Raw genomic sequence first — 222,228 nt, 5'->3', positions numbered from 1 at the left:
GTGGAGGAGGTCATCGAGCTCGTGGGTCTCGAGAGCGTCGCCCGCAAGCGCGTCGGCGGCTTCTCGCTCGGCATGGGTCAGCGGGTCGGCATCGCCACGGCCCTGCTCGGCGACCCGCAGACGCTCCTGCTCGACGAGCCGGTCAACGGACTCGATCCGGAGGGGGTGCGCTGGGTCCGCGACTTCGTGCGCTCGCAGGCGGCCGAGGGTCGCTGCGTGCTGCTCTCGTCCCATCTGATGAGCGAGATGGCGCAGACCGCCGACCACATCATCGTCCTCGGGCGGGGCAGGATCCTCGCCGATGCGCCCCTGGCCGACTTCCTCGCCGAGGCGCGTCCTCGCGTGCACGTCGCGTCGCCGCAGGCGGATCCGCTCGCCGAGCTGCTGACCGCGAACGGCGCGCGCGTGTCGTCGGTCGATGGCGGTCTCGAGGTCGACGGCCTCGACGCGCCGGCCATCGGGCGTCTGGCGCACGGGAGCGACATCGTCCTGCACGCGCTGACACCGCTGACCCGCTCGCTCGAGGACGCGTACACCGCGATGACCGCCGACGCGCTCGAGTACTCCACCCCCGCCGCACAGCCCCTGGAAGGAGCCGCACGATGACCACCCTCACCCCCGCCGCTCAGGCACCTGCCCGCCGCGCCGATCTCGAGCGAGTCCGGCTCCGGACGGGCGGCATCGTCGCCTCCGAGGCGCTCAAGCTGATCACCGTCCGCTCGACCTGGTGGTCGATCGGCGTCTCCGTCGTCCTCGCCCTCGCTCTCGCCCTGACCCTCGGCGCGAGCTTCACGGCCGACACCGCGATGATGCTCGGCGGCCCGGCGCTCGTGGCCAGTGGGGCGACCGTCCACCTCCAGTTCGTCGGCCTGGTCATCGCCGTCCTCGGCGCGCTCACGATCGGGGGCGAGTACTCGACGGGGATGATCCGCTCGACCTACACCGCCGTGCCGCGCCGCCTGCCCTCGCTCCTCGCCCGCGGGGCCGTGGTCGCGGTCGCTGCCTTCCTGGTCGGCGTCGTCACCTGCGTCGGCTCGTTCCTGATCATCGCGCCGATGCTCGCCGCGAAGGGCGCCGAGGCGTCGCTGATCGCCGACGGCGTCCTCCAGAGCCTGCTCGGTGGCGCGTTCTACCTCGCTGTGATCGGCGCGTTCGCGGTCGGAGTCGCGGCGCTCCTGCGCAGCACGGCCGCGGCGATCGGCATCTCGGTCGGCGTCCTGTTCGTCCTGCCGATCGTCGCGTCGATCGCGGGCGCGCTGCTCCAGGCGGAGTGGATCGACGAGGCGAGCCGCTTCCTGCTCTCGAACCTCGGCCTGACGCTCACCAGCCTGCCCGGCGAGGGGCTGATCAGCGGTCCCGAGGCCGTCCTGGCCTCGCTCGCCTGGGTCGCCGTCGTCTGGATCCCGGCGCTGATCGTGACCCGCCTGCGCGACGTGTGAGCCGCACGCCTCCTCCACAGGCCCCCGACGGTGGCGGAGCCTGGGGAGGAGGCGGTGCTCGCGGGTCGGCTGGGTACAGTGGACCGGTGACGAACCCGACCCTCTCCGACGAGCAGCAGCGGGTGTTCGACCTCATCGAGAACACCCGCGAGCACCTCTTCGTCACCGGTCGCGCGGGCACCGGCAAGTCGACTCTGCTCAACCACCTGAGCTGGAACACCGAGAAGCAGATCGTGATCTGCGCACCCACCGGAGTCGCCGCGCTCAACGTCGGCGGGCAGACCATCCACTCGCTCTTCCGCCTGCCGATCGGCGTCATCGCCGACTCCGATCTCGATCAGACCCCCGAGCTGCGCAAGCTCCTGAACACCATCGACACCCTCGTGATCGACGAGATCTCGATGGTCAACGCCGATCTGCTCGACGGCATCGATCGCAGCCTCCGGCAGGCGCGGCAGCGCCGTTCCGAGCCGTTCGGAGGCGTCCAGGTCGTCCTCTTCGGCGATCCGTTCCAGCTCGCCCCCGTCCCCGGCGACCCGGAGGAGCGCGCCTACTTCGCCGACCGCTACCGCTCGCTCTGGTTCTTCGACGCGCTGGTCTGGCAGGAGGCGCCGCTGCGGATCATCGAGCTCGGCAGGATCCACCGCCAGAGCGACGAGCGCTTCAAGTGGATGCTGAACGCGGTGCGCTTCGGGATGGTGACGAAGGAGATCGCCGACGTGCTCAACGCCTCCGGCGCGCGCACCCCGCCCGACAACGACGCGATCACCCTCGCGACCCGCAACGACACCGTGAACCGCATCAACCAGACTGCGCTCGCCCGACTGAAGGGTCCGCTCAAGACGGCCACCGCCGAGATCAGCGGAGACTTCGGCGGCCGCACCTACCCGGCCGACCAGAACCTCGAGCTCAAGATCGGCGCGCACGTCATGTTCCTCCGCAACGACGCGGAGCAGCGCTGGGTCAACGGCACCATCGGCCGGGTCACCAAGGTGGCCGGCACCGTCTGGGTCGAGGTCGACGGCGAGGTGCACGAGGTCGAGCCCGCGACCTGGGAGCGCTACCGCTACTCGTACTCGGCGGCCACCAAGAAGCTGACCCGCGAGATCGTCGCCGAGTTCGCGCAGTTCCCGCTGCGGCTGGCCTGGGCCGTCACGATCCACAAATCGCAGGGCAAGACCTACGATGCCGCCGTCGTCGATCTCGGTCAGCGCGCCTTCGCGCCGGGCCAGACCTACGTCGCGCTCAGCCGCATCACGAGCCTCGAGGGCCTCTACCTCACCCGCCCGCTGCGGCCGAGCGACATCATCGTCGACAAGGACGTGCTGCGCTTCATGTCCGAGCGCCGGGCCGAGCCCGCAGCGGTCGCCGACACTGCGCCGACCGACCGGAGCTGAGCCTCAGGCCGCGATCCGCGAGCGGTTGAGGTCGCGGAACAGCTCGGTCGTGAGCCGGTACGCCTCCGCCACCTCGGCGATCACGCGGTCGCGCTCGGCGTCGTCCCAGCCCGCCGCGTCGAGCTGCTCGCGGTAGACCGCACGGAACGCGGACGGCGCGGCGATCTCTCCGTAGAGGAAGAAGCCGACGCCGTTCGTCTCGAAGCCGAAGCGGCGCTGCAGCAGGGTGCGCACGATCGCGCACCCCGACAGGTCGCCGAGGTAGCGCGTGTAGTGGTGGGCGACGAAGCCGCCGCTCCAGCCGTTCGCCACGGTGCTGATCCGGTGCACGTAGGCCGCGGTCGAGGGAAGGGGAGCGATCCGCTCCCGCCAGTCCTCGCCGACGAGGAAGCGCAGGTCCTCGGCGATCGCCGGCAGGCGGGTCAGCTGGGGCGTCAGGAAGACGGCGGCGACCGGATCGTCGGCCATCGTGTCGGCGACGGCCTCGAGGGCCTCGTAGACGAAGTAGTGCTGCGAGATCATCGCGACGTAGTCGTCGCGGCTCCCGGAGCCGGTCATCAGCGCCGTCATGAAGGCGGCGCCCTCGTCGTCGGCTCCCGACTGGCCGATCCGCTCGCGGAGGGCCTGCGAGAACGGGATCACGTTCGACACGGTCGCCTCCGTCCAACTACTTAGGTTGGCCTTACCTTAGCCGAGGCGACCGGTGCGTACCAGAGCGATCTCGGCACCCGGCGTCCTCAGTGCGCGTGGCCGCCGTCGACGACGCTCATCATGCCGCCCATGTCGCCGGTGCCTCCCGAGGTGGCCGCGAGAGCCGGAGTCGCCAGGGCCGAGACCGCGAGGGCCCCGGCGAGCAGACCGATCACTGCTCGCGAGACGGGTACCGTCCGCTCCGAGGTGCGCCGCGGTCGCAGCGACCAGGCGACGATGCCTGCTGCCGCGAGCTGCAGCAGCCCGGCGGCGATGCTCGGCAGCGGGTCCCGCAGGAGTCCCGCCGCGATGGCGATCACCAGGCCGGCCACCGAGGCGGCTGCGACCGCGAGAGCGGTCCGGGGCAGAGCGAAGCGGCCGAGCCCCAGGGCGGCGAGGGCCCAGGCGAGCTCGGCCGCCCCGAGGATCGCGAGCGGGACGACCGAAGGGCCGGTGCCGCCCGCGGCCGACGAGACGTGCACGAGTCCGGCACCGAGGGCGGCGAAGGCGGCGTTGCAGCGGGCGACGCTGGTCATGTCACGGCTCCTGCCGGCTCGGGGCGATCGGGAAGAGAGGAGGCCCCGGATCGACACACCGCATCGTGTCGTCCGGGGCCGTTCAGTCCGTCCGCCGCGGAAAACGGCGGGCCCACGGCGGACGGAGTCTGTGGGGGCGGCGAACCGCCCGGTGTCATGCGGTCGCGGCGCGGGATCCCGTCCGCTTCTCGAGGCCGAGTCCGGCGCCGAGGAGCACGAGCGCGCTGGCGAGGTGCAGGAAGTGGTCCGCGGTGTTCAGCGCGAGCACGTTGAGCGAGGTGTTGACGAGGAAGAACCCGACCACTCCGAGGAGCAGGTAGACCCCTCCGACCGTCGTGTTCACGGTCTTCGCGGCCGACGCTGTCGACAGCCCGGCGATCAGCAGCGCACCGCCGATGAGCAGGTGCGCCACATTGTGGAACGGGTTGACCTCGAAGATCCCGAGGAGCAGACCGCCGTCGGTGGCGAGGAACTGCACGCCGCCGGTGACGACGAAGCCGAGCAGCCCGACGACGACGTAGACCGCGCCGAAGACGGAGGCGATCAGACGGTTGGGTGATCCGGTCATGGTCTCTGTCCTCCTCGAACCGGCGCCCTCGCGCCGCACATCCTCTCTTCGGAGCCCGTGCCCCTCCGGTTTGGCGATCGCGCGATCCGCGTCACGGTCCGGACACGAATGTCCCGCGCCGTGCCTCGTCCGCGCAGCCGCTCGAGCCGCGCCCGTACAGTGGAGGGATTCCAGAAGGCATCCGGGGGGATTCGAGGGGCATGGCTGTGCGAGTAGAGGCTGTGCGACCGAAGGCCCGGCGAGCGACGGCCACGCGGCTCCGCGCGCTCCTCGTCCCCGCTCTGGTCCTGGCGCTCACCGGCTGCACCGGCGGCACCGCCTCCTCGGTTCCCGACGCCCCGGCGGGCCCCGTTCCCGATGAGCTGGCCGTCGCCCTCTCGGGTTTCCTCGGCGAGGCGCAGGGCGCGGCAGGCGCGACCGGGGCTGTCGCGGGCGTCTGGTCGCCGTGGGCGGGCGGCTGGGAGACCGCGATCGGAACCGTCGGCGACGCCGACCCGACTCCTCTGACCACCGATGTCCACCTGCGGCTCGGCACGGGCGGTACCGAGGCGATGACCTGCGACGTCGTCGTCGCGCTCGCCGAGGAGGGCCGCGTCGACCTCGACGCCGACGTGGGGGAGTCGCTGACCTCGCTCCCCGGCATCGACGGCCTGACTCTCCGTCAGCTCTGCTCGCACACCTCGGGTCTCGCGGATTTCCGGGCGGCGCTGTGGCCGACCGTGATCCAGAACCCGATCCGCGAGTGGCCGACCATGGAGCTCGTCTCGGCGGCCCAGGTCCGCTCGGCGATCGCCGCCCCCGGCGCGGCGTGGTCCGACTCCCCGACCGGTCCGCTGCTCGCGGGCCTCGTCGTCTCGGAGGCCACCGGGCGGAGCGTCGCCGACCTCTACGCCGAGTACGTCGTGCCGCGCTACGGACTCAGGAGCACGAGCCTTCCCTCGGCGGGAGTCCTGGACCTGCCCGCGCCCGCTCCGCGCGGCTACTCCGCGGGCCTCGCCGCCGACGGCGGTCTGAGGTGCGACGTCCGCCGCGACGTCGGAGCCGCATCGCCGTCGGCACTGGGCGCCGCGGGAGGCGCGGTCACCGATCTCGAGGATCTGCGCCGCCTCGCCTTCGGTCTCGCCTCCGATCCCGCCGCCGAGGCCGTCTGGGCCGACGCCGTCCCCCAGGGCCCGGGGCGCCCCACCTGGCTGCTCGCCGGTCTCGGCGGTCACCAGGCCGGTCCGCTGCGCGGGTTCTCCGGAGTCGCGCCGGGCTTCGTCACCGCCGCCTACTCCGATCCGGAGTCGGGTCTCACCGTCGCAGTGTCGTTCAACAGCTCGACGCCGGGCGCGGATTTCGCGGCGGAGGTGGCGCGCGGTCTCGCGGCGATCGCCGTCTCGCAGGCGGCCGCCGCCGGAGCCGAGGGCGTGCCCGCGCTGCCCTGGACGATCGACAGCGAGCGCAACGCCGTCCTCACCGCCCACCCGCGCTGCTGAGACGTGGCAGGCACGAGGTGGTGCGTGGCCGTCCCGTGCCGTCTCCTCCCGCGGCTCCGCTCTACCCTGGAGCCATGCCGATCGTTCCCGACACCAAGGACTGGACGTGGGCGGCCGAGCGCCCCTGCCTCGAGTGCGGCTTCGACGCCTCGCTCGTCGACCCCGTCGATGTCCCCCATCTCCTCCGCGAGAACGCGGCCGCCTGGCCGTACGTCCTCGAGCGCGACGACGCCGCCGGGCGCCCTGACGACGAGACGTGGTCACCGCTCGAGTACGCGGCGCACGTCCGTGATGTGCATCGCATCTACCGCCGCCGCCTCGGGCTGATGCTCGCCGACGACGACCCGCTCTTCCCCAACTGGGACCAGGACGTGACCGCCGTCGAGGACCGCTACTCCGAGCAGGACCCCGCGCTCGTCGGGCGGGAGCTGATCCACGAGGCCGAGCTGATCGCAGCCGCCTTCGAGGGAGTGTCGGGCGATCAGTGGTCCCGTCCCGGGCGCCGCAGCGACGGCGCCGTGTTCACCGTCGCGACGATGGCGCGCTACTACCTGCACGACGTCGTGCACCACCTGCACGACGTCGACGGCTGAGCGCCGGTCGTCAGTAGTCGATCAGCTGCGGATTCAGGAACGACAGGGTCCGTGCGTAGGCCAGGGCCGCGGCGGCGGGCTTGATCGCGTCGTGGAGGTTCCCGTTGGCGAAGTGCCGCCCCGCATCGGCGTAGGTGTGCGTCGTGACGGGAGTCCCCGCCTCCTTGAGCCGGCCGACGAACGACTCCGGATCGTCCCCCTCCGGCCACTCGTCGCGCTGCGCGTAGTGCAGGAGGGTCGGGCACGGGACGAGCGTGTGCTCGTCGTGTCCCAGGGTCGCGTAGTAGGCCACGACCGCGTCGACCAGCCCGGTGGCCGCTGCGAGCAGCCCGAGCCGGCCGCCGAATCCGAACCCGATGATCGCGCTGCGCGCGGCGCCCGCCGCCACTCCCGAGCGCACCGCGTCGGTGACGGAGGCGAGGGCGCGGTCCTGCGCGGCCATCGCGGCCAGGTCGCGGGCGTCCTCGGGGGCCAGCGTCGCCCAGCCGTCGTAGAGGTCGGGGACGAGAACGTGGTACCCGTGCTTGGCGACGGCCTCGCTGAACGGCTCCATCCAGGGCAGTCGGCCGTACAGGTCGTGCAGCACGACCACGACCGGGCGACCGGGGCGCCCGAACTCGAGGGCGACGCCCGGCGACGGGATCTGGACCAGCTCGCTCACGCGTCCAGCCTGCACCGTGTCGGCCGCGGATCAGCGTCTCGTTGCCGATCAGCCCGGCGTGTCGGCCTCGATCAGTGGAGACGGCCTCGATCTGTGGAGCGAGTGACGGGAATCGAACCCGCGCTATCTGCTTGGGAAGCAGAAGTTCTGCCATTGAACTACACTCGCGCGGCGCCGGTGAAGGCGCACTCCGCCATCGTAGCAAGGCGCGCGCGGGGCGCCGAACGGGCCCGCGGCTAGGATCGCCTCGTGCTGCTCTCCGACCGCGACATCAAGTCCGAACTGACCTCCGGGCGGGTGGGGCTCGCGCCGCACGACCCCTCGATGATCCAGCCGTCGTCCGTCGATGTGCGCCTCGACAGGTTCTTCCGGCTGTTCGACAACCACCGCTACCCCTACATCGACCCGGCCGAGGATCAGCCCGAGCTGACCCGGCTGGTCGAGACGCCGGCGGGCGAGGCGTTCATCCTGCACCCCGGCGAGTTCGTGCTCGGCTCGACCTACGAGGAGGTCTCGCTGCCGGACGACATCGCCGCGCGTCTCGAGGGCAAGAGCTCGCTCGGGAGGCTCGGTCTCCTGACCCACTCGACCGCGGGCTTCATCGATCCGGGCTTCACCGGGCACGTCACGCTCGAGCTCAGCAACGTCGCGACGCTGCCGATCATGCTCTGGCCCGGCATGAAGATCGGCCAGATGTGCTTCTTCCGCCTCAGCTCGCCCGCCGAGAAGCCGTACGGGTCCGCCGAGTACAGCTCGCGCTACCAGGGTCAGCGAGGCCCGACAGCCTCGCGCTCGTCGCTCAACTTCCACCGCACCGACGTCTACGGCGACTGAGCGCGCTCAGCCGAGCAGGCGCGGGAGCTGCAGCACGAGCCAGGGCGAGAACGCCCAGGGGGCCGCGCGCACGGCGGCGAGCGTCGCCTCCGGGTCGACCCACTCGTAGTCCATGACCTCGTCGGCCTGCGGGTCCAGCGCCTCGCGGCTCGACAGCGTCGCCGTGTAGACCGGGCAGATCTCGTTCTCGACCACGCCTGAGGCGTCGACGGCGCGGTAGCGGAAATCGGGCAGCGCGACCTCGAGCGACTCGAGTCGGGCACCGAGTTCGCGCTCAGCGCGGCGCACCACCGCGTCCTCGATCCGCTCGCCCGGGGCGGGGTGCCCGCAGAACGAGTTCGTCCACACGCCCGGCCAGGTGCGCTTCTCGAGTGCGCGCCGGGTCACGAGCAGCGCGCCGTCCGGAGCGAACACGTGGCACGAGAACGCGAGGTGCAGGGGAGTGGCGGCATCGTGCACGGTCGCCTTGTCGGCGACGCCGATGGCGCCGCCCGTCTCATCGAGCAGCACGACCTGCTCGATCTGGTCCGTCAGCACCGCGATTCCTCCCGAAGTCATGACCGTAAGTCAAGCACGCCGTCGTAACTCAGCCGGCTTATTGCTAGAGAACCGAGTTTGTTAGCCTCGGGTCGTGGATACGCGAGACTCCGTAGTTCTCTCCCGGCGACGGCAGGAGCACGTCGACGCTGTGCTGGACCGCTTCTTCTCCCTCGCCCGCGCTCGCGCCGGACGTCTGGGCCCGCGATACCTCACGCTCTGGCAGACGCTGGAGGCCAACACCCGCGGCGGCAAGCGCTTCCGCCCCCTGATGGTCCTCTCGGCGTACGAGGCTCTCGGCGGTCAGGACCCGGAGGCGGCCGCCCACCTGGGCGCCGCGTTCGAGCTGCTGCACACCGCCCTGATCGTGCACGACGACGTGATCGATCGCGACTTCGTCCGGCGCGGCGGCCCCAACGTCTCGGGCAGCTACCGCGACGAGGCGACGACGGCGGGCCTCTCCATCCCGATCGCCGAGCACCGCGGCACCTCCGTCGCCGTGATCGCCGGCGACCTCGCGCTCACCGGCGCCCACCGGCTCGTCGAGGGCGTCGGCGCCGACGACGGGGTGCGCGCGCGCCTGCTGACCCTGCTCGACGAGGCGGTCTTCGCCTCCGCCGCCGGCGAGCTGGCCGATGTCGACTTCTCGCTGATGCCGGGGATGCCCTCGGTCGACGAGGTGCTCGAGATGGAGCGCCTGAAGACCGCCGTGTACTCGTTCGAGGCGCCGCTGCAGGCCGGCGCGATCCTCGCCGGTGCCGATGACGAGGTCGTCGCGGCGCTGGGGGAGTTCGGGCGCTTCATCGGCATCGCCTACCAGATCGTCGACGACCTGCTCGGGGTGTTCGGCGAGGAGGGTCTGACCGGCAAGACCACGCTGGGTGACCTCCGCGAGGGCAAGCGGACCGTCCTGATCGCGCACGCGGCGGGGACCGACTGCTGGCCCGAGATCGAGGACCTGATCGGAGACGAGCACTTGAGTGGAGAGACCGCCGAGCGCGTGAGGCGCATCCTCGTGGAGTGCGGTGCCCGCAGCTACGCCGAGAACCTCGCGAACGACTTCGCGAGCCGCGCCTGGCAGGCGCTCTCGGTGCCCGCGGTCCCGGAGGCGTTCCGCGCCGAGGTCCGCCCGCTCGTCGCCAGCGTGGTGGAGCGCACCCGATGAGCGCCCGCCACGCGCGGACGTCCTGCTCGATGCCGCTCGCCGCCGCCTCCCCCCGTACGGTGGCACGATGAGCCGGCAGAGCGAACTGTACGACCGCGTCGCCCACGAGGCGTCGGCGCAGGTCATCCGCCGCTACTCGACCTCGTTCGGGCTCGCCACGCGGCTTCTCGGCCCCGGCGTGCGAGAGCGCGTCGAGGACGTCTACGCCCTGGTCCGCGTCGCCGACGAGATCGTCGACGGGGTCGCCGAGGAGGCGCGTCTCGACCGCGCCGCCGTCGAGGAGGCGCTGGACGCCTTCGAGGCCGAGACGGAGCGGGCGCTCGCCAGCGGCTACAGCGCCAACCTGGTCATCCACGCCTTCGCGAGGACCGCTCGCGCAACGGGGATCGACCCGGAGCTCACCCGCCCGTTCTTCGCGTCGATGCGCGCCGACCTCCGAGAGACCGAGCACACCCCCGAGTCGTTCGAGGCCTACGTCTACGGGTCGGCCGAGGTCGTCGGCCTGATGTGCCTGCAGGTGTTCCTCGCGGCGCCGGATGCGGGGCTCGTCCCGGACGCGCAGCGCGTGCGCCTCGTCGCCGGCGCTCGCCGTCTCGGCTCGGCGTTCCAGAAGGTCAACTTCCTCCGCGATCTGGCGGCCGACGTCGACGGGCTCGGTCGCAGCTACTTCCCGGGGATCGACCCGCGGAACTTCTCGGAGCAGGACAAGGCGATCCTCCTCGCCGACCTCGACGACGATCTCGACGCGGCCGCCGCGATCGTGCCCGAGCTGCCCCGCTCGAGCCGCCGCGCCGTTCGCCTCGCCCACTCCCTCTTCCAGGCGCTGGCCGACCGCATCCGCGAGACGCCCGCCCCGGACCTCCTCCGCGCCCGCGTCAGCGTGCCGACCGCGACCAAGGCGGCGCTCGCCGCCCGCGCGGCCGTCTCGACGCTGGGGCCGCGACTCGGTCAGGGGCCGGCCCGCGCTGCGCGCTCGCAGACCGGATCGCACCGCGCGGTCGTGATCGGCGGCGGGATCGGCGGGCTCGCCTCCGCCGCGCTGCTCGCCCGAGACGGCTTCGACGTCACCCTGCTCGAGGCGAAGGACGTCGTCGGCGGCCGTGCCGGATCGTGGGAGAAGGACGGTTTCCGCTTCGACACCGGACCCTCCTGGTACCTGATGCCCGAGGTCTTCGACCACTTCTTCCGGCTGATGGGCACGAACGCCGCCGAGCGCCTCGATCTCGTCACGCTCGACCCCGGCTACCGGGTGTACAGCGAGGGGATCGACGAGCCGATCGACGTGCTCGCCGATCTCGAGTCGAACCTCGCCCTGTTCGAGAGCATCGAGCCCGGAGCGGGCGAGCGGCTGCGCGCCTACCTCGACTCGGCGCGCGACACCTACGAGGTGGCCAAGCGCCGCTTCCTCTACACGAGCTTCTCGTCGTTCCTGCCGCTCCTGCGCCGCGACGTGCTCAGCCGCACGAGCACCCTCGGACGCCTGCTCCTCACTCCGCTCGACACCCTCGCCGGGAAGACCGTCACCGACAACCGGCTCCGCCAGATCCTCGGCTACCCGGCCGTGTTCCTCGGCTCCTCCCCGTTCTCGGCGCCGAGCATGTACCACCTGATGAGCCACCTCGACCTTGCCGACGGCGTGCTCTACCCGATGGGCGGGATCACCACGCTGATCGACGCCGTGCGCGACGTCGCCGAGGAGGCGGGGGTGCGCATCCGCACGTCCTCGCCGGCCACGAGGATCCTCACCGCGAGGGCGCCGCGCGGCAGCCGTCGCGGCGCGGAGGTCGTCGGAGTCGAGTTCGACGGACCGGAGGGGACCGAGCGGGTCTCCGCGGATCTCGTCGTGAACGCCTCCGACCTGTTCACCACCGAGCAGTCGCTCCTGCCCGACGAGCTGCGCACCTATCCGCCGTCGTACTGGGAGAACCGCGAGCCCGGCCCGAGCGCCGTGCTGGTGCTGCTCGGCGTGCGCGGAGAGCTGCCGCAGCTCGAGCACCACACCCTGCTCTTCACCCAGGACTGGCGCGACAACTTCGGCCGCATCTTCGGCGAGAACCCGTCGGTGCCCGACCCCGCCTCGATCTACGTCTGCCGCCCGAGTGCGACCGACCCGTCGGTCGCGCCGGAGGGCCACGAGAATCTGTTCGTCCTCGTGCCCATCCCCGCCGACACATCGATCGGGCACGGCGGAGTCGACGGCGCGGGCGACGCGCGCGTCGAGGCCATCGCCGACGCGGTCATCGAGCAGATCGCGACGTGGACCGGAGCGGGGGACCTCGCCGAGCGCGTCGTGGTGCGCCGCACGATCGGTCCGGCCGACTTCGAGAGCGACCTGGGAGCATGGCGCGGCTCGATGCTCGGCCCCTCGCACGTGCTGTCGCAGAGCGCCTTCTTCCGGGCCGGCAACATCAGCAAGCACGTCGACGGCCTGCTCTTCGCCGGCAGCTCGACCATCCCGGGCATCGGCCTGCCGATGTGCCTGATCAGCGCCGAGGTGATGCTCAAGCGCGTGCGCGGCGACGTCTCGACCGAGCCGCTGCCGGTGCGCGACGTCCCGGCCGCACCCGTGGCGCCCGACGTGACGGAGGCGCCGCGCGCCTCGCTCGCGGTCGCGGGGGAGTAGCCGGTGGGGGTGCTCTACCTGCTGGCGCTCGCCGTTTCGATCACCGGGATGGTCGTGCTCGACAGGCGCTTCCGCCTGTTCTTCTGGGCCGACGCGCGCCGGGCGGCGATCGTGCTGCCCGTCGGCGTCACTTTCTTCCTGGTCTGGGACCTCGTCGGGATCGGTCTCGGCGTCTTCTTCCGCGGCGAGACCCCCTACATGACCGGGGTGCAGCTCGCGCCGGAGCTGCCGGTCGAGGAGGTCCTCTTCCTCACGCTGCTCTGCTATCTGACGATGGATGTGCACGGGTTCCTCTCGAACCGTGCGGCGAAGCGGTCGACGCCGCGGTCGGAGGTGCGCGCATGACCTACCTCCTGCTCAACGCCGTGTTCCTCGCGGTCGTGCTGGTCGTCGTCGCGATCGCGCGGCACCGCCTCCGCCTCGCCGCCGTGCTCGGCACGCTCGCCGTGCTGCTGCTGATGACCGCCGTCTTCGACAACGTGATGATCGGGGTGGGACTCCTGGTCTCCTACGACGACGAGCTGATCTCGGGCATCCGGATCGGCGTGGCTCCGATCGAGGACTTCGCCTACGCGATCGCGGCCGCGCTCCTGCTCCCCGCGCTCTGGACCCTCCTGCCCTCGCGTCGACGGAGCGCGTCGTGAACCGGCTGCGCGCGCTGTTCGTCTCGAGCCGTCCGCTGAGCTGGGTCAACACGGCGTACCCGTTCGCGGCCGCCTACCTGCTGACCACACGCGAGATCGACCTCGCCTTCGTGCTCGGCACTCTCTACTTCCTGATCCCCTACAACCTCGCGATGTACGGGATCAACGACGTCTTCGACTACGAGTCCGACCTCCGCAATCCCCGCAAGGGCGGCGTGGAGGGAGCGGTCCTCGATCGCAGCGAGCATCGCGCCACGCTGATCGCAGCGGTCGTGACGAACGTGCCGTTCCTCGTGGCCCTGGTCCTGCTCGGCTCGCCGGTGTCGTGGCTGGTGCTCGCGATCAGCGTCTTCGCGGTGATCGCCTACAGCGCTCCCGGACTTCGCTTCAAGGAGCGCCCGTTCGTCGACTCGCTGACCTCGGCGACGCACTTCGTCAGCCCCGCCGTGTACGGCATCGCGCTGGCCGGCACGGTCGTGACCCCGCCGCTCGTGGCGCTGCTCGTCGCGTTCTTCCTCTGGGGGATCGCGAGCCACGCCTTCGGCGCGGTGCAGGACATCATCGCCGACCGGGCCGGTGGCATCGGCTCGATCGCCACCGTGATCGGCGCGAGGACGACCACCCGCTTCGCGATCGGCGCCTACGTCGCGAGCGGGCTGCTCCTGCTCCTGCTGCCGTGGCCGGGGACCCTCGCCGCGATCCTCGCCGTGCCCTACGCGGTCAGCATCTGGCCGTTCCGCTCCCTGACCGACGCCCAGGCCGAGCGCGCGAACGCCGGCTGGAAGCGCTTCCTCGCGCTCAACTTCCTGACCGGCTTCCTGGTCACCCTGCTGCTGATCGTCTTCTGGCTCGCGACCTGAGCCCAGCCCCGCTCGTCAGAACAGGTGGTGCGGCGCGACGATGAGGACGACGACGACCGCGAGGCCCGCCAGCAGGGCGATGACGAGGGCCGCGTAGCCGGCGCGCTTCACGAGGCGACGGGCGCGGACCGTGCCCGAGGCCTTCCGCTTCTTCGTGACCCGGATCGTCGCCGGACGGTTCTCGGCCGGCGACGCTGCGGTGGGCCATTCGGAGGCGGGGCTCGTCGACGGCGAGTCGACCGCGGCGTCGGAGGTGCGGGTGTGCCGCTCGGGACCCCGGGCTGCCGTCCCGCCTCGCGCCATGGTGTCCTCCTCCGTCGTCGTGCCCTCTCGCCGCGGCGGCGGCTCGGACACTCTAGGCGAGCGGCGAGGCCTCGCGCTCCGACGGCGCGGTCGACGCGCCGCTCGACGGCGGACGTCGGACCGGGAGGAGCAGGAGGAGCCCGACGGCCAGCACGAGCACGAGCCCGAGGATGCCCCAGTACTGCACGTTCGCCTCATCGCCGCCGGAGGCGACGGCGGCGATCGACACGAACGCCGCGAAGGCCGCGGGCGCGAGGAACGATGCGGCGCGTCCGGTCGTCGCGTAGAGCCCGAAGATCTCGCCCTCCCGGCCCTCGGGGATGAGGCGGGCCAGATAGCTGCGGCTCGCCGACTGCGCGGGGCCGACGAAGAGGCAGAGCAGCAGACCGAAGATCCAGAACATCGTCTGCCCGCCGTCGTGCAGCACGAAGATCGCGGTGCCGCAGATCAGGAGGCCGATGAGGGAGGCGACGATCACGGCCTTGGGGCCGACGCGATCGTCGAGCGCTCCCACCGAGATGGTCGCGACTCCGGCCACCATGTTGGCGGCGATCGCGAAGAGGATCACCTCGCCGGCACTGAAGCCGAAGGTGCCCTGGGCGAGGACGCCGCCGAAGGTGAACACGCCCGTCAGCCCGTCGCGGAACACCGCGCTCGCGACGAGGAAGGCGACGGTGGTGGGGCTCTCGTGCCACAGCGCCCTGATCTGCCGGAACAGCGCGCGGTACGAGGCGATGACACCGACGCGGCTCGCTCCGGAGGCGGTCGCCGGTGTCTCGGGGACGGCCAGCAGCACCGGCAGGGCGAAGACCGCGAACCACACGCCGGCCAGCAGGATCGAGACCCGCACGTCGAGGCCGTCGTCCCCGGTCACGCCGAAGAGACCGACCTCGGGCGAGATGAAGCCGAAGTAGACGATCAGGAGCAGGACGATGCCGCCGACGTACCCCATGCCCCAGCCGAAGCCCGAGACGCGGCCGATGCTCGAGCGCGTCGAGACCTGCGTGAGCATCGCGTTGTAGTTGACGCTCGCGAACTCGAAGAAGACCGTGCCGACGGCGAGCAGGAGCAGGCCCAGCCAGAGGAACGCGGGATCGGGGCGCACGAAGAACATCAGCAGGATGCAGACGACGACCACTGCCGAGTGGACGCCGAGCCACAGTCTCCGACGGCCGCCGAGATCGGCCCGGCGCCCCGTGATCGGCGCGATCAGCGCGACGACCAGGCCGGCGCCCGCGAGCGACCAGCCGAGCGCGGCGGAGACTCCGCTCGGGGTGCCGAAGAGGCCGTCGGTCGTGAGGTAGACCGTGAAGACGAAGGTGGTGACGACCGCGTTGAACGCCGAGCCGCCCCAGTCCCACAGTCCCCAGGCGAGGACGGGCCAGCGGCCGGTGCGCTCTGTCGTGCCGGTGCGCTCTGTCATGCGATCACCGTAGGGCGCGCGGGTGAACTGCGGGTACCGCGGCGTGGCGCCGCCTGAGAGTTGAGTCGACCCGACTCAAGTTCTTCCGTCCGGACTTGACGCGACGGTGAGGTCCGCTAAACTTGAGCCTGCGGGACTCAACTCCACCGGGTTCCCTCCCGCAGAGTTTTCGACAGGCAAGAGTCTTCACCACCGTTCCACCCACTGACTGAACGGCCTCGCGGCCGCTCGCGAAGGAGAAACACGCATATGTCCCGTGCCGTAGGCATCGACCTGGGAACCACCAACTCGGTCGTGGCCGTCCTCGAAGGTGGCGAGCCCACCGTCATCGCCAATGCCGAGGGCTTCCGCACCACCCCGTCCGTCGTCGCGTTCACCAAGGACGGCGAGGTGCTCGTCGGCGAGACCGCCAAGCGCCAGGCCGTCACCAACGTCGACCGCACCCTCGCCTCCGTCAAGCGCCACATGGGCACCGACTGGACCTTCGCGGTCGAGGACAAGAAGTACACGCCGCAGGAGATCTCGGCCCGCATCCTGGGCAAGCTCAAGCGCGACGCCGAGCAGTACCTGGGCGAGAAGGTGACCGACGCGGTCATCACCGTCCCGGCCTACTTCAACGACGCGGAGCGCCAGGCCACGAAGGACGCCGGCGAGATCGCCGGACTGAACGTCCTCCGCATCATCAACGAGCCGACCGCCGCGGCGCTCGCCTACGGCCTCGACAAGGGCAAGGAGGATGAGCTCATCCTCGTCTTCGACCTCGGTGGCGGAACCTTCGACGTCTCCCTCCTCGAGGTGGGCAAGGACGACGACTTCTCGACCATCCAGGTGCGCTCGACCTCGGGCGACAACCGCCTCGGCGGCGACGACTGGGACCAGCGCGTCGTCGACTACCTGGTCAAGCGCTTCAAGGACTCGACCGGCGTCGACGTCTCGAAGGACAAGATCGCCCGTCAGCGCCTCAAGGAGGCCGCTGAGCAGGCCAAGAAGGAGCTGTCGTCGAGCACCTCGACCAGCATCCAGCTCCCGTACCTCTCGCTGACCGAGAACGGCCCCGCGAACCTCGACGAGACGCTCACCCGCGCCAAGTTCGAGGAGCTCACGAGCGACCTGATCGAGCGCACCCGCAAGCCGTTCACGGACGTCATCGCCGAGGCCGGCGTCAAGGTCGAGGACATCGCGCACGTCGTCCTCGTCGGCGGCTCGACCCGCATGCCGGCCGTGGCCGAGCTCGTCAAGAAGCTCACCGGCGGCAAGGAGCCCAACAAGGGCGTCAACCCGGACGAGGTCGTCGCCGTCGGCGCCGCCCTGCAGGCCGGTGTCCTCAAGGGCGAGCGCAAGGACGTCCTCCTCATCGACGTCACGCCGCTCTCGCTCGGCATCGAGACCAAGGGAGGGATCATGACGAAGCTCATCGAGCGCAACACCGCGATCCCGACCAAGCGGTCCGAGACCTTCACCACGGCCGACGACAACCAGCCGTCCGTCGCGATCCAGGTGTTCCAGGGCGAGCGCGAGTTCACCCGCGACAACAAGAACCTCGGCACCTTCGAGCTGACCGGCATCGCACCGGCTCCCCGCGGCATCCCGCAGGTCGAGGTCACCTTCGACATCGACGCCAACGGCATCGTGCACGTGTCCGCCAAGGACAAGGGCACCGGCAAGGAGCAGTCGATGACGATCACCGGCGGCTCTTCGCTGCCGAAGGACGACATCGAGCGCATGGTCCGCGAGGCCGAGGAGCACGCGGCCGAGGACAAGGCCCGCCGTGAGGCGGCCGAGATCCGCAACAACGCCGAGACCCTCGCCTACTCGATCGACAAGCTGATCAAGGAGAACGAGGACAAGCTGCCCGAGGACGTCAAGTCCGAGGTGCAGGGCGACGTCGACGCGCTGAAGACCGCGCTCGCCGGCGACGACGACGCGGCGGTCAAGACCGCGTTCGACGCGCTGAACGCCTCGCAGACCAAGATCGGCCAGGCCATCTACTCGCAGCAGTCGGCCGACCAGGGCGCCCCGCAGGACGCTCCGGCCGAGGAGGAGAAGAAGGACGACGAGGACATCGTCGACGCCGAGGTCATCGACGACGACGAGCCGAAGGACACGAAGTAGTCATGGGGCGCCACAACCAGCCCCAGGGCGAGGGCGTTCCCGAGGAGGAGCCGACCACCGGTGCCGAGACCGACGGATCCGAGGCGGCCGACGCCGCTCAGGACTCCGAGGGTCTGATCGAGGCCGAGGGGCCGGACGTCGAGACCACGCTCTCCGACGCCGACCTGTCGTTCCTCTCGGGTCAGTCCGACGCCGAGACCCTCGCGGCGGAGCGGCTCGCCGACCTCCAGCGGGTGACCGCCGAGTACGCGAACTACCGCAAGCGCACGGAGTCGAACCGTCAGCTCGAGAAGGAGCGGGCCATCGGCGACGCGGTGAAGGTCATCCTCCCCGTGCTCGACGACCTGGACCGTGCCGAGAAGCACGGCGATCTGCCCGAGGGCGGCCCCTTCACCGCCATCGCGCAGAAGCTGCGCGGAGGCATCGAGAAGCTGGGGCTCGTGAAGACCGGCGCCGTGGGTGATCTGTTCGATCCGAACATCCACGAGGCGATCTTCCAGCAGCCGACCCCCGGCGCCGAGACCTCCACGGTCGCCGACGTCGTCGAGTCGGGCTACTACCTCGGAGGCTCGCTGCTGCGGGCAGCCCGGGTGGTCGTGGCCGTTCCCGCCGACTGACACCCCACCGCACCACCGCGGAGGACCCCGCCCCGCCCGCACTGCAGGCAGGGCGGGGTCCCTCGCCGCACCAGACGACACAGGAAGAGGCACATGGCCAGCCAGGATTGGTTCGACAAGGACTTCTACAAGGTCCTCGGCGTGTCCAAGGACGTGTCCGCGGCGGATCTGAAGAAGACCTACCGCAAGCTCGCCCGCCAGTTCCACCCCGACTCCAACCCGGGCGACGCCAAGGCGGAGGCGCGCTTCAAGGAGATCAGCGAGGCGTACACGGTCCTGTCCGACGCCGAGCAGCGCAAGGAGTACGACCAGATCCGCGCAATGGGCGGAGGCGCACGCTTCACCGCCCCGGGCGGGCAGCAGGGCGGCTTCGACGACGTCTTCGGGAACGTGTTCGGGCAGGGCGGCGGAGGCCGCACCTCGTACAGCACGCAGCAGGGCCCGCCGGCGGGCTTCGAGGACATCCTCGGCGGCATGTTCGGCAATGCCGGCGGCGGCCGCTTCGGTCAGCCGAGCGGCGGGTACCGCGGCTTCGGCGGTCCGCAGAAGGGCGCCGACGTCACCGCCAGCACCACCATCGACTTCCGCACCGCGACCCGGGGTGACACCGTCCAGCTCCAGACCGGCGAGGGGCGCACCCTCTCGGTGCGCATCCCGGCCGGAGTGGCCGACCAGCAGAAGATCCGCGTCCGCGGCAAGGGGCGCCCGAGCCCCGACGGGGGCGAGCCCGGCGATCTCGTGCTCACCGTCGCGGTGCGCAAGCACCCCGTCTTCGAGCGCGACGGACTGCACCTGCGCGTGAACGTGCCCGTCACCTTCGTCGAGGCGGTGTTCGGCGCCACGATCGAGGTGCCGACCCTCGGCGGCGACCCCGTGAAGCTCCGCGTCGCCCCCGGCACCCCGAGCGGCCGCGTGCTGCGGGTGAAGGGGCGCGGAGTCACGACCGGCAAGGGCACGGGCGATCTGCTCGCGGTGATCCAGGTCGCCGTGCCCGATCACCTCTCCTCCGCCGCCCGCGACGCCCTCGAGGCGTACGCGGCGGCCGAGCCGGGCGACAATCCGCGCGAGGACATCCTGGAGAAGGCCCGCTACTAGCGGCGAGGCGGGCGACGACGAGAGGCGAGGACGTGGACGAGAACACCCCGGTCTTCGCGATCGCGGTCGCCGCCGAGCTGGCGGGGATGCATCCGCAGACGCTCCGCCAGTACGACCGGCTCGGCCTCGTGCGGCCCACACGCACGGCGGGCAAGTCGCGGCGCTACTCGATGCGCGACGTGGTGCAGCTGCGCGAGGTCGCGCGGCTGTCGTCGGAGGGCGTCTCCCTCGAGGGCATCGCACGCATCCTCCAGCTCGAGAACCAGGTCCAGGCGCTGTCGCAGCGCGTCCGCGAGCTCGAGGGCGCCCTGGCCGACGAGCTGCTCAACCGCCCGGGACGCCGCGTGTTCGCCGCCGGGCTCGAGGGCGACGTGGTCACCCTCCGGCACGGCACCCGGGCGCAGCGGCGCACCGAGGTGGTCGTCTGGCGCCCCCTGCCGCGATCGCATGGCAGCGACCCTTCTACCCCCTGAGCGGGGTACGCTGACCGGACGCCGGGCAGAGCCGCCGCGGCGCACGCTCCGTCCGCCGCGGTGCGGTGAGACGGAGGAGGGCCCGTGAGCCAGGATCAGAACGAGCACGACGACGACCGGGACGAGTCGGAGGCGCCGCCCGAGCGCCGTGCGCCCGTCGTCCCCGACAACGGCTACACCCGCGAGTCCTATGCGATCCACGCGACCCGGAGCGATCTGCCGCTGTTCTCGAGTGCCCTCACGGGCGATCGCGACGACGCCGACTGGCTGTCGTCCCTCTCGGGAATGCTCGGCGGAGGCGAGCCGGACGCCGCCGCGACGGCCGCGGAGTCCGCGATCGAGCGCCGCCGTCGCGCCTCCTCCGACGACGCCTAGACCTGCGTCGTGCGGCCCTCGCCCTACTCGCGGAGGCGGGCCTCGACCAGCACTCCGCCGATCCGGCCCCCGGACATCCGGCTGAGGAACTCCGTGCCGAACGGCACCGCCCCGATCAGGGTCCGGACCTCGACGCGCTCCTCGTCGGTGTAGCCGAGCACGATGGAGAGGCCGACGACCGCGATCGCGGCGATCGTCGCGACCCGTGCGGGGATCTGGTCGATCGCGCCCCCGCCTCCGTCACCCGGTTCGGCCAGCGTGACGCACATCAGGAAGATCGTCGCGTACACCGCGAGATGCCGGTGCGCGCTCCGCCACGGGCGCGAGAGCGCGGCGACCGGGAGGATCCACAGCGCGTACCAGGGATGGATCGCGGTCGAGGCGGTGACGAACGCCAGGAGTGCCCCGGTCAGTCGAGCCAGCGGGTCGATGGCCCGCTTCGACAGCATGAGCGCCGCCGCGATGCCGGCCGCGGTCGCCAGGGCGAGCATCTTGACCAGGGCGATGGCGACTCCCGGGTCGTGACCCGTCAGCTGCACGGCGCTCGAGACGACGACCGTGACGAACGACATCGGCGCGTACCAGTGCAGGATCGAGCCCGGCACCACCATCGCGGCCACCCAGCCGATGCCGACGCCGGCCGCGAGGCCGATGGCGACCACGAGTGCGAGGGCGCCGACGCCGCTCCACACCCAGAGCCGCACGCGGTCGCGCAGCGTCGCGTCGTGGCGCAGCCACAGCAGGGCGAGCACGGGCAGGGCGATCACGGCCACCGGCTTCACCGCGATCGCGGCGCCCATCAGCAGCACCGCGACGATGCGGCGATCGGTGTGGCCGTAGTAGAGCGAGGCGAGGATCAGCGCGAGCATCACGGAGTCGTTGTGCCCGGCGACCACGAACAGCAGGAGCGTCAGCGGGTTGGCGACGATCGTCCACGCGGTGAGCGGGGTCGAGAGTCCGCGCAGGCGCGCGAGGCGGATCGCGTAGACCGCCAGCACCGCGACTCCGGCCACCGAGAGTGCCCGCAGCATCGCGATCGAGAGCTCGGGCGAGGTCCAGCCGGCGAGCTGCACCGCGGTCTTCTCGGCGAGCAGGTAGAGCGGGCCGTACGGAGTCGGAGTGTCGGCCCACAGCGGGTCGACGCCGAGGGCGAACCAGCCGGGCAGGGTCGCCACCCCGTTCGTGTACGGGTCGATGCCCTGGGTCATCAGGCGGCCCTGCGCCACGTACGAGAACATGTCGCGGCTGAACAGCGGCACGGCCAGCAGCAGCGGCGCGGCCCACGCGAGAGCGGCGACGAGGATCGTGCGGAGCGAGCCCGGGCGGCCGTCGAGGGCGACGGAGCGCAGCCGGAGCCACGCCACGAGCAGCAGCACTCCTCCGCAGAGCACCGCGATCGCGCTCAGCTCGGTGAGCCAGCCGGTCGCCCGGATGGTCGAGATCACGGGCCAGGCGCGGAGCGAGGAGTCGCGGGGGAGGAAACCGATGCCGAGCGAGCCCAGCAGGATCGCGGTCGACGCGAGAGTGCCCATGGCGAGCGGGGCGACGTGTCCGGCCCGGAGGAGTGCCCAGCGGGATCGCCGGGGCCCCTCGACCCGGGGCCCGCCGACTCCGAGTGGTCGTTCCGTCGTCCCCCGAGAAGCAGCCATTGTCGACACGCTAGGCGACCGCTCTCCGAATCCGGTGGACGGGCGGTGAACGCCCGACCACGACGCTCTCAGGAAGCGGTCGGCTGCGGTGCGGGCTCGGCGAAGCGGAGCTGATTGCCGAAGGGGTCGATCAGATCGAGGGCGTACCCGAACGCCGATCGCGTGATGCGCGGATTGAGGTACGGGTAGGCCTTGGCGTCGAGTTCGGCGTGCAGCTCGCGCACGCCGCGGAGCGCCAGGTGCACCGCGGCTCCCGGGCTGCCGTCACGGTGGTGCTCGCTGAGGTGCAGCCGCAGACCGGATCGCGACACCTGCAGGTAGAGCGGCGCGTCGAGTGCCGCGCGCTGCTCCCAGTCGACGGTGAAGCCGAGATAGTCGACGTAGAACTCGCCCGCCTTCGCGACCGAGAAGATGCGCAGGATCGGCACCGCCGCCTCCATCCGCACCGCTTCGAGCCCTCGGGCGTCGTCACTCCCCGTCCGGTCCCTGGCGCGTCGTCTCGTCTCCACGGCACCGAGGGTATCCGGCCCCGCCGGTCGCCGCGGCCGACGGCGTCAGTCGATGAGGTCGAGGTCGCGGAGGCGTGCGAGGGTCGCGACGCCGGCCGGCGGGCAGCGGTGCGCGTCGGCGGAGCGGATCCAGTGCAGCGAGTCGATCTCTCCGGCCGGGCGCGGCTCGGCCGACAGCTCGGCGGCGAACACCGTCATGTGCACCTCCCGGCCCTGCGGCTCGCCGTGGGCCTGCTCGCGAACGGTGAAGAGCTCGGCGAGCCGCGTCGGCGCTGAGCCGAGCTCCTCCTCGGCCTCCCGCGCAGCCGCCTCCGCACCGCTCTCGCCCGGGTCGACCTTGCCGCCGGGGAGGTAGACGACGTCGCGCCCCCGCGCGGTCACCATCAGGATCCTCCGGTCGCGGATCACGGCGACGGCGGAGACGAGGAGGGGCGGCAGGCTGCTCATCCCGCCATCATGCCCGCGGCTACCATGGACGCACACCAGAAGGACGCGCGCAGCCGGCGCGCGCCAGGGCCCCGTGCGCCCGAACAGCTGAGGAGCTCCCCGTGGCAGAACCCACCACCACCCTCGACAAGGTCATCACCCTCGCGCAGCACCGGGGGTTCGTCTTCCCCTCCGGCGACATCTACGGCGGCACCCGCTCTGCCTGGGACTACGGCCCGCTCGGCGTCGAGCTCAAGGAGAACATCAAGCGCCAGTGGTGGAAGGCGTTCGTGCAGGGCCGTGGCGACGTGGTCGGCCTCGACTCCGCCGTGATCCTCCCGACCGCGATCTGGAACGCCTCCGGGCACGTCGGCGTCTTCTCCGACCCGCTGACGGAGTCGCTGATCACGCACAAGCGCTACCGCGCCGACCACCTCTTCGAGAAGTACGAGGAGGACAACGGGCACCCGCCCGTCAACGGCCTCGCCGACATCCCGGACCCGGAGCACCCCGACAAGGTCGGCCAGTGGACCGAGATCAAGCAGTTCTCGGGCCTGATGAAGACCTACCTCGGCGTCGTCGACGACGAATCGGGGCTGCACTACCTGCGACCCGAGACCGCGCAGGGCATCTTCACCAACTTCGCCAACGTGCTGCAGAGCGCCCGGAGGAAGCCGCCGTTCGGCATCGGCCAGATCGGCAAGGCGTTCCGCAACGAGATCACGCCCGGCAACTTCATCTTCCGCACCCGCGAGTTCGAGCAGATGGAGCTCGAGTTCTTCGTCGAGCCCGGCACGGACGAGGAGTGGCAGGAGACCTGGATGAAGCTCGCCTGGGACTGGTTCATCGATCTCGGGATCAAGGCCGACAACATCCGGCAGTTCGAGCACCCGAAGGACAAGCTGTCGCACTACTCGAAGCGCACCGTCGACATCGAGTACCGCTTCCGCTTCGCCTCGGGCGAGTGGGGCGAACTCATGGGTGTCGCGAACCGCACCGACTTCGACCTCAAGACCCACATCGAGCACTCGGGCAAGGACCTCTCGTTCTTCGACCAGAACAAGAACGAGCGCTACGTGCCCTTCGTGATCGAGCCGTCCTTCGGCCTGACGCGCGCGCTGATGGCGTTCCTCGTCGACGCGTACGAGGAGCAGGAGCTGCCGCCGAACGCCAAGGGCAAGGTCGAGACGCGCACGGTGCTGCACCTCGACCCGCGTCTCGCGCCGGTCAAGGTCGCGGTGCTGCCGCTCTCGCGCAACGAGGCCCTCTCGCCGCTCGCCCGCGAGGTGGCCGACAGGCTCCGCCAGCTCTGGAACGTCGACTTCGACGACTCCGGAGCGATCGGCCGCCGCTACCGCCGCCAGGACGAGATCGGCACGCCCTTCTGCGTGACGGTCGACTTCGACTCGCTCGAGGACGACGCGGTGACGGTCCGCGACCGCGACACCATGAAGCAGGAGCGGATCCCGCTGACCGACCTGGAGTCGTACCTCTTCTCGGGCCTGCGCGGCGCGTAGCCGTCGGGAGCGCCGCGCGTCAGAACGCGCGGTGCTCCCGCTCGAGCAGGGCGTAGACGAGGGTCGAGGTCCACTCGCCCTTGCAGTACTCGTCGTCGACGTGGTGCGCCTCGAGACGCATGCCCAGGCGCTCGCAGAGGCGGGCGGAGGCGGTGTTGCGGGCGTCGAGCTGCGCCACCACGCGGTGCGCCGCGAGCCGGTCGAAGGCCAGATCGAGGAGCGCCCGGGCTCCCTCGGTCGCATAGCCGCGGCCCTGCGCCTCCGGATGCAGCACCCACCCGATCTCGACGGCCGCCTGCTCGGAGGAGGACGCGATGAGGGTCAGGTCGCCGACGACGCGACCCTCGAAGGGTCCCTCCGTCGGCACCATCGCCAGCACGACGACGTCGCCGTCGGCGGCGAGGCGGTCGGAGGGGAGTCGCAGGCGCAGGTGCTCCCGCGACTCCTCCGGGGTCCGGACGGGCCAGCGGAGGAAGCGCACCGCCTCCGGATGGCCCTGATACCCGGCGTGGTCGTCGGCGTCGTCGAGACGGAGCGTCCGGAGCAGCAGACGCTCGGCGCGGATCGGCTCGGCGTCGAACGGGAGCCTGAGAGCCGGGCTCACGCGGTGGCGGCCGTGCCGTCGATCGGGCGGGCGGCGGCCGGCTCGGCCGGGACCTCGATGCCGAAGAGCGCCTGGAGACCGGTGAGGTACGCCTCCTGCTCGCCGGCCCGGGCGTAGTCGCGCGCACGGACGCTCGGAGTGTGCAGCAGGACGCCGGCGAGGTGGCGGAGGGCCTGCTCGGTGCGTCCGTCGTCGTCGCCGCGGGAGCGCGCGCGCTCGATCTCGGCGTCGAGCGCGTCGAACACGTGGGCTCGGAGGGCGACGACGGCGGGGGTGAGGCTCTTCTCGTCGGCCACGTCCGAGAACTTGCGGACGGCCTTGTCGACGAGGGCGCGTGCCTGGGTCGAGGCGTCGAGCACCTCGAGAGGGGCGTGCAGGCTGATCGTCTCGAGGTCGAGGAGCTCGACACCCGAGAGGGTCGTCACATCGCCGGCGACGTTGCGGGGGAGGCCGAGGTCGATGACGAGCTGACGCTCCCGGTACGCGCCGCGCAGGCGCCCGTCGGCGAGGAGTGCGGCGTCGAGCACCGGCTCCTGCGTCGTGGTGCAGGTGATGACGATGTCGGCGGCAGCGGCCTCGGCCGCGAACGCCGCCGCGTCGACGGCGCGGAGGGCGCGGCGGGCCGCGAAGCCCTCGGCGCGACCGGAGGGGGAGTGCACGGCGATCTCGACGACTCCGCGATCGCGCAGCGCCGCCACGGTGGCGCGGGCATAGCTGCCGGTGCCCACCAGCAGCACGCGGGCGGCGCGCCAGTCGGTGACACGGCTGGCGGCGAGGTCGAGGGCGAGGCGCACGATCGAGCGACCGGCGCTGCCGAGCCCGGTGCGGTTCTTGATGCCGCGGGAGGTCTGCGACGCGCGCTGGAAGAGGCGCTCGAGCTCGGACGACGTGGTGCCGAGGCGGCGCGCCTCCTCGAGCGAGCGGCGCACCTGGCCGGCGATCTCGCCCTCGCCGACGACGACCGACTCGAGTCCGCTCGACACCGCGAACAGGTGCTCGGCGACCCGATCGCCCGAGACGACGTCGACGCTGGTGCGGAGGTGCTCCTGGTCGACACCGGTCGCCGCGCTGACGGCGGCGGTCGCGGCCTCGACGGCCACGGCCTGCGCGGCGGTCAGCGGCTCGTCGATGTCGAGGTAGGCCTCGAAGCGGTTGCAGGTCGCGACGACCACGGCTCCCGACACGAAGTCGATGCCGTCCGCGAGGGCGGAGGCGACGGCGGAGGAGTCGACGGAGAGCTTCTCGAGGAGATCGAAGCTGGCGTTCTTGTGCGACGCCGTCAGACACAGAAGCACCACAGCAGTCTACGCGCGGTCACCGGGGCCCCGGCGCGGAGAGCGGGAGGAATGCACGGATGCGCCTGGAATAATGCCGCGGTGACCTCCCCCACCGCCGGCCTGCTCGATCCGTCGCATCCCCTCGCCTCCGGCCGCACGGCCGACTCCTCCCTCGTCAGGGCGTACCGCTCCGACCGGCCCGAGTCGACGCCCGTCTGGTTCATGCGCCAGGCCGGGCGGAGTCTCCCCGAGTACCGGGCGCTGCGCACCGACACGCAGATGCTCGACGCCTGCCTCGACCCCGCGCTCGCGAGCGAGATCACGCTGCAGCCGGTGCGCCGGCACGGAGTCGACGCCGGCATCTTCTTCAGCGACATCGTCATCCCACTGCGGCTGGCGGGGGTCGGCGTCGACATCGTGCCCGGCCGCGGCCCCGTCCTCGAGAAGGCGGTCCGCACCGCCGCTGACGTCGACGAGCTCTGCGCGATCGATCCGGCGATCCTCGACGAGACCCTCGAGCCGATCCGGGAGGGTGTGCACCGCACGGTCGAGGGCCTCGGCGACACCCCGTTGATCGGCTTCGCGGGCGCCCCGTTCACGCTCGCCGCGTACCTCGTCGAGGGCGGCCCGTCGAAGGACCACATCCGGGCCCGCACCCTGATGCACGCCGACCCGGAGGCGTGGTCGCGCCTGATGGAGTGGACGGCCGAGGTCACGGGCCGCTTCCTCCGCGCGCAGGTGCTCGCCGGGGCGAGCGCCGCCCAGCTCTTCGACTCGTGGGCCGGGGCGCTCTCGCTCGCCGACTACACCGCCCACGTGGCCCCCGCCTCCGCCAGGGCCCTGACGCACGTGCGCGACCTGGCGTTCGATCACGGCGAGGTGCGTCGCAACGTGCCGATCGTGCACTTCGGAGTCGGCACGGGCGAGCTGCTCGGCGCCATGCACGGCATCGGCGTCGACGTGGTCGGCGTCGACTACCGCATCCCGCTCGACGAGGCGAACCACCGGCTCGGCGGCTTCGTCCCGGTGCAGGGCAACGTCGACCCGGCGCTGCTCTCGGCCCCCTGGGCGGTGCTCGCCGCGCACGTCGACGACGTCCTCCTCCGCGGACTCAGCGCTCCGGCCCACGTGCTCAACCTCGGCCACGGAGTGCCGCCCGAGACCGACCCCGACGTGCTCACGCGCCTCGTCGCGCACGTGCACGCCTGGCGACCGTGACCACGGAGCCCGCGGCCTACGACGTCGCGGTCGTCGGCGGGGGAGTGGCGGGGCTGGCCGCGGCGGCCGAGTGCCTCCGCATCGGCCTGCGCGTCGTCGTACTCGAGGCGGGCGAGCGGGTCGGCGGCTCCGTCGCTCCGCTCGAGATCGCCGGAGTCGTGCTCGACGCCGGCGCCGAGAGCTTCGCCACCCGCGGCGGTCACGTCGAGGCGGCGCTCGGCGCCCTGGTCGTCGACGGACGCCCGCTCGCCGAGTCGGTCGTCGAGCCGAGCACGGGCGGCTCGTGGCTGCACCTCGCGGGCGGCCGCTCCGTTCCCTCGCCCCGCGCCGGGATCCTCGGCATCCCCGGGACCCCGCTCGCGCCCGACGTGGTGCGCGCGATCGGCCGCCGCGGTGCCGCGCGCGCCTGGCTCGACACCCTGCTGCCGGTGCTGCGCATCGGCCGCGCCCACTCGCTGGCCGAGCTCGTCCGCACCCGGATGGGCGTGCGCGTGCTCGAGGACCTGGTCGCCCCGGTGGTCTCGGGCGTCTACTCCTCCCGCCCCGAGGACATCGATGTCGACCTCGCCGCGCCGGGGCTGAACGGCGCGATCACCCGCCGAGGCTCGCTCGCCGGTGCCGTCGCCTCCCTCCGCGCGAACCTGCCGGCCGGTGTCGCGGTCCGCGGCATCGACGGGGGCATGCACCGCCTCGTCGATGCTCTCGTCGAGCGGATCGGCTACCTCTCGGGCGAGATCCGCACCGGTGTCGCGGTGAGGCTGCTCGAGCAGGACGGAGACGTCTTCCGGCTGGCGCTGGACGACGGCGTCCTGTCGGCCCGCGCCGTGATCGTCTCCACACCGGAGCGCGACGCGCGCGCCCTGCTCGCCGGGCTGGTGCCCGCTGTCGCCGACGCCGACGAGGGCGGCGGTGACTCCGTGGAGCTCGTGACCCTCGTCGTCGACGACGCCCGCCTCGACGCGGCCCCGCGCGGCTCCGGAGTGCTCGTCGCCCCGACCGCGACCGACGTGACCGCGAAGGCGCTCACGCACGCCACCGCGAAGTGGGAGTGGCTCGCCCGCTCGCTCCCCGCCGGCCGCCACGTTCTGCGCCTCTCCTACGGAAGGCCCGGCGAGCAGCCGCCGCTCGAGGGCGCGAGCGATGCGGAGGCGGCGGCCGTGGCCCTCCGCGACGCCTCCGTCCTCCTCGGCGTCGAGCTCGATCCGGCGTCGCTCGTCGACTCGGCCCGGGTCCGCTGGGCGAACGTGCGCCCGGCCGCCGCACTGGGCCGTCGTGAGCACCTGGAGGCGTTCCGCGAGGCCCTCGCACCGCTCGAGGGAGTCGCGGTCACCGGCACCTGGCTCGCCGGGACGGGACTGGCCTCCGTGCTGCCGCACGCGGCCGAGGCGGCGGCCCTTATCCGGCGCCGGTTGGTGCGTCAAGGCGTCGGCATTCCGCGCGAAGGATATGACGGCGACGGCTACTCTGGGTCGCAGGCATCCGCGTGAGTGCGGTGTGCACCGACACGAGTGGTCATCGACCGCGGAGACGAGCCGCACGAGCGGCTCAGGACGAGGAGTAGGCGTGAAGGGCAAGATTCTTTTCGTGGCAGGAGCCGCCGCCGGTTACGTGCTGGGAGCACGCGCCGGCCGCAAGCGGTACGACCAGATCGCCGCCGCGGCGAACAGGTTCTGGCAGACGCAGCCCGTGCAGGACGTCGCCGGCGCGGTGGGCGGGGCGGCGAAGACGCAGCTCAGCAGCGTGTCCGACAAGGCCTACGAGATCGTCCGCTCGGTCGTCGTCAAGGCCGTCTCGGGCGGCAAGAAGAGCCAGGGCGCCTCCGACGCCGAGGCGACCGCCGCGGCCCGCAAGGCCGCAGCCAAGGTGGACGAGGCGGCTGCCGCCGCCGGCACCTCGCCGTCGCCCTCCTCCTTCAAGGCCTAGTCCACATCCCTTCGGCCCTGCTCGGCCCCGCGCCGGCACGTCCCACCCTCGAGGAGCTCCCGTGGTGAACGAACGCAACCCGAAGAACGCCCGGTCTCTGGGCGAGCTGGTCGGAGACCTCCCCGGTCTCGTGATCGAGCTCGTCAAGGCCGAGGTCGCGTCGCTGAAGAACGAGCTGACGGGCAAGGCGAAGAGCGCCGGCGTCGCCGTCGCCCTCTTCGCCGTGGCGGCGTTCTTCCTGATCACCGCGTGGGCGACGCTGGTCGCCTTCGCGATCATCGGCATCGCCTCCTGGCTGCCCGCCTGGCTGTCGGCGCTGATCGTCACCGTGTTCTTCCTGCTCGTCGCCGTCGTGCTCCTCCTGATCGGCGTCAAGTCGATCAAGAAGGCCGTTCCGCCCGTGCCGCAGGATTCGATCGAGAGCATCAAGAAGGACGTCCAGGCGTTCAAGGGAGTCGGCAGCTATGACAACTGATCGCGCGGTCTCGACCACCACCCCCCGCTTCGTCGATCCGGCGGAGCTCAAGCCCGGCCAGCTGAAGGCCGACATCGAGCGCGCCCGAGCCGAGCTCGCGGCGACACTCGACGCCATCGAGTACAAGGTCAACGTGCCCCGCAAGTTCCGCAACGCCCAGCGCACACTGGAGCGCAAGGTGCAGGTCGTGCGCCGGCAGAACCCGTCGGCGCTCCTCGCCGGTGCCGTGGGTGCCGCCGCTGCCGTCGGGCTCGTCGCCTGGGGTGTCGTCCGCGCGATCACCGAGGACTGACCGGCCGGTCCGGGGCGCTGATCGCTAGCGTCCCGGGCCCCCGGGCGCCAGAGCCTCCGCCGCTTTTGTGCATCGGCACGGGCGGAGGGATGATGGAGCAATGACCGATCAGACCGCCGACTCGGCGGGTCCCGTTCAGTCCGCCCCCGACACGAGCGCTGCCGCTCCGGCGTCGCAGCCCCCCGCCGATCCGGCTCCTGCCGATCAGGCCCTGGGATACACGCTCTGGGCGGTTCTCCGCAGGGATCCCGCACGTCCGTTCACCCTCTCCGACGACGCCGTGGCGTCGGCCGTCGAGCAGTACGTGCACGTCGTGGCGCAGCTCGCCGACGAGGGCGTGACCGTCCGCGGGACCTACGATGTGTCGGCCCTGCGCGCCGACGCCGACATCATGCTCTGGCTCACCGGCTCCGAGCCCGAGGAGCTGCAGCGCGCCTACCGCGAGCTGCGCCGCACCGAGCTGCTCGTCGGCCTGCTGCCGACCTGGAACGCGATGGGGGTCCACCGCGACGCCGAGTTCAGCGCGAACCACCTGCCCGCGTACATGCGGGGCAAGGCGCCCGCCCGCTGGCTCACGGTCTACCCGTTCGTCCGCTCCTACGAGTGGTACATCCTCCCCGAGGAGGAGCGCCGTGCGATGCTCGCGCAGCACGGCCGCCAGGGCTCCCGCTTCCGCTCGGTGCTCACGAACACGGTCGCCTCGTTCTCGCTCGGCGACTACGAGTGGATCCTCGCCCTCGAGGACGAGGAGCTCGTCAACCTCGTCGACCTGATGCGCGATCTGCGCGCCACGGAGGCGCGCAGGCACGTGCGCGAAGAGGTCCCGTTCTACACGGGTCGGCGCATCGAGGCCGACCAGATCGCAGAGGTGCTCCGATGAGCGATACGACGACCGATTCGCCGCAGATCGTGGTGCGCGGGGCGACCCCCGCCGCCTCGAGCGGTCCCGAGCACGTCGAGGTGCCGGTCGCGTACGACGCGATCCTCCTCGCCGGCTTCGGCGGACCGGAGGGGCAGGACGACGTGATCCCCTTCCTCCGCAATGTCACGCGCGGCCGTGGGATCCCCGAGGAGCGCCTCGAGGAGGTCGCGCACCACTACCGCCACTTCGGCGGCGTCAGCCCGATCAACGCGCAGAACCGCGCGCTGAAGGCGGCGCTCGAGGTCGAGCTCGCGAAACGCGGTATCGACCTCCCGGTGATCTGGGGCAACCGCAACTGGGCGCCCTACATGAGCGAGGCGGTGACGGAGGCGAAGGAGCGCGGCTTCTCGAACCTGATCGCCATCGCGACCAGCGCCTACTCCTCCTTCTCGTCCTGCCGCCAGTACCGCGAGGACTACGCCGCGGCGCTGGACGCCACCGGCCTCGAGGGCGAGCTGCGGATCGACAAGGTGCGCCAGTTCTTCGACCACCCGGGCTTCGTCATGCCGTTCGTCACGGCGCTGCACGACGGCCTCGAGAAGCTGAAGGAGCGCCTCCCGGGCCTCGACCTGGCCACCGAGGTGGAGGTGCTGTTCTCGACGCACTCGATCCCGATGGCCGACGCCGAGCGCAGCGGGCCGCACGAGCGGCACGACGACGGCACCGTCGTCGATGTCCACGGCTTCGGCGCCGGCGGTGCCTACGAGGCGCAGCACCTCGCGGTCGCGGAGGTCGTCATGGCCGCCGCCACGACCGTCGACGTGCCGTGGCAGCTCGTGTACCAGTCCCGCTCCGGTCCGCCCACCCAGCCGTGGCTCGAGCCCGACATCAACGACGCGATCGCCGAGCTGCCCGCTCGGGGCCGCAAGGCCGTCGTCATCGTGCCGCTCGGCTTCGTGTCGGACCACATGGAGGTCATGTGGGACCTCGACAACGAGGCGCTCGAGACCTCGGAGGAGCACGGGCTCGTCGCGATCCGCGTGGCGACCCCCGGCACCGACCCGGTCTACGTGGCGGGGCTCGTCGACCTCGTGATGGAGCGCGTCAACGGCACTCCCACCGAGGACCGGCCGTCGATGACGGCGCTCGGGCCCTGGTACGACGTCTGCCGTCCGGGCTGCTGCGAGAACGTGCGCGCCGGCTTCAAGCCCGCCCTGGCCGGGGTCGCCCCGTGATGCGCGGCACCGCTTCGTGAGCATCCGCGTCGGCACCCGCGCGAGCGCGCTCGCGGTGGCGCAGACCCGGATGACGGCGGACCTGATGTCCGCCGCCGCCGGCGTGCCGGTCGAGCTGGTGCGCATCGAGTCGGACGGCGATCGGATGCGCGGCTCGCTCGCGTCGCTCGGCGGGACGGGCGTGTTCGTCAGCGCCCTCCGCGACGCGCTGCTCGCCGGACGCTGCGATGCGATCGTGCACTCGCTGAAGGACCTGCCGACGGCTCCGGTCGACGGCCTGCTGCTCGGTGCCGTCCCTCCCCGCGAGGACCCGCGCGATGCTCTCTGCGCTCGAGACGGCCGTACCCTCCTGACGCTGCCGCACGGCGCTCGCGTCGGCACCGGATCGCCGCGTCGGCGGGCCGCGCTGCTCGCCGCCCGCCCCGACCTCGAGATCGTCGACATCCGCGGCAACATCGACACGCGCCTGCGCCGGGTGACCGAGGACGGCGACGCGCCGCTGGACGCGATCGTGCTGGCAGTCTCGGGCCTCCGCCGGCTCGGGCGCACCGAGGCGATCACCGACATCCTCGACTTCGGCGTCTCCCCCCACGCTCCCGGCCAGGGTGCTCTGGCGATCGAGGTGCGCGACGAGGAGCCGTCCGACGAGCTCCGCGCCGCTCTCGCGGCGGTCGAGCACGTCGAGACGCGCGCCGCCATCACAGCCGAGCGTGCTCTGCTCGCCGTGCTCGAGGCGGGCTGCGCCGCGCCGATCGGAGCGACCGCGACGGTCCGCGACGACGAGGTGCTGCTCCGCGGCGTGGTCTTCGCGATCGATGGCTCGGCGTCCCTCGTACGGGAGGTGGCGGAGCCGATCGATAACGGTTCGGTGAGCAGAGGTCGACACCGGGCGGATTCGCAGTATGGTGGTCGCGAACTGCCCGTCGTCGAAGCCGCGTTCCGCTGCGGCTCCGTGCTCGCCGACGCGCTACTCGGTGCGGGTGCCGCCGACCTCGCACCTCTGGGAGCCCCTTCGTGATCGTCCCCGCCGCCTACTCCCAGTGGGAGAAGCCGTTGCAGGGGTGGCGCATCCTCGTCCCCCGTGGAGGTCCCTGGGGTGATGGAGTCGCCGCCGCACTGCGCGCCAAGGGCGCCTCACCGGTCGTCGCCCCGATGATCAACTTCGCGCCGACCGACGACTTCCCGGCGCTCGAGCAGGCTCTCGCCGATCTCGAGGCCGGCGCGTTCGACTGGATGACGGTCACCAGCGCGACGACCGTCGATGTCCTCGCTCTGCTCCGCACGACCGTGCCGCCGACCACCAAGGTCGCCGCAGTCGGCGAGACCACCGCCGCGGCTCTCGTCGCCGCGGGCTACGCCGTCGACCTGGTCCCCTCCGAGGACAACTCCGCCCGCGGCCTGCTGGCCGAGTGGGGCGAGGCGACCGGCGGTCGCCACCCGCTGCGGATCCTCACGCTGCGCTCCGAGATCGCGAAGCCGCTGCTGACCGAGGGCTTGAAGCGCATCGGCCACGACGTGCGCTCGGTGGTCGCGTACCGCACCGTCGGAGTGCCCGTCGAGGACCGTGTCGTCTCCGATGTCGCGAGCGGTGCCGTGCACGCGATCCTCGTCACCTCCGGAAGCGTCGCCGAGCAGGTGCAGCGGCAGCTCGGGCCCGTGCCCGAGACGACGCTGGTCGCGGCGATCGGCCCGCAGACGGCGAAGGACGCCCGGGCCTCGGGCCTCCGCGTGGATGTCGTCGCCGACGAGCGGTCCGCGTCGTCGCTGATCGACGCGGTCGCCCGCGTCGCCTCGGAGCGCGCGGGCCGCTGAGCCCCGGTCTGTCCTGACCGCACAAGGGGTGTCCACTCGCCCCGGCCTAGGCTGGGAGCATGACCGCCATTCGTCCTCGGCGACTCCGCACGACCCCGGCGATGCGCCGGCTCGTGCAGGAGACGCGCATCCACCCGGCCCAGCTCGTCCTCCCTCTCTTCGTCGCCGAGGGGATCACCGAGCCCCGCCCGATCGGCTCGATGCCGGGGGTGCTGCACCACTCGCTCGACAGCGTGCGCGGTGCGGTGACAGAGGCCGCCGAGGCCGGGATCGGCGGCGTCATGCTCTTCGGGGTACCGACGACACGGGATGCGGTCGGCTCCGGCGCGACCGACCCCGAGGGCGTGCTCAACGCCGCGACGCGCGCCGTCGTCGAGGAGGTGGGCGACGACCTGGTCGTGCAGACCGACCTCTGCCTCGACGAGTTCACCGACCACGGGCACTGCGGGGTGCTCGATGCGCGCGGTCGGGTCGACAACGACGCGACCCTCCTCCGCTACGAGGAGATGGCGCTGGCGCAGGCCGACGCGGGCTCGCACCTGCTGGGCCTCTCGGGGATGATGGACGGCCAGGTCGGTGCGATCCGCACCGCGCTCGACGCGGCCGGGCACCTCGACACCGCGATCCTGGCGTACTCGGCGAAGTACGCCTCGAGCTTCTACGGCCCGTTCCGCGAGGCGGTGCAGTCGACGCTCGAGGGTGATCGCCGCACCTACCAGCAGGACCCGGCGAACCGCCGCGAGGGTCTTCGGGAGGCGACGCTCGACCTCGCCGAGGGGGCGGACGTCGTCATGGTGAAGCCCGCGATGAGCTACCTCGATGTGCTGTCGGACGTCGCGGCAGTCTCGGACGTGCCGGTGTGGGCCTACCAGGTGTCGGGGGAGTACGCGATGATCGAGGCCGCCGCCGCGAACGGCTGGATCTCGCGGGAGCCGGCGATCCTCGAGTCCGTCACCGGAATCCTCCGCGCAGGTGCCGACGCCGTGCTGACCTACTGGGCGGTCGAGATCGCCCGGGATCTGCTGAAGTAGCGCGCGCGCGATCCGTGGCACCCGCTCGCCCGGGATCCGCTGAGGTACGCCCCGTATCGTGGAGGGGTGACCACCTCCGCGAACGACACCCTGTACGAGCGTGCCCGCCACGCGATCCCCGGAGGCGTGAACTCGCCGGTCAGAGCGTTCCGCTCGGTCGGCGGCACCCCGCGCTTCATGGTGTCGGCTGCCGGCCCGTACATCACCGATGCCGACGGCCGCGAGTACGTCGACCTCGTCTGCTCCTGGGGCCCTGCCGTGCTCGGCCACGCGCACCCCGAGGTCGTCCGAGCGGTGCAGGAGGCGGCCGCGCGCGGCCTGAGCTTCGGCGCGTCGACGCCCGCAGAGACCGAGCTCGCCGAGCTGGTCGAGGCGCGCATCACCGCGCGCGGCGTCTCGCCGATCGAGAAGCTGCGCCTCGTCTCGACGGGGACCGAGGCGACCATGACCGCGATCCGCCTCGCCCGCGGCGTGACCGGCCGCGACCTGCTGGTGAAGTTCTCAGGCCACTACCACGGCCACTCCGACGGGCTTCTGGCCGACGCCGGCTCGGGCCTCGCGACGCTGGCGCTGCCCGCCTCCGCCGGCGTGACCGCGGCCACGGCCGCGCAGACGATCGTGCTGCCCTACAACGACCTCGAGGCGGTGCGCGCGGTGCTGGCCGAGCGCGGCTCCGACATCGCCGCCGTCATCACGGAGGCGGCCGCCGCCAACATGGGCGTCGTCGCTCCGGAGCCCGGCTTCAATGCCGCGCTGGCCGACCTCGTGCACGCGAACGGCTCGCTGCTGATCATGGACGAGGTGCTCACCGGCTTCCGCGTGAGCGCCGGCGGCTGGTGGGGGCTCGAGAACCGCGGGAGCGAGGCGCCGTACCGCGCCGACCTCTACACCTTCGGCAAGGTCATCGGAGGCGGTATGCCGGTGGCCGCGCTCGGCGGCCGGGCGGACGTCATGGACCACCTGGCTCCGCTCGGGCCGGTGTACCAGGCGGGCACGCTGTCGGGGAACCCGGTCGCGGTCGCGGCGGGGATCCGGACGCTGCGGCTCGCCGACGACGCGGTGTACGCGGCGCTCGACGCGACGGCGCTGACGCTGCAGCGCGAGGTGTCGGCGGCGCTCTCCCGGGAGGGCGTGGCGCACACCGTGCAGACCGCGGGCAACCTCTTCAGCTTCGTGTTCACCGACCTCGGGCGGCCTGTCCGCGACTACGCCGAGGTGCAGGCGCAGGAGGCGTTCCGCTATCCGGCCTTCTTCCACGCGATGCTCGACGCGGGAGTCTCGCTGCCGCCGTCGGTCTTCGAGGCGTGGTTCGTCTCGGCCGCGCACGACGACGCGGCGGTCGGCCGCATCCTCGACGCGCTGCCGGCCGCCGCGAAGGCCGCCGCGTCGGCGACGGCCTAGCGCCGGGATTCAGCCCCGGCGCGACACCGACTTCGGCAGCACGAAGACCAGCGCGAAGGCCGCGATCGCCATCAGCGCGCTGACCAGCATCGCGGGCGCCGCCGCGTCGAGGAAGCCGGATGCCACGGTGTCCGGTCCCGTGATCACGAGCCCCCCGAAGAGCACGCTGCCGATCGCCGCGATGCCGACGGCCGAGCCGATCCGCTGGATCGCCGAGATCACGCCGCTCGCTGCGCCCGCGTCCTGCGGGTCGACCGTCGCGACGATGAACTGCACATTGGGGGCGATGAAGAAGCCGTTGCCGATGCCCGCGATGAACAGCGGGACGAGCAGCTGCCAGTTGGTGATCGAGTCGGGAGTCGCGGTCAGCAGCACCAGCCACACCCAGATCAGGCCGATGGCGAGCAGCCCGCTGCCGAGGACGAGGACGTTGCGACCGAGTCGGGCGGTGAGGCGGTTGCTCTGCGAGGAGCTGACGATGCTGCCGATCGCGAACGGGATCGAGACGAGGCCCGACTCCAGTGCCGTGTGGCCGAGTCCCGACTGCCAGAGCAGAGAGATCGTGAAGAAGATGCTCGTGAAGGCGGCGAAGTAGACCAGCGCGAGGATCACGCCTCCCGTGAAGGCGGGGTGGCGGAACAGCGTCGGCGGGACGAGGGGAGCTCGACCGCGACGGGTGTACGCGACCTCCCAGGCGCCGAACGCCGCGAGGAGCAGGACGCCGCCGGCGATCGAGAGGAAGGTCCACAGCGGCCAGCCCTCGTCCTCCCCCTGGATGAGCGGGACGAGGAGGGCGACGAGACCGCCCGAGACCAGGATGAGACCGAGCCAGTCGACGCCTCCGCTCGGGGCGCGCTCGCCGGCGCCGAGCGCGCGACGGGTCGGGAGGAGCACTGCCGCCGCGATCAGCGTGACGACGCCGATGGGAAGGTTCACCCAGAACACCAGGCGCCAGCCGTTCTCGTCTCCGAAGGCCTGGATGATCAGGCCGCCGATGATCGGGCCGAGGGCCGACGACACTCCGAGGACGGCCCCCATGATCGCGAAGGCCTTGCCGCGCGAGGGGCCGCGGAACAGGAGCTGGATGTACGCGTTGACGGCCGGCACGAACATTCCGCCGGCGAGCCCCTGCACCACGCGGGCGATCACGAGCTGCACGTCGTCGGCGGCGAGACCGCAGGCGAAGCTCGCGACGGTGAACAGCGCGACTCCGCTGACGAAGACCCATTTGTGGCCGAACCGGTCGCCGAGGCGGCCGGCCGGGATCAGCGCGAGCCCGAACGCGAGAGCGTAGCCCGAGATGATCCACGAGAGAGTCGACTCGGAGGCGTCGAGCGTGGTGCGGATCGTCGGCAGTGCGACGTTGACGATCGTGGTGTCGAGCAGGGCGATGAACATGCCCGCGAGGAGCACGACGAGCGACCGCCAGGCGCGGCGGTCGGGAGCGGGAGGGGCGCCGGCAGCGGCCTGCCCGGTCGACGTCTCGGTCATGCGGAGGGGTGCCTTTCGAGCGGAGGGGGAGTGCGGCGCTCAGCGCCCTCCTTTCGAGGGGCGGCAGCCGCATGTGAACTCTCGCAGGACTAGCCGCGATTCGTGCAGTCGCCACCTGTGCTCGCGCTCAGGAGCGGTCGGTGGAGTCCTCGGCCAGGGCCTCCTCGAGACTCGTCGTCGGTCGGCCGAGCAGGTCGCCGAGCGCCGGATCGACGATGCCCAGGCGCCGCTGCCGGGACGCGCGGAAGATGCCGAGCATCATCGCGGCGCCGAAGTCGGGCACCCCCGCGGCAGTGAGGCCCGCGACGTACTCGTCATCGCTCACCTGCTCGTGACGGATCGGGCGGCCCAGCGCCGCGGAGGCGGTCACGGCGAGTTCGGCGAGGCTCCACGCCCGCCCGGACGTCAGCGTGACCACCGGCTCGGCGAGCGACTCGTCGAGGAGGAGGGAGGCGATGCCCGGAGCGAGGTCGCGGTGGAACGTCCACGAGACCGGCGCGTCGACCGGGGCGCTCAGCACACCGGTCCCGGCTGCCGTGCGCAGGAGCCGAAGAGGGGTGTCGGCGTAGAAGCCGTTGCGCAGCGCGGTGAAGGCGAGCCCGCTGTCGCGGAGCATCGTCTCGGTCGCAGCGTGCGTGACCGCGGGCGGGAACGGCGAGAGCGCGTCGGATCCGACATGGCTCGTGTACAGCACGCGGCCGACTCCGACCGCGCGGGCCGCCTCGATCGCGACTCGGTGGGCGTCGAGAGCGGCGGCACCGTGGCGCGGGGCCGAGACGATCAGCACCCGGTCAGCACCCTCGAACGCCGAGGCGAGCGACCCGGGATCGTCGTAGTCCCCCCGGCGGACCCGCACGCCGCGATCGGTGAGGGCCGCGAGCTCGTCGGGACGGGTCGTGCTGACTCCGACGGTGCTCGGATCGGTGCGCTCGAGCAGTGCGTCGACGACGGCTCCGCCGAGGCGGCCGCCGGCTCCTGTGACGATGATCATGATGCCTCCTGGTAGCTTTGCTACCTCTGATCGAGGTAGCGCTGTGATATCGACGCTATCATCAGAAGCGGTAGCGTGGGAAGCATGACGCCCGACGCCCTCTCCGCCCGCGAGCGGATCCTGCTCGCCGCCCTCGAGCTCCTCGACGAGGGAGGAGCGGAGGCTGTCTCGACTCGAGCGGTCACGGCGCGAGCGAAGGTGCAGGCCCCCGCGATCTACCGGCTCTTCGGCGACAAGGACGGACTGCTCGACGCCGCCGTCGAGCGCATCTACGCCGATTGGGTCTCCTCGAAGAGCGCGCGGACCCTGCCGGAGGACCCGGTGGAGGCGATCCGCATCGGCTGGGACGACGCGGTGCAGTTCGGACTGGACCACCCGGCGGCGTACCGCATCGTGCAGGCGCGATCCGACCCCGGGCCGGCGATCGCGCTCGGCTTCGCGCTGCTGCAGGAGAAGGTGACGCAGGTGGCGCGCGCCGGCCGCCTCCGCGAGACCCCCGAGCGCGCAGCAGCCCTGCTGCACGCCGTCGGCCGCGGAGTCACGCTCGCGCTGCTGGACACGCCGGCCGATCAGCGGGACCCGCGGATGGCGGAGGTGGCCCGCGAAGCCGTCCTCGCGGCCGTCACGACCCAGGCCTCCCCGGGCGACCGCGTCACGCTGACGTCGACCGCGGTCGCGCTGCGGGCGCTGCTGCCCGAGGCCGAGGCGCTGCTGCCCGCCGAGCGCCAGCTGATGGAGCTGTGGCTCGAGCGGATCGCGACCGGCTGAGACGCGCGCTCATCCGAATCGCGCCGGATCCCTGGGTTTCGGATATTTCGAATAGTCTCAGTGCATGCTCGCCTCAGAAACCCGCCGGAGTTCTCGGACCTTCTTGCCGCCGAAGGGAACTCAGCGGCGTGACGTCGTCGACTTCGCTCGCCGACTCTCGACGACGGAATCCGATCCGCATGCGACGGCCGTTCTCGTTTCGCCCGATGGCGAGTCGGTCCGGATCCCCGGCGAGATCTTCGACGCTCTCGTCACGGTGGCGACGGCTCTCGCGGGCGGTGACGGAGTGACGGTGATGCCGTCGCGGGCGCGATTGACGACGCAGGAGGCCGCCGACTTCCTCGGGATCTCACGTCCCACGTTCGTGAAGATCCTCGAATCGGGTGGACTCTCGTTCGAGCTCGTCGGCCGGCACCGGAGGGTCACGCTGAGCGCCCTGGTCGACTACCAGGAGCGGATCCAGCGGGAGCGAATGCGTGGGCTGGCCGATCTGACCGCCGCGTCGCAGGAACACGACCTCTACAGCATCGACCTGCCTCCCTTCGAGCGGACAGCGCCGAGCGAGGCCTAGGCGCCAGTGCTCTTCCCGGCGCGGACTTCGACTCAGCGTCCGTCGCCGGTCTCGATCTCGAGGTGCGGCACCCCGATGCATGTCTCCTCGATCAGCTCGGTCTGCTTCCGGAGCTCGTACTCGAGGCGCTGGGGGACTGGTCCGACGCGTGCCTTGCTCCGCCGCTCACTCCCCGTCAACTCCTCTCGGCGCTCGAGAGAGCGGGCGTCCCGCGCTTCGCGGAGGAGCTCCGCGATCTCCTTCCCGGCTGACGGCGCGCGCTCAGCGGCGCCGCGACTCCGCGAGGCGGGCGCAGTCGATGCAGAGGTCGGCGGTCGGACGCGCCTCGAGGCGGGCGGCGCCGATCGCGCGGCCGCAGTGCGCGCAGACGCCGTAGTCGCCGTTCTCGAGGCGCTGCCGAGCGGAGGCGAGGTCGCGCGCGGTCAGGGCGAGAGCGTCGCGGACGCCGGCCATCCGCGACCACTCCGCCGAGAGCGGGGTGCCCTCGGGATCGTGCTCGTCGTCGGCGGTGCCGTCGCCGCGCGCGAGGAGCAGCTCGGCCAGCGCCTCGTCGAGACGGGCCGTCTCGAGCCGGGTCTGCGCCTGCTTCTCGGCGAGCATCGCGTCGAGGAGTCGGAGCTCCTCAGGGTCCATCGGCATCCGTCCATGCTCGCACCGCGGAGCGCGGAGGAGGGCGGGGCGGGCAGACTAGGGGCATGCCCGTCGTGACCGTGCTCCCCGACCGCCTCGAACTCCGCCTCACTCCGGCCGAGCGGATCCTGGCCTTCCACCGCGGCGATGTCGTGGTCGACAGGGCGAGCATCCGGTCGGCGACCGTCACCGAGGATCCGTGGATCTGGGTCCGCGGCATCCGTGCCCCCGGGACGGCCGTGCCGCTGACGATCGCGGTCGGCACGTGGAAGTTCCACGGCGGCAAGGACTTCCTGCTGATCAAGCGGCGCCCGTCGGCCGTCGTGATCGACCTGGCCGACGAGGACTACTCGCGCCTGATCATCAGCACCCGGCACGCCCAGGAGCTGATCGCCGCGCTGCAGCTCGGCACGGCGACGGCGGCGATCCCCGTGATCGAGACGGACGACCTGGTGATCGTGCCGGAGGTCGCCGAGCAGGCGGCCGAGCGCGCGAAGGCGGAGAAGGCGGAGAAGGCGAAGACCCCCGCGAAGCCGAAGCCGAAGCCCGCGTCGAACCCGAAGCCCGCGACCCCCCGCACCCGCACTCCCCGCACCGACCCCTCCGTCGGCCACGCCTCCGCCGAGCCCAGCGGAGCCACCGAGGCCGCCGAGTAGAGCGGTCCGGCGCCTCGGGCCCGGTCCTCAGAGCCGCAGCCGCACCGCCGTCTCGAGCGCCGCCTCGATGCTCAGCCGCCAGCCCTGCGCCAGGCGCTCCTTCGTGCCCGAGTACAGGCTCGCGCCGTCGACCAGGTTGCTCGAGCAGGCGCAGACCATGCCTGCCCGCAGCCCGCGCAGCCGCGCGACCACGTAGAGCGCGCTCGACTCCATCTCGACGTTGAGGATCCCGTGCCGCTCGAGCGTCGCGATCCACTCCGGCGTCTCGGCGTAGAAGGCGTCGTCGCTCGCATTGATCCCGGAGTGCACCGGCACCCCCTCGCGCTCCGCGATCTCGCGGGTCGCGGCGAGGAGCGCCGACGTCAGCTCGAGGTCGGGCACCGCGGGGAACCCCGGATGCGCATAGGCGGCGCTCGTGCCGTCGTTGCGGAGCGTGCCCTCGCTCACGAGCAGCGCTCCCGGCTCGATCCCGGGGCGGGTCGCGGCCGAGCTGCCGACCCGGATGAACGAGGTCACGCCGACCCGCGCGAGCTCCTCGACGGCGATCGCGGTCGACGGGCAGCCCATCCCGGTGCTCGTCGCGGTGATCGGATGGCCCTTGTAGGTGCCCGTCATCGTCAGGTGCTCGCGGTTGTGCGCGATCTCGCGGGCGTCGTCGAGGAACTCGGCGATCATCGGCACGCGGAAGGGATCGCCGGGCAGGAGCGCGACGGTCGACACCTCGCCCGGTGCGACTCCGATGTGGTACTGGCGCTCGCCGATGCCGGCTGCGCTCTTGTCGACTGTGCTCATCCCGCGACCCTACGCAGGCACTGTTTCGTGCCCGTTTCGGTCAGGCGCGGACGTCGACCAGGGTGCGACCGCGGACCCGCCCGCCGAGGACGTCCTCGGCGACCTGCAGCGCGCCTCCGAGCGACACGGTCGAGGTGAGCTCGTCGAGCAGATCGAGGTCGAGGTCGTGGGCGAGGCGGCGCCAGGCCTCCTCGCGGAGCTTGCGCGGCGCCTCCACCGAGTTGATGCCCGCGAGAGTGACCCCGCGCAGGATGAACGGCATCACGCTCGAGGGCAGGTCGGCGCCCTGCGCGAGACCGCAGGCGGCGACGGTGCCGCCCCAGCGGGTCTGCGCGAGCGCATTGGCGAGGGTGTGCGAGCCGGCGGAGTCGACGACTCCGGCCCAGCGCTCGGACTGCAGCGGCTTTCCCGCCTCCTGCAGGGCGGCGCGGTCGACGACCTCGGCGGCACCGAGCCTGCGCAGGTAGTCGCCCTGCTCGTCGGCGCGACCGGAGGAGGCGACCACCTCGTGACCGAGGCGCCCGAGCAGCGCGACGGCGATCGATCCGACACCGCCGGCGGCGCCCGTGACGAGCACAGGACCCTCGCCCGGCCGGACACCGTGGCGCTCGAGGGCGAGGACGGCCAGCATCGCGGTGAAGCCCGCGGTGCCGATCGCGCCGGCCCTGGCCGACGAGATCGCCCCGGGGATGCGCAGCAGCGACTCCGACTCGACACGGGCGCGCTCGGCCAGACCGCCGTCGTGGCGCTCACCGAGGCCGGCGCCGGTGAGCACCACGCGGTCTCCGGAGTCGAAACGATCGGCCGCGGCGCCGTCGGCGTACTCGACGGTGCCGACGACGTCGATCCCGGCGATCAGCGGTGTGCGCCGGACGACGCCGGGACGGCCGGCGAGCGCGAGGGCGTCCTTGAAGTTGACGCTCGAGTACTCGACGGCGATCGTCACGTCGCCGTGCGCCCGGTCGGGTTCGTCGCGATCGACGAGTCGGGCGCGGTTCGGGGTCTCGGAGGAGTCGTGCCGTTCGACGACGATGGCTCGGAACATGAGCCCACGCTACGCCCGAAGGGCCCCGCGGATCACCGTCGGTTCAGCTCCCGCGTCCGTCAGTTCAGTGCGCGCGTCCCCTCGGGCAGCGCGCCGCCGGCGTAGAGCGCCTCCGCGGTCTGCTGCAGCGCCGTCAGGGCGACGCGCTGCGTCCACGGGCCGTACGAGATCCGGGCGAGGCCCAGCTCCTCGAAGCGGGCGGGCGACTGCGAGCCGGGCACGCCGATCACGCTCACGCGCTGGCGTCCGAGCGCGGAGACGAGGGCCTCGAGCTCGGAGTCCTGCAGCAGGCCGGGAACGAAGAAGCACGTCGCTCCCGCGTCGAGGTAGGCGCGGCCACGCTCGATCGTGTCGGCGAGCACCTCGCCGCGGTCGCGGTCGCCCGCGCGCAGGAACGCGTCGGTCCGGGCGTTCAGGGCGAAGGGGACCGCCTCTGCCTCGGCGGCCGCGACGGCCTTCTCGACCGCGCGCAGAGCCTCCGGGAGCGGCTTCATCTGGTCTTCGAGGTTCGCGCCGACGACGCCCACCTCGATCGCACGGCGCACGGTCTCGCCCGCGTCGCCGTAGCCCGCCTCGAGGTCGGCAGACACGGGGACGTCGACCGCGGCGACGATGCGCGCGATCATGCCCAGGTGCAGGTCGAGGGGGATCCTCTCGCCGTCCTCGTAGCCGAAGCTCGCCGCGATGGAGTGGCTGGCCGTGGCCAGCGCCCGGGTCTCGGGGAGAGCCGCGACGGTGGTCGCGGAGACGGCGTCCCACACGTTCACCACGCTCAGCAGCTCAGGGGCGGTGTGGAGGTCGACGAGGGTGCGTCCGCGCGCTTCGATGCTCATGAGGGGAGCGTATGGCTCGCGCACGCGACGGCCTCGCAGGCCTCGCAGACCACGAGCTGGGCCCGGCACGACGGATCGACGCAGTTGCGCATGCGACTGGTCGGCGCGCCGCACGCGACGCAGCGGCCGATCACCTCGGCATCGGGGGAGAAGGTGAGCGAGCCGCGGCCGTCGAAGACGTAGAGCGCACCCCGCCAGTGGCCGGAGTCACCGCGCCGGGCCTCCGCATAGCGGACGATGCCGCCGTCGAGCTGGTACACCTCGCCGAAGCCGCGCGCGGTCATCAGGCTCGACAGCACTTCGCAGCGGATTCCTCCGGTGCAGTACGTGACGACGGGGCGGTCCTTGAGGTGGTCGTAGGCGCCGGAGTCGAGCTGCTCGACGAACTCGCGGGTGCTCGAGACGCCGGGGACGACGGCACCGTCGAAGCGGCCGATCTCGGCCTCGAACGCGTTCCGGCCGTCGAAGAAGACGACGTCCTCGCGTTCGGCCACCAGAGCGTCGACCTCGTCGGGCTGCAGCCTGACTCCGGTGCCGACGACTCCGCCCGCATCGACGCGCAGCTCGCCGGGTGCGCCGAACGACACGATCTCGTCGCGCACCTTCACCGACAGGCCGGGGAAGTCGAGGCTCCGGCCGTCGTCGTCCAGGCCCGAGCCCTCGCTCCACTTCGCCTCGAGACCGCGGAACGCCGAGTGCTCGCGGGTGCGGCGCACGTAGCGCTTCAGCGCCGCCATGTCGCCGCCGAGCGTGCCGTTGATGCCGTCCTCCGAGAGCAGGATCCGCCCGCGGAGGCCGAGGGACTCGCACAGCTCGCGCTGCCACAGCCGCATCGTCTCCGGGTCGGCCAGCGGCACGAAGCGGTAGAACAGCAGGATCTTGGGCAGCACCGGCACAGCCTACGAGGGGGCGCGCCCCGTGCGAAACGGCGGCGCAACATCGCTGTGCCAGCATCGTCGGATGTCCGACCCCTCCGTCACCGTGCCCCACTCGCGCGTCGAGGACGTCTTCGGGCTCGTCACCGGCGCCTTCGTCGTCTCGTTCGGCCTCTTCCTCCTGCGGGCGAGCGAGGCGGTGACCGGAGGGACGGCGGGCCTGGCCCTCCTCCTCGGCTATCCGCTGCCGATCCCCTTCGGCGTGATCCTCGTCGGGGTGAACCTGCCGTTCCTCGCGCTGTCGCTCTGGAAGAAGGGCTGGCGGTTCACGCTCCGGACGATGTTCTCGATCGTTCTGGTGTCGGCGCTCGCCGGCCTGCACCCGCTGGCGTTCGGCTCGCTGCGCATCGACCCCGTCTACGGCGTGCTGACCGGCGACATCCTCGCCGGCATCGGGCTGCTGATCCTGTTCCGGCACGGGTCGAGCCTGGGCGGGTTCAGCATCGTCGCGCTGATCGCGCAGGAGCGCCTGGGCTGGCGGGCCGGCTACGTGATGATGGCGCTCGACGCGTGCGTGATCGCCGCCGCGCTCCTGGTGGTGCCGCCGGTGAACGTGCTGATCTCGGCCGCGGGCGTCGTCGTCCTCAACCTCGTGCTCGCCTTCAACCACCGGCCTGGACGCTACCTGGGGTCGTGATCGGCGTCTCCTCCGCAAGCCCTGGATCGCCGCCGCGGTCTTCGTAGGCTGGTCGCGACCCGCGCTCGCGGGCGCCCCCCTCGAACGGAGACCCGGATGTCCGACTGGACCTACGACCCCTATGCACGGCTCGGCGAGGTGCCGACCTTCTCGCTCACGAGCGACGACATCGCCGACAGGCAGCCGCTGGCCGCCCGCCACTACGGCGAGGGATCGGGCGGAGAGGACGTCTCGCCGCACCTGGCCTGGTCGGGAGCACCCGAGGGCACGAAGAGCTTCGCCGTCACCGTCTTCGACCCCGACGCACCCACCGGCTCGGGCTTCTGGCACTGGGCCGTCTACAACCTGCCGGCCGACACCACCGAGCTGCCGACCGGAGCCGGGGCGGCGGGCTTCGAGCTGCTGCCCGCCGGCGCGCAGACCCTGCCCAACGAGATGCGGCTGCGCCAGTTCATCGGAGCGGCGCCGCCGGACCGCGAGCACCGCTACTTCTTCGCCGTGCACGCCCTCGACGTCGAGTCGCTCGACCTCGACCCTGAGTCGACGCCCGCGATCCTGGGCTTCAACATCCACTTCCACACGCTCGCGCGAGCCGTGATCGTGCCGACGGCGACGCCGGACGGCGCCTCCCGGGCCTGATCGGAGGCGGCACTCGCAGGAGGCGCGTCATCCGAAGAGGATGCGCGCCTCCTCGTAGCGGTAGTCGGGCACCGTCTTGAGGGTGCCGAGAGCCTCGGCGAAGTCGACGTGGTAGATGTCGGTGCCGCGCAGCGCCACCATCCGGCCCCAGTGCTCGGCGACGACGGAGTCGGCCGCGGCCATGCCGAGGCGGGTCGCGAGGACGCGGTCGAAGGCGCTGGGCGTGCCTCCGCGCTGGATGTGACCGAGGGTGGTGGCCCGGGTCTCGATGCCAGTGCGCTCCTCGATCATCGGGGCGAGCATCTCGCCGATGCCGCCGAGTCGCGGGCGGCCGAACGCGTCGAGTCCGCGCTCGGAGTGGGCGTCGTCCATGTTGTCGAGCGAGAAGCCCTCGGCGACGACGACGAGGGGGGCGCGGCCGCGGTCCTGGGCGCTCTTCACCCACTCGACGATCTGCTCGATCGAGGTCTTCTTCTCGGGGATGAGGATCACGTGCGCGCCCGCAGCCATGCCGGAGTGCAGGGCGATCCAGCCGACGTGGCGGCCCATGACCTCGGCGACCATGCAGCGGCCGTGGGAGTCGCCGGTGGTGCGCAGGCGGTCCATCGCGTCGGTCGCGATGCCGACCGCGGTGTCGAAGCCGAAGGTGTAGTCGGTGGCGCCGAGATCGTTGTCGATGGTCTTGGGGACGCCGACGATCTTGAGCCCGGCGTCGGTGAGGCGCTTGGCCGCGGCGAGGGTGCCCTCGCCTCCGATCGCGATGATCGAGTCGATGCCGTTGCGGTCCATCATCTCGGCGATCTTCTCGGGGCCGCCGTTCTCACCCTCGAAGGGGTTCGTGCGGCTCGTGCCGAGGATGGTGCCGCCCTGCTTGGCGATGCCCTGGATGTCGGCGCGCCCGAGGGGGAGGAGGTCGCCGTCGACCACTCCGCGCCAGCCGTTGTGGAAGCCGACGAACTCTTGGTCGTACACCTTCATGCCCTTGTACACGGCACCGCGGATGACGGCGTTCAGCCCGGGGCAGTCGCCACCGGAGGTCAGGATCCCGATCTTCACCCGCTCAGAGTAGAGGACCGGGGGCGGGGGTTCGTGCACCTCCGCGTTAACGCACGAACGGACCCTCTCCGCCGCCTCGGGGAAGGGTCCGCTCGTGTGGTGGGACTAGTTGGCCTGGCTGGTGTTCAGCTCGCCGTTGACGCCCGCGGGGAAGAATCCGCCGGTCTTGACAGCCTTCGGGTTCAGGTAGGCGATGTTGAGGACCTCGCCGGGGCTGCGGCTGAAGGCGATCGCGTTCGCGTCGGTCGGCTGGATGTTGGCCTGGCCGTTGACCTTGACGCCCTGGTCCTTGTCCAGCGCGGTGCCGTCGAGGCTGTCGCGTGCGTCGGACAGCTTGCCGGCCTGCACGTCGAGGCCCGCACCGTACAGAGCCGAGCGGATCGCGCCGGCGTGGTACGCCTCGACCGCGAGGATGCCTGCGGCGGCCTCGAGGTAGAGCTTCGACGAGATGAGGGGGGCGGCACCCTTGTACGCCGTGACTCCCACGTCCTCGAAGACGAAGGCGCCGAGCAGGAAGTTCTGCTCGTTGAGGAACGGGTCGAAGGTCCCGCCGGCAGGGATCAGGCCGGCCGCGGTGGCGGCGGCGTTGAAGCTGTCCTTCAGGTTGATCGCCGGACGCGAGACCGCTGCGCCGCCGAGCTGGCCGCGGAGGAACTGCACGTGCAGCTTCTCGTCGTTCGCGACCTCGCGGGCGAAGGACTTCAGCCACGGGGTCTTGAACGGAACGGCCTTGCCGCCCGTGACGCCGCCGCGCGCGCCGGTTCCGGTCGTGTCGGAGTCGGCGAGACCCGAGCCGGTGACGGCGCGGAGGTAGAACTCGGCCTCGAGGTACTCGAGGTTGAGGGCGAAGTTGAGGATCGAGGCGTCGCTGGGGCCGCTGGCTGCGACCTCCTCGGCGGACGCGGAGGGGGCAGCGAGGGCCGCTGCGCCGATGCCGAGACCGGCGACGCCGGTGGCCTCGAAGAAACGACGACGGTCGAGAGCGGTCTCGCTGCTCCGGACGATCGCCTTGCGGATGAAGGTCGTGTCGAACATGTGCGCATCTCCAGTGATAGGCGGATTACCGGACGACTTGAAACGTCGCCGCGACAGCGCGAAGCTACGCCTGCGAAGCGGCCAGACGCCACCCAATTGGCCGAATCGGATCTGCGCATGTGTTCATCGGGTCTGGACCAATCCGGTGTCGCCGCGGGCTCCGAACACGTCGTGGATGGGAGATCTGCGAGACCCGTCCCGACTCACCCCTCCCCAGCCGATGTCGGAGGCCGCGGTTAGCATCGCTGCGTGTCGATCACCCTTCCCGCACCGGTGCCCGCGTGGGCGACGGTCTACGCGCCGGCCGTGCCGGTGAGCCTCGCGCTCACGGTGCGCACGCTTCTGCGCGGCACGGGGGATCCGACGATGGTGATCGACGCCTCCGGGTACTGGCGGGCGTTCCGCACGCCGCTCGGGCCCGGGACCCTCCAGCTGAGGCAGGCGGCCGACGGGGCGGTGCACGCTCGGGCCTGGGGCGACGGCGCCGAGTGGCTCGTCGACCACGTGCCCGAGCTGCTGGGGCACGGCGACGACTGGAGCGCGCTCGACCTCTCGGCGCACCGGCCGCTCGCCGACGTCCTCCGGCGCAGCACCGGGCTCCGTCTCACCCGCGCGAACCTCGTGTTCGAGATGCTCGCGCCGTCGATCCTCGAGCAGAAGGTCACCAGCACGGAGGCGTGGCGCGCGTACCGCGCGCTGGTCCGCCTCCACGGCGAGCCGGCACCCGGCCCGATGCCGTTGCACGTCGCTCCGTCCGCGGAGCAGTGGCGGCGCGTGCCCTCGTGGGACTGGCACAGGGCGGGCGTCGATCCGAAGCGCTCGCGCACCCTCCTGACGGCGGCCCTCGTCGCGCCGGGGCTCGAGCGCACCCTGGCGCTCGGCCGCGGCGGGCCCGAGGTGGCCTCACGGCTGCAGTCGGTCCCCGGGATCGGCCCGTGGACGGCCTCCGAGGTGATGATGCGGGCGCACGGCGACCCGGATGCGGTGAGCGTCGGCGACTACCACCTCGCCGCCTCGATCGGCTTCGCGCTCACCGGGCGCCACGGGGTCGACGACGACGGGATGCTCGAGCTGCTCGAGCCGTGGCGCGGGCACCGTCAGCGTGTGATCCGCCTCATCGGAGCGAGCGGCGCGCACAAGCCTCGGCGAGGTCCGCGAATGACGATCCAGGACCACCGGTGGCACTGATCGTCTAGGCGCCGAGCTCCTCCAGGACCGCCATGGCGGCGTTGTGGCCGCCCAGCCCCGAGACGCCTCCGCCGCGCTGCGCTCCGGCGCCGCAGACCAGGATGCGCGGGTGCGCGGTCGCGACTCCCCAGCGCTGCGCCGGCGTGTCGAGCGGCGCGTCGTCCTCGGCGAAGGGCCACGACAGCGGCCCGTGGAAGATGCTGCCGCCGGGCATCCCGAGGCTCGCCTCGAGATCGCGCGTGGTGCGCGTCTCGATGCACGGTGCTCCGTCGGCGTCGAGGAGCACGAGGTCGCGGATCGGCTCGGCGAGGACCGAGTCGAGGGAGTCGAGGATCGCGGACTCGAGGCGCGCCCGCGCTTCGTCGTTGTTCTCGGCCGTCAGGAGGCGGTCGGGCGTGTGCAGGGCGAAGACCGTGAGGGTGTGCGCGCCCGACGCGGCGAGCTCGGGCGAGAGGATCGTCGGATCGGTCAGCGTGTGGCAGTAGATCTCGCAGGGGATCGGGCCGGGGTCGTCCCCGTTCGTCGCGGCCCGGTACGACTCCTCGAGATGCTGGTAGCCCTCGTTCACGTGGAAGGTGCCGCCGAACGCCGCCTCCGGGGTGACGTTCTCGTCGCGGAGGCGGGGCAGCCTGCGGAGCACCAGGTTGACCTTGACCTGGGCGCCCTCCGGCTTCTCGGCGCCGACGCCCGACTCACCGCTCATCAGCCGGTCGAGCACGAACGGGGCCGCGTTCGACAGTACGAAGCGGGCGCGGATCCGCCGGGTGCGCGGGCCTCGGCGGTAGGTGACCTCGCCGTCGGGGCTGACCGAGGTCGCCTCGGTCGCGGTCAGGATGCGCGCGCCCGCATCGAGGGCGGCGCGCTCGAGGGCGCCCGAGACGGCCCCCATGCCACCGACGGGGACGTCCCAGTCGCCGGTGCCGCCTCCGATCACGTGGTAGAGCAGGCAGCGGTTCTGCGCGAGGTCGGCGTCCTGGGCGCCCGCGAGGGTCCCGATCAGCGCGTCGGTGAGGAGGATCCCGCGGGCGACGTCGTTCGTGAGGTTGCGCTCGATGACCTCGCCGATCGGGCGCTCGATCATCGCCCGCCAGACAGCGTCGTCGCCGACGAGGCGCCGTGCCTCCTCCCTGCGCAGGAGCGGCTGGGTCAGCGTCGGCCAGAGAGCCCGCGCCATCCGCGCGGTGTGCCGCGAGAAGTCGGCGAACGGCTCGGCGTCCTCGGCGGCGCCGAGCCGGGCGAAGGAGGCGGCCGTGGCCTCCGCGTCGCCGGTGTCGACGAGCAGGCCGCGGGTCGGATCCTCGGGGTCGGGCGTGTAGGAGGAGTAGCGGCGCCGGACGAGCGGGACGTCGACGCGGAGGTCGGCGAGGATCGACGGCGGCAGCAGGCTCACGAGATAGGAGTAGCGGGAGAGCCGCGCCTCGACTCCGCGGAACGGGTGCTCGGACACCGTCGCACCGCCCGCGTGCGGAGCGCGCTCGAGCACCAGCACGTCGAGCCCCGCCTGCGCGAGGTAGGCGGCGGCCACGAGTCCGTTGTGACCGGCGCCCACGATCAGGACGTCGACGGCGGGGTCGGTAGCGGAGGGAGCGCTCGCGCGCCGGGGCCCCGGCGCGGTGCCGCTGCGCTCGGAGACGTCCTGGGGGCGGTGCCGGTCGCGACGGGCGGAGCTGCGGGCCATGAGCTCCAGTGTGGTCGGCCTGCGTGCGGTGCGCGAGCCGCGGGCCTGCTCGTCAGGCAGCGCCGCTCGAGGCTCGTCCACACCCCGCCTCCAGCGCGGAGTCTCCCCAGAGGCACGCGACACGCCCCGTTCGCATGCCGACTCGGGCATAGCCTCGACGCATGGAGCAGTCGACGTCTCACGCAGCGCCCGGGAACGAGCCGGAGCGCGACGACGTGGTGCCCGATGAGCAGCCGGCCGAGCCCGCCGCCGAGGAGCGCGCTGATCGCGGCGCCCTCAGCGACACGGGGCAGTACCACACCGGGATGCCGCTCCGGCTGCCGCGGCACAAGCCCGAGTTCGACTCCGAGCAGCCCATCCTCGACCGCGTCGAGATGCTGGTGCGCCGCTGGATCGTCCGCAGCCGCGCCTTCCCCGCCGATCCCGCGGCGCAGCGCCTCGCCGGGGTGCTGCAGGATCCGAACGGCCTCGACTTCACGGTCGGCTTCGTCGACGGAGTCGCCCGGCCGGAGGACCTCTCGGTCGCGGCCGAGAACCTCTCGGCGCTGACGGCGAAGACACCGGCGTTCCTCCCCTCCTATCTGCGCGCGGCGGTGGCCACCGGCGGCGCGGTGGGTCCGGTGCTGCCGTGGGCCGTCGTCCCCGCCGCCCGCCGCGTGCTCCGGCAGATGGTGGGGCACCTGGTCGTCGACGCGTCGGACTCCCGGCTCGGCGGTGCGATCAGGAGGCTCCGCGCGGGCGGCGACCGGCTCAACCTCAACCTCCTGGGCGAGGCGGTGCTGGGCGAGCGCGAGGCCCGGCGTCGCCTCGAGGGCACGCACCGGCTGCTCGAGCGAGACGACGTCGACTACGTGAGCATCAAGGTCTCGAGCATCGTCAGCCAGCTCTCGATGTGGGCGTTCGACGAGGCCGTCGACCGAGTGGTCGAGCGCCTCACTCCGCTCTACCAGCTCGCCGCTGCGAGCCCGACCCCCAAGTTCATCAACCTCGACATGGAGGAGTACCGCGACCTCGACCTGACCGTCGCAGTGTTCCGGCGCCTGCTCGAGCAGCCGGGGATGCAGGGGCTCGAGGCCGGGATCGTGCTGCAGGCGTACCTGCCCGACGCGCTCGGCGTGCTCCAGGGGCTCACCGAGTGGGCCACCGAGCGGCGCCGCGCCGGCGGGGCCCCGATCAAGGTCCGCGTCGTCAAGGGCGCCAACCTCGCGATGGAGCGCGTCGACGCCGCGATCCACGACTGGCCGATCGCCACGGTCGGCAGCAAGGCCGAGGCCGACACCAACTACAAGCGCCTGCTCGACTGGGCGCTCCGGCCCGAGCGCACCGACGCGGTGCGGATCGGCGTGGCGGGGCACAATCTCTTCGACATCGCGTTCGCCTGGATCCTGGCGAACGAGCGCGGGGTCGCCGAGGACGTCGAGTTCGAGATGCTGCTCGGCATGGCGACGGGTCAGGCCCGCGCGGTCCGCGAGGACGTCGGGCGGCTCCTCCTCTACACACCCGTCGTGCACCCGCACGAGTTCGACGTCGCGATCTCGTATCTGATCCGCCGGCTCGAGGAGAACTCGAGCTCCGAGAACTTCCTCTCGGCGGTCTTCGAGCTCGAGGACGAGAGCGTGCTCCAGCGCGAGCTCGAGCGCTTCCGCGTCTCGCTCGAGGCTCTCGACACCGCCGTGCCGACCCCGAACCGCACCCAGGACCGCCTGCGCGAGTGGGCGTCGGGGTCCGGGCTCCGGCTCGTGCAGGAGCACGCCGGGGCGGGCGAGCACGCCCACGACCCCGCCGAGGAAGGGCTCACCCAGGCCGTCCTGGGCCTCAGCCGGGGCTCGGGCGCTGCGGCGGCGACCGCCGCTTTCCGCAACGAGCCCGACACTGATCCCTCCCTGCCCGGCAACCGGCGCTGGGCGCGGCTGATCACCGAGCGGATCCCCTCCTCGCGCATCGGCATCGCGACCGCCGACGCGGCCCGCGTCGACACGGCCGAGCAGCTGCAGGGAGTGCTGAGCGCCGTCGCGCTGCGCGCCGAGCGCTGGGGTGAGCGCCTCGGCTACGACCGCGCCGCGATCCTCGACCGTGCGGGCCTCGCCCTCGCCGCCAACCGGGATCGCCTGATCGAGGTGATGGCCTCCGAGACGGGCAAGACCCTCGCCGAGGCCGATCCGGAGGTCTCCGAGGCGATCGACTTCGCGCACTACTACGCGACCCGCGCCCGCGAGCTCGACGCGGTCGGCGGTGCGACCTTCGTCCCCGAGCGGGTGACCGTGGTCGCTCCGCCGTGGAACTTCCCGGTCGCGATCCCCGCCGGCTCGGTGCTGGCGGCGCTCGGCGCGGGCTCCGGAGTCGTCCTCAAGCCCGCCCCGCAGGCGCGCCGCTCGGCCGCGGTGCTGGTCGAGGCCCTGTGGGACGCGGGAATCCCGCAGGACCTGCTCGCCCTCGTCGACCTCGACGAGGAGGCGCTCGGCCGAGCCCTGATCACCGATCCGCTGGTCGATCGCGTCGTGCTCACCGGCTCCTACGAGACCGCGAAGCTGTTCCGCTCGTGGCGCCCCGATCTGCCGCTGCTCGCCGAGACGAGCGGCAAGAACGCGATCATCGTCACTCCTCATGCCGACTACGATCTCGCCGTCGCCGACATCGTGAAGAGCGCCTTCGGGCACGCCGGCCAGAAGTGCTCGGCGGCGTCACTGGTGATCCTGGTCGGCTCGGTCGCGCGCTCGAAGCGGTTCCGTGCGCAGCTGGTCGACGCCGTCACCTCCCTCCGCGTCGGCCCGCCGAGCGACCCCGCCGCGGTGATGGGTCCGCTGATCGAGCAGCCGACGGGCAAGCTCGCCCATGCACTGACCACGCTCGGTGCGGGGGAGTCGTGGCTCGTCGAGCCGCACCGCCTCGACGAGACCGGCCGGCTCTGGTCGCCGGGCGTCCGCGAGGGAGTGAGCGAGGACAGCTACTTCCATCTCACCGAGTTCTTCGGGCCGGTGCTCGGCATCATGCACGCCGCGACCCTCGAGGACGCGATCCGGATGCAGAACGCGACCGACTACGGGCTCACCGCCGGCCTGCACTCTCTGCACTCCGACGAGCTCGCGCTGTGGCTCGACTCGGTCGAGGCGGGCAACCTCTACGTCAACCGCGGGATCACCGGTGCGATCGTGCGGCGGCAGCCCTTCGGCGGCTGGAAGCGCTCCTCCGTCGGCGGGGGTGCGAAGGCCGGCGGCCCGAACCACCTGATCGGTTTCGGCTCGTGGAAGCCGTCGCCCGCCCGCCCGTCGAGCACCCTGCATCTGCGCGGGCTCGACGACCGCGCCCGACAGTTCATCGAGGCGGCGCAGTCGTCGCTGCAGTTCGAGCAATTCGACCTGCTCCGCCGCTCCGCGCTGTCCGACCAGCTGGCCTGGGCGACCGAGTTCGGCGTCGTCACCGACATCTCGAAGATCGGAGTCGAGCGCAATCTGCTCCGCTACCTGCGTGTGCCGATCGCCATCCGCCTCGCCGACGGCGGCGACCTCGGCGAGCTCCTCCGGGTCCTCGCCGCCGGGCTGCTCACGCGCTCGCGGATGGATGTGTCGAGCTCGATCCCGCTGCCTCCGCGGGTCCAGGAGATCCTCTCGGGAGACCAGCTCCAGGAGATGGCCGGCCTGGTTCCGAAGGTCGTCGTCGAATCGGACGCGCAGTGGCTCGAGCGAGCCGCCGCAGGCCGGATCACCGCCTCGCGGGTGCGGATCGTCGGCGACATCGTCTCGGACCGCGTCGACGCGTTCGGCGGGCCGCAGGGCGGCACGGCGCCGTCGCTCGGACGCGACGCCGACGGCGCTTCCGCCCCTGCGTCCTCGAACTCGACGCGCTCGTTCACCGACGTCCTCAGCGGGATGACCCGCGGCAGCACGGGGAAGCCCGTGCCCCTCGTCCGCGCCGACGGCAGCCGGATCCCGCTCTCGACGGCGCTCGCCGAGGCGCTCGGCGGCTCGCCCGACGTCGCGATCTACGCCGACCCGATCACTCCTGCCGGCCGGGTCGAGCTGCTCCCGTTCCTCCGCGAGCAGGCGATCTCGATCACGAACCACCGCTTCGGCGCGGCGGTCGACCTGTCCGACGACGTGGTGTGAGCCTTACTTGTCGCGGCAACCTCTCGATAGACTGAGTGGATGGTCCCACCCCGCTGGCTGACGCCCGATCAGCTCGACGCCTGGTTGCGCTTCATCGCGGTCGTCGAGCTGCTGCCCGGCGCGCTGGACACGCAGCTGCAGCGCGACGCCGGGCTCACCCACTTCGAGTACATGACGCTCGCGATGCTGTCGGAGGCGCCCGACCACGCTCTGCGGATGACGACCCTCGCAGCGCGCACGAATGCGACGCTGCCCCGCCTCTCGCACGTCGTCACCCGGCTCGCCGCGCGCGGGTACCTCGAGCGCCGGCCGTGCCCGACCGACGGCCGCGCGACCAATGCCGTGCTGACCGAGGCGGGCCTGGCGAAGATCGTCGAGACGGCTCCGGGTCACGTGGCGACCGTGCTCGCCGATGTCATCGACCCGCTCGCTCCCGAGCAGATCGTCCAGCTCGCCGACATCATGGCGCGGATGCTCACGCGGCTCGATCCGGAAGGGCGCATGACGGTCGACGCCGTGCGCTCGGCCCTCGGCGAGCCGCCCGTCACCGCGACGTCAGCGCAGGCAGCCGCAGACTGAGGACCCGTCCGTGACGGACCGACCGCCGTCACCGGCCTCGGGACGTCCTTCGTCTCGTTCCTCAACCCGGCGCTGATCGCCCGCGACAACGGCTCCGCCGTCTTCCCCATCGCCTTCCGGGTGAAGACCGGCACCGTCGGCGTGAACGCGGCGACCGGCTGGTCGATGACCATCACCTCCTCCGCCGGCGAGGGCACCTACAGCCAGGGCAAGCTCGGCGCCTGGTCGGGCGCGAGCACGCTCTGATGCTCACGACTGCCACGGGCTCTCGCTTCGGAGCGGGGCCCGTGGCAGTCTCCTGCCATGCGCTTCACGACGACGCTCTTCCGGATCGGCAACAACACCGGCATCGAGGTGCCGCCCGAGGTGCTCGACGCCCTCGGCGGCGGGCGGCGGCCGGCGGTGAGCGTCGTCGTGAACGGCTACGCGTTCGCCGGCACGGTCGGCGCCATGGCGGGGCGAGCCCTCATCTCGTTCTCGGCCGACAAGCGCGCGGCGACCGGCCTCACCGGCGGAGAGACGATCGAGGTCGACCTCGAGCTCGACACGGCCCCGCGCGAGGTGGTCGTGCCCGAGGACCTCGCCGCCGCACTCGCCGCCGCCGGTCTCGTCGAGGCCTTCGCCGCTCTCGCGCCCAGTGCGCGGAAGGCCCACGTCACGGCGGTCGACGGCGCCAAGACGCCCGAGACCCGGTCGCGGCGAGTCTCGGCGATCGTCGCCAAGCTCGCCGGCTGACGTCAGCCGCCCGGCTGACGTGGACGCCGCGGAGCCTCGATAGGCTGCCGTTCGGTGCGCCAGGGGGCGAGGCCAGCGGTGCCCCGGGCTGATCCGACGTCCGGGGCGGAGTCAGGGGACAGCATGGGCACGGTTCGACGATGGGTCTTCCCGATCGTGTGGATGATCATCCTGGGCGCGGCGAGTCTCGCGCTCGTGAAGATCGCGTTCTTCCCCGACGGCGAGGCCGACGCCGATCCGACCGTCCCGACCGGTGAGCTGACCGAGCCCACCGTCGTGGTGGGTCGCAGCACCGTCACCAACGATCTGACTCTCCAGGGCACCGTCGCGGCCGACCCCGCCGTGGCGATGAAGGCCACGGCGGCCGGCACCGTCGACGACGTCTACATCCAGCAGGGCGCGGCCGTGTCGACGGGAGACCTCGTCTACGACATCCGCGTCGAGACGCCGCGGGACCCCGTCGAGACCACGAACCCCGACGGCACGATCACCGTCACGCAGCCCGAGCCCGCGGTGCGCTTCGAGCGCGTCTACGCGCCGACCTCGGGCACGCTGAGCGCGCTCGGCGTCATCCACGACCAGGCCGTGACGGTCGGAGAGGTCACGGGGCAGGTCGCGCCGCCCACCTTCGCGGTCACCGGCACCATCGACGCCCAGCAGCTCTACCGGATCCAGAACCGCCCCACCGAGGCGCAGGTCTCGATCACCGGCGGGCCGGCCGGCTTCACCTGCACCGGGCTCACGATCACGACGCCGCTCGCCGGCGAGGGCGAGGCTCCGGCCGCAGACGGGACGACCGGCGGAGCGACCGGCGGCTCCGGCACGAGCTTCCGCTGCCAGGTCCCGGCCGAGGTGACGGTGTTCCCGGGCCTCGCCGCCTCGGTCACTCTCGCGGGCGGCAAGGCCGAGAACGTGCTCGTCGTGCCGACGACCGCGGTCGAGGGCTCGGCCCAGTCGGGCGTGGTCTACCGCCAGGCCGACGACGGCACGACCGAGGAGGTGCCCGTCACCCTGGGCCTCACCGACGGCGTGAACGTCGAGATCACCGGGGGAGTGGACGAGGGAGCAGTGCTCCTCCAGTTCGTCCCGGGGGCCGCCGCGGGCGAGGACGTCCCGGTCGAGGGCAACTGCATCCAGAACGCCGACGGCTCGGTCATCTGCTCGTGACGATCCTCCGGCTCGAGGGCATCCGCAAGGTCGTCCCCCTGCCCGACGCCGCGCCCCTGACGATCCTCGACGGGGTCGATCTCGAGGTGGGCGAGGGCGATCACGTCTCGGTCGTCGGGCGCAGCGGCTCCGGCAAGTCGACGCTCCTCAACATCCTCGGCCTCATCGACGAGCCGACGGACGGTCGCATGCTCCTCGAGGACCGCCCGACCGAGACTCTCTCCTCGCGTGCCAGGGCGCGGATCCGCGGCGGGAGCATCGGCTTCATCTTCCAGCAGTTCAACCTGCTCGAGGGGCGGACGGCGCGCGAGAACGTGATGACCCCGCTGCTCTACGCCACCGGCTCCGAGTTCTGGAAGCGGGCGTCGATCGCGGCCGAGATGCTCGAGCGCGTCGGCCTGGGCCACCGCGTCGACTCGATGCCGGGCCGCATGTCCGGAGGCGAGCAGCAGCGCATCGCGATCGCGCGGGCGCTCGTGCGCCGCCCCCGGCTGATCCTCGCCGACGAGCCGACCGGCGCCCTCGACACCGACACGGGAGAGAGCGTGATGAGCCTGCTCGACGAGATCGCCCGCGAGTCGGGATCCGCCCTCGTCACCATCACCCACGACCCGGCCATCGCGGCGCGCGCCGAGCGGCACTACCGCCTCGATCACGGCCGGCTCGGAGCGGCGACGGGATCGACGTCCGAACCGCGCGTCCCTGCGCACGCCGCGGCCGCAGAGGACGCGCTCTGATGGGCGGCCTGGTCGGCATCGCCGGCGCGATCGTCGAGGCGTGGACCGAGCTGCGGATCCACAGGGGCCGCGTCCTGCTCTCGCTCATCGGCGTGGCCGTGGCCGTCGCCGCGCTGACCGGAGTCGTCGCAGCCGGCGGCATCGCGCGCCAGGCCAGCATCGAGCAGGCCGAGCGCTCGAGCGGCCGGCCCGCGAGCCTCTACCTCAGCGCCTACTCGAACGGGCCGGACGGAGTGGTCGACAACGCCGCGCTTCAGACCGCGTGGGAGACGGTGCTCGAGCGCTACGGCATCGAGTACGCCAGCCGGACCACCTACGGGAGCTCGCGGGTGCAGTTCGCGGACGGCGCCGTCGACGTGCCGATCACAGCCGTCGATCAGCCGTACGCGGTGATGCACCGTCTCGAGATGGAGCAGGGGAGCTGGTTCACCGAGGGCGACGAGCGCCGCCTCGCCCCCGCGCTCGTCGTGAGCGAGATCTTCTGGCAGCGTCTGGGCAGCCCCGATCTGCGCACCCACCCGGTCGTGACCCTGCTCGGTGGCGAGCACGACACGACGGCGGTGATCGTGGGGGTCACCCCGGTGTCGCAGTGGGAGACCGAGCCGACGATGATGATGCTCGCCGACTCCTACGCGGCTCTCGCTGTCCCGGTCGATCCGGCGTTCGGCGGATCGCAGACGCCGAACTACGAGATGTGGGTGCCGCTCGACATCGCCGAGCCGCTCGCGGCCGCCGTGACGCGCGACGTCACCGCCGCTCTCGGGCCGGGGATCGAGGCCAGCGTGAACCGCCAGGACTACCTGACCTACGACTCCGATCCGTTCGGCGTGCTCACCTGGGTCATCGGCGGAGTGGCGGGCCTCGTCCTGGCCCTCGGCGCGCTGGGCCTGCTGAACATCGCGCTCGTGACCGTCCGGCAGCGCATCCGCGAGATCGGCATCCGACGCAGCTTCGGGGCGTCCTCGGGACGCATCTTCTTCTCGATCATGATGGAGAGCGTCGTGGCGACCGTGGTCGCGGGCGTGGTCGGGGTGACCCTCGCGGTCATCCTGGTGACGAATCCGTGGACGGTCGACTTCATCAGGCAGAACGGGATAGACGACATCCCGCCGTTCCCGGTGGAGGCGGCGCTGCTCGGCCTCGGCGCGGCGACCCTGGTCGGCGCGCTGGCGGGTGTGGTGCCCGCGCTCGTGGCGGTGCGCGTCAAGGTGATCGACGCGATCCGGTACTGACGGTGCGTCCGATGGCGCGCGCGGCCGCCGTCGCGGTGCTCTGCCTCGTCCTCGCGCTGGCGGGATGCACCGTGCCGCCGGACGGCGCCGACGCGGCGCTGGCGTCCCTCGTCGACAGGATCCGGGCCGGTTCGGGCGTCGGATCGGTCGAGTCGTCCCTGCAGCAGGCCGACCCGAAGGACCGACCGGACGAGTGGATCGCGTCGGTCGACGTGACAGCGTCGGGCGACGACCTCGAGGTCGCCGCCGTGGTCCGTGATGCGGTCCACAGCGGTGTCACCGGGACGAAGCTCTCGCTCTCCCTCAGGATCCCCGCGGGCGACGCCGGCGTCGGCGTCGTCGTCGATCCCCGACGAAAGGAGGACGTCGAGCTCGCGGGCGAGCTCAGGGTCCTCCCGTTCGCGGAGTCGGTCGCGGTGTCGCCGTACCAGCGGTACGTGGAGCTGTCGGCGGGCGTCTCCTTCACGGAGGCGGTGGCCGTCGTCCGCACGATCACGAGGCGGATCGACCTGGCCAGGGGCTCGACGTCGATCGCCGTCGAGCCGGAGGCTCCCGGGCCCGCGCTGCTCGCTCTCGTCGACACCCTCGATGCCGATCCGCGGATCTCCTCCGTGACCGTGCGCTCGTCGGAGGGTGCCGAGCGCGCCTCCGTCTCGGTCACCACCGACGACGCGGAGGGAGTCGCCACGACGCTCGCTGCGACACCGGACGAGGCGGCCGACGCCGGAACAGCCGCGCGGACGTCCTTCAGCGTGCAGTCGGCCGACTACGCGACGACCGCCGCCGGCTGGCTCGGGCTGCCCCTCGGCTCGCCCGAGCCCCCGCTGCCCACGCCACCCTCGCTGCCCGAGGCCGACCCGGCGGAAGTGGCGGCCGGGGTCGCCGCCGTGGAGCCGGTCGTCCGCGAGTTCCTCGAGGAGTCGGTCGCCGCCACCGGTGTCCCCGCCGAGGTCTCGATGCGGGTCGAGCCGTGCTCGGAGGGCCCCGGCTCGCGGTCGGCGGGCAGCGTGGTCGTTCCTGTCTTCACGGTCTACGACAGCGCGCAGGAGCCGTTCGACGCCGTGATCGAGGGCTGGAAGGCGGCCGGCTTCGACCGCACGGACCGAGCCTCGGGACGCGACTTCTGGACGGCGGTGACGCCGTGGCGTGACGGAGTGGTGTCGGCCAGCATCCGCGGCACACCCGACGGCGTGAGCCTGACGGCGGAGTCGGGGTGCGTCCGGGGGTGAGGCGCCGGCCGTCGGTGCTCAGCCGAGCTCGATGACCAGCTCGTCGCCGTCGATCGTGACGCGGACGTCGGAGTAGTGCTCGATGCGCGGGAGACCTGCGGTCGTCGGGCTCTCGTGCGTACCGACGACGACCACCCGCATCCCGGCGGCGAGGCCGGCGCGGATGCCCGCCTCGGCGTCCTCGAAGACGATGGCATCGGCCGGGGTGCTGCCGAGGCGCTCGGCGGCCAGCAGGTACCCGTCGGGCGCGGGCTTGCCGTTCGCGACGTCGTCGGCGGTGACGACGGTGTCGGGGGAGGGGACGGCCGCCGCGGCGAGGCGACCGGCGGCGAGGGCGGGGCTCGCCGAGGTGACCAGGGCGACGGAGGCGCGGGGCAGCGCTGCGAGGAATGCGACCGCGCCCGGGATCGCGAGGGTCCCCTCCGTGTGCTCGAGCTCGTAGGCGTTGAGCTCGCCGACGATGGCCGCGACGTCGGTGCCGTCCGGCGCGAACCGGCGGACGCTGTCCTCGGCGCGGACGCCGTGCACGGCGCCGAGGATCATCGCGCGATCGAGGCCGAAGCGGTCGGCGAAGTCGCGCCAGATCGTCTCGACGACCGCCGTCGAGTCGACCAGCGTCCCGTCCATGTCGAAGAGGACGGCGCGGGCGCGGAGAGTGTGCGGCATGAGTCCATCCTGGCGGGGGGAGCGGGGACGACGGGAGTCCTGCTCCGCGCGATCGAACGCCCTTCGCCGGCGATGCGGGTCAGAACGATGGCGGTGCGTCGTCGAATCGTGGGGGTGGCACGGGCGAGCGTCCGGGGAGCGCGGGTGGTCGGGTGGTGATGTGGCGGCCGGTGGGGGTGATCCAGTCGGTGGTGCCGTCGGGGTGGAGGCGGTAGGTCCAGCGGTCGCCGTGGCGGACGTGGTGGTGGGCGGTGCAGAGGGAGGCGAGGTTGTGGAGGGCGGTGTCGCCTCCGTTGCGCCACTCGATCGTGTGGTCGGCCTCGGCGGTGGACGCGGGTCGGGTGCAGCCGGGGAAGCGTCAGGTCTGGTCGCGCAGCTGCAGGGCGAGCCGCATCTGCGGGGGTGGGACGCGGTGGGTGCGGCCGACGGAGACCACGGCTCCGGTGCTCGGGTCGGTCAGGACACGGGTGACGGTGGCGGCGACACCGGCAGGGATCGCTCCGTAGCCGTCGAGGTCGGCGCGGGGGTCTCGCCGTCGGAGAGCGGAGTGGTGCCGGCGATGTCGCCGTCGCAGAGCAGATCGGTGAGCGCATCGGCGCGCAGCTGCGCGAGGGTCCGCTGGTCTCCGTGACTGCCGTCGCCCTCGCGGAGGGTGCGGGCGATGCGGTCGAGGCGGTTGTACACGCCTACCGCGGCCGGGGCGGGCAGGTAGGCGCTGAGCGTCGCCATCCCGTCGATCTCCGGGGTCAGCCACACGCCGCGGTCTTCCTTCGCGCGGGCGTGCCGCTTCTCGAGGGGCTGGTCGTGCAGCTCGTCGCGCAGCCTGTCGACCGCGCGCCGCAGCTGCGTCGGCGTCGTCGTGAGCGCGAGCTCGGCGGAGCGCTCGTCGAACTCGGCGAGCGACTCCCTGGGCAGGGTCGCGGCGACGGAGCAGATCACCTCGGCCGCCCGCCAGCGGATGCGCGCCGCCGCGAGAGCCGCCCTCGTCAGTGGAAGGTCCTCGACGAGCAGATGCGCGCGCTCGAGTTCGCGCGACAGCTCCCGCTCGGACACCCCCGACCCGACCGCGAGCTCGGCGCGGATCGAGCGCTCGACGAGATCGCTCGACTCGCTGCTCGACAGACCACCGCGCGCGAACGCGAGCGGAATCGAGAGCGCAGCCCGGTACACCTCGTACAGCTTCTCGGCGGACGCGAGGAGAGTCTGGTTTCTGCTCCAACTGCCATACGGAGATCGAACCAGCGAGTACCGACAACTGACCCGCCCGTGCGCCAGAACCACACGACTCGCGCCATTCGAGGCGGGAGTGCGCTCGGCGCGCTCATCGGAGGCTCTTCGGGGACGCTCAGCAGACGCGGGAGGTCGCGACGATACGCTTCACGGTGATCACGGGCAGACCGCTCGGAGGGGAGCAGAGGACGCGATGACCGACGAGAACCAGACCGATCCGACCAACGGCGGCGGGGCACCCTCGGGACCGCGCGCCGGCTGGTACCCCGACCCGGCGGGCTCGCCGCGTCAGCGCTGGTGGGACGGCTCCGGCTGGACCGAGTCGCTCCGCGACGCCCCGGTCGCGACGCCGGCCGCACCCACGCCGCCCGCCGCGTCGCCCACGCCGCCCGCTGCGCCCGAGCGCCCCGCTTACGGCGAGACCTCGAGCGGGCAGGCGACCAGCTACGGCCAGAGCGCCTCCGGCCGGTCGGCGCCGGAGCAGCAGGCCCCGCAGCAGCAGGTCCCGCAGCAGCAGAGCCCCTACGCCCCCCAGCAGCAGAACCCGTACGCGCCGCAGCAGCCCGCGTACCAGCAGCCCTACGCCCAGCAGGCGCCGCAGTACGCCCAGCAGCCGTACGCCTCTGCGCCCGGCCCGGCCGCCCCCCAGCCGCGCGACCCGAGCATCGTCACCTCGACGCCGTGGATCTGGGTCGTCGTCCTCCTCCCGCTGCTGTCGGCGCTGTCGATCTTCCTGCTCTCCCCGACCGCGATCGCCGACTCCTCGATGGCGTCGACCTACGGTCCGCGCGCCTCGATGGGCATGTCGACCGCGTACCTCCTCGGACTCGGAGCCGTGCAGGTGATCGGCTTCCTGATCTACGCGGCCGAGGTCGTCTTCGCGTTCCTCGACCACCGCCAGCTGAAGAGGGCCGGCGTGCAGAAGCCGTTCCACTGGGCCTGGGCGTTCCTCGCCGCGCCCTACGTCTACGTGATCGGCCGCAGCGTGGTCGTCAAGCGCGTGACCGGCGGCGGCCTGCTGCCGCTCTGGATCTTCCTCGGCGTCGTCGTCATCAGCTTCATCATCGTCATCGGCTGGTCGGCCGCGGTGTTCTCGGAGATCATGCAGGCGTTCCCGAACTCGGGACTGTAGCCGGCACGACAGCACGATCCGAAGGGGTCCGTGGAGCGATCGCTCCCGGGCCCCTTCGTCGTCCGCTGCCCGCTTGCCCCGTCGCGCCCACGGATGCTTTGGGAACCGTAACGCGTTGTTTACAACGGTTTCCATCGCACATCGGCCGATCTGCGCTTGAATGCGAAGCACAGTTCGACGCGCGACCGTGTGCGTCCGACCGATGGGAGCCCTCTCCGGTGCCAACGACCTCGCTCACCACCCCGCCCGCCACGGCGTCCACCGGCACGTCCGACGCGCCGGGCTCCGTCGTCCTCGAGGGCGTCCGCAAGCTCTACGGCACCGCGGTCGCCGTCGACGGGGTCGACCTGCGCGTGGAGCCCGGCGAGTTCCTCTCGCTGCTCGGCCCCTCCGGCTGCGGCAAGACCACGACACTGCGGATGATCGCCGGCTTCGAGCACCCCGACGCGGGCGACATCCGCATCTCGGGCACCTCGGTGCTGCGCCGGGCGCCGCACCAGCGCGACGTGAACACCGTGTTCCAGGCCTACGCCCTCTTCCCGCACATGACGATCGCCGAGAACGTCGCGTACGGACTCCGGCAGCGCCGCACGAAGAAGAGCGAGATCCGCGGACGCGTCGCCGACGCCCTCGACATGGTGCGGATGCGCGGCTTCGCCGACCGCAAGCCCACCCAGCTCTCGGGCGGCCAGCAGCAGCGGATCGCGCTCGCGCGCGCCCTGGTGAACCGCCCCTCCGTGCTGCTGCTCGACGAGCCCCTCGGCGCGCTCGACCGGCAGCTGCGCGAGGAGATGCAGATGGAGCTGAAGCTCCTGCAGACGCGGCTCGGCATCACCTTCGTCTTCGTCACGCACGACCAGGGCGAGGCGATGTCGATGAGCGACCGCATCGCGGTGATGCGCGAGGGCCGCGTCGAGCAGCTGGCCGACGCGAACACCGTCTACCACCGTCCCGCGTCCGCCTACGTGGCCGCCTTCGTCGGACAGCAGAACTTCCTCGCGGGCGTCGTCGGCGACTCCGGCGCGCTGGTCACCCCGGTCGCGACGATCAGCGGGACGGAGGCGGCCGGCCGGCCGGGCGAGAAGTGCCAGGCGGCGATCCGCCCCGAGTCCATCCGGATCCATGCGGCGGCCGAGCGGCCCGCCGGCGGCGTCGACACCGCGAGCGGACGCGTGCTCTCGATCGCGAACCTCGGCGAGACGGTGCAGTACCTCGTCCACCTCGATGCGGATCACTCGGTGCTGGTGCGCCGCCCCGCGCCCGACGCGCCGGCACTCAGCGTCGACTCCGCCGTCACGCTCAGCTGGACCAGCACGAACACCCTCTTCTTCCCCCTCGACGAGGCGGCCCGAGCGGCCGGCTACATCGAACCGCCGACCGAACGACCCTCGAGCAGCTCGGAGACATCATGACCGCGAAGCACCCCGTGAACATCCTCGCTCCCGCCCAGGCCGTGCCGATCATCCGCCGCGAGCTCTCGCGCCGACGTCTGTTCGGTGTCGCGGGCGGGGTGAGCGCGACGGCGTTCCTCGCCGCCTGCTCCTCGCCCGGCGCCGGCTCCGCTCCGGAGGCGACGGGCGGCGCGCTCGAGGGCGACCTCTCGATCTACACCTGGGGCGACTACGACGCGCCCGAGGTCATCTCGGCGTTCACGAGCTCGGAGGGCCCGAAGATCACCCTCGACTCGTACAGCTCGAACGAGGAGCTGCTCTCGAAGCTCGGCGCCTCGAAGGGCACCAGCGGCTACGACATCGTCGTGCCGACGGGCATCTTCGTCCCCGGGATGATCGAGAACGGGCTGCTCACCAGGTTCTCGAAGGACCTGATCCCCAACCTCGCGAAGGTCGATCCGCAGTTCCTCGGGCAGGCCTGGGACCCCGACAACGAGTACACCGTCTGCAAGAACTGGGGCACGACCGGCTTCGCCTACGACACCACCGTGATCACGCGCGAGCTCGTCACCTGGAGCGACTTCCTCGACGCGGTGCAGAACGAGGGCAGTGGGAAGACGTCGTTCCTCGACGACCCGATCGAGATCGTGGCGCCGTACTTCTGGGCGAACGGGATCGACTACACGACCGAGTCGGAGGACGACTACGCGGCCGCCGAGACCTTCATGGTCGAGAAGATCGCCCCGCACATCGCGGCGTTCGAGTCGTACCCGGGCGGCTCGATCATCCCGCAGAACACGCAGGTGCTCGTGCAGTCGTGGAACGGCGACGCGCGCCTGGGCAAGCTCAACAGCGAGGATCCGGAGCGCTGGAAGTGGGTGCTCGGCTCGCCGACCACCGAGCTGTGGATGGACAACTGGGCCATCGCCGCAGGAGCCCCGCACCCCGAGGCGGCGCACGCTTTCATCGACTACGTGCTCGACCCGGCGAACGCGATCCAGGAGCTCGACTACATCGGCTACAACACGGGCACTCTCGACATCGAGTCGCTCGCCCGCGACGCGCAGCTCGAGTTCCTCGACGGCTACATCTTCTATCCGGAGGAGACGGTCGCCACCATGCAGACCGGCACCGTCACCAATCAGCTGACGCTCGACGTCTACAACAAGGTCAAGGCGGCCGCGGGGGCGTGAGCGCGATCAGCACGGCGACCCGCCCGATCGACTTCCCCGCGCGGCGGCGCGGGCCGCGGTTCCCCTTCGCCCTCGCGGTGCCGGCCTGGCTCTGGCTCGTGGTGTTCTTCGTGGCGCCGGTGCTCCAGGTCGTCTGGTTCAGCTTCGGCTACAAGCCGGGCGTCTTCGGGACGCACGCGAACGACGTGCTCTCGTTCGACCGGTACGTCGAGGCGTTCTCGCCCACGTTCTTCCAGACCTTCGCGAACACCCTCTGGGTCGGCGTCCTCGGCACGGTGCTCTGCCTCGTGATCGGGTTGCCGGTCGCCTACTGGATGGCGGTCAAGACCGCTCCGAATCGGCGCGGGCTGCTGATCGCGCTGGTGATGGTGCCGTACTGGACGAACTTCCTGGTCCGGACGATCGGCTGGCAGGTGATCCTCGCTCCGGAGGGCGTGCTCTCGCAGGCGCTCCAGGCGATCGGCGTCATCCCCGGCCCGATCGACCTGCTCTACACGCGCCCCGCCGTGCTGCTCGGGGTCGTCTACAACTACCTGCCGCTGATGATCCTGCCGCTCTACGTGGCGTTCGACCGGGTGGCGCCCTCGCTCCGCGAGGCGAGCGGGGATCTCGGGGCGTCGAGCTGGCGCACCTTCCGCGACATCACCCTGCCGCTCGCGCGCCCGGGCATCATCGTCGGCACGCTCCTCGTCTACATCCCGCTGATGGGCGACTACATCACCGCCACCGTGCTCGGCGGCGCGAAGGGCAACATGGTCGGCCAGATGGTGGCGAGCCAGTTCCAGGTCGGACAGAACTGGGCGCTGGGCTCGGCGATGGCGGTGCTGCTGATCGTGGTGATCCTGGTGTCGGCGGCGCTCGCGGGCGTGCTGGTGTGGGCCGTGACGCTGCCGCTGCGCCGGAGTGCGCGCCTCCGGCTGGGGGACGGCTCGTGAGCGACGCGAGGCTGCACCGGAGGCGCCGCTCGCCGATCGACGTCGGCCTCGCGGTGTGGAGCACCGCGGTCTTCGTCTTCCTCTTCCTCCCGATCATCGTGATCGTCATCTCGTCGTTCAACACCGGGCGGCTGCTCGTGGCGTGGGAGGGCTTCGGCTTCGACGCGTTCGCCACGATCCTGAACAAGCCCGCGGTGCAGAGCGCGGTGATCGTGTCGATCCGGACGGGGCTGATCGCGGCTCTGCTGGCGACGCTGATCGGCACGCTGGCCGGCATCGCGCTCGCCCGGCGCCCCGGCCGCTGGGCGGTCTGGTTCATCACCCTCCTCCTGCTGGTGTCCGTCACTCCCGAGATCGTCGACGCGGTCGCGCTGCTGCCGTGGCTGGTGTTCCTCGGGCAGGATCTCGGGCTATCGATCTTCAACGACGGCACCGCGCGGCTCGTCGTCGGGCACTCGCTCTTCGCCGTGGCGGTGGTCTCGTACCTCGTGCGCGCCCGCCTGATCGGCCTCGACGAGAAGCTCGAGGAGGCGTCTGCCGACCTCTACGCGACGCCGATGCGCACCTTCTGGCGCGTCACCTTCCCGCTCGCCATGCCCGCGGTGCTGGCCGGCGGCCTGCTCGCCTTCACCTTCAGCCTCGACAACACGGTGATCGCGGCCTTCGTGCAGGTGTCCGGATCCACGCCGTGGCCGGTCTACGTGCTCAGCGCCGTGCGCAGCGGCCTCCGCCCCGAGATCGCGGCGGTGTCGACCGTGATGCTGCTGCTCACCCTGGTCGCCCTCGCCGCCGTCGCGCTCGTGCTGCGCCGCGCCGGCGACTCCGCCTCCCAGATCGCCAAGACGCTCGCCGGCGGATGACCGGTCTCTCGACAAGGAACCCCACCATGCCCCACGCCGACCTCGTCCTCACCGGCGGTCCCGTCTTCACCGCCGACGCCGTCCGCAGCCGTGCGAGTGCCGTCGCCGTCGTCGACGGCCTGATCGCGGCCGTCGGCCACGACGTCGCCGACTGGATCGGCCCGCGCACCGAGGTCGTCGATCTCGCCGGGCGGATGCTCGTCCCCGGCTTCCAGGACGCGCACGTCCATCCGGTCTGGGGCGGCTTCGACATGATGCGCTGCTGGGTCGGCGACGGAGCGACGTCGAGCGACTACCTCGCGACGATCGCGGACTACTCGGCGCGGCACCCCGACGAGGCGTGGATCCTCGGCGGCGGCTGGAGCATGTCGGCGTTCCCCGGCGGCACGCCGACCGCGGCGGCGCTCGACGGGATCGTCGCCGACCGGCCCGCCTTCCTCACCAATGCCGACGGGCACGGCGCGTGGGTCAACTCCGCCGCCCTGCGCCGGGCCGGCATCGACCGCGACACCCCCGATCCCGCCGACGGGCGCATCGAGCGGCTCGCCGACGGCAGTCCGTCGGGCACCCTGCACGAGGGGGCGATGGAGGCGGTCCGCCGCCTCCTGCCCGCCTCGACCGACGAGCAGATGCGCCAGGCGCTGCTGCTCGGCCAGCGCTACCTGCACTCGCACGGGGTGACCGGCTGGCAGGACGCGATCATCGGCTCCTACGGCGACGTCGGCGACCCGGGCCCGGCCTACGTGCGAGCGGCGGAGGCGGGCGAGCTGACCGCGCGAGTGCGCGGCGCGATCTGGTGGGACCGGGCGCGCGGCGTCGAGCAGATCCCGGAGCTGATCGAGAAGCGCGAGCGGTGGACCGCGGGCCGCTTCGCGGCGACGAGCATCAAGATCATGCAGGACGGCGTCGCCGAGAACTTCACCGCGGCGATGCTCGACCCCTATCTCGACGGTCACGGCGGGCACACTCACAACGACGGTCTCTCGATGGTCGACCCGGCCGTGCTGAACGAGGCCGTGCCGCTGCTGGACGCCGCCGGGTTCCAGGTGCACTTCCACGCGATCGGCGACCGGGCGGTGCGCGAGTGCCTCGACGCGGTCGAGCACGCGATCGCGGCGAACGGGCGCCTCGGCAATCGCCACCACATCGCGCACCTGCAGGTCGTGCACCCCGACGACGTGCCGCGGTTCCGGCAGCTCGGAGTCGCCGCGAACCTGCAGATGCTGTGGGCGGCCCTCGAGCCGCAGATGGTCGAGCTGACCCTGCCGTTCCTCGCCGAGGAGCGCGCGGCGTGGCAGTACCCGTTCGGTGATCTGCAGCGCTCGGGAGCGGTGCTCGCGGCGGGCAGCGACTGGTCGGTCTCGACTCCCGACCCGCTCGCCGCGATCCACGTGGCCGTCAACCGGATCTCGGCCCCGTCCGAGCGCGGGGCGGCGGGGAAGTACGACGTGTTCCTCCCGGAGCAGCGGATCGACCTCGCGACGGCGCTCACCGCGTACACCGCCGGCTCCGCCTGGGTGAACGGCGTCGAGGCGGTCAGCGGCTCGATCGAGGTGGGCAAGGAGGCGGATCTCGTCGTGCTGGACCGCGACCCGTTCGCCCTCGATCCGCTGGAGATCGGGCAGACCCGCGTGCTCGAGACCTTCGTCGCGGGAACCCGCGTCCACACCGCCCCCGAGAGGACCACCTCATGACCTCACTTCTCATCACCGGCGGCCACGTGCTCACCCCGGCCGGCGTCGTCGAGGAGCCGGTGCTGCTCGTCGACGGCCGCATCGCCTCGATCGGCGGCGAGGCACCGGAGGACGTCGAGACGCTCGACGCCGCCGGCGGACTCGTGCTGCCCGGCTTCCAGGACAGCCACGTGCATCCGCACCACGCGGGCCTGGACATCCTGTCGTGCGATCTCACCCCGTTCACGACCCGCGACGAGTACCGCGGGGCGATCGCGGCCTACGCGGCGGCGCATCCCGAGCTCGACTGGATCGTCGGCGGGGGCTGGTCGATGGACTCGTTCCCCGGCGGGATCGCCACCGCGGCCGAGCTCGACGAGATCGTGCCCGATCGCCCCGCCTACTTCCCCAACCGCGACGGGCACGGCGCCTGGGTCAACTCCCGCGCGCTCGCGATCGGCGGCATCGACGACTCGACGCCCGACCCCTCCGACGGCCGCATCGAGCGCGACAGCGACGGCCGGGCGCTCGGCACGCTGCAGGAGGGGGCGATGCAGATCGTCGCCCGCCACATCGAGCTCCCCACCGAGGACGACCTCGACGAGGCTCTGCTGGTCGCGCAGGAGCGCCTCTTCGCCTGGGGCGTCACTGGCTGGCAGGACGCGATCGTCGGCGCGACCAACGACGTGCCCGACACGCTCGACTCCTACCTGCGCCTGACGGCCTCCGGAGCGCTGAAGGCCCGCGTCGTCGGCGCGCTGTGGTGGGACCGAGGCCGCGGGCTCGAGCAGATCGACGAGCTGGTCGCCAAGCGCGAGCGGGCGGCGGCCGCGGGATTCCGTGCGACGAGCGTCAAGATCATGCAGGACGGCGTCGCCGAGAACTTCACGGCGGGAATGCTCGAGCCCTACCTCGACGAGTGCGGCTGCCCCACCCACAACGCGGGCAAGAGCTTCGTCGACCCGACCTCGCTGCAGGAGATCTCGATCCGGCTCGACGCGCTGGGCTTCCAGATCCACTACCACGCGCTCGGCGACCGTGCCGTGCGGGAGGCGCTCGACGCGATCGCCGCCGCCCGCGCCGCCAACGGGGACTCCGACCGCCGGCACACGCTCGCGCACATCCAGGTGATCCACCCCGACGACGTGCCGCGCTTCGCCGAGCTCGGCGTGGTGGCCAACATGCAGCCGCTGTGGGCACGGCACGAGAAGCAGATGGACGAGCTGACGATCCCGTTCCTCGGCGCGGAGCGGGCGCGGCGGCAGTACCCGTTCGGGTCGCTGTCGCGCGCGGGCGCGGCCCTCGCCTCCGGGAGCGACTGGCCGGTCAGCACCGCCGACCCGCTCGAGATCGTGCACACGGCCGTCAACCGCGCCAACGTCGATCCGGAGGGGAGCTTCCGCCGTCCGTTCCTCGGTGAGCAGGCGCTCTCGCTCGCCGACGCCCTGGTCGCGCACACCGCGGGTACGGCCTACCTCAACCACGACGAGGACGCCTCCGGTGCCCTCGCGCCCGGCCTCGCCGCCGATCTCGTCGTGCTCGACCGCGACCCGTTCGAGCGGCCGGCGAGCGAGATCGGGCTGGCCCGCGTCAGCGTGACGATCGTCGGTGGAGAGATCGTGCACCGACGCTGACCCCGCACCTCCTGCACCGCCTACAGAGAAGAGAAGCGATGTCCTCCTCACGACCCCTGCGCGCGCTCGTCCCCTCCGCCCTCGACGCGCGCCTCGCGCGCCGCACGTTCCTCGGCGGGTCGGCCGCTGCGGCCGCGGCGCTCGGTCTCGCGGCGTGCGCGAGCCCGGCGGGCGGTGACTCCGGGGGTAGCGGCAGCCTCAGCATCTACACCTGGGGCGAGTACGACGATCCGGCGACCCTCACCGACTTCACGGCCGCCGAGGGCTCGTCGGTGATCGTCGACTCCTACAGCTCCAACTCCGAGCTCGCGGCGAAGCTCAGCACCGCGCGCGGCACCAGCGGCTACGACATCTGCGTGCCCACGCACTCGTACGTCGCCGAGATGGGCGCAGCCGGGCTCCTCAAGGAGCTCGACCTCTCGCGCATCCCCAACTTCTCGAAGCTCAGCTCGGCCGTCGTCGACACCCCGTTCGACCCGGGGAACACGTACAGCGTCTGCAAGGACTGGGGCTCGACCGGCTACGTCTACGACACCAGCGTGATCACCCGTGAGCTGACGTCGTGGGCCGACTTCCTGGACGCCGCGCAGAACGAGGCCTCGGGCAGCTTCTCGCTGATGGAGGACCAGGGCGAGGTCTCGTACACCTACTTCTTCGCGAACGGGATCGACCCGAACACGACGGATCCGGACGACCTCGCCGCCTTCCGCAGCTTCTACCTCGACAACATCGCCCAGCACGTGCAGGCCTTCGAGTCGTACTCGAGCCAGTCGATCAGCGCGTCGGCGCGCACGCTGATGCACGCGTGGAACGGCGATGCGCGGCTCGGCATCCTGAGCAACCCCGACCCGGAGCGCTACCGCTTCGTCTGGCCGTCGGAGGGCGCGAACCTCTGGCAGGACAACTGGGCGATCGTCGAGGGCGCCGAGAACGAGGACGCCGCGTACGCCTTCATCGACTACGTGCTCGACCCCGAGGCGTCGCTGAAGGAGCTGACGTACATCGGCTACAACACCGGCGTCGAGGGCATCGAGGAGGCAGCGACCGCGGCGGGCGTCGAGCGCCCCGACCTGATCTTCATCGACGACGAGCGGATGTCGAAGCTCGTCTACAGCCAGATGACGACCGCGACGCAGGACGTGATCGCGATCTTCGACGAGATCAAGGCGAAGGCCGGGCAGTGACGGATCTCACGAACGGCGACGTCTCGTTCTGGTGGTCCTCCCTCGGCCGCCCCGCGCCGCGACCGTCCCTCCCCGGCTCGCTCGACGTCGACGTCTGCATCGTCGGCGCCGGCTACACCGGCCTCTGGACCGCGTACTACCTCACGAAGGCGGCCCCCGAGCTGCGCATCGCGATCCTCGAGCAGCGCTTCGCGGGCTTCGGCGCCTCCGGCCGCAACGGCGGCTGGCTGACCAACGAGATCACCGGAGGCGTCTCCTCGTACGCGAAGAGCCACGGATCCGAGATGGTCGACCGCTTCCAGCTCGCGGTGAACGAGACCGTCGACGAGGTGATCGCGGTGGCGCTCGCCGAGGGCATCGACGCCGACATCGTGAAGGGCGGCGAGTACCAGGTCGCCCGGGGCGCCGCGCAGAAGGCCCGGCTCGAGGCGACGGTCGCGGCGGCGCGCGCCCGGGCGCACACCGACGTCGAGCTGCTCGACGCGCGGGAGGCGTCGGCGCGGATCGCGGTGAGCGGTACCTCGGCGGGCATGTGGCACCCGCACTGCGCGCGCATCCACCCGGCGAAGCTCGCCGCGGGGCTCGCCCGCGCGGTCGAGGCGCTCGGGGTCGAGATCTACGAGGACACCCGGGTCGACGAGATCCGGGCGGGAGCCGCCGTGACCGCGCGGGGGAGCGTCCGCGCCCGGTTCGTCCTCCGCGCGACCGAGGGCTTCACCGCCCGGCTCGCCGGCCACGAGCGCGAGTGGCTGCCGATGAACTCGTCGCTGATCGCGACCGAGCCGCTCGGACCCGAGGTCTGGGACGAGATCGGCTGGGCGGGCCGCGAGACGCTCGGCGACTTCGCGCACGCCTACATGTACGCGCAGCGCACCGCCGACGACCGCATCGCGATCGGGGGGCGCGGCGTGCCCTACCGCTTCGGCTCCGGGATCGACGATGACGGCGCGACCGACCCGCGCACGGTCGGGATGCTGCGCGAGATCCTCGAGCGCTTCTTCCCGGTGCTGCGCGGAGTCGGCATCGAGCACGTCTGGTCGGGCGTGCTCGGCGTGCCCCGCGACTGGCACGCGACGGTCGGCCTCGACCGCACCACCGGCCTCGGCTGGGCGGGCGGCTTCGTCGGGACCGGCGTGACGGCGACGAACCTGGCGGGGCGGACCCTCCGGGATCTGGTCCTGGAGGAGCTCGGCTCGGGGGAGCGGACCCCGCTCACCGAGCTGCCGTGGGTCGATCACCGCGTGCGCCGCTGGGAGCCGGAACCGCTGCGCTGGCTCGCGGTGAACACGCTCTACACCGCCTACGGCCTCGCCGACCGCGCGGAGGAGCGGGGCCGCCCGACGACGTCACCGCTCGCGAGCCTCGCCGACGTGGTCGCGGGGCGCTCGCACTGAGGGTGCCCTACGACTCCCCGCGCTGCACCAGCCGCGACAGCACGATCGCCGAGCGGGTGTGGTCGACGTTGGGCGCGATGCGCACCTTCTCGAGGGCGAGCTCGAGGCTGGGGATGTCGCGCGAGCGGATGTGCACGATCGCGTCGGCCGAGCCCGTGACGGTGCCGGCGTAGACCACTTCGGGCACGGCCGAGAGGATGCGGCGCAGCTCGTCGGGCGCGACCGTGCCGCGGCAGAACAGCTCGACGTAGGCCTCGGTGCTCATGCCGTCGACCGCAGGGTCGACCTTGATCGTGAAGCCGCGGATCACGCCGTCGGCCACGAGGCGGTCGACCCGGCGCTTCACGGCGGAGGCGGACAGGCCCACGACTCCGCCGATGTCGCCGTAGCCCGCGCGGGCGTTCAGGCGCAGCAGATCGAGGATCTTCCGATCGATGTTGTCCATGCGTCGAGGATAGGGGCGGCGCGACGCGGGCTCGCGTTCCTCGAGCGCGTCGCTCCACGGTCGATCTGTGGGATTCCTCAGCACAGCGGAAGCCGTCGGACACCCTGCGCTGAGCAGATCGACGGTTGAGTTCCGTTGTGACGAAGACTCAGAACGCACAGAGAAACGCGATCCGAGCAGCGGTCGTCCTGCTGCTGGTCGGCGGCCTGAGCGTGGGCGCAACTGCAGTCTTCGTCATCGTCACCGGAGTCCCTTCAGCGCAGGCCGGCGGAGACGTCGCGAGTGATCCTGAGCCGACCACTCACTCCGAGCCGGAGGCACCGACGATCCCTACCGAAGACGCCTACGCGGAACGGGTGAAGAACTTCCCGGCTCTTCAGCCGTACGACACGGCTGAACCCCTCGTCCCCGTGTCGACTCTCCTCACCTCGGCCCGTGGCCTCAGTACCTACCCCACGCCCGACGCTCCCGTCTTCGCGGCGAGCCTCGCGTACGGCGACCTGCAGAAGTTCTCTCCCGGCCTCGGCGGAGACACGCAGATCGCCGGCGATCGGCCGATGTGGGTGCTCACGGTCCACAGTCCCGTCGAGAACTACGGTGCGCTCGCCGGCTCTCCCGCCAAGGTCTGGGATGTCTACACGGTCGTGTTCGACGGGCCGACGGGAGACGGAATCGCCTTCGGGACGGGCGAGGACATCGAGAAGCTCGGCATCCCGGGCGAGTACGTGAAGTAGGGCTCGCGAGGATCGGCGCGCGCAGGCAAGGGTAGCCTTGCCTCAGACACCAGTCCGAGCCGGAGGGAGCCCGCGTGCCCGCCTTCCTCGACGAGCTGGGCTTCGTGGAGCTGCTGGCGGCGCTGTTCGTCATCGTGTTCCTCCGCGCTCAGGCCACCTACTGGCTGGCGCGCGCGATCGTGACCGGAGCCGCCTCCCGTCGCTGGGGCCGCTGGCTCGAGTCGCCGCCGATGCGGCGAGGGTCGGCGCTGCTCGCCCGGTACGGCGCCCCGGCGGTCACCCTGAGCTTCCTGACGGTGGGGTTCCAGACGGTGCTCAACGCGGCGGCGGGAGCGGCGCGGATGCGCTGGGTCGTCTACCTGCTCGCGATGCTCCCCGGTTGCGCGGCGTGGGCGCTGATCTACGCGACCGTCGGCTTCGCCGTGCTCTGGGCCGTCGTCGGCGCCGCGGCCGGGTCTCCGCTCGGGGTCGCCGTGGTCGCGGTGCTGATCGCCGCGGTCATCACGGCGATCGTGCTGCTCCGCCGCCGCAGCGCCACCCGCTGATTCCCGCGACCCTCGCCAAACAGCCACGCTTGGCTATATAGTTGCTCTCGGTCAATAGTTGACGCAGGTCAACCAGTACGCGACCGCATCGTCTCGAGGAGCAGAATGTCCCGCCCAGAACGCGCCGCCACCGTGCAGCGCACCCCCGCCGGTCCCGACGGGTCCATGTCGCACCGCCAGGTGCTCGAATCCCTCAGCGGCCTGCTGCTGGGGATGTTCGTCTCGATCCTCGCGGGCACGGTCGTGTCGACCTCGCTGCCGCTGATCATCTCGGACCTCGAGGGCGACCAGAACGCGTACACCTGGGTCGTCACCGCGACCCTGCTCGCGACCACGGTCTCGACTCCGCTCTGGGGCAAGTTCGCCGACCTCTTCAACCGCAAGCTGCTCATCCAGCTCGCCCTCGCGATCTTCGTGATCGGATCCGCGGCCGCCGGCTTCTCGCAGGACACGAACATGCTCATCGTGTTCCGCGTCTTCCAGGGCCTCGGCGCGGGCGGCCTCGCGGCGCTGAGCCAGATCATCATGGCCGACATCATCAGCCCCCGTGAGCGCGGCAAGTACGCCGGCCTGTTCGGCGGAGTGATGGCCATCGGCACCGTCGGCGGACCGCTCCTCGGCGGCGTGGTCACCGACGCGTTCGGCTGGCGCTGGAACTTCTTCATCGCGCTTCCTGTCGCGATCGTCGCGATCATCCTGCTGCAGGTGACCCTCCGCCTCCCCGCGCACCCCAAGCGCACCGTCAGGATCGACTACCTCGGTGCCGTGCTCATCGCCGGCGGCGTCTCGCTGCTGCTGATCTGGGTGTCGCTGGCGGGCAAGAACTTCGAGTGGGCCTCGTGGGAGACCGCGGTCATGGTCGGCGGATCCGTCGTCCTGCTCGTCGCCGCCGTCATCACCGAGCTCACGGTCGCCGAGCCGATCATCCCGATGGGCATGTTCAAGAACCGCACCTTCAGCCTCGCGGTCGTCGCGAGCATCTCGGTCGGCGTCTCGCTCTTCGGCACCGCCGTGTTCCTCGCGCAGTACATGCAGCTCTCGCGCGGCGCGACTCCGACCCAGTCGGGCCTGCTGACGATCCCGCTGATGGCGGGCCTCCTGATCGCCTCGACGATCTTCGGAGGGATCATCTCGCGGACCGGCAAGTGGAAGGCGATCATGATCACCGGCGCCTCCTTCTCGATCATCGGCACGGTCCTCCTGAGCCAGCTGCGCTACGACACGAGCTTCGTGTACGTCGGCGTCTCGATGGCGGTCCTCGGTGCGGGCCTGGGCATGCTGATGCAGAACCTGGTGCTCGTGGTGCAGAACTCGATCGAGGTCAAGAACCTCGGAGTCGCGACCAGCGCGGTCACCTTCTTCCGCAGCCTCGGCGGCACCATCGGCGTCTCGGTCCTCGGCTCGATCCTCGGCACCGTCATCGCCGACCGCACCGCGAGCGGCATCGCGGGACTCGCTCCTGCCGATCAGGCCGTGGCCGCACAGGCGCTCGGCAGCGGAACCATCCCGCAGGTCTCGACCCTGCCCGACGCCGTCCGCGTCGTCGTCGAGGGTGCCTACGGCATCGGAGTCGGCGATGTCTTCCTCTTCAGCATTCCGCTGGCCGTCGTCACCCTGATCGCCGTGGCCCTGCTGCCCAACGTCGACCTCGGCACCAAGAACGCCGTGCAGCTGAAGGCGACCCCGGTCGAGGCCGCCGAGGACGCGCTGATCGGCGCCTCCGACGGACAGGCGGGGCTGCGTCCCGTCGGCCAGTCGCAGGCCACCGACCAGGCGACGCACTCGGAGGCGCGCCACGTGGCGCACGCCCGCCACGCGGCGCCCGCCGCTCAGCCCCGACCGACCGGCTCGATCGACGTGGTCGAGCAGCGCTGATGCCGACCGCGCCGGCTTCGGCTCCGACGAGTGCCCTGCTCGAGGTCGAGGAGCAGATCACGGCGCTCGCCGTCCAGGTGCGGGCCGCGGTCCGCGACGCGGCGGCGGCGATCGATCCGTCGCTGCCGCCGTTCGGGCTCCGGCTCCTCCGGATGCTCGAGCGCTGCGGGCCGGTCCACTCCAGCGCCGCGGCGGACCGTCTGGGGGTCGACCGCAGCGCGATCAGCCGCCAGGCCCGCCAGCTCTGCCGCCTGGGCCTGGTCGAGATGACCGCCGACCCGGCCGACGGGCGCGCACGGTTCCTCGCCCTCACGGCGGAGGGCCGCGCGCGGATGGCCGACCTCGGCGGCCTGCAGCGCCGGCAGATGCAGGATGCTCTCGAGTCCTGGCCCGAGCCGGACCTCCGCGCCTTCGCCGGCTACCTGGAGCGGCTGACCTCGGCCTGAGTGTCAGGCCGGCGCACCCAGCACTCCCGCCACGTGCACCACGAACGCCCGGCGCCGCGCGCGCGTGCTCTCGCCACCGCGCTCGGCGAACGGCGTCAGGTGCCAGATCTCGCACAGCCCGAGCAGCGCGATGAAGACGTCGTCGGCCGCCCAGCTCGGGTCGACGACTCCGGAGCGCTGCCACTCGAGCACCCGCGCCTCGGGGGCCGGCGTGCTGCCGAGCCGCTCGCCGGCCTCCTCCCAGAAGCCCGAGCCCTCGAGGCGCGCCCAGGTGAGCAGGCGGAGGAACTCCGGGTGCTCCCAGACGTGGTCGAACATGCGCCCGGCGAGGTCGGGCAGGTCGGCCGCCTTCGAGAGCAGGGTCTCGTCGAGCGCCTTCAGCGCTTCGACGACCGTCGAGACGAAGAGTCCGCGCTTGCCGCCGTAGTAGGCGTAGAGCCGCTCCTTGTTGAGCCCGGCCGAGGCGGCGACCCGGTCGACCCGCGCGCCGGCGAAGCCGTGGGCCGCGAACTCGGCGGTCGCGGCGCGCAGGATCCGCTCGCGTGCAGAGGACTTCTCGATGTTCGTCTGATCCACGCTCACACCTCCGGGCGTTCGAACGATACACTCGTCGATGCCCAACCAACCAGTTGGGGTGGTTCAGCCTCGACGTCGCGGCTCGGATCCGGACCCGCCGGTCCCGCTCCCTCCGCGTCGAAAGGCCTGCAATGCCCGCGCCCTCCTCCTCCCGCCGCTGGTGGGTCCTCGTGATCCTCGCCATGACCCAGCTCGTCGTCGTCCTCGACGGCACCATCGTCACGATCGCCCTGCCCGCCGCGCAGCAGGACCTCGGCCTGACCGACGTCGAGCGCCAGTGGGTCGTCACCGCCTATGCCCTCGCGTTCGGCGCGCTCCTGCTCCTCGGCGGCCGCATCGCCGACTACACCGGCCGCAAGCGCACCTACCTGATCGGCATGATCGGCTTCGGCGCCGCGTCGGCCTGGGGCGGGATCGCCTCCTCCGGCACCGAGCTCATCGCCGCACGAGGCCTGCAGGGCGCGTTCGCCGCACTGCTCGCTCCGGCCGCGCTCGCGCTGCTCACCGTGTCGTTCCCCGGCGGGCGCGAGCGCAACACCGCGTTCGCGGTCTTCGGCGCGGTCGCCGGAGCGGGTGCCGCCGTCGGCCTCGTCCTCGGGGGGCTCCTCACCGAGTTCGCCGACTGGCGCTGGTGCCTCCTGGTCAATGTCCCCGTCGTGATCGTCGGTGCCATCGCCGGCGCGCTGCTCGTCACCGAGAGCCGCGCCGAGGGGCGCAACCGCTTCGACGTCGCCGGCACGATCACGGTCGCGCTCGGCCTCGCCAGCGTCGTCTACGGCTTCACCCTGGCCGAGCAGGGCTGGCTGCGCGTCGACACCCTCGGCTTCCTCCTCGCCGGCGTCCTGCTGCTGGCGCTCTTCGTCCGCATCCAGGCGCGCTCCGACCACCCCCTGCTGCCGCTGCGCATCGTCGCCGACCGGGTCCGCGGAGGCGCGTTCCTCATCCAGGCGATCGTCGGCAGCGTCATGATCGGCTCGACCCTCTACCTCACGCTGCACCTGCAGCTGGTGCTGGGCCTCGCCCCGCTCGAGGCGGGACTCGCCAACCTCCCGATGACCGTCACGATCATGGTCGTCGCGGGAATCGCGACCAAGCTCCTCCCGAGCGTCGGACCGCGCGTCCTGATGATCGTCGGTCCGCTGATCGCGGCCGTCGGCCTCGTCTACCTCAGCCGCATCACGCCCGACGGCTCCTACCTCGTGCAGGTGCTGCCCGCGCTGATCCTGCTCGGCATCGGCATGGCGATGATCTTCGTGCCCGTGCAGAACGTGGCTCTGACCGGTGTCGCCGCGCACGACGCCGGCGCCGCCGGAGCGACCGCGAACGCCGCGATGCAGATCGGCGGCTCGATCGGCCTCTCGATCTTCACCACGATCTACGCCGGAGTCGCGGGGGAGCAGGGCTCGCCCGTCGCCTTCGTCGACGGCTACTCCGCGGTGTTCGTCGCGGCGGCGGTCGGCCTGGTGCTCGCCTCCGTCATCGCCTTCTCGATGATCCGCATCAAGAAGGAGGAGTTCCTCGCCGCGGCTCCGAAGGAGGCCGTGGCCCACCTGGGCTGAGGCTCAGCGCCTAGGCTGGAGGAATGAGCATCCAGGAGGTCGTCGGCGGTCGCACCGCCGTCGTCAGGTAGCAGCCGCTCCCGGTCCGTCCACGGACGACCGGGCAGCGGCGCCTTCGGAAGCCGGCGTGACGTCGGCCTCTTCCGTCGCGCCTTCACCCCTCCGGATCCGCCCGCCTCGCCGGGCCCCCTAGAAACGGTGCTCCCATGCTCCCCCTGACCGAACAGACCATCCGCGACTCCTTCGTGAACGCCTCCCGCAAGGAGGTCTCGGACCTCTCTCTGCCGACCGGCTTCGACACGCTCGACTGGGCGGCGATCGACCACTTCGGCTGGCGCGATCGCAAGATCGGCCGCCGCGCCTACGTCGTCGTCCCGCTCGAGGAGCGCCTCGTCGGCGTCGTCCTCCGGCAGGCCGACGCGAACCCCCGCTCGCGCGCGCAGTGCTCGTGGTGCCGCGACATCCGCCTGCCCAACGACGTCGTGTTCTTCGGCGCGAAGAAGGCCGGGTCCGCGGGCCGGGCGGGCGACACGATCGGCACGCTGATCTGCGCGAACTTCGAGTGCTCGGTCAACGTCCGCACCCGCCCCTCCGTCGCCTACGTCGGCTTCGACGTGGAGGCGGCGAAGGCCGAGCGGATCGCGACGCTGCAGCGCAAGGCCACCGGCTTCGTCCGCGAGGTGCTGGCAGGGTCCTGACGCCTCAGCGAGCGGTCGACGCGCGCACGTGCATCCGCTCGCCCTGGCGCCCGAACAGGCTGAGGAACTCGACGGCGCGCTCGTCGGCCCGTCCGAACCAGTGCGGGACCCGGGTGTCGAACTCGGCCGCCTCGCCCGGCGGCAGCACCAGATCGTGGTCGCCGAGCTTCAGGCGCAGGCGTCCGCTGATCACGTAGAGCCACTCGAAGCCCTCGTGGGTCCGCTGCTGCTCGGGGTCGGGCACCGGGCCCGCGGGGATCGTGGTCTTGAAGGCCTGCAGCGCGCCCGCATCCCGGCTCAGCGGCTGGATCACCATCCCGTGCCGGGTGAACGGGCGGCCGTGCACGCGCGGATCCTCGGGCGCCGCTCCGACCAGCTCGTCGAGCGGAACGCCGAGGGCCCGCGCGATCGGCAGCAGCAGTTCGAGGGTGGCGCGCCGCCCACCGCTCTCGAGGCGCGAGAGCGTGCTCGCCGAGATGCCCGTCTCGGCCGCCAGCGACGCGAGCGTGCGATCACGGCGCGTACGGAGTCGTCGCAGTCTCGGCCCGACGGCCGCCACGATCTCGTCGTCGGAGGGTGACTGCACGGGATCCATGCCTCGAGCCTGCCACATGCTGTTCCGGCACGGATCCTCGCTCTCGGATGCCGTCTCGCGCACCATCAGGTCATGACCTCCACCGACACCACCGCTCCCGTCGACGTCCTGATCGTCGGCGCCTCCTTCGCCGGGCTCGCCGCCGCCACCGCCCTCGGCCGCAGCCTCCGCGACGTGCTCGTCGTCGACGGCGGCCCGCCCCGCAACGCCCCCTCGCCCGGCGCGCACAACGTGCTCACCCGCGACGGAACGCCGCCGACCGAGCTCGCGCGCCTCGGCCGCCTGGAAGCAGAGGGCTACGGCGCCCGCGTCGTCGAGGGCCGGGTGACCACCGCCTCCGCTCGGGTGGACGGCGTCTCCGCCACGCTGGCCGACGGCACCGTGCTCCGTGCCCGCCGCCTCCTGCTCGCCACCGGCGTCCGCGACCACCTGCCCGCGATCCCCGGCCTCGCCGAGCGCTGGGGGCGCGACGTGCTGCACTGCCCGTACTGCCACGGCTACGAGGTCCGCGGGCAGCGGATCGGGGTGCTCGGCAGCTCCTTCTCGGGTCACCAGGCGCAGATGTTCCGCCAGCTGAGCGACCGCACGTCGATCCTGCAGAACGGCGTGTTCGAGCCCTCGGCGGAGGAGGCGGTGGCCCTCGCCGCCCGCGGTATCGAGCTGATCCCCGGCGCGGTCGAGAGCGTCGTCGTCGACGACGACCGCGTCGTCGGCGTCCGGATCGACGGCCGCCTGCACGCCCTCGACGCGGTCGTCGTCGGCCCGCGCGTCGAGGCGGTGCTGCCCGACGGTCTCGGTCTCGAGCTCGTCGACCACCCCTCCGGGGCCGCCCGCCACCTCGCCGTCGACCCGATGGGCCGCACCGGAGTGCCGCGCGTCTTCGCCGCCGGCTCCCTCGTCGAGCCGATGGCGCAGGTGATGGCGTCCGCCGCCGACGGCCTCCGCGTCGGCGCCGCGATCAACTACGACCTCATCGAGGAGGAGATCGAGGAGGAGATCGCGTCGGCGCGGGAAACGGCCTGACTACCGCCGTCGGTACTCCAGCTCCGGCCGCCCGGGGGACCCGTACCGCGGCGCCCGCTCGGCGGCGCCGGAGTCGGCGAGGTGCTCGAGATAGCGCCGGGCCGTCACCCGCGAGATGTCGAGGCGGGAGGCGAGCTCGCCCGCCGAGAGCCCGACCGGGCCGAGCAGTCCGGTCACCGCCTCGAGCGTCTCGGCCGAGAGCCCCTTCGCCAGGCCCGGCGCGTTCGAGGTCCGCAGCGCCGCGAAGGCGCCGTCGACCTCGTGCTGGCTCGCGACGTCCGCCCCGTGCATCCGCTCGCGATAGGAGCGGTAGCTCGCCAGCTTCGCCGCGAACACGCTGAAGACGAACGGCTTGATCAGGTACTGCACGATCCCGGCCGAGACGGAGGCGCGCACGACGGCCGCATCGCGCACGGCCGTGATCGCGATCACGTCGACGTCGAGGCCCGCCGTGCGGACCGCCCGGCAGAGGTCGAGCCCGCCCATGTCGGGCAGGTTCATGTCGAGGAGGATGAGCGCGATCGCGGGATCCGCCCGCAGCGCGCGGATCGCCTCCGCCCCGCTGCCCGCCACCGCGGCCACCTCGAAGCCGTCGACCCGGCGCACGTAGTCGGCGTGGGCGCTCGCCGTCAGCGGCTCGTCCTCGACGACGAGCACCCGGATGCTCACGGCCGCACCTCCTCGCGCAGCGGCAGCTGCACCGTGAACACCGCGCCCACGTGCCGCGACACCTCGATGCTCCCACCGAGCCGCTGCACCACCTGCTGCACGAGCGCCAGCCCGATCCCGCGGCCGAACGCGTCCGACTCCTTCGTCGAGTAGCCGCGCGCGAAGACGTCGGCGGCCTCCGCGACGCCCGGTCCGCTGTCCGAGACCTGCAGCACGAGGTCGGAGTCGGCGAGCCCCAGGTACACCTCGACCCACGGCTCGCGGTCGCCGGCGGAGGAGGCGGCCGCGTCGAGCGCGTTGTCGATCAGGTTGCCGAGCACGGTCACCAGATCACCCGGTTCGAAGCCCTGCGTCCCCGGCTCGAGATGCGTCTCGAGGTGCAGTTCGACGCCGCGCTCGCGGGCCTGCGCCGCCTTGCCGAGCAGCAGCGCCGCGATCACCGGCTCCTGCACCGAGCTCAGCACCCGGTCGGCGAGCCGCTGGCTGAGGTTCAGCTCGCCCGCGGCGAAGGCGAGCGCCTCGTCGGAGCGGCCCAGCTCGATCAGCGACGCGATCGTGTGCAGCCGGTTCGAGAACTCGTGGGTCTGCGAGCGCAGCGCGTCCGACAGGGTGCGCATCGACTCGAGCTCCCCGCTCACCCGCTGCAGCTCGGTGCGATCGCGGAGGGTCGTGACGGTGCCGAGCGGTCGTGCGCCCGGCGAGGCGGCCGGCCGCTCGTTGACGACGAGGATGCACTCGTGGGCCACGACCAGGCGGTCGGCGACCGGCTCGTCGGCCTGGAGCAGCTCGCGCAGCGCCTCCGGGATGTCGAGCTCGGCGACGGGGATCGGCGTCCGCACGCCCTCGAGCCCGAGCAGCTCGAGCGCGTGGTCGTTGGCGAGCACCAGTCGCCCGCGGTCGTCGACCAGCAGCAGCCCCTCGCGGACCGAGTGCAGCACCGACTCGTAGTACGCGAACACCTGGCTCATCTGCTCCGGCCCACGCCCGCCCGTCACGCGGCGCAGGTACCGCGCGAGCAGCCACGAGCCGAACCCGCCGAGCGCGACCGCGCCGAGCACGCCCCACGCCACGAACTGCACCCGCGAGATGAAGGAGGCGTCGACCGCCGAGAGCGTCACGCCCGCCGAGACGAGGGCGACGACGGCCCCACCGGAGTCGAGGATCGGCGCGACCGCGCGCACCGACGGACCGAGCGTGCCGGTGTACGTCTCGGTGAACGTGCGCCCCTCGAGCGCCGGCTCGATCGTCCCGATGAAGGGCAGGCCGATCTGGTCGCGGTCGCGGTGGGTGTAGCGGGTGCGATCGGGGTTCATGATCGTGAGGAAGTCGATGCCGGTGTCGGCCATGATCTCCTCGGCGTACGGCTGCAGCGACGCCGACGGGTTCGCCTCCTGCGTCGCCTCGACGACGAAAGGGTTGTCGGCGACGGTGCGCGCCACGACCAGGCTCCGCTGGGCGGCCTCCTCGCCCGAGCGCCCGCGGGCGTCGATCGCGAGGACGACCACGGCCGCGGCACCGACCAGGAGGATGCAGAGGAGCTGGATCACGAAGAGCCGCGCGGCGATGCTCCCGCGGGGAGCGGCTCCCGACATCCGGACCTCCTCGTTCCGTGAACAGTATGAACGCAACCTCCGACCCCCGTCGCGGCGCGTCCACCATCGTCCTGTGCCGGAGCCCCCGCTCGGCCGCCTCGATGAAGAGACAGGACACGCTCATGGCAAAGACGCCCGGAAGCACCACCCGCAGGCGGATCGACCGCAACCACTGGCTGTACATCGCGGTCATCATCGCCGTGGTCGCGGGCATCATCGTGGGACTCGTCGCCCCCGCCTTCGCCGCGACGCTCGAGCCCGTCGGCAAGGCCTTCGTCGGCCTGATCAAGATGATGATCGCGCCGATCATCTTCTGCACGATCGTGATCGGCATCGGATCCATCGCGAAGGCGGCCACGGTCGGCAAGGTCGGCGGCCTGGCGCTCGGCTACTTCATCGTGATGTCGACCTTCGCGCTGGGCATCGGCCTCGTGGTCGGCAACATCCTGCACCCGGGTGAGGGCCTCGACATCTCGAGCGCCGTCTACGACACGAGCGACCTGAAGGCCGAGACGACGTCCGAGTTCATCCTCGGCATCATCCCCACCTCCCTCTTCTCGTCGCTGGTCGACGGCAGCATCCTGCAGACCCTCTTCGTCGCCCTCCTCGTCGGCTTCGCGCTGCAGAAGATGGGCGCCAAGGGCCAGCCGATCCTCGGAGCGATCAAGCAGCTCCAGGTGCTCGTGTTCCGCATCCTCTCGATGGTGCTCTGGGTCGCCCCGATCGGCGCCTTCGGTGCGATCGCGGCCGTCGTCGGCAAGACCGGCTGGGGCGCGGTCGTCGCCCTCGCCACCCTGATGATCGGCTTCTACCTCACCTGCGCGATCTTCGTGATCGTCATCCTCGGGCTGCTGCTGCGCCTGGTCACCGGCGTCAACATCTTCTCGCTGATGAAGTACCTGGCCCGCGAGTACCTCCTGATCGTCGGCACCTCCTCCTCAGAGGCCGCTCTGCCCCGCCTGATCGCCAAGATGGAGCACCTCGGCGTCTCGAAGCCCGTCGTCGGCATCACCGTCCCGACCGGCTACTCGTTCAACCTCGACGGCACGGCGATCTACCTCACGATGGCGTCGCTGTTCATCGCCTCCGCCACCGGTGCGCCGATGTCGATCCCGGAGCAGATCGGCCTCCTCCTCTTCATGATGGTCGCGTCGAAGGGTGCTGCCGGAGTCACCGGCGCCGGCCTCGCCACCCTCGCCGGCGGCCTGCAGTCCTTCCGCCCCGACCTGGTCAACGGAGTCGGTGTCATCGTCGGCATCGACCGGTTCATGTCGGAGGCCCGCGCGGTCACGAACTTCACCGGCAATGCGGTCGCCACCCTGCTGGTCGGCACCTGGACCAAGCAGATCGACATGGTCCAGGTCCGCGAGGTGCTCGGCGGCCGCCTGCCGTTCGACGAGACCACGCTCGGCGCCGACGACCACGGTTCCGACGGGCACGGCGCTCCCGCCTCCGGCACCTCGATCACCGAGGGCATCGCCTCGATCCAGGACTCGGAGGAGGCCGGCCGCACCCGCGCCGAGCTCGCCGCCAAGCGCTAGGCCGCACGTCCTCGAACGCCCCGCTCGCATCCTCGGGCGGGGCGTTCGCCGTGCCCCAGTGCCTCAGTGCCTCAGTCCCTCAGTGCCGCCGAACCCCGAACAGCGGCAGCGTCACCGAGCAGAGCGGCCCGATCAGGGCGGCGAAGAGCAGGGTGCCGAGCCCGACGTCGCCGCCGAGCGCCCAGCCGACGAGCAGCACGGTCACCTCGACGCCGGAGCGGGCGATCCAGATCGGCAGCCCGGTGCGCGCGTGCAGCCCGGTCATCAGTCCGTCGCGCGGGCCCGGCCCGAGGCGCGCGCCGATGTAGATCCCGCTGGCGACGGCGAGGAGCAGCAGTCCACCGGCGAACAGCAGCGCGCGAGTCCACCACAGCTCCGGAGCCGGCAGCACGGCGATCCCGACGTCGATCATCGTTCCGACGACGAGCACGTTCAGCACCGTTCCGAGTCCCGGCCGCTGCCGCAGAGGGATCCACAGCAGCAGCACGAGCAGGCCGATCACGTTGGTGAGCAGTCCGATCCCCAGTCCGGTCTGGCGCGAGAGGCCCTGCGAGAAGACGGTCCACGGATCCACTCCGATGCCCGCGCGGATCATCATCGCGTCGGCGAAGCCGTACAGCACAAGCCCGATCAGCAGCCGCGGCACGGGTCGCCAGCGCCACTGGCTGAGCGAGGGGGCGGCGACGGGCATCGGGACGGTGGTGGTCATGGCCCCATCACACTCGATGATTGGCCTTCCCCGCGCGGTCCAATCCGGCTACCTTGGACGCATGGCTGATGTCCACTTCGGCGTGCGCGCCCTGCAGACCCTCCTCGGCGACTGGCGCGAGCAGCGCGGCACGCGACCCGCCTATCTCGCGCTCGCCGACCGGATCCGCCTCCTGAGCATCGACGGCAGGATCCCCACCGACAGCCGCCTCCCCGCCGAGCGCGAGCTGTCGACGCGGCTCGGCGTCAGCCGGACGACGGTCGCCGCCGCCTACAAGGAGCTGCGCGAGAGCGGCTACCTCGTCAGCGTCCGCGGCTCCGGCAGCGTGACGCGCCTGCCGGGGGCCGCCATCCACGCCGTGCCGTCGCTGGCGCCCGACTTCCTCGACTTCACCAAGGCGGCGCTCCCCGCGGTGCCCGAGCTCGCCGGGGCCTACGCCCGCGCGGCCGAGCGGATGTCGGACCACTTCGACTCCGGCTCCTACGACACCGTCGGCCTGCCGATCCTCCGGCGCGCGATCGCCGACCGCTACACGCAGCGGGGCCTGCGCACCGAGCCCGGCCAGATCATGGTGACGATCGGCGCCCAGCACGCCATCGCCCTCGTCGCCCGGACCCTCCTCGCCCGAGGCGACCGCGCGCTGATCGAGGCGCCCACCTATCCGCACGCCTACGAGGCGCTGCGGCTCGCGGGCGCCCGGCTCGTGCCGGTCAACGTCGACGGCGCCGACGGCTGGGACGGCGAGGGCCTGCTCGCCGCGCTCCGCGGCACGAGCCCCTCGCTCGCGTACCTGATGCCCGACTTCCACAACCCGACCGGCCGCTCGATGGCTCCGGAGCTGCGCGAGCGCACCATCGCCGCCGCGGCCCGCCAGGGCACCCTGATCATCGCCGACGAGACGACGGCCGAGCTCGACATCGACCGGCGGATGTCCCCGCTGCCGTTCGCCGCCTACGGGCCGGAGGGGACGGTGCTCTCGATCGGCTCGGTCGGCAAGACGCTGTGGGGAGGCATCCGCATCGGCTGGATCCGGGCCGAGCGCAGCGTCATCCGCAAGCTCGTCGCCGCGCGCAGCGCCGGGGATCTCGGCAGCCCGATCCTCGAGCAGCTGCTGGTCGCCGACATGCTGGGGAGGATGGACGGCGTGCTCGAGCTGCGCCGCGCCCAGCTGCGGGCCGGCCGCGACCACCTCGAGGCGTCGCTCGCCCGCGCGATCCCGGAGTGGAGCGTGCCGCGTGTCTCGGGCGGCCTCTCGACCTGGGTCGGACTCGGCCGCCCCGCGAGCTCGCAGCTGGCGCTCGCCGCGCGCACCGCGGGCCTGCTGATCACCGCCGGGCCGCGGTTCGGGATCGACGGAGCCTTCGAGCGCTTCCTCCGCATCCCGATCGGCTACTCGCCCGAGGTGACCGACCGCGCCGTGGAAGCGCTCGCCGAGGCCTGGGCGCAGGTCGCCCGGCACCCGGCGGCGGAGGTCGGGTACCTCGCCGACGTGGTCTAGTCGCCGATCATCCCGCGGGACGACGAATACTCAGCAGGCTGATGGAAGACTCCTAGGGTGCATCTCCTCGCCGTCCTGAGCATGAAGAACCGGGCTCTCATCGCCCTCGTCACCGTCGTCGTCGCCGTGTTCGGAGGCGTGGCCCTCACCGGTCTCAAGCAGGAGCTCGCTCCGTCGATCTCGTTCCCGCAGCTCGCCGTGATCTCGAGCTATCCGGGAGCCGCGCCGGAGGTGGTCAACGACGACGTCTCGACGCCGATCGAGACCGCGATCCAGGGCGTGCCGGGGCTCGAGACGACCAGCGCGACCTCGTCGACCAACTCGTCGCTGATCTCGGCCTCGTTCGTCTACGGCACCGATCTCGCGACCGCCGAGCAGAAGATCCTGCAGGCGATCAACCGCATCAAGAGCACGCTGCCCGAGGGCGTCGATCCGCAGGTCGTCACCGGCTCGTTCGACGACCTGCCGGTGCTGCAGCTCGCAGTGTCGAGCGACGGGGACGCCAAGGCGCTCGCGAGCGAGCTGCGCAGCTCCGTCATCCCCGATCTCGAGAAGGTCGACGGAGTGCGCGAGGTCGCTCTCGTCGGCGAGAGCGCCCAGCGCGTCACGATCACTCCCGACGACGCGCAGCTCGCCGCGGCCGGGCTCACGGTCGCCGACATCCGCAGCGCCCTGCAGCAGAACGGCGTGCTGGTCGCCGGCGGCGAGATCACCCAGGACGGCTCGACGTTCTCGGTGCAGTCGGGTGTGAAGCTCGGCTCGACGGAGGACATCGCCGCCCTCCCGCTGCTCCCGCAGACCGTCTCGCCGCTCGCCCCCACCACCCCCACGACCATCGGAGCCGTCGCCACCGTCGCCGTGACCGACGCCCCGATCACCTCGATCTCGCGCGTCAACGGCCAGCCCGCGCTCACCCTCTCGATCACCAAGCTCCCCGCCGCGAACACCGTCGACGTCTCGACCGGCGTCGCGGCGCTGCTGCCCGACCTCGAGGCGTCGCTCGGCGACGGAGCGACGTTCACCTCCGTCTTCGACCAGGCCCCCTACATCCAGGACTCGATCGAGTCGCTCGCGCAGGAGGGGGCGCTCGGCCTCGTCTTCGCAGTGCTGGTGATCCTCGTGTTCCTCCTGTCGGTGCGCTCGACCCTGGTCACGGCGATCTCGATCCCGACCTCGGTGCTGATCACCTTCATCGGGCTGCAGGTCGCCGGCTACACCCTCAACATCCTCACGCTCGGCGCCCTGACGATCGCGATCGGCCGCGTGGTCGACGACTCCATCGTGGTGATCGAGAACATCAAGCGGCACCTCGACGCGGGGGAGGAGCGCGCGGCCACGATCGCGGTCGCCGTCCGCGAGGTCGCCGGAGCGATCACCGCGTCGACGATCACGACCGTCGCCGTGTTCCTGCCGATCTCGTTCGTCGGCGGCACGACGGGCGAGCTGTTCCGGCCGTTCGCGCTGACCGTGACGATCGCGCTGCTCGCCTCCCTGATCGTCGCGCTGACGATCGTGCCGGTGCTGGCGTACTGGTTCCTCCGCCCCTCCAAGCGCGCCGGAGTGCGCGAGGCCGCCCAGGCCGCGCTCGCCGAGGAGCGCAGCGCGGCGGGCGAGACCGTCGAGCAGACCACGCCTCGCCACGGCGCGCACGCCGCTCCCCGCCGGGCCTCCGCCCTGCAGCGCGTCTACGGTCCGATCATCGGCTGGACCCTGCGCCACTCGGTCGCGACCGTGCTGCTCGCCCTGCTCGTGCTGGTCGGCACCGGCGCGCTGTACCCGCTGATGAAGACGAACTTCCTCGGCGCGAGCGGCCAGAACACCTTCACCGTCACCCAGACCGTCCCGGTCGGGCAGAGCCTCGACGCGCAGGACGCCACGGCGCAGCAGGCGAGCACCGCGATCCTCGACGTCGGCGGCGTCGAGACCGTGCAGCTCTCGATCGGCTCGTCGGGCGGCGGTCTGCAGAGCGCCTTCGGCGGCGGCGGGGGCGGCACCTCCATCCGCTACTCGGTCACCACCGACGAGTCGGCCGATCAGGAGGTCGTGCAGTCCGATGTCCGCGACGCGCTCGGCGCGATCGCCTCGCCCGACGACATCAGCGTCGCAGCGTCCTCCGGCTTCGGAGCCTCCTCGGACATCGAGGTCGACCTCTCGAGCGCGTCGCAGAGCGATCTCGAGGGCGCGAACGACACTCTGCTCGCGGCCCTGCGCGGCACCGACGGGATCAGCCAGGCCGAGAGCAACCTCTCCTCGTCCCTGCCCTACATCGCCGTGCGCGTCGATCGTGCCGCGGCGGCGGAGGCGGGGCTCAGCGAGGTCGCCGTCGGGACGCTCGTCGGCAACGCCCTCCAGCCGACCCAGGTCGGCAGCGTGGTGATCGACGACCGGACGCTCTCGATCTACCTCGCCGATGCGCAGCCTCCGGCGACGCTCGACGAGCTGTCGGCCCTGCCGATCCCGACGCTCACCGGCGAGGTCGCGCTGTCGACCCTCGCGACCGTCGAGCAGACGAACGGCCCTGCCAGCATCACCACCGAGCGCGGACAGCGCACCGCCACCATCACCGTGACTCCCGAGGGCGACGACCTCGCCTCCGCGAACGTCGCGGTGCAGTCGGCGATCGACGACACCGATCTGCCCGCGGGTGTCTCGGCGTCGCTCGGCGGAGTCACCGCCGACCAGAGCGACGCCTTCTCGCAGCTCGGGATCGCGCTGCTGGTGGCGATCCTGATCGTCTACGTCGTGATGGTCGCGACCTTCCGCTCGCTGCTGCAGCCCCTGCTCCTGCTGGTCTCGGTCCCGTTCGCGGCGACCGGGGCGATCGCGCTGCAGGTGATCACGGGCGTGCCGCTGGGCGTGCCGTCGCTGATCGGCGTGCTGATGCTGATCGGCATCGTGGTGACGAACGCGATCGTGCTCGTCGACCTGGTGAACCAGTACCGCGAGCGCGGGATGGCGGTGAAGGAGGCGCTGCTGCACGGCACCGAGCGCAGGCTCCGCCCCATCCTGATGACGGCCCTGGCGACGATCTTCGCCCTGCTGCCGATGGCGCTCGGCATCACCGGGCACGGCGGCTTCATCTCGCAGCCGCTGGCGATCGTCGTGATCGGCGGACTCGTGTCCTCGACCGTGCTGACCCTGGTCGTGCTGCCCGTCGTCTACAACCTGGTCGAGGGGTATCGTGAGCGGCGGCGTGCCGCTCGCGCCGAGAGGGCATCGGAATGAGTCGCACGAGCACGGCCGACACGTCCACCATCGGCTACCGCTGGAAGAGCGGCCCCGAGCGGGCAGAGGCGGTGCTGGCCGAGGTGAGCCCGGAGCGCTACGTCGATCCCGACTTCCGCCCCGGCACCCTGCGGCACGTCGTCCTCTTCCGCTTCCGCCCGACCGCGCTGATCTCCGAGGTCGACGAGGTCATCGCCCGCTTCGTGTCGCTCGCCGACGAGTGCGTGCGCGACGGCAGGCCGTACATCGTCTCGCTCGAGACGGGCCCGCAGCTCAGCACCGAGGGTGCCGGCGAGGGCTTCGACCGGGCGTTCCTGCTGACCTTCGCGTCGGAGGGCGACCTCAACTACTACGTCGGCCGCCCGGCCGTCGACGCACCCGGCCTGTTCGATCCGGCGCACGACGCCTTCAAGGCGTTCGTCGGGCCGTTCCTCGACACCGCGGGAGTCGTCGCGTTCGACTTCCGGCCCGAGCTGCTGACGGCACCGCCGCGCCTGGGCTGACGACGGTGGCGACCCCCGGGTTCATCCTGCGGCTGCGCGAGCGGATCGGGACCGAGCTGCTCTGGTTGACGGGCGTCACCGCGGTGATCCTCCGCGGGGAGCAGGTGCTGCTCGTGCGCCGCGCCGATACCGGCGCCTGGACTCCGGTGACCGGCGTCATCGACCCGGGTGAGACGGTGGCCGGGACCGCGGTGCGCGAGGCGCTGGAGGAGACGGGCGTCGTCATCGAGGTCGAGCGCCTGGTCTGGGTGCACACCCTCGCGCCGATGCGGTACCCGAACGGCGACCGCGCGCAGTACCTCGACCACACCGTGCGGGCCCGCTACCTCTCGGGCGAGGCGCACGTCGCCGACGAGGAGTCGAGCGAGGTCGGCTGGTTCGCCCTCGACGCGCTGCCGGAGATGGCTGCGGATCACCGCGAGCGCATCGAGCGTGCGCTGTCGCAGTCGGAGGCGTGCGCTCTCGACTGAGACGCCTCAGACGTGCTCGGACACCAGCACCGCCGTCGTGCCCGGCTCGAGGGCGTCGTAGACGTGCTGCTCGTCGCCCGGGTACGAGAGGTAGTCGCCCGGCCCGAGCTCGACCGGAGCATCGGCCGGTCCGACGTGGGCGCGACCGGTCGAGAGCACGACGTGCTCGACGGTGCCGCGCGCGTGAGGGGCGGAGTCGCGGGCCGTGCCCGGCTCGCCGGCGACGAGGTAGACGTCGCGGCGGGCTCCGGGCGGGCAGGCGCTCAGCAGGGTGGCGACGTAGTCGGCGGTGGCGGAGGCGATGCGGGGCCCCTCGCCGGCGCGGATCAGCTGGACGGTCCGCCGCGGCGGCTCGACGAGGTGCGAGAACGGGACGCCGAGGGCCCCGCCGAGCGCCCAGAGCGTCTCGAGGCTGGGGTTGCCCTCGCCGGCCTCCAGCTGCGAGAGGGTCGACTTGGCGATCCCTGCGCGCCGGGCGATCTCGGAGATGCTCAGTCCGAGCCGACCGCGCTCGCGGCGGAGGGCGGAGGCGACGAGGTCGCGGGGGGAGTCGGTCATGTCGTTCGCCATTCTGATCGAGCGTTCGTCTTGACGAACACCAGGAACACCGGCACGCTTGCGGCATGTCCACCATAAGCGCCGCACGTTCGCTCGTTCGAACACTGAGACCCGATGACCGCCGCGCGATCGCACTCGTGAGCATCTCCGTCGCCGTCGTCGGCGTCTCCTACGGCCTCAGTGCGGCGGGCGTGGGCTTCCCGCTCTGGCAGATCCTGCTGCTCGCCGTGGCCGTGTTCGGCGCCTCCGCCGAGATCCTCTTCGTGGGCGTCATCGCCGCCGGAGGCGCGCCACTCGCCGCCGCGTTCGCCGCGCTGCTCGTGAACGCCCGCGCCCTGCCCTACGGGATGACGGTCGGCACCTTCCTCCCGCGCGGTGTGCTCCGCCTCCTCGGAGCGCACCTCGCGAACGACGAGACGGTCGCGCTGGCGATGTCGGGGGAGACCCGGGAGCGTCGCCGCGCGCTGTTCTGGGTCTCCGGAGCGGCCGTCGCACTGGCCTGGCCGCTCGGCGCCCTCGTGGGGGCCCTCCTCGACGACGCCGTCGCCGATCCCGCCGTGCTCGGCCTCGACGCCGTGTTCCCCGCGGTGCTGCTCGCCCTCGCGATGCCCTCGCTGAGGAACGCGCGCACCGCCGCCGCCGCGTCGGCCGGGGGAGTGGTCGCGCTCGCGGTGCTGCCGATCGCTCCCCTCGGCCTCGCGCCCGTGCTGGCGCTCGCCGGCCTCGTCGTCGCCGGGCGCCGCGCATGAGCACCGCCGCGGTCACGCTCGGCATCGTGGTCCTCGCCGTCGGGAGCTTCGCCCTGCGCACGGGCGGTGCCGCTCTCGCGGGCCGGATCGATCTCGGCGAGGCGACCGGGCGCCTCCTCGATCGCGGCACCGTCGTGCTGCTCGTCGCGGTCGCGCTGGTCTCGGCGCTCGCCGACGGCACCGAGCCGGCCCCGGCCTCCCGCGCGGTCGGAGTCGCGGCGGGAGCAACGGCTGCACTGCTGCGCGCGCCGCTGGTCGTCGTCGTGCTCAGTGCCGCAGCCGTGACCGCGCTGCTGCGGAGGTGACCGCTCGGTCGGTGGCGGGTCAGATCCCCTTGGCGAAGCAGACGCTCGAGTCGTCGCCGACGTAGGCGCCGAATCCGTCGATCTCGACGAATCCCAGGGAGGGAGCGGTGGTGAGGGCGTCGGTCGCTCCTGCATCCGCCCGGAACCGCAGCGTGCGGATCCTCTGGACCCTCGCCCAGGCCTCGGCGGCGCCGAGCAGGCGTCGGGCGACTCCGGAGCGCCGCGCCTCGGGCAGCACGACCGCCGAGAGCAGTTCGGCGAAGTCGTCGGGCCCGGGAGCGAGCGCGAGCGCCCCGAGCAGGCGGCCGGCGGAGTCGCGGGCAGCGAACACGCGGGCGTGCGGCGGTGGTGTCGGCACGAGCAGCGGTGCGAGATCCGGCGAGTCACCGCGCTCGAGCCGGACGACGATCCCGCCGGTCACGACGCCGGGTCCGCCGGCTCCGCCTCGAGCGACAGTGTCTGCTCCGCGGGCACGTCGAGCTGGGCGTGCAGGAACTCGACGATCGTGGCGCGCAGCGAGTCGTCGAGCATGGCGATCGAGTGCATCGCGCCGGGCACCACGACGAACTCGACGCTCGCGCCCGCGGCCTCGAGTGCCTCGGCGAACGCGCTCGACTGCGAGAGCGCGATGCGCTCCTCCGCGGAGTGCGCGATGAAGAAGGCGGGCTCGCTGCCGTCGACGTGCGAGAGCGGCGATGCGTCAGTCGCGGCCGGGCAGTCGGCCAGATCGGCGCAGTCGAGGTAGGTGCGCACGGCGCCGGCGACTCCCACGACCGGGTCGTCGTCGGCGAGGCCCGCGGCGGTCAGATCGGAGGGGCCGCTGAGGTCGACGACCGCCGCGAGTCGCGAAGCGGTCGCCTCCCGCGTGCCGAGCAGCGAGACCAGGTTTCCGCCGGCGGATCCGCCGAACGCCGCCACCCGCTCGGGGTCGATGCCGAAGCGCTCGGTCTGGGCGGGCTCGAGGATCCAGTCGAGCGCCGCCGAGACGTCGTCGATCTGGGTGGGGAAGACGGCGTCCGGAGCGAGGCGGTAGTTCACCGAGACGGCGACGAACCCCTCGGAGGCGAGCCACTGGCAGAGCGGGCGCCAGTTCGCGTCGGCCTTGTCGCCGCGCGCCCAGCTGCCGCCGTGCACGACGAGCACCGCGGGAAGGTCCGTGGAGCCGGCGTCGACCGGCGAGCACACGTCGACCGCCTGGCCCGTCGAGTCGTCGTAGACGAGGTCGGCCTCGACGGGGATGTCCGCGTACTGGGCGACCGGCGCGGCCCCCGCCGCCTGCGCGACCGGCTCCGAGACGGGAGCGCTGGAGCATCCGGTGAGGACTCCCGCGGTGAGCGCCAGGATCGCCGCAGAGAGGGCGAAGGATCGCGTGGGTCGGAGAGGCTCGCGCATGGGTGAGATGAGCGTATGCGAAAGCGCTCCCCGGGCCTAGAGCAACCCCCTGCTCAGGGGGTGTACTGCGGGACCGCGGGCGCCGGCTCCTCGATCGGCGCCTCCGCCTGCAGCCGGACCAGCACCACGCCGACGAGGATCAGCGCCCCGCCCGCGAACTGGATCGGTGCCGGGAGCTCGCCCAGGAGCGCCCATGCCGCGACGATCGAGAACAGCACCTCGGTGAGGCCGACGAAGGAGGCGATCCGGGTGCCGAGGCGCGATCCGCCCGCGATGCCCAGCAGGTAGGCGGTCACGGTCGACATGCCGAGGATGACGGCGGCGGGCAGCAGCCACGACACCTCTGCGCCGACGAAGACGACATCGCCGAAGCTCGCCCGCAGTGGCGTGATCCCCACGGCGCCCAGCACCAGCAGCAGCGCGGCACCGACCGTCATCGCTCCGGCGGTGAGCGCGATCGGCGGCAGCTCGGGGTCGATCCGCCCGGCGATCACGTAGTAGACGCAGAGGCCGAGGGAGGCGGTGAGCGCCCAGGCGATGCCGACCAGCTCGGGGGTGGCCTGGCCCGACAGATCCAGCACCAGCACCAGCCCGAGCAGGGCGAGCGCCGAGCCGCCGAGGGTGAAGCGGCCGGGGTGCCTCCTGGTGCGCGCCCAGGCGAAGAGCACGAGGAACACGGGTGCGAGGTACTCGATCAGCAGGGCGACGCCGACCGACATGTGCTCGATCGCGCTGTAGAAGCAGAGCTGCGCGGCGATGACGGCGAAGACTCCGTAGAGCGCGATCGTGCCGAGGTTGCGGCGCAGCACGTGCCAGCGGCCGCGGAGCGAGAGCATGGCGGGGATGGCGAGGATCAGCGCGGCGCCTCCCGCGCGCCAGAGCACGGCCGCGGCGGGGGTCCAGCCCGCCTCGAGAAGCGGCTTCACGAAGGGGCCGCCGAGCCCGAAGGCGGCGGCTGCTGCGAGCGCGAGGACGAGGCCGGAGCCGAGACGGCGCGGAGGTGCGGAGGTCGTCACGAGCGGCTCCCTTCAGGAGTGTCAGCCGTTATGCTCGTGACACTAATTGTCCGCGCTGTCAGGAGTCAACATGGTCTTCGCTCATGACGTCGAGGCGGCCCTCACCGCGACCGCCGTGCTCGTCAACACCCTCCCCGAGCTCTCGCACTCGGGCGAGGACGAACTGGCCGCCCTCGAGCAGCTCGAGGACTTCGTGAGCGACAACCGCTACACCGGCAGCCGCGAGCACACCCCCGGCGAGCTCGAGGCGGTGCGCGGCGTCCGGGCGCCGCTGCGCTCGCTCTGGCTCAGCCGGGCGGAGGAGGATCTCGTCGCCATCGTGAACGGGATGCTGGAGGACGCGCCGGCCCTGCCGCAGCTGGTCAGGCACGGCATCTACGGCTGGCACCTGCACGCGACCCGCGACGAGAGCCCGCTCGCCACCCGCATCGTCGTCGAGGCGGCGATGGCGTTCGTCGACGTCGTCCGCGGCGACGAGCGCGACCGCATCAGGATCTGCGCCGCCGATGACTGCGAGGCCGTGCTCGTCGACCTCTCGCGCAACCGCTCGAAGCGCTACTGCGACACCGGCAACTGCGGCAACCGGGCGAACGTGGCGGCGTACCGAGCGCGGCGGGCGTCGGAGTAGCGCGCGCGCCCTAGCCAGCAGCCTCGCCGCCCTGTAGACTTCCGCGGTCGGCTCTTGACTCCGTGCGCTGACGCGCGGATGGGTTTGTCAGTCAAGCGGGCCGGATCCACGACAGTCGTCGTCGGATAAATCACATGTGTGAATCGGCCCCGGTCCTCGCCTCCCGCTCAGCGCTCCTGAGTGTCGGCATCCCGGGTTCTCGCAGGCCTGCGCTCGAACGCCCCCACGAGGGTGCTGATCGCCGCAGCCTGCTCGCGCACGACCTGAACCCAGGAAAGCAGCAGTCATGCCCAAGAACAAGAAGCCCGCCGGCGGTCGCCCCGCCAAGAACTTCGAGCCCAACCGCTTCGGCCCGTCCAGCGGCAAGTCGCAGCTCGGAGGCCGCTCGCGCTTCCCCGCGGCGAAGCCCGGCGCGCGCAGCGAGGGCCACCGCGGCTACCGCCCCGTCGACGAGAACGCGCCGAAGAAGGCGCGCTGGAACGCCGACGAGCGTGCAGAGCGCGCATCCGAGCGCAGCGACCGCCCGACGCGTTCGTACGACCGCGACGAGCGCCCGGCGCGTTCGTTCGACCGCGACGCCCGCCCGGCGCGCAGCTTCGACCGCACCGACCGTCCGGCCCGCGGCTACGACCGCGACGAGCGTCCGGCTCGCTCGAACGACCGCGACGACCGTCCTGCTCGCTCGTACGACCGCAGCGACCGCCCCGCTCGCAGCTACGACCGCACCGAGCGCCCTGCCCGTTCCTACGACCGCGACGCCCGCCCTGCTCGCTCGAACGACCGCGACGACCGCCCTTCCCGCAGCTACGACCGCGACGCTCGTCCCGCCCGATCGAACGATCGCGACGACCGTCCGGCCCGTTCCTACGACCGAGACGCCCGCCCCGCTCGCTCGAACGACCGCGACGAGCGCCCCGCGCGCAGCTACGACCGCACCGAGCGCCCCGCGCGCAGCTTCGACCGCGACTCCCGTCCCGCCCGCTCCTTCGACCGCGACTCCCGCCCCGCCCGCTCGCACGACCGCGGCGACCGCCCGACCCGCAGCTTCGACCGCCACGACAAGCCGTCGCGTCGCGACTCCGGCTCCGACTTCTACCCCAGCCGCACCGCGCGCCCGAGCCACCAGGCCGACGACGTCGTGCTCGAGCGCCTCGAGGCGACCTCGACCCTGGCGGTCGACGTCGAGGGCGTCACCTTCGGCGACCTCGGCCTCGGCGCCAACATCGTCCGTCAGCTGACCGGCATGGGAGCGGCCGCGCCGTTCCCGATCCAGGCCGCGACCATCCCCGAGGTGCTCGCCGGCAAGGACGTCCTCGGCCGCGGCAAGACCGGCTCGGGCAAGACGATCGCGTTCGGCGCCCCCGTCGTCGAGCGCCTGATGGAGAACGACGGCGCCAAGGGCCGCAAGCCCGGCCGCGCCCCGCGTGCCCTCATCCTCGCGCCGACCCGCGAGCTGGCGATGCAGATCGACCGCACGATCCAGCCCATCGCCCGCTCGGTCGGCCTCTTCACGGCCACGATCTACGGAGGCGTCCCTCAGTACAAGCAGGTCGGCGCCCTCCAGCGCGGGGTCGACATCATCATCGCGACGCCCGGCCGTCTCGAGGACCTCGTCGAGCAGGGTCGTCTCGACCTCTCGAGCATCACGATCACCGTCCTCGACGAGGCCGACCACATGTGCGACCTCGGCTTCCTCGAGCCGGTGCAGCGGATCCTCCGGGGCACCGCTCGCGGTGGCCAGCGCCTTTTGTTCTCGGCCACCCTCGACAAGGGCGTCGCGACGCTCGTCGAGGAGTTCCTCGTGAAGCCGAGCGTGCACGAGGTCGCGGGGGAGGACCAGGCGTCCTCGACCATCGACCACCGCGTCCTGCTCATCGAGCACCGCGACAAGGGCCGGATCATCGAGGAGCTCGCTGCGCGCGCCGGCAAGACGCTGATCTTCGCCCGCACCCGCGCCTTCGCCGAGCAGCTCGCCGAGCAGCTCGAGCACGCCGACATCCCCGCGACGAGCCTGCACGGCGACCTCAACCAGTCGCGCCGCACGCGCAACCTCGCACTGCTCACGAGCGGTCGCGTCGACGTCCTCGTCGCGACCGACGTCGCGGCGCGCGGCATCCACGTCGACGACATCGACCTGGTCATCCAGGCCGACGCGCCCGACGAGTACAAGACCTACCTGCACCGCTCCGGTCGCACCGGCCGCGCGGGCAAGAAGGGCACGGTCGTGACGCTCATCACGCGCAACCGCCGCCACCGCATGGAGGAGCTCCTCGAGCGCGCCGAGATCGAGGCCGACATGGTCTCCGCGTTCCCGGGCGACCGCGTGCTGGCCGAGATCAGCGCGCCGGCGGAGTAGTCACCGGCGACGGACGGCGCGAGTCCTCAGCGACCCGCGCCGTCCGCCAGGTGTCGATCGCGATCACCGAGCCGAGCATCACCAGCGACAGCGAGAACGACGCCAGGGTGTCGGTCAGCCAGTGGTAGCCGAGGTAGAGGCGGCTGACGATCTGGCCGACGATCATGCCGAGAGCGAGCGCGTAGCCTCCGATCGCCCAGACGGGTGAGGATCGGCGCGAGGCGAGCAGGAACGTCGTGATCAGGAAGAAGTCGCAGACCCCCATCACGTGCCCGGACGGGTAGGAGAAGGTCAGATCGGGGCCGAGCAGCATCGTGGCGATCGGCGGGCGCGAGCGCTCGACGAGGTGCGCCGCGAGCTGCACGCTGATCACGCCGACGAGCATGAAGAGCGCGAGCAGGACCGGTCGCCACAGGTGCCGGGCGAGTGCGATCCACAGCACCAGCACCACGGCGATGATCACGGGCAGGTAGACCGGCCCGAACACAGTGGCGAGCGTGTCCATCACGACGGTGCCCTCCGCGAAGCGGCGCTCGCGGAACCACTCGGCCACCGAGATGTCCAGCGACGCCAGCCCGGATCGGGTCATCACCTGCACGGTCAGGCCCGCGAAGGCGAGGAGCCCGACGATGATCAGCGCGAGAGCGGTCGTGTTCAGCCGCCGCCGCGCCGCAGCCGGCATCATCCGCTCCTCGACGATGAAGCGCCGGTGGAAGCGCGCGCGGCGCGTGAGGGTGTGCATCCGGTCACCGTAGAGCCGGCACGACATCGCGGCGAGGGCTTGCCCCGCTCACTCCGACGCGGCGAAGAACTCCTCGATCGCCTTCATCAGCGCCACCAGGTCGCCGACGTGCGCGAGTTCCCGCGCCGAGTGCATCGAGAGAAGCGGCACGCCGACGTCCACGGTGCGGATCCCGAGCCGCGTCGCGGTGAGCGGGCCGATCGTCGAGCCGCACGGGACGGTGTTGTTCGAGACGAACTCCTGGTACTCGACCCCGGCTCGCGCGCAGACGCCCGCCCAGAGTGCGGTGCCCTTCGCGTCCGTCGCGTAGCGCTGCGAGGCGTTGATCTTCAGCAGCGGTCCCTTGCCCGCGACCGGCTGGTTCACCGGGTCGTGCTTCTCGGAGTAGTTGGGGTGCACGGAGTGACCGGCGTCGGCCGACAGGCACCAGGATCCCGCGATCGCCCGGGCGTGGTCGTCGATGCCCGCTCCGAGCGCCGCACCGATCCGGTTCAGCACGTCCTCGAGGAAGGGGCCGCTCGCGCCCGATCGCGTCGCCGACCCGAGCTCCTCGTGATCGAAGGCGGCGAGCACGCTGATGTGGCCCGGTGCCGCGTCCTCGGCGCTCGCCGAGAGCAGCGCGACGAGCCCTGCGTGGACCGAGCTGAGGTCGTCCATCCGGCCGGCGGCGAAGAGCGCCTCATCGAGGCCGAAGCGCGCGGGCGGCTGGGTGTCGGCGGTGACGAGGTCGAATCCGACGATGTCGGAGGCGCCGTCGAGCCCGGCCCTCGCCGCCAGCATCCCGAGCAGGTCGTCGTCGGTCGCAGCCCCCACGCCGTAGACCGGCACCGTGTGCTTCTGCCGGTCGAGCTTCAGTCCGTCGTTAACTCCGCGGTCGAGGTGGACGGCGAGTTGCGGGATGCGCAGGAACGGACCCGTGCGCACGAGCACCTCGCTCCCGTCCCGGGTCACGAGGCGCCCCGCGAGCTCGAGCTCGCGGTCGAGCCAGGAGTTCAGGAGCGGTCCGCCGTAGATCTCGACCCCGGCCTGCAGCCAGCCCTTCGACTCGATCGTCGGATGCGGCTTGAGCGTGAAGCCGGGCGAATCGGTGTGCGCCCCGAGGATGCGGAACGGCGTCACGGCGTCGGCGCCGGCGGGGAGGTGCCAGGCGATGACGGCGCCGTCGCGGACGACGTGGTAGCGACCGGGGGAGGCGGGCCAGGCCTCCGTCTCGTCGAGCCCGGTGAAGCCGGCCGCCTCGAGCCGACGCGCCGTCTCCGCCGCGGCGTGGAACGAGGAGGGTGAGGCGGTGAGGAACGCGGCGAAATCGGCGATGTGGTCGGCGTGATCGGTCATCGCTCCAGTGAAGCACCCGGCGGGAGCACCACGCGCGAACGCCGAAGGGCGGACGCCCGCAGGCGCCCGCCCTTCGGCGTGGTGGTGGTTCTCAGTGACTAGCTGGCCGGGGGGGTCAGAACGGTGTCGATGAGGTAGACGGTCGCGTTGGCGGTCTGGACGCCTCCGCAGATGACCGAGGCGTCGTTCACCTTGATGTCGTCGCCGGAACCGGTGACGGTGACGTCGCCGCCCTGGACGGTGGTGTGCGTGCCGTCGATGTCGTCAGGGGCGATCTGGCCGGGGACGACGTGGTAGGTGAGGATCGACGAGAGCGTCGCAGCGCCCTCGGGGGTCTTCAGCGTCTCGAGGGTCGCGGCGTCGAGCTTCGCGAACGCGTCGTCGACGGGGGCGAAGACGGTGAACTCGCTGCCGTTCAGCGTGTCGACGAGGTTGACGTCGGGGTTGAGGGCACCCGAGACCGCAGCGGTCAGGGTGGTCAGCAGCGGGTTGTTCGACGCGGCGGTGGCCACCGGGTCGAGGGCCATGCCGGCGACCGAGCCGGAGCCGTCCGGGACCTGCTCGGCGTAGGCGGCGCAGCCGGAGCCGACGAGGTTGGCGGCCGGGTCCATGGTCGCCATCTCGGACGAGGTCGCCATCGGCGTCGACATCTCGGTGGCGGCGTCGGAGGACTCGGTGGTGCTCCCGCTGCCGCTCGAGCAGGCGGTGAGGCCGAGGGTGGCGGTGCCCAGCAGGGCGAATGCGGCGAACATGGTGCGCTTGGTGGATCGCATGGGGTTTCTCCTTCGTGAGACGGTCTCCACGGGGGCGGAGGACCTGAACTGTGTGGACCGTTTCGCGGCCGTTGACATGTCTTCGGAGCCCTCCCTGAGGGGGTTTGGAATTGATTCGTTCTTCTAGGTAACGGCTTCGTAACGCGGCCGTCCTGCCCGTCATGACGCGGATTCCGGGGCCGCACGCATCGATTACCCTGGGAGAAGGCCTGCGCACGGTGCGCACTCGGGCCATCACTCCCGGGGAGACGAGCAGGTGCAGACGCGAGGCGCACGGGTGGCACGGGGCTCCGTCGCCGCCGTCGCCGCGACCGCCACCGCCGCCGCCTCCCACACGCTCGCCGGTGCCGAGGCGCCCGCGCTGCCGATCCTCGCTCTCGCGATCGCCTTCTCGGCCGTCGTCTGCGTGCTCCTCTCGGGTCGGCGCCTCTCGCTGCCGCGCCTCGCCGTCTCGGTGCTGCTGAGCCAGCTCGCCTACCACGGGCTCTTCCTCGCGACGGGGGGCAGCGGAGCCGTCAGCGTGGCCGGGACGACCGCCACCGGCGCGCACTTCCACGACGGTGGCACCGTCGAGCTGATCGCGGCCGGGGGCGGGCACGCCGCGCACTCGCCGGCCATGCTCGGCGCGCACCTGATCGCGGCACTGCTCACGGTCGCGGCGCTCCGCCACGGCGAGCGCCTCTTCTGGACCCTCGGTGCCGAGATCCTGCGCATCGTGGTCCGGATCGTCGCGCGCGCCTCCGCACTGCTCGCCCCCTCCGGAGCGGCCGTCGCCCTCGTCGGCACCCCCGAGCCGCGCGCCCCCCGCGCCCTCGACGCGGTCCTCTCCCTCCTGCGGCACCGCGGGCCACCCGCGCGGGCTCTGCTCGCCGTCTGACGTCGCCCCGCGTGGGACGACTCCGGTCGGCGTTCCCGCGCGCACCGCGACTCCGCGCTGCGTCCTCGCTCCCGGCGATCCGCCGTCTTCAAAGGACTCCGCACATGACCACGTCTTCCTCCTCCCGCTCCTCCCGCCTGCGCCTCGTCGGAGGCGGCACCCTCGCCGCCGCGGGCGCCCTCGCTCTGGCCCTCTCGGCGCCCGCCGCGGCGAACGCGCACGTCACCGCTGCCGCGAGCAGCACCGCCGCCGGCTCGTACACCATCGTCACGTTCTCGCTCGCGCACGGCTGCGACGGCTCGCCCACCACCGGGCTGACGATCACGATGCCCGACGGCGTCAACTCCGTCAGCCCGACCGTCAACCCCAACTGGGACGTCGTCAAGAACGAGGTCGCGATCGCCGATCCCGTGACCGACTCGCACGGCAACACCGCGACCGAGCGCGTCTCCGATGTGGTCTACACCGCGAAGACCCCGTTGGCCGACGGGTACCGCGACACCGTCTCGCTGCAGCTGCAGATCCCCGAGGACGCCGAGGGTCAGACCCTCGAGTTCCCTGTGCTGCAGACCTGCGAGACCGGCTCGACCGCGTGGGACCAGCCCACCGTCGAGGGCCAGGACGAGCCTGAGCTCCCCGCTCCGGTCGTCGTCGTGACCGCTGCGGAGGAGGGCGCCGGCCATCACGGCGGCGATGACGACGGCGACGGCGACGACTCGGTGACGACCGCCGCGTCCGCCACCAGCGCAGCAGCCCCCTCCGGTGATGACGTCGTCGCGCGCGTCCTGGGTGTCGGCGGCCTCGTCGTCGGAGCCGTGGGTGTCGCCGTGGCCCTCGCTTCGCGTCGCCGCGGCCCGAAGGCGTCCGCGTGACCCGCAGCCCCCGACGGGCCGGGCGTCTCCTCCTCGCCGCCGCGATCGGGCTCCTCGGCTCGATCGCCGTGGCGGCGCCCGCGAGCGCCCACAACTACCTCGTCTCGACCACGCCCGCGGAGGACTCCACGGTCACCGAGCAGCCCGGGACGCTGATGCTCACGACCAACGACGACCTCCTCGTGCTCGGCACCGACGGCTCGGCGGCGGCGCTGCGCGTCGTCGGTCCCGATGGGCTCTTCTACGGCGACGGCTGCGTCACGGTGCGCGGTCCGGAGGCGTCCATGCCACTCGAGCTCGGCGCGGCAGGGTCGTACGACGTGACCTGGCAGGTCGTCTCGACCGACGGCCACCCGGTCTCGGGTCAGTACTCGTTCGACTGGCAGCCCGGCGCCGACGCGACGCTGGCCGAGGGCTCGGAGTCGGTGCCGGACTGCAACGGCACGGTCGACGTGTCGAACCAGTCGGCGACGACCTCCGACGAGTCCGAGAGCGCGTCGGCCGCCGATCCCGCACTGCTGGGCGACGTCCTGTGGATCGGCGGTGCGCTCGTCGCCGTCGTCGCGGCCGTGGGAGTCACGCTGCTGGTACTCCGCCGCCGACAGGGCTGACGGCGCGGGCCTCCTGAACGCTGCTCGTTCGTGCGGGCTCAGTTCAGGAGGCTCGCCAGCGGCCCCGAGTCGAGATCGGTGAGGATCGCCGCGGCGTCCTCGTAGACCGCGACTGCGCCCGCCTCGCGCAGCTCGCGCTCGCCGGTCCCGCCGGACATCACCGCGACCGTGGCGAGCCCGGCTCGCTCGGCGGCGATCACGTCCCACGTCGCGTCTCCGATCATGATCGCGTGGTCGGTCGTGACCCCCGCGCGCTCGAGGGCGATGCCGATCAGGTCGGGGCTCGGCTTCGCCGTCTCGACGTCCTCGCCGCTCGTGATCGCGTGCACGATGCCGTCGCCGAGGTCGAGCACCCGCAGCAGCACCTCGAGCTCCTCCTGCGGAGCAGAGGTCGCGAGCACCACCCGGGCGCCGCGGCCGGCGATCGCCGCGATCAGCTCGCGTGCCCCCGGCAGTGGCTCGATGCGCACCGACAGCTCGGCGTAGTTCTTCGCGTGCAGCGCCTTCAGCTGCGTCCTGGTCGCGTCGTCGACGTCGTCATCGAGGAGCAGGCCGAGCAGCTCGCCCGCGTCGGCGCCGATCGCGCGCTGGATGCGCCAGGCCGCGACCTCGAGATCGCACTGCCAGAACGCCCGTGCCCAGGCCTCGATGTGCAAGAAGTTGGAGTCGGCGAGCGTTCCGTCGATGTCGAAGAGCACGGCGGTCGTGCTGCTCGTGCTGCTGCTGCCGGCGTCTGCCGTCATGTGGTTCTCCCTCTCGTATCGTCGCCCGCCGTCACCAGGCCGAAGTGGGAACGCTACGCCGTCGCCCGAACCGCACAGGACCCCCTTGACGCAGATCCGTGGCCGAGGGCTGCTCGCTGCAGACCGGCGACGACATCGGCGGACGGACGGGGTGCGTCCTGGAGCGCGGGCGGCCAGACACGGCGGAAGGGTCGCCCGCAGCAGCCCGACGACCAGCCTTCGAGCTCGACCTCGATCTGCCGCGCTGTCTCGATCTGCGCGCTGTCTCGATCTGCATCTCCTCTCCTCCTTCGCCGACTCCGGCTCCTGTTCCGGCTCCTGTTCTCGGTTACTGTTCCCGGTTCCGTCATCGCTTCGATCCTCGCTCCGAGCTCGCGGAGGCGCCGGGAAGCGCTTCGCCCCGTCAGAACGGCGGCGGTGGCCCTCCTCGAAACCGAGCCGGAGCGAAGACCCCGCCTCGACCGGATTCTCGTTCTCGGTCCGGACCTCGTTCTCGTCCTCTGCCCGGGTCGGGTTCTCGTTCCGGTGCTCCGTCCGGTTCTCGTTCCCCTCCTCGCTCCCGAGCGAACGGCGGCTCGGGCTCGGCCGGGAGCGTGACGTGTCGCCGGCCGGTGGGGCTCGTCCATTCCAGAACGCCTCCGGGCCGATGCCGGAGCGTCCAGGTGGTCGTGTGGCGGAGGCGGTGGTGGTGCCGGCAGAGGTGAGCGAGGTTGTCCGCGTCGGTCGCGCCGCCGTCCTGCCACTCGACGCTGTGGTCGACGTCGCTGTCCACCGCGGAGCGGACGCAGCCCGGGAAGCGGCAGGTCCCGTCGCGGTGCTGCAGGTGGCGCCGCAGATCCGCGGGCACGCGGTAGGAGTCGCGGCCGACGGACAGCACCGCCCCGGTCTCGGGGTGCGTGAGGATCCGGGTGAACGAGGGGGCGTCGGCCGCGAGCCGGCGCGCGGTCTCGGGGTCGATCGGCCCGTACCCGTCGAGGGTGCCCGGCTCCTCCGAGCGCCCGAGGAGCGTCAGCACGGGAACCGTGACCGACACGCGTGGTCGGATCCCCGCCGGGACGGACACGGTGGTGGTGCGGTGCGCATCGTCGGACGATGTCTCTCCGTCGAGGAGGAGCGCCGCCGCGACGTCGGCCCGCAACTGGCTCACAGTCCGCACCTCCTCGGGCGCCTGAGCGAGTGAGCGGGCGGCCCGATCGAGCCGGTCGAACGCGCCGTGCGCCTCCGGGGCGGGCAGGTGGAGGTGAAGCGTCGCCATCCCGTCCGCCTCCCCGCCGAGCCACACCCCTCGGCGTTCCGCGCAGCGCCGGTGACGTGCCGTCGCCGACTCCGGATGCAGCCGCTCCCGGACCGCACGCAGCCGCCGCTGCACCTGCCCGGCGGTGAACGCCGCCGCCAGCACCGCCGCCTCCTCGTCGAGGCGTCCGCGGACCGCCGCGGGGACGTCCCACGCGGCCTTGACGATCACTCGTACGTGCTCGGGAGTGCAGCGCCCCTCCCGCAGCGCTGTCAAGGTGTCGGGCAGCTCGTTCACGAGCAGCGCGCTCTCCGAGATCAGCGCCGCCGCGTCGGCCTCCGTCGTCCGCATGCCCGTCGCGATCTCCGCGACCAGCGCGCGCTGCGCCGCCTCCATCACCTCGACGTGCCTCTGCACGCTGGGATCGACGAGCGCCTCGGGCAGCGCCACCGCCGCCAGCCGCGCGAGCTCGACCAGCTCGTAGCGCTGCGCCTGCGCCCGCGACAGGAACGCGTCGACCGCGCAGGCCGCACCGACCGCCGACACGAGCGCGTCGTCGAAGCACTCGCGCACCGACACACCGCCCGGCGGCCTCGCATCCACATCCAGAAGAACCATACGAGGATGACACCACAGACCACCGACACCAGACCGTCCGGAGAGCCCGACCGGTGGACGATCCCGCGAAGCCGACCCTGTGGAGGACGACGAAGAGCTCACGCCTTCTCAGCGCACCGCCTCGAGCTCGCAGCCGTGGCCTGTACGGAGTCGGTGCCTGTCACCTCAGGTGCCTGCGGTTGCCGAGGGTCACTACACATAAGCCCGTACCGTCTCCCGGATCGTCTGAGCGTGCTCGTAGATCTCATCGAGAGTGGCGATGGCGTGCCTCGTCTCGTTCTTCTCGATGTCGAACGTCCCGAGGTACTTCTGCTTCCTGTTGAAGTGAAGTCGAGCGACAGGCTTGCGATTGTTGTCGTCGAGGATGACAGCGAAGTACGATTTCGCGTCGCGCTGAGCGATTCTGCTCACCTTGACCTCGCTGCAGGCGATCGCCTTGATGATCTGGAACCCTTCCAGTTCTTCGAGCGTCGTCTCGATATCACTCTGATCCTCGAGTTCCTCCTCGACGACGGCTTGGCTCGTGACGGCCTGCTCGGCAGCGATCGCCTCAGTCCGAGGGAAGTTGGGGCGCCGAGCGCAGTCTTGAGACGCTCGTTCACCTGCTCGTTCAGGAACTGCTTGGCCGCCTTCGAGACCAGGGCTGTGAACTGCTCTCTGACCTTCTGCGTGTATGCACCGTCGTAGACGCGGGTGGTGAAGAACTTGATCCACTCGTCGGTCGGAGCGGAGAACTGACCCCCGAGCTCGCGTTTGATCTGTCCGATGTACTTGAGCTCACCGGCCGCATTGATGATCGAGTCGAGATCGAACACCTCCTTGGTGAGCTTCAACAGCTCGGGAATGAGGGTCTCATCGATGTCCATCAGGTCGAGCACGAGGAACGGCTTCGCATCCATGCGATTCGGAGCGTCGAGGTCTGTGTAGAAGTGGTACTGCTCGCCGTTCGTGAGAATGGCGATGCGCGCGTTCGTCACGGCGAAGTAGCGGAAGAGTTGCGACGCGTGCTCGATCCGGAGCAGTTCGCTCGACTTCTTGCACTCGACCAGCATCTGGACATCGCCGTTGTGGACGATCGCATAGTCGATCTTCTCGCCCTTCTTGACCCCGACATCAGCGACGAACTCCGGGACCACCTCGAGGGGATTGAACACGTCGTAGCCGAGGATCGTCGAGATGAAGGGCATGACGAAAGCGTTCTTCGTCGCCTCCTCGGTCAGGATGATGTCCCGCTGCTGGGTGACCTTGTTCGCAAGCGCGATCAGACGTTCAGTCAATTCCACGGTGCTCCTCGTCGAGTGGGGCGAAGTAGTGAAGCCCAGTCGAATAGTCGCTGATAAGTCGGCCGAATCACGACCCCCTCCGGGTGTGCCGAGTCGCCGCGTCACACCCTCCGCGGCACCGTGAACACCGTCTCGACGCCCGGCGAGTACAGCACCGAGTCGGGTGCCCGCGCCGCCAGCCCCGGGAAGCCCGCCGCGTCGAGCAGCCCGTCGTCGAGCGCGAGCAGCGACGCGCGCTGCAGCGGCCACGGCCGGTGCAGGTTGCGGCCGTACCAGGTCGAGCCCAGGTGGCTCTCGTGGTAGGCCCAGCGCGAGGTGAGGAACGAGGCGAGCGGATCCTCCGACGCATCGGTGCCCGGCGTGGGCCGCACCACGATGCGCGATCGGGCCGCGGGGTCGCGGAGGCGGGAGGTCTCGTAGATCACGGCGCTGTGGCGGTGCTCGATGCTCATGCGCGCCCAGCGGTAGGGGAGCCCGAAGACGGCCTGCGCGGTGAGGACGGGCAGCAGGTGCGAGGCCTCGAGAGAGACGAACACCACTCCGCGGCGCCCCTGCGCGTCGACGGAGTAGAGCCGCACGTTGACCTCGGGGAAGGTGCCGAGCCACGGCACCCGCGGGCCGCCGAGGAACGCCGTCCGCGACAGGCGGAAGGGGATCAGGCCGACCCACGACGAGCCGTCGTACTCGTCGGGGCGCACTCCGCGGGGGAGGTGCGGCGCGACGAGAGACGGGTCCACGCGCCAGTGCAGGAAGGACGCCTCGGTCCAGCGCTGGCGGAGGATGCGCGGCCCGCCGAGCGCGGGCGCAGTGCGGGTCACGGGATCGACGAGGGGCACTGGATCGACGAGGGGCACCGGATCGACGGGGGTCACCGCCACATCGTGCTCCGTGCTGCTGCGAGGACACCTGGGCGGGCGCGCAACGGACTCGCCACGGCACGAGACCATAGGAGCGTGACCAGCACCACCACCCGCCGCGGCTCCACACTCCTCTGGCTCGCCATCGCCACCACCGTCCTCCTCTGGGCCTCCGCGTTCGTCGGCATCCGCATCGCCGGCGAGGACTTCGGCGCGGGCGCACTGACTCTCGGACGGATCGCCGTCGGCTCGGTCGCGCTCACGATCGTGCACCTCGTGCTCACCGCGCGCAGGCCCGCGTCGACGCGCAGGCCGCTCCCGCGAGGCCGCCTCCTCGCCCTCGTGATCGTCTGGGGCGTCGCCTGGTTCGGCCTCTACAACCTCGCTCTCAACGCCGCCGAGCGTCACGTCGACGCGGGCACGGCCGCCCTGATCGTCAACATCGCGCCGATGATCACCGCGGTGCTGGCCGGACTCCTCCTCGGCGAGGGCTTCCCGCGGCGACTGCTCGGCGGCATGCTCGTGGCGCTCATCGGAGTCGCGGTCATCGCGATCTCGACCTCCACCGGGCAGTTCGACGCGATCGGGGTGGCGCTGGCGCTCACCGCGGCCGTCCTCTACGGCGGTGCCGCGACCCTCCAGAAGCGGCTGCTCGGGCGGATCGACGCACCGACCATGACCTGGATCGGCTGCCTCGCGGCGACCGTCGCCTGCCTGCCGTTCGCGCCGGAGCTGATCGGCGACCTCGCCGCGGCCCCGCTCTCCTCCGTGCTCGCGGTCCTGTACCTCGGCGTGTTCCCGACGGCGATCGCCTTCACCACCTGGGGCTACGTGCTCGCCCGCACCAGCGCGGGGCGCACGGCGGCGACGACCTACGCCGTGCCCGCGGTCGTCGTGCTGCTCTCGTGGCTGGTGCTCGCCGAGACTCCGCCGCTCGCCGCCCTGATCGGAGGCGCGATCGCGCTCGGAGGTGTCGCGGTCGCCACTCTGCGCCGCCGGTGACCGGGGCTCCCGCACAACGCCTCGGGATACACTGTCTCGACGTTCATCCGCAGTCGGCGCCGAGCGCCAGGAAACGGTGAGGATCCCGATGACCGAGGCTCTGCAGCCGCCGCAAAACGCCCTTTCTCTCACGCCGCCGGCACCCGTGTCGGCCGTGTCGACGACATCGGCGCCGTCGATCGCGCCGAAGGTGCCCGAGCAGGCGCTGCCCGGCCTCGAGGCCAAGGTCGACGGCTACCTGAACTCGCTGCTGCAGACGGAGGCGCGCAGCCCCGAGTTCGCGGCGAAGGCCAACGACATCCGCACGATGGGCGACGCCGACATCCGCTCGGCCGCCGACTCCTCCAACCGGCTGCTCAAGACTCCGGTGCGCGCCCTGCAGGAGGGCGGCCTGAGCGAGGGCTCGAACATCGGCAGGACGCTGCTCGAGCTGCGCCGCACGGTCGAGGATCTCGACCCGTCCGAGGACAACATCCAGAAGAAGATCCTCGGCTTCATCCCCTTCGGCAACAAGATCACCGACTACTTCCGCCGCTACGAGAGCGCGCAGTCGCACCTCAACGCGATCATCCAGGCGCTGTACGACGGGCAGGACGAGCTGCGCAAGGACAACGCGGCGCTCAACCTCGAGAAGCAGAACCTGTGGGACACGATGACGCGTCTCAACGAGTACATCTACGTCGCCGAGCGGCTCGACGTGAAGCTCTCGGCGAAGATCGCCGAGCTCGACGCGACCGACCCCGATCGCGCCCGGGCGCTCCGCGAGGACGTCCTCTTCTACGCCCGTCAGAAGCACCAGGACCTGCTGACCCAGCTGGCCGTCTCGATCCAGGGCTACCTCGCGATCGACGTCGTCATCAAGAACAACGTCGAGCTCATCAAGGGGGTCGACCGCGCCACCACGACCACGGTCTCGGCCCTGCGCACCGCCGTCATCGTCGCGCAGGCGCTCGCCAACCAGCGCCTGGTGCTCGACCAGATCACGGCGCTCAACACGACGACCTCGAACATGATCGAGGCCACCTCGCGGATGCTCGCCGAGCAGTCCGCGAGCATCCAGTCGCAGGCGGCGTCGGCCACGGTCGGCCTGCCGCAGCTGCAGGCGGCGTTCGCGAACATCTACCAGACGATGGACTCGATCTCGGACTTCAAGATCAAGGCGCTCGACAGCATGGCCCAGACGGTCGGCGTACTGCAGGTCGAGACCGCGAAGGCGGGCGACTACGTCGAGCGCGCGCGCCGCAGCAACTCCGACATCGACGCGGCCTCCTCGCTCGATCTCGGTCGATAGCCGATGGGCTGGCTCTCCCGACTGTTCGGCGGCGATGAGCCCGCCGCCCCGGCGGAGACCGCGCCCGCCCTCCCGCGCGTGCCGTCGAGCGACGACATCCTCGCGGCGCTCGACCGGGTCGCGGCCGAGACGAAGGATCGTGTGCCGCCGATCGTCGCCGCCCGCATCCGGCGCGTCGATGAGACCGTGCGCGAGATGGTGCCCCGGCTCGACCGCCTCGGGGGGATGAGCCAGCAGGGGCACACGGTGGTGGCCTCCGCGACCAGCTATCTGCCGGAGGCGGTCGAGGGCTACCTCCGCCTGCCGCGCGACTTCGCCGACCGCCGCGCCGTCCACAAGGGGAAGACCTCGCTGATGATCCTCTGCGACCAGCTCGACCTCCTCGGGGCGACGCTCGACCGCATCTCCGACGCCGTCTCGCGCCAGGATGCCTCCGCGCTGATCGCCCACGGGCAGTTCCTCGCCGAGAAGTTCACGGAGTCGTCGCTGTCGCCGAGCGGGCTCGATGCGACGCCCGCGCCTGACACGCTCCAGCCCCCGAGCGCACCCGGTTCCCTCCAGCCGCCGAGGGCGTCGTGACCGCGCTCACCGCCGCGCTCGACGCGCTCGTGCTCACCGGATCCGAGGCGGGGCTCGACGCCGCCGTCGTGCGCGAGGAGGGCGGTCGGCTCTCCGCCGCCGTCGCCGAGTCGATCACGGGAGCGGGCCAGGACTGGCTCGCGCAGACCGGGACTCCGGGCGGCCTCGAGGCCTTCTTCACGGCGGCGTCCCGCGGGCGGCGCTGGCGCAGCTCGCCGACCGACCTGCTCGCGTCGCTGGTCGCGGCCGGGTCCGAGCACGCGAGCGCCTACGCCCGGGCGCTCACCGAGGTCGTCTCGGCCGCGAGCGCACTGGGCGATCCGGGCATCGGAGGCATCGCCTCCGCCTCCGCGGCCGCCGCCGCCCAGCTCGCGGCGCTGCCGGTGCAGGGTTCTCGCGGTGCTCCGATGCCGCCCTCCCCGCTCCCGACCGATCTGCCCACGGGAGTGCCCGGAGTCGACGAGATCCTCGCGCGCCTGCGCCGCACCGAGCACGAGGGGCCGCAGGACGAGGTCACCCCGCCGACCGCTGCCGCGCCTCCTGCCGCCCCGGCCGCGGAGGAGGAGCCCGAGCCGCTGCCCCCACCCGAGAAGATCGAGGACCTCCTCGCCGAGCTCGACGCGCTGATCGGGCTCGACAGGGTCAAGAGCGAGATCAAGCGGCAGACGCAGCTGCTCCGCATCGACACGCTCCGCCAGGCCGCCGGACTCACCACGCCGACGCTCACCCGCCACCTGGTCTTCACCGGCAACCCCGGCACCGGCAAGACGACCGTCGCCCGGCTCGTCTCGCGGATCTACCGCTCGCTCGGCATCCTCTCGAAGGGCGTGCTCGTCGAGGTCGACCGCTCCGAGCTCGTCGCCGGCTACCTCGGCCAGACCTCGATGAAGACCGCCGAGGTCATCGCGAAGGCCCGCGGCGGCGTCCTCTTCATCGACGAGGCCTACGCCCTCGCGCTCGACCAGTACGGCGCGGAGGCGATCACCACGCTGGTCAAGGACATGGAGGACCACCGCGGCGACCTGGTCGTGATCGTGGCCGGCTACTCCGGACCCATGCAGGGCTTCCTCGACACGAACCCGGGTCTCGCGAGCCGCTTCTCGACCACGATCGACTTCGCCGACTACTCCGACGACGAGCTGTCGGCGATCTTCGCGCGCCTCGCCTCCTCGGCCGATTTCGAGCCGACCGAGGAGGCGCTCGCCGCGTTCGCCGAGCTCGCCGCGGCCCAGCAGCGCACGGAGGCGTTCGGCAACGGGCGCTGGGTGCGCAACGTGCTCGACGCCTCCATCGCCCGGCACGCCTGGCGGCTGCGCGACACCGAGGAGCCGACGCTCGACGAGCTGCGGATCCTCGTGCCGGAGGACGTCGTGGAAGCAGAGGCTGCACCCATGGAGGAGAACAGATGAGCATCGCCACCGCGCCGCCGGCACCCGCGCCGGCGCCCGCACCCCCCGCGAAGCCGACCCTGCTCGCCCGGGCGACCTCGACCACTCCGCGCACCCTCCGCCTCCTGCTCGTGCTGACCGCCGTCGCGGCGGTGCTGTTCGGGGTCTTCGCCCAGCAGGCGGGGGCGCTGCAGGCGCGCGCCGCAGCCGAGGCCCGAGAGCAGTCGACGCAGATCGTCGGCGTGCAGAACGTGCGCAACACCCTGGTCGGCGCGAACGCGATCGCGGCCAACACGTTCCTCGTCGGCGGCCTCGAGCCGGCCGATCAGCGCGCCGAGTTCACCGGCGACCTCCAGGTCGCGGCCTCGCAGCTGTCGACGCTCGCGGCCGCCGAGCCCCGCGACGCCGAAGCCCTCGCCGCCGTCGCGCGCGACCTGACGACCTACAGCGGCCTGATCGAGCAGGCCCGAGCGAACAACCGGCAGGGCTTCCCGGTCGGCTCGGCGTACCTCGATCAGGCGTCCACCGTGCTCACCGCCGAGGACGGCGTGCTCGACGACCTGAACGATCTCGTCGCCACCGGTGCCGACCGCGTCGCGAGCGCCTACGACACCGTGCGCTGGAGCACGCTGCTGCTCGTCGGCTCGCTCGCGATGCTGCTGCTGATGGTCGGCGCGCAGATCTGGCTCGCCCGCCGCACGCACCGCTACCTCAACCGCTCGCTCGCGACGGCCACCGTGCTGCTGCTCGTGCTCGGCATCGCCGGCGGAGTCGTGTTCGGCACGACCGCCTCGAACGCCGCCTCGGTGCGCAGCGACTCCTACCGCGCGACGCTCGCCGTCTCGCAGGCCCTCACCGCGGCCACGGACGCGAAGTCGCTCGAGAGCTTCACCCTGATCAAGCGCGGCTCGGGGGCGGCGCTCGAGGCGCAGTTCCAGGAGGCGGCCGGGGAGGCGCGGGAGAAGCTGCAGGACGGGGTGGACGCGGGGATCGTGGACGGCTCGCTCGTGAGCGAGCTGGATGCGTGGCTCGCGCTGCACGACGGCATCCGCGCGGCCGATGACGGCGGGCTGTGGGACGACGCTGTCGAGCTGGCCGTGGCCACCGAGCCCGGCTCAGCGAACGCCGCGTTCTCGGCCTTCTCGACGGATGCCGGGGACGCCGTGGAGGACGACGCCGCGATCACCCGCGCCACTCTCGGCACCTGGGGCGCGATCTCGTCGATCGCCTCGTGGATCCTGCTGGCCGCCGGCCTCGTGGGGGCCGGTCTCGCCTGGCGCGGGGTCTCGCAGCGACTGGAGGAGTACCGATGAACCGTCTGCGCACCGCCGCCGCCGCCCTGGTGCTGGCCGCCACCCTCGCCGTCTCCGGCTGCACGACAGGTGCCGACGACCTCGGCACGGTCGTCGGGACCGCGACTCCGACCGCGGCACCCACGGCCACTGCGAGCGCCGCGCCCGCGGCGACCGAGTGCTCGCCGTCGGCTGTCACCTCCTACGCCCCCACCGGAGTGACCGACAGCGCGCGGCTCGCCGAGATCCGCACCAACGGCACCCTCAAAGTCGGCGTCTCGGCCGACACGCTGCTGATGAGCTCGCGCAACCCGCTCACCGGCGCGATCGAGGGCTTCGACATCGACATCGCCCGCGAGATGGCCCGCGCGATCCTCGGGAACCCCGACGCGATCACCTTCGTCGTGATCACCTCCGCTCAGCGCCTGCCTGCCCTGACCGGCGGAGACGGGGCGCCGCAGGTCGACATGGTCGCCCGCACGCTCACGATGACCTGCGACCGCTGGAGCAGCATCGCGTTCTCGTCCGAGTACTACGACGCGGGGCTGAAGGTCCTGGTGTCCGAGGACAACGCAGCGACGAGCATCGACGGTCTGGCCGATCAGAAGGTCTGCGCCCCGCGCAGCACCACCACGCTCAGCCGGCTCGAGAGCGACTACCCCGATGTCGAGGCGGTCGCCGCCGACACCCACACCCAGTGCCTCGCGCAGTTCCAGGAGGGGACCGTCGACGCGATCGCGGGCGACGACACGATCCTCGCCGGCTTCGTCGCGCAGGACCCGTACGCGAAGGTGATCGGCGGTCAGCTGAGCTCCGAGCCGTACGGGCTGGGCATGCCCGCCGGCGACCCCGACTACGTGCGCTTCGTGAACGCCGCACTCGAGAGCCTCCGCACCGACGGCCGCTGGCAGAGCATCTACGACCGCTGGCTCGGCGAGCTCGGGGCGGCATCGCCTCCCGCGGCGACCTACGGGCGATGAGCATCACGGGAACCGCGGAGGGGAGCCCGGTCGCTCCGGGGCGCCTCGGCGAGGCCGTGCCGCAGCGCGAGCTGTTCGAGTACCTCGCCGCTCTCGGGCGCTGGCTCGAGCGCACCACCCGCGAGCTCTCGCGCCTGGACGCGGCCGCTCTCGCCTCGCCTCAGGCCGACAGCTACACCTCCGACGTGGTGCTCGCGCAGTCGCTGCGCGAGTCGGTCACCCGCCGCCTCGCCGAGCTCGAGCTGGTCTGGGACTCGGGGCGGGTCGACGTCGTCGCCCGCGAGCGGATGTCGCAGCTGATCTGGGGGCGGCTCGACTCCACCGGCTCGGGCGCCAGTGCCGCGGTCTCGCTCGTCGAGGCCGTGCGGCTCTGCGACGCGGTCGTCGGGCAGCTGAAGTCGCGGCTCGAGCTCGACCCCAGCGGCACCGATGTCGCGGGGCGGATCGTCGGCGTGCGCGCCGAGATCGAGCGCTGCCGCGACCTCACCCGCGACAACCGCGGAACCGTCGACCAGGACGCCGCGCAGCGTGTCGCCGTGCTGCGCTCGCGCCTCGACGCGCTGGCCGAGAAGGCGGGCCGGGGAGCCGACGTGTCGGGCCCGCTCGGGCAGCTCGAGAGCGACTCCGCCCGTCTCGAGCGCGACCTGATCATCGCCGCCTCCGAGCGCCGTGGTCTCGACCGCGACCGTCGCCGGGCCGTCGAGCTGGCGGAGGCGGCGGAGCGTCGCGAGGCGCCGTTGCGCGAACTCGTGGCCCGCTGCCGCCGCGAGATCGCCGACCCGCCCCGGCTCGCGGTGCCCGACGTCTCGCGGCTCGGCGATCCGCCGTCGAACCGGCAGGCGCTCGACGCGCACCTCGCCCGCCTCACCGCGGTGAGCCGCGCCTTCGACGCGGTCGAGGCCGCGTACACCTCGCCGCTGCGAGAGCGGGCCGCCCTCGGGTTCCGCCTCCGCGCTCTTCGCGAGCGGGCCGTCGCGAACGGCCGCGCCGTCTCCGCGGTCGGGATCGCCGCCGAGGAGGAGGTGCGCGCCGCCCTCGACGCCGTGCCCTGCCCGGTGCCGCTCGCCCGCCACCTCGTCGAGCAGTACGACGTCGTCACCCGCGATCTGCCGAGCACCCCCCACCGGAAGGCCACCCCATGAACGGCTCACCCTGCACCTCGACCCCGGGCTGCACCGGAGTCATCGAGGACGGCTACTGCAACGTCTGCGGGCTGCCGCCCGAGACGGCGGCTGCGGTATCGGCGCCCACCGCGCGGGGAGCCGCCCCCGCGACCGCGTCGGCCGCGTTCGGCACCGGCTTCGTCGAGGGCACGCCCGACGCCTCCGCCGCCCCGGATGCCGAGGAGGCGGCGACCGCGCGGAGCGGACGCACCTCCTCGGCCCGCCTCGCGACCGCCGCGCTCGGCTCGGCGCGCACCGCGCAGACCGGCTCGAAGGTGACGCGACGGGTCGGCACGACGTCGACCCGCCTCCGCGGACCGCGCCTGGGCGCCGGACTCACGACCGTGCCCTCGCGCCCCGCCGCCGACCCGATGGCCGCGCTGATGACGGAGGCGGTGCTCCCCGAGCGCAAGCGCTTCTGCTCGAACTGCGGCACCGCGGTCGGCCGTGGCCGCGACGGCAAGGCCGGCCGCACCGAGGGCTTCTGCCCCAACTGCCGCACGCCGTTCTCGTTCACCCCGCAGCTGAAGCAGGGCGACGTCGTCGGCGGCCAGTACGAGGTCGCGGGCTGCCTCGCCTACGGCGGGCTCGGCTGGATCTACCTCGCCCGCGACCAGAACGTCTCGGGGCGCTTCGTCGTGCTCAAGGGCCTGCTCAACTCCGGCGACCCCGACGCGTACGCCGCGGCGATCACCGAGCGGCAGTTCCTCGCCGAGGTCGAGCACCCGCTGATCGTCGAGATCTACAACTTCGTGATGCACGACGGCGCCGGCTACATCGTGATGGAGTACGTCGGCGGCCCGAGCCTCAAGCAGATCCTGAAGGAGCGGCTCGACGCCAACGGGGGATCGGCCGACCCGCTGCCCGTCGACCAGGCGCTGGCGTTCGTGCTCGAGGTCATGCCCGCGTTCGCGTACCTGCACGACCACGGGATGCTCTACTGCGACTTCAAGCCCGACAACATGATCCAGGTCGGCGACCAGGTGAAGCTGATCGACCTCGGTGGCGTGCGCCGGATGGACGACGACGAGTCGGCCATCTACGGCACCGTCGGCTACCAGGCTCCGGAGGTGCCCGAGGTCGGTCCGTCCATCGCCTCGGACGTGTACACGATCGGGCGCACCATCGCATCGCTCGTGCTCGACTTCCGCGGCAACCAGACCACCTACGTGGCCTCGCTGCCGCCCGTGTCCGAGACGCCGCTGTTCCAGCGATACGACTCCTTCTACCGCCTGATCGCCAAGGCCTGCGCGCCCGATCCGCAGGACCGCTTCGCCACCGTCGACGAGATGCGCGGGCAGCTGCTCGGCGTGCTGCGCGAGGTCGTCGCGACCGACCGCGGACCGGGTCATCCCGCACTGCACTCCACCGAGTCGGCGCTGTTCGAGGCGCCCGTGGCCGACGTCGTCGACCGGCCGCTGCCGTGGGACGCGCTGCCGCTGCTGAAGATCGACGAGTCGGATGCGGCGAAGGCGTGGCTGGCCGGCGTCAACGTGGCCGACCCGATCGTCCGTCTCCGCGCCCTCGCGCTGGCGCCGACGGTGACCGTCGAGGTGAGGCTGTCGCGCGCCCGCGCGGCGATCGAGGCCGAGCGCTGGGACGAGGTCTCCCGCGCGACCGGCGAGATCCTCACCGAGGACCCGTGGGAGTGGCGGGCCGTCTGGATGAGCGGGCTCGCGCAGCTGGCGCGGGGCGACTCCGTCGGCGCCCGCGCCTCGTTCAACACCGTCTACGGCCAGGTGCCCGGCGAGCTCGCGCCCAAGCTGGCGCTCGCCGCGGCCTGCGAGTCGAGCGGCGAGCCCGAGGTGGCGGAGTCGCTCTACGTGATCTGCGCCCGAGCGGACGCGAACTACACGGCGCCGGCCGCCTTCGGCCTCGCCCGCGTGCGGCAGCACCGCGCCGACCTCGACGGGGCGCTCGATGCCCTCGACATCGTCACGCCCACGCGCTCGTCCTACGTCGACGCCCGCCGCCGCCGTGCGGAGCTGCTGGCGGGATCGGGGCGCGGGCTCCCGTCGCTCTCGGCGGCCCTGTCGAGCATCGACTCCGTCGCGATCGACCAGCGCGCCCGCCTCGAGCTGACGACGGGCGTGCTCGAGTCGGCGCTCGAGCTCGTCCGCCGCGACGGGCCCGCCGAGGGCGCGATGCTGGGCGGAGTCGAGGCCAACGAGGCCGCGATCCGGGACGGCCTCGAGGCGTCGTACCGGGCGCTCGCGAGCGCGACCCGCGAGAAGGAGGAGCGGCTGCGCCTCGTCGACCGCGCCAATGACATCCGCCGCTGGACCCTGACGTGAGCGGCGAGCTCGCGACCGCCTGCCCGGTCTGCGGCGAGCCGGTGAGCGCCGGGGACGCCTTCTGCGAGGCCTGCGGCAGCACGCTGATCGTGCGGGCGGCCGAGCCGTCGGCAGCCGAGCCCACCCCGTGCGTGTACTGCGGGGGAGCGGTGGCCGACGACGGCTACTGCGAGCAGTGCGGGCAGCGGGCGCCGACCCAGCGCGAGCACTGGTCCGAGGCGCCGCACCCGCTGGTCGGCGGCGTCTGCGACCGCGGCATCCGCCACGCGGCGAACGAAGACGCGATGGCGCTCGGGGCGGTGGCCACCGACGGCGCTCTGCGTACCGCCCTGCTGGTGGTCTGCGACGGCGTCTCGTCGACCCCCGACTCCGACCGCGCCTCCCTCGCGGCGGCCCGTGCCGCCCTCAGCGCTCTGCAGGCCGAGGTCGCCGAGGAGGCGCGCGGAGCCGACCGCTGGGGCGCGCTGCTGCAGATGGCGGTGGCGCGCGCCTCCGGAGCGATCGACGCCGCAGTGCCCGAGAAGCGGGCGAACCCGCCGTCGTGCACCTTCACCGCGGCGATCCTCGACGGCGCCCTGCTGGTCACCGGCAATGTGGGCGACAGCCGCAGCTACTGGATCCCCGACGCGGGCGAGGCCCGCCAGCTGACCGTCGACGACTCGTGGGCGCAGGAGCAGATCGCCTCGGGCACGAGCCGCGAGCAGGCGGAGTCGGCACCCGATGCGCACGCGATCACCAAGTGGCTGGGGGCCGATGCGCACGACGAGTCGCCGACCATCGCCTCCGTCGTGCTCGACGAGCCGGGCTGGGTGCTCGCGTGCTCGGACGGGCTGTGGAACTACGCGTCGCCCGCCGACGATCTGGCGCGAGTGCTGCACGACGCGCTCGCCCGGGTCGGCAGCGACCCGGTGACGCTGGCGGAGGCGCTGGTCGCCTGGGCGAACGAGCGCGGCGGACACGACAACATCACGGCGGCGCTGGCCCGCTTCGAGCCGGATGTGTCCAGCCCGGAGGGTTCGAGCTAGACGAATCCGCGGGTGTCGGGGGAGGTGGGCCGCTTACAGTCGACCCCATGAGCATCGCCGAGCCCCGCACCTCCCCGTCCACGGACGGCCTCGCCGTCGTCGGCCACTGGATCGATGGGGCGCTGTCGGCGTCGTCGTCGGGCCGGACGTCGCCGGTCTACGACCCGGCGCTGGGCGTCGTGACGAAGGAGGTCGCGCTCGCGAACCAGGCCGAGATCGATGCGGCCGTCGCGTCCGCCAAGGCCGCGTTCCCGGCGTGGCGGGACACGTCGCTGGCGAAGCGTCAGCAGATCGTGTTCAGGTTCCGGGAGCTGCTGGAGGCGAAGAAGCTGGAGCTGGCCGAGATCATAAGCTGGAGCTGGCCGAGATCATAGCCCTGCGCGACGACGCTCGCAAGGCCGCGTTCCCGGCGTGGCGGGACACGTCGCTGGCGAAGCGTCAGCAGATCGTGTTCAGGTTCCGGGAGCTGCTGGAGGCGAAGAAGCTGGAGCTGGCCGAGATCATCACCTCCGAGCACGGCAAGGTCGTGTCCGACGCTCTGGGCGAGATCACCCGAGGGCAGGAGGTGGTGGAGTTCGCGACCGGGCTGGCGCACCACTTGAAGGGCGAGTACTCCGAGCAGGTCTCGACCGGCGTCGACGTGTACTCGACCAAGCAGCCGCTGGGAGTCGTGGGGATCATCAGCCCGTTCAATTTCCCGGCGATGGTGCCGATGTGTTCCCGGCGATGGTGCCGATGTGCCCGGGCTGGCGCACCACTTGAAGGGCGAGTACTCCGAGCAGGTCTCGACCGGCGTCGACGTGTACTCGACCAAGCAGCCGCTGGGAGTCGTGGGGATCATCAGCCCGTTCAATTTCCCGGCGATGGTGCCGATGTGGTTCTTCCCGATCGCGATCGCGGCGGGCAACAGCGTGGTGGTGAAGCCGTCCGAGAAGGATCCGTCCGCCGCGATCTGGCTGGGTGCCCTGTGGAAGGAGGCGGGCCTGCCCGACGGCGTCTTCACGGTGCTGAACGGTGACAAGGTCGCGGTCGACGGGCTGCTCGAGCACCCGGATGTGAAGTCGATCTCGTTCGTCGGGTCGACGCCCATCGCGCAGTACGTGTACGAGACGGGGACGAAGCACGGCAAGCGCGTGCAGGCGCTGGGTGGTGCGAAGAACCACATGCTGGTGCTGCCGGACGCCGATCTCGACCTCGTTGCGGACTCCGCCATCAACGCCGGTTTCGGCTCGGCGGGGGAGCGGTGCATGGCCATCTCGGTGGTCGTCGCGGTGGAGCCCGTCGCGGACGAGCTCATCACGAAGATCCAGGAGCGCGCCTCGAAGCTGCGCATCGGCGACGGACGCCGTGGCTGCGACATGGGGCCGCTAGTGACGCAGGTGCACCGCGACAAGGTCGCGTCGTACATCGCCATCGCGGAGGAGGACGGAGCGAAGGTCGTCATCGATGGTCGCGGGATCGAGGTCGACGGGGATCCGAACGGGTTCTGGCTGGGGCCGACGCTCATCGATGACGTGCCGATCACGTCGAAGGTGTACACCGAGGAGATCTTCGGACCGGTGCTCTCGATCGTGCGCGTGCAGTCCTACGAGGAGGGCGTGGCGTTGATCAACAACGGTGCGTTCGGGAACGGGACGGCGATCTTCACTAACGACGGAGGCGCGGCCCGCCGGTTCCAGAACGAGGTCGAGGTCGGGATGATCGGCATCAACGTGCCCATCCCGGTCCCGGTCGCGACGTTCTCGTTCGGCGGCTGGAAGTCGTCCCTGTTCGGCGACACGAAAGCCCACGGCGCCGAGGGCGTGCGCTTCTTCACCCAGCAGAAGGCCATCACGTCCCGATGGCTCGACCCCAGCCACGGCGGCATCAACCTCGGCTTCCCGCAGAACTCCTAGGCCTCTCTCCTCGCTGCGCTCGTCGATCGGCCGCAGTCGGCTCGGCGAGGTGGCCGGGTTCCGCAGAGCGTCTCGCGTCCGCGCACGACGATCCGCTAGGACGCGGATCGCCGGTTGCGCTCGGCCCTGAGAAGGACGTCCGGCGGGCAGACCGAGAGGCCTGCTCGCCTGCCCGCTGGTCGAGTAGCCGCCGCGGGCGGTGTATCGAGACCCACCGTCGTCGGGGGCGGGGCGCAGAGGCGCTGATCGATCAGTGGTCCGGGAGGAAGGCCATCGCGGTCCAGAGCTCGGTGCGCGCGCCGAAATCGTCGAGATCGATGCTGAGCGCCCGCTCCACCGCGGTGATGCGGTTGCGGAGGGTGTGGCGGTGCACGCCGAGCTCGCGGGCGGCCGGGTCCCAGGCGCCGTTGCGGCGGAGCCAGACGCGGGCCGACTCGAGCAGGAGAGCGCCGTCGCGGGTCAGGAGCGGCTCGAGCATCCGCCGGGCGAGCGGCTCGGCTCCGGACGCGGCGAGCAGGCCGAGCATGCCCTGCTCGGCCACGTCTTCGAAGCGCAGCAGCGGCCGGTCGGGGGTGGCGCGCTCGGCCGCGCGACGCGCCTCCGCGAGACCCCGATCGAGCTCGGCCCAGGCGATCGGGGCGGAGGCGCCGGCGGTCGCGCCGTGACGCTCGAGCACACCCGCGATCAGGTCGAGGTCGTCGGCGCCGGTGACGACCACGAGGGCGTCGTCGCGCTCGGCGAAGAAGAGGCGCGCGCCGTTCTCCTCGGCGAACACCTCGAGCTCGTCGAGCAGCGAGTCACCGCGGACGGGCTCGCTCAGGACGCTGACCCGCACTGGCTCGGCGGGCAGGGTGCCCCAGAGCTGCCGCGCCGTGCGGGCGGCGACGTCGAACGCGCCCGCGGCGAGCAGCTCGAGCAGACCCGAGCGCAGCTGCCGGCGCGAGGTGTCGAGCGCCCGGCGCTGCTCGAGGGCGATGCTCGCGAGCCCGATCACGCTCGCGACCAGATCGTTGCCGGCCGGGTCGAGCGGAGTCCCGGTGCCGACCGCGAGCACCCCGCGCAGATGGTCGCGCTGCCCCAGGGTCTGCAGGGTGACCCCGCCGCCGTCGTCGAGGCGGAGGCCCGCCCGGCTGCCGCGGGAGAGCGCGTGACGCACGGCCGCGGCGACCGAGGCCTCGGCCGCCTCCGGGACGTCGAGCCGCGTCGGCAGGTGCACGCGCTGCCCGACCGCGTCGTAGAGCGCGACCCAGCAGTCGAGCTGGCGCTCCAGCTCCGAGAGGATCGCGGCGAGCCCGTCGGGGCGCAGTGCCGCCCTGGCGACGCGCCGCTGCGCCTCCAGCGACCACTCGAGCCGCTCGCGCTGCTCGCGCGAGATGACGTCGGCGACGAAGCGGATGATGCCCATGAAGGGGGTGCGCTCGGCCACCTCGAGCAGGGGCAGCCCCTGCCGTTCGCAGGCCGCGACGAGGCGGGCCGGCACCTGGTCGTGCACGATCTCGGTCGCGAAGCCGAGCGCACGGATGCCGCGGCCGCGCAGGCGCGCGACGTACGCCTCCGAGAACTCGGCAGCATCGTCGCCGGTGAAGTGCACCCCGTCGGTCAGCAGCAGCTGCCCCGATTCGAGCCACGGAGTCGGGTCGACGAGGTCGGAGGAGTGAGCCCAGACCAGCGGCGCGTCGAGCGCGGCCTCGTCGTGCACGCCGGCGAGGATCCGGAGCCGGAACGCCGGCTCGGCGAGCAGATCGCGGACGGTCGCGGGCATGGGCAGCACTCCAGTCGTGACGGTGTGTCCATCGTAGAGCTGCACACTAGACGGATCCGGCAGCCACAGCATCGACGAGGAGCGGCACGATGGGGTCATGACGCTCTCGACCAGTCCGACCTCTGTCCGCGACAACGCCTCCGTCAGTGCTGCCGACCGCTCGCGGGTGTTCCACTCGTGGTCGGCGCAGGGGTCGCTGAACCCGCTGCCGATCGCCGGCGGTCTCGGCTGCGAGGTCTGGGACGTCGACGGCACCCGCTACCTCGACTTCTCGAGCCAGCTGGTCAACGTCAACATCGGCTACCAGCACCCGAAGGTCGTCGCGGCGATCCAGGAGCAGGCCGCGATCCTCACGACCGTCGGCCCCGCCGCCGCGAACGAGACCCGCGCCGAGGCGGCGCGCCTGATCACCGAGCGGGCGCCCGAGGGCTTCGAGAAGGTCTTCTTCACCAACGGAGGCGCCGACGCCAACGAGAACGCGATCCGCATGGCGCGGCTCTACACCGGCCGCGACAAGGTCGTCTCGTTCTACCGCTCGTACCACGGCAACACCGGCGCGGCGATCGTCTCGACCGGAGACTGGCGCCGCATCCCCAACGAGTACGCGCGCGGACACGTGCACGCCTTCGGCCCCTACCTCTACCGCACCGAATTCTGGGCCGAGACCCCCGAGCAGGAGTGCGAGCGCGCGCTGCACCACCTCGAGCGCGTCGTGCAGGCCGAGGGTCCGGAGTCGATCGCCGCGTTCCTGATCGAGACGATCCCGGGCACCGCCGGCATCCTGACCCCGCCGCCCGGCTACCTCCCCGGCGTCCGCGCGATCGCCGACCGCTACGGGATCCAGCTCATCCTCGACGAGGTGATGGCCGGGTTCGGCCGTACCGGCGAGTGGTTCGCCTTCGACGCGTTCGACGTGCGCCCCGACCTGATCACCTTCGCCAAGGGCGTCAACTCCGGCTACGTGCCGATCGGAGGCGTGATCATCTCGGATCCGATCGCGCACCACTTCGACGAGCGCGTGTTCCCCGGCGGGCTCACCTACTCCGGGCACCCGCTCGCCGCGGCGAGCGTCGTCGCGACGCTCGAGGCGATGGCCGAGGAGGGCATCGTCGACAATGCGAAGACCATCGGATCGCAGCACCTCGCCCCCGGCCTCGCGGCGCTCGAGGCGAAGCACGACGTCATCGGCGAAGTCCGCGGCTCCGGAGTGTTCTGGGCGCTCGAGCTCGTCACCGACCGCTCCACGCGCGAGCCGCTGCCCGCCGCCGCCGTCGGCCGCCTGAAGGCCGACCTGCTCTCGCGCGGGCTCCTGCCCTTCACCGCCGACAACCGCATCCACGTCGTGCCGCCGGCCGTCGTGACCCCGGAGGAGGTCGCTCGCGGCCTGGCGATCCTCGACGACGCGCTGAGTTCTCTGGACGCCTAGCGCTCTGCGGGAAGCGGCCTCGGCTCTGCCGACTGCGGAACGCCGCTGCGCGGCGTTCACAACGAATGCAGCGTGAAGGCGGTGACGAACCCGAGCACGGCGTACAGCCCGGTGAGCACGTCGTCGCGGTCGAACGCCTCCGGGATCATCGTGTTCGAGATCATCGCCAGGATCGCGCCGGCGGCGACCGTCGTCACGAACGCGACCACCGCTCCCGGCGCCGTCGCGAAGACGAGGAAGCCGACGAGCGCCGCGATCGCGGACAGGCCCGCGATGCCTCCCCAGACCGTGAAGACGTAGCGGGCCGACCGGCCGTCGGTCTTCATGCCGACGGTGGAGGAGAGGCCCTCGGGCAGGTTCGAGATCGCGACGGCGGCGACGATCGGCACGCTGATCGCTGCTCCGGCGCCGCCCTGCGCGACCGAGAGGCCGAGCACGATCGACTCGGGGATCCCGTCGATCAGCGCGCCGGCCGCGATCGCCGCGCCGCCGCCTCCGCCCGTGCCCTTCGAGCTCTTGCGGTTGCCGGCGCCTGCGCGGGTGAGCAGGGCGTCGGCTCCGACGAAGACGAGCGCGCCGACGAGGGTGCCGAGCACGGTGGGCAGCAGGCCGCCGTCGTCGGCCGCCTCCTCGACGAGCTCGTAGGCGAGCGCAGAGATCAGCACTCCCGCGCCGAACGCCGAGATCGCAGCGGTGAGCTTCGGGGGCACGCGGACGAACCACGCGAGGGCGGCGCCGACCAGGAGGGTGGCGCCGCCGATGGCGCCGCTGAGCAGGGCGAGGGACCAGGGAGGCACGGCCGACAGCCTGTCAGGCCGCGGCGGTCCGCGGTCCGGGCTTGACGGCGGCGTCGGGAGCGGCGGGCGGATACACGGCCGTGACCAGCACCACCGACACGATCATCAGCAGGAACCACGACACCAGCTTCGACGCCGACACGAGCCGGCGTCGTCGATCCGCTGCTCGAGCGGCGTGTACTCCCGCATGCGTCCCCGCTCCCTGTCGGAGCGGCCGATGCTACCGGGACGCGATCAGGCGCCGACGCCCGGGATCGAGCTCGCCAGCGCGCGCACCTCGTCCGCGGTGAGATCGTCGGCGTAGTACCGGTAGATGGTGCGGCGCGAGATGTCGGCCGCCTCGTGCGGCGCTCGCCTCCGCAGGGCGTCGACGAGAGTCTCGCCGTCGGCGGCGCTCTGCCGCATGCGGGCGAGGCGGTCGGTCTCGGTGACGAGGCGGCCGTCGGCGAGGTGGGCCATCACTCCGCCGACCACGTTGCCGCAGACCTCGATCAGCTGATTGCCGGAGGCTCGGCGGATCGCAGCGTGGAAGCGGTTGACCCGCTCACCGAAGCCGTCGGCCTCGCCGCGGGCGACCTCGTGCAGGGCGGCGAGGTGCTCCTCGATCACGGCGAGATCCTCCGCAGTGCGGTTCTCGGCGGCGAGCAGGCACGACTGCCCCTCGAGCAGGAGGCGGAACTGCAGCAGCTCGACGCGGCTGATGCTCTCGAGGTGGGCGAGCCGGGCCATCGACTTCTCGAGCATGCGGGGAGAGTAGGCGGTGATCATCGGTCCGCGCGGATCGCCGGGCCTGGACTCGAGGAGCCCGGTCGCCTGGAGGACGCGCAGCGCCTCGCGCACGACGGCGCGACTGACCGAGAAGTCGGCCATCAGCTGGCGCTCGCCCGGGAGACGGTCGCCCGGCTTGAGCTCGCCGGACTCGACGGCCCGCTCGATCTGCTCGACGATCGACTCGTACGCGCTGACCTTCTGCACCGCGCTGAAGCTCACGGTGCTGGACGGACTGATCGTCACGGGGTCCTCCTCGCTCGGGTCGGGCACGTTACATCTTTGTTTCCTCGCTTGACCCGCGTCGCGGCGCCATCCTAGCGTTCCTTCTACTGGTCAGACCAGTACCGCATCGCCCTGAAGAACCCTTCACTCCCTCCCGAAGATCCTGCACCGCCCGACCCCTCGGAGCCGCTCCCGTGACCACGACCCCTCGCCGCCTCGCGCTCGCCGCGACCGCCCTCCTCTCGGCCCTGGCGCTCTCCGCCTGCAGTGCCGGCGCCGGCAACGCCAGCTCCGGAGGCGCGGACGGAGAAGCGCACGACCCGACCGCGATCATCGGCCTCACCGGCGAGCCCGCCAACTTCGACTTCACCACCACGGCCGGCGCCGCCATCCCGCAGGCGCTGATGAACAACGTCTACGAGGGCCTCGTCGCCGTCGACCAGGACGGCGAGCTCGCCCCGAAGCTCGCGACGTCGTGGACCGTCAGCGACGACGGGCTCGAGTACGACTTCGTGCTCGAGGAGGGCGTCACCTTCTCGAACGGCGCCGAGTTCACCGCCGACGACGTGAAGTTCTCGCTCGAGCGCATCGCGACCGACTGGACGATCAACAAGGCCAAGATGGCGGTCCTCGACCGCGTCGACGTCGTCTCGCCCACCGAGGCGAAGGTCGTGCTCACCCGCCCCAGCAACTCGTGGCTCTTCGACATGGGCGGCAGCGTCGGCCTGATGTTCGACGAGAGCGGAGTCGGCGACCTCGCCAACACGCCCGTCGGCACCGGCCCGTACACCGTCACCGAGCGCGTGACCGGCGACCACATCTCGCTGGCGGCCCGCGAGGACTACTGGGGCGAGGCCCCCGCCGTGACCGACGTCACCCTCCGCTACTTCGCCGACGCCGTCGCCTCGACCAACGCGCTGCGCGCCGGCGACGTCGACATGCTCTACAACATGCAGGCCCCCGACCTCGTCGGCCAGTTCGAGACGAACGACGAGTTCCAGGTCATCCAGGGCACCTCGAACGGCGAGATCATGCTCTCGATGAACAACGCGAAGCCGCCGTTCGACGATCTGCGCGTCCGTCAGGCCATCGCCTACGCCCTCGACCGCCAGGCGATCATCGACACCGCGTGGGCCGGATACGGCGAGCTCATCGGCGCGATGGTGCCCCCGACCGACCCGTACTACGAGGATCTGACCGACGAGTACGCCTACGACCCCGAGAAGGCGCGCGAGCTGCTCGCCGAGGCGGGGGCCGAGGACCTGTCGATCACCTTCGATGTCCCCACCCGCCCCTACGCCACCGCCGTCTCCGAGGTCGTCGTCTCGCAGCTGGCCGAGGTCGGCATCGACGCGACGATCGCGTCGGACGAGTTCCCCGCGGTCTGGCTCGACAAGGTGTTCACCCGGCACGACTACGAGATGTCGGTCATCCTCGCCGTCGAGCCGCGCGACTTCCTCGCCAACTTCGGCGACTCCGGCTACTACATCGGCTACGACAACCCCGACGTGACGACGAGGGCCACCGCGGCCGACACCGCCTCGCAGGAGGAGTGGGTCACCGGCATGAAGGACGTGGTCGCCGAGGTCGCCACCGACGTGCCCGCCGTGCCGCTGTTCCTCTTCCCCAACATCGTGATCGCCGACGCAGGTCTCACCGGCATCGCCGGCAACTCGGTGACGGAGTCGCTCGACCTCACCGGTCTCGCCTGGTCCTGACCACCCGGCGGCGGTGCCTCCGGGCGCCGCCGCCTCCCGCTCCTCCCGAGAACGACGCCCCCACTGAAAGGAGGCGACCATGGCGCTGCGGATGCTCGCACTCGTCGGCAACTTCCTCGCGACCGTACTCATCTCGACGATCGTCGTGTTCCTCCTCCTGCGCGTGATGCCGGGAGACGCCGCGACGGTCGCCCTCGGCATCGAGGCGACACCGGAGCAGCTCGACGCCTGGCGGGCCGCGAACGGCACGGACGCCCCGCTCGTCGTGCAGTACCTCGACTGGCTGGGCGGGCTGCTCCGCGGCGACCTCGGCACCTCCGCCGTCACGGGGCAGGCGATCTCGCCGATCGTCTCCGACCGCTTCCAGGTGACGCTGATCCTGGTGGTCGTCGCGATGCTGATCGCGCTGGTCGTCGCGATCCCGCTCGGCACCCTCGCGGCCATGAGGCAGCGGCACGCTTCAGGCGTCGTCATCTCGGGCATCTCGCAGATCGGCGTGGCCGTCCCCAACTTCCTGGTCGGCGTGCTGCTGGTCGCGTTCTTCGCGATCGGGCTGGGCTGGTTCCCCTCCGGAGGCTGGGTGCCGCCATCGGACCCGGCGTTCCTCTCGCACATCGCCCTGCCCGCGATCGCGCTCGGCTCGGTGCAGGCGTCGATCCTGACGCGGTACGTCCGCTCGGCGGTCCTCGAGATCATGCGCGAGGACTTCCTCCGCACCGCCCGCTCGAAGGGCCTCACCGCGGGCGCCGCGCTGGTCAGGCACGGGCTGCGCAACGCCGGCATCCCGGTCCTGACGATCGTCGGCGTGCAGCTCGCCGGCCTCTTCATCGGCGCCGTCGTGATCGAGCGCGTCTTCAGCATCCCGGGTCTCGGCAGCTATCTCGTCGACTCCGTCGGCAACCGCGATCTGCTCGCCGTGCAGGCGGTCGTGGCGGTGCTGGTCGTCGCGATCGTCGCGATCAACTTCCTGGTCGACCTGGCCTTCACGCTCCTCGATCCCCGACTCCGGAGGGCCTCATGACCGCCACGCTCCCGCCCGGCACCGAGCCCGGCCGGCCGGTGCCGCCGCGCACCCGGCTGATCACGCAGGTCCCGGGGCGCTTCCGGCGCTTGCGAGCCGGAGCCGACGCCCAGCTCTGGATCGGCGCCGCGCTGATCCTCCTGGTGCTCGTCACCGCCCTGGTCTCGCTGGTCTGGACGCCCTACGACCCCGAGCGCTCCGTCGCAGCCGATCGCCTGCTGTTCCCGAACGCCGCACATCCGCTCGGCACCGACCGCTACGGGCGCGACGTGCTCTCGCAGATCATGGTCGGCGCGCAGATCACCCTGCTGGTGGGCACCGTGGCGGTCGCCATCGCGGCGGTCATCGGAGTCCCGCTCGGCATCCTCGCGGGTATGCGGCCCCAGCGCACGGGCGCCCTGATCATGGGCGGCAGCGACGTCGTGATGGCGTTCCCCGGCCTCCTGCTCGCGATCGTCTTCGGCGCGGTCTTCGGCGCCGACACCACGACCGCGATGGTCGCGCTCGGCATCGGAGCGGCGCCCGCGTTCGCCCGGGTCGCCCGCGCCGGCACCCTGCAGGTGATGAGCACCGACTACGTGTTCGCCGCCCGCGCCGCCAACCGCTCGGGCTTCGCCATCGCGATCCGGCACGTCCTGCCCAACATCTCGGGGCTGCTCGTCGTGCAGTGCTCGGTCAACTTCGGCATCGCGGTGCTGGCGGAGGCGGGGCTCTCGTTCCTGGGGCTCGGCACCAAGCCGCCCACCCCCTCGTGGGGCCGGATGCTGCAGGACTCGCAGCAGTTCCTCGGCGCCTACGACTACCTGGCGATCGTGCCCGGCCTGGCGATCGCGCTCGCGGTCCTCGGCTTCAACCTGCTCGGCGACGGTCTGCGCGACCGCTTCGACCCGAAGATGAGGAACCGCTGATGCACTCCGCTGAACCACGCCCCTTCGCGCTCGACGTCGCCGGCCTCTCGGTGCACGCCGGCGAGCGCCTCCTCGTCGACGACCTGACCTTCCGCATCGGAGCGGGCGAGCGCGTGGGTCTGATCGGCGAGTCGGGCTCGGGCAAGTCGCTCACCTCGCTCGCCGTCATGGGCCTTCTGCCCGACACGGTCACCGCGACCGGCCGCGTGCGGGTCGGCGGCGCCGACACCTACATCGTGAGCCTCGGCGAGCGGGCCGCCGCACGCCTGCGCGGCTCGTCGATGGCGATGGTGTTCCAGGAGCCGATGACCGCGCTCAACCCGCTGATGCGCGTCGGCCGCCAGATCGCCGAGGTGATGGAGATCCACCGCACCCAGCCCGATCGCCGCGCGGCCCGCCGCCGGGCGGTCGAGCTGCTCGCCGATGTCGGGCTGCCCTCACCCGAGGAGGCGGCGCGCGCCTACCCCCACCAGCTCTCGGGCGGTCAGCGGCAGCGGGTCGTCCTCGCCATCGCCCTCGCCAACGACCCGGCGCTGCTCGTCGCCGACGAGCCGACGACCGCCCTCGACGTCACCGTGCAGAAGCAGGTCCTCGACCTGGTGCTGCGCACGGTCTCGGAGCGCGGCACCGGGCTCCTCTTCATCACCCACGACCTCGCGGTGGTCGGCGAGACCTGCGACCGCGTCCTCGTGATGAATGCCGGGGTCGTCGTCGAGGAGGGACCGATCGACCGGGTCTTCACCCGGCCCGAGCACCCGTACACCCGAGGTCTGCTGGCCGCCTCCGACCTCGACGCCACCGACTCCGCCGGCCGTCTGTTCACCGTCGCCACCTCGCAGGGCTACACGCCCGGCCTCTCGGTCGACCGGATGGACGCCGGCCGGGCCGAGCGCGAGGCCGCCCCCGCGGCGCCCGCCGTGGTGCGCGCCTCCGGGCTCACGAAGACCTACGACCGCGGCCGCTCTTCCCTGTTCGCCCCTTCGCAGAAGGTGCATGCCCTCCGCGGGCTCGACTTCGAGATCCGCGCGGGCGACCGCTTCGGGATCGTGGGGGAGTCGGGATCCGGCAAGTCGACGCTCCTGCGCCTGCTCTCGGGGCTCGACACCCCGACCGCGGGCGCACTGGAGGTCGTCGGCCGCGACCTCAGCACGCACAGGAAGGCCGATCTCGCCGAGGTGCGCCGCAGCCTCCAGATCGTGTTCCAGGATCCGATGGCCTCCCTCGACCCGCGGATGCGCGTCGGCGACATCATCGCCGAGCCGCTGCTGAACGCGGCGAACACGGGGGAGGCGATGGGCAGGGCCGAGCGCGCCGCCCGTGTCGCCGAGATGATCGCCGCGGTCGGGCTGCCGGCCGACTCCGTCGACCGCTACCCGCACCAGTTCTCGGGCGGCCAGCGCCAGCGCATCTCGATCGCGCGCGCCCTCGTCTGCCGCCCGAGGATCCTCGTCGCCGACGAGCCCGTCAGCGCGCTCGACGTCTCGGTGCGCGCGCAGGTGCTGAACCTGCTCGCCGACCTCGTCGAGGAGTACCGGCTCACGCTGATCTTCGTCTCGCACGACCTCGGCGTCGTCCGCTACCTCTGCGATCGCGTCGCCGTCATGCGGCGGGGCGAGATCGTCGAGCAGGGTGCGACCCGCGCGATCTACGAGGACCCGGCCGACGACTACACCCGCGCGCTGATCGCCGCGACGCCCTCGATCCGCCACCGCCAGGAGATCAGATGACCCCCGCCACCCAGACCGCCTCCCGCTTCGGTGGCGCCCGTCTCGCCGCCGGCTACGCCTCCGGTGAGCTCTCCCCGGTCGAGGTGACGGAGGAGATCCTCGCCGACATCGAGGTGCGGAACCCGGCGATCAACGCGTTCAGCGATCTCGACCCCGCTCTCGCGCTCGCCGCGGCACGCGAGAGCGAGCAGCGCTGGCGCTCCGGTGAGCAGCGCGGACCGGTCGACGGCGTTCCCGTGACCGTCAAGGAGAACCTGTACCGGGCCGGTCTCCCCGCGCGCGCCGGCACCGCGGCCGCCGCGGCGACGGTCCCGTCGCACGACTCGCCCGCCGTCGCGCGCCTCCACGAGGCCGGCGCCGTCATCATCGGCTCGACCACGATGCCCGACTGGGGGATGCTCTCCTCCGGCGTCTCGAGCGCGCACGGAGTGACCCGCAGCCCGCTCGATCCCGCGCTCACCGTCGGTGGCTCGTCGGCAGGGGCGGGCGCCGCCGCGGCCGCCGGGTTCGGCACCTTCCACGTCGGCACCGACATCGGCGGCTCGGTCCGCCTGCCCGCCGCCTGGCTCGGACTCGCCACGCTCAAGCCGAGCGACGGCCGCATCCCGCTCGACAACCCCTACCAGGGCCGAGCCGCGGGCCCGATCGCGCAGACGGTCGCGGATGTGGCCCTCGGCATGTCGGTGCTCTCGCGCCCCGACACCCGCGACTACACCTCGCTCCCGCCCGAGAGCATCGACTGGAGCGATCTCGACCTCGACGTGCGCGGCCGCCGAGTCGCCGTCCACGTCGATCCCGGAGCCGGCATGCCGGTCGACCCCGAGATCCGCGCCGCCGTGCTCGCCGCGGCCGACAGGTGGTCGGACGCCGGCGCCGAGGTCGTCGAGCTGCCCGCGTTCATCGACGACGACGTGCTCGAGCAGGTCGACCTCTTCTGGCGCGTGCGCTTCTGGCGCACCTACTACGAGCTGCCCACCGAGGCGAAGGCGCGCGCGCTGCCCTTCATCACCACGTGGGTGCACGGCGGAGCCGACGTCTCGGGCCGCCGCGTGCTCGAGGCCACCGAGGCGATCAGCGAGCTGCGCCGCCGCACCGTCGAGGCCACCCTCCCGTTCGACGCCGTGCTCTCGCCGGTCGCGCCGGTCGCGGCGTTCCCCGCGGAGTGGCCGATGCCGTGGGGGCACGAGGACCGCGGCATGGCGCACATCGCCTTCACGCTGCCCTACAACATGTCGGGGCAGCCGGCCGCGAGCATCAACGCGGGCACCACCTCCGACGGCCGCGCGATCGCTCTGCAGATCTCGGGCCGCCGCTTCGCCGACCTCGAGGTGCTGCGCCAGGCGGCCTGGTGGGAGGCGGCGCGGCCCGCCTCCGCCGTGCAGGCGTTCCCTGCGGGCTGAGCGCTCAGCAGCTCTCCGAGACGAAGTCGTCGTCGCCGGGCGTGAGCAGGTCGCGATCGCGCAGCAGCACGCCGATGCGGTCGCCGCGGAGGGAGCAGGCGCGCTCGAACACCGCCTCCGCGTCGGGCTCGTCGGTGTACTCGACCTCGTAGACGCGATCGCCGTAGACGTCGGTGTAGGCATCGCACTCCTCGAACACCTCGCACTCCTCGGTGATGGCGAAGTCGAAGCCGATCCCGCGCATCTCCTCCGCCCGCTCGGAGGCGTTCTTCTGGCCGATCGCGAGACCGGCGTCGTGCGCGGCAGCGACGAGGGCCTCGGCGAACGCGCCGGTCTGCTCGTCGGTCAGCAGGCCGTCGGAGCGGGTGGCGGAGTCGAGGTTGTCGGCCTCGACGGCGTCGAAGCCGCTCTCGGCGCAGCCCGCGATCCACTCGCCGACGACTTCGATCAGGGCGTCGCGCTTCGCCGGCGTCGACACGTCGAGGAGGGTCTCGTCGGGCCAGTCGGGGTCGCTCACCGTCTCTCCCGAGGCGTCGCGCAGCAGCAGTCCGGCGCGATCGCCCGTCCACTCCGCCTCCTCGCCCGGCTGCGTCTGGAACGCGTTCACGTAGCAGACCGAGTAGACGCCCTCCTCGGGAGCGTCCGACCGGTCGCGCACGACGAGGTCGATCCCGTCGGCAGACGGGTAGGCGCCGCCCAGCTGGTAGTCGAAGCGAGCGCCGGCGGGAGGCGCCGCCGGGCTTGCTGCGCATCCGGCGAGGAGCGCCACGGCGAGGAGCCCGCACAATAAGCTGAGCGAATGGCGGAGTTCAGCGCGAGTGTGTTTCAGAACGAGTTCCTCTCGGACGGCGCCACCGATGTGCACGCGATCGTGACCGTGACCGCGTCGGGCACCGGTGCGGCCGGCAGTGACGGCGCGGCTGCTGAGATCATCATCGTCGACTGCTCCGGATCGATGACCGGCGAGAACATGACCGCGGCGAAGCGCGCCGCCGCCGTCGCGGTCGACCAGATCCTCGACGGTACCTTCTTCGCCGTCGTCGCGGGCTCCGAACGGGCCGACCGCGCGTTCCCCTACCCCAACGCCTCCGTTCCGATGGTGCGCATGGAGCCGGGCGCGCGAGCCGCGGCGAAGGAGGCGATCGGCTTCCTCCAGGCCGACGGCGGCACGGCGATGGGCACCTGGCTCACCCTCGCCCGCCAGCTCTTCTCGAGCGTTCCGGAGGCGACGCAGCGCCACGCGATCCTCCTCACCGACGGCAAGAACGAGCACGAGTCGCGGATGCAGCTCGACTCCGCGATCCGCGCCGCGGGTGGGGTCTTCCAGTGCGACGTCCGCGGAGTCGGCTCGCGCTGGGTCGTCGAGGAGGCGCGCACGATCGCGAGCGCCCTGCTCGGCACCGTCGGCCTCATCGCGAACCCGGCCGACATGGCCGCCGACTTCGAGCAGCTGATGCAGGCGTCGATGGGCCGCGGAGTCGCCAGCGGCGAGCTGCGCGTGTGGACGCCGCAGGGCGCCCAGCTCCTCTTCGTCCGCCAGGTCGCACCGAACCTCGAGGACCTCAGCTCCCGCCGGACCTCGGTGAACCCGCTCACCGGCTCCTACCCGACCGGCGCCTGGGGCGATGAGTCGCGGGAGTACCACGTGGCCGTCCGCGTCGCGTCGAAGCCGGTCGGTGCCGAGCAGCTCGCCGCGCGCGTGCAGCTCAGCGTGCGCGACGAGGTGGTCGCGTCCGCGCTGGTGAAGGCACGCTGGACCGATGACTCCGCTCTGACCGCCCGCATCGACCCGGCCGTCGCGCACTACACGGGCCAGACCGAGCTCGCGTCGGCGATCCAGGACGGGCTCGCCGCGAAGGCCGCGGGCGACGAGGCCACGGCGACCGTGAAGCTCGGCCGTGCCGTGCAGCTCGCCGCGGTCACCGGCAACGACGAGGCGACGGCGAAGCTCCGCAAGGTGGTCGAGATCGACAACCCGAACGAGGGCACCGTCCGGCTCAAGCGCGGGGTCGCCAAGCTCGACGAGATGGCGCTCGACACCGCGTCGACCAAGACCACGCGGGTGCGCAAATGAGCTTCCGCTGCCCCGAGGGGCACACGTCGGCCTCCGGCGACTACTGCGACGTCTGCGGCGCGCCGATCGCCGCCACCCAGGCGCCCGCGCCCGTGTCGTCGGCCCCTGCGGCCCCGACGACCGCCATCCCGACGGGCCCCGCGGTCTGCCCCAACTGCTCGTACCCGAACGAGGCCGGCGCGCTGTTCTGCGAGAACTGCGGCTACGACTTCACCACCGGCTCCCTCCCCGAGGCCGATCCGTTCACGTTGTCCGGGGCGGTGCGCGCGCCGTCCGAGGTCGGCGGCTCGGCCTCTCCCGCGGGGGACCCCGCGGCGCATCTCGGCGAGGTGCCGGCCGCGGCGGCACCGGAGTCGGCCGCGCCTCCGACCGAACTGGTCCCGGAGGAGGAGGCGGGGTTCGACGTCCCCGTCGCGACCGCGCCGCCTGCTCCGGCGACCGAGGTCCTCGCCGAGGCGGCCGAGGCCGAGACGGCCGATCCCTGGATCGCCGAGCTCTGGATCGACCCCGACTGGTACGCGGAGCAGCGCGCCGACGACCCGATGCCCTCTCCCGGCCCGCCGTCGACCGTCGTGCTGCGCGAGCGCTCCCTGCTCGTCGGGCGCCCCTCCGTCTCGCGCGGGATCTCGCCGCAGATCGACTGCGGCACCGACTCCGGAGTCTCGCGCCGCCACTGCCAGCTCTCGACCGACGGTCTGCGCTGGTGGGTCGAGGACCTCCAGTCGGCGAACGGCACCTACCTCGCCGCGGCCGGTTCGGGGCTCCCGCAGACGCCGATCCCGGCGGGCCAGCGCCGCGAGGTCGACGAGGGCGACCGCATCTACGTCGGGGCCTGGACCCGCCTCGTGATCCGCCGAGCGCTGCCCGGCGAGGTCTGAGCTCCTGGGAGCCGGCGCACAGTCGTACGGTCTGCAGGTGGACGTGCGGTCTGCAGGTGCCGGTGCGGTCTGCAGGCGCCGGTGCGATCTGCAGGTGATCGCGCGTTTCCCAGTGCCTTCAGGCGGAGGAGAGCGCTTTTCCGCCCCTGTCTCCTGCAGATCGCACCACCGTCTCCTGCAGATCGCACCACCGCGAGCCGAGCGGGTCCGGGAGCAGCTGGCATGCGGAGCCTGAGGACGCGCGATTCGCAGGTGATCACGCCCGCCCTGCCCCGCTGAACCGGGTGAGAGCGCTCTTCTACGCCGAGCTCCTGCAGACAACACGGGCTCCTGCAGATCGCACGCCGTCGGACGAGTTCAGCGCCCGGCGAGCACTCCCAGCATCCACGACAGCGCGGCCACCGCACCGACGCCCACCACGCTCGAGCCGATAATCACCGTGCGGCGCAGACGTGACGAGCGCGTCTGCGACACCGCCGGGGGCAGCTGCATCGGGGCCGTCGTCCCCGAGGCCAGCCCGCCGCGCAGGCGCTGAGCGACCTGCTCCGCCGTGGGGCGCCGGCCGGGGTCGCGCTGGGTCATCGAGGTCAGCAGCACCCGCCACGGCTTCGGCAGCGAGTCGGGGACGGAGGGGCTGCGGTGCAGCCGCGCGATCGCCGCCTCCAGGACGGTGCCGGAGTACTCCCGCTTCCCGGTGAGCGCCTCGAGCAGGACCAGGCCGAGCGAGAACACGTCGCTCGCGCCGCTGATCGGCTCGCCCGCGACCTGCTCGGGGCTGACGAAGCTCGCGGTGCCGATCACGATGCCGTCGCTGGTGAGCCGCGAGCCGTCCATGAAGTGGGCGACCCCGAAGTCGGTGAGCTTGGCGGTGTGGTCGTAGCCGCTGGATCCGACGTCGCTGACGAGGATGTTGGCCGGCTTCACGTCGCGGTGGACGACTCCGCGCTCGTGCAGGTAGGCGAGCGCCTCGGCGAGCTGCGCGCCGATCGCACCGACCTCGTCGGCGGCCATCGGGCCCGCCTCGAGCCGGCGCTCCATCGTCGGGTCCGCGACGAGCTCCATGACGACGTAGCGGCGCACCTCTCCGCCGAAGTTGTGCAGCCCTGCGTCGAAGAGATTGACGATGCCCGGGTGCGCGAACGAGGAGAGCATCCGCACCTCGCGCTCCTGACGGGCCACGTCCTCGGGGCTCGAGGCCTCGGCGCGGAACACCTTGACGGCGACGTCGCGCTGCACGGTCTCGTCGCGGGCGCGGTAGACGGAGCCCATTCCTCCCGAGCCGATGCGCTCGATCAGGTAGTAGCGGCCGGCCACCTTCTGCTGCGCTGCGTTCGCGGCGATGACACTCACGACGACCCTCGCCTCTCGCTGGACAGCCCGTCCTGGAGCACCTCGGGAAGGTGCCTGCACGACCCGGTGCGCCCAGAAAGGGGCGCCTGAGGTAGACGGTACCGCTCGCGTCCTTTGCTGGGGAGTGGCAGAAGAGGACTTGACAAGAGTGGCCAGGAGGCCGATTCGTCAGCGCAGTCCGCTGCGCGCGAATCCCTGCACGAAGTAGCGCTGGAAGACCAGGAACAGCACGACCATCGGGGCCACGTTCACCAGCGCGAACGCCATGGTCGCCCCGTAGTCGCTGCCGAACTGGCCCTGGAGGAAGAGCAGCCCGATCGGCAGGGTGAACAGCACGTTCTCCTTCAGCGCGATCAGCGGCCAGGCGAAGTCGTTCCACGATCCGAGGAGCGTCATGAAGAACAGCACGGCGATCAGCGGCTTCGACAGCGGCAGCACGATCCGGGTGAAGACGCGGAAGTGACCGGCTCCGTCGATCCGGGCGGCCTCGATGAGATCGCGGGGGATCGCGAGGATGAACTGCCGTGCCAGGAAGAGCCCGAACGCCGACGCCGCCGTCGGCAGGATCACCGCCCAGTAGCTGCCGTAGAGCCCGAGGTCGGTGACGAGGCGGAACAGGGCCACCATGATCACCTGCACCGGCAGGGTCAGCGTCGACAGAGCGAGCAGGAACAGCAGCCCGGAGCCGCGGAAGGTCAGCTGCGCGAAGGCGTAGCCGCCGAGCAGGTTGATCGCCACGGTGATCAAGGCCGTCACGAGGCTGATCGCGAGCGAGTTGCCGAACCAGGTGGTCACCGGGAACGACGAGAACACCCGATCGAAGTTCACCAGCGTCAGCTCGCGCGGCCAGAGGCGCAGGGTCCCGCCGAGCAGCTCGGCCCGCGAGGAGAACGCGACGACGACCATCCAGTACAGCGGGAAGAGGATGACGAGCGACACGACGATCGCGAGCGCCAGGCGGAGCAGGCGGGTGGTGCGCGAGGCGGTGCTCATTCGACGAGGTCCCGGTTCCTGTTCGTGCGCCACTGCACCGCGGTGAAGACCATCGTGACGATCAGCAGGACGATGCCGATCGCCGCCGCATAGCCCTGGTCGCGGGTGACGAATCCGGTGTCGTAGGCGTAGGTGACCAGCACCGAGGTGGCGTTCTGCGGCCCGCCGCCGGTGAGGACGAAGACGATGTCGAACACCTGGAACGAGTAGATGACGTTGAGGATCAGCAGGAAGAACGTCGACGGCCCGACCATCGGCACCGTGATGTGCCGGAACTGCTGCCAGCCGTTCGCGCCGTCGAGCCGCGCGGCCTCGTAGAGCGTCGGATTCACGCCCTGCAGCCCCGCCAGGTAGATCAGCATGTTGAAGCCGACGCGCCACCACAGCGTGACCAGCACCACGGAGGCGAACGCCGCGGCCCCGCCCGACTGCCACGCGATCCGCGGAAGCCCGATGGTCTGCAGCAGCCCGTCGAGCACGCCGCTGTTCTCGTCGAAGATCAGCACGCCCATGAGCGCCGTCGCGACTCCGGACACGGCCATCGGCAGGATCAGGATCGACCGGAACACCGCGCGCGCCGGCAGCACCGAGTTCAGCAGCACGGCCGCTCCCAGCCCGAGGGCCATCGAGAGCGGAGTCACGATCAGGGTGAACAGCGCCGTGTTGAGCGACGAGCGCCAGAACAGCGGATCCGAGAGCAGACGCACGTAGTTGTCGAGACCGATGAAGACGCCGTCGCCGAAGCCGTTCGTGCTCTGGAAGCTGATCAGGAACGCGCCGCCCAGGGGCACGAACACGAACAACCCCAGCATGAGGAGGTTCGGCGCGAGGAACGCGTACGCGGCGGCGGTCTCGCGCGCCGCCGACGCCCCGGATCGGCGCCGGGGCCGGGCGGCGACCGGCGCCGGCGCCGGCGGGGCGATGCTCACTGGATGGCGGCCGCGATGCCGGCCGTGAGCGTCGCGATGGTGTCCTCCGTGCTCTGCCCGCCGACGAAGGCGGCCTCGAGCTGCTCCTTGAGCACCGCGATGATCGCCGCCATGTCGGGCGAGGCGACCTGGGCCGAGTCGGATGCCTGCACCGTACCCGCCTGCCCGAGGAACACCTCGGCCAGCTCGGGCCGGACGGCGAACTCGATGCCCGACTCCGTGAGGTCGCGGCGGGTGGGCAGCAGCGAGGCGCCGGAGCAGAAGTCGCTCATCGCCTCCTCCTCGGTCACGAACGCGAGGAAGGAGGCGGCCAGCTCGGGCTGCGCGGTCGCCTTGGTGGCGACGAGCGCGTTGCCGCCGAAGTCGCCGCCGCCGCGCACGTTGCGCGGCGAGTAGGTCGCGCCCCACTCGAAGTCGAGGGTCGCGTCGGCGTCGGGGATGAGGAAGGCGCCTGCGAACGTCATCGCGGTCGTCTGCGAGTACCAGAGGTCGCTCGCATAGGTCGTCGCCTGGATCGAGCTGCTCGGCGGGACCAGCCCGTCGGTGAAGAAGCTGCGGCTGAAGTCGATCGCCGCGCGCCCGGCCGCGGAGTCGATCGCGGGACCGCTGAGATCCTCGGTGAGGAATCGGCCGTCGGCCTGGAACAGGAGGCTGAGCCAGCGGGTGACGCCGTTGCCCTGCCAGTTGTAGGCGAAGGGATAGCGTTCGGCGGGCAGCGAGGCGCGGAGCTTCGCGCCGACCTCGGAGAACTCCTCCCAGGTCCACGCCTCCTCGGGAGAGGAGGGGAACTCGGTGATGCCCGCCGTCGCCAGCGCCTCGGTGTTGTAGAGGATCAGCGACGTGTCGGTGTGGTGCGGGACTCCGAACGGACTGCCGTTGCTCTGCACGGCGGCCCAGGCCGCGTCGGTGAAGCGGTCGGCCACATCGGCCTCGAGGTGAGGAGTGAGGTCGAGCAGCTGGTCGCGCCCCGCGTAGCTGCCGAACGTGTAGTACGGCACGCGGAACACGTCGGGCGGATTGCCCGCCTGCAGCTGCGCGTCGATGTTGGTGAACATCTGCTCGTAGGGCACGGCGTTCAAGGTGACCGTCGCGCCCGAGTTCGCCTCCTGGAAGCGGTCGATCGCGCGCTGGAACCCGGCGAGCTCCGCGTCGGTGCCCCAGGTGGTGAAGGTCAGAGTGCCGCTGTCGGCGCTGGCCTGCGGACCGGCGGGGGCGAACCCGCAGCCGGCGAGCACGGGCACGGAGGCGGCGACGCCCAGGGCGCCGAGGAAGCGGCGCCGATCCAGGACGGCCCGCTCGAAGACGGACCCGGTGCTGCCGATGCTGTCCCGACCTGCTGCGCTGATACCCATCAGGGCCTCCCTTCGGGGGCCACCACTGGCTCCCCGCAGGGAGGCTAGCCCGAGGGGAGGAGCCGGCACCGGTACTGGACAGGTGCCGGCTCCTGTGAGAGAAGGAGTCGATCAGCCTCGCTTGCCCAGCAGCCCCTCGAAGTCTCCGTCGAGCGCCCACGGGTCGCTCACCGAGCCCGAGCGCGTCGAGCGGGCGGCCTCGTCGGCCAGCTCGCGGCCGGCGCGCTCGATGCGGGCGGGGAGGGCCCTGCCGTCCTCGGTCGCGCCTCCCCAGTCGTCCGTCGCCGCGAAGACCGACGTCGACAGGGGAGCAGCGTGCAGGTAGCTGAACAGCGGTCGCATCGCGTAGTCGACCGCGAGCGAGTGGCGGGGCGACCCGCCGGTGGCCGCGAGCAGCACGGGCAGCGAGCGGAGCGCCTCCGTGTCGAGCACGTCGACGAACGACTTGAAGAGGCCGCTGTAGCTGGTGGTGAAGATCGGCGTCACGGCGATGAGACCGTCGGCGCCGGCGACCGCGTCGAGCGCCGTCTGGAGTGCGGGGCTCGCGAACCCGGTCAGGAGGTTGTTCGTGACGTCGTGCGCGAGGTCGCGCAGCTCGATGACGCTCCGCTCGACGGCGAAGCCCTGCTCGACGAGCGCCGCCTCGGTCGCATCGCCGAGGCGGTCGGCGAGGAGGCGGGTGGACGACGGCTGGCTGAGGCCGGCGGAGAGGACGGTGATGCGGCGGGTGTCCATGGGGCGCCTCCTAGGCGTCGACGGCGACGGGCTGCTGGTCGCGCGCGGCGACGAGCGAGGTGTGGGTGGGGGCGTCCGGCACGTGCGCCGGGCGTCCCTCGGCGAAGCCCGCGCGCAGCGCCGGGAGGATCTCGCCGAGCATGTCCATCTGCTCGAGCACCGTCTTCAGAGGCAGACCCGCGTGGTCGATCAGGAACAGCTGCCGCTGGTAGTCGCCGACGTACTCGCGGAAGCCGAGGGTGCGGTCGATGATCTGCTGCGGCGAGCCGACGGTGAGCGGCGTCTGCTCGGTGAAGTCCTCGAGCGAGGGGCCGTGGCCGTAGACCGGGGCGTTGTCGAAGTAGGGGCGGAACTGCTTCACCGCGTCCTGCGAGTTCTTCGCCATGAAGATCTGCCCGCCGAGTCCGACGATCGCCTGGTCGGCGCTGCCGTGGCCGTAGTGCTCGAAGCGCTGGCGGTAGAGCTGCACCATCTTCTGGGTGTGCGAGGCGGGCCAGAAGATGTGGTTGGCGAAGAATCCGTCACCGTAGTAGGCGGCCTGCTCGGCGATCTGGGGCGAGCGGATCGAGCCGTGCCAGACGAAGGGCGCGACGCCGTCGAGCGGGCGCGGAGTCGACTGGAAGCCCTGCAGCGGAGTGCGGAACTGTCCCTCCCAGTCGACGAAGTCCTCGGTCCAGAGGCGGTGCAGGAGGTCGTAGTTCTCGATCGTCAGCTCGATGCCGCGGCGGATGTCCTTGCCGAACCACGGGTAGACGGGGCCGGTGTTGCCGCGGCCGAGCATGAGGTCGACGCGGCCGCCCGACAGGTGCTGGAGCATCGCGTAGTCCTCGGCGAGCTTCACCGGGTCGTTGGTCGTGATCAGGGCCATCGCCGTGGTCAGGAGGAGGCGCTCGGTGCGCGCGGCGATGTACGCGAGGGTGGTCGTCGGCGAGGACGACCAGAACGGCGGGTTGTGGTGCTCGCCGAGGGCGAAGACGTCGAGACCGATCTCCTCGGCCTTGTCGGCGATCGCGAGGGTGGCCTTGATCTTGTCGGACTCGCTGGGGGTGTTCCCGTTGGTGGGGTCGGTCGTGATGTCGCTGACCGTGAAGATGCCGAACTGCATCAGGCGCTCCTTCTCTCCGTGGCCCCGTCCTCACGAGACCTGATCCATGCGTTTGCATGTACATCACCATTCAACCAGACGGAGGCGGATCTATTCCCGCGGACGAGCGAGGCCGGCGCCGCTCCCGACGTCTACTTCGTCGGATGCAGCCATAACGTTCAGATACGGCGATAATGGCAGTTATACCTACCAGGAGGTCGACATGGTCGCGCGACGCTCGCTCCAGCGAACCCGGCTGCTCTCGGAGTTCGGAGCGAACCTCGTGCGCTGGCGCGCGGTCAACGGCATGACCGCATCTCTCCTGGCGGAGCGGGCGGGCGTCACCCGCGAGACACTGCGACGCCTCGAAGCGGGCGACGGCTCCGCGCGGATCGATTCGGTGTTCGCGGTCCTGGCCGCGCTGGGCATCGCCGACACCGTGGTCCAGTCGTCCGATCCCTACCGGAGCGAGACCGCCCGGGTCCGCATCGACGCCCTCCTCGGTGCGGGCGGATCGCTGTGATCGCGCCGCCCGTGGAGGTGCACCTCGACGACGAGCGGCTCGGACTCGTTCGCGTGGGCATCCTCCATCCGTCCTTCACAGGTCGGAACCTCGCCTCGTCCTCGTTCCAGTACGACGAGAGCTACCTCGCCGCCCCTGGAGCGTTCGCGGTGTCTCCCGATCTCCCGCTGGTGACGGGTCGCCTGTGGATGCCCGAGACCCACGCTCTCCCCGGCGCCTTCGAGGACGCGTCCCCGGATGAGTGGGGACAGCGGCTCATCGAGGCGAATCATGCCGAGCGCCGCAAGCGCGACTCGTCGGTCCCCGCGCTCCGTGGGGCGTGGGATCACCTCCTCGGTGTCTCGGACGCCTCCCGGCTCGGCGCACTCCGATTCCGCGCGACGGGAGCGGGGGAGTGGCTCTCGAGCGATGGCGGGGTGGCGAACATCCACGAGATCGACCGCGTCGTGCGGGTCGCCGCGCGGTACGAGGCCGAGGACGCGTCGGAGGACGATCTCGCCTACCTCTCCGATATCGCGACCTCTCCCGGCGGAGCCCGCCCGAAGGCGAATGTGCGGAGAGCCGACGGGCGCCTGGCCCTCGCGAAGCTCCCGCACTCGAAGGACGGCGACCTGGATGTGGAGCGATGGGAGGCGCTCGGGCTCACCCTCGCCGCGCGGGCCGGCATCGCGACCTCGGAGTGGACGCTGCACCGCGCCTCAGGAGAGAAGAGCGTGCTGATCGTCGACCGGTTCGATCGCACGCTCGACGGCTCGAGGACGGCCTACATCTCCGCCGCGTCCGCACTCGGGATCGGGGCGAACGACCTGTCGAGGTACACCTACGAGCAGTTCTCGGACGTCGTGAACGACCTCAGTGCCGATCCCCGCGAGGATCTGCGTGAGATGTTCAGCCGCATCGCGCTGACGGTCCTGATCAACAACGTCGACGACCACTGGCGCAACCATGGCTTCCTCCGTACTCGGCGCGGGTGGCGGCTGGCTCCCGTCTTCGACATCAACCCGAGCACGAGCAGCGGAGTGACCGCGTCGAGGCCCATCAGCGATCGGGACGATCCGCGCGCTCGCGACCTCGCGAACCTGCTGGACGTCGCGGACGCCTTCTCGCTCGCGCGGGAGGAGGGCGCGAGGATCATCCGCGCTGTCGCCGATCAGGTCCGAACGTGGCCGGAGGTCGCCGAGGGTCTCGGTATCCCCGAGCGCCAGCGCAGGCGGATGGCGCGTGCTTTCGATGAGGACCGGATCGCAGCAGCGCTCGTCCTCGCCTAGACCGCCGACCCCCGAAACATCCCGGCAATACGGCCCGCACTAGAGTCGTGCCATGGGTGACCTCTTCGACGGATACGGGTCCCAGAAGGTCGAGCGACGCCGCGCAGGCGAGCCACCCTGGGACGAGATGTTCGCCGATGTCGCGGCGGCCGGCGGCCCCGACGGCGTCCGCGACGCCTACCGCGACATCTACTCCTCGCTGGCGCGGATGACCCAGGAGGAGCTGCGGGGACGCACCGATGCGCTCGCCTCCTCCTACCTCGCGCAGGGTGTGACCTTCGACTTCGCGGGCGAGGAGCGGCCCTTCCCGCTCGACGCCGTCCCGCGCGTGATCGAGAGCGCCGAGTGGAACGAGGTGCAGAGCGGCATCAAGCAGCGCGTCCGCGCGCTCGAGGCGTTCCTCGCCGACGTCTACGGCCCGCAGAACGCGGTCAAGGACGGCGTCATCCCCGCCGGTCTCATCTCGAGCTCGAGCCACTTCCACCGCCAGGCCGCGGGCATCGTCTCGGCCAACGGCGTGCGGATCCAGGTCTCCGGCATCGATCTCATCCGCGACGAGGTCGGCGGCTGGCGCGTGCTCGAGGACAACGTGCGGGTCCCCTCCGGTGTCTCCTACGTGATCTCGAACCGCCGCGTGATGGCGCAGACCCTGCCCGAGCTGTTCGTCTCGATGCGGGTCCGCCCGGTCGGCGACTACCCCAACAAGCTGCTCCAGGCCCTGCGCGCCTCCGCCCCCGAGGGCGTCGACGACCCGACCGTGGTCGTGCTGACTCCGGGTGTCTACAACTCGGCCTACTTCGAGCACACGCTGCTCGCCCGCCTGATGGGCGTCGAGCTCGTCGAGGGCCGCGACCTGTTCTGCACCGGCGGCAAGGTGTTCATGCGCACCACCTCGGGCCCCACCCGGGTCGACGTCATCTACCGCCGCGTCGACGACGAGTTCCTCGACCCGCTGCAGTTCCGCGCCGACTCGATGCTCGGCTCGCCCGGCCTGATGCTCGCCTCACGCCTCGGCAACGTCACGATTGCGAACGCGGTCGGCAACGGCGTCGCCGACGACAAGCTCGTCTACACCTACATGCCTGATCTGATCCGCTACTACCTCTCCGAGGACCCGGTCATCAAGAACGTCGACACCTGGCGCCTCGAGGACCCGGGAGCGCTCGAGGAGGTGCTCGACCGGCTCGACGAGCTCGTCGTGAAGCCGGTCGACGGCTCGGGCGGCAAGGGCCTCGTCGTCGGCCCCGACGCCTCGGCGAAGGAGCTCGCCGAGCTGCGCTCACGCCTCCTGGCCGACCCGCGCGGCTGGATCGCGCAGCCGGTCGTGCAGCTCTCGACCATCCCGACCCTCGTCGACGACGGGATGAGGCCGCGGCACGCCGACCTCCGGCCCTTCGCCGTCAATGACGGGAAGGACATCTGGGTCCTGCCCGGCGGTCTCACCCGCGTGGCGCTGCCCGAGGGGCAGCTCGTCGTGAACTCGTCGCAGGGCGGCGGATCGAAGGACACCTGGGTCGTCGGCCTCGAGTCGCAGGTCCCCGAGCGCGACGCCCACGACATCCAGGGCCTCGTCGCCGAGCAGGCGGCGGTCACGAGCTCGATACCGATCGTCTACCCGCTCAACCACACGCCCGACCACTCGCCGCAGGACGCCGGCAACAGCGACCAGGAGCAGCAGCAGCAGCAGGGTCGCTCGGCAGAGGAGGACGACTGATGCTCTCCCGGATCGCCGAGTCGCTGTTCTGGATCGGCCGCTACATCGAGCGCTCGGACGGCACCGCGCGCATCCTCGACGTCCACCTCCAGCTCCTGCTCGAGGACCCGTGGATCGACGAGGACACCGCCTGCCGCTCGCTGCTCTCGGTGATGGGCTCGACCCCTCCCGACGACATGGCCGAGATCACCCGCGCCGACGTGCTGACGATCCTCGCGATCGACCGCACGAACCCCGCCTCCATCGCCTACTCGCTCGGCGCGGCCCGCGAGAACGCCCGCCGCGCTCGCGAGATCGTCTCGACCGAGCTCTGGGAGTGCCTCAACACGACCCGCACGAGGATGCCGCGCCGGGTCACGGGCGACCGGGTGTCGGAGTTCTTCAGCTGGGTGCGCGAGCGCTCGGCGCTCGCCGTCGGCATCATCGAGTCGGCGACCTCGCGCGACGAGGCCTGGCAGTTCTTCACCCTCGGCCGCTCAATCGAGCGCGCCGACATGACGGCCCGGCTTCTCGCGACCCGGTCGCTGACCGAGGCGAGCGGACCGTCGTGGACGACGATCCTCCGCTCGTGCGGCGCCTACGAGGCCTACCTGCGCACCTACCGGGGCGTGCCGAGCGCGCGCAACGCGGCGGAGTTCCTCCTCCTCGACCGCCTCTTCCCGCGATCGATCCTCTTCTCGGTCTCGCGAGCCGAGATGTGCATGCGCGACATCGAGCCGCGCACCGGCCGCGTCGGTCACACCGGCGACGCGCAGCGGGTGCTCGGCCAGATCCGCAGTGAGCTCGAGTACCGGCCGATCGCCGAGATCCTCGAGGATCTCCCGCGGCACATGGACAGCGTGCAGGAGGCGACCTCGGCGGCGTCCGAGGCGATCCGCCAGCGCTACTTCCCCACCAATGTCATGCCGAGCTGGATCGGGGAGGCGCTGTGAGCAGGCTGCGCATCACGCACACCACGGGATTCACCTACCGGGGTGATGTGGTCGCGTCGTACAACGAGGCGCGGATGCTCCCCGCCTCCTCGGACGGGCAGCTGGTGCTCTCGTCGCACCTCGACATCCGCCCCGTCACCTCGGTGCACACGTACACCGACTACTGGGGCACCCGCGTCGCGTCGTTCGACGTGCTCAACGCGCACCAGGAGCTCTCGCTGACCGCGACCTCGCTCGTCGAGGTGCGGCCGAAGGCGCACCCCGAGCACCCCTACGGCTGGGAGCAGCTCGCCGGGCAGGTCGAGACGCTCACCGAGTACGTGGAGCAGTCGAAGCAGACCACGCGCACGGCGCCTCCGGAGGATCTCGTCGAGCTGGCCCGCACGCTCGCCGACGAGTCGGACGGCCCGTGCGAGGCGGCGCTGACCATCGCCGAGCGCATCGGCCGCGAGATGACCTACCGGCAGGGCGTCACCGGCGTGCACTCGACCGCGACGGAGTCGTGGACCGCGCGCGAGGGCGTCTGCCAGGACATCACGCACATCGTCCTCGGAGCGCTGCGCTCGGTCGGCATCCCGGCGCGCTACGTCTCGGGCTACCTGCACCCCAAGCCGAACGCGGCGATCGGCGAGACCGTGACGGGGGAGTCGCACGCCTGGGTCGAGTGGTTCTGCGGAGGGACGTGGCGCGGCTACGACCCGACCAACCTCATCGACATCGGCGACCGCCACGTGATCGTGGGCCGCGGGCGCGACTACAACGACATCGCGCCGCTGCGGGGGGTGTACGCCGGGCCGACCTCGTCGAAGCTGTTCGTGCGGGTCGAGATCACGCGCGAGGCGTGAGCGCGGGCGTCGTGGCGATCGTCGGCTGAGGTTCGGCGGCGGTCTTCTCGACGCCTCGGCGGGTGCGCAGGTACCAGCCCAGGCCGATCGCGGCGGCGACGACTCCGGAGGCGGCGCCGACCAGCATCGCCCAGCGCGGCCCCGCGGCGTTCGCGACCCAGCCGATCAGCGGCGCGCCGATCGGGGTGCCGCCCATGAAGATCGCCATGTACAGCGCCATCACCCGGCCGCGCATCTCGGGCGCCGTCGAGAGCTGCACGTAGCCGTTGGCCGAGGTCATCAGCGTCTGCGCGGCGATGCCGACGAACGGCAGGAGGATCGCGAAGGCCCAGACCGTCGGCATCACGCCGGCGAGCGCGAGGGCGACGCCGAACGCGGCGGCGGCTCCCACGATCAGGCGCAGGCGCGGCCGGTCGCGGCGGGCCGACAGCAGCGCGCCGACGACCGAGCCGACGGCGATCGCCGACGACAGCAGGCCGAACTCGCTCGCTCCCATGTCGAACTCGACGGTCGCCATCGTCGAGGCGAAGATCGGGAAGTTGAGGCCGAACGTGCCGATCAGGAACACGATCGCGAGCACCACGAGGATGTCGGGGCGCTTCGAGACGTAGCGGAAGCCCTCGAGCAGCGCGCCGGGGCCGCGGGTCGCACGGGGCGCCGAGCGCAGCTGGTCGCGGTGCAGGAAGCGCAACGAGAGCAGGACCGCCAGGAAGCTGACGGCGTTGAGGAGGAAGACCCAGCCCGACCCGATCACGGCGATGAGCACGCCTGCGAGCGCCGGGCCGATCATCCGCGCGGAGTTGAACGAGGCCGAGTTCAGCGACACCGCGTTCGAGAGGTGGCTCTCGTCGACGAGCGCCGAGACGAAGGTCTGGCGGACGGGGGCGTCGATCGCCGCGGCGAAGCCGAGCAGCAGCGCGAAGACGTAGACCATCCACAGCTGGACGACTCCGGTGACGACGATGAGACCGAGCGCGAGACCGAGGAGGCCCATCGCGGCCTGCGTCGCCATCAGCAGCTTGCGGCGGTCGAAGCGGTCGGCGATGAAGCCCGAGAAGGGGACCATCAGCAGCTGCGGGCCGAACTGCAGCGCCATGGTCACGCCGAGCGCGGTCGCGTCGTGGTCGGTCAGATCGTTGATCACGATCCAGTCCTGGGCGGTGCGCTGCATCCAGGTGCCGATGTTCGAGACCATCGCGCCGGCGAACCAGATGCGGTAGTTGGGCACCGCGAGCGAGCGGAACATCGCGCTCATCGGTCGGCCACCTCTCGCAGCAGCGCGGCCGCGTCGTGCAGCAGGGCGCGCTCGTCGGGGGAGAGCTCGCGCAGGCGCGCGACCAGCCACGCGTCGCGGCTGCGTCGGACGTCGAGCACGAGCTCGGTCCCCTCCGGGGTGGGGCGGATGCGCGTGACGCGGCCGTCGGCCGGGTCGGCGAGGCGCTCGGCGAGGCCGTCGTCGACGAGGCAGCCGACGGTGCGGGTCATCGACGGCGGGCGGACCCGCTCGGCGTCGGCGAGCTCGCCGAGCGTCTTCGGGCCCTCGCGGTGCAGCAGCGCGAGGACGCCGAACTGCGCGTCGCTCAGCTCGTGCTGCGCCTTCTCCTGACGGAGGCGGCGCGCGAGCCGGCCGACCGCGACGCGGGTCTCGCCCGCGAGCGCGGTGAGCTCGGTCTCGTCCAGCGCTGTCCTCGTATCCACATAGTTAGCCTAACAAAAGAAATAGCGAGGGAGCACTCTTCTGCTGACGGGGGGTGGGGATCCCCTCCGTCAGAGGGCCGAGCGGCAGTCTCAGGAGCGCGCGGTGCGGACCGCACCGACGCTGGCGGCGACGACCAGCGCGATGCCGATCGCCTCCACGAGGCTGAGGCGCTGGCCCAGCACGAGGAAGCCCGACAGCGCGGCCGCCCCGGGCGACAGCGACATCAGTATCGAGAACGTCGACGAGCGCAGGCGCCGCAATGCGAGCAGCTCGAGGGCGTAGGGCACGGCGGAGGAGAGCACGGCCACCGCGAGCCCGAGCAGCAGCACGGGCGGCAGCACGAGGGCCGGGCCGGCGGAGGCGATCCCGAAGGGCAGCGAGACGATCGCGCCGGCAGCGAGGGCGAGGGCCAGCCCGTCGAGCCGGGGGAAGCGCCCGCCCGTGCGCCCTGCGAAGACGATGTAGGTCGCCCAGAGTGCCGCGGCGCCGAGCGCGAACGCGACTCCGACCGGGTCGAGCGACGAGAACCCGCCCTGCGACAGCGTGACGACACCGGCCAGGGCGAGCAGTGCCCACAGGAGGCTCAGGAGACTCCGGCCGGCGATCACCGAGAGCACGAGCGGGCCGAGCACCTCGAAGGTCACCGCGGCCCCCTGGGGGATGCGCGCGATGGCCTCGTAGTAGCAGGCGTTCATCCCCCCGAGCGCGAGGCCGTAGACCGCGACCGTGCCCCAGTCGGAGCGGGAGTGGCCGCGGATCCTCGGCCGGCAGACGATCAACAGCACGGCCGCCGAGAACACGAGCCGGAGCGTCACCGTCCCGATAGGACCGGCGGCGGGGAACAGCAGCACCGCGAAGGACGCCCCGAGCTGCACGCTCGCGACCGAGCCGAGCACCAGGCCGATGGAGCCCAGGCCGGTGGAGCCCGCGCCCTGCGGCGCGCGCCTCCCGGCGTTCAGCTGGAGCGCCGCTGCTTCTGCACGGGCGGGACGTTGTAGCCGAGCAGGCCGATGCCCGTCTCGTCCCAGCGCAGGGTGGTCAGCGAGACGTTGTCGACGACCGGGAAGATGTGCCGGTACGACTCGGGGTTGATGCCGAGGTAGGCGCAGAGCAGCAGGCGGATCAGCGTGCCGTGCGCGACGATGAGCACGCGACCGTCGGGGTGCTCGCGGTGGATCCGGGCGAGGGACGTGTTGGCCCGCGCGACCGCGTCGAGACCCGATTCGCCGCCGGGCATCGGCTGGATGGCGGGAGCCGCGACCCACGCGCGGTACGCGTCGGGGAAGCGCTTCTCCATCTCGGCGGTGGTGAGCCCCTCGCCCTGGCCGAAGTCGACCTCGACGAGGGCCGGGTCGGGCTGCACCTCGAGGTGCGCGGCCCGCGCGGCCGGTACGGCGGTCCGCACCGCTCGGACCAGAGTGGAGGAGTACACCGCCTCGAGGTCCGCGTCGACGGCCCACGCTGCGAGCGTGGCCGCCTGGTCCTGACCCCTGGGGGTCAGTGCGATGTCGGAGGAGCCCGCGAAGCGGTTCTCGGAGTGCCAGACAGTCTCTCCGTGCCGGGCGAGGATCAGGGTCGTCACCCCCTGAGCCTACCCATCGGCGGCCGGCCGGCAGACGGTCAGGCCGCCGAGCCCCCGTAGTGCGCGTCGACGAGCACAGGGAGGTGGTCCGAGAGTCCCTGCGGCAGCGTCGAGACCCGCTCGATGCGCACGGAGTCGCTGATCGCGAAGTCGAAGTGGCCGCTGAAGTACCGGTAGCGCGCGTAGGTGGGGGAGTCGCTCCGCGAGACCAGATAGCCGTTGCGGGTCATCTTGCGGTCGAGCCCGCGGAAGAACCACGGGTAGTTGTAGTCGCCGACCATCAGGGACGGGGTGTCGGGGGCGTACTCGCGGAGGCGGTTCAGCGCCTCGTCGATCTGCTTCCGGCGAAGGGCGTTACCCGCCGAGAGCGGGGCGGCGTGGAACGACGAGACGGCGATGGAGCCTCCGTCGCGGTCGGTCAGGCGGACCGCCAGGAGGCGCTCGTGCGCGGGCGACATCACGCGGTCGTGCATCGACTTGCTCAGCTCGAACGCGGCGCTGCCCTCGAGCTCGAAGCGCGCGTGCGAGTAGTAGACGGCCAGGCCCAGGCGGTTGCGCGCGGTCACCGAGGCGAGCCGCAGATCGCCCACCTCCTGCGGGAGCCTGGTGGTGTCGCACTCCTGGAGGCAGAGGACGTCGACGTCGTGCCGGGCGGCGAGGGGAGCGATCTCGACGTGCGCCCGGTGCTCGCGGAGGTTGTACGAGATCACACGGAGCGCGCGTTCAGTCGACTGCATTGCGCCAGTGTAGAGCCGCTGTGACGGCGTCCCGGCGTCGGTCCGGCGAACACGGAGGGACCTCTCCGTGTCCGGCCCGACGTGTTCGCCGAGCGGCCGGAGAGGCCCCGGGAGCGGCACCGGTCAGGGTGCGGAGGTGCCCGAGGCGTCGGTCTCGGCGTCGGTGCCGTGGACGCCGTCGGTGGGTCCCCAGTCGGGCAGGGGCGGGTTCAGCTCGTCGCCGTTGCCGTCGACTCCGGCGGCGGCCTGGTCGTCCTCTGCGGCGGACTGGCCCGAGGCGGCGCCGGCCACTTCGTCGAGGCCGGCGGTCGACGGGTCGCTGGCGGCGGGGGTCTCGGTGGGGTCGACGAGGGTGGGCTCGATGTCGTTGTCTGAAGTGCTCATGGTCTTCACGCTAGGTCGACACTCCGCGTGACGCACCCCCCTTGCGTTCGACAGGGGACGACGAGTCGGCATCTTCGGGGGGTGCTCGGCGGCGTCGACGGGCGGCTGGATCCTGCGACGGTCGGAGAGCCGACTTCGGAGCCCCCGTCCGGGATCGGATCACGACAGGAAGGCACCCCGTGTCGCAACGACCCGTCCCCGCTCCGAGCATCGGCCGACGGACGCTCTCCGATGCCGCCGCCTGGACCGTGCCGGTCCTCGCCGTGGCCGCCACGGCTCCGGCGGCCGCTGCCTCCGAACCCGCGACGATCGAGGTGGGCGCGTACCAGCTCACCGGCACGTGCGGGCTCCGCAGCATCGTCAAGGCGGGCTTCCTCCTCCGGGCGTCACCGGCGGCGGCACTCCCCGAGGGGACGTTCGTCCTCGTCAGAGGGGCCGGAGTGTCGGACATCGGGATCTTCACGGCTGATCCGCCCATCGCGGAGATCCTCAACCTCAGCAGCACCACTCGACTGATCACTCTGACGTCCGAGCTCGCCGCGGGTACGCAGGTCGCCTTCAGGACGAACCTGTCGATCGACCGGTTCTTCACGCTGGAGGCGACCGCGTCCCTCCCCGACGGCTACTCCGGCACAGGAGCGAAGACCAGCGCCTCCGTCGTCGCGAGCTTCAGCTGCACCTCCTCCTGAACCGGCCCGCCCACGACGAAGGCCCTCCCTCTCCTGCGTGGAGAGGGAGGGCCTTCGTGGGAGCCGGACTCAGCGGCCGTAGGCCGAGGCGGCCGGGCAGTCGAACGGGTCGCCGCCGGCCGAGAGGCCGACGTTGTTGAGGTACCGGATCACGATCGCGTACGACTCGCGGAGCGACGTCTCGGTGTACGGGATCTGGTGGGTCGTGCAGTACTCCTTGGCGATGACCTGCGCGCGGCGCAGCGCCGGACGCGGCATGTTCGGGAACAGGTGGTGCTCGACCTGGTAGTTGAGCCCGCCCATGTAGAGGTCGGTGACCCAGTTGCTCCGGATGTTGCGCGAGGTGAGGACCTGGCGGCGGAGGAAGTCGACGCGCGCCTCCTTGGGCAGCAGCGGCATGCCCTTGTGGTTCGGTGCGAAGGAGGCGCCCATGTAGAGGCCGAAGACACCCATCTGCACGCCGAGGAACGCGAAGGCCATCCCGAGCGGCAGCGCCCAGAAGATGACGGCGAGGTAGAGCCCGACGCGGGTCACCAGCATCGTGATCTCGACCCAGCGCTTGTCGACCTTGCCCTTGCCGAACACGGTGCGGAAGCCGTGCAGGTGCAGGTTGATGCCCTCGAGCAGGAGGAGGGGGAAGAACGCATAGCCCTGGCGACGGGTCAGCCAGGCGTAGGCGCCGCGCGAGCGGGCCGCGTCCTCGGGAGTGAAGGAGACGACGTCGCGCTCGATGTCGGGATCCTTGCCGAGCACGTTGGGGTTGGCGTGGTGGCGGCTGTGCTTGGTCATCCACCACGAGTAGCTGATGCCGACGAAGAGGTTCGCGAGCGTGCGGCCGGCGACATCGTTGGCCCTGCCCGACTCGAACACCTGGCGGTGCGAGGCCTCGTGGGCGAGGAAGGCGAACTGCGTGAGCACGATGCCCAGGGCGGCGGCCAGCAGCAGCTGGAACCAGGAGTCGCCCAGCAGGACGAAGCCGGTGACGATGCCTCCGGTGGCCAGGACCAGCGCCGAGAACATCAGGTAGTAGAAGCCGGTGCGGCGGCGGAGCAGCCCGGCGTCGCGGACCGTGCTGAGCAGGCCCGAGTACTCGGTGGTCGGATTGACGCGACCATCGGTGCGGGGACGGGTGCGGACGACGCGGGGCTTCGCGGCGCCGGTGCCATCGGTCAGGGTGACGGGGGTGCTCATAAGCGCCTCGCTCTTCGGGGTGGGTGCCGGTGCCGGCAGCATCTCGGTGAGCGATCCCCGGCTGGGCCCGGTCCGCTCCTGGTTCACCACGCCGATATATGCCGGTCGCAGTATGAATCGACCAGTGTCAGGGGTCTTTACGAAGAGTAGGGGGTGGGGGTCGATCGGCGCATCAGGGGGATTGCCAGCCTTCGCGTCGAGCACCGCCGGCGGGTCCTCCGGCGTGCCGCGACGCCGATCCGGCAGCACCCGCCACGGCCACCGCGTGCCTCCGACGGGGGTTGACGCGTCCCGTCGGAGGCTGCGGCGATCAGGAGCCGATCGAGTCCTGGGTGCGCGGCGACTTGAGCGCCGCGAGACGCGCCTCGACCTCGGTCATCTCACCGAGGTCCTCGAGAGACTCGAACTGCGCATCGAGGCTCGAGGAGGCCAGCTCCTCCGCACCGCGCACTCGAGCCTCCTCGCGCCGGATCTTCTGCTCGAACCGGCTCACCTCGCTGGTCGGGTCCATGATGTCGATGCTCTTGATCGCGTCCTGGACCTGGGACTGCGCCTCGACGGTCTTCGAGCGCGCGATCAGCTCGTCGCGCTTGGACGAGAGCTGCTGCAGCTTCTCGCGCATCTGGTTGAGGCCGGTCTTGAGCTTGTCGACGACCTCGGTCTGCGAGGCGATGGTGGGCTCGGCGTCCTTCGCCTCCTTCTCCGACTGGATCTGGCGCTGCAGGGCGACCTTGGCGAGGGCGTCGAACTTGTCGGCGTCGGCCGTGGTCCCGGAGGCGCGTAGCTCGTCGGCCTTGCGGCTCGCGGCGAGCGCCTTGCCGCCCCACTCGTCGGCGTTCCGGACGTCCTCGCGGTAGTCGTCCTCGAGCAGGCGCAGGTTGCCGATCGTCTGCGCGATGGCGGCCTCGGCATCGCGGATGCTGTCGGTGTAGTCGCGCACCATCTGGTCGAGCATCTTCTGCGGGTCCTCGGCCTGATCGAGGAGCGCGTTGATGTTGGCCTTCGCGAGCTGCGCGATGCGGCCGAAGATCGACTGTTTCTGAGCCATGCTGTCTCTCCTTGCGTGGTGGGTGTGGGGATTCCAGGAACTCGCGGGTCAGAAACGACCGCCGCCGCCGCGACGTCCGCCACCGCCGCTGCTGCGACCGCCGCCGAAGCCTCCGCCGCCGCCCGACCGGCGCGACGAGCCGCCTCCGCCGAAGCCGCCGGAGAAGCCGCCGCCGCCGAAGCCGCCGGAGCGGTAGCCCGAGCGCCGTCCGCCGCCGCCGAGCAGCGAGTCGACGAGGATCCCGCCGAGGAAGGCCCCCGTGGTGTTCCCGCCGAAGGGGCTGCCGACCGCGTTCGGGGCGGAGTAGGCGTTCGCGTCGGAGCGCGCCCGGTCGAGGGCCTGCTGCGCGAGGGAGGAGGCGCGCTGCGCGGAGGCGAGCGCCTCGCGCGGGTCGGTCGCGGCGATCTGGTTCGCGTACTCGGCGGCACGGGCGGCCTCGGCGACCCGGGTGCGCGCCTCCGAGCCGACGGCGCCGCGGCGGGAGGCGATGAAGTCCTCGGCAGCCGAGACCCGGCTGCGGGCGGCGGTGAGCTCGGCCGCGAGCGCCGCGCGCTCGCGCTGCTGCTGCGCCTGGGCGTCGCGGTAGCCGCCGACGGCGGTGTCGATGGTCGCATCGGCCGCGGTGAGGCGCTCGAGCAGGCCGAGCGGGTCGCGAGGAGTGACGGCGGCGTCGCGCTCGATCCCGTCGAGGGCGGCCTCGGTCGACGCGACCGCGGCCGCGACGTTCTGCGCGAGTGCCGCCGACTCCGGCTCGGTCGGCGCCGCGGCGAGGGCGCGGCCCTGAGCGACGTCGGCGCGGATCTCGGCGATACGGGCGGCGAGCGACGCCTCCGCCTCGCGCAGATCGGTCGCTCGGGTGGCGACCGCGTCGAGCAGTCCGGACGCCTGCTCGGCCGCCTGCTGGCCCGCGCGCAGGAGCACGGCGGCTCGTCCCGTGTCGCCGGACGAGATCGCCTCGAGCGCCGAGCCGGCGCTGTCCCGGGCGAAGCGGAGGCGGTCCTCGGCCTCGTCGGCGTCGTCGGTGACGTCGTCGATCGCGGAGGGGGCGTAGCGCGTCCCGAGCTCGGCGAGGATCGAGCGGGTGGGGGCGACGCGCTCCGCGACCGTGGCGACGCGCGCGGAGAGCTGCGCGGCCACCTCCGGGGCGTTCTTCTCGAGCGCGCGGAGCTGCTCGAACGCCTCGGCCTTCTCGTCGAGGACCTGATCGATGCCGGTGCAGAGCTCGAGGATCCGCGCGTAGCCGTCGCGGCGCTCCTGGTCGGTCTCGGGCTCGGAGTCTTCGAGGCGCTGCTGGAGGCTGAAGGCCTCGCCGAGCATGCCCTTGGCGCTGACGAGCGCCTCGCGGAACGGCCCGGTCGCGTCGCTGCCGAACTGCGCCTCCGCGAAGCCCACCTCCTGCTCGCTGGTGCGGACCGCGTCGTCGGCGTGGACGAGGGCCGAGCCGGCGCGCGTCGCGAGCTCGTCGATCGACGCCTCGACCGCCTCCGCGGCCCTCCTGCGCCGCGAACGGCGGACGAGCAGCCAGATCACGACGCCGACCACGACGAGTGCGGCCAGGACCCCGAGGGTGAGCAGCAGCCCGGAGCCGAGGGTCTCGCCCGCGGTCGGCGCGTCGAGGCGGGTGCCGATGCCCTCGGCGGCGGCGACGGCGGCTCCTGCCCAGTCGCTCTCGACGAGCCGCGGCTCGATGTCGTCGGTCTGCAGCGAGGACACCTGCGCCTCGTCCAGGGCGAAGCCCTGCGCGACCGACACCTGGTACTGCCGCTGCTCGACGGCGACCGCCAGCAGGACGTCGTCGGTGCCGAGCCCGTTGAGGGTCGCCGTGTCGTCGGCCCACTGGACGCGGTCGGACGGGTCGGAGAAGTCGTCGACGAAGGCCACGAAGAGCTGCACGCGGTGCTCGTCGTAGAGGGTGGACGCCGCCTGCTCGATCGATGCGACATCGGCGGGGCTGAGGGCGCCCGCCGCGTCGAGCACCGGGGAGGAGGCGAACGAGACCGGCGACTCGGCGGAGGCCGTCATCGCCGGGGCGATCACGAGGGCGACGGCTGCGGCGAGCGCGAGGAGCGCCTCCGGGAGCCGACGGCGGCGCTTCGCGGGGTTCCCGCGGAGGGGGGACTCGTCGATCGGTCTCGCCGGCATCGCGCACACTCCTTCGTCGTTCGCCTCCCGAGTGTAGACAGCCCGCCCGACACCGGGCACGACGGGGCGCCGACGGATGGGAGAACGCCGGGAATCGGAATGCCCGGACGGACGCCGCCGTTGCCGACCGGGGTGCGAGTCCTGCTCGCCCCGTCCCCGTTCCTCTCTGAAAGGCGATCCGTGGATCCGTTCTCCCCCCTCACTGCCGGTGACCTCGAGCTGCCCAACCGCATCGTGATGGCGCCCATGACGCGCCTGCGCGCCGACGAGATGGGCATCCCCGGTGCGCTCATCGCCGAGCACTACGCGCAGCGGGCCAGCATCGGCCTCATCATCAGCGAGGGCGTGTTCCCGAGCGCGGAGTCGAAGGGCTACGTCGGTCAGCCCGGCATCGCCACCCCTGCGCAGGCCGAGGGCTGGCGCGCCGTCGCCGAAGCCGTGCACGCCGCGGGCGGACGCATCGTCATGCAGCTGATGAACGCCGGGCGCGTGTCGCACACCGGCATCACCGGCACCGACCGGATCGTCGCCCCCAGCGCGATCGCGATCGACGGCACAGTGCACCTGGCCGGGGGCGAGAGCGCTCCGTTCCCCGTGCCGCACGCCCTGTCCACCGAGGAGCTCGCCGACGTCCGCGACGAGTTCGTCGCCGCCGCGCGCCGCGCGATCGACGCGGGCTTCGATGGCGTCGAGGTGCACTCGGCCAACGGCTACCTGCTGCACGAGTTCCTCTCGCCGGTGTCGAACGTCCGCACCGACAGCTACGGCGGCAGCCCCGAGGCGCGCGTCGCGTTCCCGCTCGAGGTCACGCGCGCCATCGCCGACGAGGTGGGAGCCGGCCGTGTCGGCATCCGCATCTCGCCGAGCCACAACATCCAGGACGTCCTCGAGACCGACGCCGACGACGTGCGCGCCACCTACGAGGCGCTCGTCGACGGTCTCGCGCCGCTCGGACTCTCGTACCTCAGCGTCCTGCACGCCGAGCCCGCCGGGGAATTCGTCCAGGACCTCCGCACGCGCTTCGGCGGCGTCCTCGTCGCCAACAGCGGCTTCGGCAGCCCGACCAGCCGCGAGGAGGCGACCGCCCTCATCTCGGACGGTCACGCCGACGCCGTCGCCGTGGGCCGCCCCGTGATGGCCAACCCCGACCTCGTCGAGCGCTGGCAGGGCGGGCACCCCGAGAACGAGCTGAACCAGGCCACCGTGTACGCCAGCGGGCCCGAGGGCTACGTCGACTACGAGAAGCTCTCGGCCTAGCCGGCGAACGCGGAAGGCCCGCTCCCTCGAGGGGGAGCGGGCCTTCCGTTCGTCCGGAGGGTCAGCCCCGACCCTTCAGCTTCTCCTCGATCGCCGCGTCCTCCTCGGGCGTCAGCTTCTGCTCGACGTCCTCAGGGCCGGCCGTCTCGCCGACGCGCCCCTCGCCGAGGTTGCGGATCGACTCGATCTCGTCGGTGAGCACCGGATCCTCGGCGCCGCTGCCGCTCACGAGCCTTCCTCGATCTCCCCGGCCGAGACGGCCTCCGCGTACTTGCGGAGGTCCGGGCCGGGCTCGAAGTCGATGAAGCGGTCCTTGAGGCGCGCGTTCAACTCGGCGAAGACGTCCTCCCAGGGCTCGCCCTTCTTGGTCTTCGCCAGATCGAGGACGGCTTCGCGGAGCACCGCGTCGGCGTCGTCGAGGATCTTGGCACGTGCTTCGTCGTTCCAGCGGATGTCCTGTGCGTCCATGCTCCGACGGTAGGCGCGAGGCCCCGCCGCACGCAGGGACTTGCCAAGGCGCGACGGGAGGCGTAGGCCGCCGCGCCTGGGCCGTCAGGACAGCTTCGCCTGCACCTCGCGCTCGAAGAGCTCGATGCCGGAGCGGTCGTAGGCGGCGTCCGGGAAGTAGAAGATGCCGTAGTCCATGCCGCGCGACTGCATATCGCCCAGGCGGTCGAGGATCTGCGCGGGCGTGCCGACCGCGAGCGCGTCGGGGCTGCGGTACTCGCCGACGAAGGCGGCGGCGCCCTCGGCTCCGAGGTACGGCGCGACGCGCTCCTCGAGGCGCTGGAGACCCTGCTCGACCTCGGCCTCGGTCTCGCCGATCATCACGTTGTAGTTGGCGCTGCGGGTGATCGCCGAGTAGTCGGTGCCCAGGCGGTCGCAGTGACCGCGGAGGATCGCGCTCTTGTGCTCGAACGCCTCCGGAGCCCCGGCGAAGTTGGTGTACTGCGCGTACTGCGCGGCGATGCGCAGCGTGACCTTCTCGCCTCCGCCGGCCACCCACAGCGGAATGCCGCCGCTCTGGAGGGGGAGGGGGCGGTTCTGCGCACCGTCGACCCGGTAGTGCTTGCCGTCCAGCGTCGAGCTGCCGGTGGTCCAGGCCTGGCGCATGATCTGGACGCCCTCGTCGAGGCGGCCGAGGCGCTCGGCGATCGGCGGGAACCCGTAGCCGTAGGCGCGCCACTCGTGCTCGTACCAGCCGCCGCCGATGCCCATCTCGACGCGACCGCCCGAGATGATGTCGACCGTCGTCGCCACCTTGGCGAGGTACGCGGGGTTGCGGTAGCTCATGCACGTGCACATCTGGCCGAGGCGGACGCGCGAGGTGGTGGCGCCGAACGCGCTCATCAGCGACCACGCCTCGTGCGTCGCCTCCTCGGTGACCTTCGGGACGGTGTGGAAGTGGTCGTACACCCAGATCGACTCCCAGGCGCCGGCGTCGGCGTGCTGGGCGAGGTCGTTCATGGTGCGCCACTGCTTGGCGGGGTCGATGCCGACGAGGTCGTGGCGCCAGCCCTGGGGGATGAAGAGTCCGAATCGCATGCCGCCGACCCTAGGGCGGCACCGTCGCCGAGTCGAGGGGGTCGACACCCTCGCGTACGCTCGCAGAAATGCTGACCTTCACCGAGGACCTGGGTCTCCCGATCATCGCGCTGATGATCCTGGCCGCGTTCGCCGCGGGCTGGATCGACGCCGTGGTGGGCGGCGGGGGCCTGCTGCAGCTGCCCGCCCTGCTCCTCGTGCCGGGGATCTCGCCGGTGCAGGCGCTCGCGACCAACAAGCTCGCCTCGATCTTCGGCACGACGACCAGCGCGATCACCTTCTACCGGCGGGCGAAGCCCGATCTGCGGACGGCGCTGCCGATGGCGGCCGTGGCCCTCGCGGGCAGCTGTGGAGGCGCCACGCTCGCGGGGCTGCTGCCCTCCTCCGTCTTCAAGCCGATCATCGTCGTCGCGCTGATCGTCGTGGCCGTGGTCACGATCGCCCGGCCCGCGATGGGCGCTGCGACGGTGCTCAAGCACGCGGGGCGGAGGCACCTCGTGACCGCGGCGGTCCTCGGCCTGGTGATCGGCTTCTACGACGGACTGATCGGCCCCGGAACCGGCACGTTCCTGATCATCGCGCTGATCACCGCGCTCGGGTACGACTTCCTGCTCGCCAGCGCCAAGGCGAAGATCGTCAACGTCGCGACGAATCTCGGGGCGTTGCTCTACTTCGTCCCCGGCGGCCACGTGATCTGGGTGCTCGGGCTGTTCATGGGCCTGGCCAACGTGGCGGGCGCGTACCTCGGCTCGCGGATGGCGGTGGCCAAGGGGAGCCGCTTCATCCGGATCGCGTTCCTCGTGGTCGTCGGCGCTCTCATCCTGAAGCTCGGCACCGACGTCTGGGTCGAGAACATCGCGCCACTGCTCTAAACGCGCGACGAGGCCCCCGCCGGCAGCGGGAGCCTCGTCCGATCCGTGACGTGCCGGGGCTCAGCCGAACGGGATCGCGCCGACCAGCACGCCGACCGCGAGCATCACCAGCGAGACGACCACCGCGCGCCACAGCACCTTGCGGTGGTGGTCGCCGAGGTTGACCGCGGCGAGCGAGACCAGCAGCAGGATCGCCGGCACCAGCGGGCTCTGCAGGTGTACCGGCTGGCCGGTGATCGAGGCGCGCGCCATCTCGACCGGGTCGATGCCGTAGTTGGCGGCGCTCTCGGAGAGCACGGGGAGGATGCCGTAGTAGAAGGCGTCGTTCGACATGAAGAACGTCATCGGGATGCTCAGGATGCCGGTGATGACGGCCAGGAAGGGCCCGAGCGCGGGCGGGATGACGTCGACGACCCACTCGGCCATCGCGTCGACCATGCCGGTGCCGTTGAGCACGCCGATCAGGACGCCCGCCGCGAGGACCATCGAGACGACGCCGACGATGCTCGGAGCGTGCTTGACGATCTCGGCGGCCTGGTCCTTCATCTTCGGGAAGTTGATCAGGAGCGCGACCGCCGAGCCGACCATGAAGACGTAGGCGAGCGGGAGGATGTCGGCGACGAGCAGCGTCATCACGGCGAGGGTCAGCACGAGGTTGACCCAGATGAGCTTCGGGCGCAGGGTCTCGCGCTCGGGGTCGAGCATGGTGTCGGCCATCGCGGTGTCGGCGTCGTCGGCCTGCACGCGGGCGGCGACGGCGACCTGCGCGCCGCGCAGCGACTCCGGGCCCCTGAGGAACGAGAAGCGCTCGCGGGCGACGGTGCGGATGCCGCCGGTGAGAGCGGCGAGGCCTCCGCGGGTCTTGTTCGAGGCGCCGACGAGCTCGCGCTCGAGCATCGGCTCGGCGAGGGCGAGCGAGCCGAGGCGGCGGCGCTCGCCGAGCCCGAGGAACCAGGCGAAGACGAGGGTGACGACCAGGCCCACCGCGAGGGAGGGGAGCATCGGGACGAAGATCTCGCTCGGCGAGACCTGCAGGGCGGCCGCGGCGCGCACGGTCGGCCCGCCCCAGGGGACGATGTTCAGGGTGCCGTTCGCGAGCCCGGCGACGCAGGTGAGCACGACGGGGTTCATCCCGAGGCGGAGGTAGATCGGCAGCATCGCGGCGGTCGTCACGATGAAGGTGGTCGAGCCGTCGCCGTCGAGCGAGACCGCGCCGGCCAGCAGCGCCGTGCCGAGCACGACCTTGGCCGGGTCGTCGCCGAGTGCGCGGACGATGAAGCGGATCAGCGGGTCGAAGAGCCCGACGTCGATCATGATCCCGAAGTACATGATCGCGAACATCAGGAGCGCGGCGGTCGGGGCCAGGCTGCCGATCGCCTCCAGCACCATGTCGCCGATGCCGAGGCCTGCGCCCGCGAAGAGCCCGAAGATCGTCGGCACGACGATCAGGGCGACCATGGGCGTCAGCCGCTTGGTCATGATCAGGGCCATGAAGGCCAGGATCATCGTGAATCCGAGTACTACCAACACTGCTGACTCCTTCGTCGTCGTGCGTCCGGCCCCCTGGGGAGCGTCGGCTCTCCGGGTCGTGGAAACCCTAGGGAGGCGGAGCCCGCCCGCCCGGGTATCGCTCATTAGCGCGCGATCTGCGCATAGTGTGGGTTCTGCGCATTCTGCGCAGCGACCTGCGGCGAGGAGGCCCGATGCGCTTCGCGACCCACGTGCTCGTGCTGCAGCTCGCGACGGTGTCGGCGGCCGTCCTCGTCTGCGCGGGGCTCGTCACCGCGCTCAGCGTGCAGCAGCTGCGCGGCGAGGCGGAGGAGACGGCGCTCGCCATCGCCCGGACCGTCGCGGAGGACTCGGACGTGCGCGACGCGGTCGCCGCCTACTCCGCCGATCCCGGCACGCCCTCGCGGGAGCAGCTGCAGGACGGGGTGCTCGAGGACGTCGCGGAAGCGGTCGAGGAGCGCACCGGGGCGCTGTTCGTCGTGATCACGGACGATGAGGGGATCCGGCTGGCGCATCCCGACCCGGCGCGGCTCGGCGAAGTCGTCTCGACGAGCCCGGAGGAGGCGCTCGCGGGCCGCGAGACGGTGTCGTGGGGGACGGGCACGCTGGGGGAGTCGGCGCGCGCGAAGGTGCCCGTCTACGGACAGGGTGAATCGCGCGCCCGCAACGGAGCCGTCGTCGGCGAGGTCAGCATCGGCTTCGCGCGCTCGAGCGTCTTCACCGACCTGCCGACCGCGCTGCTCGGCGTGCTCGCCGCGGCGCTCGCGGGCCTGGCGCTCGCCGCGGTCGCCTCCGTCTTCATCCGCCGGCGCCTGCTGCGCCTGACCCTGGGTCTCGCCCCCGAGGAGCTCACGTCGCTCGTGCAGGACCAGGCCGCTGTACTCGACGGGGTCGACGAGGGAGTGCTCGCCTTCGACCGGGACGGACGGATCGGCGTCTGCAACGCCCGGGCCGCCGCGATCCTCGGCTCGGAGGACCCGACGGGTCGCGCGCTGCACGGTCGCCCGCTGGCGGAGCTCGGGCTGCCGACTCCGCTCGCCGACCTCATCGAGGCGTCGCTGCGCTCGCCGGAGGCGCCGACGGCCGCCGAGGGCTTCGTGGTCCGCTCGCGCATCGTCTACGTCGACATCCGGAGGGTCACCCGCGGCGACCGCGATCTCGGCATCGTGGTCGTGCTGCGCGATCGCACCGACCTGGCGGCACTCAGCCGGCGCCTCGACGCGGTCGGCGCGATGACCAACGCGCTGCGCGTGCAGCGGCACGAGTTCGCCAACCGCCTGCACGTCGTCGCGGGTCTGCTCGACGCCGGCCGCACGGAGTCGGCTCGCGACTACCTCGGCGAGGTGCTGACCCGCGGCCCGCTCAAGTACCCGGTGCAGCACGCCGACCGGCTGCAGGAGCCGTACCTCCAGGCGCTGGTCGGCGCGAAGGGCATCGAGGCGGCCGAGCGGGGCGTGCTGCTGACCCTCGGTGAGGAGACGCTGGTGCGCGGAGTGGTGATCGAGCCGGAGGACGTCGCCACGGTGGTCGGCAACCTCGTCGACAACGCGGTCCGCGCGGCGGTCGAGGGCCGGCGCGACGTGCGCTTCGTCGAGGTCGAGCTTCTCGACGACGGCGACGCGCTGTTCGTCACGGTCGCCGACTCGGGAGACGGCGTGGCCGATCCGGAGTCGCTCTTCTCGCGCGGAGCGGCGGAGGGCATCGACGACGACCGCGTGCACGGCCGCGGCTTCGGTCTGCCGCTCTGCCGCGAGGTCGCGGCGCGGCGCGGCGGAGCGGTGTGGCTGGCCGACGCGGGCGGCGACTCCGGGGGAGCGGTGCTCTGCGCGCGGCTGCCGGGCGCCGTCCGACCGCCGATCGAGGAGGACTCGTGAGCACCGAGGAGCGCACCGTGCTGGTGGTCGACGACGACTTCCGCGTCGCGCGGCTGCACGCCGATCTCGTGGACGCCCGGCAGGGCCTGCGCGCGCTGCCGCCGGTGCACACGGCACGCGCCGCCCGGGCGGCGGTGCACGAGAGCGCACCCGATCTGCTGCTGCTCGACGTGCACCTGCCGGATCAGAGCGGGATCGCGCTGCTGCGCGAGCTCGACACGGATGCGTTCGTGGTGAGCGCCGCCTCCGACGGGGAGACGGTGCGCCGGGCACTGCACGCGGGGGCGCTCGGCTACCTGATCAAGCCGTTCGACGCGCGGCTGCTCGGCGAGCGGCTCGACGCCTACGTGCGCTTCCGCAACGTTCTGCGCGAGGACCGCGTCGCCGATCAGGAGGCGGTCGAGCGGGCTCTGCGGATCCTGCACTCGGGCGACGCCACGGCCGCGCAGCCCTCGCGCTCGGCGACCGAGCAGCTGGTGCTGGCCCGCCTCTCCGACTCCGGAGGCGAGCTCTCGGCCCTCGAGGTCGCCGAGCGCGCGGGCATCTCGCGCGCGACGGCGCAGCGCTACCTCTCGGGTCTCGCCGGGCGCGGGCTGGTCGAGATGACCCTCAGCTACGGCTCGACGGGGCGCCCGGAGCACCGGTACCGCGCGAAGTAGCCGCACAACGAAGGCTGGGACGCGCGATCCGGTCGATTTCTCGGCAGATCGGCGTCCCAGCCTTCGTTGTGCGGATGACTCAGTGCTTGGCGTCCGCGTCGGCACCGGCGGCTGCGGCGACGCGCTGGCGCTCCGCGGCCTCGGCCGCCATCTTGCGGCCCTTCGGACTGACGAGGGAGGCGATGACGGTGATCGCGAGCACTCCGATGATCACCGTCAGCGAGAGGCCGGTGCTGATCTCGAAGACCTCGACGTGCTCGCCGCCGTTGATGAACGGGAGGGTGTTCTCGTGCAGCGCGTGCAGGATCAGCTTCACGCCGATGAAAGCGAGGATCGCCGCGAGCCCGATGCTGAGGTAGACCAGGCGGTCGAGGAGGCCGTCGATCAGGAAGTAGAGCTGGCGGAGTCCGAGGAGCGAGAACGCGGTCGCCGTGAAGACGAGGTAGACGTCGCTGGTCAGGCCGAAGATCGCGGGCACGCTGTCGAGGGCGAACAGGATGTCCGTTCCTCCGATCGCCGCCATGACGAGGATCATCGGCGTGAGGACCTTCTTGCCGTCGATGTGCGTGTAGAACTTGTCGCCGTCGTACTTGTCGCTCGTCTTGAACAGGCGCTTGGCGAGGCGGACCATCACGTTGTCGCCCGCGTGCTCATCGCCGGGCTTGACCAGGTTGAACGCGGTCAGCAGCAGGATCAGACCGAAGATGTAGAAGACCCAGGCGAACGAGTTGATCAGCGCGGCGCCGAGGAAGATGAAGCCGGTGCGGGCGATCAGCGCGAAGACGATGCCGAAGAGCAGCACCTTCTGCTGGTCGGCGCGGGGCACCTTGAAGCTCGCCATGATGATCAGGAAGACGAACAGATTGTCGACCGAGAGCGCCTTCTCGGTGATGTAGCCGGCGAAGTACTCGGAACCGGGCGTCGCCCCTCCGAAGACCAGCACGCCGATGCCGAAGAGCACGGCGATGCCGACGTAGAGGGCCGACCACTTCGCCGACTCCTTGAGCGTGGGCTCGTGGGCCTTGCGGACGTGGAAGAAGAAGTCGAAGAGCAGGAGCAGGACGATGAAGACGATCGTCAGTGTCCAGATCAGGGGCGACACGGTCATGGGGGGCTGGCCTCGCTCGAGATGGGGTCGGGGACGGTCGCAGGGGTCGATACGTCGCTAGAACGCTAACGATGCGCCTGATCGCGCACGGTGTCCCGGGCTCGATCGTGAGTATCTTCTCAGGTCTCGGGCGGTTCTCCGCGCTGAGCGGCCCCGGCGGCACTGCGCCAGACTGTACGGATGCCCGACATCGCGGTCGACAGGACCTACCAGGACGCCCACGGCGTGACGATCCACTACCGGCACTGGCCGCTGCCCGAGCCCCGGGCGATCGTGCAGCTCGCCCACGGCGTCGGCGAGCACTCCGGCCGCTACCTCGAGGTCGCCGAGACCCTCGTCGCCGCGGGCTACGCGGTCGCCGCCGACGACCACCGCGGGCACGGCCGCACCGGGTTCGAGCAGCACGGCGCAGACGCGTCTCAGCTCGGCCGCCTCGGTCCCGGCGGCCTCCGCGCGACCGAGGACGCGATCACGCTCCTCACCCGCCTGCTCGCCGCGGAGTCGCCCGGCGTGCCCATCGTGCTGCTCGGCCACTCCTGGGGCTCGCTGATGGCGCAGCGGATCGTCGACCGCGACGGCTCCGGCTATGCGGCGCTCGTCCTCAGCGGCACGGCCTACCGCCTCCCTGGCTACATGAACGGCGGCGACCTCACCCGCCGACACCGCGTGCCGGGCGGGCTGCGGCTCGAGTGGCTCTCGCGCGACCCCGAGGTCTGGCAGCGCTTCCACGACGACCCGCTCACCTTCACCGATCCGCTCGCGAAGCGGGTCGGGGTGCGCGAGACCCTGCGACTGGTGGGCCGGCCGTCGCGGCACCTCGAGCCCGACCTGCCCCTGCTCATCATCGGCGGGTCGGAGGACACCCTCGGCGGCGAGCGGTCGATGCGGGCGCTCGCGCAGGCGTACCGGCGCCGCTCCGGGCTCACCGACGTGAGCGTCCGCGTGTATCCGGAGGCGCGGCACGAGCTGTTCCAGGAGACGAACCGCGCCGAGGTGCTCGCCGACGTGGTGGCCTGGCTCGACGAGCGCTTCCCGGCGGCCCGTGTCGGTCCTCCGGCCTAGGCTGACGTCATGCATGGCGAGTACAAGGTCCCCGGTGGAAAGCTCGTGGTCGTCGACCTCGATGTCGTCGACGGGAGGTTCGCCGGGTTCCGGCTCGCAGGAGACTTCTTCCTCGAGCCCGACACGGCGCTCGACGACATCGACCGCGCGGTCGTGGGCCTTCCGGCGACCTCCGACGCCAAGACGATCGCGGCCGCCATCCGCCAGGCGCTGCCCGCCGACGCGGTGCTCCTCGGCTTCACGCCCGAGGCGGTCGCCGTCGCCATCCGCCGCTCGCTGCAGCAGGCGACGAGCTGGCGCGACTACGACTGGCGCATCGTGCACGCGAAGGCGGTCTCGCCGGCCATGCACCTCGCGCTCGACGAGGTGCTGACCGCCGCGGTCGGCGAGGGCCGCCGCGAGCCGACGCTGCGCATCTGGGAGTGGGACCAGCCGGCCGTCGTGATCGGCAGCTTCCAGTCGCTCCGCAACGAGGTCGACCTCGAGAACGCGGCGAAGTACGGCGTCGAGGTCGTCCGCCGCATCTCGGGCGGCGGCGCGATGTTCATGGAGGCGGGCAGCGTCGTCACCTACTCGCTCTACGTGCCGGGTGACCTGGTCCAGGGCCTGACCTTCGCCGACTCCTACGCGTTCCTCGACGAGTGGACGATCAGCGCGCTGCAGTCGCTCGGCATCGACGCCGTCTACCAGCCGCTGAACGACATCACCTCGCCCTCGGGCAAGATCGGCGGAGCCGCGCAGAAGCGCCTCGGCTCGGGCGCCGTGCTGCACCACGTCACCATGAGCTACGACATCGACGCCGAGAAGATGGTGCAGGTGCTGCGGATCGGCCGCGAGAAGCTGTCCGACAAGGGCATCGCCTCCGCCGTCAAGCGGGTCGACCCGCTGCGCAGCCAGACCGGGCTCAGCCGCGCCGAGATCATCGAGCGGATGATCGCGACCTTCGTGCAGCTGCACGGGGGCACGGCGGGAGATCTGACCGCCGAGGAGTACGCCGAGGCCGAGGAGCTCGTCCGCACGAAGTACTCGACCGAGGAGTGGCTCCGCCGGGTGCCGTGAGGCGGCGGGCTCAGCTCGCCAGGAGCTCCTGGTAGTCGGGGTGCTCGGCGATGAACTCGGCGACGAAGGGGCAGGCCGGCACGACGTGGCCGCCGAAGCGCTCGTGCGCGTCGTCGAGAGCGGCCTCGACCAGGCGATCGCCGAGCCCCTCGTGGCGGTGCTCGGGGGCGATCTCGGTGTGCAGGAACACGACGTCGGAGCCGCGGACCGCGTAGTCCGCGAGACCGACGTTCTCGCCGTCGACCCACAGGGTGTAGCGGGACCGGTCCTCGTCGTGCAGCACCTCTGAGATCATCGCGTCACTCTACGCCGGAGGTCCCGGCGGCCCCGTCAGTGCCCTCCCGGGTACGGCGGCGTGTCGGGCGACTGGCACACTGGCACGATGCCCAGGACGATCGAGATCGCGGACGGCGTCCCGGAGTCGCGGAGCGCGGTGATCCACGCCGACAATCTCGAGGTCCTGCCGCTGCTCGCGGACGGCTCCTTCACGGTCGTCTACCTCGATCCTCCGTTCAACACGGGCCGTGCGCAGGTGCGCACCTCGACCACGTCGGTGCGCTCGGCCACCGGCACGATCGCGGGGTTCAAGGGGCGCAGCTACGAGCGGATCCGCGGCGACCTCCTCCGCTACGACGACCGCTTCGACGACTACTGGTCGTTCCTCGAGCCCCGGCTCGCCGAGGCGTGGCGGCTGCTGGCCGACGACGGCACGCTGTACCTCCACCTCGACTACCGCGAGGCGCACTACGCGAAGGTGCTGCTCGACGCGCTGTTCGGGCGGGAGTGCTTCCTCAACGAGATCATCTGGGCCTACGACTACGGCGCGAAGGCCACCCGGCGCTGGCCGACGAAGCACGACACGATCCTCGTGTACGTGAAGGATCCGCGCGGCTACCACTTCGACTCGGTCGCGGTGGACCGCGAGCCGTACATGGCGCCGGGGCTCGTCACACCCGAGAAGGCGGAGCGCGGCAAGCGGCCGACGGACGTGTGGTGGCACACGATCGTCTCGCCGACCGGGCGCGAGAAGACGGGCTACCCCACGCAGAAGCCCGAGGGGGTCCTCCGCCGCATCGTCCAGGCGTCGAGCCGCGAGGGCGACGCCGTGCTCGACTTCTTCGCCGGCTCCGGGACCACGGGCGCGGTCGCGCACGCGCTCGGCCGCCGCTTCGTCCTCGTCGACGAGCACGCCGACGCCATCGCCGTCATGCGCCGACGCTTCGCCTCCCTCGACCCGGCGCCCCTCTTCCTCTGACCCGCTCCCTCCCGCCACCCTCCCGAGACCCCAGAAGTTGTCGTACTCGGCGGTCGAGTACGACAACTTTCGAGGAGTCGAGCTGGTGGGCCTCCTCCACAGGGGCGGGGTGGTGAGGTCGTCCCCGGGGTGGGGAGTGCAAGGCCCGCGGGGCACGAGGCTCCGGCATCGTCGAGGGATGACGAATCTCGAGCCTGGAGCATTCAGCCGCCGGTCGGCCGTCCTCAGCGGAACGACCGACGGCGAACTCCGATCGCCCCGACTGGCGAGTCCCTTCCACGGAGTCAGGACGCGCGTGGCGCCGGTGACGCACCTCGAGCGCGCCGAGGCGTATCGCCCTCGGCTGCGAGCGGGTCAGTTCTTCTCCCACCTCACCGCGGCACAGCTCTGGTCGGTGCCGCTTCCTTCGTCGAGTACGGCGGAGGACCCGATCCACGTCAGCGTTCTCTCACCCCGCCGCCCGCCCCGGACCCGCGGGGTCGTCGGCCATGTCGTTCTTCCCCAGCAGGTCGAGGTGGTCCGCCGCCGTGGGCTGCCCGTCACCGACCCAGCGTCCACGTGGGTCTTACTCGGAACTCTCCTGAGCGAACGGGATCTCCTCGCCGCTGCCGACCACCTGCTGCTCGCACCGCGATATGTCGACGTCGCCGACCCGAGGCCCTACGTGGCTCTCGCCGATCTGCAGAGCAGATTCGACAGCCATCACGGCCGCGGACGCGCGAGCCTCCAGTCGGTACTGCACCTCGTGTCGACCGCCTCCGCCTCCAGGAGGGAGACCTGGCTGCGATCCCTGGTGCGGGAGGCGCACCTTCCGCGGCCCGAGGTGAATGCCGAGATCCACGACCGCGGTCGCCTGATCGCCGTCGGCGATCTGGTCTTCCGCCGGTGGAAGGTCCTTGCCGAGTACGACGGGAGTCAGCATCGGTCGAGTGACGCGCAGTACGCGCGCGATCGCGAGCGCTCGCTCGCACTCCAGCTCGCCGGCTGGATCCAGGTGGTCGTCCGGGCCGACGGCCTCGGGAAGGACCGCGCGCGCACCGTCGCCGAGATCAGAGCCGCCCTGACGGCGCACGGCTGGCGCCCGTGACCTCCCGCTCGGCGAGGCGTGCGGCGAGGCGCGGGTCAGGAGCTGGCGCGGACGATCAGCTCGGTGGGCATCAGCGTGCGGTGCTCGACGGGGGTTCCCTCGATGCGGGCGGTGAGCAGCTCGGCCATCCGCGCGCCGAGCTCGAGGGGGATCTGGCGCACGGTGCTCAGGGCGGGCACCGCCGAGCGGGCGAACATGTCGTCGTCGAAGCCGACGACCGCGACGTCCTCGGGGACGCGGCGGCCCGCCTCCCGCAGCGCCGCGTAGGCGCCGACGGCCATCTGGTCGTTCGCCGCGAACACGCCGTCGATCGACGGATCGCGCGCGAGGAGGCGGCGCATCGCCTCGGTCCCGCTGTCGGGCGAGAAGTCGCCCCACTCGACGAGGCCGTCGTCGAGACCGGCGTCGGTCAGGGCGCTCCGCCAGCCGATGAGCCGGTCGACGCCGGGGGGCATGTCGGCCGGGCCCGCGATCGTCGCGATGCGCCGGCGTCCGCGGCCGATCAGGTGCGCGGTCGCGACCGCCGCACCGTCGGCGTTGTCGACGTCGACGTAGTACGAGCCGCGCTCGTCCGGAGACAGCGGCCGTCCGCCGAACACGATCGGGAGGGAGTTCGAGAGCGCCGCGTAGGAGTGGTCGCCCGAGTGGTGCGAGACGACGAGGGCGCCGTCGACGTTGCCGCCGAGGAGGTAGCGCCGGGTCTTCTCGCCGTCCGACTCCGAGGCGATCAGCATCGACAGCGTGTAGTCGGTGTCGGCCAGGCGCATCGCCGCGCCCTGCACGATCGAGGCGAAGAACGGGTCGGCGAAGACCCGGGCGGTCGATTCCGGCACGATCAGCGCGATCGACTGCGTGCGGCGCGAGGCGAGCATCCGCGCCGCCCGGTTGGGCACGTAGTCGAGCTCGCCGATCGCCTTCTCGACCGCGGCGACGATGTCGGCCGCGACCTGCGGCGCGCCGTTGACGACTCTCGAGACCGTCGCGCGCGACACCCCCGCGCGCGCGGCGACCATCTCGAGGGTGGGCGACCGCCCCGCCGTGCGCAGGCTCCCGCTCATCGCCTAGGCCAGAGCCTCGGCCGCGGTGCCGCCGATCAGGCGCGAGTAGACCAGGCCCGAGTCCTTGATCAGGCGCTCCTGGGAGTCGTAGTCGACCCGCACGATGCCGAAGCGCTTCTCGTAGCCCCACGCCCACTCGTAGTTGTCGAGCAGCGACCAGACGAAGTAGCCGCGCACGTCGGCGCCCTGGTCGATGGCGTCGGCCACCTTCTCGACGTGGTCGAGCACGTACTGCGTGCGGTCGACGTCGTGGACGCGGCCACCCTCGACCACGTCGTCGTAGGCCGCTCCGTTCTCGGTCACGAACAGCGGAGGGAGGTTCTCGTACTCGAGGCCGAGCCGGGTGAGCAGGTAGCGCAGGCCGTCGGGGTTGACCTCCCAGTCCATCGCCGTGCGCGGCAGCCCGCGGGAGGGGAAGGTGATGAACTCCGACCCGACCCACGGCGAGCCGACCTCGCGGTCGGTGGCCTGGGCGAAGTCCGCGGCGTCAGCGGGCAGCGGATGCGCCGACACGTTGTCGTCGTGGTAGTGGTTCACGCCGAGGAAGTCGAGCGGCTGCGAGATGACGGCGAGGTCGCCGTCGGCGATCAGCTCGTCCAGGCCGAGACCGGCGACGTCCTCGAGGAGGTCCTCCGGGTACTCGCCGCGCAGCAGCGGGTCGAGGAAGATGCGGTTCTGCAGGGCGTCGAAGCGGCGGGCGGCGTCGAGGTCGGCCTCGTCGTCGGGATCGTCGGGCACGGCGTTCGAGAGGTTGAGGGTGATGCCGAGGTTCTGGGCGCCGAGATCCCGTAGGGCCGTCACCGCGAGGCCATGGGCGAGGTGGGTGTGGTGGACCGCAGCGAGCGCGGCCTGCTGCGAGATCACTCCGGGAGCATGGATGCCGGCGCCGTAGGAGAGCAGGGTCGAGCAGAAGGGCTCGTTGAAGGTGGTCCAGTGCTGCACCCGGTCGCCCAGGCTCGCGTGGACCGCCTCGGCGTAGTCACGGAAGCGCTCGGCGGTGTCGCGGTTCGCCCAGCCCCCCTTCTCCTGCAGGGCCTGCGGGAGATCCCAGTGGTAGAGCGTCAGCCAGGGCAGGATGCCGGCCGCGAGCAGCTCGTCGACGAGCCGGGAGTAGAAGTCGAGGCCCTCGCCGTTGACCTGGCGGTCGCCCGGCTTGACCCGGGCCCAGCTGACCGAGAAGCGGTACGAGCCGAGGCCCAGCGCCTTCATCAGCTGCACGTCGGCGGGCATGCGGTGGTAGTGGTCGACGGCGACCTCGGGAGTGTCCCCCTTCGCGACGGCTCCGGGAACGCGCGAGAACGCGTCCCAGATGCTGTCCTCCTTGCCGCCCTCATGACCGGCGCCCTCGATCTGGGCCGCGGCGGTCGCCGACCCCCAGAGGAACCCGATCGGCCAGTCGCGGACCGCGAGGCGCTCGGCCCGGGCGGTCTGCTCGGTGAGGCGGGGAGTGGTGGTGCGGGCATCGCTCATCGGCGGACTCCTTCGGCGGCGGTATCCCCACATCCTAGGGCGTTCGTAGAGCGCTCTCTCGGCGATCCCGCCGCCAGGTGCCCGGCAGGGATCCGCCGGGCACCTCGTCGTCAGCGAGTGCTGCGCTCGCCCGAGCCGTCGCCCACCGTGCGCACGGAGTCGGTGCGCAGGTCGGGCTCGATGCTGCCGGCCGCGAGGTCGGCACCGGCCCGCGCCGCGAGCTGCGGGTCGGTGCGGCGCAGCTCGGCGGCCGCGTCCTCGTTCGCGAGGTCGTGCGCCTCCTGCATGGCCGACTTCGCGCGCAGCGGAGGGGTCTTGAGGAACCACGAGAGCACGAAGGCCAGGAGCACCACGGCCAGCGCCACCCAGAACACGGTGACGGTCGCGTCGTTGAACCCGGTGAGGAACGGCGCCGAGAGCGCCTTGTCCGCCGTGTTCAGGAACGACGTGTCGCCGTCGAGAGCCGAGCCGATCGCCGCGGAGTCCTGCGACTGCAGGAGCTTCAGGATTCCGGCGTTGGCCGGGTCTGCCGCGACGGTCGGGTCGGAGGCGGCGGCCTGGAGGTTCGCGGCGATGGTCGGGTTCTTGAAGGCGGCGGCGATCGTCTCGGGGATCCGGCTGAACAGCACCGAGAAGATGACCGCGGTGCCCAGCGTTCCGCCGATCTGCCGGAAGAACGTCGAGGCGCTGGTCGCGACGCCCATGTTGGCGACGTCGACCGAGTTCTGCGACGCCAGCGTGAGCGTCTGCATCATCTGGCCGAGGCCGAGGCCGAGCATCAGCATTCCGCCCATCATGAAGATCACCGGCTTGTCGATCGTCACGAACGTGAAGTAGAAGAAGGCGCCCGACATCAGGAAGGTGCCGACGATCGGGAAGGCGCGGTAGCGGCCGGTGCGCGAGATGATCTGGCCCGAGACGATCGAGGAGATCATCAGTCCGAGGATCATCGGGAGCATCAGGAAGCCCGACTCGGTCGGCGTCGCGCCGTTGACCAGCTGCAGGTACAGCGGGATCGACATCATCCCGCCGAACATGCCGAAGCCGACGAGCACGCCCAGCACCGTGGCCATCGAGAAGGTCGGCGAGCGGAAGAGCTTGAGAGGGATCAGCGCGTCGTCGCCCATCATCCGCTCCGCGAGGATGAAGCCGACGATGCCCAGGGCGCCCACGACGTAGCAGAGCCAGGCGATGGGGGAGCCCCAGCCCCACTCGCGGCCCTGCTCGGCGATCAGGAGGAGCGGCCCCGCGGCGACGATGACGAGGGAGGCGCCCCACCAGTCGATGCGCACCGAGCGCTCGCCCGCGGGCTTCGGGAGGTGCAGGAACCGCACGACGATGAAGAGCGCGATCGCGCCGATCGGCAGGTTGATGAGGAACACCCAGCGCCAGCCGGTGATGAAGAGGATCTCGGGGGTGCCGGCGAGCAGGCCGCCGATCAGCGGACCGACCACGCTCGAGACTCCGAACACGGCGAGGAAGTAGCCCTGGTACTTCGCGCGCTCGCGGGGAGGCAGGATGTCGCCCATCACGGTCAGCGCGAGCGACATCAGGCCACCGGCGCCGAGTCCCTGCACGGCGCGGAAGCCGGCGAGTCCGAGCATCGAGGTCGAGAAGCCGGCCAGCGTCGATCCGATCAGGAAGAGGACGATCGCGATCAGGTAGAGCGGGCGCCTCCCGAAGATGTCGGAGAGCTTGCCGTAGATCGGCGTCGCGATCGTCGAGACGATCAGGTAGGCCGTGGTGACCCAGGCCTGCTGCGAGAGCCCGTCGAGGTCGTCGGCGATCGTGCGCATCGAGGTGCCGACGATCGTCTGGTCGAGGGACGACAGGAACATGCCCGCCATCAGGCCGAAGATCACGAAGAGGATCTGCCGGTGGGTCATGATCGCGCCCGAGGGCGTGGCCTCGGCCGAGGCCGAGCGTGGTGCGGTGTCCGCCATGGTGGTCCCCTTGTCTGGCGGACGCGTCCCAGGCACGGCGATCCGCCGCAAACGTTGCGTGCTGCGCAAAGTTACACCTGGTGCGACGGCTCGCCCAGGGGCTCCGGCGAGCCTGAACGGGATCTCAGGCGCCGCGGAGAGAGGTCAGACCGGGGAGGGCACCGCCTCGTCGGCCCAGCCGGCCTCGCGGAGCGCGGCACGTGCCTCCGCTCGCGCCGAGTAGGGGGTGCGGACCCCCTGGATGTCGCGGTAGTTCTGATGCCCCGGGCCCGCCCAGAGGATGGAGTCGCCCTCCTCGGCGAGCGAGACGGCGACGCGGATCGCGCGTTTGGGATCGTCGACCTCGTGGATCTCGCCGTCCGGCCGGGCGGCCCGTGCCGCCTCCACGAGAGTGCGCCGGATCGAGGAGGGCTCCTCGAAGCGCGGGTGGTGGTCGGTGATCACCAGGATGTCGCTGCCGGCCACCGCTGCCTCGGCCATCGCGGGCCGCTTGAGCGCGTCGCGGTCGCCGTCGGCGCCGAAGACCATGATCACGCGGCCCGGGGTGACCTCGCGCACCGCCTCGAGCGTGCGCTGGAACGCGTCGGCGCTGTGCCCGAAGTCGACGTAGACGGTCGGGCCGCGATCGCCCGAGACGCGCTCGGTGCGCCCGGGGAGCGAGACGTCGATGCCGCCGTCGCGGTGCAGCGCCGCGCGGATCTCGCCGATCGGGCGGCCCGCCTCGATCAGCATGACCACCGCGAGTGCCGCATTGGCGGCCATGTGCGCGCCGATGATCGGCACCGACGTGGTGATCGCCCGCGACTCGCGGTTCTGCAGGCGGAAGTGCGTACGGCCGAACTCCTGCTCGAGGATCGTGACGGCCCAGTCGGCGTCGACCCCCTCGTGGGAGGTGATCGTGACGAGGGGGATGCCCGCGGTCGCGACCAGCCGTGCGCCGGCCGGCGAGTCGAGCGAGACGACGGCCCGGCGCGCGCGATCGGGCTGGAACAGCTGCGCCTTCTCGGCGAAGTAGGTGTCCATGTCGCCGTAGTCGTCGAGGTGGTCGTGGCTGAGGTTGGTGAAGCCGGCGACGTCGAAGACCACTCCGTCGACGCGGTGGCGGGTGAGCGCCTGGGCGCTGACCTCGATCGCGGCCGCTCCGACACCCTCCTCGTGCATGCGTGCGATCAGCGCGTGCAGCTCGCTCGCCTCGGGGGTGGTGAGCCCGCTCGTGACGGAGGTGTCGCCGATGTGCCGCTCGGCCGTGGAGCTCAGGCCGGGGACCACGCCGAGCTGGCGCAGGATCCCCTCGATCATGTGCACGGTCGAGGTCTTGCCGTTGGTGCCGGTCACGGCGAAGAGCAGCGGTGCGCGCTCGGACGTGCCGTAGACGGCGGCGGCGACCGCTCCGAGGCGGGCTCGGGGGTCGTCGACGACGAGGACGGGAAGACCCGTCGCACGGGCGGCCGTCTCCCCCGCGGAATCGGTCAGCACGGCGGACGCACCGTGCTCCCGGGCTTCCGCCACGAAGTCGGCTCCGTGGCGGTGGACGCCGGCCAGGGCGACGAAGAGGTCGCCCGGCTCGACGTCCGAGGCGGTGAGCGTGACTCCGCTGATCGCTGCGGCGTCGGGGGAGCCGCCGGGGATGTCGAGGAGGCTCGTCAGGGCGGCGAGGGGGACCGCCGGCGCGTGTCGAGGTCGGAGCATGGGGTCCTTTCGGTCGGGACCGGGGGTTCGCGGATCCGAGGGGGCGGTGCCGCGCGATCGCCGAGGCTGACACACAAGCTAGGGGAGCCGCTTATGTGAATCCTTAGAGGATATTGGAGCGCCCCGTGAAGGGGCAGTCCTGGACACGAGGGGCGGGGAGTGCTGCGAAGGGCCGCGCGTAGGCTCGGAGCATGACCCCGAGCGAGAACGACTCCGACCGCTCCCGTCCCGTCCGGCGCCGGGCGCTCGTCATCGGAGGCGTCGCCGCGGCCGCGGGTGCCACCGCGTTCGGCGTCGGCGCTGTGATCGGGAGCGGACGCGGCGCCGAGCCGAGCGCCGGGCCGACGGGCCCTGCCACGACGCCCGCCGAGACGCCGACCGCGTCTGCGAGTGCGACGGCGACCCCGAGTGAGGCGACCACTCCGACCCCCACCCCCACTCCGGGTATCGACCTGGCCGCGAACCCGGTCGACGACCCCGCGAGCGTCTGGGTGGTCGTCAACAAGCTGCGGACCCTCTCGCCGGTCGACTACGTGCCCGCCGATCTCGTCTACCCCGACGTCTCCTACGTCAACCGCCAGCCGATGCGGCAGGCGACGGCCGACGCGCTCGTCTCCCTCTTCTCGGCTGCGTCGACGGAGGCGGGGCTCTCCCTCGCTGTGCAGAGCGCGTACCGCTCGTACGACACCCAGGTCAGCGTCTACGCGGGCTGGGTGTCGACACGCGGCCAGGCCGGGGCGGATGCGACCAGCGCCCGCCCGGGCCACAGCGAGCACCAGACGGGCTGGGCCGTCGACGTCGTCGGCGCCTCGGGGGCGTGCGCGCTCGAGATCTGCTGGGGCGACACAGCGGAGGGGCAGTGGGTCGGAGCGAACGCGCACCGGTTCGGCTTCCTCGTCCGGTACAAGCCCGACGCCACGCCGATCACCGGCTACGAGTCGGAGCCGTACCACCTGCGCTACGTCGGCACCGAGCTCGCGCAGTACCTCCACGACCAGGGGATCGAGACCCTCGAGCGTCTGTTCGGACTTCCGGATGCGCCCGATTACGCCGCAGGCACCACGGGCTGACCGCCGGGCGATCAGATCCGGGCGCTCTCGGGCGTGACACCCGCCGGTTGTTACCGTACTGTTACTCGGAGTGTTTTCGGAGGCCCGTCGAACGGTCCTCCGATGCCCGCCTGCTGACATGGCCGCTTCCCCCCGCTCCTGCGCGCGTTCCCCCCGCCGCGCGCCCGATACGTGAGATACCTCTGTGCCCCCTCGCTCCACCGGCTCCACCCCTGATTCACCCTCCGAGAAGTCCCCGCTCCCCGAGACCGCCGCTCCCCTGACCCGCCGGGAGGCGCGCGAGCGCGAGGGCCGCCTGCGATCCGCAGAGGTCCGGCCGGCTGCGGAGACGGCGCCCACCGCGTCCCGCCCGCCGCACGCCGTGGGCGAGACCGTGTTCGCCTCGCGTCGCGACCGCCGCGCCGCCGAGGGCCACCAGGTCCGGCCCGCGCCGGCTCCGCGCGGCTCCTCCTTCTTCCGTCCGTCGCGCCGGCACCTGATGCTGGCGATGTCGGGCGGGCTCGTGGTCGTCGCGGTCGCCACCGGGGCGAGCCTGACGATCGGTGCCTCGGGATCGGCCGAGTCGGCCTCGGCCACCGGCACCCCGACGCCCACGACGACCCCCTCGACGGTCGCCGTGCTCCCCGCGACCACCGCCTCCGCCCGCGTCGTCCTCAGCGCGGTCTCGACCACCTCCGGCACCGTCGCCGGAGGCACGAGCGTCACGCTCTCGGGATCGAACCTCGACGCCGTCGCCACCGTGCGCTTCGGCGACGCCGAGGGAGCGGTCGCCGTCGAGAACGCCGATCAGATCACCGTGACCGCGCCGCCCGCCTCCGGCGAGGCCGAGGGGGTCGTACCGGTCGCGTTCTTCGACGCCGACGGTGAGCCGATCACCTTCGATGCGGTGACCGACGCGGCAGCGGCCGTGACCGTCGACGGCACACCGGCCGAGACGGTGCAGTCGGCTGTCGACTCCGCGGGAGCCGACAGCGACACGACCGGAACATCGGCCACGAGCGGCACCGCGAGCGCCGCCACCGCCGAGCCCGCCGCCGACCTCGAGGCGCCCGCCGCCACTGCCTCGCCCAGCCCCACGGCCACCGGCGTCCTCGCGACGACGAAGGTCGTCGCCTCCGCGATCACCTTCGCCTACACACCCGATCCGGCCATCGAGGCCGCGAAGGCGGCCGCCGCGCTCGAGGCGAGCCGCCTGGCCTCGCAGCTCGACTACCTCGAGACCTACTGGTCCGACTACAACTCCGCGCAGTACGGCGTGATCTCGGGCAACGACTGCGTCAACTTCGCCTCGCAGTCGCTCATCGCGCGCGGCTGGGCGATGGACTCGGAGTGGAACTACTCCTCGACCGGCGGCTACAGCTCGGCCTGGGCCTCCTCGACCGCCTTCAACTCCTACCTCGCCCAGCACCCGGAGCGGGCGACCGCGCTCTCGAACGCGCAGCGCGACCAGGTGGAGGTCGGAGACATCGTGCAGTTCGACTGGGACGGCTCGGGCGACTGGGACCACACCGGCATCGTCACGAGGGTCGACGGCGACACGATCCTCTACTCGTCGCACACGGTCGACAACTTCGATCAGAGCATCGACTCGGCCTCGGCCTCGCGCATCATGTTCTGGAGCGTCTGAGGCCCCCTGGCACGACGAGAAGAGGCCGCCATCGCGTGCGCGATGACGGCCTCCGGCTCCGTGGAGCGGGTCAGTTCTTGAAGACGTCCTTGACGTCCTCGCCGACCTTCTTCGTCTGGGCCTTGGTCTGGTCCGCGTGGCCCTCGGCCTCGAGGCGCTCGTTGTCGGTGATCTTGCCGACCGCCTCCTTCGCCTTTCCGACCAGGTTCTCTGCGGCGTTGCGGATCTTGTCGTCTGCACCCATGAGGGGCTCCTTCCGTTCGGTGTGATGATCCTCCGGCGGGAGTGCCGGGGGAGTCTCGGGCGGGCACCCTCGGGTACCCGCGGTCCTAGGCGACGCGGTCCTCTTTCGAGAACCCGGCGCGGGCGCTCGAGGCGACCTCGAGCACGACGGCGAGCCGGGCGCCCAGCAGGCGGTCGAGCTCGAGGACCTCCTGGTGCACGGCGTCCACGACGGTGCGCGGCGAGACGCCGGCCCGGGGGAGCACGCGGACCTTCAGCGCCGACGAGGAGCCGTGCCGATAGGCGGACACGGTCACGTCGAGCAGGTCGGTGCGACCCGCGAGCGCGTTCTCGAGGACGTCCTCGGCGAAGCCCGTGGCGATCTCGACCTCGCCGGCGGGGCCCTCGCCCCTCCCCGCGTCGGTCAGCACTGTTCCGGTGCGACCACGACCGTGCGCCACCGCCAGTGCGATGCAGATCACGATGGCGAGGAGGCAGACGCCCACGATCGCGTAGAGCGGCCAGAGCACGGCGGAGTCGCTCCAGAGCGTGCCGTCCTCAGGGGAGATTCGAGAGACAAGGGCTGCGCCCTGGTCGGAGGCGAACGACGTCACGGCGTCCTTCGCCGCGGGGGAGACCGCGATCAGGACGAGGCCCGCCGCGACGGCGGCCAGCACGAGGCCGACGAGGAAGAGGACGAGGCGGTTGACGAAGCGATTGCTCGTGGTCATCAGATCCTCCCTGATTCGGCGACGCGGACGGACGCGCGGGTGCTGGGCTGCGGGGCGATGCGGGCGATCTCGTCGTCGACGGCGGTCTGCACGGCCGCCTTGTCGACGGCGATCCCGGAGGCCGGGGTGATCTCGATCACCGCGGTGCGGCGGCCGAGCGAGGCGCTGGTGTCCTCACGGCGCGAGCGGGCGACCGTGCGGGCCGAGCGGGCGAGCGCCGAGGCGATCACACCGTCGTCGACCACGACGGCCAGCCGGTCGTCCTCGACGGTGTGACGTGCCCGGTGCCCCGGCCCGAGCGCGAGCACGAGCAGGATCAGCGCGAGGACGGCGACTCCGACGGCGATGCCGATCAGGGCGGCCGGCGCGAGGTCGCCGACTCCGACGATCGCGGCGAGCAGTGCGGAGGGGGCGATCAGCAGCGGGCCCGCGCCGAAGACGGCGAGGACGGCCTCGGTGCCGACGTACGCGGCGACCAGGGCGATCAGCACGAGCACGACGATCTGCGCGGCCGACCGGGACCGGTGGGTCTCGCGCCGGAGGAACCGGCTGTAGCGCGCGTCGGGAGCGGCGTCGCGGGGCGACGGTGCGGGACTCATGCGACTCTCCTCGTGCTGCGGGTGCGGGTGCCGGTGACCCGGATGTCGACGCGGCTGACGCTGCGGCCGGTGAGGGCCTGCATCCGGGCGGCGATGCGGGTGCGATCACGGTGCAGGCGATCCAGGACGGTGCCGGCCGTCGCTGCATCGGCGAGGACCACCGGAGTGGAGACGGACAGGGCGAGCCCTCCGTCGTCGTCCGACAGGCGGACGCGGATCGCCGACACATCGACGCCCAGCTCTTCGTGGACGATCGCCAGCGCGGTCCGCTCGATCGAGCGGACGCTCAGCGTGACGGTGCCGGCCACGGGTGACGCCGCCGAGCGGAGCGCGGGGCGAGAGTCGAGAGCGGTGGTCATCGGTGCTCCTAGCGGGAGGTGGTGCGCCCGCGGAACACGTCCACGAGGCTGCGCACGTCGAGCGAGCCGTCGAGCATGCGGGCGATCACGACGCCGAGGACCATGAAGACGGCCGTGAGGACGAAGCCCCAGAAGCCGAACAGCAGGGCCGCGAAGGCGAGGATCGCACCGACCACGACACCGAGAACGGTGCTGCGGTTCGCCGGGGCGGGGGCCGGGGTGCGGGTGTCGGTCATCGGACGCGGCTCTCGGCGTCGGCGTCGGACTTGTCGTCACCGGGGATGTGCACGTCGACGATGGCGACGTTGATCTCGGCGACGCTCATGCCGACCAGGTCGGTGATGGCCTCGGCGACCGAGTCGCGGACGGCGTCGGCGACCGACTGCATCGAGACGGGGTACTCGACGACCAGGGTGACGTCGACCGCGACCTGGGTCTCGCCGACCTCGACGCGGACGCCCTGGGCCAGGTCGTTGCCGCCGACGGCGGAGCGGATCGCACCGAAGGCGCGCGCGGCGTTGTTGCCGAGGGCGAAGACTCCGGGGACCTCGCGGGCCGCGATGCCGGCGACCTTGGCGATGACGGCGTCGTCGATGACCGTCTTGCCCTGGGCGACGCCCGAGGCGGTGCTGTTGCCGAGGCTCGTGACGGTCTCGACCGACGCCTTGTCGACGCGGGGGGTGGTGGCGGGGGTGCGGGTGGTGTCGCTCATGGTGACTCCTGTACGTCGTGACGGCCGCTCGGCCGGGTGCGGAAGCCCCGGTGGATTCACCGTCGGGCTGTGCTTTCATGAGTGAGACGGAGCCCGGTCGGTGTTCGTCACGGTACGGATCGGTGTTTTTTCCTGACCGTTGCCTGATAGTCGAGTCTCGAGAGGGGTGCGCGGTGCACGGACTGGAGTCGGCGAGCGACGCTCTCCTCGCCGAGCGGTCGGCCGAGGGTGATGTGCGCGCCTTCGAGGTGCTCGTGAAGCGGCACCAGTCGATCCTGCGCGCGTACGCCTGGCGGCTGACCGGCTCGCAGGCGGACGCCTCCGACGCGGTGCAGAACGCCCTGATCACGGTGTGGGCGCAGCTCCCGCAGCTCAAGGAGCCCGCGAGCGTCCGGAGCTGGATGATGCGGATCGTCAGCCGGTCCAGCGTCGATCTGCTGCGGCAGCGCCGGCCCACCGACGACGTCGACGCCGTCGAGCACCCGCCCGCCCGCGAGCCCGGGCCGTTCGAGTCGGCCGAGCAGAGCGACGCGATGAAGGCGCTCGCGCACGCGCTCTCGGAGCTCCCCGAATCGCAGCGGCAGTGCTGGCTGCTCCGCGAGGTCGGCGGGGAGTCCTACGGTGAGATCGCCGAGCATCTCGGGATCACGGCGACCGCGGTGCGCGGGAAGCTCGCCCGGGCGAGGGAATCCCTGGTCGTGGCGATGGAGGACTGGCGATGAAGGAGCAGGCGCGATGAACGCGGACGAGACGCCGGTCGTCCCCGGGGACGACGACGGGCCCGAGACGGTCGTGATCGCCGCACCGGTGCCGGAGGATCGCGGCATCGACGAGCTGAGCGACTACCTCGACCGCGGGCGGATCCCCTACGACCCCGTCATCGAGGAGTCGCCGGAGCACCGGCGCACCCTGCGCGCACTCGAGCGCGTCCGTGCTCTGTCGACGGCCCTCATCGACGACGACGCGGAGCGGCTGCCCGCCCCGGACGACAGCTGGTTCGGCTCGATCCTGACCCAGGTCCGCCGCGAGGCCCGCGCCGGACGCGACATCCCGCTCGCCAGCGTAGAACCCGACGTGTCGCTGACCATCACCGAGGGCGCCGTCCGCGGCCTCGTGCGCGAGGCGGGCGACAGCGTGCCCGGCGTGCTGGTCGGCCGCTGCCGCCTGGTCGGCGACATCGACGAGCCGGGGGTCGAGGTCGTGGTCGAGGTGACGATCTCGGTCTTCTGGGGCGTTCCGATCGCGGAGGCGGCCCAGCAGGTCCGCGAGCGCATCCACTCCCGGCTGCTCACCCAGACCGAGCTGCGCGTCTCGACGATCGATGTGCGCGTCGAGGACGTCTACCTGCCCGGGACGGAGGAGTCGTGACCGGGCTCACCGCGCGCATGCCGAGCGCCTCCGCTGCCGTCGCCGCCCTGGTGCGCCCCGTCGCGGGCGTCGCGATGCTCGTCCCCGCGCGAGCCGAGGTGCGCGATGTGATCGCCCACGCCGCGACGGTGCTGGCGCCCTCCTCGGCGCCCCTCGCCTCGGGCCCGCTCGGCACGGCGACGGGCGGCACGTTCGCCGAGCCGGTCCTGATCCGGATCAGCGGCGACGAGGTGGCGGTCGCGGTCGACGTGTGCGTGGCCGCGGAGGCGTCGGCTCCGGACGTCGCCCGCGCGGTCGGCGCGGTCGTCCGCGAGTGGTGCCTCGCCGAGCACCCGCAGCGGCGGGCGCGGATCACCGTGCGGATCGCGGCGGTCGACTAGGGCACCGCACCGGTGACTCCCGTGCCTCGAGACTCCGTGACGATCGGAACCACCATCGAGGCGCCTGTCGAGCGCGTCTGGCGGTTCCTGACCGCCGATCGCGGCGCATGGTGGCCGGAGATGCGCTTCGACCCGGTCGTCGGCTCGCTCCTCGTCGAGACGTGGAGCGTAGAGGAGCGGTCGGCGAGCGCGACAGGGTTCGTCACGGAGTGCGAGGGGCCGCGCCTCCTCGCGTTCAGCTGGAGCGATCCGGATGCGCAGTTCCCGCTGGATGTGGTGATCCGACTCGTCGGAGACGGCCCGACGACCGCGGTGACGGTCGACGAGACCGGCTTCCTCCGCGGTCGGACCCCACCGACCTCGCCCGCTGAGCACGAAGACGGCTGGCGCTACCACCTGGCGCGGTGGAAGCGGGTCAGCGAGGGAGGAGCGGTAGGGCTCCGGAGCGTGAGCCTTCTGCTGGTGCCCGCCGCCGCGGAGCCCCGCCGGCGTCAGTGCTCCGCGAGGAACGCCTCGGTCTCGGCCGCCGTCGGGGCGGACACCGCCGCACCCGGCCGGCTGACGGAGATCGCGGCGGCGGCCGTCGCCCAGCGCACCAGCGGCACGAGCGCCTCCGGGTCGCCGAGATCGGCGCCGGTGGTGGCCAGGCGGGCCGCGAAGGCGCCGCAGAAGGTGTCGCCGGCGCCGGTCGTGTCGACCACCTCGACCCGGAACGCCGGGGCGAGGACCGGCTCGCGGTCGCGGACGGCGATGACGACGCCGTCGGAGCCGAGCGTCACCAGGACCAGAGGGACGAGCGCGGTGAGGGCCGCCGCGAGCGCGGTGTCGTCCGCCGCCTCGATTCCGCGGTCGGCCGCGAGTTCGCGAGCCTCGTGCTCGTTGACGATGAGCACGTCGAGCGCCGCGAGCAGCTCGTCGGGCAGCGGGCCGATCGGGGCCGCGTTCAGGATGGTGCGGGTCGCCGCCGCGCGGGCCGCCTCCAGCACCGTCGCCACGGGGATCTCGAGCTGCAGCAGCAGTGCGGAGGCGTCCGCGATCAGCGACTGCTCCTCCGCGGAGAGCGCGAGAAGAGCGGCATTGGCCCCGGAGTCGACCACGATCGCGTTCTCGCCGCGGTCGTCGACGGTGATCTGCGCGGTGCCGGTGCGCTCGTCGACCCTCCGGGCGTGGAGGTCGAGCGGCTCGTCGGCGAGCACGCCCGCGAGCTCGTCGCCCGCCGCGTCACGGCCGAGGCTCGTGACGAAGACCGTGCCCGGGGCGGTGCGGGCGGCGGCGACCGCCTGGTTCAGGCCCTTGCCGCCGGGGAACGTGCGGTAGTCGAGGGCGAGCACCGTCTCTCCCGGGGCGGGGATCCGGGCGACGCGGTGCACGTGATCGAGGTTGGCGCTTCCGAGGACGACGAGGGGCATGCCCTCGACGTTAGGGCCTGTCGCCCCGGGCACGCGCAAGGGGGCTCCGCGCTGCTCCGTCCGCGCCTACGGTGGAGCCATGGACACTCGAACTCTCGGACGCACTGGTGCGCCCGTCTCCGTCGTCGGCCTCGGAACCTGGCAGCTCGGTGCCGACTGGGGGGACGTCGCCGAGAGCGACGCCCTCGCCATCCTCGATGCCGCCGTGGAGTCGGGAGTCACGCTCTTCGACACCGCCGACGTCTACGGCGACGGCCGCAGCGAGCGCACGATCGGCGCCTACCGCGCCGCGCACCCCGATGCGGAGGTGTTCGTCGCCACCAAGATGGGCCGCCGCGTCGAGCAGATCCCCTCGAACTACGTGCTCGAGAACTTCCGCGCCTGGACCGACCGCTCGCGCGCGAACCTCGGCGTCGACACCCTCGACCTCGTGCAGCTGCACTGCCCGCCGACGTCCGTCTATTCCGACGACGCCGTCTTCGACGCGCTCGACACCCTGGTCGCCGAGGGCGCGATCGCGGACTACGGCGTCTCGGTCGAGCGCACCGAGGAGGCGCTCACCGCGATCGCCCGCCCGAACGTCGCGAGCGTGCAGATCATCCTCAACGCGTTCCGCCTGAAGCCGCTCGACGAGGTGCTTCCGGCCGCTCGCGAGGCGGGCGTGGGCATCCTCGCGCGCGTGCCGCTCGCCTCGGGGCTGCTCAGCGGCCGCTACACGACCGAGACGACGTTCGCCGCCGACGACCACCGCAACTACAACCGCGACGGCTCGGCCTTCGATGTGGGCGAGACCTTCTCGGGCGTCGACTTCGCGACCGGGGTCGAGGCGGCCCAGGAGTTCTCGCGCCTCGCCGCAGACCACGGCCTCGCCCCGGCCACCGCCGCGCTCGCCTGGATCATCCAGCAGAGCGGAGTCACCGCCGTCATCCCCGGCGCCCGCTCTGTCGAGCAGGCCCGCGCCAACGCGACCGCCTCCGACGCGGCCCCGCTCGGCCCGGCCTTCATGGAGTCCGTGAACTCCCTCTACGACACCCACTTCCGCCCCACCGTGCACCCCCGCTGGTAGCCCCCGCCAGCACCCGGCGCTGAGGTGCCCGGAAGGGCTCGTTCTCCCTCCCGAGAACGAGCCCTTCCGGGCATCTCGGTCGGGGCTGTGGAGAGTTCTGAGCACGGGAGCGGGGCAGGCGTCAGCATGAGGGCGTGACAGCTGAGCTTCCCGAGGGTGTGTTCCGGGTGTCGGAGGGATACGCCGCCGGCGCGACGAGAGCTGCGATGCGCGCGGTCGTGGCGCCGGTGCGCGGAGTCCGCACGGTACGACCAGCGGCCACCCTCGCTGACCGGTGCTCAGCGCTCCTGTACCGGCTCGGGAGGGAGGCCTTCGTCTGCGGCCCGACGGCCGCGCTGCTCTGGGGAGCCCCACTCGAGCTCCGGTGGGAGCGACGCGGAGAGATCGACGTAGCAGTCGCGTCCCCGCTGCGCGCCCCGCACGCCATCGGCATCGCCGGACGGTCCCTCGCCCTCGATCCCTCCATCGACGTGCTGTCGTACCCGCTCGGCCGGTTGACGACGCCGGCACGCACCTGGTGCGACCTCAGCGTCGTCCTCGAGCTGCCGGACCTCGTCGCGGTCGGCGACCATCTCCTGCACCGGGGGATCTGCACCGCGGAGGCGCTCCACGACGCGGTCCAGCGCTACCGCTCACGGCGAGGCCTGCGCAGGCTCCGACAGGCGCTGGGTCATCTCGATGCTCGAGCAGAGTCGAGACCCGAGAGCCTCGTCCGCGTCGCTCTCGTCCTCGCCGGGATCCAGGGGATCGAGGCGAACGTCGAGATCTACGACGCCGCGGTGTTCCTCGGACGAGTGGACCTCTGCATCGCCCGCGCCCGGGTGATCGTCGAGTACCACGGCGACTACCACAGGGTGGAGCGCGACCGCTGGCGCCGCGACCGCGCGCGGATCGGTCTCCTCCGCGCCGCCGGCTGGTTCGTCATCGAGCTCACGGGCGACGACCTCGCCGATCTCGCCTCCGTCGTCGCCCAGGTCCAGACGGCCATCCGACGCTGAGTTGCCCGGAAGGGCTCGTTCTCCGGCGAGAGAACGAGCCCTTCCGGGCAACTCAGGGCGTCGCCCTACGAGCCGAGGGCTCCGTCGACGATGGTGCGCGCCTCGGCCTGCACCTCGTGCAGGTGGTCGAGGCCGCGGAAGCTCTCGGCGTAGATCTTGTAGACGTCCTCGGTGCCCGAGGGGCGCGCGGCGAACCACGCGTTCTCGGTGACGACCTTGACGCCTCCGACGCCTGCGCCGTTGCCCGGAGCCTTCGAGAGCTTCGCGGTGATCTCCTCGCCCGCCAGGGTGGTCGCGGGGATCGCGTCGCCGTCGAGCTTCCCGAGTGCGGCCTTCTGCGCCTTGCTGGCCACGGCGTCGACGCGCTCGTAGACCGGGTCGCCGAACTTCTCGGTGAGCTCGCGGTAGAGCGCCGACGGGCTCTTGCCCGTCACGGCCACGATCTCGGAGGCGAGCAGCGCCAGCAGGATGCCGTCCTTGTCGGTGGTCCACACGGTGCCGTCGAAGCGCAGGAACGAGGCGCCCGCCGACTCCTCGCCGCCGAAGCCCACCGAGCCGTCGACCAGGCCGGGTACGAACCACTTGAAGCCGACCGGCACCTCCCAGAGGCGGCGCCCGAGCGATTCGGCGACGCGGTCGATGATCGACGACGACACGAGCGTCTTGCCGATCGCCGCGTCCTCGCGCCAGCCGGAGCGGTTGCGGTACAGGTAGTCGATCGCGACGGCGAGGTAGTGGTTGGGGTTCATCAGTCCGCCATCGGGCGTGACGATGCCGTGGCGGTCGGCGTCGGCGTCGTTGCCGGTCAGGATGTCGTACTCGCCCGCGCGGGCGACGACCGAGGCCATCGCGCTCGGCGACGACGGGTCCATCCGGATCTTGCCGTCCCAGTCGAGCGTCATGAAGCCCCAGGCGGGGTCGACGGCGCCGTTGACGACGGTCAGGTCGAGCTCGTACATCTCGGCGATGAGCTGCCAGTAGTGCACGGAGGCGCCGCCCAGCGGGTCCGCTCCGATGCGCACTCCGGCCTTCTTGATCGCGCCCACGTCGATGATGTTCTTCAGGTCCGCCACGTAGTGGGTGCGGTAGTCGTAGGTCTCGACGGCGGTCGGCTCGGCCGACTTCACGTCGCGGTTGCCGTCGGCGATCAGCTCGTTGGCGCGGTTCGCGATCCAGGTCGTGGCGTCGGAGTCGGCGGGCCCGCCGTGCGGCGGGTTGTACTTGAAGCCGCCGTCGCGGGGCGGGTTGTGCGACGGCGTCACGACGATGCCGTCGGCGCGGTCGGTGTGCGTCGGGTCGTTGTTGTACCGGAGGATCGCGTGGCTGAGCGCCGGCGTCGGCACGAAGTCGTCGAACTCGTCGACGAGCACGCGCACCTGGTTGGCGACGAGCACCTCGAGCGCGGTCGTCAGCGCGGGGCGCGAGAGGCCGTGGGTGTCGGCTCCGATGAAGAGCGGCCCGGTGATGCCCTCGTTCGTCCGGTACTCCACGATCGCCTGGGTGACCGCGGCGATGTGGTCCTCGTTGAACGCGGTGTCGAACGAGGATCCGCGGTGCCCGGAGGTCCCGAAGACCACCTTCTGCAGCGGGTCGGACACGTCCGGCTTGTTGTCGTAGTAGGCCCTCACGAGGGCTTCGACGTCGATGAGATCGGAGGCCTGTGCCGGCTTCCCTGCGCGATCGGTCATGGGGTCCATAGTGGCAGCCCCGGCCGTTCCGGCGGTACCGCCCTGGCTAGGCTGTCCGCCATGCCCGACAGCTCCCCGCCCTCCCGCACGTACAGCTATCTCGGGCCCTCCGGCACCTTCACGGAGGCGGCGCTGGCGCAGGTCCCGGAGGCGCGCGGTCACGAGTGGCGCAGCGTCTCGAACGTGGGGGAGGCGCTGGGCGATCTGGTCTCGGGTCGCAGCGCCGGCGCGGTCATCGCGATCGAGAACTCGGTCGAGGGAGGCGTCACCGCCGCGCAGGACGCGCTCGCGAAGATCCCGGGGCTGCGGATCGTCGGCGAGTACCTCGTCCCGGTCTCGTTCATCCTCGTCGGCAGGCCCGGCACACGACTCGAGGACGTGCGCGTCGTCGCCGCGCACCCCGTCGCCTACGGACAGTGCCGCCTCTGGCTCGACCGCGAGATCCCGAGCCACGAGTACCTCCCGGCCTCGAGCAATGTGCAGGCCACGATCGACCTGCTCGGCGGAGCGCCCGCGCAGGCCGCGATCGCGCCTCCGGGGATCGTCGCCCACCACGACGTCGAGGTGCTGGCCGAGAGGATCGGCGACAACCCGCACGCGGTCACCCGCTTCGTGCACGTCTCGCGCTCGACCGCCATGCCCGAGCCGACCGGCGCCGACAAGACCAGCCTCATCGTCGAGCTGCCCTCCGACGAGCCCGGCTCGCTCCTGGACATGCTCGAGCAGTTCGCGACCCGCGGGGTGAACCTCAGCATGATCCAGTCGCGGCCGATCGGAGACGCTCTCGGGCGCTACCGGTTCGTGATCGATCTCGACGGCCACGCCCACGACGAGCGGGTCGCGGACGCGCTGCTGGGGCTGCGCCGCTTCAGCCCGCGGGTGATCTTCCTCGGCTCGTATCCCCGTGCGGATCGCCGTCAGGTCTCGTACGTGCGACGCTACGACGACGAGGTGTTCATCGAGGCCCGCGACTGGCTGCGCGGGATCCTGAGCAACGAGCCGGAGGTCGATGATGACGGAGCGCGACGGTAGCGACCGGAAGACGGTGGATCCGCGGTACGACGCCGCGTTCCAGCGCGGTTTCGCGGGCGGTGTCGACCGGGTGCGCGGCGACGAGCGGGCGTTCGCCCGGCCGGGAACGGGTCCGGGTCGGGCATCGCCGACCGTCGTGGGCCTCCCGCAGATCGCCGCGGTCGCGGACACCCGCCGATCCCGACGCGTCGCGGCTCCCGCACCCGAGACGATCCGGCCCGTCGCGCTCCCGTCGGGCCCCGAGACGCCGTGGGAGGCGCCCGTCGCAGAGGAGCCGCGACCAGCTCCTGCGCCGCGCGAGACCCCCTTCCTCCGCAACCCGTGGCTCCTGGGGCTGCTGCTCGCCGGGCTCGTCGGCAGCGCCCTCGGGCTGCTCGTGCTGTACACGGGCTACTCGTCGCCGCCCGCCTCGTATTACGGCGACTCCGACACCCCGTCGCCCGCGTGGATCCAGCGGCAGATCCTCTACTACGCCTCGATCCCGCTCCTGGGCAGCCTGCCGTTCTCGCTGCTGCTGGCGATCGCGGTCGGGGCGCTCCAGTGGAAGGGCCGAGAGGCGCGGGCCCCGGAGGATCAGACTCCGGAGGCCCCGAACAGCAGCCCGAGCAGATAGGTCACCAGGGCCGCTCCGTAGCCGATCCCGAGCTGGCGCATCGCCCGTGCGAAGGGCGGCGCTCCCGAGAGCAGTCCGACGATGGCGCCGGTCGCGAGGAGCGCGATGCCCACCAGCACCGAGGCGAGGATCACGGCCGCGAGCCCCGACATCCCGAGCAGATAGGGCAGCACGGGGATGATCGCGCCGGAGGCGAAGAAGCAGAAGCTCGAGAGCGCGGCGCCCATGCCGGTGCCGATCGACTCGTGCTCGTCGATCGACGGGTCGGCCCTGGGGCCGCCGATGGTGATCGGCGAGGTGGGCGCGAGGCCGCCGCGGAGCCCCGAGAAGACGGAGGTGGCCCGCGCGTCCGCCTCCTCCTGCGTCATCCCGCGGGCCCGGTAGACCAGGGCGAGCTCGTTCGCGTCGACGTCGAGGTCAGGGACGACGCGGTTGGTGTCGAGATCCGGGTGCGAGGCCGACAGCAGTTCGCGCTGCGAGCGCACCGAGACGAACTCGCCCGCTCCCATCGAGAGGGCACCCGCGAGCAGGCCCGCGATACCGGTGAAGAGCACGACGCTCGTCGCGACTCCGCTCGCTCCGACGCCGAGCACCAGCGCGAGATTCGAGACGAGTCCGTCGTTGGCGCCGAAGACCGCGGCTCGGAAGGTGCCCGAGAGCCGGCTGCGGCCGCGCTCGGCGAGCCCGCGGACCACCTCGCCGTGGATCCGCTCGTCGGCCGCCATCGCCTCGGTCGCGTCGTCGTCGTCGGCGTAGGGCGAGCGGGCCTCGGCGCGCTGGATCAGCGCCAGCACGAAGACCGAGCCGAAGCGCCGGGTGAGGAACCCGAGCAGGCGCGTGCGCCCGTCCGGCCGGGGCGACGGCTCGGCGGCCGGGCCGAGGAGCTCTCGCCAGTGCTCCTCGTGCCGGCCCTCGGCGGCGGCGAGGGAGAGGAGGATCTCGCGCTCCTCACCGGTGCGGCGCTCCGCGAGATCGCGGTAGGTCGCGGCCTCGGCGAGCTCGTCGGCGAGGTAGCGCCGCCAGCGCCGGATCTGGGTGGGGGTGGGGTCCTGTGCGGTGCTCGCCATGGGATCTCCTGGAGTAGTGCCCCGCCGACCCGCGCGAGAGGACCGGTCAGGACGGACGTCGACTGACCGAAGGTCTCGTTCGCCCGCATCCTCCAGGATCCGGGTGGCGCGCCGGGCCCGGATCGTCCCGGACCAGCATGTCGACGCGCACTCATCGTCCGCGCAGCGGACGGTGGGAACTACTCCCCTTCGCGGCCTCCACCGTAGCCGAGTTCGGGCCCGAGCGCCTCGGCGCGGCACGGACCTCGGCGCGGCACAGACCTCGCGCGGCATAGTGTCGGGACGACCATCGAAGGGGAGGCCGCCGATGACCGCAGGCAGCGCGGAGTCGCGCAGACGCATCGGCGAGCTCGAGGAGCGTGCTCGAGAGGCGCTGCCCTGGTTCGTCGCCGACTACTACGGGGCCGTCGCCGGCGGACACCTCGAGCGCGACGCCGACCTCGCGGCGTGGGACGCGATCCGCTTCCGCCCGGCGGCTCTGCGCGGAGCGCTCGAGGCGTCGACGGCGACCACGGTCCTCGGGACGAGCGTCGCGACTCCGCTGCTCATCGCCCCGATGGCGCAGCAGGTGGCCGCCGACCCGCGCGGCGAGATCGCGATGGCCGAGGCGGCGGCGCGCGCCGGCACGCTGATCGGCGTCTCGACGAACACGGCCGTGCCGTTCGAGCGCATCGCCGCCGAGGGGGCGCCGTGGTGGTTCCAGGTGTACCTGCTGGCCGACGCCGACGTGACGCAGGCGCTCGTCGAGCGCGCCGCCTCCGCCGGTGCCCGCGCCCTGATGCTGACCGTCGAGATGCCCCTGCTGCGCGGTGAGCGCCCCGGGATCGAGCCGCTCAGCTGGCCCGACATCCCCGGCCGCGCGCGGCTCGGGAACCTGACCGATGCCGAGCGCGAACGGGTGCTCGGGGGGCCCATCCCGAACCCGGGGCTGGACGACATCGGACGGCTCGCCGACGTCTCGGGGCTGCCGGTGCTGGTCAAGGGCGTGCTCCGCGGCCAGGACGCGCGGCGCGCGGTCGACGCCGGCGCCTCCGGAGTGGTCGTGTCGACGCACGGCGGCCGGCGGATGGACGGCTCGGTGACCGCGGTCGGCGCGCTCGCCGAGGTCGTCGACGCGGTCGGTGGCGACGTCGAGGTCTACGTGGACAGCGGGGTGCGCTCGGGCCGGCACCTGCTCGCCGCCCTCGCGCTCGGGGCTCGCGCCGCCTTCGTCGGACGCCCGCTGCTGTGGGCGCTCGCCGCGGGGGGATCCGACGAGGTCGCTGCGCTGCTCGCGCTGCTCGGCGACGAGTTCCGGCTCATGCTGACGCAGTCCGGAGTCGCGTCGCTCGGCGACCTCGAGGGCCTCGCCGTCGCGCCGTGACTCAGCCGGCGACCCGCACCAGCAGCGAGCCGGGATCGACCCGGATCCGGACCGCGGAGGCGAGACCGAAGCCGTCGCCGTCGAGCTGGATCTCCTGCGGCTCGTCCATCCGGATCCGGATGTCCTCGCCGCGGAGGTAGGTGACCTGTCGCGCGTCCTTGCCCAGATCGATCAGCTTGCGGCCCGCCGCGGAGCGGCGCAGCACGCCGTTCTCCCAGGTCAGGGTGTTCCAGACCTTCAGCCAGCCGAACGGCCCGCGCGGGCGGAGGGCGACGATGTCGAGCACCCCGTCGTCGGGGGAGGCCTCGGGGATGAGCAGGATCCCGCCGGGCAGGACTCCGCAGTTGCCGACCATGACCGAGTGCGCCGAGACGGTGCGGGAGGGCGATCCGTCGAGCGAGTAGCGCATCCGGACCGGCTCGAGCTCGGCGAGCGCCCGCATCCCGCCGTCGACGTAGGCGAGCCAGCCGACGGCCTTCTTGAGCTTGGTGCTGGTCTTGGCGATCATCTTCGCGTCGATCCCCAGGCCCGCCATCACGACGAAGGCGTGCTCGTTGCGCGCTCCGTCGGGACGCTCCAGCTCGACCACTCCGGTGTCGATCCGGTGGCCGCGCCCGGCGAAGGCGATCCGCACCGCCTCCTCGAAGCCCAGCGGCAGGCCGAGGTTGCGCACGAGCAGGTTGCCGGTGCCGAAGGGGACCACCGCGAGCGCCGTGTCCGAACCGCGCAGCCCCTCCGCCACCGCGCGGACGGTGCCGTCGCCGCCGACGGCGAGCACGACCTCGACTCCCGTGGCGGCCGCCGCTCGCGCCTGCGTGCCGCCCGGCTCCGAGGGTGTCGTCTCGAACCAGACCGTCGGCTCCCAGCCGTGCGCCTGCTCCGCCGCGCTCACGAGCTGACGGAGGCGGGTCTGGTCGCCCTTGGTGGGATTGGCGACGACAGCCGCTCGTCGTGCTCCGGTCGGGGTCATGCCGGTCACGCTAGCGGGGGGCGCCTGGGGCGCGGCCGGGCTCCGGCCCGGGCTAGACCCGGGCGGCGACGCGGCGGGGCCGGGAGGCGCGTCGGCGCTGGCGCTCGTGCTCGGCGTCGAGGAGTGCGCGCGTCGCGGGGACGGCCAGGAGCTCGACGAGGGTCTCCGTCTCCTCGGCGGCGCGCTCGATGCGGCGCGCAGCGTCGGTGCGGAGCAGCCGCTTGGCCGCGGCGGCGACGTGAGCCGGGCGCGCGGCGAGTGCGGCGACCCGCTCGCGCACGCGATCCGCGAGCTCGGCGCGGGGGACGACCTCGGTGACGAGCTGCCACTCGAGCGCCTCACTCGCGCGGACGGGGCGTCCCGAGAGCACGAAGTCGAGCGATCGCTTCTGTCCGATCGCTCGGGGGAGGGAGTCGGTGACTCCGCAGTCGGGGACGAGGCCGACGTCGCCGTAGGCGCTGAGGAACATCGCGGCCGGAGTCGCGACCACGATGTCGGCCGCGAGCGCGAAGGCGATGCCGGCCCCCGCCGTCATCCCGTCGATCGCGCAGACGACGACCTTTCCGGACGTCTCGAGGAGGTGGAACGCCTCCGCCGCCGTCGTGGCGAGCTCGCGGAGGTACTCGTCGGGGCGGACGGCGCTCATGATCGCCGACACGTCGCCGCCGGTGCAGAACGCCCGGCCGGTGGACTCGACGAGGATGACCGAGCAGGCCGGGTCCGAGTCGAGCTCGAGGACCGCGCGCAGCAGCAGATGCGCCGTGCAGAGGTCGAGGGCGTTCAGGGCGTCGGGCCGGTCGAGCAGGATGCGGCCCACCGGGCCGTCGCGCTCGACGCGGACGGTGGGACCCTGGCCGGTCGGGGTGTTCGGGTTCGTCATGGGTTCGGAGGCGCCTTCTTCGGGTGGGGCGGGGGACATGTGCGTGTTCGTCGCCGTCGTCCGAACGGATCGGAGTGCACGGCCGATGATCAGGTGCCCCGGGCCGACCCACAGGCGCGTCTACACTGCTGGGGTGATTGATCCCGTACTTCTGCGCGAGAACCCGGACGTCCTGAAGCGCTCGCAGGAGGCGCGCGGCGACTCCGTCGAGCTCGTCGACGAGGCGCTCGAGGCCGATCGCGTGCGCCGGTCGAGCATCACCGAGGCGGAGCGGCTGCGCGCCGAGCAGAACGCCTTCGGCAAGACCGTGGCGAAGGCTCCGAAGGACGAGAAGGCGGCACTCGTCGCCGAGGCACAGCGCCTCGCGGCGGCGGCCAAGGCGGCCCAGACGGAGGCGGCCGAGGCCGACGAGCGCTTCACCTCGCTCGTCAAGCGCCTCGCGAACCCGATCATCGAGGGCGTCCCGGCCGGCGGCGAGGAGTCGTTCGACCTGCTGCGGACCGTCGGCGAGCGCCCTGTGTTCGACTTCGCCCCGCGCGACCACCTCGAGATCGGCGAGCTGCTCGACGGCATCGACATGCAACGCGGCGCCAAGGTCAGCGGCGCGCGCTTCTACTTCCTCAAGGGCCTGGTCGCCCGCCTCGAGATCGCCCTGATGAACCTCGGCCTCGAGCGCGCGCTCGAGGCGGGCTTCACCCCGATGATCACGCCGACGCTCGTGCGCCCCGAGATCATGGACGGCACCGGGTTCCTCGGCGAGCACGACGACGAGGTGTACCGCCTCCGCGACGACGACCTCTACCTCACCGGCACCAGCGAGGTGGCGCTCGCCGGCTACCACAGCGACGAGATCCTCGATCTCTCGACCGGCCCGAAGCGCTACGCCGGCTGGAGCACCTGCTACCGCCGTGAGGCCGGCTCGGGTGGCCGCGACACCCGCGGCATCATCCGCGTGCACCAGTTCTCGAAGCTCGAGATGTTCGTCTACGCCCTGCCCGAGGAGGCGGAGGCCGAGCACGATCGCCTTGTCGCCCACCAGGAGGCGATGCTGCAGAGCCTCGGCCTGCACTACCGCGTCATCGACGTCGCGGCCGGCGACCTCGGTCAGAGCGCCGCGCGCAAGTTCGACGTCGAGGCCTGGGTTCCGACGCAGGACGCCTACCGCGAGCTCACCTCGACCTCGAACTGCACCACCTTCCAGGCCCGCCGTCTCGACACCCGCTACCGCACGGAGTCGGGGAAGACGGCTCCGGTCGCCACCCTCAACGGCACCCTCGCGACCACCCGCTGGATCGTCGCGCTCCTCGAGACGCACCAGCAGGCCGACGGCTCGGTGCTGGTCCCGGAGGCGCTGCGCCCGCACCTCGGCGGCCTCGAGGTCCTCGAGCCGGTCCGCACCGCATGAGCACCGCCTCCGGTCGGCGCCTGATCGCGCTCGACATCGACGGCACCGTCATGCACGAGGACGGCACCATCACCGATGCGGTCAGCGGTGCCATCGCGGACGCTGTCGCGCGCGGCGACGAGGTCATGCTCGCCACCGGTCGCTCGCCCGCCTCGACCCTGCCGGTCGTCGCCCGACTCGGCATCGCCCCCGAGTACGTCGTCTGCTGCAACGGAGCGGTCACGCTGCGGCGCGACGCCGACGGCGAGTACGTGCCGGATGTGGTCGAGACCTTCGACCCGACCGGCGTGCTCCAGAACATCCGGCGGTTCCTGCCCGACGCGCACTACGCCGTCGAGGACGCCGAGGGCGCCTTCTTCTACACCGAGGCGTTCCCCGGAGGCGCGGTGATGGGCGTCGAGACCACGCACGTGCCCTTCGAGGAGCTGCTCGGCCGGCTCTGCACCCGCGTCGTCGTGATCTCTCCCGAGACCGGCATCGACGAGTTCTCGGAGCTCGTCGAGCAGATGGGCCTGCACCAGGTCAGCTACGCGATCGGCTGGACCGCGTGGCTCGACATCGCCCCGCACGGAGTGAACAAGTCGACCGCCCTCGAGCTCGTGCGCCAGGAGCTCGGCATCGACCGCGCCGACGTGGTCGCACTCGGCGACGGCCGCAACGACATCGAGATGCTGACCTGGGCCGCCGAGCACGGCGCCGGCCTCGCGATGGGCCAGGCTCCGGAGGAGGTCCAGGCCGTCGCCTCGGCCGTCGTGCCGACCGTGCACGAGGACGGCGTCGCAGCGGCGCTGGGCGCGCTGCGCTGACGGACGCCCCACCCGGAATCGCCTGTCGGTTACCATCGACTGTCGCTGCCCTCGGGGAGCGGCAGGGAGGGCTGTCCGAGCGGCCGATGGAGCCAGTCTTGAAAACTGGTGGGCAGAGATGTCTCTAGGGTTCGAATCCCTAGCCCTCCGCCACATGGTCGTTCTCGCCCTCGTCAGCCCGTGCACCGGACGATCCTCGGAGCGTCGCAGGTGTGTCGCCGGATGCGTCGAGGGAGCCCGGAGGCGGGCCCCCTCGACGCACGCCGGTCAGGCTCCGCAGCCGCCGAGCGTGTACACCGGGGTGGTGGTCAGACTGATCGCCTGGACGGTGTCGGTGGCCGTTGCCACCAGGAACCAGAGTCTGCGCTCGTCCGGTCCCGCCAGCGAGTAGACAGCGTCGCCGGAGACCGGGGGCTCCTCGACCAGACCCGGGTAAGTGGCCACCAGCTGCGCTCTCGTCGATCCTGTGCTGATACCGGACACCGTCCGCGGCAGGGCGCCGTCGAGTTGGCTCCCCTCGTCGGTCAGGTAGTTCGCGACGACGATGCGGTCGACGGCGCCAGCATCGTCCGGGTCGACTCCGACGAAGGTGCGTCCGCTGTCGGGGAGCTGGCGGTAGTCGGAAGGGCACTCCTCGAAGCTGAAGGAGAAGGGGACGAGGTCGGTCGTGTCCAGCGCTGCCGACGCATCGGCGATCGGACCGCCGAAGGCGATCGGGCCCACTCCGTCGAAGCTGATGACCCAGGTGCTCGGGTCGACGGCGGTCGGCGTCGGTGTCGGTGTCGGTGTAGTGGTCGGCTCCGGAGCAGGCGGTGGTGCGGGCGCGGTCGTCTGCGTCGGCGTGGGAGTCGCCGTCGGTGTCTCCACCGGAGCCGGAGCCGGGGCGGGCGCGGAGACCGGGATCTGGATGATCCCCGTCAGCGCCATCGCGACTCCGCCGCCCGAGACGAGGAGTGCGGCGACCACGAGCCCGATGAGCAGGGAGGCGCGGGTGCGGAGCGACGGGCGCGCCTTCTCGGCGCGGGCGTTCTCGACGATCATGGCGCGGATGGCGCGATCGCGGTCGGGGTCGAAGACGGGCTTGTCGTTCATCGTGCGCCTCCATCGGTGGCTGCATCGGCGGTGAGGTCGGTGATCAGTGCGGCGAGCTTCACCTTGGCTCGCGAGAGGCGCGACTTCACGGTGCCGACGGGGATCCCGAGCACGCGCGCGGCCTCGCTGACCGGCATCTCGGCGATCACGCACAGCGAGAGGACGTCCTGATCGCGGGCGCCGAGACCGGCGAACGCGCTGCGGATCGACTCCCGGCGCGGTGCGGTGTCGATCCGCTCGTCGGCCGCATCCGAGAAGTCCTCCTGGTCCCGCGGCTCCGGCAGCCGGCTGAGGGCCAGCTGGTGCCGGCGCCGGGAGCGGTCGACGTTGCGGGCGACGTTGTTGGTCGTCGCCAGCAGCCAGGGCAGCGGAGATCCGTCGACGAGCCGGATCGCGGTCCGCTTGCGCCAGGCCTCGAGGAAGACGAGGGCGGCGATGTCCTCCGCATCGTGCAGCGACCGGGTGTGCCGGAGCGCGTGCCAGAAGACGCGGAGCCTGAACGTGTCGTAGAGCCGGCCGAAGCCGTCCGGGTCGCCCGTGAGGACGCTCGCCCACGAGGACTCGGCGGTGTCCCGCGGCGGAGAGGAAGTGGTCATGACGGGATATGTCCGCTCGCTCGATTCGGTTCCATCGCGCAGAGGCGCAGGACCGCGGGAGGCTGTCGCATCCGCTCAGGAGGAGGTCCCGGGGGTCTCTGGGTAGTATGGCCCGACGCGGACACGGCGATGGCCTCCGCGAGTCCCTGCTCCACCTCCGGCCGGATGCGTCCACGATCCGCCCACCACCGCCAGCACTCGAGACGAACGGGAGACGGATGCGCAGGACGCGCCCTTCGACGCAGCCCTCCGCCGCGGACGAGTCGGCACGCTCGCCGCGCCCCTTCGTCCGGCACGGCAGGCAGAAGCGGCACAGCCTCGCGCGCACTCTCGTGAAGGCCGCCGCGACGATCTCCGGGGTTGGTGTCGTCGCCTCCGTCTCGGTCGTCGCGATCGCCGCGACCCTGCTCGTGCAGTCGGCGCAGCCGTCGGTCGATCTGCATCCCGTGGCCGCGGGATCGAGCGTCGAGGCCGCGGCCGCGGTCCCCGAGATCGGAGCCCTCGAGGGCGGGTTCAACGTCCTCATCGTGGGCAGCGACTCCCGGCAGGGCCAGGGCGACGCCTACGGCGACCCCGACGAGGAGACGAGCGTCCTCAACGACGTGAACATGCTGATGCACGTGTCGGCCGATCACAGCAACGCCACCGTCGTGAGCTTCCCCCGCGACATGTACGTCGACATCCCCTCGTGCGTGAACGCGGCGACCGGGGAGACGATCCCGACCCGCTACGACACCAAGATCAACGAGGCGATGGGCAAGGACATCAGCCTCGGCTGCGTCGCCGGGGTGGCCGAGGACCTCCTCGGGATCACGGTCGACTACGGGGCCGTCGTCCAGTTCAACGGCGTCATCGAGATGTCGAACGCGGTCGGCGGAGTCGATGTCTGCGTCGCCACCGAGATCGCCGACCCCTACACGAACACCTACCTCGAGCCGGGCACCCACTCGCTCGAGGGGATGGCCGCTCTGCAGTTCCTCCGCAGCCGCCACGGCATCGGCGACGGCAGCGACCTCACGCGCATCAGCAACCAGCAGGTGTTCCTCTCGGCGCTGGTGCGCCAGATCAAGAGCTCCGACACGCTGCTCAATCCGGTCGCCCTGTACGGGCTGGCCAAGGCGGCGCTGGGCAACATGACGCTCTCGACCGAGTTCAACAACGTCAACACGATGGTGCAGATGGGGCTCGCGCTCAGCGACGTCGACCTCGCGAACGTCGTCTTCGCGCAGTACCCGACCGGCGCGGTCTCGAGCGGAGTCGTCCCCGACCGCGCGGCGGGCGATCTGCTCGCGGCGGCGCTGCAGACCGACCAGCCGATCGCCCTCACGGGTGGGACCGGCGCGGGAGCGGTCGTCGAGGGCGAGGTCGCTGCGACGTCGGCGCCGGAGCCCGCCTCCGGTCCCGCCACCACCGACCCTCTCGCGACGGCGGAGGCGACGCCGGGCACTCCGGTCGACCCCGCGGCCCCCGCGACGGACGCGAAGGTCGCCGTGCCGGTCACCGGTCAGAGCGCCGACCAGCAGACCTGCTCGGTCGGATTCTTCGGCTGATCCCGGCGCGGACGCGGTCGCGCTGACGCTCAGGTGGCGCATCCGAAGTGCGGAGCCCCTGCCGGGGATCGCCGGGTACGCTCCTCCTCGAACGCCGACCCGCCGGCGGGGCCTCACCTCGTGAGCCGCGTCGGGCGCCCGAGAGAGAGTACGACCTGATGAGCGAACGCGCTGCGATCCGGAGGACCGCCGCCCGGCACGGCCGCCTCCGCCCTCAGAGCGGGCTGCGGTTCGCCGCGCGGATCCTCGCGGCCTGCGTCGGCGTCGGCGTCCTCAGCACCGTCTGCATCGTCGCGATCGCCGTCTCGATGATCGCCGGCAGCGCCCGGCCGTCGGTCGATCTGGGGATCGGCTCGACCGACGGCGCCACCGAGATCCCCGAGATCGGAGCGATCGAGGGAGGCGTGAACATCCTGCTCGCGGGCAGCGACAGCGCAGAGGGCTCGGCAGAGGGCGCGTACGGCGACCGCTCCGAGAACCTCAACGACGTGACGATGCTGATGCACATCTCCGAGGACCACTCGAGCGTCGAGGTCATCAGCTTCCCGCGCGACATGTACGTGCCGATCCCCTCCTGCACCGACCCGACGACGGGGGCCGTCTCCGATCCGCTCAGCTCGGCCAAGATCAACACGTCGCTCGGCTACGGCGGGCTCGCCTGCACGGTGCAGACGGTCGAGCAGCTCACGGGGCTCGAGATCCCCTACGCGGCACTGATCCAGTTCGACGGCGTCATCGAGATGGCGAACGCGGTCGGCGGAGTCGACGTCTGCGTCGCCTCGCCGATCGAGGACGAGTACACCGGGCTGAACCTCCCCGCGGGGACGCACACGCTCGTGGGCGCCGAGGCCCTCGCGTTCCTCCGCACCCGGCATGGAGTCGGCGACGGCAGCGACCTCACCCGCATCTCGAGCCAGCAGGTCTACCTCTCGTCGCTGGTGCGCAAGGTGAAGAGCGCCTCGACCCTCTCGAACCCCGTCGCGCTCTACGGCCTCGCCAAGGCGGCCGTCTCGAACATGCAGCTCTCGACCTCGCTCGAGAACGTCAACACTCTCGTCTCGATCGGCCTGGCCGTGAAGGACGTCGACCTCGCGAGCGTGGTGTTCGTGCAGTACCCGACGTACATCGACGGCAACGGCGTCTACCCGAGCGAGGAGGCGGCGACCGCGCTGAACACCGCGCTGCTGGCCGATCAGCCGATCGCGCTGACCGGCACGACGGGCGGTGGCTCGGAGTCGACGGACGCGCCGACCGCGGATCCGGCCGCGACTGCGGATCCGGAGGCCTCCTCCGACCCGGCCGCTGACCCCTCGACGCCCGCCCCCGAGGCCACCGTGGCGCTCCCGAGCGATGTATCGGGCCAGACGGCCGACCAGCAGACCTGCACGGTCGGCCGAACCCTCGACGAGCAGTAGTCGCCTCCCGGCTCCGCCGGCGGGCCTCCCCCGGCAGCTGAGGCGGGTGTCACGCCCGCCTCGTGGGTGCGGTTATGATGGTCGTCGTGCGTTCGCCTGGCGGGCGCTCAGGAGACGTCGCATAGTCCGGTCGAGTGCACCACCCTGCTAAGGTGGAGAACCCTTTATTGGGTTCCGTGGGTTCAAATCCCACCGTCTCCGCACTCCTTCGAAGGCCCTGCAGCTGCGGGGCCTCTCGTGTTCCCGGCAGCGTTCGTTCCCAGCAGCGTTCGTTCCCGGCAGCGTTCGTTCCCGGCAGCGTTCGTTCAAGGCAGCGTTCCGGCGCGTGCCGTTCTCGGCGGCTACCCTGATCGGATGCGCAGCCCGATCCTCGACGCCCTGTCCGCCCCGCCCGCCCGACGCGAGATGCAGTCGATCCGCGGGGCCCTGGCCGAGATCGTGGTCGGAGACACCGCGCGTGTCCTCGTCCGCTCGCCGCGGTACGGCCTCTACGGCATCGAGGGCGTCGTGCGCCGCGCGGTCGGAGGCGAGCTGGTGGTCGCGGACGTGTTCCTCAGCACGGCGACCGAGATCCAGAGCATCGCGCTCGCGGGTGAGAGCACGGAGCAGGACGCCGAGGGCGACCGCTCCGCCGACGGCCTCGCTCACGGCGACCCGGTGCGCGTCACCTTCTCGACCCCGACGATCGGCTCCTTCACTGTCACCGGGCCGCTGACCGCGGGAGGCCGCGACGGCTTCCTCCTCGTCGGCAGCTGGATCGTCACGGACGGTGCCGCGCTGGGCCGCCACGTCGACGGCATCGAGCGGCTCACCGGCCTCGACCTGCACGTCAAGCACGTCCCCGGGCACCGCTCGGCCGTCGAGGAGTAGACCCGCTCTCAGGTCTGGCAGTGCGGGCACCAGTAGGTGACCCGCAGCTGCAGTTCGTCGTCGCCGAGCTCGCCCCGGAGGATCGGGGTGCGGCAGCGCCGGCACGGCTTGCGGTCGCGGCCGTAGACCCAGAGCTGCTGCCCGGGGCGCAGGTTGCCGGTGGTGGTGCGCTCGATCCGCTCGCGGTTCGTCGTGATCAGCTTCTTCGCGAGAGCGATCGTGCGCACGAGGTCGCCGCTCTCGCCGACCGGGCGGGTGGGCAGGACTCCGCGGAGGAAGCAGAGCTCTGCCCGGTAGACGTTGCCGAGGCCGGCCATGATCCGCTGGTCGAGGAGGGCGAGGCCGATCGGGCGCTCCGGGTCGGCCGAGAGGCGCCGGAGCGCCTCGTCGGCATCCCAGTCGGCGCCGAGGAGGTCGGGGCCGAGGTAGCCGACCACGTCCTCCTCCGCGGTGCGGGGCACGATCTCGAGGAGCCCGAGCTCGAAGCCGACGGCCTGCCACTCGGCGGTTTCGAGCACGATGCGCGCCTGGAAGGCGGGCCGGTGCCACTTGGGCCGCTCTCCACCTCCGATCGGGTAGAGGTGCCAGCTGCCCTCCATCTTGAGGTGCGAGTGGATGACGGCGTCGCCGATGCGCATCAGCAGGTGCTTGCCGCGCGGGACGACCGAGTCGATCGTCTCGCCCGTGAGGTCGACGGTGGCGAACTTCGGGACACGCACGTCGCAGCGGGTCAGGACCTGGCCGTCGAGCGCCTCGGCGAGGTTGTGCGCCGACCGGTAGACGGTGTCACCCTCGGGCACGGAGGCTCCCCTCGCGGCTCACGCGCGCATCCTCAGGCCGCGCGGATTGGCGACGAAGCCCGCGGCGGTGAGGGCGTCGCCGAGCGGCGTGCCGAGGGCGAAGACCCCGTCGATCTTCTCGACGGTGAGCTTCTCGACGCCGCGGGAGCGCACCAGCTGGCTGAGGGCGCCGGCCGCGTCGGCGAGGACAGCCTCGTCGTCGGTGAAGGTGAGTGCCGTCTTGCCCCCGCGCTCGAGGTAGACGGCGAGCGCGCCGTCGACGATCGCGACGAGGGCGCCGGCCTTGCGCCCCGGGCGGTGGCCCTCGCCCTGCGGCCAGGGCAGGGCGGCACCGAACGGATTCGCGGGATCGGTCGCCGCCAGGGCGAGCACGGGGCGCGGACGCTCGCGCACCTCGTCCTGCGGGACGAAGGTGCGCAGCCGGTCGACGCTGCCCGCGGTGCCGAACTGGGCGGCGCCGAGCTTCTCGATGAAATAGCCGCGTCGAGCGCGCCCCTGCTGCTCGAAGCCGCTGAGGACCTTGTAGGCCAGCGCGAAGCCTCCGAGCACGCCCTCGGCCTGCACTGAGCCGCGCGTCACGATGCCGTAGCGCTCCAGGAGGGTCTCGCCCAGGGCGTGCCCGCGGATGGTCGGGTCGGACTCGGCCAGCGGCACGATCGACCAGCGGCCGCCGGCGGTGGGCGGGCCGACGCGGGTCACCATGGTCGGCCGCGCAGTCGTGCGTCCGCGCTGCGCCCGGGCTCGGGCGGGCGCTCGCGGCTGACGGTGCGCGCCTCCGGTCGAGCCGACGAGGGTGCGCAGCGGAGCCAGCGTGTCGTTGGTCAGGAGGCCCGCCCAGACGAGCTCCCACAGCGCCTCGACGAGCGTCGCGTCGTCGGTCGAGCCGACGGCGTCGGAGAGCTGGCGGAAGAAGTAGCCGCCGCCCGAGCCGAGCACGCCGACGATCTCCTGCTGCAGCTCACCCAGCGGAACGGCCTCGCCGACCGGGATGGGCAGCGTGAGCCCGGCGGTGTCGGCGAGGTGCAGGCTCACCCAGCCGTCATTGCCGGGCAGGGTGCCGGCGCCGGCCCAGAGGACCTCGCCCGTCGCCGTCAGCTCGTCGAGCATGGCGGGGGAGTAGTCGCGCACGCGCGCGGGCAGGATCAGCGACTCCCACGCCGACGCGGGGATCGGTGCTCCGGCGAGCTGGTCGATCACGGAGGCGACACCGTCGATCCCGCGGAGCGAGCCCCCGACGTGCTGCCAGGCGGGGAGGAAGCGGCCGTAGGTCGCGGCGTCGACCGGCTCGACCTCCTTGCGCAGGGCCGCGAGGGAGCGGCTGCGCAGGCGCCGCAGGACCTCGGCGTCGCACCACTCGGTGCCGGTGCCGTCGGGGCGGAACTCGCCCTCGGTGACGCGGCGCTCGCCCGAGAGCCGGCGCAGCGTGTCGGTGACGACGGCGACTCCGAGGCCGAGCCGGGTGGCGACGGCGGAGGCGGCGAAGGGGCCGTGCGTCCTGGCGTAGCGCGCCACGAGGTCGCCGAGCGGGTCGCGGACCGGATCGATGAAGGCGACCGGCACGCCGATCGGGAGGGGCACGCCCAGCGCGTCGCGGAGGCGCGAGGCGTCCTCCATAGCCGCGTAGCGCTGCTCGCCGCCGATGCCCACGGGCAGGACGCGCTTGGTCCGCACGAGCTCGGCGACGTGCGCGTCGAGCGACTCCCGGGCGAGCGGTGGGGCGGCGGCGACATCGGCCGAGGAGACCGACTCGTCCACGAGCCGCTCGCCGAGCTCCTCGAGCGTCAGGGGGCCGAGCAGCCGCAGGAGGTCGGCGGCGCCCTCGAGCCCTCGCAGGCGACGCTCCGGTTCGACCCGCTGCAGCTCGCGCTCGATCTGCGCGAGCACGACCGGATCGAGCAGCTCCCGCAGCTCGGCGCGGCCGAGGAGCTCGCCGAGCAGCGCGGCATCGACCGAGAGGGCGGCGGCGCGGCGCTCGGCCAGCGGGCTGTCGCCCTCGTACATGAACGCGGCGACGTAGCCGAACAGCATCGAGCGCGCGAACGGGCTCGCCGTCGGCGTCTCGACCTCGAGGATCCGCAGCTCGCGGCCGTCGAGCCGCGCCGCCAGCCGGAGCAGCGCCGGCAGGTCGTAGACGTCCTGGAGGCACTCGCGCACGGTCTCGAGGATGATCGGGAACGTCGGGTAGGTGCGCGCCACGTCGAGCAGCTGGGCGGCGCGCTGGCGCTGCTGCCAGAGGGGTGAGCGCTTGCCGGGGTTGTAGCGCGGCAGGAGGAGCGCGCGCGCCGCGCACTCGCGGAAGCGGGCGGCGAAGAGCGCCGACCCGCCCACCTCGCTCGTGACGAGCTGCTCGAGCTCCTCGCGCTCGAAGAGGAACAGCTCGGCCCCGGGAGGCTCGGACTCGGTGTCGGGGATGCGGACCACGATGCCGTCGTCGCCGGCCATCGCCGCTCCGTCGACTCCGTGGCGCTCGCGCACGCGCGCGCCGATGGCGAGCGCCCACGGCGAGTGCACCTGCATGCCGTAGGGGGAGTGCAGCACGAGCCGCCAGTCGCCGAGCTCATCGCGGAAGCGCTCGAGGACGAGGGTGCGGTCGTCGGGGATCTGTCCGGTGGCGATCCGCTGCTCGTCGAGGAAGGACAGCAGGTTGTTCGTGGCGAACGTGTCGAGTCCGGCGGCCGCACAGCGCTCGCGCGCCGGGTCGGGCAGGGCGCCGCCGATCTCCCGGGTGAACGCTCCGATCGCCTCGCCGAGCTCGGCCGGCCGGCCCTGCGAGTCGCCCTTCCAGAACGGGAGGCGCCCCGGCTCACCGAACGCCGGAGTCACGATCACACGGTCGTAGGTGATCTCCTGGATCCGCCAGCTCGTCGCCCCGAGGGCGAAGACGTCGCCGACGCGCGACTCGTAGACCATCTCCTCGTCGAGCTCGCCGACACGGTTGCCGGTCGATCCCGGCTCCCCGACCATGAAGACCCCGAACAGCCCGCGGTCCGGGATGGTGCCGCCACTCGTGACAGCGAGCCGCTGCGCGCCGGGACGACCGGTGAGCGTGTTCGCGTCCCGATCCCAGACGAGTCGGGGCCGCAGCTCGGCGAACTGGTCGGAGGGGTAGCGCCCCGAGAGCAGATCGAGGGTCGCCTCGTAGGCCGAACGGGGCAGGGAGACGAAGGGGGCGCTGCGGCGGACGGTGTCGAACCACTCGTCGACGTCGAGCACCTCGAGGGCGGTGGCGGCGACGGTCTGCTGAGCGAGGATATCGAGCGGGTTGGCCGGCACGGAGATCGCCTCGATCAGGCCGGTGCGCATCCGCTCGGTGGTGACGGCCGAGTGAAGCAGATCGGCGCGGTGCTTGGGGTAGAACGAGCCGCGCGAGATCTCGCCGACCTGGTGGCCGGCGCGGCCGACGCGCTGCAGGGCGCTCGCGACCGAGGGCGGGGTCTCGACCTGGACGACCAGGTCGACGGCGCCCATGTCGATGCCCAGCTCGAGGCTCGAGGTCGCGACCACGCAGCGCAGCCGGCCCGATTTGAGGTCGTCCTCGATGATCGCGCGCTGCTCCTTGCTCACCGAGCCGTGGTGGGCGCGGGCGAGGAGCGGCTCGTCGTCGGGAGCCGACTGACCTGAGCCGCTGGTCGCGCCCGACGCGCCCATCGCCTCGGCGGGGGAGCGGCGGGGGGCCCCCACCATCTCCTCGAGCAGCGCGCCGACGGCGACGGGCTCGCCCGCCTCGCGGCGCTGCTCGGCGTCGGTCTCGCGCCGCTCGGCGTAGATCTCGTTGAGGCGCGCGGTGAGCCGCTCGGCGAGCCGGCGCGAGTTGGCGAAGACGATGGAGGAGGTGTGCGCGAGCACGCGGTCGACGATCGACTCCTCGATGTGCGGCCAGATCGATCCGCTCTGCGGACCGGTGGCCCCCATCGTGGAGCCCTCCTGCTGCGTCGTCGCCCCGAGCTCGGACATGTCCTCGACCGGGACGATGACGCTGAGATCCCAGCGCTTCTCGGAGGCCGGCGCGACGATCTGCACGGGCGAGCGGCCGGCGAGGAACCGCGCCACCTCCTCGCGCGGACGCACCGTCGCCGACAGGCCGATGCGCTGGACCGGCTTCGGCAGGAGCGCATCGAGGCGCTCGAGCGACACCGCCAGGTGCGCACCCCGCTTGGTCGACGCCACGGCGTGCACCTCGTCGACGATCACGGTCTCGACTCCCCGGAGCGACTCGCGCGCCGCCGAGGTCAGCATCAGGTAGAGCGACTCGGGAGTCGTGATCAGGATGTCGGGCGGGGTCTTCTGCAGCACCCGCCGCTCGGCCGCGGGCGTGTCTCCGGAGCGGACGCCGACCGTGACGGTGGAGGGAGCCGACCCGATGCCCTCGGCGCTCAGCCGGAGCGCGGTCTGTGTGACCCCGACGAGCGGCGAGCGCAGGTTCCGCTCGACGTCGACTCCGAGCGCCTTGAGCGGAGAGACGTAGAGCACGCGGGTGCGATGCTGCGGGTCTTCCGGAGGCGGCCCCTGAACGAGCCTGTCGATCGCCCAGAGGAACGCCGACAGCGTCTTGCCCGAGCCGGTCGGTGCGACGACGAGGGCGTGGGAGCCGCTCGAGATCGCCGTCCACGCGCCCTCCTGCGCGGCGGTCGGAGCCGGGAACGCGCCCTCGAACCACGCGCGCGTGGCGGGGGAGAAGCGATCGAGGACGTCCGGCATGCCTTCATCCTCTCTGCCACCACCGACATTGCCGCGGGCGTCCGCCGACGGCAAACCCTTGACGCCGTCTCCGACGCCGCCGAGTCAGGCGAAGCGTGCGCGGATGAACGCCCCCACATCGGCCAGCTCGGCCTGCCCGACTCCGTGCGCCACGCCCTCGTAGACCCGAGCGTCGAGCGCGGTGTGCCCGGGGAGCCACGCCGCGGCCTCCGTGACGAGCTCCTGCGGGATGACCGTGTCGAGCGTCCCGCGGCCCCAGAACACGTGCGGACGGGCGCGCACCAGACATGCGTCCGCTTCGTCGCCCGCGTCGGCCGGCACGACGAAGCCCGACAGGGCGACGGCGAACGCGAACCTCTCCGGCGCGCGGCGCAGCAGCTGCACGGCCAGCGCGGCGCCCTGCGAGAAGCCGAGCAGGCCGACCGGACCCGAGTGACCGACGGAGTCGAGCCACTCCAGAACGCCCCGCGTGGCCGACTCGACCGCTGCGGGATCGGCACGCGGCTCTCCGGCGACGAGCGGGACCCGGAGCGGCCACCAGGCGTTGGCGCCGCCGCCGAGCGGGAGCGGCGCACGGAGGGAGGCGAGCACCGGCTCGAGCGGGAGGTACGCGCCGAGCGAGAACAGGTCGCCCTCGTGCGAGCCGTAGCCGTGCAGCAGCACGAGGAGGGGACGCCCGATCCGGTCCTTCTCGGAGGAGGACCACAGCACCGCGTTCGGATCGATTCCCATCGCACCATCATCGTCCAGCGCACCGCCGCGCCCGCCACCGAAACCGGACGGACATGAACGTCGGGTAAGAATGGGCCTATGAGCGTGCGCACCCCAGACCCGAACTCCGGGTGGCTGTCCGATGACGAACTCGCCGACATCCGCCGTCGGCTCCCGCTCCTGTACGTCGAGGCGGTCCCCGTGCGCGTGGACGGCCTCGGCCAGGTGACGGAGGTGGGGGTCCTGCTCCGGGCGACCCCCTCGGGTCAGATCACCCGCACCATCGTGTCCGGCCGCGTGATGTACGGAGAGACGCTGCGCGATGCGCTCTTCCGCCACCTCGAGAAGGACCTCGGGCCGATGGCGTTCCCGCTGCTGCCCGCGAGCCCGCTGCCCTTCCACGTCGCCGAGTACTTCCCGATGCCCGGCATGGGCCCGTTCACCGACGAGAGGCAGCACGCCGTCTCGCTCGCCTACGTTGTGCCGGTCACCGGTACCTGCGACCCCCGCCAGGATGCGCTCGAGCTGACCTGGATGACCCCCGACGAGGCCTCCTCCGACGCCGTCTCCGCCGAGATGGAGGGCGGGCGGGGGATGCTCGTGCGCGCCGCTCTCGCTTCGGTGGGGAAGCTCCGCTGAAGCGGGCGCGAACTCGCGTGGCTACGTGTGAGCCGCGGAGCGGCTCACCGCGGTCTGCTCGTACAGATGGTCGGGTTCCAGGGAGCGTCCTGCGTTCCGCCTAGCGCGATTCGCTGACACGCGAATCACGCGTTCGGCTCCGCCGCGCGTGCAAAATGTCGGCCGGGTCGGGGAGGCTGCCGCGACTGCGGTGAGGCGTGGGTGATCGCGGCGGAGGTTGCGTGTCGGCTCGAACCGCTCGCACGCGAGGCGTGTGTGCGCATTCGCCGCGCGCAGGATCGGGCGGATGCTGCGACTCTCGAACCGCGTTGATTACCGACGATGAAGGCGTCTGTCGGCACGTCTCGGGACGTCTGGAGCGGCCGAAGCATGATCGTGCGCGCAGCGCCGCTCGTATGAGACGCGAAAAGGCCGGGTGGGCCGGAACGACTGATGTCGTCCGAGTCCCACCCGGCCTTCAGTAGGTGCATTCCGCGCAGTTCTCCCGGAGCTTCACCGGCAGACCAGCCGACCATCTTCGAGGTGGACCGCCGATTCGCGTGCGAGCGAATCGGCGTAGCCATTCGCAACACGCTCTGCGCTAAGCAACCGCCTTACTGGCCGACCGCGGCGCGCCGCTGCGCGGCGCGCACAGAGGCACAGGGCGGCGCTGCGCGCCGCCTAACCCTGCGCGCGGCGGCCGCCGCGGCGCTCGCCGCCGGCGGGAGCCGAGGACGAGGTGCCGCCGGTGGCGGTGCTGTAGAAGGAGCGCGAGCCGCCGCCGGTGGAGGCGGGGGTGCGGCCGCGTCCGCCGCGGGCGCCGCCCTCGGAGGAGGTGCGGTCGCGACGGGGACGGTCGGAGGCGGGGGCCGCCGAGCGCTCGCCGCGACCTCCGCGGGGGGCTGCGCCGCCCTCGGTGCGCGCGACGCGCTTGCGCTGGGCGTTGGCGCCCTGCGAGCGGCCGCCCTGAGACTGGCCGCGGACGGGCTCGACGACGGCGGTCGGCGTCACGTAGGCCGCGACGTCGCCGACGAGCTTCGAGACGGCGGCCGAGTCGGCCGTGACCTGCTGCGGCGCGACCTGGATGGCGGCCTTGCGCAGGAGGGTCTTCACATCGCCGCGCTGCGTGGGCAGCACGACTGTGACGACGTCGCCCTCGCTGCCGGCGCGGGCGGTGCGGCCCGAGCGGTGCAGGTACGCCTTGTGCTCCATGGGCGGGTCGACGTGGATGACGAGCTCGACGTCGTCGACGTGCACGCCGCGGGCGGCGACGTCGGTCGCGACGAGCACCTTGACGGTGCCGGCGCCGAACGCGGCGAGGTTGCGGTCGCGTGCGACCTGCGAGAGGTTGCCGTGCAGGTCGACGGCGGGGATGCCCTGCGCCGTGAGCTGCTTGGCGAGCTTCTTCGCGGTGTGCTTGGTGCGCATGAAGAGGATGCGGCGGCCGGAGCCGGACGCGAGCGTCTTCACGAGGGCGTTCTTGGAGTCGAGGCTGTCGACCTCGAAGACGTGGTGGGTCATCAGCGCGACGGGCGAGTTGGCCTCGTCGACCGAGTGGAGCACCTCGTTCTGCAGGTACTTCTTGACGAGCTTGTCCACGCCGTTGTCGAGCGTGGCCGAGAACAGCAGGCGCTGGCCGCCACGGGGGGTCTTGTCGAGGATGCGCGTGACGACCGGCAGGAAGCCGAGGTCGGCCATGTGGTCGGCCTCGTCGAGGACGGTGATCTCGACGGCGTCGAGGTTCACGAAGCCCTGCTTCATGAGGTCCTCGAGGCGGCCGGGGCAGGCCACGACGATGTCGACGCCCTGCTTGAGGGCCGCGACCTGGCGCTGCTGCGAGACGCCGCCGAAGATCGTCGTGGTGACGATGCCGTACGCGTCGGCGAGGGGCTGCATCGCGGCGGTGATCTGCGTGGCGAGCTCGCGGGTCGGGGCGAGGATGAGACCGAGCGGGCGGCCCGGGCGGCGGCGGCCGCCGGCGAGCGATCCGCCGAGGCGGGCGATCATCGGGATCGCGAAGGCGAGGGTCTTGCCCGAGCCGGTCTTGCCGCGTCCGAGGACGTCGCGGCCGTTCAGGGTGTCGGGGAGGGTGTCCACCTGGATGGGGAACGGCTCCGTGATGCCGTGCGCGGTGAGCGCGGTGACGAGGGGAGCGGGAACGCCGAGGGCGCTGAAGGAGGGGATGGTCGACATGCGGTGGTGCCTTTCGGGCATCAATGTCGATCGAGGTCCACGCCGGCGGTGGCCGGGGCGCGGGTGATCGACGTTCGGGCGAAGGTGACGGTGGTCACATCCGTTCGCCGTACGAAGCGGTGCGCGCGGCCGGGGGCCTCATGCACGTGCGCCAGATGATCGGGAGGGTGAGTCCTCGATTTTTCAGAGTCCTCGGATTCGGGAGAATCCTCAGCGGACAAGGGGCGTTCTACGACGCGGGGGAGCGCAGTCTTCGCGCTCGCACATCCCCACCCTAGTGGGTCCCGATCCATCCCCGCATGGCCGACTGCACGCGGGACCCGTCGACGTCGGCGAGCTTGAGCCCTGCGAAGTCCCGCGCCCAGTCCGAGGTCTGCACGCGGAACGGCGCCTCGGCGGCCCGCAGCACCTGCAGCACGACGGCGGCGACATCGCCCGGATCCTGGGCGGTGCTCGAGGAGAAGGCGGACGCGGTGCGATCGAGGTACGAGCCCAGGGCGGAGGCGTACGGGCCGGCCTGCGCGATCATCGCCCGGACGTCGATCCCGACGTTCTCGACGAAGCTGCTGCGCACGGCTCCCGGCTCGATCAGCGAGACCTGCACGCCGACGGCGCGCGCGACCGGTGCGAGGGCCTCGAAGAAGCCCTCGACAGCGAACTTCGCCGCGCAGTAGTCCTCGTTGAACGGCTGGCCGACGACGCCTCCGACGCTCGAGATCGTCACGACCCGCCCGCGCGAGGAGCGCAGCATCGGCATCGCCGCGCGCGTGACGGCGACGGTCCCGAAGAAGTTGACCTCCATCACCCGGCGCAGCTCCTCCGGGTCCTCGAGCTCGACCGTGCCGATGTGCCCGGCACCGGCGTTGTTCACGAGCGCGTCGAGCCCGCCGTGGCTGCTCTCGACGCGGGCGAGGCAGGCGGTGACGGAGGCGGCGTCGGTCACGTCGAGCGCGACGATGTCGAGATCGACCCGGGCCTCGTCGGCGGCGGCCCGCAGCCCGTCGGCGCGCGAGGTGTCGCGGACCGTCGCGACCACGGTCCAGCCCGAGCGGGCGGCCTCGATCGCCGTCGCGCGGCCGATCCCGGTCGAGGTGCCCGTGAGGAGGAGGACGGGTCGAGGCATGCGGATTCCTGCTTTCCGGCGCGAACGGAGCGCCGCGCGGAGGCTATCCGCCGAGCCTCCGAGCACGCCCGGACGCAGCGGTCAGCCCTTGTAGCGCTCCCCGACCGGCACCTCGACCGCGAGCGTGTTGCCCGGCTGCGCGAGCGGGCAGGCCCAGGCCGGGTCGTAGGCGCACGAGGGGTTGTAGGCGAAGTTGAAGTCCATCACGAGCGTGGACGGAGTCGCCCCGGGACCGAGATCGGCGCCCTTGATCGTGTCGAGGAGGTAGCGCCCGCCGCCGTAGGTCCCGCCGGGCGTGCCCGCCAGCGCGTCCTTGACCGGCACGAACAGCCCGCCGCCGTAGGAGGCGAGCCGCCAGACATCGAGCGTCCCGGCCTCGGGAACGGCGACGGTGCCGATGAGCTCGAAGGGGACCGTGCCGTCGGTGCCGGTGTCGACGTCCATCCGCAGCGCCTCCTCGGCCGGCTCGACCTCGAGCTCGAACCGCCACGACGCGTCGTACGGAGCGATGGGCAGCGAGCGGAAGTGCGCGTGATCCTCCGGCAGCAGGGGGGTGGAGGGGTGCCGGGCGAAGAGCGCGTTGCGACCGCGGATCCACGAGGCGTGCGCGGCGAGCAGGTCGATGTTCGAGAGCCGGCGCACCTCGGCGTAGAGCGCCTGCACGTGGCGTCGCCAGTCGGCGACCTCGACGGCGGAGGCGAGGCGTCGGCGCGGTGAGACGACGTCGCCATCGGGCTCCTCCTCGCCCGAGGGCCAGCGGAAGCGCAGCAGCTCGCTGCGCGACAGCTCGATCGCGTCGTCCTCGGTGGCGCTCATTCCGCCGCCTCCCCTCGGGGGCGTGCATCTGCCCCGAGATCGAGTCGCCAGCTCGGGGCGAGCGAGCGGATGCGGACGCCCCGCCACTGCCAGAACGCCCACATGGTCGGCCACACCGCGAGGGAGGCGATCCCCGCGTCGAACTCGAGCCGGTCGCGGAACAGCGTGCGCCCGTCGGGCAGCGGCGCGACCGCCATCCGGTGGTCCCAGGCCGTGATCAGCCTGAGTGCTCCCGAGAGAGGCGCCCCGTTGTCGCGGAGGATCCGCACGTCCGGCATCGACGGCACGCGCCGGTACGAGAGGTCGATCTCCTGCGCACCCATCGGCACGATCCCGAGGGCGTCCATCGCGACGTCGTGCGGGCCGAGCCCCCAGGTCGGCCGGAAGCCGCCCTCGTCGAGCGAGGACGCGGTCATCAGGGGGGACATCACCTCGCGGAACACCGCGGGACTCTGCAGCGCCCGCCAGGCCGAGTCGGGATCGGTGTCGAGCACGTGCTTCAGCATCACCTTCACGACTGACATCCTCCTCCGCCGACAGGCGGGCGGGAACCGGGTGCGCCGAGCCCCGGCGACGTGTAGGAGCTCGGCGGGTCGGTAGCGTGGAAGCGTGACCGACGCCTCCTCCGCCTTCGATCAGGCGAGCTACCAGATCCGCTTCGACTGGGGTGCCGGCGCCCTGCGCAGGCTCGCCCCCGCGCACATCACCGTGGTGGTCGACGCGCTCCCCGGAGGGGTCGAGCTCGACCCCGAGGGCGTCGAGGGCCACGTCGTGCGCGCGGGCCTCGTCGATCGCACCGCCGTCGCCCGCTGGGTGCTCGCCCGCCAGCACGAGAACGGCGGCCGCACCAGCGTGAACGTGATCGCGGTGGGCGACGTCGACGACGCGGGGGAGCCGCGCCTCGCGATGGAGGACCAGCTCGCCGCGGGCGCACTGATCGACGCGCTGATCGGTCTCGGCATCGACCACGTCTCGCCCGACGCGGCCGTCGCCTCCGCGTCGTACGAGGGGCTCCGGCGCGCGTGCGGTCACCTGCTGTCGGCGTCGCCCTCGGGTCGCGTGCTGACGGCCGCGGGCCGCGGCGAGACCGTGCGGGCGGCGGCGCGCGTCGACTCGGTCGATCGCGTCACGGTCCTGCGCTGAGGCGCGCAAGCCCTCCGCCGATCGCCCCTCGCGCCGCCGGGGCGGCGTAGCGTCTCCCAGGGGCGGAGCTCCGCCCGATCCGAGCACGCGACCGAAAGCAGATCCGCATGAAAGCCGTCCTCAACGACGTCGTCCTCGCCGACGCGCCCGACTCCGACCTGATCTCGATCGAGGGCAACTGGTACTTCCCGCCCTCGAGCGTCACGACCGATCTGCTCGAGCCGAGCGACACCCCCTACACCTGCCCGTGGAAGGGCGAGTGCCAGTACTTCTCCGTGAAGTCCGACGGCGGCCTGCTGAAGGACCGCGCGTGGTCGTACCCGACGCCCTACCCGACCGCGTTCGACCGCGTCGGCAAGGACTTCTCGGGCTACGTCGCCTTCTGGAAGGAGGTGAAGGTCGTCGACTGACGCCCTTCACCGAGCGCCCGCTGACCGATCAGCGGGCGCTCGCCGCAGCGCGACTGCGGTGCGCCCGGACCTTCGCCCGGTTCCCGCAGCGCTGCATCGAGCACCAGCGGCGGGATCCGGCGCGCGACGTGTCGAGGTAGAGCATCCGGCAGTCCTCGGCGTCGCAGCGGCGCAGCCGCCCCGAGCCCTCGCCGCCGAGCAGCCCGACCGCGTCCCGGGCGATGCTCGAGAGCGCCTGGCGCCCGGCGGCGCTCGCTCGCCCGGCCTGACGCGAGCCTCCCGGCAGGGACGGCGGGATGTCGGGCATCGCCGCGAACAGGTTGACGACGTCGATGTCGGCGGGAGGCGCCTCGTCCGACGCCTCGGCCGCGATCAGGAGCCGCGCCACCGCCCCGCGGAGCATCAGCGCGTCGTCGAGCCGGCCCGCGTCGCCCACGCCCTCGAAGCGCTCGCGGAGCCACGCGGTCAGGGCGGCGTCCGAGTCGAGCCGCTCCCCGGGCGCACCTCGCATCGTGCCCGTGTAGGCGAAGTCGAGCGCCAGGCTCCCGGAGTCGAACCACCAGCGCCGTCCGTCCGCCTCCTCGAGCCACTGCCCGTGCTGCTGCTCGCTCACCCGGGATCCGTCGCGGGCACGACCCGTCGCCGCCACCGGATCTCGTTCGCCGTGTCGAAGCGCCGCGCGCAGCGCCCGCAGGCGAGCGGCCGGCTCGGGCGGCGGTGCCGGTAGAAGAGGTGCCCGCTCGGGCAGCTGCCCACCCACGGCGCCAGCTCGTCGGCGGTCGGGTTGCTGTGGGTGCGGGTGCCCGTGTAGCCGAGCCGGGAGGCGGTGCGCCGCCACTCGGCGCCGTGCCCGGCCTTCGGGCCCGCGAGCGCGTGCGCGATCTCGTGCAGGAGCGTCTGCCGCACCTCGTCGTCGCTCCAGCGGGCGGCGAGGTGGCGCGACACCGTGATCCTGCGGTCGCTCCAGTGGCAGGCGCCGGCGCGGGTGCGGGCGTGGTCGAAGGCGAAGCTCCAGGAGGGGTCCAGGTGCGCGGCGAACAGCTCGTCGGCCCAGGCGGAGACCTGCTCGAGCTCAGCCACGCGTCGCGACCGGTCTCAGGACTCGTCGCCCTCGGCGCGCCGACGCCCGCGCAGGACACCGTCGGCGCGGGGGCCGCGGGCCGACTCGTCCTGGAACTCGGTCGCGGCGGCGAAGCCCAGGCGCGCGACCTCGAGCTCCTCCTCCGGAACGCCGACGCGCTCGCCGAGCGCGGTCGCGGCGTCGAAGTCGCGGGCGGCGCGAGCGTACTCGCCGAGCTCGAAGAGGGTGAGCCCGCGGTGCTTCAACGCGAGGGAGTGCTCGAGGTGCCACTCGTGCGTGCGCGCCTCCTCGACGCAGAGGGCGAGCTCGGACAGCGCCTCGTCGGTGCGCCCGCGCAGCTGCATGAGCCGCGCGCGTCGCACCCTGGCCGACAGCAGCTCGGCACGGTCACCCGAGAAGCGGGTGCGGCGGACGGCCTCGGTCGCCACGTCCCAGGCCTCGTCCACGCGATCGAGGAGGCGCAGCAGCTCCGCCTTCTCGGTCAGTGCGGCGAGGCTTCTCAGTGTGCCGATCTCCTCGAGGCGCTGCTGGGCGGCGTCGACGTCGACCTCCTCGCGGAGAGTCGCGGGGTCATGGCGGATGATGATGCTCAGAGCGGTGCTTCCTCGAGAGGTGCGGATCCGGACCGTCGCGGGCGACGAGGACGGGAGGGGCGCTGACCCCCGGGACAGTTTACGGGCGACGCGGCTCCGCTCGGCCCCCGGCGCGGGTCCCGCTCAGCCCCGGCGCACCTGGAAGATGCTGCGCGCGGGCAGCGGCGACGGCGTGGCGGTGTCGTCGGTCACGACGGAGGCGCCGGCCACGAAGTTCTCGAGCTCGCGCCCCTGCACCAGCTTCGAGGGCGCGGGATCGGAGGCGAGCCGTCGCGGCAGGCCGTCGACCGGCAGCGCCGAGGGCGAGGCCAGCATCACCACGTTGCCGAACCGCTTGGCCTTCAGCATCTGCGTGTCGGTCATGATCGCGACGTGCGGGAAGACCGACGAGAGCGTGGCGGCCTGCGCGCGGGCGAAGGCGAGCGCGCCTCCGTCGGCCACGTTCACCGCGACCACGCCGCCCGGAGCGAGCAGCGGAGCGATCTCGCCGTAGAACTCGGCGCTCGTCACGTGCGCCGGTGTGCGCGCGCCCGAGAAGATGTCGACCACGACGATGTCGACGCTGCCGCGGAGCCCCGGGGGCAGCTTGCCGAGCACCTCGCGGGCGTCGCCCTGCCGGATGCGGATCTGCGCGCCGCGGGGGAGCGGCACCGCCTCCCGCACGAGATCGACGAGCGCGCCCTCGATCTCGACGACCTGCTGCCGCGAGCCCGGCCGGGTCGCGGCGACGTAGCGGGGGAGGGTGAGCGCCCCGGCGCCGAGGTGCAGTGCGGTGACGGCCTCGCCCTCGGGGGCGAGCAGGTCGACCGCGTGGCCGATGCGGCGCACGTACTCGAACGAGAGGTGGGTCGGGTCGGCGAGGTCGACGTGCGACTGAGGTGTGCCGTCGACGACGAGGGTCACGGCATCGGTCGAGTGCCGGTCGGGCTCGATCTGCGCCAGGTAGCCGCTGTCGAGGACGGCGCGGGGGTGATCGGAGTCGTCGCCGCGTCGGCGCCCGGTGCGTTCCTGCATCCGACCAGTGTGCCGGGTCCCCGCGGCTCCGATCGGTGCGCCGACGCCCGTATACCCGACGGTCGCACCGCGCGCAAGGATCTGCACTTGCGCGTCGCCACCGGATGCACCTATATTTGTACTTTGCGCTCCCGAGTACCCATGCCGTCATATTGCGGTCGGCAGGTCACCGGAACCCGGCATCAGATGGTGGATGCCGTTGCCACACTCTAGCCCCCGCCCCGAAGACCGTGTCAAAGCGGTCTCTGCGGCGTCTCGGGTGGTGTCGGCCCGCCCGGCGGGAGCCCACTCCACACATCCCACAGATTGAGACCCGCGAGGGTCTACGGAGGTTCCTTCCTTGGCTGCTGCGCCCCACGCAACCACCACCTCACCCAAGAACGGACGCGGAGCCTCGCGTCTCTCGTTCGCCAAGATCAGCGACACCCTGACGGTTCCGGATCTGCTCGCGCTGCAGACCGAGAGCTTCGACTGGCTCGTCGGCTCGGAGGCGTGGAAGACCCGCGTCGCCGAGGCGAAGGCCGCCGGCCGGGAAGACCTCCCCGCCAACTCCGGTCTCGACGAGATCTTCGAGGAGATCTCCCCGATCGAGGACCTCAGCGAGACGATGCAGCTGAGCTTCACGAACCCGTACCTCGAGCCCGAGAAGTACACGATCGAGGAGTGCAAGGAGCGCGGCAAGACCTACGCGGCTCCCCTCTACGTCGAGGCCGAGTTCATGAACCACCTCACGGGTGAGATCAAGACCCAGACGGTCTTCATGGGCGACTTCCCTCTCATGACCGAGAAGGGCACGTTCATCATCAACGGCACCGAGCGTGTCGTCGTGTCCCAGCTCGTCCGCAGCCCCGGCGTGTACTTCGAGCGCCAGCAGGAGAAGACGTCCGACAAGGACATCTACTCGGCTCGCGTCATCCCGAGCCGCGGTGCGTGGCTCGAGTTCGAGATCGACAAGCGCGACCAGGTCGGCGTGCGCATCGACCGCAAGCGCAAGCAGTCGGTCACGGTCTTCCTCAAGGCCCTCGGCCTGACCAGCGAGGAGATCCTCGAGCAGTTCGCGGGCTACGAGTCGATCGAGCTGACGCTCGAGAAGGACAACATCCTCACCAAGGAGGACGCTCTCCGCGACATCTACCGCAAGCTCCGTCCGGGCGAGCAGGTCGCCGCCGAGGCCGCCCGCGCGCTGCTGGACAACTTCTACTTCAACTCCAAGCGCTACGACCTCGCGAAGGTCGGCCGCTACAAGATCAACCGCAAGCTCGGCATCGACAAGGCGCTCTCCGACTCCGTTCTGACGGTCGAGGACATCATCGCGACCATCAAGTACCTGGTCGCGCTGCACGACGGCCGCACCACCCTCCCGGGTGTCCGCGACTCCGCGCCGGTCGAGCTCCGTCTCGACGTCGACGACATCGACCACTTCGGCAACCGTCGCATCCGCGCGGTCGGCGAGCTGATCCAGAACCAGGTCCGCACCGGTCTGTCCCGCATGGAGCGCGTCGTCCGCGAGCGCATGACCACGCAGGACATCGAGGCGATCACGCCGCAGACCCTGATCAACGTCCGCCCCGTCGTGGCCGCGATCAAGGAGTTCTTCGGAACGTCGCAGCTGTCGCAGTTCATGGACCAGAACAACCCGCTCGCGGGCCTGACCCACAAGCGCCGCCTGTCGGCGCTCGGCCCCGGCGGTCTCTCCCGTGAGCGCGCCGGCGTCGAGGTCCGCGACGTCCACCCGTCGCACTACGGCCGCATGTGCCCGATCGAGACCCCCGAAGGCCCGAACATCGGTCTGATCGGCTCGCTCGCGTCCTTCGCGCGCATCAACTCGTTCGGCTTCATCGAGACCCCGTACCGCAAGGTCGTCGACGGTCTCGTGACCACGCAGATCGACTACCTCACCGCTTCGGAGGAGGACGAGTACCTGGTCGCGCAGGCGAACGCCCCGCTGACCAAGGACTTCCACTTCGCCGAGCCCAAGGTGCTGGTCCGCCCCAAGGGCGGAGAGGTCGAGCTCGTCGACGCCGGCCGCGTCGACTACATGGACGTCTCCCCGCGCCAGATGGTGTCGGTCGCGACCTCGCTGATCCCGTTCCTCGAGCACGACGACGCGAACCGCGCCCTCATGGGAGCGAACATGCAGCGTCAGGCCGTCCCGCTGCTGCGCAGCGAGTCGCCCGTCGTCGGAACCGGCATGGAGGGCTTCGCGGCCATCGACGCCGGCGACGTGATCACGGCCGACAAGGCCGGTGTGGTCCAGGAGGTCTCCGCCGACACCGTCACCGTCCAGCTCGACGAGGGTGGAACGCAGGTCTACTACCTGCGCAAGTTCGACCGCTCCAACCAGGGCACCTCGTACAACAACCGCGTGGTCGTCTCGGCCGGTGAGCGTCTCGAGGTCGGCGAGATCGTCGCCGACGGTCCTGCGACCGAGAACGGCGAGCTCGCGCTCGGCAAGAACCTGCTCGTCGCCTTCATGCCGTGGGAGGGCCACAACTTCGAGGACGCGATCATCCTCAGCCAGAACCTGGTGAAGGACGACGTCCTCTCCTCGATCCACA

At 71.9% G+C, this 222,228-nt stretch carries 218 protein-coding genes, 3 tRNA genes and 3 pseudogenes (2 of these 224 only partly in view); 126 read left to right on the top strand and 98 right to left on the bottom strand.

What is annotated here, in order from left to right; all coding sequences use genetic code 11:
• From ASG06_RS02255 to ASG06_RS02245, 3 genes are all read left to right on the top strand, one after another.
• Positions 1-606, top strand: partial view of an ABC transporter ATP-binding protein gene (locus ASG06_RS02255; RefSeq protein ID WP_056037897.1) — the 3' portion only. It extends 321 nt beyond the left edge of the window; the window shows 606 of its 927 coding nt (coding positions 322-927); its start codon lies off the left edge, out of view; its stop codon occupies positions 604-606.
• A complete protein-coding gene (locus ASG06_RS02250) occupies positions 603-1,439 on the top strand; it encodes an ABC transporter permease (protein ID WP_056037892.1) in 837 nt (278 codons plus the stop codon). The genes ASG06_RS02255 and ASG06_RS02250 overlap by 4 nt, the downstream gene beginning before the upstream one ends.
• Positions 1,440-1,525: 86 nt before the next feature.
• Complete coding sequence (locus ASG06_RS02245) at positions 1,526-2,836, top strand: ATP-dependent DNA helicase (protein ID WP_056037889.1); 1,311 nt, start codon at positions 1,526-1,528, stop codon at positions 2,834-2,836.
• 3 nt (positions 2,837-2,839) lie between these two features.
• Here the strand turns inward: ASG06_RS02245 and ASG06_RS02240 are convergent, their stop codons facing one another.
• The 3 genes from ASG06_RS02240 to ASG06_RS02230 all read right to left on the bottom strand — a co-directional run bounded on the left by ASG06_RS02240 (position 2,840) and on the right by ASG06_RS02230 (position 4,630).
• Positions 2,840-3,487, bottom strand: a complete 648-nt coding sequence (locus ASG06_RS02240; RefSeq protein WP_056037886.1) for a biliverdin-producing heme oxygenase — start codon at positions 3,485-3,487, stop codon at positions 2,840-2,842.
• A gap of 86 nt (positions 3,488-3,573) precedes the next feature.
• Positions 3,574-4,062 (bottom strand): hypothetical protein, encoded by a 489-nt coding sequence (locus tag ASG06_RS02235; protein WP_056037883.1) that lies wholly within the window; start codon positions 4,060-4,062, stop codon positions 3,574-3,576.
• A 154-nt stretch (positions 4,063-4,216) separates the two neighbouring features.
• Positions 4,217-4,630 (bottom strand): DUF4383 domain-containing protein, encoded by a 414-nt coding sequence (locus ASG06_RS02230; protein ID WP_056037881.1) that lies wholly within the window; start codon positions 4,628-4,630, stop codon positions 4,217-4,219.
• 221 nt (positions 4,631-4,851) lie between these two features.
• Between ASG06_RS02230 and ASG06_RS02225 the strand changes: the two genes are divergently transcribed.
• Together ASG06_RS02225 and ASG06_RS02220 are read left to right on the top strand one after the other, a co-directional pair.
• Positions 4,852-6,108, top strand: a complete 1,257-nt coding sequence (locus ASG06_RS02225) for a serine hydrolase domain-containing protein (RefSeq protein WP_056037877.1) — start codon at positions 4,852-4,854, stop codon at positions 6,106-6,108.
• Positions 6,109-6,182: 74 nt separating this feature from the next.
• Positions 6,183-6,701: a DinB family protein gene (locus ASG06_RS02220; protein ID WP_056037874.1), complete on the top strand. Its 519-nt coding sequence runs from the start codon at positions 6,183-6,185 to the stop codon at positions 6,699-6,701.
• A gap of 10 nt (positions 6,702-6,711) precedes the next feature.
• Here the strand turns inward: ASG06_RS02220 and ASG06_RS02215 are convergent, their stop codons facing one another.
• Positions 6,712-7,362: a dienelactone hydrolase family protein gene (locus ASG06_RS02215; RefSeq protein WP_056037871.1), complete on the bottom strand. Its 651-nt coding sequence runs from the start codon at positions 7,360-7,362 to the stop codon at positions 6,712-6,714.
• Between the two features lie 94 nt (positions 7,363-7,456).
• Positions 7,457-7,530: transfer RNA gene (locus tag ASG06_RS02210), tRNA-Gly, on the bottom strand.
• 81 nt (positions 7,531-7,611) lie between these two features.
• Between ASG06_RS02210 and dcd the strand changes: the two genes are divergently transcribed.
• Complete coding sequence (gene dcd / locus ASG06_RS02205) at positions 7,612-8,196, top strand: dCTP deaminase (protein WP_056037868.1); 585 nt, start codon at positions 7,612-7,614, stop codon at positions 8,194-8,196.
• A gap of 6 nt (positions 8,197-8,202) precedes the next feature.
• On the opposite strand, the gene idi is transcribed toward dcd, so the two are convergent.
• Entirely contained in the window at positions 8,203-8,754 is a 552-nt protein-coding gene (gene idi / locus ASG06_RS02200; protein WP_197409346.1) for an isopentenyl-diphosphate Delta-isomerase, read from the bottom strand.
• A gap of 73 nt (positions 8,755-8,827) precedes the next feature.
• On the opposite strand from idi, the gene ASG06_RS02195 reads away from it, so the two are divergent.
• From ASG06_RS02195 to ASG06_RS02175, 5 genes are all read left to right on the top strand, one after another.
• A complete protein-coding gene (locus ASG06_RS02195) occupies positions 8,828-9,898 on the top strand; it encodes a polyprenyl synthetase family protein (RefSeq protein WP_056037866.1) in 1,071 nt (356 codons plus the stop codon).
• Between the two features lie 67 nt (positions 9,899-9,965).
• Positions 9,966-12,521, top strand: coding sequence for a phytoene desaturase family protein (gene crtI, locus ASG06_RS20625; protein ID WP_082498875.1), 2,556 nt, complete (start codon positions 9,966-9,968; stop codon positions 12,519-12,521).
• 3 nt (positions 12,522-12,524) lie between these two features.
• A complete protein-coding gene (locus ASG06_RS02185) occupies positions 12,525-12,866 on the top strand; it encodes a lycopene cyclase domain-containing protein (protein WP_056037862.1) in 342 nt (113 codons plus the stop codon).
• Complete coding sequence (locus tag ASG06_RS20395; RefSeq protein ID WP_056037860.1) at positions 12,863-13,165, top strand: lycopene cyclase domain-containing protein; 303 nt, start codon at positions 12,863-12,865, stop codon at positions 13,163-13,165. The genes ASG06_RS02185 and ASG06_RS20395 overlap by 4 nt, the downstream gene beginning before the upstream one ends.
• Complete coding sequence (locus ASG06_RS02175; RefSeq protein WP_056037856.1) at positions 13,162-14,025, top strand: prenyltransferase; 864 nt, start codon at positions 13,162-13,164, stop codon at positions 14,023-14,025. Before ASG06_RS20395 ends, ASG06_RS02175 begins: the two co-directional genes overlap by 4 nt.
• A gap of 15 nt (positions 14,026-14,040) precedes the next feature.
• Here the strand turns inward: ASG06_RS02175 and ASG06_RS02170 are convergent, their stop codons facing one another.
• Both ASG06_RS02170 and ASG06_RS02165 read right to left on the bottom strand, forming a co-directional pair.
• A complete protein-coding gene (locus ASG06_RS02170) occupies positions 14,041-14,328 on the bottom strand; it encodes a hypothetical protein (protein WP_156465825.1) in 288 nt (95 codons plus the stop codon).
• A gap of 52 nt (positions 14,329-14,380) precedes the next feature.
• Positions 14,381-15,751, bottom strand: a complete 1,371-nt coding sequence (locus ASG06_RS02165; protein ID WP_056037850.1) for an MFS transporter — start codon at positions 15,749-15,751, stop codon at positions 14,381-14,383.
• Between the two features lie 249 nt (positions 15,752-16,000).
• Here ASG06_RS02165 and dnaK point away from each other — a divergent pair, with 249 nt between their 5' ends.
• The 5 genes from dnaK (at position 16,001) to ASG06_RS02140 (ending at position 20,423) form a co-directional block, all read left to right on the top strand.
• Positions 16,001-17,863 (top strand): molecular chaperone DnaK, encoded by a 1,863-nt coding sequence (dnaK, locus tag ASG06_RS02160; protein WP_056037847.1) that lies wholly within the window; start codon positions 16,001-16,003, stop codon positions 17,861-17,863.
• 2 nt (positions 17,864-17,865) lie between these two features.
• Positions 17,866-18,480 carry a nucleotide exchange factor GrpE gene (locus tag ASG06_RS02155; RefSeq protein WP_056037845.1) on the top strand — a complete coding sequence of 205 codons (615 nt, stop codon included), beginning with the start codon at positions 17,866-17,868 and terminating at the stop codon, positions 18,478-18,480.
• A gap of 93 nt (positions 18,481-18,573) precedes the next feature.
• On the top strand, positions 18,574-19,575 hold the full coding sequence (locus tag ASG06_RS02150; RefSeq protein WP_056037842.1) for a DnaJ C-terminal domain-containing protein: 1,002 nt from the start codon (positions 18,574-18,576) through the stop codon (positions 19,573-19,575).
• A gap of 32 nt (positions 19,576-19,607) precedes the next feature.
• On the top strand, positions 19,608-20,048 hold the full coding sequence (locus ASG06_RS02145; RefSeq protein ID WP_056037839.1) for a heat shock protein transcriptional repressor HspR: 441 nt from the start codon (positions 19,608-19,610) through the stop codon (positions 20,046-20,048).
• Positions 20,049-20,132: 84 nt separating this feature from the next.
• A complete protein-coding gene (locus ASG06_RS02140) occupies positions 20,133-20,423 on the top strand; it encodes a hypothetical protein (RefSeq protein WP_056037835.1) in 291 nt (96 codons plus the stop codon).
• Positions 20,424-20,446: 23 nt separating this feature from the next.
• On the opposite strand, the gene mptB is transcribed toward ASG06_RS02140, so the two are convergent.
• The 3 genes from mptB to ASG06_RS02125 form a co-directional block, all read right to left on the bottom strand.
• The gene (gene mptB / locus ASG06_RS02135) at positions 20,447-22,072 is read right to left on the bottom strand and encodes a polyprenol phosphomannose-dependent alpha 1,6 mannosyltransferase MptB (RefSeq protein ID WP_156465824.1); all 1,626 of its coding nucleotides are present in this window, start codon (positions 22,070-22,072) and stop codon (positions 20,447-20,449) included.
• A 68-nt stretch (positions 22,073-22,140) separates the two neighbouring features.
• Complete coding sequence (locus ASG06_RS02130; protein WP_197409345.1) at positions 22,141-22,581, bottom strand: glyoxalase superfamily protein; 441 nt, start codon at positions 22,579-22,581, stop codon at positions 22,141-22,143.
• Positions 22,582-22,626: 45 nt separating this feature from the next.
• Entirely contained in the window at positions 22,627-23,028 is a 402-nt protein-coding gene (locus tag ASG06_RS02125; RefSeq protein ID WP_056037827.1) for an NUDIX hydrolase, read from the bottom strand.
• A 101-nt stretch (positions 23,029-23,129) separates the two neighbouring features.
• Between ASG06_RS02125 and ASG06_RS02120 the strand changes: the two genes are divergently transcribed.
• Complete coding sequence (locus tag ASG06_RS02120) at positions 23,130-24,524, top strand: glycine--tRNA ligase (RefSeq protein ID WP_056037824.1); 1,395 nt, start codon at positions 23,130-23,132, stop codon at positions 24,522-24,524.
• 19 nt (positions 24,525-24,543) lie between these two features.
• Here ASG06_RS02120 and ASG06_RS02115 read toward each other — a convergent pair whose 3' ends face one another.
• Positions 24,544-25,128: a GNAT family N-acetyltransferase gene (locus ASG06_RS02115; RefSeq protein ID WP_056037821.1), complete on the bottom strand. Its 585-nt coding sequence runs from the start codon at positions 25,126-25,128 to the stop codon at positions 24,544-24,546.
• The gene (locus ASG06_RS02110; RefSeq protein ID WP_056040374.1) at positions 25,125-26,423 is read right to left on the bottom strand and encodes a glutamyl-tRNA reductase; all 1,299 of its coding nucleotides are present in this window, start codon (positions 26,421-26,423) and stop codon (positions 25,125-25,127) included. The genes ASG06_RS02115 and ASG06_RS02110 overlap by 4 nt, the downstream gene beginning before the upstream one ends.
• 51 nt (positions 26,424-26,474) lie before the next feature.
• Here ASG06_RS02110 and hemE point away from each other — a divergent pair, with 51 nt between their 5' ends.
• From hemE to hemL, 11 genes are all read left to right on the top strand, one after another.
• Complete coding sequence (gene hemE, locus ASG06_RS02105) at positions 26,475-27,623, top strand: uroporphyrinogen decarboxylase (protein ID WP_082498873.1); 1,149 nt, start codon at positions 26,475-26,477, stop codon at positions 27,621-27,623.
• A complete protein-coding gene (locus ASG06_RS02100) occupies positions 27,620-29,110 on the top strand; it encodes a protoporphyrinogen/coproporphyrinogen oxidase (protein ID WP_231727587.1) in 1,491 nt (496 codons plus the stop codon). Before hemE ends, ASG06_RS02100 begins: the two co-directional genes overlap by 4 nt.
• Before the next feature lie 76 nt (positions 29,111-29,186).
• Entirely contained in the window at positions 29,187-29,546 is a 360-nt protein-coding gene (locus tag ASG06_RS02095) for a hypothetical protein (protein WP_197409344.1), read from the top strand.
• A gap of 61 nt (positions 29,547-29,607) precedes the next feature.
• The gene (locus ASG06_RS02090; protein ID WP_056037817.1) at positions 29,608-30,021 is read left to right on the top strand and encodes a phage holin family protein; all 414 of its coding nucleotides are present in this window, start codon (positions 29,608-29,610) and stop codon (positions 30,019-30,021) included.
• Complete coding sequence (locus ASG06_RS02085) at positions 30,011-30,313, top strand: DUF3618 domain-containing protein (RefSeq protein ID WP_082498872.1); 303 nt, start codon at positions 30,011-30,013, stop codon at positions 30,311-30,313. The genes ASG06_RS02090 and ASG06_RS02085 overlap by 11 nt, the downstream gene beginning before the upstream one ends.
• A gap of 100 nt (positions 30,314-30,413) precedes the next feature.
• Positions 30,414-31,193: a hydrogen peroxide-dependent heme synthase gene (gene hemQ / locus ASG06_RS02080; RefSeq protein ID WP_082498871.1), complete on the top strand. Its 780-nt coding sequence runs from the start codon at positions 30,414-30,416 to the stop codon at positions 31,191-31,193.
• Positions 31,190-32,410, top strand: coding sequence for a ferrochelatase (locus ASG06_RS02075; protein WP_056037814.1), 1,221 nt, complete (start codon positions 31,190-31,192; stop codon positions 32,408-32,410). Before hemQ ends, ASG06_RS02075 begins: the two co-directional genes overlap by 4 nt.
• A gap of 16 nt (positions 32,411-32,426) precedes the next feature.
• On the top strand, positions 32,427-33,428 hold the full coding sequence (hemC, locus tag ASG06_RS02070) for a hydroxymethylbilane synthase (RefSeq protein WP_056037810.1): 1,002 nt from the start codon (positions 32,427-32,429) through the stop codon (positions 33,426-33,428).
• Positions 33,428-34,222: a uroporphyrinogen-III synthase gene (locus ASG06_RS02065; protein ID WP_056040367.1), complete on the top strand. Its 795-nt coding sequence runs from the start codon at positions 33,428-33,430 to the stop codon at positions 34,220-34,222. The genes hemC and ASG06_RS02065 overlap by 1 nt, the downstream gene beginning before the upstream one ends.
• Before the next feature lie 59 nt (positions 34,223-34,281).
• Positions 34,282-35,253, top strand: coding sequence for a porphobilinogen synthase (hemB, locus tag ASG06_RS02060; protein WP_056037807.1), 972 nt, complete (start codon positions 34,282-34,284; stop codon positions 35,251-35,253).
• Positions 35,254-35,319: 66 nt separating this feature from the next.
• Positions 35,320-36,654, top strand: coding sequence for a glutamate-1-semialdehyde 2,1-aminomutase (gene hemL / locus ASG06_RS02055; RefSeq protein WP_056037805.1), 1,335 nt, complete (start codon positions 35,320-35,322; stop codon positions 36,652-36,654).
• Between the two features lie 9 nt (positions 36,655-36,663).
• Here hemL and ASG06_RS02050 read toward each other — a convergent pair whose 3' ends face one another.
• Positions 36,664-38,145 carry an MFS transporter gene (locus ASG06_RS02050; RefSeq protein WP_056037802.1) on the bottom strand — a complete coding sequence of 494 codons (1,482 nt, stop codon included), beginning with the start codon at positions 38,143-38,145 and terminating at the stop codon, positions 36,664-36,666.
• Positions 38,146-38,272: 127 nt separating this feature from the next.
• Positions 38,273-39,136, bottom strand: coding sequence for an NmrA family NAD(P)-binding protein (locus tag ASG06_RS02045; protein WP_056037799.1), 864 nt, complete (start codon positions 39,134-39,136; stop codon positions 38,273-38,275).
• 84 nt (positions 39,137-39,220) lie between these two features.
• Between ASG06_RS02045 and ASG06_RS02040 the strand changes: the two genes are divergently transcribed.
• Entirely contained in the window at positions 39,221-39,904 is a 684-nt protein-coding gene (locus ASG06_RS02040) for a TetR/AcrR family transcriptional regulator (protein WP_056037796.1), read from the top strand.
• A 64-nt stretch (positions 39,905-39,968) separates the two neighbouring features.
• Positions 39,969-40,475 carry an excisionase family DNA-binding protein gene (locus ASG06_RS02035; protein ID WP_082498870.1) on the top strand — a complete coding sequence of 169 codons (507 nt, stop codon included), beginning with the start codon at positions 39,969-39,971 and terminating at the stop codon, positions 40,473-40,475.
• Between the two features lie 261 nt (positions 40,476-40,736).
• On the opposite strand, the gene ASG06_RS02030 is transcribed toward ASG06_RS02035, so the two are convergent.
• Complete coding sequence (locus tag ASG06_RS02030; protein WP_156465823.1) at positions 40,737-41,114, bottom strand: TraR/DksA family transcriptional regulator; 378 nt, start codon at positions 41,112-41,114, stop codon at positions 40,737-40,739.
• A 56-nt stretch (positions 41,115-41,170) separates the two neighbouring features.
• Between ASG06_RS02030 and ASG06_RS20135 the strand changes: the two genes are divergently transcribed.
• On the top strand, positions 41,171-41,761 hold the full coding sequence (locus ASG06_RS20135; RefSeq protein WP_197409343.1) for a hypothetical protein: 591 nt from the start codon (positions 41,171-41,173) through the stop codon (positions 41,759-41,761).
• A 27-nt stretch (positions 41,762-41,788) separates the two neighbouring features.
• Here ASG06_RS20135 and ASG06_RS02020 read toward each other — a convergent pair whose 3' ends face one another.
• The 4 genes from ASG06_RS02020 to trhO are packed head-to-tail and all read right to left on the bottom strand — an operon-like array spanning position 41,789 to position 45,318.
• Entirely contained in the window at positions 41,789-42,553 is a 765-nt protein-coding gene (locus ASG06_RS02020) for a nucleoside phosphorylase (RefSeq protein ID WP_056037788.1), read from the bottom strand.
• A 40-nt stretch (positions 42,554-42,593) separates the two neighbouring features.
• Positions 42,594-43,598: an MDR family oxidoreductase gene (locus ASG06_RS02015; protein WP_056037778.1), complete on the bottom strand. Its 1,005-nt coding sequence runs from the start codon at positions 43,596-43,598 to the stop codon at positions 42,594-42,596.
• Between the two features lie 59 nt (positions 43,599-43,657).
• A complete protein-coding gene (locus ASG06_RS02010; RefSeq protein ID WP_056037777.1) occupies positions 43,658-44,431 on the bottom strand; it encodes an isocitrate lyase/PEP mutase family protein in 774 nt (257 codons plus the stop codon).
• Positions 44,428-45,318: an oxygen-dependent tRNA uridine(34) hydroxylase TrhO gene (gene trhO, locus ASG06_RS02005; RefSeq protein ID WP_268788315.1), complete on the bottom strand. Its 891-nt coding sequence runs from the start codon at positions 45,316-45,318 to the stop codon at positions 44,428-44,430. The genes ASG06_RS02010 and trhO overlap by 4 nt, the downstream gene beginning before the upstream one ends.
• A 73-nt stretch (positions 45,319-45,391) precedes the next feature.
• On the opposite strand from trhO, the gene ASG06_RS02000 reads away from it, so the two are divergent.
• Positions 45,392-46,003 (top strand): YitT family protein, encoded by a 612-nt coding sequence (locus ASG06_RS02000; RefSeq protein WP_056037774.1) that lies wholly within the window; start codon positions 45,392-45,394, stop codon positions 46,001-46,003.
• A 96-nt stretch (positions 46,004-46,099) separates the two neighbouring features.
• Positions 46,100-46,642 carry a YbhB/YbcL family Raf kinase inhibitor-like protein gene (locus tag ASG06_RS01995; protein ID WP_056037772.1) on the top strand — a complete coding sequence of 181 codons (543 nt, stop codon included), beginning with the start codon at positions 46,100-46,102 and terminating at the stop codon, positions 46,640-46,642.
• Between the two features lie 27 nt (positions 46,643-46,669).
• Here ASG06_RS01995 and ASG06_RS01990 read toward each other — a convergent pair whose 3' ends face one another.
• A complete protein-coding gene (locus ASG06_RS01990) occupies positions 46,670-47,698 on the bottom strand; it encodes a 6-phosphofructokinase (protein WP_056037769.1) in 1,029 nt (342 codons plus the stop codon).
• Between the two features lie 105 nt (positions 47,699-47,803).
• Positions 47,804-48,733 carry a ferritin-like domain-containing protein gene (locus ASG06_RS01985; protein WP_056037766.1) on the bottom strand — a complete coding sequence of 310 codons (930 nt, stop codon included), beginning with the start codon at positions 48,731-48,733 and terminating at the stop codon, positions 47,804-47,806.
• Between the two features lie 249 nt (positions 48,734-48,982).
• On the opposite strand from ASG06_RS01985, the gene ASG06_RS01980 reads away from it, so the two are divergent.
• On the top strand, positions 48,983-49,921 hold the full coding sequence (locus tag ASG06_RS01980) for a DNA-3-methyladenine glycosylase family protein (protein WP_231727586.1): 939 nt from the start codon (positions 48,983-48,985) through the stop codon (positions 49,919-49,921).
• Positions 49,922-49,925: 4 nt separating this feature from the next.
• On the opposite strand, the gene ASG06_RS01975 is transcribed toward ASG06_RS01980, so the two are convergent.
• Positions 49,926-51,599 carry a phytoene desaturase family protein gene (locus ASG06_RS01975; RefSeq protein WP_082499010.1) on the bottom strand — a complete coding sequence of 558 codons (1,674 nt, stop codon included), beginning with the start codon at positions 51,597-51,599 and terminating at the stop codon, positions 49,926-49,928.
• Between the two features lie 374 nt (positions 51,600-51,973).
• Between ASG06_RS01975 and ASG06_RS01970 the strand changes: the two genes are divergently transcribed.
• The 8 genes from ASG06_RS01970 to ASG06_RS01940 all read left to right on the top strand — a co-directional run bounded on the left by ASG06_RS01970 (position 51,974) and on the right by ASG06_RS01940 (position 61,381).
• On the top strand, positions 51,974-55,702 hold the full coding sequence (locus ASG06_RS01970) for a bifunctional proline dehydrogenase/L-glutamate gamma-semialdehyde dehydrogenase (protein WP_197409370.1): 3,729 nt from the start codon (positions 51,974-51,976) through the stop codon (positions 55,700-55,702).
• Between the two features lie 39 nt (positions 55,703-55,741).
• Positions 55,742-56,281, top strand: a complete 540-nt coding sequence (locus tag ASG06_RS01965; protein ID WP_056037763.1) for a MarR family winged helix-turn-helix transcriptional regulator — start codon at positions 55,742-55,744, stop codon at positions 56,279-56,281.
• Positions 56,282-56,401: 120 nt separating this feature from the next.
• On the top strand, positions 56,402-56,527 hold the full coding sequence (locus ASG06_RS20565) for a hypothetical protein (RefSeq protein WP_268788304.1): 126 nt from the start codon (positions 56,402-56,404) through the stop codon (positions 56,525-56,527).
• Between the two features lie 57 nt (positions 56,528-56,584).
• Positions 56,585-57,016, top strand: a complete 432-nt coding sequence (locus tag ASG06_RS01960; RefSeq protein WP_056037760.1) for a YdeI/OmpD-associated family protein — start codon at positions 56,585-56,587, stop codon at positions 57,014-57,016.
• Between the two features lie 123 nt (positions 57,017-57,139).
• Positions 57,140-58,183, top strand: coding sequence for an efflux RND transporter periplasmic adaptor subunit (locus tag ASG06_RS01955; RefSeq protein WP_056037756.1), 1,044 nt, complete (start codon positions 57,140-57,142; stop codon positions 58,181-58,183).
• Complete coding sequence (locus tag ASG06_RS01950) at positions 58,180-58,920, top strand: ABC transporter ATP-binding protein (protein ID WP_082498869.1); 741 nt, start codon at positions 58,180-58,182, stop codon at positions 58,918-58,920. Before ASG06_RS01955 ends, ASG06_RS01950 begins: the two co-directional genes overlap by 4 nt.
• A complete protein-coding gene (locus tag ASG06_RS01945) occupies positions 58,920-60,152 on the top strand; it encodes an ABC transporter permease (protein ID WP_056037754.1) in 1,233 nt (410 codons plus the stop codon). Before ASG06_RS01950 ends, ASG06_RS01945 begins: the two co-directional genes overlap by 1 nt.
• 11 nt (positions 60,153-60,163) lie before the next feature.
• Positions 60,164-61,381, top strand: a complete 1,218-nt coding sequence (locus ASG06_RS01940; protein WP_056037751.1) for a hypothetical protein — start codon at positions 60,164-60,166, stop codon at positions 61,379-61,381.
• An 18-nt stretch (positions 61,382-61,399) separates the two neighbouring features.
• Here the strand turns inward: ASG06_RS01940 and ASG06_RS01935 are convergent, their stop codons facing one another.
• The 3 genes and pseudogenes from ASG06_RS01935 to ASG06_RS01930 form a co-directional block, all read right to left on the bottom strand.
• Positions 61,400-62,047, bottom strand: coding sequence for an HAD-IA family hydrolase (locus ASG06_RS01935; RefSeq protein ID WP_056037748.1), 648 nt, complete (start codon positions 62,045-62,047; stop codon positions 61,400-61,402).
• Between the two features lie 79 nt (positions 62,048-62,126).
• A pseudogene (locus ASG06_RS20670) lies at positions 62,127-62,381 on the bottom strand (HNH endonuclease); the annotation flags it as partial.
• 122 nt (positions 62,382-62,503) lie between these two features.
• Positions 62,504-63,217 (bottom strand): DUF222 domain-containing protein, encoded by a 714-nt coding sequence (locus tag ASG06_RS01930; RefSeq protein ID WP_056074126.1) that lies wholly within the window; start codon positions 63,215-63,217, stop codon positions 62,504-62,506.
• A 253-nt stretch (positions 63,218-63,470) separates the two neighbouring features.
• Here ASG06_RS01930 and ASG06_RS20560 point away from each other — a divergent pair, with 253 nt between their 5' ends.
• The 9 genes from ASG06_RS20560 (at position 63,471) to ASG06_RS01885 (ending at position 74,673) form a co-directional block, all read left to right on the top strand.
• The gene (locus ASG06_RS20560) at positions 63,471-64,409 is read left to right on the top strand and encodes a DUF2510 domain-containing protein (RefSeq protein WP_056037741.1); all 939 of its coding nucleotides are present in this window, start codon (positions 63,471-63,473) and stop codon (positions 64,407-64,409) included.
• Between the two features lie 218 nt (positions 64,410-64,627).
• The gene (locus ASG06_RS01920) at positions 64,628-65,821 is read left to right on the top strand and encodes an ABC transporter ATP-binding protein (RefSeq protein WP_056037737.1); all 1,194 of its coding nucleotides are present in this window, start codon (positions 64,628-64,630) and stop codon (positions 65,819-65,821) included.
• The gene (locus tag ASG06_RS01915) at positions 65,818-66,993 is read left to right on the top strand and encodes a polyamine ABC transporter substrate-binding protein (RefSeq protein ID WP_056037734.1); all 1,176 of its coding nucleotides are present in this window, start codon (positions 65,818-65,820) and stop codon (positions 66,991-66,993) included. Before ASG06_RS01920 ends, ASG06_RS01915 begins: the two co-directional genes overlap by 4 nt.
• The gene (locus ASG06_RS01910) at positions 66,990-67,928 is read left to right on the top strand and encodes an ABC transporter permease (protein ID WP_231727585.1); all 939 of its coding nucleotides are present in this window, start codon (positions 66,990-66,992) and stop codon (positions 67,926-67,928) included. The genes ASG06_RS01915 and ASG06_RS01910 overlap by 4 nt, the downstream gene beginning before the upstream one ends.
• The gene (locus tag ASG06_RS01905) at positions 67,925-68,788 is read left to right on the top strand and encodes an ABC transporter permease (protein WP_197409342.1); all 864 of its coding nucleotides are present in this window, start codon (positions 67,925-67,927) and stop codon (positions 68,786-68,788) included. The genes ASG06_RS01910 and ASG06_RS01905 overlap by 4 nt, the downstream gene beginning before the upstream one ends.
• A gap of 26 nt (positions 68,789-68,814) precedes the next feature.
• Positions 68,815-70,482 (top strand): amidohydrolase, encoded by a 1,668-nt coding sequence (locus ASG06_RS01900; protein ID WP_056037731.1) that lies wholly within the window; start codon positions 68,815-68,817, stop codon positions 70,480-70,482.
• Complete coding sequence (locus ASG06_RS01895) at positions 70,479-72,095, top strand: amidohydrolase (protein WP_056037728.1); 1,617 nt, start codon at positions 70,479-70,481, stop codon at positions 72,093-72,095. The genes ASG06_RS01900 and ASG06_RS01895 overlap by 4 nt, the downstream gene beginning before the upstream one ends.
• Positions 72,096-72,133: 38 nt before the next feature.
• Complete coding sequence (locus ASG06_RS01890; protein ID WP_056037725.1) at positions 72,134-73,279, top strand: polyamine ABC transporter substrate-binding protein; 1,146 nt, start codon at positions 72,134-72,136, stop codon at positions 73,277-73,279.
• A complete protein-coding gene (locus tag ASG06_RS01885) occupies positions 73,276-74,673 on the top strand; it encodes an NAD(P)/FAD-dependent oxidoreductase (protein ID WP_056037722.1) in 1,398 nt (465 codons plus the stop codon). Before ASG06_RS01890 ends, ASG06_RS01885 begins: the two co-directional genes overlap by 4 nt.
• A gap of 7 nt (positions 74,674-74,680) precedes the next feature.
• Here the strand turns inward: ASG06_RS01885 and ASG06_RS01880 are convergent, their stop codons facing one another.
• On the bottom strand, positions 74,681-75,118 hold the full coding sequence (locus ASG06_RS01880; protein ID WP_056037720.1) for an Lrp/AsnC family transcriptional regulator: 438 nt from the start codon (positions 75,116-75,118) through the stop codon (positions 74,681-74,683).
• Between the two features lie 137 nt (positions 75,119-75,255).
• On the opposite strand from ASG06_RS01880, the gene ASG06_RS01875 reads away from it, so the two are divergent.
• The 4 genes from ASG06_RS01875 (at position 75,256) to ASG06_RS01860 (ending at position 78,718) form a co-directional block, all read left to right on the top strand.
• Complete coding sequence (locus ASG06_RS01875) at positions 75,256-75,852, top strand: hypothetical protein (protein WP_056037717.1); 597 nt, start codon at positions 75,256-75,258, stop codon at positions 75,850-75,852.
• Between the two features lie 74 nt (positions 75,853-75,926).
• Positions 75,927-76,397 carry a DedA family protein gene (locus tag ASG06_RS01870; RefSeq protein WP_056037712.1) on the top strand — a complete coding sequence of 157 codons (471 nt, stop codon included), beginning with the start codon at positions 75,927-75,929 and terminating at the stop codon, positions 76,395-76,397.
• 165 nt (positions 76,398-76,562) lie between these two features.
• Entirely contained in the window at positions 76,563-78,272 is a 1,710-nt protein-coding gene (locus ASG06_RS01865) for an MDR family MFS transporter (protein WP_082499007.1), read from the top strand.
• Positions 78,272-78,718, top strand: a complete 447-nt coding sequence (locus tag ASG06_RS01860; protein ID WP_056037708.1) for a MarR family winged helix-turn-helix transcriptional regulator — start codon at positions 78,272-78,274, stop codon at positions 78,716-78,718. The genes ASG06_RS01865 and ASG06_RS01860 overlap by 1 nt, the downstream gene beginning before the upstream one ends.
• A gap of 3 nt (positions 78,719-78,721) precedes the next feature.
• On the opposite strand, the gene ASG06_RS01855 is transcribed toward ASG06_RS01860, so the two are convergent.
• On the bottom strand, positions 78,722-79,294 hold the full coding sequence (locus ASG06_RS01855) for a TetR family transcriptional regulator (RefSeq protein WP_162238989.1): 573 nt from the start codon (positions 79,292-79,294) through the stop codon (positions 78,722-78,724).
• A gap of 131 nt (positions 79,295-79,425) precedes the next feature.
• Between ASG06_RS01855 and ASG06_RS01850 the strand changes: the two genes are divergently transcribed.
• Both ASG06_RS01850 and ASG06_RS01845 read left to right on the top strand, forming a co-directional pair.
• Positions 79,426-80,853 carry an MFS transporter gene (locus tag ASG06_RS01850; RefSeq protein WP_056037704.1) on the top strand — a complete coding sequence of 476 codons (1,428 nt, stop codon included), beginning with the start codon at positions 79,426-79,428 and terminating at the stop codon, positions 80,851-80,853.
• A 206-nt stretch (positions 80,854-81,059) separates the two neighbouring features.
• Positions 81,060-81,551 carry an FBP domain-containing protein gene (locus ASG06_RS01845; protein ID WP_056037701.1) on the top strand — a complete coding sequence of 164 codons (492 nt, stop codon included), beginning with the start codon at positions 81,060-81,062 and terminating at the stop codon, positions 81,549-81,551.
• Between the two features lie 4 nt (positions 81,552-81,555).
• On the opposite strand, the gene ASG06_RS01840 is transcribed toward ASG06_RS01845, so the two are convergent.
• The gene (locus ASG06_RS01840) at positions 81,556-82,146 is read right to left on the bottom strand and encodes a helix-turn-helix domain-containing protein (RefSeq protein ID WP_056040352.1); all 591 of its coding nucleotides are present in this window, start codon (positions 82,144-82,146) and stop codon (positions 81,556-81,558) included.
• Between the two features lie 72 nt (positions 82,147-82,218).
• Here ASG06_RS01840 and ASG06_RS01835 point away from each other — a divergent pair, with 72 nt between their 5' ends.
• Positions 82,219-83,169, top strand: coding sequence for an NAD(P)/FAD-dependent oxidoreductase (locus tag ASG06_RS01835; protein WP_056037699.1), 951 nt, complete (start codon positions 82,219-82,221; stop codon positions 83,167-83,169).
• Here the strand turns inward: ASG06_RS01835 and ASG06_RS01830 are convergent, their stop codons facing one another.
• A complete protein-coding gene (locus ASG06_RS01830; RefSeq protein WP_197409341.1) occupies positions 83,170-83,838 on the bottom strand; it encodes a response regulator in 669 nt (222 codons plus the stop codon).
• Positions 83,835-85,430, bottom strand: a complete 1,596-nt coding sequence (locus ASG06_RS01825; RefSeq protein ID WP_056037696.1) for a sensor histidine kinase — start codon at positions 85,428-85,430, stop codon at positions 83,835-83,837. The genes ASG06_RS01830 and ASG06_RS01825 overlap by 4 nt, the downstream gene beginning before the upstream one ends.
• A 122-nt stretch (positions 85,431-85,552) precedes the next feature.
• On the opposite strand from ASG06_RS01825, the gene ASG06_RS01820 reads away from it, so the two are divergent.
• Entirely contained in the window at positions 85,553-86,971 is a 1,419-nt protein-coding gene (locus tag ASG06_RS01820; protein WP_056037693.1) for a cation:dicarboxylate symporter family transporter, read from the top strand.
• Positions 86,972-87,050: 79 nt separating this feature from the next.
• On the opposite strand, the gene yczE is transcribed toward ASG06_RS01820, so the two are convergent.
• A complete protein-coding gene (yczE, locus tag ASG06_RS01815; protein ID WP_056040348.1) occupies positions 87,051-87,662 on the bottom strand; it encodes a membrane protein YczE in 612 nt (203 codons plus the stop codon).
• Positions 87,663-87,741: 79 nt separating this feature from the next.
• Here yczE and yczR point away from each other — a divergent pair, with 79 nt between their 5' ends.
• The 4 genes from yczR to ASG06_RS01795 are packed head-to-tail and all read left to right on the top strand — an operon-like array spanning position 87,742 to position 93,376.
• On the top strand, positions 87,742-89,178 hold the full coding sequence (gene yczR, locus ASG06_RS01810) for a MocR-like transcription factor YczR (protein ID WP_056037690.1): 1,437 nt from the start codon (positions 87,742-87,744) through the stop codon (positions 89,176-89,178).
• A 57-nt stretch (positions 89,179-89,235) separates the two neighbouring features.
• Positions 89,236-92,403, top strand: a complete 3,168-nt coding sequence (locus ASG06_RS01805; protein ID WP_056037689.1) for an efflux RND transporter permease subunit — start codon at positions 89,236-89,238, stop codon at positions 92,401-92,403.
• The gene (locus ASG06_RS01800) at positions 92,400-92,906 is read left to right on the top strand and encodes a Dabb family protein (RefSeq protein ID WP_082498866.1); all 507 of its coding nucleotides are present in this window, start codon (positions 92,400-92,402) and stop codon (positions 92,904-92,906) included. Before ASG06_RS01805 ends, ASG06_RS01800 begins: the two co-directional genes overlap by 4 nt.
• 5 nt (positions 92,907-92,911) lie before the next feature.
• Entirely contained in the window at positions 92,912-93,376 is a 465-nt protein-coding gene (locus tag ASG06_RS01795; RefSeq protein ID WP_056037686.1) for an NUDIX hydrolase, read from the top strand.
• 6 nt (positions 93,377-93,382) lie between these two features.
• Here ASG06_RS01795 and ASG06_RS01790 read toward each other — a convergent pair whose 3' ends face one another.
• Complete coding sequence (locus ASG06_RS01790) at positions 93,383-93,934, bottom strand: helix-turn-helix domain-containing protein (protein ID WP_197409340.1); 552 nt, start codon at positions 93,932-93,934, stop codon at positions 93,383-93,385.
• A 137-nt stretch (positions 93,935-94,071) separates the two neighbouring features.
• Between ASG06_RS01790 and ASG06_RS01785 the strand changes: the two genes are divergently transcribed.
• Positions 94,072-94,683 (top strand): AzlC family ABC transporter permease, encoded by a 612-nt coding sequence (locus ASG06_RS01785; RefSeq protein WP_231727584.1) that lies wholly within the window; start codon positions 94,072-94,074, stop codon positions 94,681-94,683.
• On the top strand, positions 94,680-94,988 hold the full coding sequence (locus ASG06_RS01780; RefSeq protein ID WP_056037678.1) for an AzlD domain-containing protein: 309 nt from the start codon (positions 94,680-94,682) through the stop codon (positions 94,986-94,988). Before ASG06_RS01785 ends, ASG06_RS01780 begins: the two co-directional genes overlap by 4 nt.
• Before the next feature lie 19 nt (positions 94,989-95,007).
• Here ASG06_RS01780 and ASG06_RS01775 read toward each other — a convergent pair whose 3' ends face one another.
• From ASG06_RS01775 to ASG06_RS01765, 3 genes are read right to left on the bottom strand one after another with little or no spacing between them, the layout of a single operon-like run.
• Positions 95,008-95,409, bottom strand: coding sequence for a GNAT family N-acetyltransferase (locus ASG06_RS01775; protein WP_056037676.1), 402 nt, complete (start codon positions 95,407-95,409; stop codon positions 95,008-95,010).
• Positions 95,406-96,380: an alpha/beta hydrolase gene (locus ASG06_RS01770; protein ID WP_056037672.1), complete on the bottom strand. Its 975-nt coding sequence runs from the start codon at positions 96,378-96,380 to the stop codon at positions 95,406-95,408. Before ASG06_RS01770 ends, ASG06_RS01775 begins: the two co-directional genes overlap by 4 nt.
• A 53-nt stretch (positions 96,381-96,433) precedes the next feature.
• Positions 96,434-97,396, bottom strand: coding sequence for an EamA family transporter (locus tag ASG06_RS01765; RefSeq protein WP_056037669.1), 963 nt, complete (start codon positions 97,394-97,396; stop codon positions 96,434-96,436).
• 70 nt (positions 97,397-97,466) lie between these two features.
• Here ASG06_RS01765 and ASG06_RS01760 point away from each other — a divergent pair, with 70 nt between their 5' ends.
• Both ASG06_RS01760 and ASG06_RS01755 read left to right on the top strand, forming a co-directional pair.
• A complete protein-coding gene (locus ASG06_RS01760; RefSeq protein WP_056037666.1) occupies positions 97,467-98,024 on the top strand; it encodes a CGNR zinc finger domain-containing protein in 558 nt (185 codons plus the stop codon).
• A gap of 286 nt (positions 98,025-98,310) precedes the next feature.
• Positions 98,311-100,380 carry a DEAD/DEAH box helicase gene (locus ASG06_RS01755; RefSeq protein ID WP_056037663.1) on the top strand — a complete coding sequence of 690 codons (2,070 nt, stop codon included), beginning with the start codon at positions 98,311-98,313 and terminating at the stop codon, positions 100,378-100,380.
• Here the strand turns inward: ASG06_RS01755 and ASG06_RS01750 are convergent.
• The 3 genes from ASG06_RS01750 to ASG06_RS01740 all read right to left on the bottom strand — a co-directional run bounded on the left by ASG06_RS01750 (position 100,361) and on the right by ASG06_RS01740 (position 103,230).
• Positions 100,361-101,122 carry a phosphatase PAP2 family protein gene (locus ASG06_RS01750; protein ID WP_056040344.1) on the bottom strand — a complete coding sequence of 254 codons (762 nt, stop codon included), beginning with the start codon at positions 101,120-101,122 and terminating at the stop codon, positions 100,361-100,363. The genes ASG06_RS01755 and ASG06_RS01750 overlap by 20 nt on opposite strands.
• A 48-nt stretch (positions 101,123-101,170) precedes the next feature.
• On the bottom strand, positions 101,171-102,457 hold the full coding sequence (locus tag ASG06_RS01745) for a M18 family aminopeptidase (RefSeq protein WP_056037658.1): 1,287 nt from the start codon (positions 102,455-102,457) through the stop codon (positions 101,171-101,173).
• Between the two features lie 98 nt (positions 102,458-102,555).
• Positions 102,556-103,230 (bottom strand): fasciclin domain-containing protein, encoded by a 675-nt coding sequence (locus ASG06_RS01740; protein ID WP_056037654.1) that lies wholly within the window; start codon positions 103,228-103,230, stop codon positions 102,556-102,558.
• A 277-nt stretch (positions 103,231-103,507) separates the two neighbouring features.
• On the opposite strand from ASG06_RS01740, the gene ASG06_RS01735 reads away from it, so the two are divergent.
• From ASG06_RS01735 to ASG06_RS01725, 3 genes are all read left to right on the top strand, one after another.
• On the top strand, positions 103,508-104,107 hold the full coding sequence (locus tag ASG06_RS01735) for a hypothetical protein (RefSeq protein WP_056037651.1): 600 nt from the start codon (positions 103,508-103,510) through the stop codon (positions 104,105-104,107).
• 104 nt (positions 104,108-104,211) lie between these two features.
• Positions 104,212-104,979: a YcnI family copper-binding membrane protein gene (locus ASG06_RS01730; protein WP_056037648.1), complete on the top strand. Its 768-nt coding sequence runs from the start codon at positions 104,212-104,214 to the stop codon at positions 104,977-104,979.
• Positions 104,976-105,590, top strand: a complete 615-nt coding sequence (locus tag ASG06_RS01725; protein ID WP_056037645.1) for a copper resistance CopC family protein — start codon at positions 104,976-104,978, stop codon at positions 105,588-105,590. The genes ASG06_RS01730 and ASG06_RS01725 overlap by 4 nt, the downstream gene beginning before the upstream one ends.
• A 38-nt stretch (positions 105,591-105,628) precedes the next feature.
• On the opposite strand, the gene ASG06_RS01720 is transcribed toward ASG06_RS01725, so the two are convergent.
• The 5 genes from ASG06_RS01720 to ASG06_RS01705 form a co-directional block, all read right to left on the bottom strand.
• Positions 105,629-106,333: an HAD family hydrolase gene (locus ASG06_RS01720; RefSeq protein WP_056037643.1), complete on the bottom strand. Its 705-nt coding sequence runs from the start codon at positions 106,331-106,333 to the stop codon at positions 105,629-105,631.
• Positions 106,334-106,736: 403 nt separating this feature from the next.
• On the bottom strand, positions 106,737-108,185 hold the full coding sequence (locus tag ASG06_RS01715) for an HNH endonuclease signature motif containing protein (RefSeq protein ID WP_082498865.1): 1,449 nt from the start codon (positions 108,183-108,185) through the stop codon (positions 106,737-106,739).
• A gap of 192 nt (positions 108,186-108,377) precedes the next feature.
• On the bottom strand, positions 108,378-108,596 hold the full coding sequence (locus ASG06_RS20665) for a hypothetical protein (RefSeq protein WP_231727583.1): 219 nt from the start codon (positions 108,594-108,596) through the stop codon (positions 108,378-108,380).
• Positions 108,593-109,468: a type I restriction endonuclease gene (locus ASG06_RS01710; RefSeq protein WP_231727582.1), complete on the bottom strand. Its 876-nt coding sequence runs from the start codon at positions 109,466-109,468 to the stop codon at positions 108,593-108,595. The genes ASG06_RS20665 and ASG06_RS01710 overlap by 4 nt, the downstream gene beginning before the upstream one ends.
• Positions 109,469-109,569: 101 nt before the next feature.
• The gene (locus ASG06_RS01705) at positions 109,570-110,340 is read right to left on the bottom strand and encodes a YqjF family protein (RefSeq protein WP_231727581.1); all 771 of its coding nucleotides are present in this window, start codon (positions 110,338-110,340) and stop codon (positions 109,570-109,572) included.
• Between the two features lie 81 nt (positions 110,341-110,421).
• Here ASG06_RS01705 and ASG06_RS01700 point away from each other — a divergent pair, with 81 nt between their 5' ends.
• From ASG06_RS01700 to mmsA, 12 genes and pseudogenes are all read left to right on the top strand, one after another.
• Positions 110,422-111,327 (top strand): DMT family transporter, encoded by a 906-nt coding sequence (locus ASG06_RS01700; RefSeq protein ID WP_056037637.1) that lies wholly within the window; start codon positions 110,422-110,424, stop codon positions 111,325-111,327.
• Between the two features lie 88 nt (positions 111,328-111,415).
• Positions 111,416-112,618, top strand: a complete 1,203-nt coding sequence (locus ASG06_RS01695; RefSeq protein ID WP_056037634.1) for a toxic anion resistance protein — start codon at positions 111,416-111,418, stop codon at positions 112,616-112,618.
• A 3-nt stretch (positions 112,619-112,621) separates the two neighbouring features.
• Positions 112,622-113,197, top strand: coding sequence for a hypothetical protein (locus ASG06_RS01690; RefSeq protein WP_082498863.1), 576 nt, complete (start codon positions 112,622-112,624; stop codon positions 113,195-113,197).
• Complete coding sequence (locus tag ASG06_RS01685) at positions 113,194-114,606, top strand: AAA family ATPase (protein WP_056037631.1); 1,413 nt, start codon at positions 113,194-113,196, stop codon at positions 114,604-114,606. Before ASG06_RS01690 ends, ASG06_RS01685 begins: the two co-directional genes overlap by 4 nt.
• Entirely contained in the window at positions 114,603-115,898 is a 1,296-nt protein-coding gene (locus ASG06_RS01680) for a hypothetical protein (protein WP_056037628.1), read from the top strand. Before ASG06_RS01685 ends, ASG06_RS01680 begins: the two co-directional genes overlap by 4 nt.
• Positions 115,895-116,857, top strand: a complete 963-nt coding sequence (locus ASG06_RS01675; RefSeq protein WP_056037625.1) for a glutamate ABC transporter substrate-binding protein — start codon at positions 115,895-115,897, stop codon at positions 116,855-116,857. Before ASG06_RS01680 ends, ASG06_RS01675 begins: the two co-directional genes overlap by 4 nt.
• Positions 116,854-117,999 carry a hypothetical protein gene (locus ASG06_RS01670; protein WP_056037623.1) on the top strand — a complete coding sequence of 382 codons (1,146 nt, stop codon included), beginning with the start codon at positions 116,854-116,856 and terminating at the stop codon, positions 117,997-117,999. The genes ASG06_RS01675 and ASG06_RS01670 overlap by 4 nt, the downstream gene beginning before the upstream one ends.
• Positions 117,996-120,314 carry a serine/threonine-protein kinase gene (locus tag ASG06_RS01665; protein WP_056037620.1) on the top strand — a complete coding sequence of 773 codons (2,319 nt, stop codon included), beginning with the start codon at positions 117,996-117,998 and terminating at the stop codon, positions 120,312-120,314. The genes ASG06_RS01670 and ASG06_RS01665 overlap by 4 nt, the downstream gene beginning before the upstream one ends.
• On the top strand, positions 120,311-121,339 hold the full coding sequence (locus ASG06_RS01660) for a PP2C family serine/threonine-protein phosphatase (RefSeq protein WP_056037617.1): 1,029 nt from the start codon (positions 120,311-120,313) through the stop codon (positions 121,337-121,339). The genes ASG06_RS01665 and ASG06_RS01660 overlap by 4 nt, the downstream gene beginning before the upstream one ends.
• 47 nt (positions 121,340-121,386) lie before the next feature.
• A complete protein-coding gene (locus tag ASG06_RS01655) occupies positions 121,387-121,713 on the top strand; it encodes an aldehyde dehydrogenase family protein (protein WP_056074124.1) in 327 nt (108 codons plus the stop codon).
• Positions 121,714-121,736: 23 nt separating this feature from the next.
• Positions 121,737-122,054: pseudogene (locus ASG06_RS19365) on the top strand (aldehyde dehydrogenase family protein); the annotation flags it as partial.
• A gap of 22 nt (positions 122,055-122,076) precedes the next feature.
• Positions 122,077-123,234: a CoA-acylating methylmalonate-semialdehyde dehydrogenase gene (gene mmsA / locus ASG06_RS01645; RefSeq protein WP_231727580.1), complete on the top strand. Its 1,158-nt coding sequence runs from the start codon at positions 122,077-122,079 to the stop codon at positions 123,232-123,234.
• Between the two features lie 250 nt (positions 123,235-123,484).
• Here the strand turns inward: mmsA and ASG06_RS01640 are convergent, their stop codons facing one another.
• Positions 123,485-124,996 (bottom strand): PucR family transcriptional regulator, encoded by a 1,512-nt coding sequence (locus tag ASG06_RS01640; protein ID WP_056037614.1) that lies wholly within the window; start codon positions 124,994-124,996, stop codon positions 123,485-123,487.
• 97 nt (positions 124,997-125,093) lie between these two features.
• Between ASG06_RS01640 and ASG06_RS01635 the strand changes: the two genes are divergently transcribed.
• Positions 125,094-126,422, top strand: coding sequence for an aspartate aminotransferase family protein (locus tag ASG06_RS01635; RefSeq protein ID WP_056037611.1), 1,329 nt, complete (start codon positions 125,094-125,096; stop codon positions 126,420-126,422).
• Positions 126,423-126,478: 56 nt separating this feature from the next.
• Here ASG06_RS01635 and ASG06_RS01630 read toward each other — a convergent pair whose 3' ends face one another.
• The 3 genes from ASG06_RS01630 to ASG06_RS01625 form a co-directional block, all read right to left on the bottom strand.
• On the bottom strand, positions 126,479-127,219 hold the full coding sequence (locus ASG06_RS01630; protein WP_056037607.1) for a ZIP family metal transporter: 741 nt from the start codon (positions 127,217-127,219) through the stop codon (positions 126,479-126,481).
• A gap of 13 nt (positions 127,220-127,232) precedes the next feature.
• Positions 127,233-127,361, bottom strand: coding sequence for a hypothetical protein (locus tag ASG06_RS19770; protein WP_442965594.1), 129 nt, complete (start codon positions 127,359-127,361; stop codon positions 127,233-127,235).
• Positions 127,362-127,453: 92 nt separating this feature from the next.
• Complete coding sequence (locus ASG06_RS01625) at positions 127,454-128,233, bottom strand: FadR/GntR family transcriptional regulator (protein WP_197409339.1); 780 nt, start codon at positions 128,231-128,233, stop codon at positions 127,454-127,456.
• A gap of 173 nt (positions 128,234-128,406) precedes the next feature.
• Between ASG06_RS01625 and ASG06_RS01620 the strand changes: the two genes are divergently transcribed.
• From ASG06_RS01620 to ASG06_RS01600, 5 genes are all read left to right on the top strand, one after another.
• On the top strand, positions 128,407-129,930 hold the full coding sequence (locus ASG06_RS01620) for an ABC transporter substrate-binding protein (RefSeq protein WP_056037600.1): 1,524 nt from the start codon (positions 128,407-128,409) through the stop codon (positions 129,928-129,930).
• A 79-nt stretch (positions 129,931-130,009) separates the two neighbouring features.
• Positions 130,010-130,951, top strand: coding sequence for an ABC transporter permease (locus tag ASG06_RS01615; RefSeq protein WP_056037597.1), 942 nt, complete (start codon positions 130,010-130,012; stop codon positions 130,949-130,951).
• Positions 130,948-131,859 (top strand): ABC transporter permease, encoded by a 912-nt coding sequence (locus tag ASG06_RS01610; RefSeq protein ID WP_082498861.1) that lies wholly within the window; start codon positions 130,948-130,950, stop codon positions 131,857-131,859. The genes ASG06_RS01615 and ASG06_RS01610 overlap by 4 nt, the downstream gene beginning before the upstream one ends.
• Entirely contained in the window at positions 131,859-133,586 is a 1,728-nt protein-coding gene (locus ASG06_RS01605; RefSeq protein WP_056037594.1) for a dipeptide ABC transporter ATP-binding protein, read from the top strand. The genes ASG06_RS01610 and ASG06_RS01605 overlap by 1 nt, the downstream gene beginning before the upstream one ends.
• The gene (locus ASG06_RS01600) at positions 133,583-134,986 is read left to right on the top strand and encodes an amidase (protein ID WP_056037591.1); all 1,404 of its coding nucleotides are present in this window, start codon (positions 133,583-133,585) and stop codon (positions 134,984-134,986) included. Before ASG06_RS01605 ends, ASG06_RS01600 begins: the two co-directional genes overlap by 4 nt.
• A gap of 4 nt (positions 134,987-134,990) precedes the next feature.
• Here the strand turns inward: ASG06_RS01600 and ASG06_RS01595 are convergent, their stop codons facing one another.
• A complete protein-coding gene (locus ASG06_RS01595; protein WP_231727579.1) occupies positions 134,991-135,773 on the bottom strand; it encodes an endo alpha-1,4 polygalactosaminidase in 783 nt (260 codons plus the stop codon).
• A gap of 12 nt (positions 135,774-135,785) precedes the next feature.
• Between ASG06_RS01595 and ASG06_RS01590 the strand changes: the two genes are divergently transcribed.
• Entirely contained in the window at positions 135,786-137,060 is a 1,275-nt protein-coding gene (locus tag ASG06_RS01590; protein WP_056037588.1) for a VWA domain-containing protein, read from the top strand.
• Positions 137,057-137,938 (top strand): FHA domain-containing protein, encoded by an 882-nt coding sequence (locus ASG06_RS01585; protein ID WP_056037585.1) that lies wholly within the window; start codon positions 137,057-137,059, stop codon positions 137,936-137,938. Before ASG06_RS01590 ends, ASG06_RS01585 begins: the two co-directional genes overlap by 4 nt.
• Positions 137,939-138,295: 357 nt before the next feature.
• On the opposite strand, the gene ASG06_RS01580 is transcribed toward ASG06_RS01585, so the two are convergent.
• The 6 genes from ASG06_RS01580 to ASG06_RS01555 all read right to left on the bottom strand — a co-directional run bounded on the left by ASG06_RS01580 (position 138,296) and on the right by ASG06_RS01555 (position 144,402).
• Positions 138,296-139,288 (bottom strand): serine/threonine-protein kinase, encoded by a 993-nt coding sequence (locus ASG06_RS01580; protein ID WP_056037582.1) that lies wholly within the window; start codon positions 139,286-139,288, stop codon positions 138,296-138,298.
• Positions 139,289-139,456: 168 nt separating this feature from the next.
• The gene (locus ASG06_RS01575; RefSeq protein WP_056037577.1) at positions 139,457-140,281 is read right to left on the bottom strand and encodes a carbohydrate ABC transporter permease; all 825 of its coding nucleotides are present in this window, start codon (positions 140,279-140,281) and stop codon (positions 139,457-139,459) included.
• A complete protein-coding gene (locus ASG06_RS01570) occupies positions 140,278-141,210 on the bottom strand; it encodes a carbohydrate ABC transporter permease (protein ID WP_231727578.1) in 933 nt (310 codons plus the stop codon). The genes ASG06_RS01575 and ASG06_RS01570 overlap by 4 nt, the downstream gene beginning before the upstream one ends.
• Positions 141,207-142,562, bottom strand: coding sequence for an ABC transporter substrate-binding protein (locus ASG06_RS01565; protein WP_082498860.1), 1,356 nt, complete (start codon positions 142,560-142,562; stop codon positions 141,207-141,209). Before ASG06_RS01565 ends, ASG06_RS01570 begins: the two co-directional genes overlap by 4 nt.
• 111 nt (positions 142,563-142,673) lie before the next feature.
• Positions 142,674-143,297, bottom strand: coding sequence for an FMN reductase (locus ASG06_RS01560; protein WP_056037575.1), 624 nt, complete (start codon positions 143,295-143,297; stop codon positions 142,674-142,676).
• A 10-nt stretch (positions 143,298-143,307) separates the two neighbouring features.
• On the bottom strand, positions 143,308-144,402 hold the full coding sequence (locus ASG06_RS01555; protein WP_056037572.1) for an LLM class flavin-dependent oxidoreductase: 1,095 nt from the start codon (positions 144,400-144,402) through the stop codon (positions 143,308-143,310).
• A gap of 202 nt (positions 144,403-144,604) precedes the next feature.
• Between ASG06_RS01555 and ASG06_RS01550 the strand changes: the two genes are divergently transcribed.
• The 5 genes from ASG06_RS01550 to ASG06_RS01530 are packed head-to-tail and all read left to right on the top strand — an operon-like array spanning position 144,605 to position 149,663.
• On the top strand, positions 144,605-144,904 hold the full coding sequence (locus ASG06_RS01550; protein WP_056037569.1) for a helix-turn-helix domain-containing protein: 300 nt from the start codon (positions 144,605-144,607) through the stop codon (positions 144,902-144,904).
• Positions 144,901-146,172, top strand: a complete 1,272-nt coding sequence (locus tag ASG06_RS01545; RefSeq protein ID WP_056037566.1) for a type II toxin-antitoxin system HipA family toxin — start codon at positions 144,901-144,903, stop codon at positions 146,170-146,172. The genes ASG06_RS01550 and ASG06_RS01545 overlap by 4 nt, the downstream gene beginning before the upstream one ends.
• 52 nt (positions 146,173-146,224) lie before the next feature.
• Positions 146,225-147,886, top strand: a complete 1,662-nt coding sequence (locus tag ASG06_RS01540; protein WP_056037563.1) for a circularly permuted type 2 ATP-grasp protein — start codon at positions 146,225-146,227, stop codon at positions 147,884-147,886.
• On the top strand, positions 147,886-148,818 hold the full coding sequence (locus ASG06_RS01535; RefSeq protein WP_056037561.1) for an alpha-E domain-containing protein: 933 nt from the start codon (positions 147,886-147,888) through the stop codon (positions 148,816-148,818). Before ASG06_RS01540 ends, ASG06_RS01535 begins: the two co-directional genes overlap by 1 nt.
• Entirely contained in the window at positions 148,815-149,663 is an 849-nt protein-coding gene (locus ASG06_RS01530; protein ID WP_056037558.1) for a transglutaminase family protein, read from the top strand. The genes ASG06_RS01535 and ASG06_RS01530 overlap by 4 nt, the downstream gene beginning before the upstream one ends.
• On the opposite strand, the gene ASG06_RS01525 is transcribed toward ASG06_RS01530, so the two are convergent.
• From ASG06_RS01525 to ASG06_RS01500, 6 genes are all read right to left on the bottom strand, one after another.
• Positions 149,647-150,918, bottom strand: coding sequence for an MFS transporter (locus ASG06_RS01525; protein WP_056074120.1), 1,272 nt, complete (start codon positions 150,916-150,918; stop codon positions 149,647-149,649). The two genes, ASG06_RS01530 and ASG06_RS01525, sit on opposite strands and share 17 nt — an antisense overlap.
• A complete protein-coding gene (locus tag ASG06_RS01520; protein WP_231727577.1) occupies positions 150,915-151,361 on the bottom strand; it encodes a MarR family winged helix-turn-helix transcriptional regulator in 447 nt (148 codons plus the stop codon). Before ASG06_RS01520 ends, ASG06_RS01525 begins: the two co-directional genes overlap by 4 nt.
• 90 nt (positions 151,362-151,451) lie before the next feature.
• The gene (locus tag ASG06_RS01515) at positions 151,452-152,258 is read right to left on the bottom strand and encodes an EamA family transporter (protein ID WP_231727576.1); all 807 of its coding nucleotides are present in this window, start codon (positions 152,256-152,258) and stop codon (positions 151,452-151,454) included.
• A gap of 59 nt (positions 152,259-152,317) precedes the next feature.
• Positions 152,318-152,944, bottom strand: a complete 627-nt coding sequence (locus ASG06_RS01510; RefSeq protein ID WP_056037552.1) for a histidine phosphatase family protein — start codon at positions 152,942-152,944, stop codon at positions 152,318-152,320.
• Between the two features lie 38 nt (positions 152,945-152,982).
• Entirely contained in the window at positions 152,983-153,681 is a 699-nt protein-coding gene (locus ASG06_RS01505) for an endonuclease/exonuclease/phosphatase family protein (RefSeq protein WP_056037549.1), read from the bottom strand.
• Positions 153,682-153,804: 123 nt separating this feature from the next.
• Positions 153,805-154,065, bottom strand: a complete 261-nt coding sequence (locus ASG06_RS01500; protein WP_156465822.1) for a hypothetical protein — start codon at positions 154,063-154,065, stop codon at positions 153,805-153,807.
• Positions 154,066-154,244: 179 nt separating this feature from the next.
• Between ASG06_RS01500 and ASG06_RS01495 the strand changes: the two genes are divergently transcribed.
• Positions 154,245-154,754, top strand: a complete 510-nt coding sequence (locus ASG06_RS01495) for a hypothetical protein (protein ID WP_056037541.1) — start codon at positions 154,245-154,247, stop codon at positions 154,752-154,754.
• Between the two features lie 69 nt (positions 154,755-154,823).
• Here ASG06_RS01495 and ASG06_RS01490 read toward each other — a convergent pair whose 3' ends face one another.
• From ASG06_RS01490 to ASG06_RS01480, 3 genes are all read right to left on the bottom strand, one after another.
• Positions 154,824-155,945 (bottom strand): fatty acid desaturase family protein, encoded by a 1,122-nt coding sequence (locus ASG06_RS01490; RefSeq protein WP_056040330.1) that lies wholly within the window; start codon positions 155,943-155,945, stop codon positions 154,824-154,826.
• A gap of 310 nt (positions 155,946-156,255) precedes the next feature.
• Entirely contained in the window at positions 156,256-156,993 is a 738-nt protein-coding gene (locus ASG06_RS01485) for a PspA/IM30 family protein (RefSeq protein WP_056037538.1), read from the bottom strand.
• Between the two features lie 48 nt (positions 156,994-157,041).
• Entirely contained in the window at positions 157,042-159,135 is a 2,094-nt protein-coding gene (locus ASG06_RS01480; RefSeq protein WP_056037535.1) for a TPM domain-containing protein, read from the bottom strand.
• A gap of 180 nt (positions 159,136-159,315) precedes the next feature.
• Between ASG06_RS01480 and ASG06_RS01475 the strand changes: the two genes are divergently transcribed.
• Positions 159,316-160,392, top strand: coding sequence for an alkene reductase (locus ASG06_RS01475; RefSeq protein WP_056037531.1), 1,077 nt, complete (start codon positions 159,316-159,318; stop codon positions 160,390-160,392).
• A 61-nt stretch (positions 160,393-160,453) separates the two neighbouring features.
• Here ASG06_RS01475 and ASG06_RS19765 read toward each other — a convergent pair whose 3' ends face one another.
• From ASG06_RS19765 to ASG06_RS01465, 3 genes are all read right to left on the bottom strand, one after another.
• On the bottom strand, positions 160,454-160,621 hold the full coding sequence (locus tag ASG06_RS19765; RefSeq protein WP_156465821.1) for a hypothetical protein: 168 nt from the start codon (positions 160,619-160,621) through the stop codon (positions 160,454-160,456).
• The gene (locus tag ASG06_RS01470) at positions 160,618-160,860 is read right to left on the bottom strand and encodes a hypothetical protein (protein ID WP_056037528.1); all 243 of its coding nucleotides are present in this window, start codon (positions 160,858-160,860) and stop codon (positions 160,618-160,620) included. Before ASG06_RS01470 ends, ASG06_RS19765 begins: the two co-directional genes overlap by 4 nt.
• An 84-nt stretch (positions 160,861-160,944) precedes the next feature.
• Positions 160,945-161,937: an LLM class F420-dependent oxidoreductase gene (locus ASG06_RS01465; RefSeq protein WP_056037523.1), complete on the bottom strand. Its 993-nt coding sequence runs from the start codon at positions 161,935-161,937 to the stop codon at positions 160,945-160,947.
• 68 nt (positions 161,938-162,005) lie between these two features.
• On the opposite strand from ASG06_RS01465, the gene ASG06_RS01460 reads away from it, so the two are divergent.
• The gene (locus ASG06_RS01460) at positions 162,006-162,809 is read left to right on the top strand and encodes a sulfite exporter TauE/SafE family protein (protein ID WP_056037520.1); all 804 of its coding nucleotides are present in this window, start codon (positions 162,006-162,008) and stop codon (positions 162,807-162,809) included.
• A gap of 60 nt (positions 162,810-162,869) precedes the next feature.
• On the opposite strand, the gene ASG06_RS01455 is transcribed toward ASG06_RS01460, so the two are convergent.
• On the bottom strand, positions 162,870-164,315 hold the full coding sequence (locus ASG06_RS01455; RefSeq protein ID WP_231727640.1) for a CitMHS family transporter: 1,446 nt from the start codon (positions 164,313-164,315) through the stop codon (positions 162,870-162,872).
• A 197-nt stretch (positions 164,316-164,512) separates the two neighbouring features.
• Here ASG06_RS01455 and ASG06_RS01450 point away from each other — a divergent pair, with 197 nt between their 5' ends.
• Positions 164,513-166,192 (top strand): sensor histidine kinase, encoded by a 1,680-nt coding sequence (locus ASG06_RS01450; protein WP_056037514.1) that lies wholly within the window; start codon positions 164,513-164,515, stop codon positions 166,190-166,192.
• Positions 166,189-166,851: a response regulator gene (locus tag ASG06_RS01445; protein ID WP_056037510.1), complete on the top strand. Its 663-nt coding sequence runs from the start codon at positions 166,189-166,191 to the stop codon at positions 166,849-166,851. Before ASG06_RS01450 ends, ASG06_RS01445 begins: the two co-directional genes overlap by 4 nt.
• Positions 166,852-166,930: 79 nt before the next feature.
• Here the strand turns inward: ASG06_RS01445 and ASG06_RS01440 are convergent, their stop codons facing one another.
• On the bottom strand, positions 166,931-167,959 hold the full coding sequence (locus ASG06_RS01440) for a TerC family protein (RefSeq protein ID WP_082498858.1): 1,029 nt from the start codon (positions 167,957-167,959) through the stop codon (positions 166,931-166,933).
• Positions 167,960-168,139: 180 nt separating this feature from the next.
• Between ASG06_RS01440 and ASG06_RS01435 the strand changes: the two genes are divergently transcribed.
• Positions 168,140-169,021 (top strand): alpha/beta fold hydrolase, encoded by an 882-nt coding sequence (locus ASG06_RS01435; protein WP_056037508.1) that lies wholly within the window; start codon positions 168,140-168,142, stop codon positions 169,019-169,021.
• Between the two features lie 9 nt (positions 169,022-169,030).
• Positions 169,031-170,080 (top strand): lipoate--protein ligase family protein, encoded by a 1,050-nt coding sequence (locus ASG06_RS01430; protein ID WP_056037506.1) that lies wholly within the window; start codon positions 169,031-169,033, stop codon positions 170,078-170,080.
• A gap of 10 nt (positions 170,081-170,090) precedes the next feature.
• On the opposite strand, the gene ASG06_RS01425 is transcribed toward ASG06_RS01430, so the two are convergent.
• Entirely contained in the window at positions 170,091-170,375 is a 285-nt protein-coding gene (locus ASG06_RS01425; protein WP_056037503.1) for a GNAT family N-acetyltransferase, read from the bottom strand.
• An 87-nt stretch (positions 170,376-170,462) separates the two neighbouring features.
• Between ASG06_RS01425 and ASG06_RS01420 the strand changes: the two genes are divergently transcribed.
• Together ASG06_RS01420 and ASG06_RS01415 are read left to right on the top strand one after the other, a co-directional pair.
• Positions 170,463-171,335: a DNA-methyltransferase gene (locus tag ASG06_RS01420; RefSeq protein WP_056037501.1), complete on the top strand. Its 873-nt coding sequence runs from the start codon at positions 170,463-170,465 to the stop codon at positions 171,333-171,335.
• A gap of 178 nt (positions 171,336-171,513) precedes the next feature.
• A complete protein-coding gene (locus ASG06_RS01415) occupies positions 171,514-172,422 on the top strand; it encodes a hypothetical protein (RefSeq protein ID WP_056037498.1) in 909 nt (302 codons plus the stop codon).
• 35 nt (positions 172,423-172,457) lie between these two features.
• Here ASG06_RS01415 and ASG06_RS01410 read toward each other — a convergent pair whose 3' ends face one another.
• The 4 genes from ASG06_RS01410 to ASG06_RS01395 form a co-directional block, all read right to left on the bottom strand.
• On the bottom strand, positions 172,458-173,480 hold the full coding sequence (locus tag ASG06_RS01410; RefSeq protein ID WP_056037496.1) for a LacI family DNA-binding transcriptional regulator: 1,023 nt from the start codon (positions 173,478-173,480) through the stop codon (positions 172,458-172,460).
• 3 nt (positions 173,481-173,483) lie between these two features.
• Positions 173,484-174,950, bottom strand: coding sequence for a GH1 family beta-glucosidase (locus ASG06_RS01405; protein ID WP_082498857.1), 1,467 nt, complete (start codon positions 174,948-174,950; stop codon positions 173,484-173,486).
• 110 nt (positions 174,951-175,060) lie between these two features.
• Positions 175,061-176,893 carry an MDR family MFS transporter gene (locus ASG06_RS01400; RefSeq protein WP_231727575.1) on the bottom strand — a complete coding sequence of 611 codons (1,833 nt, stop codon included), beginning with the start codon at positions 176,891-176,893 and terminating at the stop codon, positions 175,061-175,063.
• A 144-nt stretch (positions 176,894-177,037) separates the two neighbouring features.
• Positions 177,038-178,582, bottom strand: coding sequence for a Mur ligase family protein (locus tag ASG06_RS01395; protein WP_056037494.1), 1,545 nt, complete (start codon positions 178,580-178,582; stop codon positions 177,038-177,040).
• Positions 178,583-178,773: 191 nt separating this feature from the next.
• Here ASG06_RS01395 and ASG06_RS01390 point away from each other — a divergent pair, with 191 nt between their 5' ends.
• Both ASG06_RS01390 and ASG06_RS01385 read left to right on the top strand, forming a co-directional pair.
• Positions 178,774-179,652 (top strand): M15 family metallopeptidase, encoded by an 879-nt coding sequence (locus ASG06_RS01390; RefSeq protein ID WP_056037491.1) that lies wholly within the window; start codon positions 178,774-178,776, stop codon positions 179,650-179,652.
• 184 nt (positions 179,653-179,836) lie between these two features.
• On the top strand, positions 179,837-181,279 hold the full coding sequence (locus tag ASG06_RS01385; protein ID WP_156465820.1) for an amidase domain-containing protein: 1,443 nt from the start codon (positions 179,837-179,839) through the stop codon (positions 181,277-181,279).
• Positions 181,280-181,349: 70 nt separating this feature from the next.
• Here the strand turns inward: ASG06_RS01385 and ASG06_RS19360 are convergent, their stop codons facing one another.
• The 6 genes from ASG06_RS19360 to ASG06_RS01360 all read right to left on the bottom strand — a co-directional run bounded on the left by ASG06_RS19360 (position 181,350) and on the right by ASG06_RS01360 (position 183,902).
• Positions 181,350-181,523, bottom strand: coding sequence for a CsbD family protein (locus ASG06_RS19360; protein ID WP_082498856.1), 174 nt, complete (start codon positions 181,521-181,523; stop codon positions 181,350-181,352).
• Between the two features lie 85 nt (positions 181,524-181,608).
• Positions 181,609-182,232: a hypothetical protein gene (locus tag ASG06_RS01380; protein ID WP_056037485.1), complete on the bottom strand. Its 624-nt coding sequence runs from the start codon at positions 182,230-182,232 to the stop codon at positions 181,609-181,611.
• Positions 182,232-182,831, bottom strand: a complete 600-nt coding sequence (locus ASG06_RS01375) for a hypothetical protein (RefSeq protein WP_056037482.1) — start codon at positions 182,829-182,831, stop codon at positions 182,232-182,234. Before ASG06_RS01375 ends, ASG06_RS01380 begins: the two co-directional genes overlap by 1 nt.
• Positions 182,828-183,190 (bottom strand): hypothetical protein, encoded by a 363-nt coding sequence (locus ASG06_RS01370; protein WP_056037478.1) that lies wholly within the window; start codon positions 183,188-183,190, stop codon positions 182,828-182,830. Before ASG06_RS01370 ends, ASG06_RS01375 begins: the two co-directional genes overlap by 4 nt.
• Positions 183,191-183,198: 8 nt before the next feature.
• On the bottom strand, positions 183,199-183,426 hold the full coding sequence (locus tag ASG06_RS01365; RefSeq protein WP_056037474.1) for a DUF2273 domain-containing protein: 228 nt from the start codon (positions 183,424-183,426) through the stop codon (positions 183,199-183,201).
• A complete protein-coding gene (locus ASG06_RS01360; protein WP_056037471.1) occupies positions 183,423-183,902 on the bottom strand; it encodes an Asp23/Gls24 family envelope stress response protein in 480 nt (159 codons plus the stop codon). The genes ASG06_RS01365 and ASG06_RS01360 overlap by 4 nt, the downstream gene beginning before the upstream one ends.
• Before the next feature lie 173 nt (positions 183,903-184,075).
• Between ASG06_RS01360 and ASG06_RS01355 the strand changes: the two genes are divergently transcribed.
• From ASG06_RS01355 to ASG06_RS20555, 4 genes and pseudogenes are all read left to right on the top strand, one after another.
• On the top strand, positions 184,076-184,624 hold the full coding sequence (locus tag ASG06_RS01355; protein ID WP_056037468.1) for an RNA polymerase sigma factor: 549 nt from the start codon (positions 184,076-184,078) through the stop codon (positions 184,622-184,624).
• Between the two features lie 13 nt (positions 184,625-184,637).
• Positions 184,638-185,270 (top strand): Asp23/Gls24 family envelope stress response protein, encoded by a 633-nt coding sequence (locus tag ASG06_RS01350; protein WP_056037465.1) that lies wholly within the window; start codon positions 184,638-184,640, stop codon positions 185,268-185,270.
• Positions 185,267-185,650 carry a hypothetical protein gene (locus tag ASG06_RS01345; RefSeq protein WP_056037462.1) on the top strand — a complete coding sequence of 128 codons (384 nt, stop codon included), beginning with the start codon at positions 185,267-185,269 and terminating at the stop codon, positions 185,648-185,650. The genes ASG06_RS01350 and ASG06_RS01345 overlap by 4 nt, the downstream gene beginning before the upstream one ends.
• Positions 185,651-185,662: 12 nt before the next feature.
• Positions 185,663-186,049 (top strand): annotated as a pseudogene (locus ASG06_RS20555) (SRPBCC family protein); the annotation flags it as partial.
• A gap of 92 nt (positions 186,050-186,141) precedes the next feature.
• On the opposite strand, the gene ASG06_RS01335 reads toward ASG06_RS20555, so the two are convergent.
• Positions 186,142-187,059 (bottom strand): ribokinase, encoded by a 918-nt coding sequence (locus ASG06_RS01335; RefSeq protein ID WP_056037456.1) that lies wholly within the window; start codon positions 187,057-187,059, stop codon positions 186,142-186,144.
• A gap of 79 nt (positions 187,060-187,138) precedes the next feature.
• On the opposite strand from ASG06_RS01335, the gene ASG06_RS01330 reads away from it, so the two are divergent.
• Together ASG06_RS01330 and ASG06_RS01325 are read left to right on the top strand one after the other, a co-directional pair.
• Positions 187,139-188,125: an aldo/keto reductase gene (locus ASG06_RS01330; protein ID WP_056037453.1), complete on the top strand. Its 987-nt coding sequence runs from the start codon at positions 187,139-187,141 to the stop codon at positions 188,123-188,125.
• Between the two features lie 134 nt (positions 188,126-188,259).
• A complete protein-coding gene (locus tag ASG06_RS01325; RefSeq protein WP_156465819.1) occupies positions 188,260-189,123 on the top strand; it encodes a DUF559 domain-containing protein in 864 nt (287 codons plus the stop codon).
• A gap of 65 nt (positions 189,124-189,188) precedes the next feature.
• Here the strand turns inward: ASG06_RS01325 and pgm are convergent, their stop codons facing one another.
• Positions 189,189-190,811 (bottom strand): phosphoglucomutase (alpha-D-glucose-1,6-bisphosphate-dependent), encoded by a 1,623-nt coding sequence (pgm, locus tag ASG06_RS01320; RefSeq protein ID WP_056037448.1) that lies wholly within the window; start codon positions 190,809-190,811, stop codon positions 189,189-189,191.
• A 60-nt stretch (positions 190,812-190,871) separates the two neighbouring features.
• Between pgm and pheA the strand changes: the two genes are divergently transcribed.
• Together pheA and ASG06_RS01310 are read left to right on the top strand one after the other, a co-directional pair.
• Positions 190,872-191,843 (top strand): prephenate dehydratase, encoded by a 972-nt coding sequence (pheA, locus tag ASG06_RS01315; protein ID WP_156465818.1) that lies wholly within the window; start codon positions 190,872-190,874, stop codon positions 191,841-191,843.
• A 13-nt stretch (positions 191,844-191,856) separates the two neighbouring features.
• Entirely contained in the window at positions 191,857-192,456 is a 600-nt protein-coding gene (locus tag ASG06_RS01310) for a hypothetical protein (RefSeq protein ID WP_156465817.1), read from the top strand.
• On the opposite strand, the gene ASG06_RS01305 is transcribed toward ASG06_RS01310, so the two are convergent.
• Complete coding sequence (locus ASG06_RS01305; RefSeq protein ID WP_056037442.1) at positions 192,417-193,523, bottom strand: VIT1/CCC1 transporter family protein; 1,107 nt, start codon at positions 193,521-193,523, stop codon at positions 192,417-192,419. The two genes, ASG06_RS01310 and ASG06_RS01305, sit on opposite strands and share 40 nt — an antisense overlap.
• 307 nt (positions 193,524-193,830) lie before the next feature.
• Between ASG06_RS01305 and ASG06_RS01300 the strand changes: the two genes are divergently transcribed.
• Positions 193,831-194,886 carry an alpha-hydroxy-acid oxidizing protein gene (locus ASG06_RS01300; protein ID WP_056037439.1) on the top strand — a complete coding sequence of 352 codons (1,056 nt, stop codon included), beginning with the start codon at positions 193,831-193,833 and terminating at the stop codon, positions 194,884-194,886.
• A 1-nt stretch (position 194,887) separates the two neighbouring features.
• Here ASG06_RS01300 and ASG06_RS01295 read toward each other — a convergent pair whose 3' ends face one another.
• Positions 194,888-195,856 carry a diacylglycerol/lipid kinase family protein gene (locus tag ASG06_RS01295; RefSeq protein WP_056040327.1) on the bottom strand — a complete coding sequence of 323 codons (969 nt, stop codon included), beginning with the start codon at positions 195,854-195,856 and terminating at the stop codon, positions 194,888-194,890.
• A gap of 52 nt (positions 195,857-195,908) precedes the next feature.
• The gene (locus tag ASG06_RS01290) at positions 195,909-196,736 is read right to left on the bottom strand and encodes an enoyl-CoA hydratase/isomerase family protein (RefSeq protein WP_056037436.1); all 828 of its coding nucleotides are present in this window, start codon (positions 196,734-196,736) and stop codon (positions 195,909-195,911) included.
• Between the two features lie 133 nt (positions 196,737-196,869).
• On the opposite strand from ASG06_RS01290, the gene serS reads away from it, so the two are divergent.
• The 3 genes from serS (at position 196,870) to ASG06_RS01275 (ending at position 199,100) form a co-directional block, all read left to right on the top strand.
• Positions 196,870-198,141: a serine--tRNA ligase gene (gene serS / locus ASG06_RS01285; protein WP_056037433.1), complete on the top strand. Its 1,272-nt coding sequence runs from the start codon at positions 196,870-196,872 to the stop codon at positions 198,139-198,141.
• A complete protein-coding gene (locus tag ASG06_RS01280; RefSeq protein ID WP_056037431.1) occupies positions 198,138-198,947 on the top strand; it encodes an HAD family hydrolase in 810 nt (269 codons plus the stop codon). The genes serS and ASG06_RS01280 overlap by 4 nt, the downstream gene beginning before the upstream one ends.
• A 65-nt stretch (positions 198,948-199,012) precedes the next feature.
• Positions 199,013-199,100, top strand: a tRNA-Ser gene (locus ASG06_RS01275).
• A gap of 114 nt (positions 199,101-199,214) precedes the next feature.
• Here the strand turns inward: ASG06_RS01275 and ASG06_RS20130 are convergent.
• Both ASG06_RS20130 and ASG06_RS01265 read right to left on the bottom strand, forming a co-directional pair.
• Entirely contained in the window at positions 199,215-200,039 is an 825-nt protein-coding gene (locus tag ASG06_RS20130) for a hypothetical protein (protein WP_056037429.1), read from the bottom strand.
• Complete coding sequence (locus tag ASG06_RS01265) at positions 200,036-200,635, bottom strand: RNA polymerase sigma factor (RefSeq protein ID WP_056037426.1); 600 nt, start codon at positions 200,633-200,635, stop codon at positions 200,036-200,038. Before ASG06_RS01265 ends, ASG06_RS20130 begins: the two co-directional genes overlap by 4 nt.
• A 218-nt stretch (positions 200,636-200,853) precedes the next feature.
• Here ASG06_RS01265 and ASG06_RS01260 point away from each other — a divergent pair, with 218 nt between their 5' ends.
• The 4 genes from ASG06_RS01260 (at position 200,854) to ASG06_RS01245 (ending at position 204,470) form a co-directional block, all read left to right on the top strand.
• Positions 200,854-202,185 (top strand): LCP family protein, encoded by a 1,332-nt coding sequence (locus ASG06_RS01260; protein WP_056037423.1) that lies wholly within the window; start codon positions 200,854-200,856, stop codon positions 202,183-202,185.
• Between the two features lie 158 nt (positions 202,186-202,343).
• Positions 202,344-203,600 carry an LCP family protein gene (locus ASG06_RS01255; protein WP_056037420.1) on the top strand — a complete coding sequence of 419 codons (1,257 nt, stop codon included), beginning with the start codon at positions 202,344-202,346 and terminating at the stop codon, positions 203,598-203,600.
• A 110-nt stretch (positions 203,601-203,710) separates the two neighbouring features.
• A tRNA-Ser gene (locus tag ASG06_RS01250) sits at positions 203,711-203,801 on the top strand.
• Between the two features lie 153 nt (positions 203,802-203,954).
• A complete protein-coding gene (locus ASG06_RS01245; protein ID WP_056037418.1) occupies positions 203,955-204,470 on the top strand; it encodes a hypothetical protein in 516 nt (171 codons plus the stop codon).
• An 8-nt stretch (positions 204,471-204,478) separates the two neighbouring features.
• Here ASG06_RS01245 and ASG06_RS01240 read toward each other — a convergent pair whose 3' ends face one another.
• From ASG06_RS01240 to ASG06_RS01230, 3 genes are all read right to left on the bottom strand, one after another.
• Complete coding sequence (locus ASG06_RS01240; RefSeq protein WP_056037415.1) at positions 204,479-205,270, bottom strand: DNA-formamidopyrimidine glycosylase family protein; 792 nt, start codon at positions 205,268-205,270, stop codon at positions 204,479-204,481.
• Positions 205,271-205,288: 18 nt separating this feature from the next.
• Positions 205,289-209,968: an ATP-dependent helicase gene (locus ASG06_RS01235; protein WP_056037413.1), complete on the bottom strand. Its 4,680-nt coding sequence runs from the start codon at positions 209,966-209,968 to the stop codon at positions 205,289-205,291.
• Positions 209,969-210,052: 84 nt separating this feature from the next.
• Positions 210,053-210,700 carry an alpha/beta hydrolase gene (locus ASG06_RS01230; RefSeq protein ID WP_056037412.1) on the bottom strand — a complete coding sequence of 216 codons (648 nt, stop codon included), beginning with the start codon at positions 210,698-210,700 and terminating at the stop codon, positions 210,053-210,055.
• A 78-nt stretch (positions 210,701-210,778) separates the two neighbouring features.
• On the opposite strand from ASG06_RS01230, the gene ASG06_RS01225 reads away from it, so the two are divergent.
• On the top strand, positions 210,779-211,318 hold the full coding sequence (locus tag ASG06_RS01225) for an NUDIX hydrolase family protein (protein WP_056037409.1): 540 nt from the start codon (positions 210,779-210,781) through the stop codon (positions 211,316-211,318).
• A gap of 660 nt (positions 211,319-211,978) precedes the next feature.
• On the opposite strand, the gene ASG06_RS01220 is transcribed toward ASG06_RS01225, so the two are convergent.
• From ASG06_RS01220 to ASG06_RS01205, 4 genes are all read right to left on the bottom strand, one after another.
• Positions 211,979-213,490, bottom strand: coding sequence for a DEAD/DEAH box helicase (locus ASG06_RS01220; RefSeq protein WP_082498851.1), 1,512 nt, complete (start codon positions 213,488-213,490; stop codon positions 211,979-211,981).
• A gap of 274 nt (positions 213,491-213,764) precedes the next feature.
• A complete protein-coding gene (locus ASG06_RS01215; protein WP_056037405.1) occupies positions 213,765-214,613 on the bottom strand; it encodes an SDR family oxidoreductase in 849 nt (282 codons plus the stop codon).
• Positions 214,614-214,694: 81 nt separating this feature from the next.
• Entirely contained in the window at positions 214,695-215,429 is a 735-nt protein-coding gene (locus ASG06_RS01210; RefSeq protein ID WP_082498850.1) for a DUF1684 domain-containing protein, read from the bottom strand.
• Positions 215,426-215,953: a hypothetical protein gene (locus ASG06_RS01205; RefSeq protein ID WP_056037402.1), complete on the bottom strand. Its 528-nt coding sequence runs from the start codon at positions 215,951-215,953 to the stop codon at positions 215,426-215,428. The genes ASG06_RS01210 and ASG06_RS01205 overlap by 4 nt, the downstream gene beginning before the upstream one ends.
• Positions 215,954-216,038: 85 nt before the next feature.
• On the opposite strand from ASG06_RS01205, the gene ASG06_RS01200 reads away from it, so the two are divergent.
• Both ASG06_RS01200 and ASG06_RS01195 read left to right on the top strand, forming a co-directional pair.
• A complete protein-coding gene (locus ASG06_RS01200) occupies positions 216,039-216,572 on the top strand; it encodes a 2-phosphosulfolactate phosphatase (protein WP_056037401.1) in 534 nt (177 codons plus the stop codon).
• 107 nt (positions 216,573-216,679) lie between these two features.
• Entirely contained in the window at positions 216,680-216,982 is a 303-nt protein-coding gene (locus tag ASG06_RS01195) for a DUF427 domain-containing protein (protein ID WP_056037397.1), read from the top strand.
• Between the two features lie 28 nt (positions 216,983-217,010).
• Here ASG06_RS01195 and ASG06_RS01190 read toward each other — a convergent pair whose 3' ends face one another.
• The 4 genes from ASG06_RS01190 to ASG06_RS01175 form a co-directional block, all read right to left on the bottom strand.
• Positions 217,011-217,595: a CGNR zinc finger domain-containing protein gene (locus ASG06_RS01190; RefSeq protein ID WP_056040324.1), complete on the bottom strand. Its 585-nt coding sequence runs from the start codon at positions 217,593-217,595 to the stop codon at positions 217,011-217,013.
• The gene (locus tag ASG06_RS01185; protein WP_056037394.1) at positions 217,592-218,062 is read right to left on the bottom strand and encodes a SprT-like domain-containing protein; all 471 of its coding nucleotides are present in this window, start codon (positions 218,060-218,062) and stop codon (positions 217,592-217,594) included. Before ASG06_RS01185 ends, ASG06_RS01190 begins: the two co-directional genes overlap by 4 nt.
• Before the next feature lie 15 nt (positions 218,063-218,077).
• Complete coding sequence (locus ASG06_RS01180) at positions 218,078-218,491, bottom strand: hypothetical protein (RefSeq protein ID WP_197409338.1); 414 nt, start codon at positions 218,489-218,491, stop codon at positions 218,078-218,080.
• Positions 218,492-218,779: 288 nt separating this feature from the next.
• On the bottom strand, positions 218,780-219,670 hold the full coding sequence (locus ASG06_RS01175; protein WP_056037391.1) for a spermidine synthase: 891 nt from the start codon (positions 219,668-219,670) through the stop codon (positions 218,780-218,782).
• Positions 219,671-220,010: 340 nt separating this feature from the next.
• Between ASG06_RS01175 and rpoB the strand changes: the two genes are divergently transcribed.
• Positions 220,011-222,228, top strand: the 5' portion of a protein-coding gene (rpoB, locus tag ASG06_RS01170) for a DNA-directed RNA polymerase subunit beta (RefSeq protein ID WP_056037388.1). 1,274 nt of this gene lie beyond the right edge of the window; 2,218 of the gene's 3,492 nt are visible here — the first part of the coding sequence; it begins with the start codon at positions 220,011-220,013; its stop codon lies off the right edge, out of view.

This window comes from Rathayibacter sp. Leaf185, from assembly GCF_001423885.1.
In the GTDB taxonomy this organism is placed as follows: Bacteria; Actinomycetota; Actinomycetes; order Actinomycetales; family Microbacteriaceae; genus Rathayibacter.
This window is presented reverse-complemented; position numbering and strand designations above follow the sequence as displayed.

What these genes read in the sequence shown, in the direction of transcription:
- ASG06_RS02035 (WP_082498870.1), top strand. Translation starts at nt 39,969, where the DNA reads ATGCTCGCCTCAGAAACCCGCCGGAGTTCTCGGACCTTCTTGCCGCCG.
- ASG06_RS02155 (WP_056037845.1), top strand. Translation starts at nt 17,866, where the DNA reads ATGGGGCGCCACAACCAGCCCCAGGGCGAGGGCGTTCCCGAGGAGGAG.
- ASG06_RS01350 (WP_056037465.1), top strand. Translation starts at nt 184,638, where the DNA reads ATGAACGCGGACGAGACGCCGGTCGTCCCCGGGGACGACGACGGGCCC.
- ASG06_RS01695 (WP_056037634.1), top strand. Translation starts at nt 111,416, where the DNA reads ATGACCGAGGCTCTGCAGCCGCCGCAAAACGCCCTTTCTCTCACGCCG.
- ASG06_RS01390 (WP_056037491.1), top strand. Translation starts at nt 178,774, where the DNA reads ATGACCCCGAGCGAGAACGACTCCGACCGCTCCCGTCCCGTCCGGCGC.
- ASG06_RS01835 (WP_056037699.1), top strand. Translation starts at nt 82,219, where the DNA reads ATGACCTCCACCGACACCACCGCTCCCGTCGACGTCCTGATCGTCGGC.
- ASG06_RS01825 (WP_056037696.1), bottom strand. Translation starts at nt 85,430, where the DNA reads ATGTCGGGAGCCGCTCCCCGCGGGAGCATCGCCGCGCGGCTCTTCGTG.
- ASG06_RS01985 (WP_056037766.1), bottom strand. Translation starts at nt 48,733, where the DNA reads ATGTTCGACACGACCTTCATCCGCAAGGCGATCGTCCGGAGCAGCGAG.
- ASG06_RS01465 (WP_056037523.1), bottom strand. Translation starts at nt 161,937, where the DNA reads ATGCGATTCGGACTCTTCATCCCCCAGGGCTGGCGCCACGACCTCGTC.
- ASG06_RS02010 (WP_056037777.1), bottom strand. Translation starts at nt 44,431, where the DNA reads ATGAGCATCGAAGCGCGCGGACGCACCCTCGTCGACCTCCACACCGCC.
- ASG06_RS01300 (WP_056037439.1), top strand. Translation starts at nt 193,831, where the DNA reads ATGACCGCAGGCAGCGCGGAGTCGCGCAGACGCATCGGCGAGCTCGAG.
- ASG06_RS01670 (WP_056037623.1), top strand. Translation starts at nt 116,854, where the DNA reads ATGAGCATCACGGGAACCGCGGAGGGGAGCCCGGTCGCTCCGGGGCGC.
- ASG06_RS01435 (WP_056037508.1), top strand. Translation starts at nt 168,140, where the DNA reads ATGCCCGACATCGCGGTCGACAGGACCTACCAGGACGCCCACGGCGTG.
- ASG06_RS01720 (WP_056037643.1), bottom strand. Translation starts at nt 106,333, where the DNA reads ATGACGGCAGACGCCGGCAGCAGCAGCACGAGCAGCACGACCGCCGTG.
- hemB (WP_056037807.1), top strand. Translation starts at nt 34,282, where the DNA reads ATGACCGCCATTCGTCCTCGGCGACTCCGCACGACCCCGGCGATGCGC.
- dnaK (WP_056037847.1), top strand. Translation starts at nt 16,001, where the DNA reads ATGTCCCGTGCCGTAGGCATCGACCTGGGAACCACCAACTCGGTCGTG.
- ASG06_RS01555 (WP_056037572.1), bottom strand. Translation starts at nt 144,402, where the DNA reads ATGCAGTTCGGCATCTTCACGGTCAGCGACATCACGACCGACCCCACC.
- ASG06_RS02030 (WP_156465823.1), bottom strand. Translation starts at nt 41,114, where the DNA reads ATGCCGATGGACCCTGAGGAGCTCCGACTCCTCGACGCGATGCTCGCC.
- ASG06_RS01280 (WP_056037431.1), top strand. Translation starts at nt 198,138, where the DNA reads ATGAGCACCGCCTCCGGTCGGCGCCTGATCGCGCTCGACATCGACGGC.
- ASG06_RS02165 (WP_056037850.1), bottom strand. Translation starts at nt 15,751, where the DNA reads ATGACAGAGCGCACCGGCACGACAGAGCGCACCGGCCGCTGGCCCGTC.
- ASG06_RS01995 (WP_056037772.1), top strand. Translation starts at nt 46,100, where the DNA reads ATGTCCGACTGGACCTACGACCCCTATGCACGGCTCGGCGAGGTGCCG.
- ASG06_RS01740 (WP_056037654.1), bottom strand. Translation starts at nt 103,230, where the DNA reads ATGCGATCCACCAAGCGCACCATGTTCGCCGCATTCGCCCTGCTGGGC.
- ASG06_RS01290 (WP_056037436.1), bottom strand. Translation starts at nt 196,736, where the DNA reads ATGACGAACCCGAACACCCCGACCGGCCAGGGTCCCACCGTCCGCGTC.
- ASG06_RS01460 (WP_056037520.1), top strand. Translation starts at nt 162,006, where the DNA reads ATGCTGACCTTCACCGAGGACCTGGGTCTCCCGATCATCGCGCTGATG.
- ASG06_RS01455 (WP_231727640.1), bottom strand. Translation starts at nt 164,315, where the DNA reads ATGATCCTGGCCTTCATGGCCCTGATCATGACCAAGCGGCTGACGCCC.
- ASG06_RS01605 (WP_056037594.1), top strand. Translation starts at nt 131,859, where the DNA reads ATGCACTCCGCTGAACCACGCCCCTTCGCGCTCGACGTCGCCGGCCTC.
- ASG06_RS01295 (WP_056040327.1), bottom strand. Translation starts at nt 195,856, where the DNA reads ATGACCCCGACCGGAGCACGACGAGCGGCTGTCGTCGCCAATCCCACC.
- ASG06_RS01790 (WP_197409340.1), bottom strand. Translation starts at nt 93,934, where the DNA reads ATGACCGACTCCCCCCGCGACCTCGTCGCCTCCGCCCTCCGCCGCGAG.
- ASG06_RS01640 (WP_056037614.1), bottom strand. Translation starts at nt 124,996, where the DNA reads ATGCCCGCGACCGTCCGCGATCTGCTCGCCGAGCCGGCGTTCCGGCTC.
- ASG06_RS01490 (WP_056040330.1), bottom strand. Translation starts at nt 155,945, where the DNA reads ATGAGCACCCCCGTCACCCTGACCGATGGCACCGGCGCCGCGAAGCCC.
- ASG06_RS01400 (WP_231727575.1), bottom strand. Translation starts at nt 176,893, where the DNA reads ATGGCGGACACCGCACCACGCTCGGCCTCGGCCGAGGCCACGCCCTCG.
- ASG06_RS01260 (WP_056037423.1), top strand. Translation starts at nt 200,854, where the DNA reads ATGCGCAGGACGCGCCCTTCGACGCAGCCCTCCGCCGCGGACGAGTCG.
- ASG06_RS01265 (WP_056037426.1), bottom strand. Translation starts at nt 200,635, where the DNA reads ATGACCACTTCCTCTCCGCCGCGGGACACCGCCGAGTCCTCGTGGGCG.
- ASG06_RS01565 (WP_082498860.1), bottom strand. Translation starts at nt 142,562, where the DNA reads ATGGGTATCAGCGCAGCAGGTCGGGACAGCATCGGCAGCACCGGGTCC.
- ASG06_RS01665 (WP_056037620.1), top strand. Translation starts at nt 117,996, where the DNA reads ATGAACGGCTCACCCTGCACCTCGACCCCGGGCTGCACCGGAGTCATC.
- ASG06_RS01600 (WP_056037591.1), top strand. Translation starts at nt 133,583, where the DNA reads ATGACCCCCGCCACCCAGACCGCCTCCCGCTTCGGTGGCGCCCGTCTC.
- ASG06_RS01535 (WP_056037561.1), top strand. Translation starts at nt 147,886, where the DNA reads ATGCTCTCCCGGATCGCCGAGTCGCTGTTCTGGATCGGCCGCTACATC.
- ASG06_RS01470 (WP_056037528.1), bottom strand. Translation starts at nt 160,860, where the DNA reads ATGGACGCACAGGACATCCGCTGGAACGACGAAGCACGTGCCAAGATC.
- hemQ (WP_082498871.1), top strand. Translation starts at nt 30,414, where the DNA reads ATGACCGATCAGACCGCCGACTCGGCGGGTCCCGTTCAGTCCGCCCCC.
- ASG06_RS01880 (WP_056037720.1), bottom strand. Translation starts at nt 75,118, where the DNA reads ATGGACAACATCGATCGGAAGATCCTCGATCTGCTGCGCCTGAACGCC.
- ASG06_RS01525 (WP_056074120.1), bottom strand. Translation starts at nt 150,918, where the DNA reads ATGAGCGCGATGTTCCGCTCGCTCGCGGTGCCCAACTACCGCATCTGG.
- ASG06_RS01850 (WP_056037704.1), top strand. Translation starts at nt 79,426, where the DNA reads ATGCCCGCGCCCTCCTCCTCCCGCCGCTGGTGGGTCCTCGTGATCCTC.
- yczE (WP_056040348.1), bottom strand. Translation starts at nt 87,662, where the DNA reads ATGCCCGTCGCCGCCCCCTCGCTCAGCCAGTGGCGCTGGCGACCCGTG.
- idi (WP_197409346.1), bottom strand. Translation starts at nt 8,754, where the DNA reads ATGACTTCGGGAGGAATCGCGGTGCTGACGGACCAGATCGAGCAGGTC.
- crtI (WP_082498875.1), top strand. Translation starts at nt 9,966, where the DNA reads ATGAGCCGGCAGAGCGAACTGTACGACCGCGTCGCCCACGAGGCGTCG.
- hemE (WP_082498873.1), top strand. Translation starts at nt 26,475, where the DNA reads ATGCACGGATGCGCCTGGAATAATGCCGCGGTGACCTCCCCCACCGCC.
- ASG06_RS01395 (WP_056037494.1), bottom strand. Translation starts at nt 178,582, where the DNA reads ATGCTCCGACCTCGACACGCGCCGGCGGTCCCCCTCGCCGCCCTGACG.
- ASG06_RS01755 (WP_056037663.1), top strand. Translation starts at nt 98,311, where the DNA reads ATGCCCAAGAACAAGAAGCCCGCCGGCGGTCGCCCCGCCAAGAACTTC.
- ASG06_RS01175 (WP_056037391.1), bottom strand. Translation starts at nt 219,670, where the DNA reads ATGCAGGAACGCACCGGGCGCCGACGCGGCGACGACTCCGATCACCCC.
- ASG06_RS01840 (WP_056040352.1), bottom strand. Translation starts at nt 82,146, where the DNA reads ATGGATCCCGTGCAGTCACCCTCCGACGACGAGATCGTGGCGGCCGTC.
- ASG06_RS01635 (WP_056037611.1), top strand. Translation starts at nt 125,094, where the DNA reads ATGACGCTCTCGACCAGTCCGACCTCTGTCCGCGACAACGCCTCCGTC.
- ASG06_RS02045 (WP_056037799.1), bottom strand. Translation starts at nt 39,136, where the DNA reads ATGATCATCGTCACAGGAGCCGGCGGCCGCCTCGGCGGAGCCGTCGTC.
- ASG06_RS01715 (WP_082498865.1), bottom strand. Translation starts at nt 108,185, where the DNA reads ATGGTTCTTCTGGATGTGGATGCGAGGCCGCCGGGCGGTGTGTCGGTG.
- ASG06_RS01585 (WP_056037585.1), top strand. Translation starts at nt 137,057, where the DNA reads ATGAGCTTCCGCTGCCCCGAGGGGCACACGTCGGCCTCCGGCGACTAC.
- ASG06_RS01900 (WP_056037731.1), top strand. Translation starts at nt 68,815, where the DNA reads ATGCCCCACGCCGACCTCGTCCTCACCGGCGGTCCCGTCTTCACCGCC.
- ASG06_RS01970 (WP_197409370.1), top strand. Translation starts at nt 51,974, where the DNA reads ATGCTGGTGCGCCGCTGGATCGTCCGCAGCCGCGCCTTCCCCGCCGAT.
- ASG06_RS01360 (WP_056037471.1), bottom strand. Translation starts at nt 183,902, where the DNA reads ATGAGCGACACCACCCGCACCCCCGCCACCACCCCCCGCGTCGACAAG.
- ASG06_RS02015 (WP_056037778.1), bottom strand. Translation starts at nt 43,598, where the DNA reads ATGTTCCGAGCCATCGTCGTCGAACGGCACGACTCCTCCGAGACCCCG.
- ASG06_RS01845 (WP_056037701.1), top strand. Translation starts at nt 81,060, where the DNA reads ATGCTCCCCCTGACCGAACAGACCATCCGCGACTCCTTCGTGAACGCC.
- ASG06_RS01780 (WP_056037678.1), top strand. Translation starts at nt 94,680, where the DNA reads ATGAGCACCGCCGCGGTCACGCTCGGCATCGTGGTCCTCGCCGTCGGG.
- ASG06_RS01820 (WP_056037693.1), top strand. Translation starts at nt 85,553, where the DNA reads ATGGCAAAGACGCCCGGAAGCACCACCCGCAGGCGGATCGACCGCAAC.
- ASG06_RS01500 (WP_156465822.1), bottom strand. Translation starts at nt 154,065, where the DNA reads ATGAGCACTTCAGACAACGACATCGAGCCCACCCTCGTCGACCCCACC.
- ASG06_RS01380 (WP_056037485.1), bottom strand. Translation starts at nt 182,232, where the DNA reads ATGACCACGAGCAATCGCTTCGTCAACCGCCTCGTCCTCTTCCTCGTC.
- ASG06_RS01195 (WP_056037397.1), top strand. Translation starts at nt 216,680, where the DNA reads ATGAAAGCCGTCCTCAACGACGTCGTCCTCGCCGACGCGCCCGACTCC.
- pheA (WP_156465818.1), top strand. Translation starts at nt 190,872, where the DNA reads ATGCCCGACAGCTCCCCGCCCTCCCGCACGTACAGCTATCTCGGGCCC.
- ASG06_RS01210 (WP_082498850.1), bottom strand. Translation starts at nt 215,429, where the DNA reads ATGAGCGCCACCGAGGACGACGCGATCGAGCTGTCGCGCAGCGAGCTG.
- ASG06_RS01430 (WP_056037506.1), top strand. Translation starts at nt 169,031, where the DNA reads ATGCATGGCGAGTACAAGGTCCCCGGTGGAAAGCTCGTGGTCGTCGAC.
- ASG06_RS02220 (WP_056037874.1), top strand. Translation starts at nt 6,183, where the DNA reads ATGCCGATCGTTCCCGACACCAAGGACTGGACGTGGGCGGCCGAGCGC.
- ASG06_RS01895 (WP_056037728.1), top strand. Translation starts at nt 70,479, where the DNA reads ATGACCTCACTTCTCATCACCGGCGGCCACGTGCTCACCCCGGCCGGC.
- ASG06_RS01405 (WP_082498857.1), bottom strand. Translation starts at nt 174,950, where the DNA reads ATGAGCGATGCCCGCACCACCACTCCCCGCCTCACCGAGCAGACCGCC.
- ASG06_RS20560 (WP_056037741.1), top strand. Translation starts at nt 63,471, where the DNA reads ATGACCGACGAGAACCAGACCGATCCGACCAACGGCGGCGGGGCACCC.
- ASG06_RS01480 (WP_056037535.1), bottom strand. Translation starts at nt 159,135, where the DNA reads ATGCCGGCGAGACCGATCGACGAGTCCCCCCTCCGCGGGAACCCCGCG.
- ASG06_RS01365 (WP_056037474.1), bottom strand. Translation starts at nt 183,426, where the DNA reads ATGACCGACACCCGCACCCCGGCCCCCGCCCCGGCGAACCGCAGCACC.
- ASG06_RS01230 (WP_056037412.1), bottom strand. Translation starts at nt 210,700, where the DNA reads ATGGGAATCGATCCGAACGCGGTGCTGTGGTCCTCCTCCGAGAAGGAC.
- yczR (WP_056037690.1), top strand. Translation starts at nt 87,742, where the DNA reads ATGGCTGATGTCCACTTCGGCGTGCGCGCCCTGCAGACCCTCCTCGGC.
- ASG06_RS02125 (WP_056037827.1), bottom strand. Translation starts at nt 23,028, where the DNA reads ATGAGCAGCCTGCCGCCCCTCCTCGTCTCCGCCGTCGCCGTGATCCGC.
- ASG06_RS01440 (WP_082498858.1), bottom strand. Translation starts at nt 167,959, where the DNA reads ATGACCGTGTCGCCCCTGATCTGGACACTGACGATCGTCTTCATCGTC.
- ASG06_RS01860 (WP_056037708.1), top strand. Translation starts at nt 78,272, where the DNA reads ATGCCGACCGCGCCGGCTTCGGCTCCGACGAGTGCCCTGCTCGAGGTC.
- ASG06_RS02085 (WP_082498872.1), top strand. Translation starts at nt 30,011, where the DNA reads ATGACAACTGATCGCGCGGTCTCGACCACCACCCCCCGCTTCGTCGAT.
- ASG06_RS01235 (WP_056037413.1), bottom strand. Translation starts at nt 209,968, where the DNA reads ATGCCGGACGTCCTCGATCGCTTCTCCCCCGCCACGCGCGCGTGGTTC.
- ASG06_RS01865 (WP_082499007.1), top strand. Translation starts at nt 76,563, where the DNA reads ATGTCGCACCGCCAGGTGCTCGAATCCCTCAGCGGCCTGCTGCTGGGG.
- ASG06_RS01940 (WP_056037751.1), top strand. Translation starts at nt 60,164, where the DNA reads ATGGCGCGCGCGGCCGCCGTCGCGGTGCTCTGCCTCGTCCTCGCGCTG.
- ASG06_RS01770 (WP_056037672.1), bottom strand. Translation starts at nt 96,380, where the DNA reads ATGCGCGAGCCTCTCCGACCCACGCGATCCTTCGCCCTCTCTGCGGCG.
- ASG06_RS01550 (WP_056037569.1), top strand. Translation starts at nt 144,605, where the DNA reads ATGGTCGCGCGACGCTCGCTCCAGCGAACCCGGCTGCTCTCGGAGTTC.
- ASG06_RS01485 (WP_056037538.1), bottom strand. Translation starts at nt 156,993, where the DNA reads ATGGCTCAGAAACAGTCGATCTTCGGCCGCATCGCGCAGCTCGCGAAG.
- ASG06_RS01335 (WP_056037456.1), bottom strand. Translation starts at nt 187,059, where the DNA reads ATGCCCCTCGTCGTCCTCGGAAGCGCCAACCTCGATCACGTGCACCGC.
- ASG06_RS20395 (WP_056037860.1), top strand. Translation starts at nt 12,863, where the DNA reads ATGACCTACCTCCTGCTCAACGCCGTGTTCCTCGCGGTCGTGCTGGTC.
- ASG06_RS01540 (WP_056037563.1), top strand. Translation starts at nt 146,225, where the DNA reads ATGGGTGACCTCTTCGACGGATACGGGTCCCAGAAGGTCGAGCGACGC.
- pgm (WP_056037448.1), bottom strand. Translation starts at nt 190,811, where the DNA reads ATGACCGATCGCGCAGGGAAGCCGGCACAGGCCTCCGATCTCATCGAC.
- ASG06_RS01680 (WP_056037628.1), top strand. Translation starts at nt 114,603, where the DNA reads ATGAGCATCGCCACCGCGCCGCCGGCACCCGCGCCGGCGCCCGCACCC.
- ASG06_RS02040 (WP_056037796.1), top strand. Translation starts at nt 39,221, where the DNA reads ATGACGCCCGACGCCCTCTCCGCCCGCGAGCGGATCCTGCTCGCCGCC.
- ASG06_RS01730 (WP_056037648.1), top strand. Translation starts at nt 104,212, where the DNA reads ATGACCACGTCTTCCTCCTCCCGCTCCTCCCGCCTGCGCCTCGTCGGA.
- ASG06_RS02170 (WP_156465825.1), bottom strand. Translation starts at nt 14,328, where the DNA reads ATGGCGCGAGGCGGGACGGCAGCCCGGGGTCCCGAGCGGCACACCCGC.
- ASG06_RS01945 (WP_056037754.1), top strand. Translation starts at nt 58,920, where the DNA reads ATGGGCGGCCTGGTCGGCATCGCCGGCGCGATCGTCGAGGCGTGGACC.
- ASG06_RS01225 (WP_056037409.1), top strand. Translation starts at nt 210,779, where the DNA reads ATGAGCGTGCGCACCCCAGACCCGAACTCCGGGTGGCTGTCCGATGAC.
- ASG06_RS01420 (WP_056037501.1), top strand. Translation starts at nt 170,463, where the DNA reads ATGCCCAGGACGATCGAGATCGCGGACGGCGTCCCGGAGTCGCGGAGC.
- ASG06_RS01675 (WP_056037625.1), top strand. Translation starts at nt 115,895, where the DNA reads ATGAACCGTCTGCGCACCGCCGCCGCCGCCCTGGTGCTGGCCGCCACC.
- ASG06_RS01560 (WP_056037575.1), bottom strand. Translation starts at nt 143,297, where the DNA reads ATGGACACCCGCCGCATCACCGTCCTCTCCGCCGGCCTCAGCCAGCCG.
- ASG06_RS01935 (WP_056037748.1), bottom strand. Translation starts at nt 62,047, where the DNA reads ATGCCGCACACTCTCCGCGCCCGCGCCGTCCTCTTCGACATGGACGGG.
- ASG06_RS01800 (WP_082498866.1), top strand. Translation starts at nt 92,400, where the DNA reads ATGAGTCGCACGAGCACGGCCGACACGTCCACCATCGGCTACCGCTGG.
- ASG06_RS02235 (WP_056037883.1), bottom strand. Translation starts at nt 4,062, where the DNA reads ATGACCAGCGTCGCCCGCTGCAACGCCGCCTTCGCCGCCCTCGGTGCC.
- ASG06_RS01615 (WP_056037597.1), top strand. Translation starts at nt 130,010, where the DNA reads ATGGCGCTGCGGATGCTCGCACTCGTCGGCAACTTCCTCGCGACCGTA.
- ASG06_RS01425 (WP_056037503.1), bottom strand. Translation starts at nt 170,375, where the DNA reads ATGATCTCAGAGGTGCTGCACGACGAGGACCGGTCCCGCTACACCCTG.
- ASG06_RS01915 (WP_056037734.1), top strand. Translation starts at nt 65,818, where the DNA reads ATGACCGCGAAGCACCCCGTGAACATCCTCGCTCCCGCCCAGGCCGTG.
- ASG06_RS02230 (WP_056037881.1), bottom strand. Translation starts at nt 4,630, where the DNA reads ATGACCGGATCACCCAACCGTCTGATCGCCTCCGTCTTCGGCGCGGTC.
- ASG06_RS01245 (WP_056037418.1), top strand. Translation starts at nt 203,955, where the DNA reads ATGCGCAGCCCGATCCTCGACGCCCTGTCCGCCCCGCCCGCCCGACGC.
- ASG06_RS01305 (WP_056037442.1), bottom strand. Translation starts at nt 193,523, where the DNA reads ATGGCGAGCACCGCACAGGACCCCACCCCCACCCAGATCCGGCGCTGG.
- ASG06_RS01655 (WP_056074124.1), top strand. Translation starts at nt 121,387, where the DNA reads ATGAGCATCGCCGAGCCCCGCACCTCCCCGTCCACGGACGGCCTCGCC.
- ASG06_RS01575 (WP_056037577.1), bottom strand. Translation starts at nt 140,281, where the DNA reads ATGAGCACCGCCTCGCGCACCACCCGCCTGCTCCGCCTGGCGCTCGCG.
- ASG06_RS01750 (WP_056040344.1), bottom strand. Translation starts at nt 101,122, where the DNA reads ATGCACACCCTCACGCGCCGCGCGCGCTTCCACCGGCGCTTCATCGTC.
- ASG06_RS20135 (WP_197409343.1), top strand. Translation starts at nt 41,171, where the DNA reads ATGCCCGTCGTGACCGTGCTCCCCGACCGCCTCGAACTCCGCCTCACT.
- ASG06_RS02000 (WP_056037774.1), top strand. Translation starts at nt 45,392, where the DNA reads ATGTCCGACCCCTCCGTCACCGTGCCCCACTCGCGCGTCGAGGACGTC.
- ASG06_RS01410 (WP_056037496.1), bottom strand. Translation starts at nt 173,480, where the DNA reads ATGAGCGGGAGCCTGCGCACGGCGGGGCGGTCGCCCACCCTCGAGATG.
- ASG06_RS01965 (WP_056037763.1), top strand. Translation starts at nt 55,742, where the DNA reads ATGGTCCCACCCCGCTGGCTGACGCCCGATCAGCTCGACGCCTGGTTG.
- ASG06_RS20130 (WP_056037429.1), bottom strand. Translation starts at nt 200,039, where the DNA reads ATGAACGACAAGCCCGTCTTCGACCCCGACCGCGATCGCGCCATCCGC.
- ASG06_RS02020 (WP_056037788.1), bottom strand. Translation starts at nt 42,553, where the DNA reads ATGAGCACAGTCGACAAGAGCGCAGCCGGCATCGGCGAGCGCCAGTAC.
- ASG06_RS01610 (WP_082498861.1), top strand. Translation starts at nt 130,948, where the DNA reads ATGACCGCCACGCTCCCGCCCGGCACCGAGCCCGGCCGGCCGGTGCCG.
- ASG06_RS01960 (WP_056037760.1), top strand. Translation starts at nt 56,585, where the DNA reads ATGCGCTTCACGACGACGCTCTTCCGGATCGGCAACAACACCGGCATC.
- mptB (WP_156465824.1), bottom strand. Translation starts at nt 22,072, where the DNA reads ATGGCTGCTTCTCGGGGGACGACGGAACGACCACTCGGAGTCGGCGGG.
- ASG06_RS01330 (WP_056037453.1), top strand. Translation starts at nt 187,139, where the DNA reads ATGGACACTCGAACTCTCGGACGCACTGGTGCGCCCGTCTCCGTCGTC.
- ASG06_RS01255 (WP_056037420.1), top strand. Translation starts at nt 202,344, where the DNA reads ATGAGCGAACGCGCTGCGATCCGGAGGACCGCCGCCCGGCACGGCCGC.
- ASG06_RS01760 (WP_056037666.1), top strand. Translation starts at nt 97,467, where the DNA reads ATGGTCTTCGCTCATGACGTCGAGGCGGCCCTCACCGCGACCGCCGTG.
- ASG06_RS01975 (WP_082499010.1), bottom strand. Translation starts at nt 51,599, where the DNA reads ATGGCCCGCAGCTCCGCCCGTCGCGACCGGCACCGCCCCCAGGACGTC.
- ASG06_RS02050 (WP_056037802.1), bottom strand. Translation starts at nt 38,145, where the DNA reads ATGACCGAGACGTCGACCGGGCAGGCCGCTGCCGGCGCCCCTCCCGCT.
- ASG06_RS01220 (WP_082498851.1), bottom strand. Translation starts at nt 213,490, where the DNA reads ATGTCGACCATCCCCTCCTTCAGCGCCCTCGGCGTTCCCGCTCCCCTC.
- ASG06_RS01370 (WP_056037478.1), bottom strand. Translation starts at nt 183,190, where the DNA reads ATGACCACCGCTCTCGACTCTCGCCCCGCGCTCCGCTCGGCGGCGTCA.
- ASG06_RS01505 (WP_056037549.1), bottom strand. Translation starts at nt 153,681, where the DNA reads ATGCAGTCGACTGAACGCGCGCTCCGTGTGATCTCGTACAACCTCCGC.
- ASG06_RS02150 (WP_056037842.1), top strand. Translation starts at nt 18,574, where the DNA reads ATGGCCAGCCAGGATTGGTTCGACAAGGACTTCTACAAGGTCCTCGGC.
- ASG06_RS01450 (WP_056037514.1), top strand. Translation starts at nt 164,513, where the DNA reads ATGCGCTTCGCGACCCACGTGCTCGTGCTGCAGCTCGCGACGGTGTCG.
- ASG06_RS01955 (WP_056037756.1), top strand. Translation starts at nt 57,140, where the DNA reads ATGGGCACGGTTCGACGATGGGTCTTCCCGATCGTGTGGATGATCATC.
- ASG06_RS01890 (WP_056037725.1), top strand. Translation starts at nt 72,134, where the DNA reads ATGTCCTCCTCACGACCCCTGCGCGCGCTCGTCCCCTCCGCCCTCGAC.
- ASG06_RS01415 (WP_056037498.1), top strand. Translation starts at nt 171,514, where the DNA reads ATGACGAATCTCGAGCCTGGAGCATTCAGCCGCCGGTCGGCCGTCCTC.
- ASG06_RS01690 (WP_082498863.1), top strand. Translation starts at nt 112,622, where the DNA reads ATGGGCTGGCTCTCCCGACTGTTCGGCGGCGATGAGCCCGCCGCCCCG.
- ASG06_RS02075 (WP_056037814.1), top strand. Translation starts at nt 31,190, where the DNA reads ATGAGCGATACGACGACCGATTCGCCGCAGATCGTGGTGCGCGGGGCG.
- ASG06_RS01590 (WP_056037588.1), top strand. Translation starts at nt 135,786, where the DNA reads ATGGCGGAGTTCAGCGCGAGTGTGTTTCAGAACGAGTTCCTCTCGGAC.
- ASG06_RS02250 (WP_056037892.1), top strand. Translation starts at nt 603, where the DNA reads ATGACCACCCTCACCCCCGCCGCTCAGGCACCTGCCCGCCGCGCCGAT.
- ASG06_RS01745 (WP_056037658.1), bottom strand. Translation starts at nt 102,457, where the DNA reads ATGACCGATCACGCCGACCACATCGCCGATTTCGCCGCGTTCCTCACC.
- ASG06_RS01205 (WP_056037402.1), bottom strand. Translation starts at nt 215,953, where the DNA reads ATGTCAGTCGTGAAGGTGATGCTGAAGCACGTGCTCGACACCGATCCC.
- ASG06_RS01215 (WP_056037405.1), bottom strand. Translation starts at nt 214,613, where the DNA reads ATGCCTCGACCCGTCCTCCTCCTCACGGGCACCTCGACCGGGATCGGC.
- ASG06_RS19360 (WP_082498856.1), bottom strand. Translation starts at nt 181,523, where the DNA reads ATGGGTGCAGACGACAAGATCCGCAACGCCGCAGAGAACCTGGTCGGA.
- ASG06_RS01375 (WP_056037482.1), bottom strand. Translation starts at nt 182,831, where the DNA reads ATGAGTCCCGCACCGTCGCCCCGCGACGCCGCTCCCGACGCGCGCTAC.